Raw genomic sequence first — 193,815 nt, 5'->3', positions numbered from 1 at the left:
ATTTTTTTGAATTTCTTTTCAGAAATCCGTGTTGCTTTCGTTCGCCGCAACAGTCATAAAGTATATCAGGACTATTTGTCGATGTCAAGCACTTTTTGAACTTTTTTAGAAGTTCATGTTGCAGCCGTTTGCCGCAACAGATATATATTTTATCAGCGTTTTTCTGTTCTGTCAACAGCTTTTTAAAACTTTTTTTGCCAGGCGTAAACGCAAGGTTACTGTCTACAGATTTTCCTGCAGGCATGGAAGCTGCATCCGGAAAACTACGAATGAAATAGAACAACATAGAAAAACGCCCGCAAAAAGCGGGATTACTACCAGCTTCCTGCAGACGTTTTCTACTATGGCAGCGATTCCAGATATCCTTCTGGCAAGCTGCTGCTTTAATGGTTCATATTTCTCTTAATGACCTTCAGACGTGTAAACTCCTCACGTTCTTTTTCTTCGAGGGCGTTGCTGATATCCTTTACGAGAATCGTATAAGATGGAATCGTTATATTTTTCAGGGCGTTTGCACGCTTCTGCGTCTTGCGGATATTCATTGCAAGACGGTAGGCGGAGTTTTCCACCATGGACAGGCGGACGGTCAGATCCTTTACCTTTAAAAAGCTTTCCCGGGCAGCATCCACCGACTCACTGGAATTATAAAAGCCGTAATAGGGGATTTTTTTCTCCTCCTCGCAGCTTACCAGCGGGATCTCTGTGCCCATGATGCTTCTGGTTTTGATACGCACAGAATCCTCTGCAGGAATCGCCTTTGCAATTTCCTGCACAGAATGAATGCCCACCTCTATATTTGCCTGCTGAAGCGCCTGGTATGCCTCCGTAAACGTAGCGTCAATCTCTGATTGGATCGTTTTCGCCTCTTCGATCAGATTCATCAGCTCCCGGATCAGGATATTCCGTTTTTTATCCATCAGCTCATAGCCCTGCTTTGCAAGCGTCAGGGAGTTTTTCGCCAGCATCAGGTTACCTTTTGTGGGAAATGCGTTTGTATTCATAGATAACGCTCCTTATTCCAGTACACGACCCTGTTTGTCATAATACTCGTCCAGGATCTTTGTATCCACACGATCCAGCTCTTCTCTGGGCAGCATGCGCAAAAGGCTCCAGCCGATCTCCAGGGTATCGATAATGGTTCTGTTTTCATCCTCCCGCTGACCGACGAAGTATTTCTCGAACTTTTTACCGAATGCCAGGTATTTTTTATCCAGCGCAGACAACTCATCTTCACCGATAACGCTCGCCAGTGCTCTCGCATCGCCCACCTTTGCGTAAGAAGAAAACAGCTGGTTTGCGACAGCCTGATGATCCGCTCTGGTATAGCCCTCACCGATACCATCCTTCATCAGACGGGACAGACTGGGCAGTACATTGACCGGAGGGTATACCCCTTGTCCATGCAGCGCACGATCCAAAACGATCTGCCCTTCTGTAATATAACCGGTCAGGTCGGGGATCGGGTGTGTGATATCATCGTTGGGCATGGTCAGAATCGGGATCTGCGTTACGGAACCGTCGATTCCTTCTACAATACCCGCACGTTCATAAATCGTCGCCAGCTCGGAATACAGATAGCCCGGATACCCTTTTCTGGACGGGATTTCACCCTTACTCGAAGAAACCTCACGCATTGCCTCTGCAAAGGAGGTCATATCCGTCAGGATAACAAGGATGTGCATATGCTTCTCAAATGCCAGATATTCTGCTACCGTCAGCGCTACCTTGGGTGTGATCAGACGTTCTACAACCGGGTCATTTGCCAGGTTCAGGAACATGACAACGTGATCGGATACCCCGCTTTCCGCAAAGGTATGGCGGAAATATTCTGCAACATCATATTTTACACCCATCGCAGCAAATACAACTGCGAATTTCTCATCGGAGTTATCCCCCAGAGATGCCTGACGCACGATCTGTGCAGCCAGCTGGTCATGAGGCAGACCGTTTCCGGAGAAAATCGGCAGCTTCTGTCCGCGGATCAGGGTCGTCAGACCGTCGATCGCAGAAATACCGGTACGGATATAGTTACGGGGATATTCTCTGGATACCGGATTTAACGGTTTTCCGTTTACATCTGCATATTTTTCTGCTGCAACTTCACCAAGATTGTCGATCGGGGCACCGATACCGTTAAAGGTTCTGCCAAGGAGCTGATCCGTCAGCCCGATTTCCATCGGATGTCCGGTCAGTCTGGTATGGGTATTTTTTAAGGAAAGGTTATCTGTGCCTTCAAACACCTGTACAACCGCCTTGTCCTCGTTGATCTCTACGATACGGCCAAGCTTTTTTTCCTTACCGTCTGCAACGATCTCCACGATCTCATCATAAGCCGCGCCCTTGACACCCTCCAGCACGACGAAGGGGCCGTTGACACTGTTTAATCCCAAATATTCAATTGCCATCGTTTTTCCCTCCATTATGCATTGCGTGCAATCACGTCGTCGTAGAACTTGTCGATTGCCTTTTTGTAATCATCAAATTTGTCCAGTCGGTCATTTTCCACATCGTATTTAATGGAAATTACCCGGTCAAAAATTTTATCCTCCTTCAGCACGGACATGGGCATCCCCATGGATACCAGTGCTTTGGATTTCTCGTAAAGATACAGGATCGTCTCCATCATCTTCTGCTGCTTTGCAAGGGGCACAGACGTATCCTGCGGATGGAATGCGTTCTGCTGCAAAAAGCCCAGACGGATAACTCTGGCGATTTCCAGAGTCAGCTTCTGATCATCCGGCAAAACGTCGCTGCCGATCAGCTTTACGATCTCCATCAGACTGCTTTCCTGGTTCAGGATCGCTACCATCTGATTTCTGTCATCAATAAAATCAGAGCCTACATTATCTGCATACCAGCTCGCCAGATCGGGCAGGTATTCGCTGTAGCTGGTCAGCCAGTTGATCGCAGGGAAATGACGGGAATATGCCAGGTTTTTATCCAGTCCCCAGAAGCAGCGCACGAAACGCTTCGTATTCTGGGTAACGGGCTCGGAAAAATCGCCGCCCTGCGGAGATACCGCACCGATGATCGTAACACTTCCTTCAGTTCCATTTAAGTTTTCTACCATACCGGCTCTTTCATAGAACGCAGACAAACGGCTCGCCAGATATGCCGGGAAGCCTTCCTCTGCCGGCATTTCTTCCAGACGTCCGGACAGCTCACGCAGTGCCTCTGCCCAACGGGAGGTGGAATCTGCCATGATCGCTACATGGTAGCCCATATCACGATAATACTCTGCCAGTGTCAGACCGGTGTAAATGCTCGCCTCACGGGCAGCCACCGGCATGTTGGAGGTATTGGCGATCAGAACGGTACGGTCCATCATGGGATTTCCGGACTTGGGGTCGATCAGCTTGGAGAAATCCTCCAGAACCTCCGTCATCTCGTTTCCTCGCTCACCGCAGCCGATATAAACGATCAGATCTGCATCAGACCATTTTGCGATTGCGTGCTGAGTCATGGTCTTACCGGTACCGAAACCGCCGGGGATCGCCGCTGTGCCGCCCTTTGCGATAGGGAACAGGGTATCCAGGATACGCTGTCCGGTTACAAGCGGGCGGGATGCCGGATGTCGTTTCTGATTCGGTCTGGGAATACGGATCGGCCATTTCTGGGTCATGGTCAGCTCTTTTACGCTGTCATCCTTTAACAGCAGAGTTACGATCGTATCGTTGATCGTATACTCACCATCCGGAACAACTGTTTCCACAATACCCTCCACGTCGGGAGGCACCATTACCTTATGCACAATGGCGGGAGTTTCCGGTACCTCTGCAATAATCGTACCACCGGACACTCTGTCTCCGGGCTTTACACACAGCTTCGTCTGCCATTTCCTGTGAGTATCCAGAGAATCCATAGAGAAGCCTCTGTCGATATATTTACCGGATTTTTTCTCAATTTCGGCAAGGGGGCGTTCAATACCATCAAAGATATTGGACACGATGCCGGGTGCCAGGGTAACAGAAAGTGTTGCGCCCGTCGGATACAGCAGCTCTCCGGGCTTTAAACCGGACGTCTCTTCAAATACCTGAATCGTCGCCAGCTCCGGAGAAAGACGGATCACTTCGCCGACCAGCTTTTCTTTGCCGACGTATACCATCTCGCTCATCTTTAAATCTGTCTTACCTTTGACAGTGACCAGCGGGCCGTTGATCCCATAAATGCTTAACGAGTTTTCCATCTAAGGCTCGCCTCCTTTCCATCAAAAGCTTCCTTCAGTTTCGTATCAAAAGACTGGTCGATCAGTATGCCGCGTTTGGAAATTACCGCACGCACGCCTCCGCCGAAGCTGTATTCACTCACAGTAACGGCTACGTTTGCACCTGCAGAAATCGCATTCTTATGGCAGATATCCTCCGGATCGATATAAACGGTCACGTCGTCTCCATCTGCAAATTTCACGATTTCACGTGCCTGATTTACCAGATAGGTTTCATATGCACTGGTCGCCATATAGCGTTCCAGCTTTCCCTTTACTTCGGAAGAAAGCTTTTCATCCAACTCCCGCAGGAGCTTTCCGGTCTGTTCCCGGATCAGGATCTGTTCTGCTGCCAGATCTGCGTTCATCTGCTTCTTTAAGCTTTCTTCTTTTAACTTCAGTGCAAGCTCGGATTTGCGCAGGGCCGTCTCTTTGTAATCCTCATAGACCTTTTCCAGTCCCTGCTCATATTCTTGCATCTGTTTGGCATTTTCTGCATTGACCTTTTCTGTGGTCACATCCATAAAATGCTGCAGCTTTTCGTCTATTGTCATGGTCTCCTCCGAAATATCTCCTAAAAGATGCTGCGCCTATGCAGCTCTTTTTCAGATATTGATTCCGATCGCTTCATTCACATAAGATGTGATGAAATCCGGTGCACGGCCTGTGCCGTGTCTGTCCGGGATTTCCACAATCAGCGGTAACTTCCGCTCCAACCTGATATGATCGATGATATCCGGAAATTCCTTTCCGAATTTTTCCGTCAAAAGCAGGATGCCGATTTCCTTATCGGCAAGCACCTTGTCGATTTCTGCCTTCAGCTCCTGTTTCTCGTGGACCACCGCACCTTCTACTCCTGCCAGCCGCATTCCTGTCCAGGTATCAATGTTGTCGCTGATCAGATACATTTTCATTAAAGCTTACCAATGATCATGAAGGCGATGATCAGACCATACAGGCAGACACCTTCGGCCAGACCTACAAAGATCAGGGACTTACCGAGGATAGAGGAATCTTCACTGATTGCACCAAGTGCTGCGCTTGCTGCACTCGCTACGGCGATACCACCACCGATACAGGACATGCCGATGGAAAGTGCGGCTGCAATATAACCAAGACCGGTTGCTGTGCTGCTTGCTGCAACTGCTGCAGTTTCAGCAGTCTCTGCTGCAAATGCGTTGCCGGAAAACATCATAACGCCGGTAAAAAGCATCAGTCCAAAGAACATTACGCCGTTTAATGCCAGGGTTGTTTTATATCTGTGCTTTGTCTGTTCCCCTTTTACAAATACACGGAACGGAACTGCGATACAAGCTACAAGTGCTGCGAATAATAAAACTTTTGTCATGACAAATGACCTCCTTAAATGTTTTCTTCCTTTGATAAATAGGGTTCAAATTTTCTGCCGTCCCCTTTGTAGAAGCGGCTGAAAAATTCATAATACTGTAAACGGAGTACCTGAATGCCTACGATCAGACCTTCCATACCCATTACGACCAGATTGCCGACGATCACAACGATCACGTTGGGCGCCTGTCCGTTTTCTGCGCCTGCCAGCATCATAACCACCTGCATCATCGCCGCATGGCTGACTGCAAATGCACCGATACGGACAAAGGACAGGGTGTTGGAAAAATAGCTTAAGCATACTTCAAATAATTCGAAGAAGCCCTGCACTACGAACATCACCGGTCCGTTTTCATCCTGATACTTTTTCTTTTCCACAAGGGCACTGAGCGGCTCCTTGCATACGATGACCAAAAGCGGTACTACAAACATTACAACCAAAACGCCTGCTGCCGGAATGGTATGTCCGGTCATGAACAGCATGATGACTGCAACAACTGCACCGTAAAATACAAAGCCAGCCAGTCCGTTCGTATCAAACAGTGCTTCTCCGGGCTTTTTCTCCCTGAGGGAATTGATCATATGGAAGATCATCGTCAGAAGAATCAGTCCCATACCGATGGTGATCGTCACAACAAATACGGTGTTGAGTGTTCCGATCACCGGCAGATTCGTCATTGCCTCCGTCGGACGCAACCACAGCGCCGGGATCCAGTCCTCAAAACCAAATACACTGCCATAGAGGAGTCCGAAAATTGTAGAGAAGAATCCGCAGCTCGAAAGAACTGCTGCCAGGTTGATCTTTTTAAAATGGTACAATAAATATCCGCCGATCAACAGCACCAGACCCTGTCCCGCATCACCGAACATTGCACCGAAGATAATCGAATAGGACAACGCCACGAACAGTGTCGGGTCAAATTCCTGATAGTTCGGCAGGCCATACATCTGGATAAACATTTCGAACGGCTTGATCAGCTTCGGGTTTTTCAGACGAGTCGGAGGGATTGAAACTCTTCTGTCCGGATTTTCTTCCAGTGTACAGAAAATATCCGGATCCTCTTCCAGCTCCTTTTTCAGCAGATCTGCCTCCTTGTTTTCCATCCATCCACAGAGGATGAAGAAGGTTTCGTTTTTCGCCTTGGTAAATGCCGCCAGCTTGCGGACATCAAACAGCTTGGATTCATACGCAAGGGTCTTGCTTGCAGCAGAGATCGATTCAGACATCCCATTTAATTCTTTTGCAAGCTCTGCTCTCACTGCTGTGATCTGCTGCTCCAGGGCATCTGTTTTTTCCTTTAATTCCCGGCAGGCCTCATCAACGGTACCCTCGTAGGCATCCTCCAGATGAATCCGTTCAAAATGGAGAGAAGCATAAATCGCATCCACCTTTTTGGCTTCTGCCGCCGGAACGAAATAAACGCCCCAAACATAATCCTCCGTCTCCTTGCATTTTTCAAAAATCGTGCAGGCATCGTCGTATGCGTAGGTTTTTAAACGCTCATAGTAGCCGACTGGAAGTCTGCCGAAACGGAATCTTACTTCTTTAAAGTGAAGGATTCTGGAAATATCAAAATGCAGCTCCTGATAGGGGCTGACCGCATCCAGCAGTCCCCGCTCCTTTTTCAGTTCCTTTTCCAGTGCATCTGTCTCTCTGTCTGCCTTTTGAATTCTGCTCTGCACTTCAGTGATCCGTTCCATGGCTGTATCCACATCCATGTCTCTCACTGCCGTTGCTTTGCTTCCATAAAGCGCAGCAATCTCTGCTGCTCTTCCTGCTGCTTCCCGGTAAGGGTTCAACTCTGCGTTGGGTGTGATGTTGTTTAAATGCTTCAATTCGCCCATCGCATTTTCCAGCTGTATCTCATACCGGCAAAGATACTGCCTGGTTACTGTGTCGAGCTGATCCTTTGGCCCGATCACACTGATAAATTTCATTTTTTCAATCAATTTTGCCGCACCTTCCTTTATGCCAGGTATTCTCTGATTTTTTCAGCCGGCAAACCGTATCTGACGCATTCCATCGCCGTGATGATCCTGTGCACTTCCTGTTCTTTCCTATATAAATAGACTTCCAGGCATGCAGCTGAATAGGGGTTCTGTCTCATCAGCGCACGGTGCACGTTTTCCTGGATCATACTGCCGACCCGTTCCAGATTCGGTTTTTCCATTTCCTGCAGATATTTTCCATACCTGGTTTCTTTTGCGAAGTTCAACATTTCTTCTGTGCTCTCCGCCTCCGCCATTCGTTTGACCTGCTCCAGGTTCAGCCGGTAATGCACCGGAATGATCAGGGCATAAACATCTGCCGCTTTCATCCCGTAATAGCGTTTGGCACGGTAAATCCACTGCAGATTCAGGGTATCGATTGTAACACCCACCGATTCCAGCACTGCTTCCCGGTCTTCTTTTTTCAATTCTTTTCTGACCCGTTTCCAGAGATCCCTGAAATAAAACATATCCAATGCAAATTCATAGTCAAACAGAGTTGTGGACCCGCTGCCTGCCACCTTACGCAACACATCCCCGTAAGGAGTATCCGAAAGGACGCTGACCAGTGTCTCCATCGAATCTGCAGACGCTGCCTTCTTTAACGGAAATGCCGAATGCTTCGCAAAGGCTTCCTCATAATCGGAAACATCCGCAAGTGTCGGGCTGTCTGACAGGATCGCCTGTACAATGTTTTTTAAACAGGTGATTTCGTAGCGTCTGAAATACGTATCCAGAAAATTTCTCTGCTCCATGTTGGAAAACCGGTACAGCTTGGAAAAATCAGCGTAGAAGGAACGTTTGATCCTTCCCTCCGCCTGTCCTCTGTGCATGGTGTTCTCATTTTCATTTCCGAGCACCTTCCCATAGGACGGCTTCTTTTTCAGCCATGCGACAACCTCAGGAACATTGCCAAGGGTGCTGATCTGGTCAAAATCCTCTTTGCTCAAAAGCGCACCGCTCATGGCCCGTACCTTCGTTGTCAGACCGCTGTAACGAAATAAACTCATCTGCTCACATCCTTAATCATGGACTGCAGAATTTCATCCGAAATCCTGTCGTGCTCTGTATCATACTTGTGCTGCATTCCGGCAAGCTGCTTTTTCGTTTCCTCCCGGAGTTTTTCCAGCGCGGCTGCCTTCTCGTGCTCCATGTTTGCTTCCAGTTCTTCGGTCTTCTGTTCTGTCTTTAACTCCAGCATACTGTCAAACTGTTTTTTCTTTTCTTCCATCTGAGCAGCGAGTTCCTTTTTCTGTGCATCCACCGCATCCTGCATCTGCTGTGCGGCGTCTTCCACAGCCACAAGCCTGTTTAAGACTTCTTCAATGGACTGCCCCATGTTCACATGCCTCCTTTTCTACTGTTTTGAGCATGTACGTTATAAATGCTTTTCAATTTGCTCCGTGCGTATTATACTAGATTTACCCTTTTTTTAAAAATATAAATCTGATATGTGTGTAATACCAAAAACGTATTACAGAATTGCTTTTATGTCTGCTTTTGAATAAAATCTGTGATTTTTTTCACGATCCCAGGAGGATTTCCCATGTCTGCAAGCTTTGATTACTACAGGACCTTTTATTATGTTGCCAAATATAAAAACTTCACGCGTGCTGCTACCATGTTGCTTTCCAGCCAGCCGTCCGTGACCCGGAGCATCCAGAACTTAGAAAGCGAGCTGGGCTGCCGCCTTTTTATCCGTTCCCGTCACGGCGTCACCCTGACTCCGGAGGGCGAGATGCTTTACCGATATGTTGCTCCCGCCTGTGAACGCATCCTGCGGGGCGAAGAGGAGCTCGGGCTTTCCCTCGGCCTGCACGGTGGAGCAGTCAGCGTCGGAGCAACCGAAACCGCTCTCCACTGCCTGTTGTTGGATCGGCTGGCGCTGTTCCAGAAGGAGCATCCGGATGTCAAAATCCGCATCAGTAACGGAACCACTGCCCACATGCTTTCCGATTTAAAGGAAGGGCGAACCGACGTCGCTGTTGTTCCAACCCCTCTGCAGATTGAAAAGCCTTACAGCACAGTCCGGCTCCGTCCCGTTCGCAGCATTTTAGTCGGCGGACCCCGTTTTTCTGCGCTCATGGATAAGCCCATCTCCCTGCAGGAGCTGATACAGTATCCTCTCGCCGGTCTGACGGAGGCAACCATGTCCCATCAGTTTTATGAGAACTTCTTTGCCGCCCACGGACTTCCCCTCAACTACGATATCGAGCTTGCCAGCGCCGACCTGCTGCTGCCTGTTGTCAGCCATAATCTGGGACTTGCGTTTATGCCGGAGGATCTGGCAGCGCAGGCACTTTCTGAAAAACGCATTGTTTCAATTCCCCTTACAGAGGAAATTCCGAACCGCTACATCTGTCTCGTGCGGGATCCAAGCCGTCCTCTCGGCGCTGCCGCACGCTGCCTGATCGACATGCTGCTGGCAGATCGGATCGGATGAGAAAGCATAAGCTGCAGACCGGTTGGGGGATGGTTCCTGACGTATCGTCCCCGACCAGGCAGCGTAACCCGAAGCCTGTAGATATCTGTCCACTATAAAAGGGGAACAGTCCGTTTCTGGCGCAACTTGTGCCAAACGCTGTTCCCCTTTGAACGTTTTTATCAAATTAGAGCTGATTTTCCGAATGAAGGAATCAGGAATATAAGAGATGATCCTGCCGTTCCAGACAGTCAATCATGCGTGCGATAAACTCCGCGTTTGTCGGACGGTTTCCACTTTCCCTGTCGTATCCAAACACCATGCGCTGCTGTCTGACATCTCCCTTTTCCCAGCTCGTATGAATGGCATGCCGGATTGCATGCTCTACTCTGCCGGCACACGTCCTACATTCTTTTGCGATGGCTGGATATAGTCGTTTCGTTACGCCTTCCAGCTCTTCCCTGTCCTCAAGACCGATTCTCGCAGCTGCCTTCAAATAGACAACACCCTTCAGATTCGCCTTAAACCCGAGCTTTGTCAACAAATCGCCCGCCCTGTTTTCTACGGTTTTTGTTTTCCTTTCCTTTTCCATAAAGGGAAACGCCCTTGAAACAATGATCTGAAAATCCTGTTCCCTGCAAAGCATTTCCGTCAGTTGAAGAAGTTCCTGGCTGCCGCATTCCTGCGTTGATAATAAGATGCTGTTCATGCAATCTCCCTTCTGTCCATATTTTGGACATCCTCAAAATCACGAGCCTTCGGCTCAATCCCCATGCAGTTTTATACGTTATACAAAACTACATCTTTTATTATATAGAACTTTTTTCCCTCCGAAAAGAATTTGAAATACATCATTTTGTAATCTCCTGTCGACTTCCTGTGTATTTTGCGTCCCCTTTTTAACGTTTTTAGCACGATCTTAACATCATACACCAGTTCACCTGTCCTTTCCTGCGGTCTGATTTCCTGCTTGAACAGTGCCTGCTTGTATGTTACAATAAAAGATAATTGACGCATTATAATGTTTTACCGAAAGTACAAGATCAGAGAAAGGAATCCTGTTTCATGAAAAAAGCCTTTATCATCGGCGCGGGCCCTGCCGGCCTTACCGCGGCATACGAACTGTTAAAGCAGTCCGATGAGTACGAAGTAACTGTATTTGAAGAGAGTTTTCATATGGGCGGTATTTCCAAGACCGTCAACTATAAAGGAAACCGTATGGATATGGGCGGTCACCGCTTTTTCTCCAAGGTTCCGGAAGTAAATGCATGGTGGGAACAGATGCTTCCCATGCAGGGGGCTCCCGCAGCGGACGATATCATGCTGCAGCGCGACGTTCCGCTGGAAAAGGGCGGTCCCGATCCCCAGAAAGAAGACCGCGTTATGCTAAACCGTAACCGCGTGTCCCGTATTTATTTTGATCAGAAATTCTACGATTACCCGATTCAGTTAAAGCCTGAGCTATTCATGAACATGGGCTTTCTCCAGACGATGCAGGTCGGCTTCAGCTATCTCGCGAGCCTGATCCACAAACGCCCGGAAAACTCCCTCGAGGATTTCTATATTAACCGTTTCGGCAAAAAGCTCTATTCCATGTTCTTTGAACACTACACCGAGAACCTCTGGGGACGTCATCCCAGGGATATCGATCCCAGCTGGGGTGCACAGCGCGTAAAGGGACTTTCCATTATTGCGATTTTAAAAGACATCCTCTGGAAAATCGTACCGACCAAAAAAGCACATCAGGTAGAAACCTCCCTGATCGAATCCTTCCGCTATCCCAAGCTCGGTCCCGGCGAGCTGTGGGACGTAACCGCTTCCGAAATCGAAAAGCTAGGCGGTAAAATCTTAAAGGGCTGCAAGGTTGTCGGTCTGGAAAAAGATGCAAACGACCACATCGTCGCTCTGACCTACGAGCAGGATGGCAAGAAGATCCGCGAAGAAGCTGACGTCTTCATTTCCTCCATGCCGATCCGCGATCTCGTCGGCGGTATGAACGACGTTCCGGAAAAAGAAGCCAAAATTGCGGCAGGACTTCCTTACCGTGATTACCGCACACTGGGCGTTCTGGTGCGCAAGCTCAATCTGAAAAACAAGACCAAGATCAAAACCGTCGGCAACATCGTTCCGGACAACTGGGTTTATGTCCATGACCGCAACGTACAGCTCGGCCGTTTCCAGATTTACAACAACTGGTCGCCTTACATGGTTGTCGATCTCGAGCATACCGTATGGATCGGTCTGGAATACTTCTGCAACGAAGGCGATAAGCTCTGGAATATGTCCGATCAGGAGTTTTCTGACTTTGCTGTGGACGAGATCATCAAAATGGGCATGATCGACAGCAAGGATGACGTGCTTGATACGCATTCCGAATCTGTTAAAAAAGCTTATCCCGCTTACTTCGATACCTACGAGGAAATCGATACTCTGATCCACTGGCTCAACGGCATCGACAACCTCTACTGTGTCGGTAGAAACGGTCAGCACCGTTACAACAACATCGACCATTCGATGTGCACCTCTTTCGAGGTCGTACACAACATCGTAAACGGTATCCGCGACCGCTCCAACATCTGGAACGTCAATACAGAAAAAGAATATCACGAAGCGAAAAACTGAGACAGAAACGAACAATAGAATGCACGCTCTGCGAGCATTCTATTGTCATGAATTACACGGCGAAAGAGAACCAGGCGCAAAGCGGTTTTCTTTCGCCGTTTCTGCGTCTTGCTAAAACCAAAACAGGCTGCAGCCTTTCTGACATAGTTTCCTGTCAGAGGCTGCAGCCTGTTTTTTTCTTTTTAATTTCAGTGCAGTTCGCCCGTGTCATCTACAAAGCTGTATCTTCGATGCGCCCTGCTGCTGTGCAGCTGCTTTTACGCATGAACCGACGTTTATTTCGCGTATTTGCCGTATCCTGCTTCTTTCATTGCTTCTTTCGCAATGTCCGTGCGCAGCTTCGTGTCAATAAAGTCACAGTGTTTACAGAACTCCCAGTTCTGTCTGCCGTCCTTTACTGCAGTACGCAGTCGTTTGTACAGGGCACTGTTCCATGCGTCCTTCAACGCGATATTGTTCAGGTTACCGAAATCCGTCACTTCAAAGTTATCGCAGCAACAGATACCCAGCTTGCCGTTGGGTGTGATCCACATATCGGTAAACGGCATCAGGCAGGTTTCTTTGATAATCTTGCTGGTCGCCTTTTTGTTCGGTGCACTGCCTGCACGGTTGGTCAGGACTTCTTTCAGATAGCGCATCTGAATCAGGATATCAACGTCCTTGAATTCATCCGGATGCGCATTGACATAATCATAGATCTCCTGAATGTTGTCATGCAGCTTCATGTCCAGACAGTAGTTATTGATAATCAGCTGGTTGACATACGGAATGATCGATTTTACCTTATCGATGTCCAGGATCAGTCCGTTCGTGGACATAAAGATAAAGCAGTCCGGCAGCTGTTTTCTTGCGTATTTGTGGAACTCTACGATTCTGGTATCCAGCCAGGGCTCATTGTTTCCGTACAGGGTCAGATGTCCCTTGTAGTTCCAGTCCCTTAACTGATCGATAATGCTGTAGTAAAGCTCCTCCGACATGCGGGCATAGGGACGCTTTTCTGCATTTTTGTTCGCCGTACAGAACTCGCAGGTCGAGTTGCAGCGATTGATTGTCTCCAGGTTTACTACATGCGGATGCGGAATTTCCGGTGCATTCAGAAAATAGTCGATATAGTCCTGCTGTACCTTTCCTCTGGTCGTAAACTGAAGCTTCAGGTAAAGTTCAGATGCCAGTCTAGGAAAATATTTTCTCGCGTTCCATCCAAATTTTCCAGCATAATTGCTGATTCTGATCGGCATTTTACATGTCCCCCTTATCCTTATCTGTCAGCACCGCTCTCTGCGGTCATTACTCACAATCATATCATGTATCAAATACTTTGTCAAATTTCGTACAGGTAAATTGTATACGGCGCGCTTTCGTTCGAATAAATCCCCCGCAGTGTGAAGCCTAACTCTTCTGCATTATCCAGCTCATAACGGGAAAAAAGATATTTTCCGCCCATTTTTACAAACTGTTCACTGTCTAAATATAAATGGTGATCCGACAGCACCTGATTGCGGTAAGGATTGTAAATACTCTCGCCGCTCCCGGCAAACAGGTAGGCCCGTGCGCCCCATTCCCCGTAATAGGTCTGCCATTGTGGCACTCTCTCATAGGCAGGCCAGATCAGCTTCGTAAATTCTTCCTTATAGCTCTGTGGGTAAAAACCGAGATAGCCGTCCAGCGTGGAAATCCCGCTGTATTCCAGCACAGCGGTGTTCAATCCGTAGCCGGCCGCATATTCTCCATCATAATTGATATCCGCCTTGATCTCCTCCATCAGGTCGGTGCTGTAGTATTCCCGGAAGTTCAACAGATTGACCTCTGTATGCTTCACTGCACGGTACGCCTGATGATAGCAGGTCCAGTAAAATTCATTGTAAACCGCAGGTGTGAGCAAAATTACAGCAGCTGCAATGCACGCTGCCAGATTTGCGATCCGTTTCCAGAAAAGCTTTCCGGTATCGTAGAGCGCTTTTAACGCCAGAAACAGCGCCGCATACCATAAAAACGGATTGAAAAATACGGTTCGATTGAACTGAAAACCTTTTAATGGAGGCAGAAGCGTTTCAAACAATCCCCGGAAGTCCCCCTGAAAGTACAATCCATACACCAGACAATTGAACACGATCAGCAAGAGCACCCACAAAAGCGCGCTGCTTTTGAACTTTTTCAGATTTTTCTTCTGAACTGCCGCCACCAGCTGCCAGACGAGTACAATTACGCACACCGGCAGCACGAAAACTGCATGGTCGGAAGCCGCATGGAACACCGGCGTCAAAAACGCTTCCCTGATCTGACCGAGTACCTCGGAAAAGTTCAAATTGCTCTCTACCATCGTTTCCCGTATCGTCTTGACATCCGAAAACAGCATCTGTCCAAACAGACGATATTCAAAGCAAACATAGCCAGCCGCCAGCACCGGCACAGCGACTGCCAGACGACCGCAGAATTTTTTGTCTCGAATCGACACAATCACAACCGCACACACCAGATACGCCAGCAGAAAAAATCCGAAGTAGGAAAAATACGATAAAAACGGGTAGACAAAAAGCAGTGCATACCACCATTTTCCCTCTTTCCGATAGATCCGCCGTAAAATAAACACTGCGAGCGGAATCGATGCAAACGCGATTCCATATGCCGGGAACAGCGGCAGAAGTCCATAGCACAGCCCAGCCGCCCAGGCGATTCCCCGGTACCGCGGATACGCTTTTTGATAGACATCCTTTGCCAGCAGAACAAAAGAGCCTGTCCCGATCAGGATTTTCAAAAAATACCCCGTCAGGTACGCCCAAAATACCGGCATAAATGTATACAAAATATTGTATAGGTTCCATTCGCTGCTCAGGCTGTCCCGGCTGATGCCGCCCAGCATCGGAACCGTCGCGCCGTGTGCAAACCAGCTGTTTGAGTGGCTCAGTACCTGAAAGTGCGCGACAAACAAATCGAGGTTATCCTGCACTGTAAAATAGCTGTTCTCCCGAAAAATCAAAAATACCAGCAGCTCTGCGCCGATACAGCCGCCTGCCAAAAACAGGTACCAACGGCGATCCAACCATCCTAAAAATCGTTTCATTCCAGTCTCCTAATTACAAATTCTACCAGCAATGGCACTTTGAGGCTTTTGTTTATAATTGCTCACACTTACGCGCTTTTGGCACATTTTTCACAGTATCGTGCCTGTTCCCGCTCACTTGCGCTCATTATATCATGAACTTCGTTCATGATCGGCATTCGCCGTTCGCGATGAGCAGGCTTCGCCTGTTCCCGCTCTCTTGCGCTCATTATATCGTGAGCATAGCTCACTCAATAACTTCGCCGTTCGCGATGAGCAGGCTTCGCCTGTTCCCGCTCACTTGCGCTCATTATATCACGAGCCCGCGCTGACGCGCTTTGCCGCCTGCTACGCAGGCTGCTCGTTCTCTAATGGCACAAGAAAAACAAATGCCGCCTTCGGCGTCGCTTGTTTTTCTTTCGTGCTCATTATATCACATCTTACCTTTCAGGTAAAACAATAGAATACATGCTCGGCAACCATCTGCCCCTGCGCCGAGTGCGCATCCTCGCGGAGCATTTTTATCGTATGGAAACGAAGTTTCCTATACGATAAAAAAACTGCCACCTGGCAGTTTCCCGTCAGATGGCAGTTTTCTATCGGCGCTGTTTTTACAGCAGACCGAAAATGTTCCATTCTTTCATTTCGTTCATCGCTTTTACAGGTTCAAAGCTGTCCTTCGCGGAAATTATTCTCCGTCGTAAGGAACAACGCTGCCCTTATAGTTCTCGTTGATGAAGTCTTTGATCTCATCAGATTTCAGAATCTTTACCAGTGCCTGTACACCTTCGTTGTTCTCATTGCCTTCCTTAACTGCAACCACGTTTACATACTGCTGGATTGCTTCGGAATCAGCAGACTCCAGAGCAACTGCATCTGCACTGGTCAGGCCAGCCTCCATAGCGTAGTTGCCGTTGATAACACCGAAGTCAACATCTTCCAGAGTACGGGCTACCTGCTCCGCTGCAAGAGGAACGATCTTGATGTTATGAGGGTTCTCAATGATGTCATTCTCTGTTGCAGTGATACCAGCTTCGGGATCCAGCTTGATCAGACCCTCTGCCTCCAGTAACAGCAGTGCTCTTGCACAGTTTGTTGTATCGTTTGGAACTGCGATTTCAGCGCCGTCTGTGATTGCAGCGAGGTCGCTCTGCTTGCCGGGATACAGACCAAGAGGCTCGTAATGGATCTTGCCTGCGATCGCAAGGTGCGTTCCTTTTTCTTCATTATAGCTATTTAAGTAATTCACGTGCTGGAAGTAGTTTGCATCTACATCGCCGCTCTCCACTACTTCGTTAGGCTGTACGTAATCGGTAAATTCTACGATTTCCAGGTCCCAGCCTTCTGCAGCCATCAGATCTTTTGCCGCCTCCAGGATTTCTGCATGAGGAACAGGAGTTGCTGCAACCGTAATAGTGCCTTTGGATTCCACTTCTGCTGCAGTCTCGGTGCTTTCTGCCTCGGTAGATTCTGCTTCTGCAGCTTCGGTGCTTTCAACAGCTGCTACAGTGCTCTCTGCTTCTGCAGCAGTATCTGTGCTGCTGCCGCAGCCTGCCAGCAGACCTGCGCTCAGTGCCAGTGTGCATGCCAGTGCCAGTACTTTTCTTTTCATAATATTCTCCTCTCTCGGCCGGATTTTCTGGTATCCGGAACCACTCTATGACTAAACAGAATATCCTGCCCCTCAATGGGTCAGTCTTCTGTCCAGTTTCTTGGATAAACGGCTGCCGACAATCTGAATGATCTGCATCAGAATAACAAGCAGTACAACCGTCGCCAGAAGGATTTTGGTATCCCATCTGGAATAGCCGTAACGGATCGCCACATCCCCTAAGCCGCCGCCGCCGATGGCACCGGACATTGCAGTATAGCCAAGCACAGTCCCCAGTGCAATCGTGGAACCGACGATCAGAGAAACTCTCGCCTCTCCGATCAGCACCTTAAAAACGATCTGCCAGATACTTGCACCCATACTCTGAGCCGCCTCAATCACACCCTTATCCACCTCAAGAAGAGAAGACTCCACCAGACGGGCAATAAACGGTGCTGCTGCCAGTGTCAGTGAAATGATCGTTGCATTTGCACCATAGGATTTGCCTGTCACCAGACGTGCCAGCGGCGTTGCAAGCAGCATCAGAATCAGGAACGGAATGGATCTCGTAATATTTACGATAAAATCCAGGATCTTATACAGCACAGCCTTAGGCTTCAAGCCGCCCGGTGCGCATACAACCAGTAAAATTCCGATCGGGAGACCGATCACATATGCCATCAGGGTAGAGGCCAGCGTCATATAGACGGATGTGCCGGTAGCCTCGATCAGCATGCTAATTTCCTTGCTACTCAACATAATCCTTCAACTCCTCTACTGTAAGATTTTTTTCTCTCAGATACGCAATCATCTTGTCTGCGGTCTGATTTTCCTCCGGAAGCTGCAGAATCATCTGACCGGTTGCAATTCCGCCGATGTCCTGGGTATCCGCCATCAGAATATTGACGCTCGCCCTGCATTCCAGAACCATGTTCGCAATCACAGGTTCGAAAGAAGAGTTCTTCGTAAATACGATGCGAATGCAGCGGCGGCTCTTCATAATCGCCACCTTCTGATCCCCCTGAAATACCAGCTTCTTTGCAGCTCTGGACTTGGGGCTTGCAAAAACATCTGCCACTGTACCATTTTCTGCCAGCTCTCCTGCATCAATGATTGCCACATGGGTACAGATTTCCTGAACAACTTCCATGGAGTGTGTTATGATCACGATCGTAATGCCGTATTTTTCGTTAATATCCTTTAACAAAGCCAGAATTGACTTTGTCGTAGTAGGATCCAAGGCACTGGTCGCTTCATCACACAGCAGGATCGTCGGGTTCATTGCCAGCGCCCTTGCGATCGCTACTCGCTGCTTCTGTCCGCCAGACAGCTGTGCCGGATATGCTTTCTCTTTGTCGGAAAGCTCTACTACCTTTAGAAATTCCCTTGCCTTTTCCCGGGCTGTCTTTTTATCCACGCCCGCAATTTCCATCGGGAAGCATACATTATCCAGAACCGTCCGCTGCATCAGCAGATTAAAATTCTGAAAGATCATTGCAACATGCTTGCGCAGCTGTCGCAGCTGTTTTGCATCCAGGGTAGAAAGATCCTGTCCCTCCACATAAACAGTACCCTCTGTGGGCCGTTCCAGGAAGTTTAAGCATCGTACCAGCGTGCTTTTGCCTGCGCCGGACATACCGATGATGCCGTAAATATCACCCTTTGCAATGTCAAGACTGACATTTTTCAGTGCTTCCACCTTATTGTCTTTGACAGAAAACGTCTTACTGACGCCTGCAATCCGTATCATTGGTTCCACTTTTATCACTCTGCCTTCCCAGCATCCTCTCAGATGCCTGGTTTTTCAGGATTAGGTTCGGATTTCCGAACCATCACACATCAGCCCTTATCATATCACAAATCGTTTGGTTCTGTAAATATCCGATGCCGCCGAAACTGTGCATATATGCGCCGTTTCTTTAAACCTATTTTTTTGATATGTTTATACGTATAATAATCAGTTTCTCCTGTTTTGTCAACTATAAATTGCAAACATTGTTTGTTACAGTCCACGCGTACCCAGCACCACCGCCATCGTGCCGATCAGGATGCAAAGATCCGCCAGATTGAATACCACGCGATCGATCGCTGCAATTCCTGTTTTCAGGCTGACATAATCCACGACATATTCCCGCATCACGCGGTCGTAGGTATTAGAAAAAGCGCCGCCCAGTAAAAGCGATAACCCGGCCTTCAAAAGCTTTTTCCCGCGCATTCCAAGCGTCAGCACAAACACCACCAGCACTGCCACCGTCAGAAGAACGGACAGCAATGTCACCAGCTTTCGTTTTTGTTCTCCGAAATTTAAAAATGCGCCCTTGTTGTGATAGCGCCGCAGAACCGCCTTTCCATCTAAAATTTCCTTCGGCGTATCCAGCACGTCGTATTCTTCTACGTAATTTTTCATTCCCTCGTCAATCAGGAAGGATGCTGCAGCGATTCCTGCAAATTTGTAGTTATTCCGGATAATTTCCTGCAATTTCATCAAATGTCCTCCTCATGTCCAGTTGTCCGTAGCCCCATCTTCTGCTCGGGTATTCTTCCTGTGTCTGTTCCCGCGCACCGCGGCTTAGAAACGTCTGGATTCCCCTTCCGGAAATCCTCGGGTAATTGTTCTCCGCAACGCACCACTGCATCAGCTGCGCACAGGCTCCTGCCGTAAGTGCAGCCGCCATAGAGCTGCCGCTGTAGGGACCGTTTACCGTGCTGATCTCCACGCCCGGCGCCGCCAGATCCGGCTTGATCTCCCCGGTTCTGCCAAAGCCCCTGCCGCTGCGGTAATAAAAGCTTCCGTTTTCACTATTATAAAAAGTGACCGTCACCGCATCTGTCGTATAGGAGGGAACTGTGAGCGTCACATCCGGGTCCGGAACCAGAAAAAACAGCTCGCCGCTTCGAAACTGCTGCGGTGCAAGCCAAATATCAAAAATACTTTCCGGAAATACCCGTGCTCCACGGATTAAAAATGTCCAGACGCCAGGAGACGGTGCTGTAAAGCGGATCAGCATCAACTGATCTCCGGTATTGCGTTCGTTTGCAGTATCTGTAATCTGTATCCGCGTCTTTTCATAGACAAACGTGTATTCCACTGTGCTGCCCAGACCAAATTCCACCTCCGGCAGCTGCTCCCCGCCGGGTGATCGAACCGCAAGCCGGAACACTGACGGCTTGCTTCCCCATAGCTCCGCCGTAAATCCTGTGACGCCTTCTCCGACCCGAAGCTCCACCTGCTGCTGGTTTTCTGTCAGCCTCCCCCGAAAATGGCCCGCCGTGTTTCCTTCATTTCCACCCCCGATCACCACCGCCTGTGAAACGCTGCGCGCGATCCTCTGCAAATACTCCGAAAACAACGAAACGCCGCTGTGGCTTCCAAAGGACGTCCCCAGCCCCAGGCAGATCACAATCGGACGGTACAGCGGGATCACAAACTGTTGCACATATTTCACAGCGAGCAGAATATCGTCTGTGCTGTATGCCGGTTCTTTGTCCGCGATCCGATAATAATCCCGGAGATATTGTTTTGCAGGGCGAAGCTTGACTGCTACAATCTCGCAATCCGGCGCTGCACCGGTAAACAGGCTGCCCTCTTCCAGACGGCTTCCCGCCGCGACGCTCGCCACTGCGGTTCCATGTCCAATTTCATCTTTTTCCGGCACCAGGCTGTGCGGATCTTCCAGCTCCAACGCCCGGTCGATCTGTTCCCGGACGTATTCCGTTCCATATAAAAACCCCTCCGGCGACTGTCCGCTCTGATCCGTCTGATCCCAAATCGCCAGAATCCTGCTGCTGCCATCAGAATAGCGAAATACCGGGTTTTCATAAGAAATCCCGGTATCGATAAACGCCATCACTACCCTGCGCCCCGTCAACTCCAACGGGGGCCGCTGCTGTGCCAGAATCCCGGAGCCTTCCAACGGTTCTGCACGAAACGTCCGACTTCCCGCCGCTGGAAACGCACCGAGGCAAAACAACTGTGGAAGGTAGCGATACAGGTAATTGACCGGAGAAAGCGGCAGCACCGCAGACCGATCCAGATAATAAATTCCCAGAGTTCCATCCACCTGCTGATAGCAGAAGGCTTCGTCCTCCTGATTTGCTTCCTCCGGCACATAGTCCAGCAAAATACTCATATAATCTTCAGAAAGAATTTTTTCCCGACAGTTCATCTGTCTCCTTTGAACACAGAAATTTCCCCCTGTGCCCTGCGGATTTTATATCAGCATATGCGCAGTATTGCTGATATGTTCCTGTAGTATTCCGTTGAACTCTCAGCTTTCGAACATTTTCTTCATGCAGTTCAAAGTTCAAGCTTCTTTCGTTTCCGCCGCTGCGATCTGTTTCATCTGATCCCGCTCTTCCAGCGAATAACCGTTACTGCGGATATCAATCAGCGGTCCACCGGTTCCCCGGATATAATCTCCGGTAATCGTCACGCGTCCGATATTGTCATCCTTCGGAATTTCATACATGATATCCAACATAAATTCTTCAATAATCGAACGAAGCGCACGAGCACCGGTATCTTTTTCCATCGCCTTGTCTGCAATCGCTTCCAGTGCATCGTCGGTGAACTCCAGCTTCACCTCGTCCAGCTCCAGAAGCTTCTGATACTGTTTCAAAATCGCATTTTTCGGCTCTTTCAAAATCCGTACCAGCATATCCCGGTTCAAGCCCTCCAGCGTGCAGATCACAGGGAGACGGCCCAAGAACTCCGGTATCATGCCGAACGTCCGCAGATCTTCCACTTTTACCATGGAAAGGATATCCTTTTCCTTATCCCAGCGATCCTTTAACTCCGCATCAAAGCCGATCGAGGTCTTTTTGCGCAGCCGCTGTTTGATAATCTCTTCCAGATCCGGGAACGCGCCGCCGCAGATAAAGAGAATATTTCTCGTATTGACTGTTGTGAGCGGAACCATCGCGTTTTTGCTGTTCGCACCGACCGGAACCTCCACGTCTGCTCCCTCCAACAGCTTCAGCATGCCCTGCTGCACCGATTCCCCGGAGACATCCCGGGAAGTCGTGTTGTGCTTGCGTGCGATTTTATCGATCTCATCGATAAAGATGATGCCCTGCTCCGCCTTATCCACATCGTTGTCCGCTGCAGCGAGAAGCTTGCTCACAACGCTTTCGATGTCGTCACCAATATACCCCGCCTCTGTCAGGGAGGTTGCATCCGCAATCGCCAGCGGAACGTCCAGAAGCTTCGCCAGCGTCTTTACCAGATAGGTCTTACCACTGCCGGTAGGTCCGATCATCAGGATATTGGACTTTTCGATTTCAATCTCATCCATTGTGCCGGTGGCAACCCTCTTATAATGGTTGTAAACTGCTACGGAAATGACTTTTTTGGCATATTCCTGACCGATCACATACTGATCAAGCTGCTCTTTAATCTTATGTGGTGCGGGAATGGACTTTAAATCAATCAACGGCTTTGTGCCGGTTCCTTTTTTCTTGATCTTCTGTTTCTGCGGCATCCCGTCGTTCATGAAATCCGCAAGATTGATGAAGCTGATGTTCGGGAATCCTCTTCTATTGCCCGAGGATTCGTCGGAGACATTCTTGGAATCGTCATCCGCATCGGATGCCTCCAGAATGTCAGCGGCAGTGTTGTCGGATGCGTTGTTTCCATCCTGTGCGTCAGTTGTTTCTGCGTCAGTTGTTTCTGCGTCGCTTTTTTCGTTTCCGCCGCCTGCAGATTTCTGTCCTGACGTTCCATTCGACTTTGTTGGATCTCCATACGGATTGAACGGATTATTCAACATGTTCATGAACATCGGATTATTCATCATCTGCTGATAATCGAACTGACTTACCGCATCCATCGTCTTGTGCATACAGTCGTCGCAGATACAGATGTTATTCGGCAGGTGGAACATTCTTCCCGCCTTGCTTTCCGGTCTGCGGCAAATATAACAAATATCTTCAAATTCTTTTTCATCCATAGTCGGTTACCTCATCTTCCGCTTTCTGCTATCAAAAGTATAATGCAGGATCGTTCCTGAGACAAGTAAACTTTCTCTAAACAACTGTCTCCTGTACAGAAATGGCTACTGTTCACACGCGCTATTCGCAAAACCGGGATGACTGCAGCTCTCGCCCAGCCATCCCGGTTCCGTTTTTTATCTCTGTTTGCTTTCCTGTGCAGCCTTGCTCGCCGCATTGATCTGGTCATAGGAAGAAAGCGTGACTGTCACGTTTTTCTGCTGATAACCGTTTGCTGAATTTACCATAATCGTAATTTCAACGCTCTCCCCAGCTTTATAATACTGCATCTGCTTCGTCAGCTCTTCCTGATTCTGAACGGTTACGCCGTCAAACGCCACCACAATGTTGCCGCGCACCAATCCGGCAGCTTCCGCACCGGTTCCGGAATAAACCTGCGCCACAAAAATTCCCTGCGGCATACTGAAGTTCTCGGACAAATCGCTCGTCACATTGATGCAGGAAATTCCAAGATATCCGCGCTCTTCCTCGGAATATTTCGTCCGCGTCTGGCGTTCCATCAGATCTTCAATAATCGGTCTTGCCGTCGAAATCGGAATCGCGTAACCCATTCCCTCGATTGACGAGCCGCCGATCTTATTGGAGTTAATTCCAATCACCTCGCCCCGCATATTCAGCAGTGCTCCGCCGGAGTTACCGGGGTTGATCGCTGCATCCGTCTGAATCAGGGAAGTTCCTTCTTCGGAATTGCTGCTATCTATCTTACGGTTCAGTGCACTGATAACGCCTGTCGTCACAGACTGTCCATAGCCTAGTGCATTACCGATCGCAATGGCCGGTTCACCGATTTTCAGGCTGTCCGAATCTCCCATCCTTGCAATGCAGATTTCCTGTTTTGTGCTGTTCGCAATGGTATCCAGTTTTACTGCAACGACTGCAAGGTCTGCGGAAGCATCGGTACCCTTTACCTGCGCTTCTACGGTTTCCCCGTCGATAAACTGAACATACAGCTGCTCTGTGCTGTCCACTACGTGATTGTTGGTAACGATCAAAAGCTCCTGCTCGTTTTCTCCGATGATAATCCCGGAACCGCTTGCCGTCTCATCCTGGGAATAAGTCTGTCCCCAGAAATCCTGTACCGTCTGTGTAAAATTATTCGTAATCGAAACGCACGCCGGCATTACCGCTTCTACAACCTGCGTTACATCCGTTACAACTGCAGATGCGCTCTGCTGCTGTGCAATTTCCGATGCTGCAGCAACCTGTCCGTCTCCCGTTGTTGTATCCTCTGTCAGGGACGAATCTCCAGATCGTCCTGCTTCAGAGCGTTCGGGACTGTCTGTTGCTGCATGGTTTCCGTCATCTTCCTGATTTTTTGCATCATCTCCTGCATCCGGAGCTACCTCCAAAACGCCGACCGACGCGGAATCCAGCTGATTTGCCGATCGGATCGAATAAACTCCGATCAAGCCGATTCCAATGCAGACGCAAACAAAAATGACGACAAGTGCGCTAACAGCAATCCATTTGCCCGCAGAATCTCTTTTTTTGGGCGCAGGCGTCTGCTGTACGCCTGGCTGATAGCCATATTTCTGTTTTGAATCATCGCCCCGGTATCTGTCGTTATAATAATTTTGATATTCGTAACGGCTGCGCGAGGGCTGCGCGCCCTGGTCAGCGTCCGATGCGCTGTTGAATGTGTCCTGCATGTTGTCGGATGCGTTCTGTGCGTTATCCGCCGCACCCGTGCTTCCGCTGCTATATGCCGATGTGTCATCGGACACGCCACTGTATGCCGACATATCCGACGCATCCGTTTTCTGTGCACTGTCCGTGTATTCCTGCCCGCCGCTCTCCGGCGCTGTGCCGTCCATATGCTCCTGTCCGGTTGTTTCTTCCGGGTCGTATCCGTAACCCATGTTGTGACCTCTTTTCTCATTCGCTGCCGTATCCGGTGCGTCTGCTTGCTCTGCAGACAGTATACCGAATAGTTGTGTCCATTCTGTGAAAAAAGCCGCTTCCGGAGTTTTTCGGAAACGACTTTTTATGTCTTATTCTTTCTCCTGCTTCCAGTAGCCTTTCTGCAAACTGCAGAAGCGAACCAGCCCAGGCGGAAGCTTCTGGTATTTTTTACCGAAACGGTAGCCCAGCCATTTCATGCCGCTCTGCCAGATCAGCTTCGGCAGAAGCCACGGTGCGGTTTTTGCAAGATAAACGGCGGTCTTTTTGACCAGCTTCATGCCCTCGCCCTCCGGCGGCACACCGTCAAACACAGCCGGGTACTGCACATGGGATACACCGAGGTCAAAGTTTCTTGTAAACTGCTGCCAGCCGGAATAATTGTGGGAATGAATCACCTTCGCATCCGCTGCATAGGCGATCGCATAGCCCGCCTGAATCACTCCGGCAGCATAAATCATATCCTCGTTAAAAATCGTATGATTCACGAATCCGCCGAGCTGTTCAAAAATATCGCGCTTATAGGCGGCGCAGACGTTCGAGCAAAAATATGTCTTGATTCCGAGCCTCAAAAGATCCGCCTTTGTTTTGACCGACGGCTGCTCCGGGTAATTGAACTGCCTCGTATAGCGTTCCATTCGGCTGCAATTTTCTTCCGGAAGTTGTCTTGCATAGGCGGCTGCGATTTTTTCATCGGAAAACAAGGCCTTGCACAGCTCCTGCGTCAGATACGCATCCGCCGGAAGCGCATCCTGCGTCATGCAGACAAACACCTCCGCATCCGAATTGGAAACAGCGAGGTTCCGTGTTTTTCCATGATCGAACTCATCCTGAGAGATATGGAATAGCATCGCTTTTGGATGCTCTTTTAAAAATGTGTCGCAATCCATCAGCGCTTCAAACGCTTTTTTTTCGGTATTTACAATTACAATCCGGTTCACCGCAAGCACCTGCTTCTCCAGCTGCTCCATCAGCGCCAGAAAACGTTCCTTCGGGTGAAATGTCGGAATGATAACATCTACTTTTACAGAATCCATATTTTACTTTTTCATATACTGGCTGGTGTCTGCCTGTACCTTCTGGCTGTACTGTTTTACCTGATCGGAAGGTTCGTACTCGGTTACGTCGAACAGCAGCTCATGGAGCTTGACAACGTTTGTTTCCAGATCCAGCGGAATAACACAGGAACCCTTCTTGCCAATTGTGCCGGTTGCACGGCTATCTTCAAATGGCACACCGTCCTGTGCTACGATCTGATAATTTGCAACATCGGACAGGATGGAAGCCATTTCCGTCACATCCAGGTTGGTGTATACATTTTCCATCACCTTGTTCAGGATCGATACCAGAGTAGTCGGACTCATGGTCTTTGCCTTATCCATACATGCCATCAGCACTTTCCGCTGACGCTCTGCACGACCGAAGTCATCGCCGACATAGCGGATACGGCAATATGCGGTTGCCTGCAGACCGTTCAGCGTCTGCATACCGGAATGCGTAACCTTTACGATGTTCTCGTTCAGCGCATCATTTTCATTTTCTACGAACATGCTTCGCTGATAGTTGTTCAGATGGTCGATTTCGTTATCGTGCACGTCAATGTCTATGCCGCCCAGCTCGTCAATGGTCTCGATCAGCGCATCAAAGCCCACTGTCACATATTCTGTGATATCCAGGTCAAAGTTCATATTCAGCATGTTGATCGCCTGCTCCGGACCGCCCTGCGCATATGCCGCATTCGCTTTATTGTAGCTGTCCGTTCCGAGATTTAAGTAGGTATCGCGGTAAACGGAAACCAGCTTGACGTCTCCGGTGTCCTGATTGATAGATGCGATCATGACTGTGTCGGAACGGGAGCCCTTGCCCAGCTTGCCCTTTCTGGAATCCACACCAAACAGTGCGATATTACGGTAGCCTTTCATTTCCTTATTATTTTCTACCTGCGGGTTTACCACAATATCTTCTTCATTGATCTTGATCTTGTCAATCTTCGTTACCATATTGACGCCGACAATCGCAATCAGTAAAACGATCAGCGCTACGATTTCTACTGCAAAGAAGATGATTCTTCTTCTCTGTTTTGCCTTACGCTTCTTTGCAGACATCTTTTTTCTGCTGCTGGAACTGCCACTTCTCTGCGGTGCTCTCTTAGAGCTATTTGTACCTGTTGACATGTTTTCCTCTCCTTGTGTTTTTTTCACGCATCCAAATCAATACGCGTTTTCGTTGATAAATCCTCTGAAAATAGTTAAAAACATGATTTTGAAATCAAAGCTCATGCTCCAGTTTTCAATATAATAAATATCATACTCAATTCGTTTGCGAATCGACGTATCTCCCCGGTAGCCGTTGATCTGCGCCCAGCCGGTCAGCCCCGGACGAACCTGGTGCTTGATCATATAGCGCGGAATCTCTTCCTTAAACTTCTCAACATACTGCGGGCGCTCCGGTCTGGGACCTACCAGACTCATATCCCCGATCAGGATATTAAACAGCTGCGGCAGCTCATCAATGCTGGTCTTGCGCAGAATCCGCCCCACCTTTGTGACGCGGGGATCGTTTTTCGTCGTCCAGCCCTTCTTTTCTTCCGTGGTGTCCTGAACATACATTGTACGGAATTTGTACATTTTAAACGCATGATTGTGCTGTCCGATTCTTTCCTGACTGAAAATAATCGGTCCCTTACTCGTCGCACGGATCAAAATTGCTACGATCAAAAGAAGCGGCGACGTCACTATCAATCCGCAAAGCGAACCGACAATATCCACAGCGCGCTTTGCAACCGCATTTAATGTGTTGCTCAGCGGGACATAACGGATGTTGATGACCGGCAGTCCGCCAAGATCCTCCGTATAAGGCTTGCCCGGAATCAGGCTGTTATAGTCCGGAATAAACTTCGTATGCACGCCGGATTTTTCACAGAGATTGACAATCTCTTCCAGACGGTCGTAGTCCTGCAGCGCAAGGGTCACAGCGATCTCATCCAGTTTGTTTTCCGGCAGGATAAAGGGCAGGTTATCGATGGAACCAAGCACCTTGACTCCCTTGTAAACCGCGCCTCTCGGCACATTATCGTCCAGAATGCCCCGCACCATATAGCCCCACTGGGGATTGGCGATAATCCGGTCGATATAGGCTTCCGCCGCACGAGAATACCCCACCAGCAAAATGTGTTTCAAATTATAACCGCGTTTGCGCATCAGATGCAGGATTCTACGGATCAGCGCACGCACCAGAATTCCCGAAATCGTATTGATGATGGCAAATAATGCCAGCATGCCGCGGGAAAAATGCTGCAGCTCGCGGTCGATGGAGTTGGCAAGGTATAACCCTGCAAGAAACAGGATAATTCCGATCAGATTCGCCCTGATAATATTCAGTATTTCATTTTCCGGGCGTTGTACACGCTTCGGCGTATACAATTTGTTCCAGTAATAAAGGATCAGATAACCGGGTACAACAAAATAAAGGGCGGAAAAATATATGCCCATGTCCAGTACACCTATTTCTTTATCTGCAAAGCGGCTCCCGAACATCAGCCACCAGGCCAACAGATAGGAAGCTGCTGTAACCACGGCATCTACAACAACATGAAGCCGGTTCAAATAACGTTGATTATCCTTTATCATTACGGCTCGTCCCCATATTCAAAATGTAGTATACAATACCTTCCAGCAAAGCACAAGGATTTTTACGAATCGCGCAGGTGAACCGTAACACTTGTGTACGCCCACAATCACCGCTCACACACGCCGAAACAGGTTGACCCACAGCTGTAACTGCAAACTGCAATAATGCAGCAAATTTCGTCCTGCAAAGGGGACCTTATGCGCGCGTCCCTCTTTCGAAGCAGACAGACAGATTCCCGCCCGGATTCCTTTTGCGTAAGTCGCTCCAAATCCTTTTTTCATAAAAAACAGCTGTTTCATCAAAAATCCCGCCAGCAAAAACGGCAGATTCAGGATCAGCTGCAGCAGCGGCATATTTTTATAGATCAGATAAATATTGTTTCTCGAAGAATGCGTCACCTTAAACGCATTGTACCGCGAACCGGTAGAACCGCTCCCCGCGTGATAGACGACTGCAGCCGGCTCTGTGACATTTTTCAGCCCGAAAATCTGCGCCCGGTATCCGATATCCACGTCTTCCAGGTATGCAAAATGAAGCTCGTCAAACCCTCCGATCTGCTCCAGATGTGCCTTGCGGTAGAGCGCCGCCCCTGCACAATTGGAAAAAACGCGCTTTGGCGCTGTGTAATTGGAAGAAGGCCTTCCTTTGCCAATCGCATACGCCCAGCCAAATGCCGAGTACAGATCCCCCGCCGTATCGACAAGCTCCGGTTCCTTCATCGAAAGCATCTTCGCCCCGACTGAAAAAATCTTCTCATCCGCGTCCATTGCCCTTTCCAGACATTCCAGGCAGAAGCGGTCGGTTTTTGTATCGTTATTTAAAAGAAAAACGTACGGTGTAGCAGCAGCTTCAATTCCGGTATTGACTGCCGTACAAAAACCCTTATTTTCCGAAAAACAGATCAGCTTCACCTGCGGAAAATGCTCCTGTATCCACGAAACACTTCCGTCCGTCGACCCATTATCCACAACGATCACGGCGATTTCCACTGTGCTCTGAAGCAGGCTGTCCAGACAGTCCTGCAGAAAATGTTTTCCGTTATAGTTCGGTATTACCACGGTCGTTTTCATCCACCGATTTTGCTCCTCATGTTTCCTGTGTTTGCCGTCCGCGCGAGGGAAAGCCTCAGAGCGCGGATTGCCTGCCTACGCAGCAACAAAGCCGCCTGCCGCGGTGCACTCTATCTGCGGCTTACGCCTGCGGATCCCATAAAATCCCATACCCTGCCGCTGTCGCTTCTTTACAAAATTCCATACTCTTTTGAAGGATCTTTGTTTCCTGCGCTGCCGTCGGAAGCCCCTGGCAGGCTTCTTTTAATTCCGCTATCGTCTGCGCGTAACGCTCCTTTAATGCGCTGCAAACCTCCATGCTGCGCAGGTCTGCTGCCGGTGCGCTCTGCTGCAGCGCTGCACGGTGCATCGGTCCGGAATATCCTTTCCGAAGCCCTGCATACCGCATTGAACCGTCGTTTTCATACAGTCCGCTCACCAGGAAGCCTTTCGGATGCCGGATGCCAAAAATATCCCTGCCGCCCGGCAGAGGCTTTGCCCAAATCCCGATTTCCGGGCGCTGGCAAAATACACTGTCTTCATAGTCTTCCCGATAAAAGCCAAGATGTTTCAGCCCGCTCACTGTCGCCTTCCAGCCTTTTCGAAGACAATAATCTTCCAGCGCACGCTGCCCCGCCTCGTAAGCATAGCGCTTGCTCTGCGGGTTCGACGCCGTAGACGCTTCATGGCAGCGCCAGTGGTACAGCACCTTCGGCACATGCACAAACTGTCCGCCTGCCGCATACGCCCGCAGCATCAGATCGTAATCCTGCGCCCCGTCAAATCCGCTGCGCAGCTTTAGTTCTTTCAAAAATGCCGTTTCGATCACCGTAAAATGACAGATATAATTGTTGGTCAAAAGCAATTCCCCGTCAAAATCCAGCTTGAAATTCGGCTCATAGAAGCGGCTCGCCGCTCCGTCGCATTTATCTTCATCGGAAAACAGCACAAGCTTTTGTTTTCCGCGCTTTTTTTCTTTTTCCAGACAATCCGCCATCTCCCAGAGCGCATTCGCAGTCAGCAGATCGTCGTGATCCAGCAGACCGACCGCGTCTCCCGCCGCAAGTTCAATTCCTGCGTTCGTATTGGCGGAAATTCCTTTGTTTTCGGAAAGGGTGCAGAGCATGATGCTCTGATCCATCCATTCTGCAAGATTTGATGCATCTGCCGCTTTCCGCAGGCAGATTCCGTTCTTTTTTGCCCAGGCCTGTACAGACTCTGCCGTGCCTCCCGCATCCGCTACAATCAGCTCCCAGTGCGGATACGACTGCCTCGACACGCTATTAAGCATCGCCTCCAGATGCTCTTTTTTCGTCCGGTATGCCGGAACGATGATACTGATGCGCAAGGAAGCAGAATGCTCCCGTTGGAACGAAAGTGTCTTTTCGTCCGGCTCCTGCCAAGTATAGACCTCCTGTTCCTGCCCAATCCGCTCCAACACCGCCCACACGGCATTTCTGATTCCGTTTTTCTGCAGATAATTCCAGGTTTTTTTCAGATTGGATAGGGAAAAAACAGACATCCGTCGAACTCCTTTTCCTGCTACAGACGCCTGCGCGTGCCCAAGTGCCGGAAAACTCCGACACCGGGCACGCGCCGTGTCCTTTTGATTCGTGATATAAACCCTATGCCAGAGCGCATGCTGCATTTTTGCTGCAAAATACGCTGCTGGTGCTCCGGCTTTTTCTTTTACAGAATTGCCTTCAGGTCAGCGGTCAGCTTGTCAACCTTTGCCTGTGCATCTTCCAGACTGGTTCCCTTTACGCCCATATAGAATTTGATCTTGGGCTCGGTTCCGGACGGACGTGCACAGCACCAGGAATTGTTGGTCAGTTCAAAGTACAGAACGTTGGACTTGGGAAGTCCGGTCGGGCGAACCGCGCCGGTTGCCATATCTTTAACCTGATCCTTATCGTAGTCGCGCATCTCTACAACCTGCAGGTCGCCGAAATTCTTCGGAGGATTGCTGCGAAGCTTATCCATCATTGCGGAGATCTGGGCTGCGCCGTCGATTCCCTTCAGGGTGATGGCATACTGGGTTTCTTTGTAGTAGCCATATTTCTCATACAGTGCAAGCATCTGATCCCAGCAGGTCATGCCGTGCTTCTTGCACCATGCAGCGGTCTCGCACAGACACATTACTGCAACGATCGCGTCCTTATCTCTTGCATGGGTGCCTGCCAGACAGCCGTAGGACTCTTCCAGACCGAATACATAGTGGCCTTTCCCAGCCTGCTCCATCCATTTGATCTGCTCGCCGATATACTTAAAGCCGGTCAGAACTTCTCTTAATTCTACGTTATAATCTGCTGCAATCGCTGCTGCCATGTTGGTCGTAACGATGGTGGATACCATAACAGGATCAACCGGCATCCGGTTGGTAGCGGTGCGCTCGCGCAGAATGTACTCTGCAATCAGCATGCCGGACATGTTGCCGGTGAAGGGCATGTACTCGCCGGTCTTGGAATCCTTTGCATAAATGCCGAGACGGTCTGCATCCGGGTCAGTAGCCAGAACGATGTCTGCGTCCACCTTCTTTGCAAGCTTTAATGCCAGGGTAAATGCCTTGGGATCTTCAGGGTTCGGGTAATCCAGCGTCGTAAATGCAGGATCGGGACGTTCCTGTTCAGGAACAACATAAACGTGCTTGAAGCCCAGCTCAGCCAGAATTCTTCTGACGGGCTTGTTGCCGGTACCATGGAACGGTGTGTACACGATTTTCAGTTCATCCGCTACTTCCTTGATGATTTCGGGATGAATGATCTGTTTCTTTAACTCTTCCATGTAGGCAACGTCGATTTCTTCGCCGATGTACTGATACAGACCGGCTTCAATGGCATCGTCCTTGGACATGGTTTTTACCGTATGGAAATCGGTTACATGCTCTACCTCGTCGATGATCTCATGATCCTTGGGGGCAGTTACCTGTGCACCGTCCTCCCAGTAAACCTTGTAGCCGTTGTATTCCGGAGGATTGTGGCTCGCCGTTACAACGATACCGGAAATACAGCCTAAGGTACGCAGTGCAAAGGACAGCTCAGGTGTCGGACGGAGTTCATCGAATACATACGCCTTAATGCCGTTTGCAGCCATGCACAGTGCAGCCTCATCTGCAAATTCGGGAGAATAATAACGGCTGTCGTATGCAATTGCAACACCCTTGTCAGCGCCGCCCTGCTTTAAAATGTAGTTTGCCAGACCCTGTGTTGCTTTTCTGACAGTATAAATATTCATCCGGTTGGTTCCGGCTCCGATCACACCGCGCAGACCGCCGGTACCAAACGCCAGATCCTTGTAAAAACGATCTTCAATCTCCGCCTGATTATCTGCAATTTTACGGAGCTCTTCCTTGGTTCCTTCATCAAAGTAGGAATCCTCCAGCCAGAATTTGTACTGATCCATGTAATTCATCGCTTTTGCTACCTCCATCTTTTCTGATGCCTGCCGTCTCTTACGTCCCTGCCTGTCAGTCTTCCCTTGGCTGCAGTGCATCTTCTTTAAGTCAGTATACACTATTTTTTCAGACCCGTAAAGAAAAGTCAGATTTATCTAACGAAAAATTCGGGTTGAAATAAGGATCTCCGGCTTCCAGCTCGGCTTTCCATTTGTTGCGGAAGCGTTCGGACTCTTCGTTATACCGTTTTGCTTTTTCTCCCTGATCGTCTAATCCTCTCGAAATCGATTCGAAGTGATACAGCTCGGCAAAGGGCGTAAAGACGTTCAGATAACCAGCCTTGCGCAGCTTCAAACAGAAGTCCACATCGTTTAATGAAATTTCAAAGCTCTCGTCCAGACCGCCGACCTGCTCATAGAGCGATTTTTTCACCAAAAGACATGCTCCGGTTACTGCCGTCATGTCCTGCGCATAGCACAGACGTCCCATGTATCCTAAATTTTCCCGTTTCTGGCGGTAATGCACATGTCCTGCCGTCCGATGCGCGCCAAGCCCGATCACGACGCCCGCATGCTGGATCGTTTTATCCCCATAGTAAAGCTTTCCGCCGACTGCGCCGACATCCGGGCGCTGCGCATACATCAGAAGCTCTTCCATCCAGTTGATCGTAATTACCTGCGTATCATTGTTTAACAACAGCACATAGTCTCCGGTCGCAAGAGAGACGCCGAAATTGTTGATTTTCGAATAATTAAATTTACCCTCGAAGGTCACCACGCGGATCTGCGGATTATTCTGCAGCTCGTCATAGTAGGAAAAAATCTCCTTCGTCTCGCTGTTGTTCTCCACGACAATGATCTCGTAGTTTTCCCAGGTCGATTTTTCCACAATGGAGCTGATACAGCGGCGCAGGTCTTCCACATGATCCTTGTTCGGAATAATGATAGAAATCTTCGGTTCCCCGATAATTTCATAACTGATTTTAAAAATCGTCTCAAACGCGCGAGTGCTCGTAATTGTAAAGTTTTTGAAGCCGTGTCTGCGCAAATGATCCGCAACCGCGCCTCTCGCCGCTTCGACCACGTAAGGCTTTGCCTCGATATTGCCCGCAACACTGCCTGCATGGGAGCGCCAATAATACAGAAGCTTCGGCACATGGACGATATGCTTCGCATTGTCCGTCAGGCGCAGAATCATGTCATGATCCTGGCTGCCGTCAAATTTTGTCCGAAACAGCTCCGTGCCATCCAACAGCTCTCTGGAAAATACGCTGAAATGACAAATATAGTTGTTCGCGCGCAGGTTGTCGATCGCATAATCCGGCTTGAAGTGCATCGTGATCATCTTGTTGATGTCCGGGCTCTTAAACGTCGCCTCATCACAGTAAATAAAGTCCGCATCCTTTTCGTTGATCGCCTTTACATACTCGTAAAGTGCGCAGGGATGCAGAATATCGTCGTGGTCAAACAGCCCGATAAACTCGCCGGATGCAAGCTTATAGCATTCGTTCGTGTTGCCCGAAATGCCCTCGTTTTTGGCAAGCTTCTGATAAACGATTCTCGAATCCTGCGCCGCCAGCCTTTTGCAGTATTCACCGACATAGGCGTGCGCATCGTCCGAACCGTCCGCCAGACACAGCTCCCAGTTTTTGTAGGTCTGCCACTGGACGGAGCCGATCATCTCGGTTAAAAAGCTTTCCGGCGTGTTCCACAGCGGAACAAGAATACTGATCTTGGGCATCCGTTCAAAGACAGCCGCCTCCTGCTTCTGTCTTTCCTCTGCGGACGGGAAGCTCTGGGTGCCGTAATGGGTCATCGCCTTCTTTTCCCAGGATTTATAGCGTACCTTTGCAATCACGCCCGACAGGCTGCCGCAATTTTTCAAACGGTCCTTCTGGCGGATCACAAAATGCATGCACTTTCTGGCAGGGCCGGACGCTTTCCAGATCGGATTGTTTTTGATGCGGTTCAATTTGAACTGCAGATCGTCCACCTGATCCTCCAGCTCAGCGACCCGGTTTGCCAGATAAACGGCTTTATAATGTTCTTTCTCGTAAGCGTCCTGATAGTCCTTTTTTTCTTCCATGATTTTATTATTTCCTCACTGTAAGCATTTCCGGACTGAAGCGGTAAAGCTTCTGCCGCGAGCAGGTATCTTCCCACAAAAAGCCGATCAGGTAGTCTCCCTCCGGCAGGCTGTCCCGATCGAAGGTCACGCACACGCCCGGCAGCTCGGTATGGACAATTCCGTGCAGATTTTCGTCGATATCCGGGCGGAACTGCCTCGTACAGGGAATCCTCCAGACCTCGCCCCGATCCTCAGGAATCGCTTCCGTACTGGAGCCGGGCGCAATATAGCCGGTCTCCACCTTCTTTAACAACAGGGAAAAATCGTACCGACAGTTGTCAACCTGCAGTGCCCACGTCCAGCCCTGGATCATCCAGTCGCCAGTTCCTGCTCCTGCAGCGCCTCTTTGCCAGCGCCCCATGTCCCCGGCGAACTCCACACCGATGCGCAGCACCTCGTTATGCCACTGCGGTTCCAGAACACCCTCGATCTTCTCAGGGGAAACTTTTTCCACTCTTTTGTCAAAATCATAACGGCAGCCCGTATAAAATTCCGCATCCAGCACATCCTTTACCAGATATCTGTGATAGAACGGGTCGGTTCCGTATAGGGACGGGTGCAGTTCATAGAGCAGATTCAGTTCCTGATGCAGGCGGCGCAGCTTTTCCGTGCTGTCGTCCGCACCGCGGCTTAAGGATTCATGATGCGTCAGCGTCACGTCGTTGCGTACCACGTTGTAATAGCCCATTTCATATACATGATAGCAGAATTCCACGTCGTTGAACGCGACACGCAGGTTCTCGGACAGTCCTTGCGCCTGATCGTAAATGCTTTTTTTCACCAGCAGGCAGGCTCCGGTTACACCCAGGACATCCATCGCCATGCGGTTGCGCCCGAAATAAAATTTCAGCGCATCGGAGCGGAACTGCAGCTTGTGTGCAGGCCCCAGATGAATGTTGGTGATGCCCGCGTGCTGAATGATCTCCGTGCCCGGATAGATCAGCTTTGCGCCCACCGCGCCGACATGCGGCAGAACCGCCTTTTCCATCAGCTTTTCCAGCCAGTTGTCCTGCGTAATTTCGATATCATCATTCAATAACAGGATGTAATCGCCGGTCGCCAGGGACACGCCAAGGTTACACATTTTGGAAAAATTGAACTCCATCGGTTCATAGTGATAAACGAACCGGAAATCCTCGTTCAACATATCGCGCATCCGTTCAATTCTTGCACGGTTTTGTTCATTGCTTCCGTTATCCACAACGATGATCTCAAAATCCCGGTAGTTTCCACTTTCCAGGACAGAATGAATGCAATTCGATAAAATATGGGGATGATCCTTGGTCGGGATGATGATTGAAACCTTCCCGGAGGGCGTAAGAGGCCAGCCTCTTCTTACATATGCCGCCTTTTTCAGATCATCATACGTCTCTTCCATACCCCAGACTTCGATTTTTTCATGATGAAACAGCACACTGTCGATATGCGCCGTTCCATTCTCGATTTCCGTCAGGCGCAGCACCAGGTCATAAAGGTTGCGCAGTGGGTTCTCATCTGCCAGCCACGGACAGTTCTCCATCGCCTGTCTGCGCACCGCAAAGAATCCGCCGAAATAAAAGCAGGACATCAGTGTATCCGGCGACCAGTCCGGCTTCAGCCAGGGATTTTTGCGCTTACCGGCTTCGTCGATTTCATCCTCGTCCGCGTAGGCGATCACCGTTTCAGGATGGGCTTCAAACCAGCTGAGCACATGTGAAATGCCTCTCGTGTCCGGGCTTGCGTCCGGCGCGTGGAAAATCAGGACGTCCGCCGGCGTTGCGCCATTTCCATACCGCCGCACATCAAAATCCGCGCGGCACTCATCGTAGGAGATCACCTCCGCGTGCTCTGCCCTGTACTCTGCGCGCAGTGCCTCGTCCTCCTGTGCTTCCTTTTCCCGAATCCACTCGTCATAGGTGAGGGTCTGTTTCTGAATCTGCTCCTGATACCAGCGGTATCTTTTCTTTACCAGATTATTCTGAATTGTTTCTTTTATCTTTGAAACCAAAAACCTTTCCTCCTTGCCGCTGCCGCCAGGCGCGCCTGAATATCCTGCAGCATTTCCGCCGACAGCCATGCGATCTGTGCCCGGATGATCAGCGCTTCGCCATCCGTCGCCTCGTTGTCCAGACAATCCAGCCGAACGCTGATGTTCGGATCTCCTGTTTCAAACAGTACCGTCGGAACATGGTCCGGGGTATCTGCAAGCACCTGTCCGTTCGTCGACAGGCACTGATCCAGCTGTGCCCGCGTCAGCGCTTTTCCGCGCCATTCGATTCTATGAATCTGTACCAGACACGGCAGCTCCGCAGGATCTAAGCGAATCGCTTTTGTACCTGCTTTGCAGATGATCCTGGCGTTGATCAGATCGTCCGCCTCATATGCATCATATTGATAATAAGAATGCTCCGGTGTATATCCTGCGCCGAAGTCTTCAAATACCTGCACCTTTTTGCGGTCCGCCCGGGCAAAAAATTCCTGATACGGCACAGCTCGGTTGCCGATCAGATGCCGAAGCTGTCCAAGGGCCGTCCGGCTCCGACCGTCCTTTTCCTGCAGGACAAAATGCTGGAACGCCAGCTCTTTTTCCGAAAGCTCATACATCTGCTCTTTGCCGATGCCGAGGGCTTCCAGATGCTTTTTCACAATCGGATGCTCCATCCGAACCGGATCCTCCTGACCATAGCAGTTCAATGCCCGGCTGATGATCTGCTGCGGCGTCAGCTTGTCTGTCGTCCACTCGTAATCGATCATCGTCCAGATATCACCCTGTACGCAGATATTCGGGAAGGTCAGGTCATAATCCTGCTTCGTCCCCTCCGCTTTCCACGCTGCGATTTTGCAGTAACGGTCAAACAGCTTATCAAAACCAGCTTCGTCATTGTTCTGTAAGCACTCATCCAGCAGCTCTTCCAATGTCCGGCTATTTTCGAGATATTCGATTTCCGCAAAGGGCAATCCATCCGGATTCCGTTTCAATTCCAGACGGTTGACTGAGAGGGTGCTGCCTTTAAACCGTTCTGTGAAGACGCATTCATTTTCTGCCAGGGCTTCAATATGTGCCGCAGCAGCTGAGGCTGCCGGATATTTCCGGACAGTGTGTTTTCCGTCCTTTTCCAGAATATCCGTGCGAATGCTCAGATGCTCCGCCCTGTCGTTGGAAAAACGGCTGTATACAATATCCGTCATGGGCCCTGTCATCACGAGGAACGAATTGCTGTACTGTCCAAACAGTCCCTCGCGGATGAGCATGTCGAACACCTTTTTTTCATCGAACAGCAGCATCCGGTCACGGTCGAAATTCCGTATGTTATTAGATAGTTCTCCGACTTTCGGCAGATACCGGTCGGAGTACAGCGTCGTCATAAATTTATAATCCGGATAAGGGTAGTAGAAATGATATTCCGTCTCACCGCATTCTTTCAGGATTTTTTCCAGACCGCTCCGGGAAAAGGTGCGAGCCGCACCGCCCTGAGGGTAATCCTCCAGGCCCGAAAAAAACGTGCCGACGTGGTCTTCCCGGCATCCCGCCCAATATTTTAAACCAAGCTTATTCTCTATCGCAATCACGATATGTCCATCGGATTTCACATGTTTTTTGATAATCCGGTAGAAATCGTGAAAGGGGGTTTTTCCGCCGATATAGCTCTGCCCGTATTCGAACACGCCGATCAGACAGACAAAATCATAATCCGTCGGCAGATCCGGCTCGATGTCCGAAAAGTTGCCCACATGGATCGTCACGTTGTCACGGTCCTGATGGCGGTAAGCGTTGATCAAGCTGCGTTTTTTCGAAAGGTCGACGCAGGTTACGCTGCCTGCCTTCTGTGCGAGGCTTCCCGTAATCGCGCCGCAGCCGGAACCGATTTCCAGCACCTTCATGCTTTTGTCAACAGGCAGCCATCCGACGATATTTTCCCGCAGGTCGGAAAGGTGGTAAAGCACCTCCCAGCTCGCCGCTTTATAGATTTCCTGGGGATATTCCCGGGGCGGGATTGTTTTTACCAGCTCCAAAAGTGCATCCTCCGACGCTCCGTCGCAGTAAAAATCCTGTTCCGGATAATGGGAATAATCCAGCACAACATTCCCGATCTTCTCTGTCCTGCCTGTCTGCATACGTTAAATCTCCTTCACCTCAACCTGAGATTCCATATCAAAATAGCCCACCGTATCCTTGTCGGACACGACCGTAATATTCAGCACGTCATAAAGGCGATGATACACTTTAAACGTATCTTTTTCATATCCTGTCACACCCAGGGATATGAGATAGTCACCGCCCTGCAGGCGCATCTTCTGGCGGAATGTAATTTCCAGCACCTGACCTGCCTTTACGCTCTCCAGAAACGTCTTTTCAAACATCGTGTTCGTTCCCGTGATCTCCACGCCCTTGATGTTTTTGATGGAAAAAGCAAAGATCGGTGCCGGAAGATCCTGACCGATTTTCACCTTCATATGCATCGTGAATTCGTCGCCCTTTAAAATTGCGGTCGTCTGCACGTCGTTTTTGTCCGTAATGTAATACGAAACAATTTCCGCCTGCTTCGTGCCGTATTCCAGTGTCTCCGGGTTGACGCCCATGCGCGCCGCTTCCTGCTTCTTTTTCTGTTTGTCAAGCGCCGCCCGAACATCCCCGTCCGCCGTCAGGTCAGGTACATCCACGCCAGCCTTAGGCGTTTCGTACTGTCCCACCAGCACCTGCTTGTAGGCGTCGATCATGTCTTTGGGCAAGCCTTCTCCGAGCTTTACGCCCTGATTTAACAGGATCGCACGGTCGCAATATTTGCTGATCGCGCTCAGATCGTGGCTGACGAACAGGATCGTCTTGCCTTTTTTCTTGAATTCCTCGAATTTTCGATAGCATTTTGCCTGGAAAAATACGTCGCCAACCGAAAGCGCCTCATCGACGATCAGGATTTCCGGGTCGATATTGATGGCAACTGCAAATGCCAGTCGGACAAACATACCGCTGGAATAGGTCTTTACCGGCTGGTACACATAGTCCCCGATATCCGCAAAATCCAGGATATCCTGCAGCTTTTCATCAATTTCTTTTTCAGAAAAACCGATCATCGTTCCATTCAGATAAATATTTTCGATGCCGTTGTATTCCATGTTAAAGCCTGCGCCCAGCTCCAGCAAGGCGGAAATTCTGCCGTTTACCTGCACAGTGCCGCTCGTCTCATGTAATACGCCGGTGATAATCTTTAAAATCGTCGATTTGCCGGAGCCGTTCGTGCCAATAATGCCGACAGTCTCTCCTTTATAAATGTCCAGACTGACATCCTTTAATGCGTAATGCGGCGTGGAAAGTTTCTTTTTTGTCAGTCCCAGGGATTCGATCAGACGGTCCCGGTTTCTGCGGTACAGCTTGTATACTTTGCTCACCCTGTCCACATGAATTGCCAGTTCTTTTTGTTCCATAACCAGTTTTCCTTTACATGATATCCGCAAAATGAATCTTGAGTTTCTTGAAAATCAGCGCACCAATGCCAAACAGCACCACCGTGATAATCCAGAAATAAACCGTGGAGTAAAAATCCTCCCAGAACCACTGTTTTCCGTATACAGCGCTTCTGTAGCCCTCCACAATGTATACAAGCGGATTGATTTTCACGATCATCTGAAGCTTCATCGGAAAATCATTGATATTCCACAGCACCGGAGTTGCCCACATACCGACCTGCAGAAAGATATTGACAATGGACTGCAGATCCCTGAAAAAGATAACAACCGAGCAGGTCGTATAACTGAGTGCCAGTACAAAAACGAACATGCAGAAGCTGTAATAAAATACCTGCAGTGTATACAGGCTCGGATAATAACCATTTAATGCTGCCACGATCAGTAAAACCAGCACGAAAAACGCATGAATAAATGTCGCTGCAATAATCTTGATAATCGGCAGGATACTGATTTTGAATACGACTTTTTTTACCAGGTAATTATATTCCAGCAGCGATACCATTGCGCTGGTCAGGGCTTCGGAAAAATAAAACCAGGGCACCAGTCCCGCTGTCAGAAACAGGATATACGGAACACCTTCTACGCCTCCGGAGGCATAACCAGTCCGGTTTGGGAAAATAATCACGAAAACAACCCAGTACATCGCAACTGTGATGACCGGCTGCACCATCGCCCAGAACGCTCCCATATAAGAGCCTGCGTAGCGCTTTTTGAAATCGCTCTTTGCCAGTTTCCAGATCAGCCTGCGGTTCTGGTATAATTCCACCGGCAGTACCGTGATCTTATCGTATAACCGGATAAAGGCAATGACCGCCGCCACGATCAGCACGCAGGCAATCACTTTTTTCAGCAGCTCATCCTGCGGATTGGCAAGGGGATTATGATAAACAAGGATAATAACGGCAAGAATCGCCATCACCGCAGTGAATATGGCGATTCCTGTTTTTTTATTCAGTCTCTTCATTTATTTCTGCTTTCTGTAAATTCGGCAAAAGAGCCCCACTTTTTATCTTTGTCAGACAAGGTCAGTTCCATTCCTTCCGGAATCGGCCATTCTACGCCGATCTGGGGATCGTTCCATGCCAGACCGCCTTCGTCGTTGGGATGATAGAAGTCGGTGCATTTATAGGCAAATTCCGCATAATCCGACAGCACTACAAAGCCGTGTGCGAAATTCTTGGGGATAAAGAACTGCTTTTTGTTCTCTTCGGAAAGCAGCACACCGTACCACTGACCATAGGTTTTGGAGCCGGGACGTAAGTCAACCGCAACGTCAAACACTTCGCCGCGAATCGCTCTCACCAGTTTGTCCTGGGGGTAATTGATCTGGAAATGAAGCCCCCGCAGAACGCCTTTTTTGGATGCGGACTGGTTGTCCTGTACGAAAACCTGATCGATGCCGGCTTCCTTGTAATCGTTGTAGTTATAAGTCTCCATAAAGTAACCGCGGGCGTCGCCGAACACCTGGGGGGTGATCACCTTAAGACCTTCGATATGACATGTTTCTACTGAAATTTTTCCCATTTTTCTATTCTCCTGTTCCGTTTTTAAAGTCCGTTTGCGACCTCTACAAGATATTTGCCATAGTTGGTCTTCATCAGCGGCTCCGCAAGCTTTAAGAGCTGCTGTTTATCGATAAAACCTCTGCGGAACGCGATTTCCTCAATGCAGGAAATGTACATGCCCTGACGCTTCTGTACCGCTGCGACGAAATCTGCCGCATCCAGCAGTGCATCGTGGTTGCCGGTATCGAGCCATGCAAAGCCTCTGCCCAGCGTCTCCACCATCAGCGTCCCTCTGCGCAGATATTCGTTGTTGATCGAAGTGATTTCGATCTCGCCTCTTGCAGACGGCTTTACGTTGCGGGCGATTTCCACAACGTCGTTATCATAAAAATACAGTCCGGGAACTGCGTAGTTGCTCTTGGGATGCTCCGGCTTTTCCTCGATGGAAAGCGCTTTGCCGTTTTCATCAAATTCCACCACGCCGTATTCTCTGGGATCGCGGACAAAATAGCCGAAAATTGTCGCGCCTTTTTCCCTCTCCGCCGCCTGACGCAGCACTCTGGAAAAGCTCTGTCCATAGAAAATATTGTCGCCCAGAACGAGGGCAACGCTGTCGTTTCCGATGAAATCCGCGCCGATCAAAAATGCGTCTGCCAGTCCGCGGGGCGTCTCCTGAACCGCATAGGACATCGAAAGTCCCAGCTGCTCGCCTGTACCGAACAGTTCTTTAAAAGCAGGCAGATCCCTGGGCGTGGAAATAATCAGAATCTCCCGGATGCCCGCCAGCATTAGTGTGGAGAGTGGATAATAAATCATCGGTTTGTCGTAAACCGGCATAATCTGTTTGGATACCGCCTTGGTCAGCGGATAAAGGCGGGTTCCAGAGCCGCCTGCAAGAATGATACCTTTCATAGATTCCTCCATTCCTATGCGTTCATTCGCCTGTATGAAAAACATTTTGCTTTACAGGATCGCTCCGGCGGCACTGTTCTACTGCCCGGCAGCACTGTTCTACCGCCGTGCGCTCCTGCCCAGATGCGCCAAAAGGGGAACGGTGTCGCGCGCCGTCCCCATTCTGGTATACAAAGCCCTGTTTTCTTCGGTCTGTCCGGCATTTTCCTCCCGGCAGTCCGGAAATTTCTCAGGCTTTGTACATTTCGTTATAATATTTCTGGTAGTCGCCGCTGGTTACGCGCTCCATCCAGTCTTCATGCTCGAAGTACCATGCAATGGTCTTTTTGATGCCTTCTTTGAACATCGTCTCCGGATACCAGCCGATCTCTTCCTTGATCTTGTCGGGAGCGATCGCGTATCTTCTGTCGTGTCCCTTACGGTCTGCTACATAGGTAATCAGATCCTTGCTGACAAGCGCCTTGCGCGGGTCGTCGTCTGCAAGCATCTCCTGCAGGGTCTCGATAATGATTTCGATGATCTGAATGTTCTGTTTTTCGTTATGACCGCCTACATTGTAGGTTTCGAACAGTCTGCCCTGCTCCTGCACCATGTCGATGGCCTTTGCGTGGTCTTCGACATACAGCCAGTCGCGGACGTTCTTGCCGTCGCCGTATACCGGAAGCTTCTTGCCGTGCAGCGCATTGTTGATGATCAGCGGAATCAGCTTTTCCGGAAACTGGTAAGGGCCGTAGTTATTAGAGCAGTTTGTGATATTTGCAGGGAAATGATAGGTATCCATATACGCTTTTACAAGCATATCAGATCCTGCCTTGCTGGCAGAATACGGGCTGTGGGGCGCATAGGGGGTTGTCTCATAGAAATAGCCGCCATCTTCGCTCAAAGAGCCGTATACTTCATCCGTCGAAACATGCAGGAATTTCTTGCCCGGCTTAAAGGTGCCGTCCGGAAGCTCCCACGCGTTCTTTGCGCAGTTTAACATCACGGCAGTACCCAGCACGTTGGTCTGTACGAATACTTCGGGATTTTTGATGCTTCTGTCTACATGGCTTTCCGCTGCAAAATGCACTACGCGGTCAATATCGTTTTCTGCAAAGATCTTTGCAATCGCTTCTTTATCGCAGATATTTGCTTTTACGAAGGTATAGTTATCGCGGTTTTCAATGTCTTTTAAGTTCTCGAGATTGCCCGCATAGGTCAGCGCATCCACATTGATGATGCGGATTTCGTTGTCATACTTGCGGAACATATAGTGAATGTAATTGGAACCGATAAACCCCGCTCCTCCGGTAACAAGATAGGTTCTCATGCCTCTTCTCCTTTTCGATTCTGCGCAAAAGGACGCAAAATCCCATAATCCTGATTTTTTTCCAGTGTACCATATTTTCCGTGTTTTTCCAACAGGAAAATACGACTGATATCAGTAACCCATATAGCTAACGTTTAAGTCAACATTTCCTTTGATTCCTGCAATCGACCCTCTCGACGAATACTGCCACATCTCGTAACGTCCTCCATAGGTCGGTGCAGCAACATACTGTGCCAGCCAGATCTTGCAGCCGCCAAGGGCGCCTGTATTGATCTTTTCCGTCAGCCAGTTTTTGTTCGCATATAGTCCCGGTGTGTAGCCGCTGTTACGGATCGTCTGGCAGAATGCGTTGATGACAGACGTTCGCGCCGCTTTGGAAATTCCGTCTGCGCGCCCATTCGCGCTCTCCACGTCAATATAGACAGGATAAGTGATTCTGTATTTTTTAATCAGGGAAAGCGTCATGGAGGCCTCTTCGACCGCTTCCACTTCATTCACCGCTTGGCTGAAGAAATAAATGCCGACCTTCAGACCTGCCGCCGTCGCGCCCTGAATATTGCTCTTAAACTTCTGATCCTCGACCAGCACGCCCGAAGCCGAGCCGCGATAGCCGCAGCGCAGGATGACATACTGCACACCGGAATTTTTGACTGCGTTCCAGTCGATATTGCCGTTGTGTTTGGAAATGTCAATTCCCATCACAGTTCCCGTATTTAAGCTGCCGTCCCCATTGAACGTGTATTTCACGCCCTGGATCACCTGTTCGCCGGTAACGGCGGTCCCGTTTTTGTCATAGAAAAAGCGTTTTCCGTCGATCGTCTGCCATCCGGTATACCGATATTCCACATTCGCTTTTTTGCGGTAAAATTTGTCTTTGGTATAATAATCCGCCGTCGTTGCCTCACGGTAGGTATCCCCGTCCTTGCAGTACAGCTGGTTGCCGTTTTTATCTTTCAATAAGGTCTTTGTATCGCCGCGGTTTATCTTTTTCTCCGTCACCTTCACGGTGCTGATTCCGCTCTCTACGTTGCTGCCGTCCTGCGCGACCGCTTTGATCTTCGCTTCTCCGGCTTTTACGCCTTTTACCGTTCCCTTATCATCCACCGAGACAAACTCTTTTCCGGAAACGATTTCCCAGCGAACGGACTTGTTCGCTGCATTGTCCGGCGATACCGTTACAGAAAGGGAAACAGTCTGTCCGACCTCAACCGTTGCAGAGCCTGAGATCGTGATTTTCTTGACCTTTACCTCCTCCGGCTTGGTTTCCGGCGTTTTTGTCGGCTCTGTCACTGCAGTGCTGCTTTCGGTTGCAGATTCGCTTTCCGAAGGCTTTGTACTTTCACTCTCGGATGGCTTCGTGCTCTCGCTTTCCGTCGGCTTGCTGCTTCCGGATTCCGATTCGCTTTCCGAAGGCTTTGTACCTTCACTCTCGGACGGCTTTGTGCTTTCGCTCTCGGAGGAAGATTCGCTCTCGGTCGGCGGCGTATTCTCATTCTCTGCCGGGGATTCCTCCCTGGTCTGGTCGAAAACGGCGATCTGCGTTTCCTTTGCAAAATATGCGTATTTTATCTCCGGCTCCAGAAGTCTTGCCTGGGCAGGCTCCGGGATATCGGACTTGCCGACCTCTTCATATTCCTGTCCGTTTCCTGCCGGCGTTTTGGTGGACGCAACCCATTCCACAGTATCCTGCAGAACCGATTCCACTGCCGGTGCAATCGCGGTATCCTCTTTCGCCACGTTGATCTCCGACTCCTTTTTGATCTCGTCCGTCACGTCGACCTTTTTATACTCAATCTTGTCCTTTACCGTCACTCGCCCGGAAATTCCGGCTGCTTTTCTGCCGCTGATTTCATCCGGTCCGGTCACGGTAACGACGTAATCGCCTGCTTTTAAGTCTTTTAAATAAATTATGCCGTCCTTGTCGTCATCCTTTGCGTTCTGGCTCGACGCGCCCTCCAGCTTTACGGTAAAGGGTTGATTTCCTATCAGCTTACCGGAGTTTTTGTCCGCGAATTTAATTTTCATATCCTTCTGCATCGAAGACAGCTTTAAAATAACGTCGACATTGGCTTCCAGATCCTTTTCCTCATATCCGGTTTCCGTCTCCGTCGTCTCTTCTTCAGAAGCCTCCTCCGGGGCGTTCTGCGCTGCGACAGCGACCGCCGACAGAACCTCTTCCCCGGACATCCCGATCGCTTCCAGATTTTTCCCGACTACAGCCACCGCCTCCATCTGCTTATTCTGCTCGTTTCGTCTCAGATACATCGATGTCGTAAACGCTGCCGCTGCCAAAACCAGCACGCCCGTCAGAGCAATCGCGATATCCAGCGCCGCCATTGGCTCTTTTCTGGCAGACCGGTGTTTTCGGTTTCTGCCGGATGCTGCGGTCGATGCGGACCCAGAGCGCTTTACAGTGCGGTTCTGACTGCTTTTTTCATGAAAGGTCTGACTGCTTTTTCCGGCAGGCTTTTTCACGCGGCGCTTATTGCTGTGCGCTGCTGTTTTGCCGGATACCTCGTCCCAGTCATCGAGAAATTCTCCATCGTCCCAGTTCGACTTTTTCCGCTCGGGAATACGTTCTGCGCGCTGCGCCTTTTTTTTCTGTTCTGATACGCTCTTTCTGTCTTTTATCCCATGGGGAGCCGCTTTTTTGGCACTTCCCGTTTTTTTCTTCTTATGCTGTTCCTCCACTGATTCCCTCCTGCCAGCTTTCCTGTCGAAAATTGTAAACGTTTTTTCGTTGTGTATTTTTTGTCTAAATGGCACAATATGTTTATCCGGACAAAGACTTTTGTCACCCAAAAGAAAGGAGTTACGCTTATGATGTACATCCATTATTGCCGTCACTGTAAACGAATCCACATGCTGAACGGGCACAAAAAATACTGTCCCGCCTGTCGCGGCCATTTAAATGAACTCAAGATTTCCTATCTGAAATATGTCAATCTCGCCCCGACAGACCGACGTGCCTTCCGCGACCGTCTGGGTGATCCGGCGGAGCTTGCCGCCTGCACTGCAGATGTGCGCCGCTCCTACGATTATGCAAAATGGCTGCAGCTGACCTCAAAGGTAGAACACAGCCATTCCCAGAACTATGCAGCATATTCCCACTAATTTGCGAGCAGTCAGTTTTTCATGAAAAAACACCGCACCGCAGACCGGAACCAATACATAGCCCAGCGAATCAATGACAGGGGCGTTGAAAAAATCCACGCCCCGAAGTCCCATAATACTTAAAAACACGGAGCCGAACATCAAAATATAACCCGTGATCACCCACGGATTCAAATATTCCCGAATCCAGCTGTCATAATGATGCAGGGCGCCTTTTTTTAATAAAACCTGGGAAACCGCCGCCACAAGCACGGATCCAATCAGAAAGAAGTAATGATAATCAATCATGATTTTCCTGCTCCTTTCCTCCGTTGATAATCAGCGTCCCGGCAAGCACCAGTCCGACGCCGATGAGTTTTTTCACCGTAATCTGCTCCCCGAACAGTAATACCGCCCACAAAAGTGACCACAAAAGCGCCATCGCCCGATTCGCATACGCCACAGACAGTTCCACCCGTTTGATGACCTGCTGCCAGCAAAGCGCGTAGATGCCCAGCACTCCGATTTCTGCTCCGTAGAGCAGCAAAATTGTCCATCCTTTTCCGCTCTCCGCGGACTGCGCCGCGATTTTGCTGATGACCGTGGAGCTGGTGTAGATCAGCACGACAAGCTGCAGGATGGCAAAATCCCGTAAATTCAGTTTCTTTTTCATATAAAAATTCCTTTTTGGTCGCCGAAAGTGCACTCACGAACCCGCGCTAACGTGCTTTTTTGCCTGCTTACTCAGGCTGTTCGTTCGTTACCGGCTTTCGCCCATCCGCCCATAAACTTCGTTCATGGGCTACTGTCGCCGCTCGTCAATCATGCAAGCATGTTGACTCGCTGTTGCTCCAGTATATCATCTTTCTCACGGATTAGGAAGCATTTCCTAATATTCCAGTGTCATTTCATGAACCGGTTTTTCCCCGTTTGCGTCCAGGAACATATAAATCTGCAGTCTTCCGTTTTCTCCGTCTGGCACCGCAAATGTTGTCCCTTCCTGCGAAATCGTCTCGCCGATCAAAACCCCCTGCCAGTCATCCGTTCCATCCGGCTGCCGGAACGCCGATATATAAAAGCCATTTAGATCGCACTCCGCTTTCAGGGTAACTGCTTTGCCGTTTTCATCCGTGTTTGACAATACAGACAAATAAGGCAGCCCCAGATCCGGATTTTCCAGACTTCGCTCGACCAGTTCATAAACAAAGACATCTGCATCCACATCAATCAGATCCGTTTCTCCCTGTGCGACATAAACATCCTGAAACGCATGCTGTAACACCTTCGACAGTCTCGCCCCGAAAGAATCTCTCCGAATCGCAAGCTTCAGACTGCTTCCGCTGTTCTGATGAAACTCCATATACGATTCGCCCTGATTTCCATCCTCAACTTCATAGCCGCTCAACTGATATTCCCTATCCCCATTCGGAATGCTGACATTTAACATATTTGCAAGATCGCCACGGGAAATCTCCGATAGCTCTGCAGACACTTCCGAAAGCTCCGGCATTTCCACTTCCAACTCCTCTGCCAGCGCTTTTGCACCGATATAAGCTCCGGGATTTCCCCAGTGCGTATCCAGTTTGCTGTAAATCCACATACCACTATCTGCTTTGGCTTCCATCAGCTCCTCATACGGCCAGACAACCGAAATATCCGTATGCTCTTTCAAATAATTTATCAGCTGAAACGCCTCTGTTTCGTCGGTAACAACTGTTTCTGATTCCGGCAGCTTTTCCCGGTAAATTGTCTCTTTGTTCGGTGCAAGAAAGAAAATAAATTTTTCTCCCCTGCTCTGTACCCAGCGCTGTACAAGCGTCAGCTGTCCTGCAATTTTTTCAAGATCGGCTTCCGATAAAAGTCGCTGCCCGGTCGACTGTTCCACCGGATTTGTCCCTCCCGTAAAAAACAGCCATCCATCTTTTCCAATCAGGACGTTTTCATTGGAGGAGTCCCGAAATGCAAACAAATCCAGTCCGCTGTTTAACGAAATCAACTGATTCCTCCACGGAATATTATCGTTAAAATACGTCTCATACTGCTGCGGAAATTGCGCATATTCTTCCAGGGAAATTTTCGGCATTTCTGTCACTTCCCGGTTTTCATAATTTTGCGTATCTACAGAATTTTTCAGAAAAAACCAGCTGACAAACGGGCTTCCAAATAATAATGCAAAAATAAGAATCCACAAAATCTCTTTCTTTTTCATCCGTGTTCCTTTCCTGTTTAAAACCTGAAATAAATAAACGGATTATAGGTATTTCCAGCCAGCGCCGCCAGACTCAACACGCCAAGGATTGCACACCATACCGCTTCTCCAATGGAATACTTCCAGCGTTTCGTTCCCGGTATCCGCTGCCATATTTTCTGAATAAAACCGCATCCCAAAAGCCCGACAATCAACATCACAAACGCTCTGTGGTCTACAATATTTTGTAAAAGTACATCTGTCTGTAAATACTTCCACGGACAGATCATGCGGACCATCATTCCTCCTGCCTGTACAAACGTGTCCGCCCGGAATAAAACCCATCCAAACAGTGCTGCCAGAAACGTATAGCTCCATCCAATCACCGGGTATTTTCCCAGAATTTTCTTAAATCCCAATCGTTCAATCACCTGAAGCACTCCGTAATAAACGCCCCAGAGCACAAACGTCATTCCCGCGCCGTGCCACAGCCCTGTCACTAAAAAAACGATCATCAGATTCACGTATGTCCGCACCGCACCTTTTCTGCTCCCTCCAAGCGGAAAATACAAATATTCCCGAAACCATGTTCCTAAGGAAATGTGCCAGCGCCGCCAGAATTCCTGCACAGATTTCGATAGATACGGGTAATTAAAGTTTTCCGGAAAATCAAAGCCAAACAGCTTTCCGAGTCCGATCGCCATATCCGAATACCCCGAAAAATCATAATAAATCTGAAGCATATACATTCCTGCTGCCAGCCATGCAAAAGCCCCGGTTACCTCTGACAGCTCCATCGCATAAATGCTGTCCACGCACTGTCCGAGAACGTTTGCAATCAGCACCTTTTTCCCCAGACCATACAGAAAACGCCGAATTCCCTCCATCGCCTTTTGGGTGCTGTGCGTCCTGCTTTCCAGCTGTCGGTCAATATCCACATACCGCACAATCGGTCCTGCAATCAACTGCGGGAAAAAGGAAATATAAAGCGCCAGATTTAGGATATTTTTCTGGACAGGATATCTTCCCCGGTACAGATCAATTACATATGACAGAATCTGAAACGTAAAAAAAGAAATTCCAATCGGAAGCGGAATATTCTTTTCCGGAAACGTCGTTTTGAAACAGCTGTTGACCAACCCAATAAAAAAATCATAGTATTTGAAAAATCCGAGTAACGCAAGATTTCCGACAACATTTACTGCCAGCAAAATCCCGTCAATTTTCCGAAACCGGTCGATCAAAAGCCCTGTTCCCCAGTTAAAAAAAATGGAAAACAGCATCAGCAAAATATAGACCGGTTCCCCCCAGGCATAAAAAAGCAAACTTGATATCAGCAGCAGGATATTTTTACATTTTGACGGAACAATATAATATCCAGCAACAACCACCGGCAAAAAGAGCCATAAAAATAATAATGATGAAAAAACCATCCTACCGTTTCTCCCTTTTCGTTCTTTCGATATTTCATGTATGCTTTAGTATAACATGAGATGCTTTATATGAATATTGTTAAGATTCTTAAATTATTTTGAATCTTTTGACCCCTGTCTGGACAGTTGTGTGGCTGAATGCTAAGATGAATGTATCAAAACGACTTTTTACCGGTCAAAATTGACAGTAAACCATAAGGAGTTCAGATTTTTTATGAAAGAAAATAATTCTACCGCAGAAAACAGCAGACCAAATCAGCATTCAAAACATACCCATTCCCATACAAAAAGCCGTAAAAGGAGGCGCCGTTCTTCCAGCTCCGGGCGTCCGTCCGGACATGTGATTTTCGTCATCGTCTTTTCTATCATCCTCGTTGTAACGATTGTCCGGCTGTTTCTCTGGAACCGCGGCCGTCAGTCTGATTATGACCCAAATGAAACGACTACAGAGTTCGATGTTGAGGTTATGGATTATCTCCAGCCTCTCGATCCGGAAATGCTCGAAGGGCATGAGGATGACGGGGTAACCACCGTTCTTGCCCTCGGCAACGACCTTCTGTCCGATGATCGCTCTGACACCGGTCTGGCTGCCCTGATGGAAAAATCCGCAAATGCCACCATTTTAAACGCCGCGTTCCCCGGAAGCTCCATTTCCATGAAGCATCAGGAATTTGACAACAGCTATCCGCTGGATGGCGTCAGCCTTTACTGGGTTGCGGCTGCTCTGCTCAACCAGAATTTTGACCTGATGGATGTCATCGTCCCGCAGATGAATTCCGAAGCTGCCGCCCAGGCGCTCGAAACTTTAAAGAGCGTTGACCTTTCCAAGGTGGACGATCTCGTGATCCTCTACGACCTCCAGGACTACAGAGACGACCGCACGGTTTACGACGAGGCAAACGATAAAAACCTGACAACTGTTTACGGCGCTTTAACCGCGACAATCAAGCTTTTTCAGGAGCAGTGCCCGCATATCCGCATTTATCTGCTCTCCCAGCCCTACGGCACCTTCACGGATGCAAACGGCAAAACCATCGATATCGACCGCGATGATCTCGGCAACGGCACGATGGTCGATTACCTCAACTGGGAAGTCGAAGCCTGCCGCAAAAACGGCGTATCCTTTATTGACAACTACTACGGTGCGATCACAATGGAGGATACCGACTGCCTGACGGACGGATATCATCTGAACCAAAAGGGTCGTGAAAAAATCGCAGAGCGGTTTGGAAAAGTATTTAAACAGTAAAATAATTTTGAATTGAAGATTGCATTAAAATAAAACCCGGGAGGCTGTGCACTTGAGATGCGTAGCTTCCCGGGTTGGTTGTTTTATGGTTTTATACTTTTAACTTGTCCGGCATCTGATCATGCCGTTGTCCGATATGCCGTCCGGCGCTGTGTTCATCCACGCTCTGTCTTCTGATAAAACGCGATCATCAGCGGCATCGTATAAATGATCGGGAACGCGTATCTTGGCTGCCCCTGAATCTGAGGTGCCAGTAATACAAACAGGAAAGAAATCAGCGCAGGAAGCATCACAACGAATGCTTTTTTATTTTTCTCCAGCCTGACAAAATGCAATAATACAAACATCAAAATTACATAAAAAGCCACATTGCTGAACATTCCGATCACCGGCGCTGTCGTCAGCAGGCTGTATAGTTTCACTGCAATATTCGACACGCCTTCCATTTTTTCAGGGATTTGGAAATTCAGCCAGCTGTAATACTCTTTATCATATTCCAAGTCAGAACCAACCAGGCAATTCTTATTGTAAACCACGTTATCCGCATAAGGCGCAAATACATAATAATTCTGATTCCACGTTGCTTCCACATAGCATAGCGGATGCCTAAAAAACTCTTTCATCCACACATTGAAATATGCCACAAGATCCCCCGTCGAACCGGAACGATAGGTTGTTTTTACCGGATCAGCGGTCATCGGCTCATAGATTTCCGCCAGAGAATCATAATCCAAAACCTTTGCAATAACCTCGCGCTCTTCACCCGGTATCTCATCCCCGTATTCTTTTACATAGCGCGCTGTCTGCTGAAACGGCAGCGAAAACATTTCCTTCGGAGAATCCTTTTCCACATGATAAACCTGTGTAATAATTCCTTCCACTGCAAATACCAGAAGAAACGGCAGGATGACAATAGCCACTTTTCTCCCTATAACTCTCCGTGTCCGCTTTTTCTTCCAAAACATTTGTACACAGATGACAACTGTCACAACCAGATACAGATAAATTCCGTTTTTCCGACATAAAATCATCAGTGCTGCTGCCACAATCCAAAGTACATTTTGGACAGCCTGATTCCAAAATTGCTCTTCCTCCAGCATCCATTCTGCCATCAGACAAGCCAGCAACACTAAAAAAGCAGTATAGAGATAATCTTTGATCGGAAATGCAGCATATCCTGTAAAATACGGTGCAATACAATAAACCGCAAAAGTCAGCGTTCTAAGCCAGACAGCTGTATTCCAGCGCTTCATCAGTTCCAGTGTCCATGCAAGAACAGCAGACATAATCAGGGACTGCATCAGTACAAACAAAAACAAACCGACATTCGGACTTCCGAGTTTTACGGCAAGTCGAATAAAACTACCAAATAGCCAGGTATGGAAAATCGGCTGAGCTGTCGTATATGTTTCAAATCCATAATAATATCGCAGCTGTGCCCAGTTATCATAGCTCATAGCACCAGGATATCTTAAAATCAGATGAATAAACCACACAAACACCAGGATGCCCCAGGTCATCCAAAACGAATATTTCTGATACGCTGTTCCCCATTTTCCAGTTTTCTCTGTAGCGGTTCCTACATTCTCATTTTTTTGCCGCAATATGTAATGCACCCCTTCGATCGCATACAGATAAAAGAAATACATCCCCAGAAGTAATACAACACTGCGCAGCCTGTTGATCTGAAATGAATACAAAAGCGAAAGATTTCCACCGTACCAGTATGCCATACCTCCTGTATACATCATTGCCAGAAAAGCTGCCAAACCAATATGTTTTTTCGGCGGAAGCGTTTGTTCTTTCCGTGAAATCCATATATATCCGACAAACAATGCTGCTGTTAATACTGTCAGGAAAAATCCCTTTGTACTAATTCCAGATTCAATCTGAGCAAACAGTGCATAAAACTTTGCCAAAAGAACATTGTTGATTCCATCGATTTCATCATCTGCTACTCCAAGTTCTGTATTTAACGCAAGCGCTGTCAAAAATGCCTGCAGAAATAGCCATTCTTTGCTAAAACGACAGATTTTTCGTTTGCACCTGCCGTCCGTCGATTTCATTTTTTATTTTCCTCCTGCTCTTTCTTCTTCACAATCTCCACCGCTTCATTCCGATACAGCTCATATGCTTCAATATCCGCGATTTTCGTCAGTCCGTTTTTTTGCGGATCGCCGGTATACGGAACACTCTTGTTCAAAATCAGATACTGGCAATTGTACTCCGTCAAAAGCGGCGAAAGCGCATCCAGATCAATCGTATCCTCCCGCATGATCTCATAAATCGGATGTGTGTCCCAGTTCCACTCCCAGGACGCCTCCAGCATTTCCCGCCCGTAGGGCATCTGCACCTCCGATGTATACTGTCGTACATAATAGATCAGCTCCTGCGGAAATACCGCCCAGACCCGCTCTTCCTCCTCCGCCGGCATGATTTCGTTGCAGATCGCAATCACGGAATTTGGAATATGATACCGGTTCTGCGCCTTGGACAAATACGGGCTATCGTACACCGATTTTCCGGTCAGTACCAGAACCAGCGTCAGAAGGACAAAGCCGATCCGGTAATGCTTTCCAAACAACCGGATCCCCCCATAAGCGATCACCACCGCCATGGGAAGCAGCCACAAAATCCGGTAATAGGTTTCTCCCTCCCCCAACAGATTCATTACCGTCTTTGTAAACGGCAGAAAAAACAAAACCGTGATCACCAGAGAGCCTTCTACCAGCACGACGCGAATCCGCTTTTTTTGTTCTGTAACCAGCAAATACAAAAGCGCAGCCAGAAAAAGTACCGGATACCAGCCACTGCCGCAGTAATTCTGAAAAATTGTCACAATCTCTTTCAACGCAATCTCTCCTATCGATGCAGTTTGCAGGTGTTTTGCAAACTGCCGTCTTTCCCTTACAAAACCAGCAGCAACGCCAGATAGATCACATTCGGGATGCAGCATAACGCCGTTTTCCACAAAATCGACCAGCAGCGATACCGAATTGCCGCCACAAGAGCCGTAATGCCCAACAGCATCGCTGTCAGAAACGCACCCATACTCGTCATCATCGCCGCCGCGATATGATTGACTGTAAGAAGCAGCCAGTAGGTCAGCTGCGATCCCGTTTCTTCCTGCCTCTCCTTATTTTTTTCCCGGGCACAAAGTTCCAGCATCAGCCACAGCTCCACCAGTAAGATCAGATTCGCCAGCACCGATTTTCCCTGCCAGGTCCGCGTCAGGAAAAAGGTTTCATTCGTATAGATCGAAATATTCCCCCAGATCTGCATAATAGAAACCAGCGTCAGAAAAATCGGAAGCTTGACAGAGCCATCGGAAAACAGCTTTCTGCCGATCTGAACAAACACATAATAGGTCAGCGGAATAAAAATCAGCGGCAGCAGCGTATGGGCCACAATGGTCGCATGAATGCCCGTCATCCGCGCCACATAGGCAATCCACAGCGGCAGCGTCGCCAGGGCATGACGAATATCTAAGTCCGTGGAAAGTCCGGTGTAGGGACGAATCCGGTTCAATACGCCTGTCTGATCCGCCAATACAGATTGCACTACATAATACGCATCATCCCCGTCAAAGGAAGCATAGGCAAAGGCCATATACATCTGATAGCCCACCGACGCCAAAAACAGCAGCCAGAAAAGCAGACGCTCCGGATTTTGAACTGCAACGTGCTGCTTTTGCCTGTCCTGCTTCCACAAACCGCGTTCCCGCAGAAGCGTCCAGATAAATCCCGTCGCAGCCAACACTGCAAAAACCGCAGTTGTCAGATATACCAGCAGGTTCATCCCATAAACTTCTTTTACCATCACCGGCACAGCGATCAGCTGAAACACCGCCAGCTCACTCAAAAAACCTGCCAGATACAGGTTCAAAATCTTTTCTCTTTTCTGCCCAATTCCTTTTGTCCAAAGTCCGCCGATCCCGACCGGGGCAATTCCAAACACAAACAGACATCCCAATGCTTTCTGCAGCATATTTTCCTCTCATTTCTGCGCACGTTTTTTTGCGCATGCCGAGTTTGTGTCAAGCGCGCAGACACAAATCTCGCGATTGAAAAATTTTATTTTTCAATCTTTATTCCTCCCCATACCGCGGCGTCCTATCGTACCAGTCGTCCCAGATCGCAGGGTAATTATAACTCATCGCCAGTGTCCTGATCTCATCAAACGCCTGCCCATAATTTTCCGGATGCAGTTCATTTTCACCGGTTGCAAAGCACTCCGTGATATACCGGCAGACATTTTTATGATAATGCATATAGTCCGCATAATTGTTCAGATTACAGATAATATCTTCTTTTCCCAGAAAATTGAACACATGAACATTTTCATAGTTCAACAATCGTTCCGTCATATATTCCAGTCTGCCGATGACCGCATCCGTTTCCTTTTCCCGCGTCACATCATTCCAGAATAAAATGCTGTAAGGCGGATAGAAAATATAAAACTCCGTTTTCGGATGAGCTTCAATATAAGGCAGAATATTCTGCTGCAGATTCGTTTCTACCGCATCGTTGAAATAATCCGCCGCAAGCGCTTCCTCTTCCGGCCGTTCCTCTGCCGGCTCATAATACATCAACACGTTTGCCTTATTATAATATTCATCCGTCCACCAGGGCTTATACAGCTCCGACCAGTCCGAAGCATCTTTTCTGTCTGCCAGCGGTCGCAGAATATAGTCCAGCAAAACATCCTTGTTCAGCAGATACGGAATGTCATTGAACACATTGTCATCATAAAGATAATCGGTAAGCGGAAACTTCGTTTCCTCCGGATCCGCCGAGAACGTGGCCTGATCCACCGCCATATATACAGCTTTTACCTGATCGCCCTTTGCATCAAATACCAGCTGCATGATATTGGATAAATCTTTCGGATAAGAACCGTTATAAGAAAGTTTCTGCGTCTTTATCCCAAGCAGCTCCTCAAACCAGTCCGTGTTAAAGCTCGCAGTCATGGAGGACCCGATTAAAATCCCATCATAATCCATATGCTTTGCAAGTCCCGGATTCTGATTTACCTGATTATCTACCAGATACGGAAACCCGGAAAGGGGCTTATGATACAGAAAAAAAGGATCCACCCAGACCACCAGCGCCATACATCCTGCAAGTCCCGCCAGAAAAATGCCCAGAAAACCGGCAAGCCAGCGCTTCGGCTGCATTTTTTTCTGCTTTTTTTCTTTTCCTTCGTTTTCTTCCATTCTAATCTCCATTCCGCAGGCGTCTTGCGCCGAAGGAATCGCGAGCAGAACTTCCAGTTCTGCTCTGCGATCATAGCTACTTTGTGACGCCTGCGGCACAAATAGCAGTGCGAAAAATAAGCGATCACGCTTATTTTTTCACACTACTCCTCAATTTAAGCCAAACATCCTCTAAAACCGATAATACAAAAAGCTGCTTACACCGCTTAATGACACCACACACCAGATCATCAGAAATGCTGTCACAAACATATTTTTCCCGTTCGGTTCAAAGCTCTTTTCCCGCTCACCTGCGTTGCGTGCAAAAAAGACGAGCCAAAGCGCCACTGCCAAAAAACCAAAGCATAAGTACAGCTCGTTTCCCGGCAGACGATCCAGATGTAAAATCTTGATCACATACCAAAACTCTTCCAAATTGAACGCCTCTGTGATCTGAACCGCCGGAGCTGCAAAGCCACCGCCGATTAACCGTCCGACAAACTCACCTGCCTGTGACAGATTTGCAGAACGGAACAGCATCCATGTAAAGTTCAAAAACAGGAAGGTCAGAGCGACGCAAAGCACATGTTGGACTGCAGAAAATACACCGGATTTTTTCGTTCCATTTTGAACATGCACATCCGCCGCACACTGCTGCCGTGACTGCTTTAGCTGCCATGACCGGGTAATCAGATACAGCGCACCATGCAGCGCTCCCCACAGGACAAAGTTCCAGCCTGCGCCGTGCCAGATTCCACTGACCAGAAATACAATAAATAAGTTCAAATACATCCGCGCTGTACCTTTCCGGTTGCCGCCCAGCGGAATGTATACATATTTTCTCAGGAAACGGTTCAACGTAATATGCCAGCGTTTCCAAAATTCAATGATGTTGGACGCCTTGTAGGGAGAATCAAAGTTCACCGGCAGCTCCATGCCAAGCATATGAGCAATGCCCCGCCCCATATCGCAATAGCCGCTGAAATCAAAGTACAGCTGCAGCGTATAAAACAGCATTACCAGCCAGGCATCCGTGCCGGACAGCCCTGCCACATTTCCATAGCCTGCATCCACCGCCTTGCCGAAGGTATCCGCAAGCAGCACCTTTTTTGACAGCCCCAGCGCAAACAGATACAGTCCGCCGGAAAACTTTACCCAATCCAGGCGCTGCCGACCGATTTGCCGATACTGCGGCAGCATTTCCTGCGCATTGACAATCGGTCCGGACGACACATATGGGAAAAAGGAAACGAACAGGACATATTCCCTCAGGCTGCACGCCCCAACCTCTCCTTTATAAGCATCTGCCAGAAATCCAATCTGCTGAAAGGTAAAAAAGCTGATGCCAAGGGGTAATGCAAGCTGCAGAATCGGATCCTCCAGCCCTTTCATCTGACTCCAGCCAGCCGATATTGCATTAAAATATTTAAAAAAGCAAAGTAATGCAAGATTTCCTGCAATTCCAATTCCTAACAAGAGTCTTTTCCGGGAGCTGTCACATTCCATCCCATACTCTGCGCGCTCCATAGCACTCCCGGAAACACGCTCTGTAACACGCCCAATGCCACGCTCTATGGCGCGAAAAAAAGCATAATTCCATGCAATACTGCCCAGCAGCAGCAACAGATAATACGGACTCGCTGCTCCGTAAAACCACAGGGAAAAGGCAATCAGCCAGAGCTGCAAAAGCTTCTGGCGCTTTAGCCCCCAGAAGCCCAGCAGACACAGCGGAAAGAACAGCAGGATAAAAATATATGACTGAAATAACATACTCAGCTCTCCACTTCGATCACATGGTTTCGCTTTTCATAGCCTGCTGTGTTCAGCTTCCAGACACTGTTTCCAGCCTCATCCTCCGAACACTTCTCAAAGCCCAGCTCTCCGTAAAATTTCCGTACCATGTTGTTTTTCGCCGTCGGATAATAGTATCCGTAAATTTCTTCGATTCCTGCTTCCTGACACCGTTCCACAAGCTCATCCAGCATTGCAAGCTCCATGTCCCGTTTCAGGACGCGGCAGCTCATCAGCCACAGGCGGATATGCGCTACTTTCTCTTCCTTTTGGGCGATCACAACAGAAACAACGCCGTTATCCCCGAACTTATCCTCCAGTTTTCCATATAAGGTAATATAAGAATCATCCGCCGCCATTTGTTCAATCTGTGCCTGTGTCATACGCTGTGTTGTTAAATTGAACTGATTGCTCTTATTGGTCAGCTGTGCGATTCTTGCCATGTAAACCGGTTCAAAGCTTCGGATCGTGGCTTTCATATCCAGGGATTTCAAATACTCTGCATAGTCCGCAAAGGATGCCTGCGCCTTTTCGCGCTTCAAATTCGCCTGATACATCTCATTTCGCTTGCGGTCATCCTCCGAAAGCGACGTCACTTCAAAATAACCACCGCGATCCAGCACCCGGATATAATCCTCCGGTTTGCCGATCTCGGGCGCAGTCACGCCGGGTGCCTGCTGCCGCACAATCTCCCGCTCTGCCGGATTATCATCTGCAAACACAAGGCTGTCCGGCAAAATGTTCAACTGATGTGCAATTTCCAGAATATTCCGGCTCTTCGGCTCCCAGTTTGCCGCAATGATCAGGAAATCCTCCGGCTTCAGCACCCCTGCCGGATGATTCAAGCCTGCAAGTGCATTTTCCTCTTCATTCTTGGATGCGACGTTCAACATCACGCCATAGTCTTTCAGTGACTTCACATAGGACTGAAATTCCGCATAAACCTGTCCCAGATTCGTTTCCTGTCCAATTTCCAGATTTTCCGGACCGTCATCCCCGACAATGCCTCCCCAAAGCGTATTGTCCAGATCCAGCACCAGCGATTTTTTATTTTTGCCGTAAAGCGACTTCATAATATTCGCAACGTTGTGTGCCATCCATGGAATCGCCTTCAGGCACAAACTATACTTGTACATGTGCCAGAAAAACGGCGCAGACCATTCATCCAGACCATATGCCGCAGACTGATAGCAGATATCATTGATCAGGAAATTTTGATGCTCTGCCGCATAATCTGCAAACATCTGGTTCATCCGGTTCACATACCAGGTTCTGCCATGAAAATCCGCACCATCCTGATTTCCCATCAAACGGTAATAGGGAAGTTCAAAGTTGTCCTGAATGATCGGACAATGCCAGGTATCCGCCAGCTTCTCCCACATCACCTGAAAATGTTCAAATTCCGATCTGAGCTTGTCTTCCACCTGTTCCCGGGAATCCTTTACCTCCGGCAGACTGCGCAGGTTCCGAAAGCTCGTATGAATATAAACCAGATCCGGTCCAAACGCGTTCAATTCTTCATTGCCGAACATCGCATCTTCCCAGTACATTCCGTACTCCGATTCATAAAAGGTCGGTTCAATTCCCTGATTCAGCAAAAACAGCTCCAGAATCCGGATAATATCATGGGTCGTAGAGCCTCCCAGCACCGCGATCTTCTTCGGAATCCGCTGGGTGTTCTCCTCCAGCAGACGACGCTTCAAGCTCTTTGATTTTTTTAAAATATATTCACTGTCAAATGGATATTCCAGTTCGTGCAGCATAAGTGTGTTCCTTTCTGTGGTTCTGATACTCTTTATCATACTACAAATCCCTGCTTTTTAACAAGCAGGGATTGGTAACCGTCTAATTTTCAGGAATTTAACATGCATTTCTCGCCAAATCAATTACCAATATTATCTGTGAACTTCCTGAAAAATTAACTCTCGACGACTTTCAGGTTTAGTCCTGAGAGTCATCAGTGCTACGAACGTAATAAAGTTCTTTGCGTCAGTCTTGTTCCCTTTGCATGGATTTTCGTTACATCCTCCCCTGTTTCCGCAAAAAGAACTGTACCAATCTGCTAAATAAATTTTCTTACTATTTTACTTTTTCGAATAAGCCATGTACGTACAAAGCTAAACAGCAAAATACAGCAGATATAAACAGAGCATGCAAATATTCCGAATGTCCGATCTGCCAGCTGCAAATACAGCTTCAGGAATAGCTTCTGACCGATATGCTCCAGTAAGTATACGCCAAATGCACAGCTGCCCAGACATGCTATGATCCCGGCTCCTCTGATATTCGTATGCATTACAAAAAATCTGCGGACGCCAAGATAGACTGCACAAGCCATCAGCGGGATCATAAGATTCAATACGGATCATAGAATATCCCGTAAACTGTCCGACGATAGACATTCCGACTTTAATGATCAGCCCCAATCCCAGAAAATATTTCATGCAATCCAAATCCACATTTCTCGCAATTGCCCCAAGAAATGGAAGCATCATCAAAATTCCTATATATTCATACAGGTACCAGTAAGAAGTCTGAATCTCATTTTTCAGCAGCTTCTCCACAAATGCCATTGCTGAAAATGTATCCTGATTCCATGCAAAGCACAGCAGGCCATACATCAGCGCAGAAAAAGCAACTAATACTACAAGCATTCTGGAAATTCTCTTTTTAAAGATCACACTCCAGCTCTCGGCTTTTGGAATCAGCAATGCGCCTGTGATCATCATAAACAATGGAACATTAATTCTGCAAATTTTTTATTCACACTGTTCTCCTTTATTTTTATGCTGGATTCATCCTATCTGTAATTGTTATCTGATATTCATTCCGTTGTCGTAACCATGTCTTTTCCATAAAAGTTTCCGACAACTCTATTGGTAAATGCTTCCGGATTTTTGATGACCGGCATATGCATCAATGGCCCCTGCTCCGGATTTGTCGGACACAGATATGCTTCTTTAATGGAATCATCCCGCAATATTCTTTCCTGGGATTCCATTTGTTCCTTAAAATCTGCTGCCTGACCGCTTGCAATATAACTGCAGGAGCTGTAAAATAACGAATCCTTCAGATTTCCCCTAAATACCAGGCACAGAACCAGGCAAACAAATACCGCCGGAACTGTGATACATTTATGATAAATTTCTCTTCTTTTCAGAGTATGACGTAGTTCCAGTTTCCGCAAGATCCAGCCCTCTACATAGATAACGGAGGAAACTGACGTTAAAATAAACGTCAGATATTCCATCGTTCCAGGTCCTCCGGACACCTCCGTTGCTGCATAGAGCTCCGGTGCATACATTGCCGCATACACGCCAAACATATAGCCAACCCATAATACCGGATATTTAAACTCGAATTTCAATTTTGCTTCTGAAAGACATTCCCATGCTACGACTGTCACAAAGAATAACAGCACAAATAAAAGTGGAGTCTCCCTCCAATAATTTACTACATTTACAGCCCCCTGCCACAACGCTTCTACAATCGTGAAAGCTGCTTTTCCTACGCTGAAGCCCATCTGCTCTCCGCCTACTCTGGCTGCATTTCCGGGTGCTGTAACCTGAAAGTACAAAGCGATCATTCCGGCAAATGTCGGGAATGCAAACACCCCTGCACGCTTTTTATTTTTCACGATCACAAACATCAATACATAACTGAATAAAACCAGAAATGCCGAATAATAGCTGCTCCCTCCGATTGCGATCATTCCCAAAACAGAAAAGATAATATATCTGAATTTGTCCGTTCTTAAATATTTCAGTAAAAATCCAATCAAAAGCATTGCCAAAACATGGGGCATCATATAGTGGATTACTCCAACATACCAGTACATACCGATTCCGGAGCTTGGAATCCATTGATAAAACATCAGCAGAATCAATAATGTGACTACTCCGCCTTCATACCATTTTAAGCCAAAATAGTTTGTAAAAAACTCATGTACCATATAATAAGTGGCTGCAATCATTGCCAGTGTCCAGAACACAGGTACGATCCAAAAACTTCTGTATACAAAGGCCTCCGGCATCAGCGTAAATATAAAAACACTGAACCAGTCTCCATTCCAGACCTGGCACATCTGCTTTGTCGTTTCCAGACCTGTCCGAAACACTTCGATCACAGAATGCGTATGAAGCCACGTCTGATGGCTTGCTGCAGAATATCCGTAGTCGTCCCCCGAAGGTCTGGCGATAAACGCTAATAACCAGTTGGGTACCATCGACGCTAAAAACGCGATTCCCACAGCTGCTGCTATTTTCTTTATACTAATCCATTCTGCCAGTTTCTTCACCGTAAAAGCCTCCGTCTTTTCTGTCTTTTCAGTTTTATCTGTGTTTTTATTCCCCATCTCCGATCACTTATCCAACTCTTCATAATAACGAATTTTATTTTTTCCGTAATACTCCGCCGTTCCAAATCTCCAGGTTTCGATTTCATCTGTCGTAAACAGCTCCGGAGTTTTCGGCGGCTCCTGAATTAAAATCAGAGCTTCGTCCGAATTTTTAATGGTCACAATATTCTGTTCTATTGCATCTGCGTATGCCTGTGCTTCGCCGCTCCTGACTGCATTTACAATTGCTGCAGAGGTTATTTCTTTCGGCGATGCCAGGGATACCAGTAAAAAGCATATCACTGTCATTCCTGTACAAAAACCATACCATTTTAGAGAATCGGCGTTCCAGTACAGCTTTTGTTTTTTCTGAATCCATCCGATCCAGTAAAATTCAAGAACAACGGTCAAAATCAAAAACATATCATACATAATGTTTTCAATTCTTCCCGTTCCCCACTGTCCGAGTGCAAACAGCTGCGGTGCATACATTGCAGAAAGGAAACAGTATCCTGCCAAAGTAATGACTCCCGGAAGCGGAAATTCAAACTCTGTTTTAGATGCTATTGTCCATAAAACAGGAAGTACCATTAAAATCAAAAATACCCAGAAAATCCCGGTCCAGTCTCCCGCAATATCCTGCATACACAATACAAAGGATTTTAAAATAGAACCAATTACACCGTAGGATGCAATCTCACCGGATTTTCCCTGCCTGATCCAGTTTCCCGGCGCTGCTATATTGACACAAAACGCAATCAGCATCGCTCCTCCGGGAACCGCCAGATACTTTAACAGATCCTTTCGTTTTCTCCACAACAAAATCAAGATCACATATCCTGTAACCACATTTCCGATCAACGCCGTCACAAGATTTCCGCCGCCAACCATGACTGCCATCCATGCTGCCAACACACTATACAGCACTCTTTTTTCTTTTCGGGCAATCGCATGTATCAGAAATGCCGTGAATAAAAGCAAAAAGCTGAATGCACCGGTATAATGAATTCCTCCGTTCCACCAGTAAAAAGCAGATACTTTGGCCGGTGCAAGCTGCAACGCCAAAATTGCCAGCAGACAGCCCAGAATCCCTGCCTCCCTTTTTCCGGCTCCAAACAATGTATGAAAGAATTGATAAGAAAAACTTAGTACAGCTGCGCTCAATAACCCGGACAATACTGCAGGAGTCAGATGATAATACTGTTCTCCCCAAATTCCTGGCTGAAGTGCCATGAGAAAAATAGAAGAAAATGTTCCCTGCCAGCTTCCAAAGGCATCTGCCACTGTTTTACATGCACCGCCAAACGCACCTAAAACGCCTTTTCCATGCACCCATGCCAGATGACTGTTTGCACCATATTCAAAATCATCTCCCTGTGGATAAACATACTTTCCTGACCATGCAAGCATAAGCCAGGTTATAAAGAGCACTACGAGTAAAACTGAAAACAGCCATTTCCAGTCATCTTTCTTTTCCACTGTTTCCTTTTTCAACACATGCCCACAAATCCAGCCGGTTCCATCCATCACAACTGCAATCCACCAAAGGGTTGTCAAAATCTGAAGAAAAACTCTGACAGAATTAACAGATTCCATATCTCCGATTCTGACTACAACAGCCTGATAACAAAACCATACGGAAGCCGTTCCAAAGAATATCCGAAGCAGAGCCCCCTCATATAAACTTCGATCTGAAATTCTGACTGCAATCACGATAGCAACTAAAATTGCCGCTGCTGTCAGGAACAAATGAAATACACCGAACCATTTTTCTGCATAATAGATAAAATAATAGGCAGATACAGCCGGCACTTTAAATACAGAATAAGAAACAACCTGATCCTGTGCTCCCAATGCCAAAAACAGGAGCAGCGGAAGCAATATTGCTCCCGCTATCCACCACACTTTATTTCGTACCGTTCTCTTTTCCAGATTCATTTTTCGTTTTCTACTTTCCACTAACCTTATTCTTTCGTATCTTTCCCCACAATCTGCAGTCGGAATTCAAAATCCCTTCTGTCCTTCACGCCAAGATTATGCAGGATAAGGCCCGCAAACAGGGACTGTAATGCAGCTAATCCTGCAAATCCGCAGGCGATCAGTGTCGGGAACTTCGGCACCAGACCAGTCTCCACATACTCGATTCCAACCGGAATAAAGAACCCAACTGCAATCACAAACAGCAACAGCGCCAACAGCCCAAAAAATGCAAAGGGGCGATACTGACGGAACATCCGGAAAATCGTTTTCAGCACGCGAAAACCATCCGAATACGTATTTAACTTGGATTCGCTGCCCTCCGGACGGTCACGGTATGTGATCACAACATTATCTACCTGCATATTGTTATAAACCGCATGAATCGTCATCTCCGTTTCGATTTCAAAGCCACGGGACAGTACCGGGAATGTCTTGACAAAACGGTAGGAAAATGCACGATATCCCGTCATAATATCCCGAATATCCGATTTGAACAGTGCATTGATCGACGCACGAACCAGACTGTTTCCCATATTATGAAAAGGGCGTTTATTCTCTTCAAAATACGTTGAAGACAGTCTGTCACCCACTACCATGTCTGAGTTGCGTTCCAGCACCAGGTCCGCCATTTCTCGCGCATTTTCCATCGGATAGGTATCATCGCCGTCTACCATGATATAGCACAGTGCATCAACCTCCTGAAACATCCTGCGGATTACATTGCCTTTCCCCTGCTTATATTCCTGCCGCACCACTGCACCGGCCTTTTCTGCCAGCTCTGCAGTGCGGTCGGTAGAATTGTTGTTATATACATAAATAACAGCCTCCGGAAGCGCCGCTTTTGCATCCCGGACAACCTTTTCAATCGTTTTTTCTTCGTTATAACAGGGAATCAGTACCGCTATTTTATCCATCAGCGTTCTCCTTTTCTTGCTTTTTGTGCCAGATCCAATGCATAAACCGCCTGCTTTTCTACGCTCCGATCCGGAGAAACATGAAACACAATGGCATCTTCCTGACTGAATTCATCGGATATTTCTTCTCTTAATACCTGACCTGGATGAAACAGAATTTCAAGCATCCTGCCGTTATGCTCTGCCTTTTTTTCTATATCCGTTAAAAGCTGCCGGATTCGCTTTTCATCCATATGCCCGCTCATGATCAGTCCCCACAGATACATCGGCTTCATCCCTGCATTCCGGAACCGCTTCTGCAATAATGCAGAACAATAGTTCAATAAAATATTCTTTACAAAATTGACCGGTCGATAGGTTTTGTATAAAGAAGTCTTTTGCAAAAATACAAAAAACGGCTCCTTTGCATCCCGGATATAAGACGCTTTCCAGCCCTGCTCTTCCAATACCTCAAACAGTGCCTCCGCTACAACCGGTATCATATGGGTATGCTGATGACTGTCTATACGAAGCTCCTGCAGGTTCAATTCTGAAAACACTCCCGTCACAGCTTTAATCTGAAGTTCAATTTCTTTTTTCAGTTGTTTTTTGAACCTGTTTCTGGACGGAAGATAAGAAACAAAGAACAGCTTCTCCCAGGAAATCTGAAAATGTCCTTTTTCATCCACCAGATCCGGTAAGTCCTTCGGATCCGACAGGCAGCTGCCCTCCATCAGATTTACATGGACAGAAATTGCCGGCTGCCATGGAAATTCTTCCTGTGCCTCCCGATACAGCCTCACACATTCTTCAAAACAGCTCATATTTGCAAGCACACTGATACTGTTCAATTTTCCATCTTTTAAACATTCCAGAATATCTCTGCTTGCATGAACGGATTCCCCAAAATCATCCGCATGAATATCAATCCTTACGCTCATTTTCCTGCTCTTCCTCTGCGCTATCCTCTGCATCCCGCAGAATCATGGAATCCACGATATACCGCGGACGTCCTTTGCTTTCCATATAAATTTTTCCGATATATTCCCCAATAATTCCCTGGGATAAAAGTGTAATACCGCCAATCAGACAGGTCGAAGCCACCGTTGTCGTCCAGCCGGCAACAACCGCACCATTTGCCCAGTCCACGATACAGGAAATAAACAGTCCAATGCTGAACAAAAAGGTCAGAAATCCAAGGATTACGATCATCTGCAGCGGTCTGGTGCTCATGGAAGTGATTCCATCTACTGCCAGCGTCATCATCTTTTTCAATGTATATTTCGACTGTCCGGCTTCTCTTTCCTTTACATCGAAATAAACAATATCCGACTGGAAACCCATCGTCGGAATCAATCCCCGCAGAAACAGGTTCGTTTCATGAAACTCTGACAGCGCATCCAATGCCTTCTTTGACATCAGGCGATAATCCGCATGGTTCGTAATCGTCTGGCAGCCAAGCACATGCATCAGCTTGTAAAACAGTCCTGCTGTCGTCTTTTTGAAAAATCCGTCGGTATCACGGTCATTGCGCACGCCATAGACAATCTCACAGCCATTCTGATAACATTCCAGGAACTGATCCAGTGCTTCAATATCCTGCTGTAAATCTGCATCAATTGTCACAACCGCATCTGCCTTGCTTCTAGCAGCCATCATCCCTGCCAGAATCGCACTCTGATGACCGTAGTTGCGGGAAAAGCTCAGGCCCGCATATTTGCTGTTCTGACGTGTAAGCTCATAAATAATCTGCCAGGTGCTGTCCTTACTGCCGTCGTTGATAAATAAAATCTTACTTTTATCCGAAATCGTCCCCGCCTGAATCAGCCGATCCAGCTTGTCCAAAAGAACCGCTGCCGACTTATGCAGAACCTCTTCCTCGTTGTAGCAGGGAACAACGAGATATAAAATGGTGTTTGCTCGTTTCATAGTCCTTCTATATCCTTTCAACTATCTCTGTCTATCATACTGTATCTTTTCGTATTCGGCAACAACTGCAATGTAACAGGAAACTCTCTGAAATATCTTTACAGTTAATTATTTTTACCCTTCACTTCTGGGAACTTGGATAACACTTTCTTTTCCAAAAAATTGTTTTGCAACTGTATTTGTCCATTTCTCCGGATCTTCCATCACTTCCATATGCATCAAAGGTCCCTGATCAGGGATAAACGCAAATATGATAAGGGCAGTTCCAATTTTTCTAACATCCGGCTTTTTTATTTTCCTGATAATATGATGATTTTTCTGTCTGGTATATAATAGCATGAACCCTCCTTTTCCACAATAAAAACACTTTTTACAAAATCTGTGATAAATATTCCAGGCTTTTTGCTCTATTCTTTAATTTCTATTACGCAAAATCTTTTTTATGTCTGAAGGTTTAAATGCAACTAAAACCTGTAACAGCGTACCTGCAATCCCACACACCACGATATGAGATAGAAAGGAAATCCATCCATCTTTTACCGGATAGATGAAAACTACCGCTTTCATTGTCAGCACCGCAACTCCACAGCATAAAATATTTAAAGCAATATTCGGATAAAAAGTCTTTTTGCTCACCTTTAAACAATGTGACATATAAAGCGGATTGGTAACCAAATTAATTACATTCATAACAACTGCTGTTGTCAATACAATCGCAAAAACTCCAAGATTTGTATATTTAATCAACAAAAACATTGCAACCACATTACAAATTCCGCCTATAATTGTTACCATACATGGAATTTTATTTTTTACCTTCAACGTATAAATATAATACAATGGATAAACACAACCTTCGGAAATACAAGGGAGCATTGCCAGAACCGTCAATATATGCAATAACGAAATATTCTGTGTCGGAACCCATAATTTGTAAAAATATAATCCCAATACACAAAAACCTGCAAAAACTGTATTTGTGATAATTCCGCATATTTTCATCGCATATTTCAGCTCTTTCAGCAGTCCGAACACATCTCCCTCTGTATATTTTTTTAAAAAACCAGGTTGAAACGGCTGCGAAACTGTAGCATAAAGTGTATAGGTCAATGCGGATATATTTTTTGCAATTGAAACCTGCCCCATTGCAACTGCATTTAACATCAAATTGGAAAACAATACATCTAAACCACTATTTAATACATTTCCAATACTGTTCGCGGCATTCCAAAATCCATTCAGAACAAGTTCTTTCATTGCACTCTTACTAAACTGTCTTATATCAACCTGTAATTCCGGAGCTTTCCTATGTGTCATACACACAGATCCTGCTAATACTATAGAGGATGTTACAATCGTAGCTAAACCTACATACCAAATTTGAGGAGAATAAAACATAAAGGAAATTACCAAGACACAAATCTCGATAAAATAGGAAAAAAATGTTATGGCATTATAAATGACTAAACAATCTTTTACATAAGCCGTCCCCGCATATGCTGTCGTAACTGCACTAATATAAAATGCTGCGAACATTAGCAAAAACAATACCTTGATCTGTCCAACACTATCTGTAGGAATGTTTAAAAGGATTTCCAGTTTATATATACACACTAATCCTAAAAAAAGAATAATCCCTGCAATAAACACATTTCCAAATAATACTGTATTAAAATATTTTAAATATTTTTCTTTCTTACCTTGTAAATAAGCGATTGACATATATCTAGCAGCATATGAATTCAATGCTGCCATAGCAATATCGGCATAATATACAAAACTTTTCGCTAGAGATACAAATCCGTAAGCCTCTATGCCAACTGTATTGGTAATTAACGGTGCCAAATACAGATTGATAAAGCTGTATAATAAAACTGCCAAGAAACTTATGATCATGGCAACATAAATATGTTCCTTTTTCTCCATAACATTTTGATCACTTTCCACTTATTGCAAATTATCATTTTTTACGTCTTATAAAAATGTATCAAGCAAATTTCAAATCATTGCTCTCTCCGATCATCAATTTTCCCACCTTGCCTTTTCTCAAGATGACCGTAATTCCGTACGATACGCCAAACGCTATTGTAAAATTCACAGCCACAAATAATAGAGGTGAAAAATTTGTAAATATTTTCATGGATGCATATAATATTTGTTGATGGAACAAATAAATTCCCATACTATTTTTTGATATTTTTTGAAAAGTATGAAAAACACTTAATTTTTCAGCTCTGAAAATTCTGCTAATCGTTAGTACAGCTGCCACTTGAAAACCACATACCAGAGGCTGTATCAAATCAATCAAAAATCTATTTTTCACTTGAATCCAAAGCAATAAAAAAATTACTTCTAAAATAAATGCACTTATCAAAACAGCACAATCTTTCATTCTGCTATTTTTAGCTACGTTTGCTCTTCGAAAAAGGAATCCCATATAATAGTACAGCAAATATTCTATCGATACAGATATTTGAAAAATATTCAAGGGAACGTATCTGTTCAAAAACAGCTTCCCAATATATAAAATAACATATAATGCCAAAATGGTATGAATTGGCACCCTCTCAATAAAATCACTGAAAAAATAAAATACCAAATAGATCCAGAAAAGCATGGGTAAAAACCATAGCTGTGCCGGCGAAATTGCAAGAATAAAATTTTTAACAATAACAGTCCATGAACCCCCTTGAATAAAAATTTCCGCCGGTATTGCCCATAAAATCGATACTATATAAAACGGAAACAGTAAACGCATCCAGCGTTTTACTATATCTTTTTTCCATTTCTATAACCATGCTTTTCATATCGAACCATATAAAATAAATAACCCGAAGCAAATGTAAATGTCTGTATATGAAACGAATTCAGCCACATAACAATATAGGAAAGACCCTGACGTAAAGTGGTTTGATACAATTCTGATCCATTTTTCTGCAAAGCAAGTAGCGTATGATACAAAAGGACACAAAACATCATAATAGTTTTAACTGTTGTTACTCGCTGAAGTTCTTCTTCTTTATTTACCAACATTCAATAAAATGCTCCTTCCTAAATAACTGCAGCTTATTTTAAAACAGATATTGTATGAAATCCATAATATTGTGCTACTGCAGTATTGATCCACATGGTAGGATCTTTTGACAGTATAATATTTTGTGTGTTTTCTATATCAGTAGGAAAATCTTCTTTTGAAATGATAACATCGCTTCCTTTTTCATAAGTTTCCAGACTTTTATAAAATTCCTTACAGGAATAGTAATGATCTTCATATATTCCATCCTGCAATTCTTTCGAAATTTCTGTGATTTTTATGTCCTGTGCTCCAAAACCATCCAGCATCAAGCAGACACTTGCCGCCACTGTCATTATCAGAACTACGATTTCTTTCAATTGCTCTTTTATTCTTTTCGCAATTAAAATACCAAGCGTAAATGCCAAATTAAAAGCTGTTATAATAATACTCATATCAAGTACAAATTCGCATCTATTCGGTACATTGATTCCACTATACCCTAACGCAAGCGGAAACGCTGTAACCACAGGTGTAAAAATCCCCAAAAAGCTAAACACTAATCGAATTTTCAGATTTCCCGTGAAATCACGCTTTACAAACACCAAATATCCGAAAAGAACAAATAACATCATAAATAATGCATAACTTGTGTTATTAAAGAAGAAATCCCTCCTGCATGTCCTACTGAATCATACGGAACGGAAGCGGAAATCCACAGTACTTTTTTCATTTTCCAGTCTCCTTTTATTTGTACAATATTTTTTACTCAATATAAAAATTTACGAATTCCATTAAAATATAATGTTCCAAATGTCTTTCCCCATAACACTTTATTATTATGAAAGATCATAATAGAGATTTTTTTGATATGCTTTGCAACTCTGTTACTTTTCTCTTTCATGAATTCTCTATAGTATTCTTTGTAATAGCATTCTACAGTAGAATCAAAGTTCGCCTTTTTTTCATCATCCGGCTCATTTTTCCATACTTTATACCAGACACTTTGCAGTTCCAACAGCCAATCTGCTAAATATTCTCTGTATGCTTCTGATAAACCGTTCTCCTTAAAGAACTGAAGTACTATTTTTTTTGCAACGACTGTTTCATAATGGTATTCTTTTGGCACTAATGTAGACGATAAATTTGATTTCATGTGCCGATGCAGATAGTATAAATCATTGATAAAAACAATCTTCTGCGCATAAAAGAAAAGCATTGGCACAAATAAAACATCTTCGAAATAGACCCAATACAGATCGTTTTCATAAGCTTCCACTTTTTTCAGGGTTTTTGATATCAAAGATCGTTTTATAATCTTGGCCCAGATCGGACCGACGCATCCAAAATCAGCTTTTTTGGCATATACCTGATCACAGAAATTTCTTCCTGACATGACAATTGGATCTGCTTCTGTCTTTTTTCTCCGGAATGTTTCAATCTCTTTACAGCTCCTATCTTCTCCACGCACGCAAATTATATCGCCTTTACTTTTGTTTTGCATCAAACATTCATACATATCAGGAACAATATAGTCATCATTATCTATAAAACTAATCCATTCCCCGCTTGATCTTTGGAACCCATCTTCTCTTGATATTGATAATCCCTTATTTTGTTCATGATGAATCACCTGTATTCTTGGATCTTCTGCTGCCAATGTATCGCAAATTTCCCCTGAATGATCTGTTGAAGCATCATCTACCAGAATCAATTCAAAAGATCTATGCGTTTGTGCCAAAACAGAATTTATACATTGTGATAAATATTTTTGACTGTTATATACCGGAACAATTATACTTAACTCAACATTTTTTTCATTCACCATACTATCATTTCCCATAAGTATCTCAGTATTTTTTCTACATATTCCTTTGAGTTCAAGATTCCAATCGCTTCGCCTATCATACGCCCATATTTTTTTTCTTTTTTGAAAACCAAAGCCTCTTGAAAAGCCACCGATGCTTTTGCATAACGCGCTGCTTTTTCAGGCGTACACTTCTGCATCTCATATTCCGCATAGGAATCACATGACAATTTATGATAAAAATATTTGTCCTGAATATATCTCATCATCAAATACTGCTTATATAAATTGTCTCTGGAAATACTCTGTCTGGATAATCTGTACTTCAAAATAATCTGATTACAATTTCCTAATTGATATCCTGAATCTATTGCACGAAGCAACAGATCATAGTCTTCACATCCCTGTATATCTGCATATCCATTTAAAGCTATATAAGCACTTTTCTTAAATAACCACGCCGGATGAGGCATACAATTATTAACTCTCATTTTACGAACAATATCTTTATGTGTGACCGGTAAATTATCCATATTGTATAAAACGGCATCATTCTCGTCTATCACTTCCACATATCCGGACAAAAAATCGACCTTATCATTTTCCATCCTTTTCATCTGCACTTCCAGACGATTCGGACAGGAAACATCATCTGCATCCATAATTGCTACATACTCTGTTGCACTCAATAGAATTCCCCTGTTTTTTGTCAACGGACACCCCATATTTCTGCCGTTTACAAGGAACTGTATTCTGCTGTCATTTTCCGCATATTCACTGATAACTTTTTTTAAGGCATCGTTATCCGGATCATCAAGAAGAATAATATAATTAAAATCTGATAAAGTCTGATTTAAAATAGACTCTATTGCCTGTCGTACAAATCGTTCTTTTTCCCTGTAGACCGGCATTACAACGCTTAATTTTGCCATTGTCAATCCTCTTCCTATTATATTAAAGCAATATCATAGATTTTGTATACACATCAATTTGCCCGGAATAGTCCTTATTCCAGGTAGCAGGTGCAATTATGACTTTGTCTTCATTAGCTGATAAATAGGCTCCCCACCAGCTAAATGTACTGTTCGCTATAATAAAATGTTTACACTGATACATCAAACGTAATTCTTCATAATCAAGATTATTTAATTCTATATACTGTACATTGTAATCAAAGTGGTAATTTTCTTTAATCCAGTTTATTTCCTGCAAATTATCTGAAAATATATAAAAAACAGAATTTTCTACTCTTTCTGCAATATACTCCATTCCTCTTTTATAATAAGTTTCATCGCATACGACTAATGCTCTGTTTTTTTCATTTGACACATAATCTCCCCGCCGTATGTGAACGCAAACCGCATTACATTGCTGCAATTCTTCAATTTTTTCTTTATTTTTATCAGAGGGTTCTTTTCTTACATGCAATTCTTTCTTAATCTGATCTCTATAAAGTTCAAAGTACGATTCACTCTGATAATATCCAATTACTTTTTTTACCTTTGCAATATTGCTTCCATATGGATAGTAGGTAAAACAATCATCTGTATAGATCTTCCCCTTTTTACACATCTGCTGAAACTGCTTTTCTCCATGCAGTTTCGCACCATTATTATATTTCCGCAATGCAACAAACTGTGCAATATCCGGTACTCCGCACAGATATCCTTTTCCTTTATTCATAAAAGTGATTTCTTCCGGCAGATTTAAATAACTCAAGACATTATTAAAATACCTTTTTCTTCCGGCACCTAATCCTGCCAATGTCATGAAATAAGGGTTAATCTCTAATTTTTCATGGTACTGCAAGGATAAAGCTCTTGCATATGCGTATTCAAACATCTGATTTCCCATTCCTGCCATCAGATTCAGTCTAATCATTCTCGTTATTCCCCACTTTTACTTTTAAATTTTCAATTTCATTCCCAGTTTCATGATTCTGAATTGCAATTTTTTGCGTCAAATTTTTCACCTTTTCTTCCAGCTCTGCCATTCGAATTGACATAATAAAGGTTCTCAACAACAAAATGAAAATCATAACCAGAAAAAGGAAATTCACAGGAGCTACCATACCGCATAAATGTGTCAGCCACTGCACCAATCCCGGAAATATACTAAATAAAATAAACAGAAACGATAACGCCACCCAAAATATAGAATGTTCTATCTGAAGCTGGGACTTCCTGATTTTATGAATTACATATCCAAAAAACAGAACTGATACAAAAATCAAAGCCAATCTGAAAAAAGTGCTCATTCCAATTCCTTTCTCTTTCGAAACATTTGAATTACTAAAATGGAAAAACAAACCTTAACCATATAAATAATGGAATTCTTCCAGTTTAAGTAGCTTTCCCCACCCTCACGTTCTGACATCTGTACCTGTGCTTCGACTACTTTTGCCCCACATTTGATCAGGTAGGAAATTGTATCCGGCTCCGGATTAAAGTTCATCTCAGTCGTATAAGCCTTCATAACCTTTCGATTATATATCCGCATTCCAGATGTTGGATCCGTAATATTCTGATGTGTTGTCCATTTAATCAGAAAACGAATAATCTCCGATCCGAACATTCTCAAGCTTTTTTTCTTTTTTATTTCTTTGAATCTGGATCCGATTACAATATCCGCATGCGTCTCTTCCATGCAATCCACAAGCTTTTCAATATAACTTGCCTGATGCTGACCATCTCCATCAATCTGTATCACAGCATCATACCCATATTGATACGCATACTTCATTCCTGCCTGAATACCTCCAGACAATCCAAGGTTAATCGGCAAATCCAGAAAATTAAACCTGTTCTGTTTGCAAATTTGTGCGGTATTATCCTTCGATCCATCGTTCACAACAATATAATCATATTCTGGATAAGTTTCCTGAACGCTATAAACGACTCTTTTAATATTTTTCGCTTCATTATATGCTGGGATGATCATTAACAGGCGCATTTTTCTCTTCCTTACGTAAAATAATTGGTTGCATAGTGTACGAACATCAAAACTGCAAATAATATGTTGCAAAATACCAGGGCATACAGGCACACTTTTTCTCTGCTGATCTGCAGATTAAAAAATCTGTTTTTTACAATCAGTGGTATCAATGTAAAACAAGGCAGGAAATATCGTCCCTGAATTCCCATTATCCTTGTCGAGCGCTTTGCTGTAAAGATAAAGAACAAAGAAACAAATACTCCTAAGTAAATCAACCCGGTAATTCCTACAGCAATGCAGCGTTTTACACGGGGCAGCAGATTTTTACCGGTATCCTCCAATGCCATAATCATCAGAACAACGATTCCAATTCTCATGCCCGGAAATCCTGTAAAAGTATCCAAATAATTATATCTTCCCTTTCCGACAACTTCGCCGAATGTATTATATAAATATTCTCCTGTATAGCCAAATATTGTACGCAAAAATACATGGAATGTATTCTCTATATTCTGCAATGCATAAGGCAATGTGTTCCATGCATCCAAATCTTCGTCTGCTGTCATATTATTATTAAAACCAACTGCATTTTTAATCACCGGAATTATATTGATCCCGATTAGTAAAATCACAGCAAGACCTACTATTGTACCGATCATAAGCTGCTTTCTATTCAAATTCAATTTTCTGACAGGCAATAAGACTACCAATAATGCCATAAATACATAAATCAATTTAATCGGAATCATCAAAAGCAGCAGCAAACATAAAATTCCCAATTGATGCAGTTTAATTTTTTTCTCCTGAGCATTCAGATAAAGGAAATAAGATACAATTAAAATACACAGGCACAAATTGATGCCATCATAAGAATAGGAACCATATAAGTAAATTACTTCCGGAACCAGTCCCAATACAGATATGTAAGTTTTGGCATATGGCAGAATTCGTATCGCCAATGCCGTAATCCCTGCTTCAAACAGGAGATTAAACAAGCGTCCCATCAACAGCAGTAAATTTCCATGAATATTCAAAAGTCTCGCAATCGAAATTCCAATTGCAGACGGCAGATATGTCCACGGTGCCTTTGAACCTACTGTCGACTGCATATCAGCTTCTTTTATATTCCCTGTCGCTTTTTTTATTTCAAACGAATCGTACCACTCAGAAATACTTGAAATATCATGCAAATAAATGATACTGTCTTTATCCGCCTCATCCAACAGCACATAATTATCCTGCTTCACTTCTTTTCCAAGCAAAGTATTGGAAAGTCCATATGCTTCCAAAAAATGAGCCTCTTCATCCGGAACACCAAGCGGAGGCATCACAAAATTAAACAACAGCCCACAGTATATTGCCACGAAAAAATATTTATGTTCGATTTTAATCTTCTGACTCTGCAAAAGTAGTGTAAGGGCAAAAACACCGGCAAGACAGATCAATGATAGCCCAAGATAAAAGGACTTGTAGGAACCGTTATATTCAATAAATCGAATATGTCCTGTTCTCGAAATCTCTCCGTCAATTACCGCCTGAACTTCATATTCCTTCTTCTCCAGTTCAAGTTCCTGTCCTTTTTCAAACTGCTGAATGGATGTATTATTCCCCTTGATTTCTGAAATCTGATAGTCATTTTCCAAAACCAGTTTTTTCCCATCATAAACAGACAGATGAAGTTCCATCGGTTGCTCGATAGTTCCGCTTATCGTTATTTCACGAACCTTTCCGATCGTCGGACAAAAACTTCCTCCATCCATCCCGATTGTATGAACGATCGGCATAGATTCTCCGGATATTCGAAGTGCCCACAGCAAATAAAGCATGACTCCTGCCACTATAGTAATTACAATCGATTTCAATATCTGGCGTCCAAACGTTGAAAGATTTTTCATCATTTTATCCTTATCTGATCTCAATTTGCTTTTTTCATTTGTTATGCACCATAATACGATGCATACCACTCTGCAAACGCCGTTAATCCTTTTTCCAGCAGCGTATCCGGTTTAAATCCAAAATCCTTTTCCAGCTCCGATACATCCGCATAAGTCTGATAAACGTCTCCCGGCTGCATTGGAAGAAACTCTTTTTCCGCTTCATGATTGATGATGCCCGCTTTCATCAGGCACTTTTCCAGTGTTTCAACAAAAAATTTCAGACTCACCGGCTGATGATTTCCAATATTATATACCTTCACTCTTACTCCGTCTTCATTTGCTTCCGGAGCTTTTTGCATTACAGCAGATACCCCTTTTACGATATCATCGATATAAGTGAAATCCCGGTACATATCTCCGTAATTGAACAACTGAATTTTCTCGCCTTTTACCATTTTATTGGTAAATCCGAAGTATGCCATATCCGGTCTGCCACATGGGCCGTACACGGTAAAAAACCGAAGTCCGGTACATGGAATTCCGTATAGTTTGCTGTACGCGTGTGCAAGCAGTTCATTGGACTTTTTAGTTGCTGCATATAAAGAAACCGGTTTATCCGTCTTGTCTTCTGTCCGGTAAGGAACTTCTTTGTTCAATCCGTAAATCGAAGAACTGGAAGCATATACCAGATGCTTTACACCTGACTTTCCGTCATCATAAGAATGCCTGCAGCATTCCAGAATATTGTAAAATCCCAGAATATTGCTTTCAATATAAGCATCCGGATTTGTAATCGAATAACGAACCCCGGCCTGAGCTGCCAGGTTTACTACAATCTCCGGTTCCCACTCCCGAAAAATCTGCTCCAGAAAGCTGCGGTCTGCAATATTTCCCTTATAAAAGGAGAAATGATCCCAGCAGTTCAATTCCTTTAACCGATATTCTTTTAAACTGACATCATAATAGTCGTTCAGGTTATCGATCCCGATAACCTGAACGACTGAATCTTTCTGCAAAATGTTTTTTGCAAGATTTGAACCGATAAATCCGGCTGCACCGGTGATTAAAACTATCTTTTTCATCTCATTTATCTTCCAATACTATAATATTCCACGCCTGCTTCTTTCATCTTCTCCAGATCAAAAATATTTCGTCCGTCATAAACAAGCGGTGTTCTCATCAGTTTCCGGAACGTTTCCGGTTCAACTTTTCGAATTTCTTTCCATTCTGTAAAAATAAAGCAGATGTTCGCATCTTTTAAAGTTTCTTCGATCTGATCCGTATAGGCGATCGTTCCTCTCCCCACAGCTCCTTCCGGATATTTCTTTTTAAAGTTCTTCATCGCTACCGGATCATAGGCAACAATATCCGCACCGTTTTTCAGAAGAAGCGAAATATTATCCAAGGAAGGCGCCTCTCGCAGATCATCCGTTCCCGGTTTAAATGCCAGTCCCAAAACAGCAATTTTTAAGTGTTCAAAGCTGATCATCCGGTTGCTCGCTTTATAGAAGAGCGCCGTTTTCTGATCCGCATTGACATCCACTGCTGCCTCCACTGTACGCAGACGATATCCGACCTTCTGTGCCTGAAATTTCAGTGCTTTTGTATCCTTCGGAAAGCAGCTTCCGCCATATCCGATTCCGGCTTTTAAAAAATTTGCACCGATTCTCGCATCATAGCTCATTCCTTTTGCGACATCTTCAATGTTCGCACCGATTTTTTCACAGAGATTTGCAATATCATTCATGTAGGAAATCTTCAGTGCCAGAAAATCATTGCAGGCATATTTTGTCATCTCTGCAGAACGTCTGTTCATCGCAACAATCGGCAGCTGAAACGGCTCATAAATTTCCCGAAGCAGCGCTTCTGCTTCTTTACTTTCCGTTCCGATGATAATTCTGGCAGCATGCAGGGTATCATGTACTGCAGATCCCTGCGCTAGAAATTCCGGATTCGATGCTACCTCGATATGAAGCTCTTTTCTTACCAGAAAATCTTTGATAAACTGCTCAACATGATCGTTCGTTCCGACCGGAACTGTGGATTTTACCACCACAAGACAGTTCTTTTCGACATTTTCCGCAATCTGGCGGCAAACGGTCGCGATATAGCTCAAATTGGCAGAACCGTCCGGCTGCTCCGGCGTACCAACCCCTATAAAGATCGCATCCGGATCTTTATAAGCGCTTTTATAGTCTGTTGTATAATGCAGTTTTCCGGCTGCATTATTTTTCTTCATCAGCTCTTCCAGTCCGTCTTCATAAATCGGAGAAACACCGGATTCCATCTGCTTTACTTTATTTTCATCCACATCCACACAAGTAACGTCATGTCCTTTTTCTGCAAAGCAGACACCTGCTACCAGTCCTACATATCCGGTTCCTGCCACTACAAGTTTCATTTTTGTCCTCCGTCCGCATCTGCCTTATCTCTTTGCTAACTGTATTATTGAATTACATCCTCTTTATTTCGTAATACTACATTTCCTCCGGATACTTCATAAACAAGATCCGCGTTTTTGATTGTTGTCAGTCGATGTGCAATAATAATCATCGTCTTAAGTCCCTGCAGACTTTCAATCGATTCCATGACAGCCTGCTCCGTACTGCTGTCCAGCGCAGAAGTTGCCTCATCCAGTACCAGAATCTCCGGATCATGGTAAAGTGCTCTTGCAATTCCGATTCTCTGACGCTGACCACCGGATAAACGTACCCCGCGGTCTCCGACATAAGTGTCCAGACCTTTTTCAAGCCCCTGTACAAATTCTTTCAGCTGCGCTTTTTCGAGTGCTTTCCAGATGGCATCTTCATCGATCTGATCCTCATAAATACCAAATGCCACATTATTGCGGATCGTATCATCCGAAAGGTAAATCGACTGTGGAATATATCCCAGCTTTTCTCTCCAGCTTCTCAGATTCTCATAAACGTCATGCTGATCCATCCTTACCGTTCCGGACGTCGGAGGAAGCAACCCGAGAATAATATCCGCCAGTGTTGTCTTTCCGGCACCGGACGGTCCGATCAGGGCAATCGTTTTCCCTTTGGGAATTTCCACGCTGATATCATGCAGCACTTCTGTATCCGAATCCGGGTAATGATACGTGATATGCTCCGCAAAAACACCCTGTTCAAATTTCCAGTTTTCTGCTTTACCGGCCCACTCAATCTCTGCCGGCTGATTTTTTTCAATCTCTCTCAGATCCTGATAAATCATATCCAGAGAAGCCTTATTATACATCACCGAATTGACATATGCATTTATCTTTCCTACTGAAGGAAGCAGTCGGAATGCTGCAACGGCAAAAACTGCCATCTGCGGAATAAACGTATCTAATGCTCCATGGCCAAATAACAGTTTGACAATAATGGCCAAAACCAATCCAACAATTGCTACTGTCTCAACAATATGTTTCGGAACAGCAGCCAACAATTCATTCACACGTGCTCCCCAGATTAACTTTTTATAATTTGTTCGATAGGAATCAATAAAATATTTTTCTCTCTGCAGGATTTTAACTTCCTTGACTCCCCCAAGAGACTGATTAATCCACTGGATTAACTTGGCGTTATAAAACTCATTCTGTCGCCCCAGTTTACTGGATACTTTTTTTGATATCATAAAAAATATAACTACACAGACTCCAAGTAAAAATCCGATTAAAACCGTTATGGAATGGCTTGTATGAAATAAATACAGTCCAAGCGCGAAACAGGTTACCGCTTCTACTGCCAACTGTAAACACGAATTAATCAATGTCATAAACTGTGAGGTATCGGACTGCAGGCATCTTTGCATTTCTGCAATATTCTTAGATAAATGAAATGTATAAGGTTCATTCATATAAGTGGTCAATAATCTTGTTGCCAGATTCATTCTTGTTCGATAAGAAAAAGTTAAAATTGCATTTTGTTCAAACATCAAATATATATTTTTGATTACATAAATCACTGCAATAATAAGGGATAATGCAATCAGATATCCTTCTATACTGTCAATATTTGTATGTTGGAAGAAAAATTGCAAAAACGTATCATCCGAAATGGAACTTGTCTGCATCATAACTTCAATAAATGGATTGAATACTGCAACAGCCAAAAGCTCCAGCACACTCCCAATCAACATCAATGCTACCAGCCCTACCAGCTTAACTTTATCCGTTCTGCTGAATATATATCTTAACTTCTGAATCATTCGTCTGTTTTCCTCTCTGTTATATGCATTGTTATCCATTTATTCTGATCCAGTCTTCACAAACTGCATCCGAAACATCAAGATGACTGAACCATCTTTTGGGCGATACAATAATTTTATCCGGATTGCGATTCAACCAGGCTCCCCACCAGCTAAAACTGCTGTTTGCAATAATATTATGGCTGCACTGACTCATCAAATACATATCCAGATAGTTCTCTTTCCCATGATTACAATTTACAATTACAGAATCTCCTTCTGACAGATTTTCTCTGACCCATTCCGGATCATTCGAAAAAAAATAGAAACGTGCATCCGACACTTTTTCTTTCATATACTGCATTGCATTTCTGTAATATTGCAAGGTACAGATATTTCCATACTTTCTATTATTTTCCGGAAGCAGATAATCTCCTCTTCTGACATGAACAGCTACTGCCTGTTCCCTGCAAATCTGATCCTGCATTTTTCTGCTTGCTTCATTTATTTGATTTTGTGGAAATCGGAACAGCTCGAGGAGTTCTGCGCGAAACTCTTTAAAATATTTTTCACACTGCCAATATCCACTTAAATAGCCATTTTCAATATCAAAAATCTCCGGTTGATATCCGACATCCAATTTTTCACTATAATATACACATTTTGGTTTTCCAAACACCTGATCTGCAAGCCTGTTTATTATCAGTCGTTTCTGATCCGTATAGCCGTTTCGTTCTTTTTTTGTATCAATCTCATACGGCAACCGAAACAAATCTAATTCAAACGGCATACTCTTCGGATTCTCATAGGAAAAAAGATCCAACTTTGCAGGTTTCCCCATATGCAGATATTTTTGATATAACGCATACTGAAACATCTGGTTTCCAAGCCCGCCTGCTACTTCTATAATTATCATTTTTCTATCCCTTTCGGAAGCTTCAGCCATTCTCCCCATACTGTATCATCTGTATCCGGTGTAATCGGCTCAAAACCACATCCAGGATAAAACGTAAGCTCTCCAAAATAAATTTGTTTTTCTGTAATATAGCAATCTACCCGTAAAAACGGGATATCTTTTGATAGTTTTCTGCTCATTTCCAGCAATTCATCCAGGAAAAACGGCTTTGGCATAATCAGATCTTCATCATCCGGATATGTAATTTTTGTCTGCATCAATTCCCAGTCTACGGTATACAATCTTCGCTTATGTCCTTTAAATCGGTCATAATCTACTTGTATAAACTTCGGTTTCCCATTGAAACAAAAAACTTTGTAATCTTTTAAATCATCTCCGGATTCATCCGTCAGTAATTCTTCTGCCACAATACATGGCTTAATTCCATGATAAGCCCATTCCCGTCCAAGCATTGAATAATCGATCTTTAATGCGTCTCCAAGATGTCTTACGGCCTCTTTCTTATTCAATTCAGCTTTATCACGGCAAATAACTATGCTTTGAGAATCATGCGTACATTTTAATACAAACTGATCCGGCAGGCTGTCAAAATCGATATCTTCCGCCTTCTGCCACACTCCCAGCAATGGAATCAGATATTTACTTCCAAGTTTTTTACGGATATATTCCCGAACAGCATACTTATCTGCCATCTCATGATATTCCGGATTTCTGTCATGTAATTTCAGCCACTGAATCTTTTCATTAAAGGTTTTTGGATTTTTCAAATGAAGCGGTTTATGAAATACGATGCGATATCGAATTCTCAATAAAATAGAATCCGGCATTACCTTTCCGAAATGATTAAACAGATAATTTAAGCTTCTTTCATATAAATTCATTCAATTTCTCCCGATATCTTTCGAAAAGAATTATCTCTTTCCTCTTCATGAATAAATACTCTCGGTTTCGCCAAAACAACTGTCGCACGATCCGGCACGTCCTTTGTCACAACACAATTTGCTCCAATTCTGCACTGATTACCGATTCGAACATTGCCAATAATTCTGGCTCCCGCTCCAATATAAACGTCATTCCCAATTACCGGTGCGCCAAATCCCTTGCTGTCTTTTAGCATATTGGATCCTATTGTAACCTGTTGAAAAATTACACAATTTTTCCCAATTTTCGCGCCCTGCGAAATATATACCCCACTCGGTCCATGCGGAAATACCGGATATCCTTCAAATTCCGTTTCGATCGGAATATTTGCCCCATTTTCTCGAAAAATACGATGCAGAATACATCCATACAGATTTCGTATCCACTTTTTCTGAGAATATTTTACTTTTTCATATACCATCCATAAATAGTCAGAAGATTCCCTTTTCTGCTGACTTGTAAATTCATAAATCAACCAACTGATCAATCGAAACATCCCATATTCCTCTTTTCAATTTCCGCCTTGCAGTTCGTTCGCAACAACTCCTGATGTACTTCACATGTTAAATAATTATATATTCTGAGATATTCTTTCTCTGTAAGAGTATCTTTCCCCGTTAAAATACCTGCAGCCCGTTTCAATCTGCTTTTCCATGGAATTTTTTTCTCAGAGAAACGCTTCTTAAAGATTTCCATATAACCAATCTGCTGCGCACAGTATTTTATCCACTCTTTCTCCAGAAATCCGGGGGTTTGTAACAACGAATTTCGCTTCTGCAGTTCTTCCTGCATCTCTGTTCCCTGATCCCAGTCTAATATACCATCTTTATTACAATAAAACAAATATTTTACATGTTTCTCTTCCGGATCAACTTGCAATACCATCCCTCTTTTCCATGCATCCTGATCCTGAATATTTTCTTCGACCTCCGGTCGCTCGCCAAAGAGAAAATTTCCCTGTCCATAAACCAGTTCTCCGCCATGATATTTTTCAGTACATCCAATGCAATGGCTATGCTGACTAACAACCAGATCTGCTCCGGCATATATATATCTGCGTAATCGTGCCTGCATCTCCGGTGTCGGATATGGATAAAATTCAACTCCGCCATGATAAAGACAGATTACATAATCTGTTTGCTTTTTTAATTTCTGCAGTTCGAAAATATCTTCCCCTTCCTCAACAGGATGTGCCCCTGCACTATGTTTCCCAGCAACGGAAAATTCATGTTCCGTACAGGAATACAAGCCAATTTTATACTGTCCACTTTCCAGAATAAGACTTTTATTGGAATGTTCCAGATCACTTCCTGCTCCTAAATACGGAATATGATACTCTTCCAAAACTTTTATCGTATCTAAAACTCCGCGAGAACCATAATCCCGAATATGATTATTTGCCAAATTAACAACCAATCCTGGGATCTTATACAAAGCCTCTATTGTTTCAGGAAATGCCTTTAAACTAGACCCCCATTTCACAGCCGGAACACTTTCCTTTGTCAAGGGACATTCAAGATTGACAATATTAAAGGTTGCTTCTTGAAGCTTTTTACGAAATTCATATGATACTAATTTTTCTATTGCTCCGTCTGTATATTCATTTCTTTCAGATGCCGGCGGAACAACATCTGACATAATCATAATTTTCATACATATTACCTATTTGCAAAAATTTCAAATTTTACTCAACGACACCTATGTCCCAAAAATATGTACATCTGTATTTTCCGCCATTCATATAGAACGCAGCAAAACTTCCACCGCACTGTCCTGCTGTCAATCCTCCGCACTTCGATAACAAATTCATAGAAGACAAATATTCCATTCCTCTGTCATATTTTGTTTTTATTCCATCAAGGTCAACATAAGATAATCCCTTCTGATAGTCCAGAGTGTCATAATAAGTCCTTTTATTTGTAATCACCATCCCCGGAAATTTTTCTTTTAAATAATCTTCACTCTTTTTTTCTTCTGTGGCCAGATACAGATATTTAAATCGATGATCTTTTTTCAGTATTTTTCTAATTTTTTCTTCTACCTGCTCAAGAGAAGGCTGTAATGCATGGCCTTTAAAAAGTTTAATATCTGTTCCTCTTACCAGAACTCCTAATGTCTCAGCTTCTTTTCCTTTCAGTAACGCATCATACTCTTTCTGACAATATTTCTCTGCTTCTTTCGAAAACTTGATATAATTCTGATACATAACCTTCCAGTAGGTTCCAATATCTCTTCTTTTTACGCCACGAATATTCGGCAAATTACTCCAATCGATATCCATATGATTTCCAACTATATACTTACAGTTTTCATATATTTCATCGAGTGTCTTCTTCGTAAACTGTTGAAAGAACAGTTCCCAAGCATTGATTTTCCCTATTTCATTTGACTCCAGATAAGAATTCGGATAATTTTTAAAATCAACAACCGGCACCATATCTCTTTCCAGTGCATATTTTGCCATTGCCAATATAATTTCAACATATCCGAACAACCCCAAGAAAGGCAATTTTTCACAACTGATCACATAATATATAGTATTTTCTTTTTCCCACTGTTTTTCATCTATAAATTTTTGCAAATGCTTTTTATCATTTCCTTCTATAAATATTTCATAAAATCCATTATAGATATTTTTTATATATTTTTTTATATCCATATATTTCATCCCCAACCACTTATTTTTAATTTTAATAAGAAATCAAAACATCAGGTCACAATCTTTATTTATACAAATTCCCAATTATATCAGGGTATCTTTTTTCATTTAATACTCCCTGCTCACTTTATATCGCAGTGTCTCAGCCAGCTTCGATACAATCAGTCTGCAGTTTTTCAGAGAAAAGCCGCAGATTCCGAATGTCTGTGCGATCGCTTTCACCGACTTACTCCGGATCATCCACTGGTATAAAAGCTTCTTCAGTTCCTCTTCCAGCTCTTTCTGTGCATAAATCTTTGTTTTTTGATTCTGCTCAAGAAACAGCGGAATCAGCTTCGCTGCCTGTCGATAATCCTCCAGGGCAGCGTTTTTGATTTCTTTTGCCCAGGTTTCCAGCACATCTCTTTGCTTTTCATCCAGTGAAATGTCCAGCCATTCCAGCTGCATGCTGCGTACTCTGGCTGCATTATTCGTCTGTTCGCCGCTTTTTTTACTGGAAACCTGTTTTTTATGAACCCGGTAGTCCAGAAGGATGTCCGGCGTCACTCCGATTCCGAATTTTTTTGCAACTCTCGCCGCAAAGTTATAATCCTGGGCGGAACGATAAGATTCATCATATCGGAAGCCTTCCTGTACAATCAGCTCCCTGCGCATCATAAAGCCTGGATGCGCCAATACAGGTCGAATCAACATCATCGCCTGCAGTTGCTTCGGTGTTCCCTGAATCTGCGAGATCAGATCTTCTTCGCCAAACATATGAGTCCTGCAGCTGATCAACATCAGATCCGGATGTTGTTCCAGATATGCGATCTGTTTTTCAAACCGTTCCGGTCTGCTCTTATCGTCGCCGTCCATCCGGGCGATATAAGTGCCCTGCACATATTCGAGCGCTGTATTTAAGTTTCTGGTCAGGCCTCTGTTCTCTGTGTTTCGAATCAAACGGATTCTGTCATCATGATAATTTTCTATGATTTCAACTGTCCGGTCTGTCGAACAGTCGTCCACAATAATCAGTTCAAAATCCGATATCGTCTGAGCAAAAATACTGTCCAGCGATTCTTTCAGATACTGTTCATCATTATAAACCGACATCACCACACTGACCAGTACTTTTCCTCTTTTCATCACTTTTCCCTATAATCCTTTCCGATTTCGCAACCACGCGAGCAAGATAACCGCTTCTGTATGCTGTCCCTTTACTGCCCACAAAAAAATCTTTTGCGCTGTGCCAAATTTTCCTGCATCCAGTCCATTTACCGCATCTTTTACAAGCTCGCTGCTACAATAGGTTTCTATCTGTTTTTTTACCGTTTTGCGCGGAACCTCTCCGATTCGTCTTACTTCCTGCTTCACGCATTCCATCAGGCTGACCCATACCATCCTTCGGATTCGTTCCTGTGTCTCTTTTTCTATACCGTAACGTCCTGCATATTCTTTTAAAACATTTGCCAGCACTTCTGTCAGGTGAAACCGATCCGGGCGGTATGCATGGGAAAACGATGCCTCATTCTGGCAATAATGATAATAGCAGCCCGGATCGATCACTGCCTTTTTTGCAAGCAGGCAGAAATCCAAATTAAAAATCGTATCTTCGCTGAAATATTCCCGCTCCGAACGGAAGCGGATTTTTCCTGTTTCAATCACACTTCTACGAAACATCGTCATACATGCGGAAACACCCCGCATTTCCTCATCATCTGCCGAGTCTCCAAAAAAATGAAGCACAAAGCGCTTTCGGATCGCTTCGTTTTCGTAGCACTGTTCTTTTAACTGCGCCCGGTAAAACAGCTCTCCCTGCGGCGTCTCGATCTGATAGCCGAAGCTGCACAGATCTGCTCCCTCCTGTTCCATCCGGTCTGACAGCTTTTCACAGGTGTCCGGTTCAATAAAATCATCCGAGTCGATAAACAGGACATAACGTCCTTTCGCAATATTCAGCCCATCATTTCTCGCCAGACCCTGTCCCGCATTTTGTTTATGGATCACATGGATTCTCGGATTCTGCTGTGCAAGTTCATCACACAAGCTCCCACTGTTGTCTTTCGATCCATCATCTACAAGAATGATCTCAATATTCTGCAGCGTCTGTCCCCGCAGGGAATCCACGCAGCGTTTTATATAGTGCTCCACGTTGTAAACCGGTACGATTATGCTTACAAGAGGCTTCGAAATAGCAGATTCCATCATTTCTTTACAACCCACTTTCCACTTCTATTGGATCCCTGTCTTTCTATCAATCCATCTTCCCGTAAATCTTTTATCAGTTTCTGAACCTGTTTTCTTGTAAGATTAAATTCTTCCATAAGCTTAACCTGAGTTATCATCGGATTTTCTTCCATTCGCCGTAATACATCCAGCTTTTTTTCGGCTCCTTTTTTTGGCTCCTTTTTGGCTCCTTTTCGGTTCCTGCTTGTGTGTTTTCCTCTTTTAAAAACGCCTCCTGCACAAACAAACGCGAAATAAAGTAGCTGTGATCATCATCTGTCTCAAATTCCGGTTTCGGTGAACCATTCTCTTCAAGAGCTCTAAGAATCTTGCCAAATCCGGTATTTCTGCCTTCTGTTAAATGTAACTCCTTAAGAATATCACCAATGCGCCGATTTCTATATCTGCGGTTTGATACCCTGTATCGTTTTAAACCTTCCTGTGTAACCGAACGATCCGGTCCCGGAAAACTTACAATTTCAATCATTTCCTTTTCAACCCGTACTTCTATCGGTTCTCTGATATCATATGCACGATGGTAAACTGCATTTGCCAATGCCTCTTCCACTGCAGCATATGGATAATTATACACCCAATCCGCCTCTGCCTGATGATTTACTCTGTCATCAAACGGAACTCTATTTGTCAGGTTAAACAGATCTTTTTTCTTCATCATCAGAGGGTTCTACCGTATTACATGACATATCCTGCAGGCACTTTCTTGCCATTCTCATAAATTTCTATCCCACAATCTCCCTGCAAAACTCCCAGATGTCCTGCGCCATTCTCTTTTCATTCCATTTCTCCCGAACAGAATTCATGGCGTTCTCTCCGAGTTTTTCGGCAAGCTTCGGATTTTTTATCAGGCGCTCCATCTGTTCTGCAAGTTCTTCTGCATTTTCCGGCTCATAGAGCAGGCAATCCTGTCCGTCTGTCACATAATCTCTCAGGCTGGGGACATTTGCCGCAATCATCGCTTTTTTTAAAAGCATCTGCTGCAGCAGTGTCATCTGCCCGAATGAATAGTTAAAAGACTGCAGTGGAAGCACACAAAAGGTCGCTTTTTCAATTTCTTTTATCAGCTGCGTAACCGGAATAAATCCGACGGTCTCAACACCGTCATATTTCCGATCCAGCTTTTCTTTCCCAATCAGTTTTAACTTCGGGAAATCAGCAAGTCCATCCTGATTTCGCCCTTTTTGCAGATTTCTCAGTTTTTCGTATGCCTGCAGCAGCGTATCCCAATCCCGTTTATTATAACCGACACATAAAATATACGGATTTTCTTTCTCTATCGGTGTTCCGGTCGGCTGAAAATATTCTGCATCCGTCCCAAACGCAATATATCTGCTTTTGGAAAGCAGCCACGGGTGGCACTTTTCGTAATAGGTAATCTGGCTCTTTGTATGATAAATCACGCCGTCCAGAGACTTGCTTGCAAACTGCATCAGCTTCAGCGCTTTTCCTTCTTCCTCCGCGCTGTTAAAGCCACCGATGTCAAACACGATATGCTTATATTTTCCATGTCCGAACAGTCTGCGCCACAGGCACAATACAATCCCACTCTGCATTCCATGGGACAAAACCAGGTCATACTGATTTAATTTCGGCAATACCTTCAGCGTCTGCCAGATATAAAACCGGATTTTTTCTTTTTCAAAGCGTTCCAGCCATGGAAATGAACGGATATCCACAACATCTACGGAAATATCATCCGACAGATACCGAAAAAACCAGTATTTCTGTCCCGGTACGACATAGTCCGGCGGCTGTTTTCCTTCCGGTATTTGATTTTCATAGGCAACTTTCCAGTTGACCAGCATCAAAATTTTCACACTGCACCTCATTTTCAAGCATATACTGTAGAAGTATTGCTGCTCAATGTGTTCTGCTCAGGCTTTTAAACCGCCATAAATCTGCAGCAGCTTTTCACAATATTCATCCAGATTCAGAAAATCTGTTTCCTTACAATTTCTGGTATACTCTTCAAGCCGCTCCGAATCTCCCCAAAGATTTCTGATCTTCTCTTCCAGCTCTTTTTGATTCCCCGGTTCAAAAAATTCACCGGTCATTCCTTCTTTAATCAGTTCAACCGTTCCGCCAATTCTGGACGCAATAACAGGCGTTCCATAATATTGTGCTTCAATTACACTAAATGGACAGTTTTCATACCACTCTGACGGGAAGACAACAAACTTCGCCGCTGCAATTGTCTGGTAAAGCTTCTTTCCCTTCGTGAAACCGATATTCTTCACATTTTTCAACTGATTTACTTCATTTTCCAACGGTCCTTTTCCTGCAAACACAAAAGGAATATCGTTTAATTTTTCACAGGCTTTCAGTAACGTTTTAATACCTTTTTCTTCTGAAAATCTGCCAAAATACAAAACATAATCTTCCTTTTTGACCGGATATAACTCCTGCTCTGGCAAAAAGTTATGCATCGTCACCGTCTTTCCGTCCAGATCCGGATTCGTCTTCAAAACTTCTTCCAGGAAATGGCTCGGGCAGATCACCGTATCGAACATCCGATACGCATGGTTATGCTGATAGATCTTCGCTTCCACGCTTCCCAAGAGGCTCTTCACGCGGGAATTGTGGATACACTTGTGTTTCGTGCAGTTCCACTGCTTCTGTCCCAGGCATTCCTGGCACAGCTTGCCGGACGGTCTTTGCATCAGATGGTTTGGACAGACGAGCTGAGAATCATGCGCCGTGTATACGATCCGAACCGTTCTGCCGGTCTGTTTCTCATATTTACGGATCGCATAGAGAATGGATGGTGTCAGCTGGAAATTGAAATTATTGACATGAACCACGTCCGGCTGAAGGTCGTCCAGCACTTTCCGGATCTTTTTTGCAGCCTCTGTCGAATAGAGAATCTGGAACGGATACCGTAATTTTTGAAGTTTTCCGGTATGAAAATCCATATTCCCTGTATAGCAATCAAGCCGGTTCGAAACGACCCGGCCTTCATGCTCCATTCCAAAATATTCTACCTGATGCCCCATCTTCTGAAGCTGTTTCCCGACTTCAAAAATATAGGTTTCCGATCCGCCGTTCGGATGCAGAAATTTATTGACAATCAATACTTTCATTTCTGATTCTCCCGTGCCTTGAGCACATGCTGATAAAGATGCAGTGTCTGCTCCGTCACCCGATCCCAGTTATATTTTCCACAGATAAAGTCTGCATTTTCCTGATGTGCTTTCTGCGTCTGTTCCGGATGCGCCAGCACTTCCTCCAAACGTTTCTGCAAATCTCTTTCATTTCCCTTTTCAAAATACAGGGCATGATCTTCCGCCACCTCTGTATTTTCCGGAATATTGCTTGCAATACAGCAGTTTCCATAGCTCATCGCTTCCAGCAGTCCAAGCGCCATCCCTTCAATATCACTGGGCAGTACAAAACAATACGCGTTAGAGTACAGCTCTTCCAACACTTCCCCCTGTACAAATCCGGTCATAATCACACGGCTGTCTTTTGCCGCCAGATCGACCATTTCCTGTACGTATTCCTGAGAATGGCTGCTGCCGCCCGCAATCACCAGTTTTTTATCCGTCTCGATTTGTTCAAACGCATGCAGCAGATAATGCAGTCCCTTTTCCGGTACAATTCTTGCCAGGAACAGGATATATCCGTCTTTTTCCAGACCATACTTTGCCTTAATTTCGGAATCGCCCTTTAAAATCGGTCTGTTGATTCCATTTGGAATAAAACGGGTTTTTCTGCCGTATGTCTCCTGAAAATAATCCTGCATATTGTGCGACAATACGATCACTTCATCCGCATGGAGTGCGGCGGTCTTTTCCCCCAGCTTCAGCATATGAGATGCAAAATTTCCCCATTTGGAACGCTGCCAGTCCAGTCCATGAATCGTCGCCACTGTCGGGATTCCAAACAGTTTGGTCAGCCAAAGCATAATACACGGTCCTTCCGCATGGAAATGCACAATATCATAATGCCCGAACAATGACCGGATTGTTGCCAGAAAAGAATATACAATCGCATTTAACTTGCTGCTGGAAAACGTTGGAATCGTAAAAATCCGGATTCCCTGAAAATATTTTCCATGTTTTTCATCAAATTCTTTGCCGGATACATGGTAACCGGAACGATTATACGCATCCACCCGGTTTCCGGAACGAACCATTCGTGTAGACAGCTCTTCCACGACGATCTCCACACCACCTTCTCTCGACGGAATGCGCTTATGTCCGATCATTGCGATCTTCATTCCTGTCTTCGGTCTTGAAGGTGTATGCACCAGCTCCTGATTTTTCTTTTTTAAAAGCTTGTTTTCTTTCCAGACATAATGAATAAACGAAAAATTTGTATCCATATATCGTGGAATCAGGCGTTTCGGATCCTGCATCAGCCGAAACAGCCATTCCAGACAAAGCTCCTGCATCCAGCCCGGCGCACGTCTTACCGTTCCCGCATGGAAATCAAAGCCTGCCCCTACGCCCAGCATGACGCCATGCAGCATTCCGGCATGTGCAGCCATCCATTTTTCCTGTTTTGGAGCTCCCAATCCAATCCAGATAAAATCCGGTTTTGTATCATTGATCTGTTTTACAACCGCCTCGTCCTCTTCTTCTGTCAGCGGTCGAAACGGTGGGGAATACATCCCGACAATGTTCAGCTTCGGATACTTTTCACGCAGTCTCTGTTCCAGCGCATGCAGTGTATTTTCCGTACTGCCATAAAAATAGTGCCGGTATCCCTTTTTCTCGGAAAGCTCGAAAATTCTCGGCATCAAATCCGGTCCAGGAACACGTCCCGCCTCCTGATGTCCGCGCATCCGACATACAATAGACAGGGGTTTCCCATCCGGAAGATTCATTGCACTGCCGTTTTGCACTTTCCGGTATTCTGCATCACGAAATGCCATGACCGTCGTATGCACATTGGAAACACAGATATATTTTCCACGCAGCTCATCCAGGTGCTGATCCATATAATCAACTGTCTCATTCATCGTAATGACATTGATGTTTGTTCCCAACAATTTACAGAATTTCAGTTTTTCATTCATACTGTCCGCTCTTTTTCCGCCCTTTTTCTAAAATTTCCGCAATACCTGTTCCAAGCAGTGTTCCGGCTGCTCCGGTCAGGATTGCTGCTCCGATCATACCCCTCATCCATTCCACTGTTACAGTAACTCCAGAGAACCGAAACATCGGTGTCTCTTCTCCCATATAATACAATACTTCCGAGCCGTTTGCCCGCTCTTTTGCAGCTGCTTCCTCGTCCAGGTAATAGACTTCCTGCAGCGAATAATCACAGATCGACTTGGGCACAAGATACTCTTTGGGCATCTGTGCCGTCAGTCCAAAAGCAGTGCCTCCGATCACGACACAAGCGCAGGTCAACGCAGCAATCAAATATTTCTTTTCTCCTGCTGCAGCCCCTATCCTTTTCAACCCCAGCAAAAAATTTTCTGCAAGTTTCTCTGCCGGAGCATTTTTCGGAAGACTCCGATCACCCAGCGTACAGATTCCAATCCATGCGATGTTCTGCCGCCGGATCGGGTTTGCCTCGTTTAGCAGATAACTTCCCACAAAAATCAGGGAAACATTTTTAAAAGAAGTATTGAACAAAAACGGCTCCGATATTCCGGCAATCAGAAATCCCAGCGTAATCGCCAGTTCTTTCCGCCGGTTCTCCTTTACCAGATTCCGGATGGTAAAGAAATAGGCGATCATCAACAGGACAAAAACAACCGCCCCGTAGGTCATCAATGCAAACACATAAGAATTGTCCATGTTCAGATCTTTATCCGCCAGCTGGAACTGCTGTCCGAACAGTGTAATCCTTTCCTGCGTTAGAAAATATTTGGAAAGACGCAGTCTGGTATTCATCAGTTTATTCATCACTTCATAAAACTGATTTCCTTCCGGAATCAGCGGCGCCAGCAGGGAAAATGCCAGTCCTGCCGGAAGCACGCACTGCATCAGCACTTTTTCCGGCTTTTTAAACTGACTGCGCAGTTCAAAATACAGCACCAGCATCAGATAAATTCCGGTCAACAAAAATCCGGTAAAGCTGACTGAATAGATAAAAATCAGTACGTTTCCGACAAGCGCGGCAACAATCCAGCCAAACAGCTTTTTGCCTTTTTGCTGCAACAGATAAAACAGAAATGCCAGCAAAATTACATAGGAAATATGGAATACATTCGGATGCGGATATCCCATACTCCACCGGAAGATAAAGGCTCCGAGCTTTTTATGTACCAGCAGAATGCCTTTGTCCCAGCCGATCAGAAACGCCAGAATCCGATAAAGGAACACGCTGCTCCAGACAACCGCCCCGACCTGAAAGACCTTTTTTATCCGCACATCTTTCATACCGATCAACATCATTACGCAGGTCAGCATTCCCTTTTCCGCAGAGCAGCGCCAGCTCAGAACGCCGAGCACGCCGAACACCGCTGCGACCAGAAGCTGCCACGGCGTATATTTTGTCAGAATCAGTTTCAGCCCAAGGCATCCCATTCCGATCAGCAGACAGAGCTGATACGGACGCATCCCATCGTACCAGCCCATTCCCTTTGAAAACAGCATCACACCGAAGAAAATCAGGTATAAAAGCTCATTGACTGTCAATGCAGCTTCCTTTTTCTGTGTTTTTAACTCCATTCTATCTGTCACTGCCAAAACTCCGGCACTCCTTGTGTTTTAGTTTTCCATACGGGAAAATCTTCCAAAATGCAGAATTCCCCGTTATACGAGAAGTATACCACTTTTGAGGCAAGAGGACAATCTGTTCCTGCCTGCCCTGTTTTCAGGTACTATACGGTCTGGTGTCATAAGAATCTGTTTCAGGTGGTCTGATACGCATTACAAGCCCGGATTACCATTTCAACTTCCTCGTCCGTCATTTCCGGGAACAGCGGCAACGTCGCGCAATGGGATGCCAGATACTCCGCGTTTGGACAATCTCCAACCTGGTAACCAAGATGCTTATAAGCATTCTGCAAATGGCAGGGCACCGGGTAATGCCGGTTGCACTCAATTCCCTTCTCTGCCATATAAGCCAGAAAACGTTCCGGGTCATCCTCCACCTCCACCTCAAACATATGGAAGACCGGATTCGTATTTTCCGGATGATGCTGCAGGGTAATCGCCGGATTTGTAATTTCCTTTGTGTACCGCCATCCAATCTCCCGCCTGCGGGCAGTCCATTCCGGCAGATATTTCAGGCTGACACTCAGCACTGCTCCCTGGATGCCCTCCAGTCGATAATTATATCCGATCATGTCATGATAATAACGCACTGTACAACCTTGATTTTTCATCATTTCGATCGTATCGAAGTACTCTTTTCGATAGCCGGTTACACTTCCGCCTTCTCCAAACGCATACAGGTTTTTTCCAGGATAAAAGCTAAAGCATCCGAGATCTCCCAGCGTTCCAACCATTTTCCCCTCATATAAAGCGTCATGTCCCTGCGCACAGTCTTCCACTACATACAGATGATGTCTGTCAGCTATTTCTTTTACCTTGTTAAATTCAAACGGTTGTCCATATAAATGTACACCAATAATTGCTTTCGTCTTCTCTGTGATCTTTTCTTCGATTTTATCCGGGTCTATTTCCCAGGTATCCGCAGTACAATCCACAAATACCGGAGTCGCCCCCGTATAAGTCACACCCCAGGCAGTCGCAATATAGGTATTGGCAGGAACGATCACTTCGTCCCCTTCTCCGATTCCCAGCGCAACCATCGCACAATGAAGCGCAGAGGTTCCATTATTTACGCCCGACGCATAGGGAACTCCACAATGCTGTGCAAATTCTTTATCGAATTCATCCGCATACTTTCCACCGGAAAATGCGGTATCCTCACACACTTTCTGAATGGCTTCCAGATACTCTGCCTTATGTTTCTGATAATCTCTCGTTAAATCAATTCTTTTGAGCATAGTGTTCTCTCTCCATCCTTCCGGTTTTGTATCGCAATCGTTTATTTTCTGAGTTTATCTTCCTGACGAAATGCCTTTTTCAGATGGTACATCTGAATCAGATAATTCTTGATCGTTTTCCACACTTTTACCGTCGTATTGTAGTCTTCCTGCCATTCGACCGGCATATCATAAATTTTCATTCCATCCCGTTCCGCGCGGAGTAAAAATTCAATCGTATAAAACCAGCCGTTATCCTGACTGCTTTCCCTTACAAGCTGCTCTGCCGCTTCTTTTCTCAGAAAAGTGAACCCGCAGACCGCATCGGTCGCTTTCATATGAAACAGTGTTTTTAACAAAAGTACAAGTCCCATGGACGTGATCTTCCGATACCATTTTCGTCCCTTTGTGTCAGATTCTTTGCTGAACCGGCTTCCGTTTACATACTGTAAATTCGGATCGTTCTGAAACATTTCGATCGTTTTCCCGAGATATTTTAAATCTGTGGAAAGATCAATATCCATGTATCCGACCAAGTCACAGGTATTGATGGAAATTCCTTTTCGAAATGCAACACCAACGCCGCGTTCCCCTACCCTGACATAACTTACTTCCGGATATTTTGCTGCAAGGGCTTTGCCGATTTCTGGTGTTTCATCCTCCGAACCATTATCCAGGATTGTCAGCTGGTATGGTATCGTTACATTTTCTTTTAAATAAGCCATAGAACGTTCGATCCCGTTTTCCAGTCTCAGCCGTTCATTCAATACCGGAAACAACAAATTGATACTCAATACGTCCTGTTTCATCCTTTTACCACCTTTTCAATATCCATAATCAGATATCTCTGTTTTTTAAAAATCAAATTCAGCATTACAGACAAATATTTCAAAATAATCGTCAGTAAGGCAAATACGCCAAAAAATCCCAATGCCATAAAGCTCATGGTAGAAATCCATCCTTCCACCACCGCATTATGAAAAATCAGGTCCTTTGCAACAAAAATTCCCATTCCGACAGACAACAATAAAAAGATGCCGCATATTACTGCTGAAACCGTTTCCATCGCATTTGTGAAATAAATAAAAGAATCGAATGCCAGGGAAAATCTCTCTCCCACATATTGGTTTTTTCTCTTTCCTTTTTCCAGAGAACGGTAATTCATAACGGCAGTATTTAATCCGCAATTGGAATAAACTGCTTTTCGATATGGAATATACTGCCCGATGGATTTGATCCGGTTGATTGCACGCCTGGAAACAATCCGAAAAGTTTCCGGTCCGATTTTTCCTCTTCCTCTGCTCGTTTTATTGTAGCAAAAATAAAAGAACCCGGATGTCATTCGGACATGATCCCTTGTCCCTGCCGATACAATATCATTGCCTTCCAGAAGCTTATCATAAACTTCCATAATCAGCTCCGACGGATAATCCACATAAGCCGTGTCGAACTCATAGATAAAATCTCCGATCGCAAGATCCCTGCCTGCATTCATCGCGCTTTCCAGGCCGTGAAAAAAGCTCATATGAATAATATTGACCATTTCCGAACAATGATTTTCTTCCAGATATTCTTTTAAGACGCCAATGGTACCATCCGTACAGGCATCGTTTACACATACAATTTCAAAATTTGTAAAATTGTCCTGAAACACCGGCAACACCTTTTGAAAAAAAGGTACTACCTCATTTTGTGTATTGTGTAAATATAAAACCAATGAAACAAATTTTTTCTGTTTAACCCTGTTTTCCATTTTTCATCCCTATAAATATGTATCCAGATCATATACTGTATTGATTTTTCCAGACAACACACTGATAAACGTCGGTCTTTCACTCAGCACTTTGATTGCAGTCGGCCTGGAATCATCCACCTCTGACGATTTCAGGATCGGCTTCATCGAATATAATGACTGCTGATAGGTATATCCGTACTCTGCTTTCATGTATTTATTCGCCAGCTGCGACATATACATCCAGGCGGATTCCGGTTTATGCGGGCACTCAGAACAATTTCCCAGATGCCCGGGCGTGCAGGAATTTTCTCCGCTTTCCAATCCTTTTTGACAGGAAAATGTCGGCAATTCCTCGTATGAAGTGACATGCGGTGTAAACGTAACTGAGGTCAGAGAATGCAGTCCTGTGCATCCAAACGGCATGATTGAAAAAAACGGACCATCCATCACAGTCAGACCGATCGGTTTTAACTTCTCTGTCGGTTTACAGAGAATAATTTCACACAGTTCATATTTTATTTTGAACTTTTCTGTCCCGACATTCTCCAGTTTTTGCAGGATCTGATTCACGGAAGCATAGGACGCGTTTAACACAAAAGAAGTTTCATATTCTGTTCCATCTTCCAGACGAATTACAAATGATTTTTCTGTCTTTGTGATCCGGTCAATTCTGGCACAGTACTGAATTTCGACATTTTTTTGTTTTTCCAGCTGTTCCTGATAATACGCCCCGAGGATTTTCGCATCGTAGGTATATTCTTCTGTCAGAAAGGCACCATCACACATTCCCGGATTGAAATATTTGGCCGCAGACACTTCTTCGCAACGGATCCCGGCAGCTTTACAAAATTCTACGAATTCCACCGCATTCGTCCACGAAAACTTTTCCGAAGTCGCGTAAATCTGATCAAATTTATCATGAATACAAAAAGAAAAATCCTCTACAAATCTCCGAAAATATCCTGCGGATTTCATTGCAGTCGAAAGGCTTCTCGGATAATGATATCCCATATGTACCCTTGCCTGGTTGATATATGTTGCCCGCTGAAACGGTGCTTCGTCATATTCCAGAACGAGAACCGTTTCGTTACGTTTCCCGCACAGATTTGCAGCATAACATCCATACAATCCGGCACCAATTATAATTTTATCGAATTTTCTCATTTTTTAACCCTGCGCTCTGATTTCTGGTTCAGATATTCTCTCAGATTGTCGATTCCTTCTGTCGCAAGGAACACAAAAATCGGTACAAATGTATACAGATATCTTGCATGTGCCTCAAAAATCTGCAGATAAAGCATCAGCCCCAGCACTGACAGCACTGCAACCTGGCGTTTTTTGTCCAGGGGTCTTTTCGTAAATACAGAAAAAGGGACAAGAACCAGTACCATATACCACAAAATCTGCCGAAACAGCGCCTGATACCGGTACAGCGTATCTTCCGTGTTATCATAATACAGCGAACGGATCAGGGAACACAATACTGTTCCTCTTTCCGGGAAGATTTCTGTATAGAAAGTCTCGCCAAGTCCTCCCCATCCGAAGCATCCGTCAAAATAGTTTCTCGCTGATTTTTTTACAAAATGCTGCAGATATCCGCCTACGCCGAAATCTTTTAATCGTTTTCCGATTTCCTTTAATTCCGCCGCATGCTGCTCCTCTACACTGGAAAAGCTCGTCGAATAATCAAAATCCGCCTGGCTGTAGCCACCGTTTGTATCTTTATTCAATCCCAGCATCATGTGATGCTGCCAGCCAAGCACGGTATCCGTAACAACCGGGAAATGCATGGAACCAACAACTGCAGAAACTCCCCCAGCTGCCGCTCCCAAGCCAAGCACTGCTGCCAGACAATATGCCAGCAACGATTTTTTCCAGACGCTCTGCTTTTTCAACAGCCTGCCAGCAAAATGAATTCCTTCCACTGCAACGATCGCAATCACCACAATTGCCGCCATCGGCTTGATCTCAAAACCGATGTAACACAGGAAAAACATAAGAAACAGCAATACACATTTTTTCTTTGCAGACTCTGTCTCTTTTAATTTCACATAAAGCCAGAAAAGAAAAACCGGGAAAATAATACCGGTAGAATCTGAATACGGAATCATAATCCACGCCGACAACCCGCCCAGAATAAAATAAAATCCATATGCAATCCAGGCAATTTTCTGATCCACAAAATGGCGCACAGTCTTATAAAGACAAGCCCCTGCACCTGTCACAAAAATACACTGAAATAATGCAAGCAGCATCGTACCATTTGAAATCGGTGTACCTATTACATCATTTAATTTCAACACTATAGAATAAATCCATACCAAAAGCAGATTATTGGGATACACAGAAAAATAATATCCCATGCTGTTGATGCCATCCTGATCCCCCATCTCCACGAAATGAGCGCCATACCAGACTGCGCCCGGATCCCATGCCGTCCTGAAAACCGCGTTCCAGATCACGACAAACTGAAGTGCCAGCAATACAAGGGATGCACACAACAGACAGATATTTTCTGTTTTTATGGTTGTCGTTTTGTCTGATTTCAATTTTTTCTTTTTCCATACGCACCAGACCAAAATTCCATCGAGTAACGCCGCAATCAGAAAGACTGCCGCCCCCGGAATTCCACAATAACTTTTCTTTACATACCCAAGTGCCATGACCCAGAGATACACAAAAGAGAAACACAGCAAAACTTTTAAAACACCGGACAGCCAGTCTTTCTTCACTTCCATAACTCTTCTCCCGTTATAATACAAACAATAGAATGCACGCTCTGCGGGCATTCTATTGTCATGAATAAAGCCTCCCTGTGGAAACCTTACTTGTATCTTTTCTCTTTCTTGTACCTTACATCCCAATTTCTTTCAAATATCTCCGCAACGCATCCTGCCAGGTCGGAAGCGGTGTGAAGCCGTTTTTCACCATCTTGCTCTTATCCAGTCTGGAATTGAACGGGCGTTTTGCTTTGGACAGGCCATATTCTGCTGTTGTCACCGGCAGTACCGTCAGTCGGTCTTCGGAATACTCTGTATGTCCCAGCTCCACTGCCTGTCGGAAAATTTCCTTTGTAAAATCATACCAGCTGATGTAGCCGCCCTCGTTGGTCACATGATAATAACCATATTTGTCGGTTTCGATCATGTCTACCAGCAAGCGTGCCAGATCATAGGTGTAGGTCGGTGTGCCGACCTGATCGGATACAACCTTCAGCGTATCGTGGGTCTTGCCGACATTTAACATGGTCTTGATGAAGTTCTTGCCATTGATGCCGAATACCCATGCAATCCGGACGATAAAATACTTGTCCAGGGTCTCCGAAACTGCAAGCTCGCCTTCCAGCTTCGTCTGTCCGTAAACGTTTAAAGGCTGGTAGGTTTTGCAGTCCGGATCCCAGGGCTTAGTACCCTGTCCGTCAAATACGTAGTCGGTGGAAAGGTAGACCATCTTGCAGTCCAGCTTCTTACATACCTCTGCGATATTCTTCGTGCCGCCGGCATTGATGCTGCGAACCTTGTCCACCTTATCGTCATCCTCTGCCAGATCCACTGCAGTCCATGCCGCGCAGTGTACTACAGCATCCGGCTTTATCTCCTGTAAAACAGTTTCTACTGCCGCTGCATCGGTGATATCCATCGATACATAAGGCATCTTTGTTACGGCACTGCCGTCTGCAATACCGCTGTATTCTGCTGCCAGATCCGAGCCAATACCCTCGTGACCGCGTTTGGCAAGCTCATTCATCACATCATGTCCAAGCTGTCCGGCTACGCCGGTTACCAATACTTTCATTTCAGGCCTCCCTGTTATTGTTTCTATTCACGATCATATCCTATTGTAACATAGAACGCAATGACAAATCGATACATCTCACCAATCATACTCTGTGCCTTTTCATTGTTTTTCCATTACTTTTCGAAACATTTTGTCAGGCCTTTTTTAATAATTTCTTCACAAAATTCTTTAGTTCGGAAACTAATTTCAAATACACAGGATAAATCCGAACATATATCTTGTCATAAAAATGCATTGAAAACTCTGTGCGATGAGAAACCGCATTCAGAATATCCTGTGCATACTTTTCTCCGCTAAATAAATAAACTACTTTCTTGTTTTCTAATAATTTTTTAGCAGAATAAAGGTATTTCTCATATTGTTCTTTTGACATATGTATCAAATAATCTGCCAATTCATCATAAGATTTAAATTGATAAAAATCAATAAAACAATCTTCCGGAATATATTCTTTAACATTTTTTGCTCCTGCATAAATCGGAACAATCTGTGAATTTAAACAATCCCAAATTTTCTCAGTAATATAATTTTTATCCATCCTGGTATTTTCAAAACATATCGCAAATCGATAATTATGAAAAATTTGCTTCTTATCTTTTATCTTTCCTTTATAACACGGATGGTTTGTATTTTCCCAACCCACACCATAAAAATCAAATTCATCTGGATAATGCTCTTCAAAATACCGATAAGAATTTTCGCGTTCTGTATACAGTTCATCCTTCCATTTAGATCTTTTATTGGCGGAAATCGCTGTAATCAGCTTTCTTTCCTCGAAGGAAATAAGAGATGGCTGAAAATCAAAGAAATAAGGTATATTGCGTAAAAAGATTCTTCGATTATCAATCCAATCCGGATTCCATGTAAGAATATACGCAAAATACCGTTTTAATGTTTCATAACCATTCGGTGTATTACACTCTGAAACGGTCGGTGGTTCTGCATTACAATAGACCATCCGTTTTTCTAATCCCAATTCAGTAATTTTTTTCACCCAATCCCAATCCAAGACATAAAACAGGAAAAAATCCACTTTCATTAAATCATTAAACAAATCTACGGTATGTATTACATGTCCAAGTCTTTTAAACTCTTCTTGCATAAGATATGCAGCTGTTGGAGTCGGTACTTTTTCCCCCCGATCATCTATTGAATAAAAAATATAATCATTTAATTCATTCTTACTCCATGGAATTACTGCAAAATTCATAGCGTATCTCCTTTATTGAACACAGTGTGTTTTTCGATAAATAGCTGCATATATTGAAAAAGGAACGTAAAGTATCATTATTGTCCGAATTGTCTCTCCAGCAGTAGCTGTTTTTAAATAAGCTGTTTTATATTTTCTTATATAATATCGATATTGCTTTGGTATAACCGAATCCGTATTCCCGCAATCCAAATACCTTCGAATCATATTTAATGACTTTGTTACCAGAAATTTTTTCAACATCGTATCAATTTCATCTGATTTTTCATGCGGATAGGCAAGCATTTTTTCTACCCCATAAATGGAAGTCATAAATTTTTCATTATAACGTAAACGTGTACTACTTGTAGAGCGCATCAACACATTCCATATACTAACATTATGATAAACCATTCCTTTTACATGATTCAGATAACAAAAAACAAACAGACCATCTTCGCCAAAGAGAACCTCTTTGTCAAATTTCAGATGATTAGAACGTATAACATCAAGTGAAAATAATTTATAGCATGCACTCGCATTCCTGTAATAATCCGTATCAGTATTCATCAAAGCATCATGTTGAGACAAAACTACCGCTGCACATTCTTTATCCACGCTATCTGAAATACAACTGCATTGTTCCTGTTCGCTCACAAAAGTTGGTTTTGCCCCAATCAGATATCCCGGATGTTCTTGATAACTCTTTACCAAAATCTGTATGGCATCACAATTCAGCCAGTCATCCGAATCCAAAAATATAGCCATTTGACCTTTCGCTAACTCTATTCCTTTATTTCTAGCGGCTGATACCCCTTCATGTTCCTTTTTTTCTAAACGGACTCTGGGATCTTTTTTGCAATATTGTCCAACTATCTCACAAGTACAATCCTCAGATGCATCATCAACAACTAAGATATCAAGGTCAGTATATGTTTGTGCAATACAGGATTCTAATGCTTTTGAAATATATTGTTCAACATTCCAGGCCGGGATAATAATAGATATCAATAGATTATAATTTTGCATTTATTTTGCCTCGTATTATATAGTAGTAGTTTTTAGAGACCTTCTCCAAGGTCTTAATAACTATTAAATCATAGTCTCGTCTTTACCTCTTCTGTAGGTTCGACTATGATATATGAGATACTGTAGATTGGTTTTGTTCTCCTACCACTTGATGGTTTGATAAAGGCTCCAACCACAGTCTCTTTGTCCATTTGTTAATCAGTTAGATACCGCATGACGGTTTATTTAGAACGAGGTTACAATCACAAGGAGCACCCTGTGGTTCTAAAACAGCATTAATACTTTTCAAAGAAGGTTTATTATGATTTACGTAGGAATTGATGTTGCCAAAAATAAGCATGATTGTTTTATCACTAACTCCGATGGAGAAGTGTTATTTAAAGCATTTACCATCACCAACAACTTAGATGGTTTTAATGAACTTTATCAAAAGATTGCATCCGTTATGGATGATGTAACAAAAATAAAAGTAGGACTTGAAGCCACCGGACACTACAGTTACAATCTTCTTGGATATCTCATTGATAAAGGTTTGCCTGCCTATGTTATCAATCCATTACATACCAATCTGTACAGAAAAAGTCTAAGCCTTAGACAGACGAAAACGGATAAAGTAGATGCCCGCACGATTGCTTCTATGCTCATGTCTGATCTGAACTTAAAGTCCTGCTCAGATACATCTTACCACAACGAAGAACTAAAGTCATTAACCCGTTATCGTTTTGATAAGATAAAAGAACGTGCAAAGCTGAAAATTTCCATTTCCAGGCTTGTCTGTATTTTTTCCCCGAATTAGAAAAACTGGTTCCTCAACTTCATATGGCATCTGTTTATGCAATGCTCTCTGCATTTCCCAGTGCAAAACAAGTAGCTAATGCTCACCTTACCAGACTTACCAATCTACTTTCTGAATCCTCAAAAGGTCACTACGGCAAGGAAACAGCAATCACATTTAGAGATGCTGCAAGAACTTCTATCGGCTCAAATATGCCTGCGAAATCACTTGAACTAAAACACACCATCATGCTGATTCAGGAACTTGATTCCGAGATTGACGAAATCGAAAATGAAATCAAAATCATCATGGATGAAATCAACTCTCCGATTCTCAGTATTCCTGGAATCAGTTATCGCATGGGAGCTATGATCATTGCCGAGATTAGCGATTTCAGTCGTTTTGATTCTCCTGATAAAATCTTAGCTTATGCAGGCTTTTCGCCATCAACATATCAATCCGGACAACTGGATGGTGCTTACGCACGTACGGAAAAACGTGGTTCCAGATACCTGCGATATGCTCTGTACAATGCAGCCAAGTATGTCGATCCAACATTTGCAGCCTATCTTGCTAAGAAGCAAGCTGAAGGCAAACATTACAACGTTGCCCTTTCACATGCTGTAAAAAAGCTGGTTCGAGTCATTTACCATCTTGAAAAATCGAAGCAGCAATATATCAAAGCAGCTTAATTAATTCTAATTCAATACTCCTTTTTGAGCACCTGTCATGATGCTCTTTTTGTCATGCAGTTTCCAAAGTACAAAGAACCCTAACTGAGTTCTCAATATATCTAAAATACATTTCTGTACTTTATTCAAAAAATATCATTTTGAGTCTTGACTTTTAATAGTTAGTCTCACATAATAACTTTCACAAAATGTATTAAGAAAGTTCTTCAGATTACCCTTTTACAATATCTGTATCCGAATACTTTTTTGCATTACCTATATTATTTCCTTTGTCAACAATTTTCAAAAATTCATATGGACTATTTCGTCGATTTTCTATTATTGCGCATATACTGACCTGAGATTTACCTGCAATCAAACCATTGCATCTTGAGAGAGTATACATATCTCTTATTACTTCTAACGCCAGCTTATAATGATGATTTTCTCTTACATTATCAGAAAAAGCGACCGAAACATCTCCGGATGAACGTGTTACATCTTCATAATACAACAAATTCTTTCCAAACTCTTTTCTAAACAAATCAACTGTTGATACGTCATCTGTTGCCAAAAAAATCTTATTAAAACCATATTTTTTAACAGCATCTACCGCATATTTTAAATGTTCCTCTGCTGTAATACAAACAGGATGCCCCAGAAAATTCTGTTTAAAATCTGTAAGACGTACATGTACTCCCAATACTTTATTTTTTCCTAATAAATCATCTGTACTCTGTAAATACCGCAAAGTAATATCATTAAATTTGATATATTTTTGGTTTATTTCTGACATCGCCTGAATATATTCTTCTGAAATATCATATCCATTCACAGGTTTCAGCCGATTGGCAAACTCCCAGTCAACCTCTCTGCTATTGACATAATATCGATATTCATTCGCATCATCCATCTTAACAATCGGCTCAAAAAAATATTCAAATGGATTCTCCGTTCCATTAATCGGATGATCCTCAGCATATGTAAATTGATTGCTAAAATGAACACACGGTTTCCATTGAAAAAAATCTGCAAAATATAAATAATTCAGGAGTTTCTTATATTCCGCAAAAAAACCGTCTCCCCACGTTCCCATTTCAATCTGGTATAATATTCCTGATTTTCCAGTTTTCCTGTCAATATTAGTATTTTCCATGACGGAAATATTCAGACAATCTGTTCCCAAAACACGTTTTCTAAACTGTTCATCAGAATTCTTCTGCAACGCTTCCCAGATCACTTTCACTCGTTCATGTCTGTCAATAAATTCTTTTATTTTCATAGTTTTATTATTCCTCATTTCGCTCAAAAAGTAAAACACATACTCGAAAATATCATTCTATATATCCAACATTTCAGCTTTATTATTAAGTACATAAAATTCTCCGTTCTGCAAATCTTCCGTTCCTTCAATAGGTTAGCAGGAGTAATCTCATACTCTAATAAATCCAGTACAAACTCTTTTCTCAACTGGGGAATTCAGCACCGACTCTATCCTTTTGCTACTTTATTTTTATGTTCTACTTTAAATTTTCACCCTACCATCCCCTACACCAGATGCTTCGGCACACTGCCGGCATATTTTTCGATTTTATTTTTTTCCCGTTCCCGGATTTTGTCGGCAAGCTCCTGAATGCGGTTTGTGATCCACATGTTTGCGGTTGTATTTTCGGAATAATCCGCCTCGGCATACATGTCAACTCTTCCGTCTGCACGCATCTGTTCTACCTGCTTCATGGCAGCGACGTCGCCCTTTGGATAAATGGCAAAGGTGGAACCGCCGTTTTGATGTACAAGGGAAAATGCCGGGATATCGCTTGGTCCGTCTGCTATGTAGATCATATTTTCAAATTTCACACGCCGCAGCTCCTGGGGAATCTTGGAATTGACATCGATGCCGTCAATCTTTCCGATTCCTTTATTGATTTCAAAAATCGCACGCGTTTTCGTCGTATTATCGATCGTATAAACGATTTCGTTGATGAGCGGCTGATTCTCTGCATCCGGCGCTTCCATCAGTTCGCAGCCCCAGACATCATCCACATAATTCATCAGCTCCATTCCCCGGATTACCTCTGCAAACCCGGTGCTGACAATATAATGCTCTACCTGAATATCATATTCCGAATAGCTCGCATCATTTCGGAACATGTTTTTTGTTTTCCGGAAAAATTCCAGTGTCCCCGGATAAAGCTTCTGCAGCTTTCCAAAAGAGCGAAGCTTTGCATTATTTAAGCCCGGGAAAATCCCCTCATGGGCACATTTGATACAATAATTCAGATAATAGGTGTCACGGTTGACCCGCACGCCGCTTTTCTGGTATTCATCCAGAATTTTATTTTCATCCGCCCAGAACTGCTTCGTCTCAACGCCATATTCTGCAAACATCGGATCCTGCATATATCCGTCGATCAGCGTCTTATCGCAGTCCCAGATCACTGCAATCACATTCTTCATAGGCATAATTCCTCTTGCTTCGCACATTTACTTCCAACAATAGAATGCACGCTCTGCGAGCATTCTATTGTCATGAATAAATCTCTTTTACCAGCCCTGTTTCGAACGGAATCTTTACCGCAGTCGGACCAAAGGCATACCCTGCGATATCATAACGGTTAAAGATCACCACCAGCTCATTGTCGGTCAGATACCACTGAATATTGTCGATATCGGACGCTGTCCCTGCAGTATCCGGGGTTTCCTCCCTGTCTGCGGCTGTCATGTCACTGTCCTCCAAATCTTCTTCGGCTGAAAATCCATAAAACATTCCCCTGACAGTATCCTCATAGTCTTCAAAGAACATAAAATCCTCCTGTTCTTCCTGAAAAGCCCTCAGAGTGTCCAGAACCTGTGCGTACAGGCTGTCGTAATCCTCTGTCACATCCCGCAGTGTCAGCCTTTTGCCGGTCTTTGTATCATAATTGTAACCATTATAAACGACGTTGGGATGTGCACCTCCGAGATAGGAATAATCCGTGGTTACGTAGCTGAAGATTCTGTCATCCCCACGCTTCATGGAAATGGTATCCTCGATGCCATATAAAGAGCCAGTGGTTTCCCAATCATTATCCTCCAGGAAGGCCTGCATATCTCCCCATGCTTCCTGCGCCAGCTCATAGGTATCTGCGCTCTGCTGATCCAGCACCTTCTGCAGTGCATCATAGCCGCTGTCTTCGATGGTGGCTTTCTGAACGCTAATTGTGACCAGGACCTCTCCTGCATCGTTTTTCTTTTCTTCCTTCTGATCCTCTACCGTTACCTTGATGTCGGTATTCTCATTTGACGCTGTAATTTCTGTATCCGGGTCTTCTGCAACCAAAATCTCTGCGTCTGTCGCTGCATTTTCCGTGCTTTCCGTTGTATTTCCGGCAATCTCTGATACAGTTTCTACCGCACTTGTTTCTCTATCCGCTGCTGTTTCTACCGTACTTGTTTCTTCATCCGCTGCTGTTTCTGCTGCTCCCTGCATATCTTTTGCAGGGCTGCCGCATGCTGTCATGCTAATGGCCATCGCTGCTGCAAGCATAACCGCTGTCACTTTTTCAGATATAACTATTTTCTTTTTCATTATAATTTCTCCTCAATCTACAAAACAGCGCAAACGCGCCCAATTACCAGTTTGTACCGTCTTGTTCGCTGCTGCACATTTTACTTCAAAAAATATGTGCAATTGCCGTGTGTCAGTATTATTATACCGTATTCGAGGAACCGCTTTTCTTAACTTTTCTTAAATAATTCTTCCCTTTCCATCTATCAACACCCAGCCGTCCCAGAGCTTTTTCATCTCCTCCGGCACAATATTCTGGCTGTTTTTATGCTTTGACGGACGGATCATCACCTTATTTGGGCTCGGATTGAGCCGCGCTCCCCAGAAGCTGAAGGTGGAGTTTGCACAGATATTATGGCCGCAGCAGCTCATCAGCTGCATGTCAAACAGGCTGTTTTTCCCGGTATTCCAATCCACGACAGTAAACTCTTTTCCGGGGTAGGCATTTTTCGCATATACAGAGTCATCCGAAAAAACATAGAAATGTGCGTCCGGTGTCTGCTCCTTTATATACGAAATCGCCGCTTCATAATAAGCGTCCGTGCAGATTCCGCCAAACATCGCAGCATTCTGCGCATCCAGATAATCCCCGCGGCGGATATGGATGCTCACAGAGGCTTCCTGCTTCATGCGCTCCATCGTTTCTTTATTTTTCGCGGCAGCCTCTAAATCCCAGCCTTCACCCTTTTCCGGATCCGGAAAATGAATCTGGCTGCGCAGCATCGGCAAAATATCCGCATAATAAGCCTCGCACGCCCAGAAACCGCTTAAATAAGCGTCCTCCAGATCAAAGATTTCCGGATGATACATGTCGCTTTCCGTAAAATGCCGGTTGCTGCCCCTAAGCAGCTTCTTTTTCAGTTTTCCGACCAAATTATTTTTTCCAAGAATTTCCTGCTTTTCTTCCTGTGTACAATATTTTGCAGGAAGATTTTCAAACCAGGACAACTCCAGCTTCCGGCTTGCAAGCACCTTTGTCTGCCGCTCTTGGTCGAGAAACCAGGAAACATCCAGTCTGGCATCCTTTCCCAAAGACTCCAGCTTCCGGTACAACGCGTACTGCTGCATCTGGTTTCCCAGTCCGCCCATCACCTCTACGATAATCATGACCGTTTCCACCTCCCTTTTACCATTCCGTACAAATACTGAAATTCCTCCGTCCTGCCGAACACCATCAGAAAAATTCCATTAAAGACAACCGTAATGATCCCGATCATCAGCGCAAATTTTGCAATGGTCACCTGCGGCATCAGCAGCTTCTGCAGCGGAATGAGCACTGCCAGCGCAGCTCCGATGACGAGCAGATATTTGATGGACTCCTGAAAATAGGAAACCGCACTTTTTTCAAAGCAAACCCGATAAATAATGATGGGTTTTGTGATATTTGCAATCAGTCCGGATACGACGGTTCCGATAAACACGCCCGCCAGACCGATTTTAAACACCAGAGCAATCGACAGCACCAGATTGACGATGCCCTGAAGGATGGACAGATATTTGTCCTGTTCAAAAACACCGGCCGCCGTTTTGAAATTCGAAAGCACGACACGTTCCCCTTTGAAGAAATAGTCCGTCAGATACCAGGCGATAATCGAAGTTGCCAACACCCGATCCGCTCCGACATACAGCTCCACGAGAGGAGACAGGAGCAGGAAAAATCCGACAGCCGAAAATCCGTATATCCAGATTGCGAAAAAGCGATACACCAGAAACAGCTGAAACTGCTTTTCCCTGCTCTCCGTGGCGATCAGATTTCCAAAGCTGGAAATGACGGAGTTGAAAATCAGGTTTACATAACCCGAAACGGAATTGACGATCATCTTGTAGGTTCCGATCAGACCGACCCAGACAACACCCAGACAGGACGAAATAATGATCGCATCCGTCTGCAGACGCGCCATATCCCCGATCCGGTGCAGCATCAGTGCCTTTGTCTTATCCACCACCGCTCCGGTTTCTTCTTTTGTCAGCGGTTCCACATTTTTTTCCAGCAAAAGCGGATATTTGCGGTTCAGATAGCAACTGATAAAAATCTTCTGTCCTAGGGATACGCCGACCTGAATCAGCAGGTATAACAGGTAGTTTGGCAGTACCAGCAGTCCCAGAAGCTGCAGCACCACGGAAACCGCTTTGCTGATGGCATCCGCGTTTGTCTGGATATAGTTTTTCTGCTCCGCATTGGCAAGACTGTATTTATATGCAACAAAATACGTGGTCACCGTATTGAACAGAAACAGCAGATAGTAAACCCGCAGCTGCCTTAAAGTCAGATAATCTGCATTTTTGACGATCCAGGGTAAAAACGGTACCAGTGCAAGTCCGATGACAGCAATCACCATGGCAATGGTGCGGTACGCTTTTTTATACAGCTGCATGTAGGATTTGATTTTTTCCCGCTCCCCCCGCGCTACCGGACCGTACAGGCTGTAGTTTAAAGCGGTTCCGACGCCAAGCTCCGCAAGGGAAAGCATCGTCAGAATTTCGCTGTAGAGATCCTGCACGCCCAGAAGCGTATCGCCCAGATGGGTGATAAACACCTGCCGCAGGATAAAATTGAGCAGCGTCGTTGCCCCGCTCCCTAAAAAGCCGAATATTATATTTCTGGTCGCATATCTGACTCTTCCCATGTTTTTTCGTCCTGTTCTCCTGATATTCCTGCCAAACTGTTTGATCGAACTTGTCCTGTGATAGGGCATAAGGATCATTCTGCCCTATCGTTACTCTCTTCCCTGAAAAGCTGCACTGCCAGAAAGGCCAGCGCGCTGCCGCTGCCCCAGGGATAGGTTCCGTATACCTGCGGATATTCCGCAAAGCCCTTGCATTCGCCGGAGCAGTCTGTGACACGCCCATCACGGATGCTCGTCTGCATGATGGCTGCCAGACGGCTCAGTGCAGGGCTCCACTGCTCTGAACGCTGCACAGCTGCAGTCTCCGCTGCCAGCCAGGCCCCATATCCGATCATCCCCTCCGCTGAGGTATCCCGGTGTCCCTCCTGTGCCTGCAGCTGCCAGGAAAATCCACCGTCTGCGCGCTGCCATACAAAAATGCTGTCAAGGAGCTGTTGCTGCAGTAAAAGCAGACGATTGCAGCCCTCCCGGGCAACAGACTGGGAGGACGGACAAGCTGCTGACTGCTCTGCCTGCAGCTTGTCCGCCTGTTCTGCTCCTGCAGGCTGCTCCGCCTGCAGCTTGTTCGTCTGTTCTGCTCCTGCAGGCTGCTCTGAAATCCACAAAATGCTCTGCGACAATCCAAGCAGCATCCAACCGCAGGCTCTTCCCCAGCCGATTATTCCGTATTTCGTGCCGTTCTTTTCATCATAGCCATGATAGGGCAGACCGGTTTTTTCATCCATCCCCTTTTGGAAAAAGAGCTCCAGCTGACGGATTCCGAGGTTTAACAGCTCTTTATCCTGTTTCTGAACACCGTAACGACAGGCAAAGGGACAAAGCATCCCAAGGGTATCTGCAAACAGCCAGTCCGGATGCTGGCTCCGGTACGCAAGGATGCCGTCCGCAGTTTTTTTCGCTGCTTTGATCCAGCCTGCGCAAATGTCTGCCCCTTCCCGGCAGATCCAGAGCGCTTCCAGAGATTCTGCATCTTCTCTTTTTTCCCTCGTCAAAATCTCTTCTGTCCACAGGGCAACGCTTCCATTCATCACATGATCCACATGAGAGATTGGATATCCGCTGTTTTTCCACCGTCTGAGATAGGAAAACACACTGCTTAACGCAGTCTTGTCCTTTGTCTGCTCATATGCCTGCAACAGCCCCATCGCAAGAAGCGCCTGAGGCCAGGAATAACGCTCCACCTTTTCCGGCGTCATGCCCGGGACGCAGGTCTTGATCCACCGTTTGATTTTCTGTTTGGTGGTCACCACCGGATAAGTATCCAGCATCGCTGCTGCCGGTTTTATCATTTCCTGTATCTGGCTCACAATTTTCCCTCACAGTTCTCTCAACAGGTTTTCTGCTTCTTTTGCCTTTTTGCAATAGTCCGGCATAATCTGCTGCAGGTGTGCTTTCTGTGCCTGTGCATTTTGATACAGCCAGTCAAATGCGTTGACGAGGTCTTCTTTTTGGGCGAGTGCCTGCACCGGCAGGACATAGCCCTCGTCCGTTCCAAATAAATCCTTTGCGATTCCACGGGCCTTGATCGAATAGCCGACTACCAGCGTCGGCACGCAGGAGGAATATGCCGCGATTGTCGCATGGGTCCGGGCTCCGATAAACATCTCGCAGCGGCTGATATAGCCCTTTAATTCCGGAGCGGACCCATCCGGCAGCTCGATCACACGTCCGGTCGATGCAAAGGCTTCATGAAGCTGCCGGATCGGTTTTCTGTCATCATTGCTTTCCCACACCACATGGGGAATCAGCGCAATATGCAGATCGGTCGTTTCTAAAATATGAGAAATCAGCGCTTTATAGTTCTGCATCGTAATGCCCGGAGTCTTTTCATTGTCCACAATCATCGGACTGATGTTCAGGCCCAGCATCTTTCCGGGAACCCAGCCCTCCGGCAGGGGAGCCAGCTTTGTTTCCAGTAAAAAAGCAGAGTCCGGATATAAATGGATATTTTTGTCAATTCCGGCTTCCTGCAGCGCTGCAAAGGTCAGGCTTTCCCGCGCGACGATCGCGTCGTAGCGCTTCATATCCTCCATGATTTCCGGACGTTTTAACAACTCCGGCTCGATAGAGCAGCCATATAAAACCGTTTTAGCGCCCTGCTTGTGGAACATGCGGTTTGCGGAAATCAGCCGGTCGAGCATGTTGTCATAGCAATAATTATCCCCGCCGATGGAAATATTCAGACGGTGCAGATTTTTCCCGCAAATGTCCTGATACCGGTATTCCATGAAGCAGTCCGGGTCGTGTAAAAGCTTTCGCTTCAAATAGTACCAGGTATGCACGAATACATTCTTTTCGATGCTTTTTTCCTGTACAAAGCTGCTGCAAAGCTCCTTCAGGGAATAGGTTTCATCCTCCTTCGGGCGGTTCGTCATCAGAATCGCCGGTTTGGGAAGCATCCGGCAAAGACTGTTGACAATCGCCTCGCAGCCGTGGTTGCCGCTTCCCGCATGCATATATAAAACAATTTTATCGTCTTTCATGATTCCTCTCATTCTGCTTTTGCGTCATCCAAAAGCAATTCAATCCCTCGGCATCCGGTTCTTATTTCCAACCTGTAACTGTTCAGTACCCCCACAGTTACGCGCAAAAATCCATTCCAAATCGGCTATGCCGATAGGATTTTTGCCTTCTAGTCTAAGTTTTCTTACGGTCAGCGCAGTAAATGCGCAGACCTACGGAACAGTTACTTCAACCTTTCCAATGATGATACAACGCAAGATACAACGCCGGACAGGCGGTGAACAGCATCGTTTTTATCCGATAGCCCTCCGGCAGCTCTTCTTTTGCCCCGGGAACTGCAAGTCCTTTTTGAACAGCACTGCGGCACTGTGCGACTTCCGTCTGGTATTTTTTCCGTTCAACACCGGGCAGGCGCGCAATTTTTCCGGCAGCCAGCATCGCAGAAACCGCCAGAATACTGTATACCCGCCCTTTCTGGGACGGGAACTCTTTTTCCACAAGCCTGCACGCAAGCTCCCAGCTTTTGATTTCATCCATGTAGCTCGGTTTAAAGGGCTTGAGCATCGCGCCCTGCTCGTTAATCCGGTAAAAATAGCCGCGATACTCTGTGATGCTCACGCTGGAAATCTGCGTCAGTAAATCCATCAGAAACATCATATCCTCGCCGATGCTCAAGTCTTCCCGGAAACGGATTTGCCCAATTGCACTGCGGCGGTATAATACGCTCCAGCAGCGGGTATTGCCGCGCAGGAGATAGTCCGAAACGTATTCTGAGCGATTGTATACACGGACGCCCTCCGCACGAACTGCGCGTTGTGGAGAAACGGCTTCTGCCGCGGCTTTTTCTGCGCCGTCTGCACGCAGCACTTCTTTTGCCCGGGCAGCATTTTCCTCCCGCTCTACATCCGTTTTCAACAGTTCTTCTGACCGGTTATAAACTCCGTCCGGTTTACCGTTCCATCTATAGTAATCACAGACCGCAAGGTCGCTTTCTGTCTGCCCCAGCATCGCCCGAAGCACAGAGAGCATCTGCGGATCCAGCTTGTCATCCGCATCGACAAACATGACAAATTCCCCTTGCGCTTTTTCCAGTCCATCGTTACGCGCTGCGGATACGCCGTTTTTCTGACGTAAAATTGGGAAAATCCTCGAATCTTCTTCCGCCAGTTTAAGCACCAGCTCCGTCGTCCCGTCCGTCGAATGATCGTCCAGCACCAGAAGCTCCCAGTTCGTATCCGTCTGCTGCCGAATGCTTTCGATACATTCCCCAATCCAGGAAACGCCGTTGTAAACCGGCATGATAATACTGATCTGTCCCTGCTTTTTTGATTCCATACAACTCTCCATTCAGCGCTGCCGCTTGCTGTTTGCCCACAAAAGAAGATGGACAAGCTGCATCATCACTGTATTTTCCGGATGCGCCAGCACCTGATACATCAGCTTATTTTCCGTGACAGTCGGAGCAAGCGGCATTCTTTTGACCGCTTCCTGCAGCTCTGTTTCCCTGCATTCCTTCTGCAGCCGCCCTTTCCAGCCTTCCCGTCCGTTTCTCGCTTCGTTCTTGATTTCCAGAAACATCAGAAGCTGCAGCTCCCGATCCGTCTGTTTTTGGGCGTTCGGCGCATGCTTGTCTGCAAGGATTTGGCGAACAATTTTATCCAGACTGCGGATATTTTCATACATTCCGGCATCATAACTGTGTACCATCGACTCCTGCAAAAACAGGTAGTGATACCACGCTGCGCCCTCCATGACCACAATCCGCTGCGCATCCAGAAGCGCCGGAAGGGTGATGACCATATCCTCGCCCATTCGAATGGACGGATCACAGTATTTCATATTTTCAACAATTAAAGTACGGGAAAAAAGTTTCATGCAGCGGGACATCGTAATCGGACGTTTTTCCTGCCCCAGAAGTTTTCCGTGAATCCGCTCCTGCAGGCTGCGCCCCGTATAAATGCCCGGCTCCATCGCCTGATAAATTTCGATGCTGCGGTTTCTTTCCTCCTGCACATAATTGCCGCAGATGATCTCTTTTCCACAGTCGGACGAAAAATCCAGCATCTTTTCCACCATGCAGGCGTCAATCCAGTCGTCACTGTCCACAAAACACAGATAATCGCCGGTGCTCATTGATACGCCAGCCGTCCACGCGGACACCAGACCTCCGTTTTCCTTATGCAAAACTCGGATTCGGTCGTCCTTCTGCGCCCAGTCATCACATAATGCCGGGCAGTCGTCCGGCGAACCGTCGTCCACCAGAATAATCTCCAGATTTTTATAGGTCTGACCCGTGATGCTCTGCACACAGCGCGCCAGCCACTCCAGCGTCCGGTAAACCGGAACGATCACACTCACCTTTTTTTCCATGCGGCATTAGCCCTCTTTTCTCAACTGCTCGTAATAGCCCATCAGTTGGTTTACATAATTATCTATCGCATAATGCTCCTGCACCCTCGTCCGCGCTTTTGTACCGATTTTGCGGCGCAGATTTTCATTCAAAAGCAGCTCTTCCAGCGCCTCTGCCAACATCCGGCTGTTTTTTGCCTCTACCATCACGCCGCATCCGTCTTTCCCAGTCGGCAGACTGTTCCATTCCGGCTCCCCGAGGGTCTGCGGAATCCCGCCAACTGCAGTCGTCAGGCTGCACATTCCCGCCGCCATCGCCTCTAACAGAGAAACCGGCTGTCCTTCAAACCACGTCGGCAGGACAAAAATACTGCTCTGCTCAAACAGCTCGGTGCGCTGCTTTGCAGATACCCAGCCGGGGCATTCGACAATTCCCTGGGCTTCCAGCTTTTTTGCTTTTTTTTGCAGCTCCTCCGTCCCGTTTTCCCAAAAGCCGCCCAACACCAAATGAAAATCCGGGTGCTTCTTCCAAACCGCCTCTACACAGTCCAACAGCTCGTCCACTCCCTTTTCCGGACAAAGCCGTCCCAAAAAGACCGCCGTATGGCTGCTATAATCTGTTTTCGGCATTTTCGGAACCGGAACCGCATTCTGCAGGACATGGATTTTGTCCCGATCCACCATGTCTGCGAAAAAATCTTTCCAGACATCCGTCAGCACCAAAAACAAATCCGCACGGTTTAACATTTTTTTGATATACGCCTGTCGTTTCGCGCTGCATCGTTTATAATAAAAGCCCTGAAAATCTCCGCCATGCTCGTGAATCACAACCTTTTTGTGGAACCAGAGGGCGATCTGCATAAAAATCAGCTTCCGGTAGCAGCTCGCATCCGCCGCCATATTCAGATGAACGATGTCCGCTTTCGGCAATACGGCGACAAATTTCAACAGCGCCTGAACACCTTTTAACAGCTTCGCAGCAGCGCTTCCGTCCACCATCGTCCCAATATAGGTCAGGTCAATGCGCTGATCGAGTCCCGCCTCGTACAAGTTATTGACCACCGCGGATACGCCGCCCTTTACGCTGCGGTCCGCACCAAGCATTACAACTTTCATACGTTTTCTCCCATTGCGCCAGTGATTTTATGCGCAGTCTGCTGTACCCTATTTTAGGATGTTATGCTGCTTCCACTGCATAAGTTTCAACGTTTTCGTTTCAACACATGGCGTTCCAGTAAAAACCACGATGCGCACGCCAACGTAAGAAATCCTGCCACATACAAAAGAAACAGCGGAATGTGATGCATCTTTTTCGGCAGATTCCAGTAAAATACCAGATTGATCAACGGCCAGTGGTACAAAAATATTCCATAGGACAAATCATTTTTCAGACGATGCTTTTTCCAGCCATAGGCGCAGGCAAGCACAACCGCCGGGAGCAAAAGGCTCGTCACAAGGTCCGCATAATATCCCGGAAGCTTCCAGCCAAAGGTCTGCCAGCACACTTTATAGCAGATAAATACAATCAGCAGAATAAACCATTTTCCTGTCAGTTTTTGTAAAATTGTCTCTTTAAAATGCCACAGATATAGCCCTGCAAAAAACCAGACCAGATACGGCAGGAAGCTTCGATCCAGCAGGGAAACAGCTGCGCCCGGAAGCGCTCCCGAATCCTTTAAAAAGCCGCAGGCGAAATTTAACAGCGCAGTCAGCACCAGGAGGACATGCCAGGTACGGTCTTTCCAGGCAAGACACCGTTTCCAGACCACCGCAACCAGAACGTACAGCTGAATTTCCACCATCAGCGCCCAAAGCGTCCCGTTGATGCTTTCTATCGCAAACGCCTGCAAAAAGGACGGCGTATAGGCCAGACCGACGCCTTGTACAACTGCCCAGGTCAGCAGATCTTTCCCATGCCCCGAAACGACGCCGGGAAGCAAAGAGAGCATCCCCATCGTCAGCACAATGTTGACCCATAGCGCCGGATACAACCGCAGGATCCGTTTTTGGGCAAATATTTTTCGGTTTTGTGTCCGCATCAGTGTCTCTCCCATCAGAAATCCGCTGATGCTAAAGAGAATAATCAAGCCGGGGAACAGTGTCAGCGCTCTTTTAAAGCCAAGCAGCAGTCCATCCCCCGGTCCGTCTTTTCCATATGTGAGCATTGTCAGATTCAGATAATGCGTGATCGCAATCTGCAGCGCCGCAAACAGGCGGAGAATATCCAGACTGTTCTCTGCAAAAACAAACTGCGTTGTATTTTTTCGTCCGGCTGCTCTTTCTGTCATCTCGCAGCCTCCTTTATGGTTGCAGCCTTCTCCTGTACTTCGGAGCAATTGCCAACCGTCGCTTTCCTCCCAAAGCTGCCATCCGCTGCTTTGGAACCGTGCTTCCAAAAAGCCACCGGCAGCTGCCACCACCAGATTGCTTCCCCACCCAGCGGAAGCATTGCCGTCCAGTACGCTCCCAACAAAAACAGGACATAATTGCGCGCCAGATAGACCGATACCGCATGTGCCTCGACTACCGTAAACAGCGCAAAGGACAGCACAAGGACAAAGCCCTGGGTATCCTTTAATGTTCTGCAGACACGCATCAGGAGAAACAGCAGCACCATACAGCATGCACCCGGAATGATTCCATACCAGAAAAACAGGCGCACATAACCCATATCGAAATATTCCACATAGTTCGGATCGCCGAACAGCTTCCAGTTTCTGAGCACGCCGCCGCCGTTTTCAAAGGCATAAATACTGGAAATACGCCCGGTCAGGATCCTGTCAATCCTGACCACCCAGGCCGGCATTAGTTCATACCAGTTGGAAATATGCGCTGCGTACAAGGAAAAGACAAAGCCCGCCGCAACCGCTGCCATTCCGCCGATATAGACAACGCTGCCTTCGCGGATTTTTGAGGACTTGTCCATCACAAACGCCAGCACCAGCGTTGCCGCCATGATAAGAAACGTCGTCCGCGTCATCGTCGCAGCGTAAACGCCAACCGTCAGTACGCCGAGAAGAATCCAGTGCACCGGCTTCATTTTTTCATGGAACAGATAAATGCCGAGCGTCATCAGCGCCCAGATCATAATCGCAAGCGCATTGCTGTTGCCGACGCCAAGACAAAGCCGCCTGCTGCCTTCTTTGATTCCATAGCCAGCGCCAGCGTCCCAAACCTCGCCCAAAACGCCCGCCAGCGAAAGCATCGCCAGCACTGCCATTCCGGTAAGCGTCACATAAAAAACAACCCGCAGTGCCTTTTTGTGGTCAATCCCTTTCATCGATGCAACAAACACAACCACTCGAACCGCCTCATCCCGATCCGAGCCGAGATAACACAGCCCCGCAATGACTCCTGCCGCCAGCACAGCAAGCCATTCTTTTTTGGAATACTTCGTCACACAGAGCTTGCAGGCAAACAGCAGAAAGCTGACCCGGAACATTTGTCCTTCCAGCGGATTGATCCACGAACTCTTGTCCAGGATGACAATCAGAAGCTCCAAAAGAAGCCCTGCATAAAAGCAGATCCTGCCGAACTGTTCTATTTTTTCATTTTTCGTATGTGCAATCTGCTCTGCCATGCTGTTCCTTTCCTGTGGACAACCCTCTCTGACCGCTCCTTCTGGATACCGGCCCTATCAGACCGCCAAACGGCTGTCCGCTCTAAAACCTCGGATACTGCGCGTTCGTCCCCGCCCATTTGTGGAACGCAAAGGGTGTGATCCCCTCAATCTCCGGAATCATCGTCTCATGCGCAAAATATTTTGCAACCTCCAACGGTGCAATCTTCATCCCCGCTGCCTCGATCAAATGATGGTTCTTTACGCACAAAAAACCATCCTCATTCAGGGAACCGTGATCCGGCTCAAAGGGCAGATTTGCCTCCTTCGGAAAATTCACAAGCCTCCGGCTGCGGATTCCCACGCTGTTGCCGACCCGACACAGATTCCCGTTAATATCCCGGTATGTGATATCATCCTTCGGAATCGGCCACGGAGAACCGATATAATCATAATCCAGGAATTCATCCCGCCACATCTCCGGATGCACGATAAACCCATCCGCATGCACCACCATAACAAAATCCGTATGGATATAATCTCCCAGCTCATAAAGCATCTTATAATTAAAACAGTCAATATTCGTCAGCTTAGAGGTATGTGCATACCGAATACCCTTCGGCAAAAAGAAAGGCTTCCGATGCGTGATCAACACACAATCCCCAAAATCAATCTGACGCATACTGTACTGCATCGCCTTGATCGTCTGCCGCACATTGACACTCGTCATCGCCATCAGCGTCACATTCGGAAGCTGCAGCCTGCCGTCTTTCCACTCCATAATAAATCCTCATTTCATCTTAAACCGCTGCCTGCGCTCCAACTCCGCACAGACCGCTCATTTTCTACTATCATACTGCATCCGCCATACCAATGCAAGCAGGTCACAGGGGGTATTCGGGGGCTGCCTTTACATCCAGCTCTACTACCAGGCAACAGCTCCGCAGGAGCGCCTTGCCGTCCGCATGAGAGGAGCACCTTGCCGTCCGCGTGAGAGGAGTGCCCTGCCGTCCTACACGCCACCCAGCAAACTCAGCCCTTGCCCTTGACCTTCTTTCCTTCCGCCCTACACAGACAGGTCAGCCGCCGCGCGCTTTTTGCGCCGGCGCTGCCGTTCCCGATCCGCCGTATGCAGACCATAGAAAAGCGCCGGTGCTTAGGATGCGTCTTTTGCATCCTTATGCATCCGCTGCGCTTTTCTCCTGAGCGAAAGCGAGTCTGCATGGCGGACGGGAACGACAGCGACCGGTGCAAAACAGCACGGCGGCTGACCGTCCGAACCGTCACTTTGGCATAAACCCGTCCCGGATATCGCTTCCCCGTAACTTCGTCCTCTCAGCCATCATCTGATATGCCGTCGCCGGAAAAGCGTCATAACTGATATTCTCCTGCCCGCCTGCCGGATAATAAACTATCAGACCGCCTTCCATTTCAAACGACTCCACCTCTACGCTGTCATAATCCTGCTGTACAACCCAAGCCGGGTCTGTCAGATGCTGCTTTCCCCAAACCAGATCAAACAACACATAATAATCCCAGTACATACTCAAACTGAAAAAGATCGCTGCGCAAAGAAAACCTGACGCAATCCGCACCGGCCCCATCTGCATCGGACGCAGCCATTCGCCAAATGCCATTAACGGAAAAATCAACAGAAACGCAAGCCCGTACCGGATAAACGGAGCGAGGAAAAACCAGCCTGCAATGCCGCCTAAAACCGCTGCATACACAACGACACGATCCCAGCATAACTTTTCTTTCCGGATTCGTTTCCACACAACCGACAACACTGCTGAAATCCCGGCAACCATATTGGCAATCAAAAGCATCATCTCATAACGATCCTTTTCTCCCCACCAGACGGGAAACCATGCGCTCACAGGATCATTGATTTTCGTCACATCATACAGACAACGTCCCCAAACCTTGATCTGATCCGAATCATTCTGAAGATAAAAAGCAGGAATTTTCCAGTCTACGGAAAACAGATCAATTGCTGCAAACGGATAAATCAGCCATCCGGAAATCAGCACATTCCGCACCAGCCACGGCGCAAGCACAACACAGCCACAAAGCAGATAGATTCCGATCTTTTTCCATTCTTTTGACCGAATCAGACAAACCGCCGGATACAGTGCAAGAATGACGAGCATTCCAGCTGAGAGCTTAAAAGTTGTCACACAGACAACCGCAACACAAAGCAGTGCATACAGATCTGTTTTTTCCCCGACTTTACCCTCTTTTTCACAGGCAATCGACGTCCACAGCGTTACAATAAAAAATACCAGATACATCGTCCCGAAATCCGTTGCCGGAGACATAATCCGCTCTGACACAACAATTGCATACAATAAAATTCCAACTCTGCATCCATCCGCCAGATGACTTTTATGCCGGGCAAAATTCTTCAGACCGTACAGCGCCCAGATACACAGAAATGCCTGCAAAAAGCCATTGGTTCCATGCAACGACTGCCCTACCAGCCATTTCATAGAAAAGGCAGCCGCATATGCAAGATATGCACTGTTATAAGCAAAATGCTGCTGCAGATTGCCAAGCCCTTTTACAAGCCCATACTCCTCATACCACCGAATCGCCTGAGCATGATAAATTCCGGTATCCGTATGCTGCAGCCCTCTGGATGCAAAATAAGCTGTCATCACTGCAAAAATCAGATAAAGAACACCTTCCCAGGAAAGACATATCTTCTTCACCCGGCTCCAAATCACCAGAAGCTCTTTCCTGCACCAGTATGCACATGCTGCTGCCGCCGCCAGCAAAATCAAATGAGCAGCCATAAAAACCTTACCGAAAATGCTGACCGTCTGGGCATAAACAGTGATCGCCACGATCCCGGCAAGCTCAGTACCTGCCAGACCATAGACAATCTTCTTCCTGCCTGTCAACAAACCAATGCCTTTTAAAACACCAGCTCCGATGCAACTATTCACTATCCCAATATATCCCCATAAGATTAAGAGTTCTGCCACACCGCACCTCCATAATCAAATCTCAACCGCCAGACAGCGCACTCCTGAATCACTTTCTCACGTCCATGAACAGCCCGTGTTCATGGGCTGCTTGCACACAGTGCACACAGGCAACAGCTCCAAAGGAGCGCTTTGCCGTCCGCAGAACGCCACCAGCAAACTCAGCCCTTGACCTTGACCTTTTTCCTTCCGCCTTACACAGCCAGGTCAGCCGCCGCGCGCTTTTTGCGCCGGCGCTGCCGTTCCCGATCCGCCGTATGCAGACCATAGAAAAGCGCCGGTACTTAGGATGCGTCTTTTGCATCCTTATGTACCCGCTGCGCTTTTCTTCTGAGCGAAAGCGAGTCTGCATGGCGGACGGGAACGACAGCGTCAGGTGCAAAACAGCACGGCGGCTGACCGTCCTCCCGTCCTAATGCTCCTCTGCCGCCAGCGTCGTCTCCACGATCTTTCCGTTATCCACCTTGTAAATAATATCGCACCCCGCGATCGTCCGCAGCCTGTGCGCAATGATCACCAGCGTCTTCTTTCCATGAAAGCTCTCAATTGCCTCCATAATCGCCGTTTCCGTATCGGTATCCAGCGCACTCGTTGCCTCATCAAATACCAGAATCTCCGGATTATGATACAGCGCCCTCGCAATACCAAGACGCTGTCTCTGACCGCCGGAGAGACGCACACCCCGCTCCCCGATCTCCATATCCAGCATACCCGGCAGCTCCTTTACAAAATCCTTCAACTGGGCTTCTTCCAGCACATGCCATACGCGCTCATCATCGATATCCTCTTTTGCCACACCGAACGCTATATTTTCACGAATCGAATCATCCGTCAGATAAATGGTCTGCGGAATGTAACCGATATGGGACAGCCAGGATGGATAATTTTCAAAAATATTTCTTCCATCGCATAAAATCTCGCCGCCCTGTACCTGCAAAAGTCCCATTAAAATATCGATCGCGGTACTCTTTCCCGCACCGGAGGGTCCCATCACACCCACCGATTTTCCAACGGGTACAAGCATCTGAGCATGATCCAGAATCACCTTGTCACTTTCGGGATAAGTATAGCTGACGTCCTCCATGCGAATCTCTTTTTTCAGCTCCATCGGAGGCGTATGGGGATCATAGTCTTTTTCATATTTTCCATGCAGACGATAGGATGTGAAGTCTACATTTTCATAAACATAATTCACGCTTGGCTCATAGAACGCAATATTGCTCATATGCGTGTTGATCCGGTTTACCGACGGCATCAAACGCATCGCCGCTACTGCAAACGCGGAAATCTGCGGCACAAGCTCCGTCATGTCCGCGCTGTTTAAAATACAGATTGCAAGATATCCCAAAATACCGCAGATGCTCAGCGTCTCCAACAGCAGACGCGGCATGTTGTTAAGCACCGCATATTCTGTCGTCAGCTTCGCGTTCTCCTGAGAATATTTTCCGAAGCTGGATGCAAAATAATGCTCTTTATTTAAAATCTTTACATCCTTGATCCCGTAAATGGACTGCAGACGCCATTTTCCCATCTGACTCTGCAGACGCTGGGAAGTCCGCCCCAGCCGATTTAAGGTAGGCTTTAAAATTTTCAGGATTACAACCGTCGTTCCGCCCATGACCACAACAATAAAAATTGTCATCGTCGGGTTTGTTACAAGCAGTGTCACGCACAGAACCGCCGAAACCATCAGCTCCGTCGCCAGCTGGATATACTCCATCAGCGTCGTAAACACTTTCGGTACGTCACCATCAATTGTGCGGAAAATCGTAGGAATATCCGCGTTTAAATAAAATTCATAGGGACGGTTCAGATATTCCTCCAGCATGTAGCTGATCGTATTGGACTGATTCGTGTTGACAAAACGAGACTGCACATATGTCTGCAAAAGCAGATAACCGTTTTTGATAAAATAAACTGCAATGATCACACCAATCAAAAACAGCAGCCACTGATTCGGCGTATCAAAATGAATAAATCGTTCCAAAACCTGAATATACCACTTATTCAGCAGCTGATCCGGCGCCATTACGCCCTCAACCACCGGCATGATCAGCCCGACGCCGATCATTTCCATCAGCGCTCCGATAAAAATCATCACGCCGAGTCCCGCAACCTTGCGCTTCTGATCTTTATTCAAAATATGAAGCAGCTTTTGTAAAATCTGAACCATTCTTACCTCCAATTTTCATGCGAACCGCTTTTTCCCAAACGCTTCCCGAACCTTGCGCTTTGCAACTCCGACATAAAACACAAAATCTTCCCGCCGCTTCTTCGCAGCCGCCTTCTCATACTCCTTCTTCGGAATCCCGTAAGGCGCAAGCGATGCAAACGGCATCTTATATTTCAACGCGATCTGAATAAACTTCTGCCGATATTTTTCTTCTGAAAGCAGGGAAAACTCCTGCATCACAAACCCATACTCGAAAATATTTAACTTTCCGTCCGTCCGACAGCTCTCCGTCAGCTGATTCTCGCTGACCCCGATGCTGACAAGCGGCTCCTTACTCACCACAAACCTCGGATTCTTCTGAAGCAGACGCATATAAAATTCCACATCCACAATCCACGTCAGCTTCTCCTCATACTCCGGCGCGCCCTTCCGGTAAATCGTCGCACTCGGCGCCCCAATATAATCCCCGATATAAAGATCCCGCCAATCCTCCGAGATCATCTTCAAATGCTCATCGCTGATCGCCCGGTCAAACTCCTCTCCCGTCCGGTTTCCGACACCATCCAACATCACCTGCCGACTCCCGCAAAACGCAAGATCCGCCTCCGGATGCTCCTCCAGCATCTCTACAAACCGCGCCAGACAATCCCGATCCGTGAACCAGTCATCGTGGTGCATGATCTTGATATACTCACCCGAAGCATGCCGCACCGCCTCGTTCCAGTTCCCTGTTGCACCTTTGCGAACTGCATTCCGAACATAGACTATCCCCGGAACCTCTGCCCTACGTACAACCTCCTCCACAGACCTGTCCGGAGAATCATCCGTCACAACCACCTCGTAATCCGTAAAAGACTGCACCTTTATCGACTCCAAAAGCCGCTCTACACCAACCGGATTCTTATACGCCGGCACACAAATCGAAACCTTCACCATCCAAAACTCCTAACTGCTCTATCCAAACGCCCTTCACGCACAGGCAACAGCTCCGCAGGAACGCCTTGCCGTCCTCCACACAATCCCACAAATTCAGCCCTTGACCTTCACGCCCTTGACCTTGACCTTCCATCCGCCCGACACAGCGCCTCTTGTCCGCCCATGCAGCAGTTTTGCGGACGTTCCCGGAGACTGCGTGCTGCGACCGGCACTTGGTCTGGATGCAGACAAGCGGACCGTCTCAAAACGCCGGTGCTTGGGCTGCGTACTTTGCAGCCCTACGCACCCGCTGCGTTTTGAACCGAGCGAAAGCGAGTCCGCTGCTGCACCAGACCAAATGCCGGACACAGCACGCAGACCAGGGAACCGCCCGCAAAACTGCATGCGGGCGGACAAGAGCCCTCCCTCAACGACCCAGGATGCGGTCAAAAAAGGACTTCTTCTCCGGATACATCAAATACTGGTACTCCTCCAGATGCTCCCTCAAATACACCGGATAACTCTCATCCACCGGCACAATCTGAAAATCCGTACTCCGCCCCAGAATATCCTCATGATTCCGGATCTTCTTCTTCACCTTCGACAGCGTTGCCCGATTATTATACTCCTGATGTGCCGCGCTCTTGATCTTGTATTTTACACGATCCTCCACAGACTCATCCTTACCGCCGCCCATATAGGAAAAATGCCAGCCGCCGTCCGCAACGCGCACCATCAGCTCCTTTTGCTTACTGTCCCGCAGCTGCTCCGTCGTAAACCGTTTTAACATTCCATAATTACAGATCTTTGTTCCAAGCCATCTTCTGTCTTTTCCGGTAAAGCCCTCAAACTCACCCGTAATGGACAGCAGGCTTCCGGAGGTTTCTTCCATATTCAGATAACAATAAAAATTCCGCTGCGCCAGCGCATAGATTTTGCTGCCGTCAAAATCTGCCAGAACCTTTTTTACTGCTTCCGGATTCGGGATTTCATCGACGTCGGAGAAAATGACGATATCATCGTCCTTTGCACCCTCCAAACCGCGCGCTACTGCACACTTCTGGTGGCTGTCACGCATAAAAGCACTCGTATCCATCGGCGTATCATCCACAACCTTGTGAATGATTTTGTCTTCAAACTCCTTGAACATTTCCCGGTTTTCCTGGAAATATAACGGCTTTTTCTCACCGGAAAAGGTTACCGTCGCCTCGCTGATGACAAATTTGTCCACAACATCGTTTAAAACATGCATACGCAGCTTTAAAATATCGAGCTCGTTGAAAAACTGAAAACAATCGTATACCATAACTATCTCTCCTTTATTCTTCCGGTTCAGACACGGTAATTCTGTCTTTTCCGTAATAATCCATCAGCGCCAGATTCAGCCAGTAGCCCCGGTCGCCCTCATTGGTCACATCGTCGATATACAATAAATACGGTTCCACGGAAAGTGGTGTGATCGTGATTTCCGTTTCCCCATTTGTATACAATTCCAGGCGCGCATTGTTTTCCGCTGCATACTCCGCCGCCTCACCATTTAAAATAGAACGCACGGCAGAAACGGACGTATACGTATTTTTATCCGCCGCAAAGAGGAAAATCACACCCATCGCAATCAACGTCACAGCATAAAACGCGCTCTTTGTTTCTTCCAGAAGCTCCAGCAGCCTGTAAAAAAATCCCGGCCGGGACTGCGGAAGCTGCTCGGACTGCTTTCGCTGCCGGGACTGCGAATGCTGTCCGGACTGCTTTCGCTGTCCTGGCTGCTTTAGCTGCCATGCCCAACCACATCCATTGAGCAAATTAAAGAACACCAGCAAATACAGCACCACGCGCATCACATTTTTGCAGCGATCGGGTCCCTCGCTGGACGTCGCATACAACGTCGGCGTGAACATCGCGCAGAAAACGCAAAAGCTTAGAAAGACTGCATACAAGGGTTTAAAAAACTTTCCTTCTGCCTGCTTTGCCAGCCGGTAAATCGCAGGAATCAGCATTGCAAAGCCAACCAGCACCATCGGTGTCAGCCATTCCGTCACATACACAATTCCCCAGTAAAATGACATGACAATCGCTTTTACCGCTCCCATACTCTCCGCCGTATCTTCCCGAATCAAATTGCCTGGTGCCAGCACGTTAAACGCAAAACCGACCAAGCTGCAGACAAGCGGAAACAAAAACCAGAAACGGTTTTTCTTTTTCCGGAAAAACTCCCATGCCGTCAGCAGTACGATCAGGATCACCGACTGTAAGCCGGTCAACAGGTTCGCCCCGCCTAACAGTGCGCACAGAACGGCAGAAAGGATCATCCAGAGGATTTTCTTTGATTTCTGTTCCGATGTTTCCAGGCAAAGCAGCGCAGACACTGCAAAGAACAGAACAGCCTCCATGAATACATAATGCAGCGAGCCGTTATACCAATACAGCGCAAGCACCGGCGAAACGAAGGTCTGAAAGGTCAGGAATAAAACAGTCAGCGTACAGATTCCACGCAGATAACGGTTTTCTTTTGCCCGGCTAATGTACCGGCAAAGCACCGTATGCATCAGCACACAGATACTGCCGCCGAGCATTCCTGCCATAAGAAGAGTCGTCAGGAAATACCATTTTTCCCCGAAAACTCCGGGCGTCAGGGTCATGAGGAAAATGGAGAACCAGGTTCCCTGCCACAGCTGCCAGGTTTCCTTTGTCACGGCAAGCGCTGTTTTAAGCACTTCCCCAAAGGAATGGGTCGCATTCCATACCCTATGCGTCTCAAGGCCATAGGTGAAGTCATCGCAGTTCGGGAACCCATAGCGGGACAGGTACAAAACCGGCACCATGCTCGCGATAAAAACAACCAGTAGTATTCGAAAAAGCCATTTCTCAGGCTCTGTTTTCCATTGCTTCAAAATCTGCACGCCAAGCTCTCCTTTTCTCACTTCTGCTGACCGGTCAGCCGTCTTTTCAGGCTTCTGACCGCGCGCCCGCCAAAATATGCCGTATAGGCTGCTTTTGCCTGGATTTCTCCCAGACGATACGCCATGCCGTCCGGCTTTTCATGATGTTTTGCAAAAAATTCGCTCTGCCTGCGGTAGGTTTCCAGCTCCTCCCGGCACGCCTGTGCATCGTAGAGCTTTCCGTCCCTGCCAAGATACTCAAATCCGGTATAAATATTCTGCTCCGAAGCCCAGTAACCATTCGAAACATTGTGACGCGCCCAGTATTTCGGCGCAATCACCTTCTGTACCGTCTCCGACGTAAACGCCGGGAAGCAGGCAAAGGAAGAGTTGGAAATAATCAGGTAACGTGCGTTTTTGACTGTCACATAATCCCCGTGCACCGGAAAATGATATGCCGGAATACCTGGTAAAAGCTTATGTGCCATCGTCACATCGTCCGTCACGATCATAAATTCCATGTCACTGCGGATTTTTTTCATCTGTGCCATCCCATCCGTCCAGTATTTTTTCCGTAAAAACAATGCCGGTTCGGACGCATATTCCCCGCCGCGCAGGTTCAGCACGCACAGGTTGTCCCTCGTATATTCGTAGGAATCAAACTCCGGCTTTACCTTCAGCCATTCCTTTAACTGCTCTCGGTTCGGTGCAAAATAGCTCTCCGCCTGCAGATTCCCCATCAGGAGCGTGCCGTCTTCTACATCGAAAACGCCCCGGTCTTCTCCCGCCACATAGCAGCCGTGCTCCAGATCATGCCGGCAGGCGCCCGTGTAGATCCGTTCTTCTTTTTCCTCATAAACGCGTGTAAAATCTTCCGGTTTTGCTTCTTCTCCCATCCAGAGATCCAGAAATGGCTCGGAATTGTTTCCGGTCAGACCGTTTAACAGGATTTCCTTTCCGGGTACGCCGAATGAAGTTTTTTTCTGTTCCGCAATACTGCGGGCTGTCACATAACAAAACAGCCGGTTGCCAAGCCCCTGCCCCTGCAGGATCTGCGTTCCTATCATAACATTCCTCTCTATTTTCCAAACGATGCCATCAGACAACCTATCGCCCAAAATCATCGCTGATTTACTGCATAAATCCCGGATATTACACTCGAATCATTTCATCCGTATAAATATCGCAGCAGTCGCGCCCGTTCATCCATTTTTCCGGTGCAATCACGAGCTTGTCCTTGCCATTATCCAGCCACGCGCCCCACCAGGAAAAGGAGCTGTTCGCCAGAATGTGGTTTTTACAGCAGCTCATCAGGTACAAATCCTGCTCTCCCGCCTGCTCGCTGTTTCCCTCCACCGGGACAAATTCCGAACCGCAAAAATGCTCCTTCGTCCACTCCATATCATTGGAAAACAGGAAAAATTTCACATCCGGCTTTCTTTTTCGGATCTCTGCGACCGCGCGATGGTAGTAATCCAGATCGCAGATTCCGCCAAACAGCGCCTGATTGGCAGGTGTGAGGTAATCGCCCCGTCGAATGTGGACACTCACTGACTCACATTCCTTCATCTGCTGCTCCATTGCTGCCGATTCTTTTGTCAGAGTAAGATTTCGGAATGTGAATGCTTCCCGCACCTGCTCTTTGATATCGGCAAAATACCGTTCCGTCTGAAAATATCCCAACAGCAAGGCTGGCTCGCGCCGCAGTATCTCCGGATCGTAATTGCACGACGCTTCCCGATAGGACAAATCCTTCCTGCCGCACAGCAGCCGCCTGGCACGATGGAGGGGACTCATACTGGAATCGGTGATCTGCTCATACTCTGGTTTCGTCATGCGCTCATAAGAAACACCGAATACAGAAAGCTGATTGACCCGCTGCTTTTCCTGTGCGCCATAACAGGTTACGTCATCGATTCTGACGTCTTTTCCCATTGATTTCAATTTTAAATACAGGGCATACTCAAACATCTGATTGCCCAGACCACCCGAAAGCTGCACTCCTACCATAGTTTCTGTCCCTTTGAATAAAATTTTCTACCTCTGTCTCCAATTCGCCATCGCAACCTTGATTGGAATCAGGAAAGAATCATTCAGTCTCATCGCTGCCCGATACAATATCGGTGACTTCAAAAACAGCTTCATTTTCCGGTATTCCTGACTGCTCGCCTGGGGAATCCCATAGACTGCTGCATAGCAGTCTTTTCCTGCTTCTATTTTCTGCTGCAAAAATGCCTTATGTTCTTTTTTCTTTGGATCCTGGCTTCTGCAGACCGCCGTATAGAATAACAGCAGTCTTTTATATAAAAAATAATCCTGCAAAAGTGCCAGATCCTCCCTACCGATCTCCCGTAAAAACGCACTGCGCTCATAAAAATTCGGAATCAGATCATTGAAGGTCTTCTCGTTCAGGCCGATATTCGTGGTGCTCGTCGTCCGACTGCACACATAATTGTACATCGCCCAGTCCAGATACACGCTGCGCCTCGATTTTGCCAACAGTCGGATGGTAAAATACATATCCTCATACAGGCTTTTTGGGAATCTCAGTCCGTCGCTCAACGAACGTTTCCAAAGCTTGTTCCAAACCGCCGTCTGAATCAGCCACGCTTCGTCCTCTTCCAGATATTTTGCCAAAAGCTCCTGCCCTTCAAACACCGCTGCCATCGGCGTGGACAAATCCACCCTTCGGTTTTCGTAAATTTTCCGATACCGGCAGACCGCAAGATCGGCGTCCTGCTCCATCATCGCCGCCAGCAGTGTCTCATACATCTGCGGCTCAATCCAGTCGTCGCCGTCCACAAAGGTCAGGTAATCGCCTTTTGCCTCCAAAAGTCCGGTGTTGCGCGCGCTGTAGGCTCCGCCGTTTTTTTGATGGACAACCCGCACCCGCCCATCCTTTTTTGCATATTCATCGCAGATGCGTTCACTTCCATCCGTTGAACCGTCATCTATCAAAAGGACTTCGAGATTTTGATAGGTCGAAGAAAGAATCGAATCCACCGCTTTGGGCAGATATTCCCGGATATTGTAAACCGTCACAATGACCGAAATCAGCCCGGTCTGCTCGCCTTTCTTTTGCTTTTCCGGCCGATACTGTTCCAATTTGCGCATGGATTCTTGTTCCTCCCTCCTTCTCCTTGCTCCAAAAATGGCTCTGCTCCGACGGTTGCTGTCCCTTTTAATCGCAGCAGCGCTGTTTCTCAGTTCCCTGCCTTACGTTTTCCTATATTCCTGCTCCAGCCAGTCCTCAAACCGCAGAATGTGCCAGATCTGCTTGCGCCAGATCCCACGCTGTGTAAAATCCTTCCACAGCCGCGTCACCATTTCCGGGTCAAAATAACCTTCCCGACGGATTTTATCCTCCTTTAACAGACTCTCTGCCCAGGCGTAGAGCTCCGGCTCCTTTAACCATTTCTGGATCGGGATCGAAAACCCCTTTTTCGGACGTTCCATCAGCTCCCTGGGCACATGGCGGTACAAAACGTCCCGCAATACAAGCTTGCCTCTGCCGTTTTCCCATTTCATCCACACCGGCAGACTCCATGCAAACTCCACAACGTCCTTGTCCAGCATCGGCACACGGCTTTCCAGTGAGACTGCCATTGCCGTCCGATCCACCTTTACCAGAATATCATCCGGATGGTACATCAGCAGATCCATCAGCATCAGATTGTGCTGCACATCCGCCAGGTATCCGCTTTCGTAGGTTTCAAAAATGCTCCTCGCGCTTCCTCTTTCTTTTGCAATCTTTCCAAGAAACGGCTCGGAAAGATCAGAGCGCGCATACAGCTCTTCTGCATTATGCGCCGATAATAACATGCCCCGGATCTGGTTCGTTTCCTTTTTGGAAAAAGGTCCATCCGTCAAAAAATATCCTGCCGCACTGCGCACAGGCTGCGGGATTTTCCGGATTTTATTCCATGCGTTCGTGATCGACTGATAGGTTCCATATCCACAAAACAGCTCGTCCCCGCCATCGCCGCTCAAGGAAACCGTCACATGCTCCCGCGTCAGCTTACTGACCAGATAGGTCGGGATCTGGGAGGAATCCGCAAAGGGTTCTCCAAACATGTGGCTCAATTTGGGCAGAACTGCTTTTGCATCCTGCTCCGTAATAGTCAGCTGCGTATGCTCTGTCCCCAGATGCGCAGCGATGGCAGCAGCAGCCTCCGCTTCATTGTAGGCGGCATCCTCCATCCCAATTGTGAAGGTTTTAACCTTCCGGTCAGAAATCGACTGCATCAGGGAAACGACAGTAGAGCTGTCGATTCCTGCTGACAAAAATGCTCCCAGCGGCACGTCTGCCATCATCTGACCGCGGATGCTCTCCGTCAAAAGCCGTTCCAGCTCTTCCGATGCTTCCTGCCTGCTTCCGGTAAAGGGCTGCTCCTGTCCTTTTTTTGCAGTTTCTGCCATGGACCAGTAGGTTTCGATCTCCCAGTCCCGATAGGGCTTTTCCAGACGCAGGATTTTTCCCGGCTCTAGCTTATAAATACCCTCATAAATCGAATACGGTGCCGGAATATATCCGTGGATCAAATACAAATCCAGCACGTCTTTGTTAATTTTTCCACAAAAATCAGGCAGCGCTGCGATGGCCGTCAGCTCGGAGGCAAACACAAAGCTCCCGTTCACCAGCCCATAATACAGCGGTTTTTCCCCAACTCTGTCCCGTAAAAGCCAGAGCTGTTCTTCTTTCCTGTCATAAAGTGCAATGGCAAACATACCCTTGCACAGACAGATCCCCTCTTTTACGCCATAGGCTTCCAGAGCTTCGAGTAAAATCTCCGTATCCGAGCTTCCATGCAGCGCTCCCAAAAGTCCTTCCCTGCGTAGCTTTTTTTCTACCTCCCGGCAGTTATAGATTTCGCCATTGTAGGAAATCACAAACCGTCCGCTATGGGAAACCATGGGCTGTGCACCGCCCGGCGACAGATCCAGAATGGAAAGTCTCCGATGTCCCAACGTCACGTCCTGACTGTCGTTACACCAGCTGCCCTCTGCATCAGGTCCGCGGCTTATCAGCTGCTCTTTCATCCGTTCCATATCCTCCCGCCAGGTTTTCTGACGGTTGCAAAATCCTGCAATTCCGCACATCAGGACAGCCTCCTTTCTTTCAGTCTGCGACCTCCGGTGCCCAGTTTTCTTCTTCGATATCCTTCCGGCAGCTTGCCTCTGCCTCACTCTGCTTCTGCTGATACAGCTTCCAGGCGCTGTCCCAGCTTTCGTAGCCCTGCACGCTGCGTCTGTCCGGCAGCTCGTAATGACTGTCCAGATACTGTCGCAGAAACTCCGTGCACTTTCCTTCGCCAAGGGCGTTTACATGTCCGCCGTAATCATAAAAATCCGTCGAAAAATCCAGCCCAATCTCATCAATATGCTGATTGAAATCCAGTACCGGATAGCCGGCGGCTTCAATCCGTTCTGTCAGGTCGTTGAACTTCATCCGTGCTTCTTTTTCCATCCCATACGGCGACAGGATAAACAGCGCGTCCTTGCCGGTCGAATCGATATAGGAAAGCAGATCATCCAAAACCGCTAACTGCTCTTTGGCAGGCTCCATTTTTTCTGTCACATCAGAATAATCCGTCCAGTCCACCGGGCCCACTCCCGTTTTGATTTCCAGACCCTTTAACAGATTTTTCTTTTCATAGCGCCAGCACGCCAGCTGATCCGGCAAAAAAAACGTTTTCCAGTTGGAATGATATTTGAAAATATCAAAATAGTAGGTGTAGCGTTCGCTCCTGTCGCTGACGAGCGCATTGATTGCATCCACACGGTTTTTTGAATATTTCAGGTTATCTGTCACCCCGCGCGTGAATACCATCGTATCCTCCCATTCCTCGTCCGGCATGGAAAACATCCGCATCTCAATGATAAACAGCGACGGGTCCTGGGTTTTCTGCGCCTCTTTGAGCAAATATTTGATCGCTTTGGGACGCTGGTTATTTGTCGAGAGCGGATACGCTGCAATGCCGCTTTTCCCGTAGAGCGCAGGCGCGCTGTAATAAGGATACACCGGGCTCGAGCCCACCAGGATCGCATCAATCGTATTTTCTTTTTCCGCATAAAATCCGGTAAAACGGTCCTTTACATCCCCGTTTGTCCGGATGATGTAAGTCACCGTCACCAGAAGCCAAAGGAAAACGGCCAGAAAAACAACCGCTTTCAGTGCCTGTTTTTTTGTCATTGTAATCTCCACTTTGCATACGAGCCTGCGCTGCGTATGCAGTCCCGCCGGACACGTCTGACGGTTCGGTCAGTCGTATCACACCTTGAAATTCTGATAAATAAATTCGGACGCGCTGTAACCCGGTCCGTATTTTCCCAGCAAAATCACATAAAACAGCAGCGCATACAGTGCGATCCAGCGCAGCCAGATCGGCTTTTTCTCCAGGGTAACGCGCATATCTTCTTTCTGGTTATGGATCGTAACCCATGCAGAGAACAGAATCGAAACCGCCAGAATCATCAGCTCTGTCCAATCCAGACCCAGGCCCGACAACACGCCGTTTCTAAACAGCTGCAGTCCCAGGCCCGATACGCCCCGTCCGAGCACCCGAAGGGCATCCGGAACCGTCGTGCTTCTGAAAAAGACAAGTCCGATCATGACAAGGAAAAAGGTGCGCACGCGCTGAAACAGGATAAATCCTTTCTTTTCCTTTTCGATATGAAAAAAGGCTCTCCACTTTACAAACAGCGGCTCCATCAGCTTGCCGGAAACGATATAAAACCAGTGCAGCAGACCGCAGCCGATGATAAACGTCCACGCGCCGCCGTGCCAGTATCCGATGGTAAACCACAAAATCAGCATGGCGAGAAACGTCGTCGCCTGCTTCGCGCCTTTTTTGCCGAGTTTTCCTTTCAGCTTCTTGGGAAGATTCATGAAAAACTTCGTCCGAAGCAGCGGATAAAACAGATAGTTTTTCAGCCAGTCGCCCAGGCTGATATGCCATCTTCTCCAGTATTCCTCGATGCTTCTCGATAAAAACGGCGCAGAAAAGTTTTCCGGCAGCCGGATACCGAAGCACTCGGAAATACCCAGCACAATATCCATACAACCATCGAAATCGGTGTAAAGCTGCATTGTAAAGGCTGCCGCACCCACCCAGATCGAAACGCCGCTGTACTTTTCATAGTTGTTAAAAATTTCATTTGCCAGGATCGCCGTCCGCTCGGAAATGACCAGTTTTTTGAAAAATCCCAGGAGCATCCGCTGCATGCCGAACGTCACATTCCGGTAATCCAGCTTGTGTCCGGTATACATCTGTTTTTCCATGTCGCTGTATTTCATGATCGGGCCGGAAATCATCGTCGGGAAGTAGCAGCCGAACAGCAGCAGCTTTCCATAGTTGCGCTGTACCGGTCCGATTTCATAATAGACATCGAACAGATATCCCAGAAGGGTCAGCGTGTAGAACGAAATTCCCATGGGCGCCAGCAGCCCCAGATGGAAGAATTTCAGCGTGCACAACAGACCGACACAAAAAAGGACAGCACAAATAAGAGCAGCCAGTTTTTTCTTCTGCTCTTTTGTCCTGTCTATCAAAATAGCTGCGCCCCAGACAGCTCCTACAGCTGCCATCGGGTACAGAATCAAATACCACGCATGGCTGTCACGCACCTCTGCCGATGTCAAAAAGTATCCGATGCTCAGAAGCAGCAAAAGCGGCCACTGCACTTTTTTCGGAATCAGATAATACAACAGCAGTGCAAGTGCAAACAGACACAGGAAGTAAAAGGAAGTAATACTCATCCTTCACCAGCTCCCGGTTTCAGACCTTCTGCAGAATGATATCTGCCATTTCGCCTACATTTTTCATCGTTACGATCTGTCCCATGGAAAACTTGATGCCAAACTCGCTCTCTACAGCCGCCATCAGGTTGATATGCTCCAGGGAGTCCCAGCCGTCGATATCCTCTGCAGTCGTGCCTTCGTCAACCGTAATGTCTTCCTCGTCAAATACATCCCGGAATACTTCGTTTAAACGTTCAAAAACTTCTTCTCTGCTCATTTATAAACCCTATCTGTCTGATCAGATTCCTTTCTGCGTCGCTTGTTTTTCTTTCGTGCTCTCGTCCGCTCTCGTGCCCGCCTGCTCCGCAGGCTGCTCGTTCGCTAATGGCACGTGAAAAACAAATGCCGCCTTCGGCGTCGCTTGTTTTTCTTTCGTGCTCTCGTCCGCTCTCGAGCCCGCGCTGGCGCGCTTCCCCGCCTGCTTCGCAGGCTGCTCGTTCGCTAATGGCACGAGAAAAACAAATGCCGCCTTCGGCGTCGCTTGTTTTTCTTCCGTGCTCATTACATTATAGCATGTCCCCATGTATTATACCAGTTTCTTTTTTCCGGCGACTTTCTGGAAGTAGTCTGCCCACTCCTGGTTGACCTTTTCCGGAAGGTATTCTGCCTGAAGCTTCGCTGCATTTTTTCCCATTTGCTGCATCAGATCAGGATTTTCTAAAAGTCTTGTCAGTCTGTCTGCCAGCGCATCCGAATCGTCCACGGGTACTAAAAATCCATTTTCTCCATCACGGATCAGATCCTTTGGACCGCCGCAGGGGCAGTCCGTCGAAATACAGGCTGTGCCCAGCGACATCGCTTCGATCAGGGTGTTGGGCATTCCCTCCGTAAAGGAGGTCAGCACAAACGCATAAGCCTTTTCCAGTTTTTCCGGGACGTCCGTGATTCTGCCCGGCAGCAAAATCCGCTCTGACATGTCAAGGCTTCTGACTTCTTCTGTCAGCTCTCTGCGCAGCGGTCCGTCTCCGTACAGAATCAGGCGCGCGTCCGGGAATCGCTCTGCAATTTTACAAAATGCCCGGATTGCCATTCTCTGGTTTTTATTTTCGTCCATCCGTCCGACTGCAACAATATCCTGCGGGCGGTCATCCTCATACCGTGGCCGCACAAATGCCGGATTCAGGGAATTTTTCAGAATCACGCATTTTTTCTGCAGCGACGGTTGAAAAAAACGCACTGCATCCGCCGTCTGCATCACGATTCCGTCTGCCGCGTAAAACAGTGTTTTTACAAGCAGACGCATCCCCTTCGTCGGATACTCCTCCGTAGGCTCCGCCACAACGGAAACCACAACCTTCGTCGGCAAAAAAGCATTCGCCAAAAGTGCCATAAAATTATTTTTTCCAATCGTAGACAGCACGACATCCGCATGGATTTCTCTGAAGATCCTGCGCAGCTTCCGGTAGCGTCGAAACAGGTTCGCGATCCGACCGCCCTCTTCCTCCGGCGTCAGGTCGGAGATCACGCGGCGTATCCCTGCAGGCAGCTCGTATTCATTTTCTTTTTTGTACTGCGTTACCATCGTCACATTGCAGCCCTGCTCCAGAAAGTAGGTCGCAAGGTTGACAAAAACGCGCTCGGCGCCTCCTTTTTTCAGGGAGCCGATATAAAATGCAACACTGCCCATAATTTCCTCCTAAAAGCTTTCTTCCGCAGTCCATTGTCCATCCGGCGCATGTCTGCGAGTCATCGAGCGGTCTGCATCCCTTTGCAGTCGGCAGACTCGCTTTCGCTCGGTTCAAAACGCAGCGGTCGCATAAGGCTGCAAAAGACGCAGCCTAAGCGCCGGCGTTTTGAGACGGTCTGCCGATCTTTGCAAAGGGATGCAGACCGCTCGCTGCTTCGCAGCATCGCGCCTGGATGGACAGGACTCTGCGGAAGAAAGGTGTGTTCTCGTGCGTGATGCCCCGCTCCCCGAATGCGCCGTAAGGCGCGTTTGGGGAGCAGGGATAAAGCTTCCTTTTGGCAAATGCGTAGTTTCTTTCAAACCGTTTGGTTTGTGAATGCCTCGCGATCGCCCGTTGGGCGGATGCTCGGCGTTTCGGATGTTTTCCTCTATGCCGGTTGGCTCTGTCCCGCCGGTATAGCATAGACCTACTTTTCGGCAGTCAACATCTCAGCCCGGCAGGTACAGTGACGCCCGTTGGGCGGAGTGCAAAGCCATATGCCGTGCAGGACCATTTAAAAACGACGGTGTTTATGCTGCGTCTTTTGCAGCATTATGCACCGCTTCGTTTTTACTGAGCGAGAGCGCGTCCTGCAGGCATTGGCTTCGCATGACGTCCTGCGGACGGCACTGTTGCTGCCGGGCGGGCTGGGACGGCGCTGTTGCTGCCGGGCGGCAGACTCACGCCTGCAAATAGCGTTCTGCCCATTGCTGGAAGATAAAGAACGCCCAGATGATCCGGGAGTAGTTGCTTCCGGTGTAGGCTCCGCCGTCCCCGGCACCAAGCCAGTCTGCAATCAGCTTTGAGGCTGCGTCCGCGTCGAACAGCCCCTGTTGTTTCAGGAAAGCCGGTGATGCGTAGTCGGTCAGTTTATTCTTGAGGGGTCCTCTCAGCCATTTGTCCAGCGGGACAGAAAATCCTGTCTTTTTACGATCCAGTAATTCCCGCGGAATATAGTCGTAAGCGATCTCTTTTAAAATGTATTTCTGGCAGCCGTTGTGATCCTTAAAGGAATGGGGTAGCCGGAAGGAGTATTCCATCACCCTCTGATCCAGGATCGGGCATCTGGCTTCCAGTGAATATTTCATGGAAGCGCGATCCACCTTGCAGAGAATGTCCCCCGGCAGGTAGGTGTCCATGTCCAGGAGCATCCGGCGGATCTGCCAGTTTTTCACATGATAATCCAGCTCACGGTCAAAGCGCACCTGATCTGTTCCAGTCAGGCTTTTCACACAGGCTAAATATTTATCCGAACACAACTGCGTTTTATAGCGTTTATCCCGGTTTTGTGCAATTGTCCTTACAGAAAATGGTAAACGTCCCAGCAGATTTGCCTGCTTGAGTCCGGGCAGTTGGGAAATACCGTAAATCAAAGCGCCCGCTGCGTCCAGCTTCTGCGCCTGTCCGAGTTTTTGGTACATCTGGTAGCCGCAGAAAAATTCATCGCCGCCATCGCCGGAGAGCGCGACCGTCACCTGTTTTCTGGCGAGCGCCGATACGAGCATCGTCGGGATTTCCGAAGAATCTGCCATGGGTTCATCGAAATACTGCGGAATGCTCTCCACCAGCTCCAGCATCTGTTTTTCACGGATGATTTCTTCTGTATGCTGTGTGCCAAGATGCTTTGCTACCGCCGATGCATAGCCGGATTCGTCGTACTGCTTTTCTTCAAAGCCAATGGAAAAGGTTTTGACCGGAGCCTCGCTTGCCTCCTGTGCCATGGCTGTCATCAGGGAGGAATCGTAGCCGCCGCTTAAAAAAGTACCCAGCGGGACGTCCGCCTCCATCCGGCTCTTCACGGATTTCTGTAAAATTGCCTTTAGCTCTGCCTTTGCCTGAGAAAAATCCGTGACCGGATCCGCGATTCCTTTTTGGTAGCTTTCTTTGATACTCCAATAGGAAAAGCACTCCCTCCGCTTCTGCCCATTGTCAGGCTGCAGGCGAAAACGGAGAATGGTTCCCGGGCACAGCTTTTTTACCTGTTCAAATATCGTATCCGGCTCCGGAATATACTGCTGGTACAAAAAGACCGGTAAAATATCCGGATTCAGCTTCCGATCAAAGCCCGGGCACGCCAGGATCGGCTTTAACTCTGAGGCAAAGACCAGATTTTCCCCGTCCTCCCAGTAATAGAGAGGCTTCTTGCCGATGCGGTCCCGCACAAGATATACCTCCTGCGCATCCCGGTCATACAGGGCGATCGCAAACATTCCGTTAAAGCGGGAAACGCAGTCGATGCCCCATTTTTCATAGGCAGCCAGAATGACCTCCGTATCACACTGGGAGCAAAACGGATACCCGGAAAACTCTTTTTTCAGCTCCTGGAAGTTGTAGATTTCTCCGTTAAAAACGACGCTGACCCGTTTATCCGCCGCGTGCATCGGCTGATGTCCCAGTGGGGAAAGATCCATGATGGAAAGCCGACGCTGTGCAAAGCCAACCGCATATCCGCCTGCCCCATCATAAATTTCCACTCCGGAGTCGTTTGGCCCGCGGTGGTACATCGTATCGTTCATCGCGGTCAGATCTTCCAGCGTAATCCGCCTTTTGCTGATAAATCCACTGATTCCGCACATAATGCTTTACCTGTTCCTTTCGGGAATCAGAGATGCCTCCAGAAATTCATCCTTAAATTCGCAGAAATCCTTGCACTCGTTGTTGATGCTGTCGATCATTTCGTTATATTTTTCCTGGATCAGCACCGCATAGTTGTCCCGGTTATCGTAGCCCTTCTTGCTCCATGCAAAGGGATGGGTCAGAATCTGCACCTTGTCATAGCCGGTGATATTTGCTTCATCAGGATAGCCGTAGCGCCAGATATGGTTGGCGTCGGACATATATTTTACCTTCAGGGGCGTCTGATCGGTCACTTTTTCTGCAAAGGTGAAAAACTCGTCCTGGTATGCATTCAGGATTCCCGGCAGCTTGATGTTTTCGCGCAGCACATCCGGAGACGGACGGTGTACAGAAAACTGTGTGATCGGAAAACCGAACATTTCAGAAAGGATATCCATTTCCTTTTTGATCTGATGGCGAACCTCCTGCATGTCGGTCAGACCGTTTAACGCATAGTGCAGTCCGATCACATGGCCGCGTTCATGCATGTCCTTGATCAGATCCTGATTGCGTCTGGATAAAATATTATAGGAATTGTTCGTCCACTGGAAAAAGAAGGTCGACGTAAAATCCATGCTGCTCTCCACCTTTGCCAGTGCATAGGCACGATCCACGCTGTACTCCACATCATGGCGCATGATGACAAATTTATCTGCCGTAAGTGCCTCTTCGTACCCTGCCTGATTACCGGTAGACTGAATGATTCTGATAATTTCTTTATAATCTTCGTAGGAAAACATTGTCCTTACCTCCATTGTCTGCAGTCTTATCTGTTCTTTTTGCAGCATTCCTGCAGATACGTCTGCCACTGCTCAAATACCGCATCCTCGTTGGCTCTTTCACTGATCTTGCGCGCCTCTCTGCCGAGCCGCTCTGCAAGCTCTCTGTCCTCAATGAGGCGCAGGATGCCGTCTGTCATCGCCTTTTCATCCATGATCGGTACAAGCAGACCATTTACCCCATCTTCGATCAGGGTTTTTGGACCGCCGCAGGGACAGTCTGTAGAAACCACCGGAAGTCCCAGTGCCATCGCTTCCATCAGCGCATTGGGCAGTCCTTCCCAGTCAGAGGAAAAAGCGTACAGCGCAGCGTCTGCCAGATCCTTTTCCAGCGTATTGCTGCCGCCCATCAGCTTTACAAAATCCTCCGCATGATTTTCATGAATAATGGATTCCAGAATCTCCTTTGTACCGTCCTTGGAATCCGGTCCGTAAATTTTGAGTGTATAATCCGGATGCTTTTCATGAACCTTCAAAAAAGCCCTGATCAGCATCGGTTGATTCTTAAAGTCTACCAGACGGCCGGACTGAACAACATTCTTTGTCCGTACAGCCGGCTCCGGAACACCAACGTATTTCGGATTCAGCGGATTTAAAATAATTCTGGAATTTTCCTGTAAATACGGTGCAAAAAAGGCTTTTGCGCCCTCTGTCTGGAACACGCAGCCCGCCGCATGAGGAAACAGAAGCGGGATCCGAAGCTTGTCCGCTTTTTTATCATAGTGTCCCACCGGATCGGTACGCACGGAAATCACGACCGGGATACCCGTCCCGATTCCTGCCGCCAGCGCACGGTACAATACGCCCCGGGTAAAGGCAACGACGACGTCCGGCTTTTCTTTTTTCATAAAACGGCGCAGATACCAGATACGGCGCAGCATCTTGCTGATCCTGCTGCGGTCTTCGTCTTCTTTCGTCAGTCCGACATGAACTCTGCGGACTTTCTGATCCAGTGCAAATTCGTCCGTTCCGTACCATTCTGTCGCAATGACAACCTCATAGCCCTCCTTTGCAAAACGGTTCGCCAGATTACTCACCACGCGCTCAGCCCCGCCCTGCTGCAGGCTGTTTAAATGAAATGCAATTTTCTGCATCGGAATGTTTCTCCTGTTTTTCTCATGAAACAGAATCCTGCTCTGCAGGATTCTCATTTTGTCAGTGCCCCCGTAGTGTATCACATTTTGGAAAGCCCTGCAATCTGCAGGATTTTGTCCCGGTATGCCCTGTCGTCAAACTGATCTGCGCGCTCCTTTGCACATCTGGAAAGCTCCTGCAGCTTCGCTTCCTCTGTCAGCAGCTCTTCCAGAAGAGCCGCCAGTTGTTTTTCTTCCTCTGTAATTTCGTTTGGATCCAGATTTTTCTGATCGTCCATCACCGGAATCAGAATCCCGTAACGTTCCCGGAGCACTTCCTGTTTTCCAACGACGTCCTCAAACCGGTCGGACAGAATCTCTGCGGGACCGCTCATACAGTTGGAAAAAACGGCAGGGAGCCTGCAGCTCATCGCCTCAACCAACGCATTTGGAAAGCCCTCCATGCTGGAGGTTCCAACATAAAGACTGCCCGCTGACAGCCATGGAAATGGATTCTTCTGAAGTCCCGCAAAGCAGACCCGGTCAGCAATTCCCAGCTTTTCTGCCAGTTCTTTATATTCTGAAAAAGAACCGTCCCCGATGATACACAGCATCGCCTCCGGCACTTTTTCCCGGATCAGATACAGGCATTTGATCAGATGCCAGAATTCCTTGCAGTCATCCTCACGCCCCATGCTGACGATCACCTTTTTTCCGGTAAAATCGGGCATGTCCACAGGTTTTTTTGCTGCATTTTCTGCGATCTGACTGCCATCGTAAGGATTGTACAATACCTCTGTATTTTCGATTCCAAGTTTTTCCTTTAACGTATGGGCAATCACCTCCGAACAGCAGATCACCTGATCGGAGCGCTTTGCAAACAGCTTTAACTTCGATGGGTTGTCCATATCCATATAGCTGCGGATTCCCGTCCAGATCTGCCCCCGCACCGGTGTCAGGACGTTAATCAGGTTCGCTGTCGGGCCAAAGCTGTAGATCAGATCAGGACGCAGCTTTTTCTTTAGCTTCCGAAGCTTTACCGTTCTTTTTACGACATTGACCATTTTTTTCAGCTTCCCGTCCTGTGCCGGAACATCCAGGTTTACAACAGAAAGTCCGTTTATATCATATGCGATATCCGCATCCGAAAACATGGCGATCGTCACTTCAAAATCATTCCTCAGAATCCGCGCTGTCCGCACGCAGACCCGCTCGAAGCCACCCTGATGCAGCATGGGTACAACCAGAAGGAGCCTTGGTTTTACCTGTTCCATAAGCCGTCTCCTTTCCCGGTACGATAAAAAGCTTCCATCTCTTTTGCCTGTTCCTTTGCGTCAAATCCGGCTTTGCGGATTTCCGGCATGCGGTCAAACCGCTCTTTCTGCCGTTCCAAAAGCGCAAGGGCCGCCTGTGCCCAGCTCTCTGCAGAATCCTTTAGGCTTTTGGACTCCACCAGCTCTGTCAGGGCAACCTCCTGTGTAATCGTATCCGACATCAGGCACGGGAGCCCTGCAGCCTGTGCTTCCAGCACCGTTCCGGGCAATCCCTCATACAGAGACGGGAAAATAAACAGATCCATCGCCTGATAATAATCCTGCGGATTTCCCTGATTTCCGAGGAACTGAACGCTTTCTGTAATTCCAAGCTCTGCCGCCTTCTGCTTTGCAGGTTCCATGCATCCGCCCTCGCCGAGCAAAATCAGCTGCGCATCCGGACGGCTCTTTTTGATCTGTGCAAAAACCTCCAGCAAAAACAGGTGGTTTTTCATCTCATTAAAACGCCCCACATGCCCGACTGTCAGACAATTGCCCAACTCCAGTTTTTGCCGCATCTGTGCACGCATCTGACCGTTATAGGAAAACTTATCCACTTCGATCGCATTCGGCACCACATGGACAACCCCCTGTGCCCACGCCTTTTCTCCGAAAACTGCTTTTCCGGCAAGCTTGGAGCACGCCAGGCAGACGTCCGTTTTTTTCCAGAGATTTTTACGCATCCGCTTCGTCATCATCCCTTTGACGCCGCCTTCTGTACCCGCGCTTCTGGCATGGGCTGCCGTCAGGGCGATTTTCCCACGCTTCGCTTCCGGCAGATAAATCGACGCAGTACTCGTCATATGCCCGTGCACGCAGGCATACTCGGAATGCTCTTTAAAAAAACTGCGCCATGCCGCCCGATACGGAATCCAGTTATAGACCCGAAACCGCGGCAGCCGGTAAATGTGTCCGCCAAGTGCTTCAATCTCTTCGTCAAAATATCCTTTTTTTGAGGTGTGCACTGCAAAATCAAACTGTACCCTCTCACGGTCGATATTTCGGTATAAATCCATAACCCGGCTTTCTGCCCCGCCGAGTCCCGTTGTTCCCAGCACCTGTAATACCCGAATCGGTTCTTTCATACGCTTCTGGTTCCTTTTTCTTTTTCTAATTTGCACGCCGACGCCTTTCCATCCGCTTATGCGTGTTGGTTCTTTAAGCGGCCAAGCCGCGCGGCAAGCCCTTTTCCGAACGCCAGCACATATTCCCGGATACGCGCTGGCATGCACTGTGGCTTTGCTTCCAGCTTAAAAAAATCGGAATACGGCACAATGTTTTCCCTGTTTGCGTCAAGCATCTCTTCGTAGGCTTTCAGCTCCGCTACCGTGGAATGGTTGGCATGAATGACGATCGTCGTCATTCCCTCCCGATCAGAAAATGCGTATTTCCGCAAAAAGGCAATCGGTAAAAAAGTCATCCCACTGCGCACATACGGCAAATCTCCAAACCCGTCCGTCACATGGGTAAACCCGAGTGCTTTGAGGGCACGCAGTGTCATTTTGTCAAAGGTATGGCCCGGCGCCATGAACAGCTTCGTCTCGATGCCGCGATCCAAGAGCTTTTTCTGTCCGCTTTCCAGAAGCCGGTACTGCTCCTCATAGCTTTTCCCCGCAAACTCCGACTGGGCATTCAACGGAAAGCTCCCGCCTCTTTTTGTTGTATACACATGATGGCAGCCGTGCATGGAAAGGGTCCAGCCTTTTTCCTGCAGCTCCTGCATTTTTTTCCAGAACGCTTCCCGTGCCGGATCCACCGACAGCTTCGGATCAAGATTGTCCGGTACAATGCCTAACAGCGGATAACATCCATAGCGTTCAAACAGCTGTTCAAAGGCTTCAAAGCTTTTCCAGTCCATATCCGGTGTAATATCATCCATTCGAAATGCGATTTTCATATTCTTTTCCTTTTCGCTGCTGCATGGCTTTATTCCAGGATCATTCCCGGCTCCAGCTCTATTTCCGACTCATAGTCTTCGACTAAAAGAGAGCCATCCAGCGTCCGTACGATCAGCTTTTTGTCAAAAATGTCGATGATCTCCCCTGGTGCATACATCGAGAAGTCCAACATCTCATCAAAGGGATGTGCGCTCCATACCGTGATCTTTTCGCCGTTGCAGAAGCAAAATGCTCCCGGGAACGGTCTTGTCACGCCCCGGATCAGGTTATACAGATTCCGGGTACGATCATGGAAATCCAGCTTTCCGTCCGCCGCCGTCCGCTTATTGTACCAGCTGTCGAAATCTCTGGACTCCCGGTGTACGCTGACGGTTCCCGCCTGATGTGCCGCGATCAGCTTAGCGATCAGGCGCTTGCTGACCAGCATGTTTTTATACTGCATCGTACGCACGGTATCATGAGGAGTGATGGCGCACATCTCGCTTGCAAAAACATTCGGGCTGTCCGCTTTTTCATCGTACTGGAACAGGTTCAGATTAAAACGCGTATCTCCGAGAATGATCGACCAGTTAAGCGGCGAGCGTCCCCGCCCAAAGGGCAGATATGCACAGTTCCCGTGGAAACCGAATACACCCTCCGAAAATCTGGAAAGCATGAAGCCGGGAAGCAATCTCTGCCAGCCCATGGAAATCCCCAGCTCGAAGGTATTTTCCGCGAAAAATTTCGTCGTCTCCTCATCCTTTAAACCGTAAGAATGTGTTTCGTAAACCGGAATCCCGTACTTGTCCTCCAACCAGGAAAGTCCCTCATAGCCGGACACCTGATTGCCCGAAAGCACATCGGGATGAATCGTCACAACCAGATCCACCGGACAAAGCTTTTCCTGAACAAAGCGGACGATCTCCGCAGTTGTATCTTTTACACCGAATATAACAACTCGATAATGCATATTCCCCTCCTGTTTTGCGCAATCCTTGCCTGCAGTGCGCGTCGTATGGTGGCTTTTTAACGAATAGGCAAGCCTATTCGTTAAAAAGCCGTCCAAACCAATTGGACGGCTTTTCGTTCTTTTATTTTACAGATTTTCTTTATACCAGTCAATGGCAAGGCGGATTCCCTTTTCAAAATCATAATCCGGATCGTAGTCAAGCAGCTCTCTTGCTTTGCTGATGTCCGCGTTGGAATCCCGGATATCTCCCTTTCTGGCAGGACCAAAGACCGGCTCAATCTTTTTGCCTAGGGCTTCGCAGAGTTCATAATATAAATCGATCAGATATACTCTGCCGCCGGAACCGATGTTGAACGCTTCTCCTGCTGCTTCGCTCGGAGCCAGGCAGGCTTTTAAGTTCGCTTCGATTACATTGTCGATATAAGTAAAGTCTCTGGACTGACGGCCGTCTCCGTTGATGGTCGGCGCTTCATCCTTTAACAGCAGCTTTAAAAACTTCGGAATAACAGCGGCATACATGCCTTCCGGGTTCTGACGGCGTCCAAATACGTTGAAATAGCGCATGCCGTAAGTATCCAGACCGTACAGCGTCTTATAAAGACGACCGAATTCCTCGTCTGTCTTCTTGGTCAGCGCGTAAGGGGAAAGAACATGGCCTTCAATGCCCTCTTTTTTGGGAAGTCCGGGATGATCGCCGTATACGGAAGAGCTGGACGCGTACACAAATTTCTTTACGCCGTTCTGTCTCGCTGCTTCCATCATGTTCAGCGTGCCGACGATGTTATTCTGCGCATAGAAAATCGGCATTTCGATGCTTCTGGGAACGCTGCCCCATGCCGCCTGATTCAGCACATAATCCACACCCTCGCAGGCTTTCATACAGGTATCCAGATCTTTGATGTCGCCTTTGATAAAGGTATAGTTCGGATTACCTTCAAACATCTCCACATGCTTCGGATTGCCTGTGGAAAGGTCGTCCAGACATCTTACCTTATAACCGAGGTTCAAGATCGCCTCGCACAGGTTGGAACCGATAAAACCGGCGCCGCCTGTTACCAGAAATACACTGTCCTTGTCAAATTTCAAATCCTTATATCCCATGGATTTCCTCTCATTTCTGCCGCAGCCGCGGCACTGTATTTTATTCATGACAATAGAATGCTCGCAGAGCGTGCATTCTATTATTTCGGATAAACGATCCGCGGATTGCGCCATGATCCGGAAGTATTTTTGTCCTTCTGCCCCTGATATCCGATCCAATCAGTTGAAGGAAGCGATATTGTTGCCCGAAATCTGACCCGCTGTTCCGTAGAGCAGGCAGGATGCAATGGTTTTCGCATACAGGCTTCTTCCTTTTTCATTTAAATGAATGCCGTCTTCCAGATATTCATCTGCATTATAGGCATCCACTCCGAGATTGTCGTAAGTATCCACGCACAGCGTTCCCTGACCGACTGCAACGTCACAGGCAATGCTCGCATAATTGTAGAGTGCCTTTTCTCCCATATTTTTAACCGGGATCGGAAAATAGGACGCATAGTTGGGAGATGTGATCAAAATCTGTGCCTGGGGGAAAACAGAACGAACTCCCTTTACGCCCTCGCTTAACGCCGTTCCAAAGCCCGTCCAGGGTCTGTCCGAGTTGTTGATCGGAGCCTGTGCCAAGAAGTCATTCATACCATAGGACAAAATTACCACATCGATCTGATCCTTGACATTCATCACAGCTTTGATGTCGTCATAGGCAGCCTTGCCCTGCAGCATCTCTACATCCGTATTTCCACGGAGAATAGAGATCATCTTTCCCAGGGAGCAGTCACTGGCAGGACCAAACTGGTATTCATTATCGTCCGGGCTGATGGTTGCGCGGGTGCCGCCGATGGCACCGTTATAGACCGTCGCATTTTTCCCTTTTTGAGCAAGACATGCTGTAAGACGTGCAGACACGCCGGTATCATCCCGATAATTGCCCCAGATGCTGTCTCCAAGCACCAGGATCTTCATTTCGTCCCCGGAATTATCTGTATTCTCTGCCTGCTGGGCTCCGGTCTGATCCGTCTGGTTTTCAGACACCATCTCCTGAGACTGATTTTCTGTCTCTGCAGCAGTCTGGGTCTCTTCTGTGCTCTGGGTCTCGGTAATGCCCAGCTGAGCCTTTAATTCTTCATTCTCCGCCGCAAGGGATTCCAGCTTGTTCTGATATTCCTTGATCTCTGCTGTATAATCTGTCGTCTGTCCGCATCCTGAAAGCATTGCTCCAATCAGCAGGGATGCTGTCAGAAGCAGACCGCATGATACTTTTGATAACCGTTTCATACATTCGTTCCTCCTCATGCCTGTTTCCATTAAGACAGCTTCAGTATATCCCCTTTGCAGCCAATCTGCAACGGACTTCATAGAATCTTAATCAATGTTTAAGTTCACCTGCGGTTTTCTGTGAGCAGATTTCATGCTCGCATGAAAATCTGCTTGCGGAAAGCTGCAGAGGGAGCGCCGTGATATGAGCAAAAGTGAGCTGCGCAGCAGCGGAAAGCAGCGCAGCTGCGATTTGCGACAATAGAATGTTAGCGAAGCGTACATTCTATTGTATTGCGAATGGCGCGGGTGAACTTACGGCAGTCGATGCGCGGTTTTTCCACCCGCCAGTTCGTACAAAAGCATCAGTCCGCTGACATAAAACAGCGGCAATCCATAGATCACATAGCGGGAAAGGCACATGATGATCATGGAGGTAGCAAATACGTTTGCTAACACAGCCAGCAGGGAAAATGCCGCCAGCCAGACCGCGTTGGAATTGTGATTTTTCCTCCATGCAAGGGCAGCCAGCACGATATAGGCGAGGTACGCCGTCAGCGCATACCAGTTTAGCAGCGGGTGTACGACTGCGATGGACCGGATCAGTCCGTAGCAGGCGAGCGCCAGATAGTCATACAGCCATCTGCCCAGAACTGCCGGAAGTAAGGATTTCACGATGGTTGCCGCAATCCGGTCGGATTCCACATTTTCAGGAATGTAGTCTATAAAGCCCTCCCTGTCATGCAGCTGTCTCCAGGGCTCTTCGATCATTTCAAACTTGATCGCGTCATGCCATTTTTCCAGATGTGCTGCCCGGTTGAAAAAGCCCTCCGGCGCATCCTGATACGTCGCACCCTGTTCTTTTGCAAGTCGATAGGAAAGCTCAAACATAACTCTTGCGTCCCGATCGACAATCCTTTCGGCATCCTCTTCGTCCGCCGCATACAGAATGTTTGCGAGCAGTCCGACGCTTCCAAACGTATTATTGATAAAATATCCGTTAAAAACAAGGTTGTAGCTTTTTACGAGAAGCGTCCTTGTACCAAACGCCAGCGCAGTGCACACGACACAAATCAACAGGCGTTTCGCCAGCTTCTTTTTTTCTACGATCACGACGGCCCCTGCAAACACCAGCCAGAGCAGGATCGTGAACATCATCTGTCCGCGTACCAGAGACAAAAATAAGGATAACAGCAGGGAGGATAAAGCTGCTCCCCTCTGTCTTGTATACACCATCTTCATGCACTGCGCCGTAAACAGATAAAACAGCGGCAGTCCCAGCGCTTCGCTGATGACGCCGTTCGACAAAACCAGTCCGCTCGCAGAAAATACCGGCGTGATAATGTGGGGCGCCAGTAAGATCAGGCACACCAGCGCTTCCATCCACTGCCCGAATGCAAATCGTTTTTTCAGGCTCTCCGCCAGCCAGATCACGGAAAACGCCGCCAGTCCGTTCTGCAGAAATCTCACAATATCAAGATACTTTGTCTCCCCAAACAGGCTGCGGAAAATCCACAAAAAGAAAGAGTACAGCGGCTCCCGGTGAATGTGCATCGCAATATACTGGTTGCTGTCATTATAGATCCCCGTTGTTCCAAGCAGCCACAGTGCTGCAAAAAACAGCACCGGAAGCAGCCAGGGAAACGGGAATTTTTTCCATTTTCGGATCATTTACACCTCTGATTATAATCTCCAGTACAGGCAGTCATCACGTGTCCATTCCTTGCGATTTAAGATGCCCTTGACATCTACAAGTACTTTTTTGCCGTTTGTCGGATTAAAGAAGTTTTCAATCGCTGCCTGATCCAATCCCTCAAATTCCTTATGGCATACGGCAATAACCAGCGCGTCCACATCTTTTACAGCACTCATATCCTGCAGCTCTACTCCATAGAGACGCTTCGCCTCTGCGCGGTCTGCGGTCTGATCCACCAGCACCGGCTCGATGCCGTACTCACGCAGCTCTTTTACAATATCGATAACCTTTGTATTTCTGGTATCCGGGCAGTTCTCCTTGAAGGTAAAGCCAAGGATTGCAACCTTCGCATGCTTTACCGCGATATCTGCGCGAATCAGGTTTTTCACAATGTTTTCTGCGACATATTTGCCCATGTCGTCGTTGATGCGGCGGCCGGACAGAATGATCTGGGAATGATAGCCCATCTGCTCTGCGCGGTAGGTCAGATAATACGGATCGACACCGATGCAGTGTCCGCCCACCAGACCGGGATAAAATTTCAGGAAATTCCATTTGGTTCCTGCTGCCTTTAATACGCTCTGCGTGTCGATGCCCATCTTGTTAAAGATAATAGAAAGTTCATTCATGAACGCAATATTGATATCCCTCTGGCTGTTCTCGATTACCTTTGCAGCCTCTGCGACCTGAATGGATTCTGCACGGTATACACCGGCTTCTACAACCAGCTCATAAACCTTTGCAACAGTATCCAGCGTTTCCTCATCCATACCGGAAACGATCTTTGTGATGGTTTCCAGACGGTGTACCTTGTCGCCAGGGTTGATCCGTTCAGGAGAATAACCGATCTTGAAATCCTTACCGCATACCAGTCCGGATTCCTTTTCCAGAATCGGCACACATACCTCTTCGGTTACGCCCGGATATACGGTAGACTCGAATACGACAACGCTGCCCTTTGTCAGGTTCCGTCCCAGAATCCGGCTTGCGCCCTCTACCGGGGTCAGATCCGGCGTATGGTCATCGTTTACAGGAGTAGGAACTGCTACGATATGGAATTTTGCTTCCCGCAGCTTTGTCTCATCTGCAGTGAACTCCACTTCCGTCTGGCGGATCACATCATCCCCAACCTCGTTGGTCGGATCAATGCCGGACTGATACAGTTTGATCTTTTCTGCGTTTAAGTCGTAGCCGATTACCTTGATCTTTCTGGCGAATGCGACTGCGATCGGCATACCCACATAACCAAGACCTACCAGCGACAGTTTTTCCTCGCCTGCCAAAATCTTTTCATATAAATCCATTTTCATATCCTCGCTTTCCTGCGCTTTTCTATATGGTTTTTCTTTTTTAACATCTGGTTGCCCCAATCAGGCTCCCCAGCGTTTCGAGATACGCTGTTACGACCTGTCTGCGGTCAAAATGCGCCTCCACATAGGCTCTCGCCTGACGTCCCATTTCGGCCCGTTCCTCCGGAGCCAGCAAAAGGAATCTCTCGATGGTCTCTGTCAGGCTGTCTGCATTCTTGGGTAAAAATGCAAGCCCCGAAACACCGTTTTCAAAAATCTCCCGGCAGCCGTTTATATCGCTGGCAATCACTGGTCTTGCGGTCGCTGCCGCCTCCTGCAGGACATTCGACATGCCCTCGTGATAGGACGGATGGATTACCGCCTGACAATGCCGGTAAAACTCCGGCATATCGTCCCGGTAACCATAATAACGCATAATCCCTTTGGATTGCAAGTCCTCAATCATCGGCTCATAGCGCGCCTGCGTTTCTTCCTCGTAGGCGCCCAGCAGCTCGAACACCGTTTCCGGGTGCTTTTCATGGATCCGTCTTGCCGCTTCCAGCAGCTCCTCGATTCCCTTATCCTTCATGATTCGCATAACCGATACAAAGCGAACGGTATCTTCCTTCGGATAGGGCATCGGCGGATGCTCCTCCAGGTTGACACCGGAGCCGGAGATCACCCGGGTTTTCGTCCTTTTTTTCAGACAGCCCTTCTGCCGCATGAACGCCAGATTCTGCTCATTCTGGAAAAAGACGCAGCCCGCGCCGGACATTCCTGTCCGATACAGTAAAACGATCAGCTTCTGTAACGGTCCATCATGCTCCAGTGTCGTTCCAAGGCCTGTAATGTTGACCAGATAAGGTACCTTTGCAAGCCGACACGCCACACCGCCATAAATATTCGGTTTAATCGTATAGGTCAGCACCGCCGCCGGATGGATGGTCTTTAACAGCTTTCTGTAAAACAAAAGCAGCTTTCCGTCCTTCAACGGATTCATACCGCGGCGCTCCATCACCGTCTCATGACAGATACAGCCCAGTTTTTTGATTTTTTCCAAATACCCGGTATCCGGCACCGACACATGGACCTCATAGCCCTCCTGCATCAGCGCCATCAGCACTTCTTTTCGGAAATCATACAGCCCGGAATCGCTGTTTCCAAGCACCAGTACGCTTTGTTTCATCCTTCCTCGTTTCTGCTGCAGCTTTTTGTCAGCGAACCATAATCTCATTGTATTTCATCATGATCTTCCCAACCGGATAATTTCCGATTTCCGGAACATTTGTCTGTCCTTCCAGATTTCTGACTATCATTTCCGGCACGCGCACGCCGCAGGCCCATGCATGGGGATAACCACCGCCAAATCTCGGATTAACCTCGGAAATGTACCATTTTCCGTCGATTTCAAACAGATCGATATCGATAATACCGCGAAAGCCCATTTTCTTTACAAAATCTGTAATCAGGGCGAACAGCTTTTCCTCCTGGAAGGATTCCGCCTTATCGGTTTCTCCTGCACGCATTTTCAACTTTTTCTTAACGAAAATAGAAACCACTTCGCCGCTGAGCATGTCGATGTAGACGTCTGCACCGTATTCCTGTCCGTTCATGAACTCCTGAATCATCAGTCCGTCCTCACGGCTACAGAGAAATTCCACTGTCTCCTGATCCTGAGCCATATGAATGTCCAGACTCGCGCTTCCGCTTTCCGGCTTGACAAAAACCGGATAGGTCAGCTCGCCGTTTTCCACCGCATGATAGAATTCCTTCCGATCCAGAAAGCAGCGTCCCGTCGCAAAGCCAAGTGCTTTGCAGGCTTCATACATCGCATATTTATGGAAGCAGATATCCACCTGCTTTGCGTCCGGCACGATGGGCACGGTTCCGACCTCCAGAAAACGCTCCTTATTGTCTGCAAGAAGAGACAGCTCCGGGTCGATCAGGGAAAGTACGCCCGTGATCTGTTTTTCCCGGCAGATCTCAAGAATTTTGTCCAGATAACCGGGCTCTGTGATCCTGGGCACCAGCACATATTCGTCCGCTTCATAAATGGCGGGTGCGTAGGGGCTGCAGTCCGTTGCGATTACCTTTCCTTTTCCGGCAAGGGCTTCTTTAAAATACTGCACGACCTTGTCTCTCGTGCCGGCGCTTAAAATCAGGATATTGATCATACGAATCCTCTTTCCGAGCAGATTATGCTCTGTCTTCTTCAGGCCTCCAGCCTTCCGGTTCTGTCAAGCCGCTCCTGCCTGATCCTGGCAAAATTGCCCTCCGCCTGGCTGGTATCCTCTGCGACGTCCGAGCGGTCGAAGACTACCTTGACGGTCAAAAATAAAACCTTCAAATCCATTTGGAAGGAAAGTCCCTTTACATACTCCACGTCCTTCGCAAGCCGTCTGTCCCAGTCCAGAAAATTTCGTCCCGACACCTGTGCAAGACCTGTCAGGCCGGGACGCACTGTATGGCGCAGAGCCTCTGTTTCCGTATAATACGGCAGATACGAAACCAGGAGCGGACGCGGACCGATAAAGCTCATGTCCCCTTTTAAAATGTTGAAAAACTCCGGCAGCTCGTCCAGACTCGTTGCCCGCAGAAGCTTTCCGAATTTGGTAAGCCTGTCCTTATCCGGCAGAAGATTTCCCTCTGCGTCGCGTTTGTCCGTCATCGTGCGGAATTTATACATTGTGAAAATTTTCTCATGCAGTCCCGGGCGCTCCTGCTGAAAGAAAATCGGACTGCCCAGCTTGCTGCGCACCAGAATACACAGCACCAGAAGAAGTGGGCTCAGCACTATGAGGATCGTCAGCGACAGCAGGATATCCAGCAGCCGTTTCATATACTTTGCATACATATTCTTTTCCTATTTTTCAAATACCTTACGGATAAGGGAGATAATCAGCTTCATATCCTCCGGTGTATTTTTGATATCGCTGGGCAGGCAGACACCGCGATTGAAAATATCCTCCGAAACGCTCCTGCCTTCCTTAACCTGAATGAAATCGCAGTCTGCAAAAACAGGCTGTAAATGCATCGGCTTCCAGATCGGGCGCGTCTCGATATTGTACTCTGCCAGGGCATCCATCACCTGATCGGGCGTCACGCTGCAGTCCGGTGCGATCGTCATGCAGGACAACCAGTTGTTTGCGTCTCCGTCTGGATTCATCGGATTCATCGTGATCGCTTCGATATCCGCAAACGCCTCTTTATACTGTCTGTAAATCTCATTTTTCCGGGCTTTATGCTCTTCCAGATGCAACAGCTGTCCTCTTCCGATTCCGGCTACCACGTTAGACATCCGGTAGTTATAGCCAATGGTGGAATGCTGATAATAACGGGCGGGATCCCTTGCCTGAGTCGCCAGAAAGCGGGCACGCTTAATCTTTGCTTCGTCGCTGCACAGCAGCATACCGCCGCCGGAGGAGGTGATGATTTTGTTGCCGTTAAAAGAAAGAATGCCATAATCTCCAAAGGTTCCAAGCTTCTGCCCTTTAAAGGAGCTTCCCAGCGCTTCCGCAGCATCCTCGATCAGCGGAACCTGATGCTTTTTGCAGATATCGCGGATGCGGTCGATCTTAGAAGGTGTTCCGTACAGATGCACAGCGATGACAGCTGCCGGATGCGGATATTTTTCAAAGGCTTTTTCCAAAGCGACAGGATCCATATTCCAGGTGTCGGGTTCTGAATCGATAAAGACAGGCTTTGCCTTTTCATAGCAGGCAGGATTTACGCTTGCAGCAAACGTCAGGGACTGTGCAAACACAACATCCCCTTCTTTTACGCCCGCCAGGATCACTGCCAGATGGATCGCTGCGGTTCCTGCAGACAGAGCCGCCGCATAACCGCCGCCAATATAGTCTCCCATCTCCTTTTCAAAGGCATCCACGTTGGGACCAAGGGGTGCTACCCAGTTCGTATCAAATGCACTCTGTACAAAGGCCTGCTCTTCTCCGTGCATTGTGGGGGAGGACAGATAAATCCGTTTTCTTTCCATCTCGTTACCTCTTTCTTATTTCAGGCTTATTTTTCTTCCAAAAGCTCCAGCATACCCGCCGCCGGGTGCATGAGAAATACTACTCTGCGTCCGCCGATGGCCGGAGCAGGCGTTGGTTCATCGATTCGAATGTAGCCGTTTCCTTCCAGCTCTGCCAGCTCTTTTTCAAAATTCTCTGCTTCGTAGCAAAGATGATAGGGTGCATTTTTGTAGGTCCTGATCAGCCCGGAAACCACGGAATCCGGCGCATAGGGGCTCACCAGCTCGATCCGGTAGCCGTCCTTTTGCAAAAACAGGATGTCCACCTTGCGGATTTCGTCATGCGTCCATTCGCCCTCTGCAATATATCCAAGCGCTTCAAATGCCGCCTGTGCTTTCGGACCTTTTTTTACCAGATACCCAATATGATGTATGTTCATCGCTTCTCCTGATAATGATACGTCGGCACGACCTCATGAATCAGCGGCCGGATATCTTTATTTTCTTCTTTAGATGCCTCTTCCAGCTGCTTTAACTGCTGAAAGAACAGCCGCTCGTCCAGCTCGATCGGTCTGCCGATATGAATCAGCTTATTGTCCGTATCCTGCAGTCCTTCTTCCTTCATCAGAAGCTCTTCATAAAGCTTCTCTCCCGGGCGCAGACCGGTAAAGACGATTTTGATATCTTCACCGACACGATAACCGGACAGACGGATCAGGTTCTTTGCAAGATCCAGGATTTTGACCGGCTCGCCCATATCCAGAACGAAAATTTCTCCGCCCTTTGCATAGGCGCCCGCCTGCAGCACCAGAGACACTGCCTCCGGAATGGTCATGAAATACCGGATGATGTCGGGATGCGTAACTGTTACCGGACCTCCTGCCGCAATCTGTTTTTTAAACAGCGGAATAACGCTTCCGTTAGAGCCAAGCACGTTGCCGAAACGAACTGCTACAAACTCCGTCTCATAATGGCGGTTGAACGTCTGCACGATCATCTCGCAGATTCGCTTGCTCGCACCCATGATATTCGTCGGGTTCACCGCCTTGTCTGTCGAAATCATGACGAACTTTTTCGTGTGGTTCTGTGCCGCCGCCATAGCGGTTTTCCAGGTGCCGAATACATTGTTTTTGACCGCCTCGTTGGGGCTGTCCTCCATCAGCGGCACATGCTTATGCGCTGCTGCATGGTACACAATATCGGGATGATACGTTTCAAACACATAGTTGATCCGGCTCGTGTTGCGCACGCTGCCGATCAGAACCACCAGATTCAGCTCCGGATACTTTTCCTTCAATTCCTGCTGCAGATCGTAGGCATTGTTTTCATAAATATCAAACACGATCAGCTGCGCAGGCTTGTGACCGGCAATCTGACGGCACAGCTCGCTTCCGATGGAACCGCCGCCGCCTGTAACGAGCACAACCTTATTCTGCACATATCCCAGAATGGAATCGATATCCACGCGGATCGGTTCCCTGCCCAGCAGGTCTTCGACCTCGACGTCCCGCAGCTTGCTGACGTTGACTTCGCCGTTTACGAGCTGATACAGTCCGGGAAGGCTGCGCAGCTTGCAGTTTGTCTCTTTACAGATTTCCAGGATATCCTTAATCTGCGCCGGAGACGCAGAGGGGATCGCCAGGAAAATTTCATCAATATCGTATAAATCTGCGGACTCTATGATCTTGTCGCGGCCTCCGACCACCTTGATGCCCTGAATGAAGCGTCCCCATTTATTTTTATCGTCATCGATAATACAACGAATCACCATTGTAGAGAAGTTGCTGGAAACGATTTCTTTGATGATCGTATTGCCCGCCTCGCCGGCACCGATGATCATGACAGAAATGCTGTTTTTGCGGTTCTGCAGCTTGTGCTTGCGGCTGCGGAAAAAACGGTAGGAAAAACGGCTGGCAAACAAAAAGGTCAGCAGGAAGAAGAAATACAGAAAATAATAGCTGTCCGGAACTGCTTTTCCCTCCATTCGGAACAGGTTGATCCCTGCGCCGTTAACCGCACTCGTCACAAGACATGCCATCACAAGGTTTTGAAGCTCTGTCTCGCCTGCAAATGCCCACAGGCTGTGATAGAGACGGAACAGATAAAATACGAACAGTGCGATGACAATCCCAATGGGCAAAAAGTGGCGGATCGGCAGCAAAAACGCTGCCGGTACTGTACTCACGTCAAAATCATACCGGATCAGGATCGCCAGATAGCTGGCGGCGATTACACTGATAATATCGTATACAATTAACGCTGTCCTGCGATAAAACAGCTGATAATTAAAGGGTTTTTTCTTTTTGCCTTGCATTTCTTTCTTCCTCATTTATCGTGATATCCCGTCAGGCGGCATGTCTGCGGGGGGAAAAGCTCATCAGGGGTGCAAGCAGCGCCATCGCGGAAAATCCGAGCGGATTGCAGGGATGGAACAGCCATTCCACCAGCCCCGCGACGCAAAAGCCGAGCATGACAGCCAGCGGCAGTACAGCATATGCATCCTCCCGAATCTTTTTAATCGCATATGCAAACATCAGGCAGATGCTTCCGGCTCCGAAGCACAGGAAGTAAATGCCGACGATCAGTCCGTGATCATGGATGACCTGCAGATAGGTGTTATGGGCATGGACGCTAATGGAGCCATCCGGCAGCAAAACGCCCATTTCCGTATGTCCCGTCGCATTCCAGTTGTCCATATACGACCGGAAAATTTCCAGACGTCCGTTGGAGAAATCCTCTGCGTCCGACATGCCTGCCTCATCCTGCGCAGACGCTACCAGCACGTCATTTTTTACAGAAGGCTTACCGGTCACTGCATTGCAGAAAAGTTCTGTCTGTTCCGTCAGCTCGGAAGCATCCGAAAGGAGCTTATTTTCTATGACATATTTGAAATAGGAAACCGACATATAGGCGTCAGAATCCTTCGGATCGTCCTTGTGAATCGCGGATGCGGAATCCTCAATCTCATACAGATACGGATCGTTATAGAGTGCCGGAAGCAGCCGGATGCCGGAATAGGTCATCGGCAGACAGATCACAAACGCTACAATCATATAGACAAGCGCCCGGAAAATTTCCCGGATTTTCTGTCTGTATACAAACACCGGCACAAAAATCAGCAGCACTGCGGTCATTACCAGCACCGCCAGATAGCCGGTTCTCGACAGCGTTAAAAACAGCAGCGAAACTGCGATTCCGTACAGCAAAAACGTTCCCCACAAATCCGCGGGGCAGCTGTTTTTCGCATCCTTTTTGCGGAGCGGCTTATGCTTCATCCCTTTGGCATTTTTTGTGCTGTTTTGGGGCATGCCCTCCGACAGTTTGACGAACAGCCGCACCGTCAGCACGCAGAGCACCAACGTCAGATAAGTTGCTGTAATCGTTACAGTGTGAAAAACAAAATTATATCTCGAATACACCCACGCACGGAACGGTCTTCTCGCAAATGCGAACACGACTGCCAGCGCAAAGTTTAACATCACGCCATTGCAGAAGTTATTCAACAGGTGTTTCTTTTTGTTCCAGCCCAGATAAAAAACATAGTAAAGTGCAAATACGACCGCCAGATAAATCGGCCAGAGGCGCGTATTTCTGAAAATCACCAAAAGCGCCATAAATCCAAACAACACTGCCGTATAAATGCGGTTGACACTGCCCTCGACCAGCTTTTTGGCGCGGATTCGTGCTGCCAGCTCTGCCAGAATCAGAGCGAAGAAAAAGACGATCAGCGCTTCCAGAAAAATCTGTTTGCCAAGCAGCGCGTTGGTCTGCAGGGCTTCCTTCTGCGTCAGCGATTGCACTACATACCAGATTCCACCGGCGATCAGGCCGATCAGTGCCCGCCGTCCGCCCTTTTTGGAAAACAGAACTGCAGGAGATACCATCGTCAGAATCAGAAACGCCGCCCACGAAAGCACTTCCCGATACGCGAGGTTCTGTTGGTTTTGGTACAGCGCGTTCATATAATGAATGCCGCCCAGCAAAACACCGGCAAACGCCGCCGCCTGCAGCCAGTCCATCCCCTGCTCTGTCAGCATTTCTTCAAACGGTGGATGGTATTTGCTGCCACGCCGCGAAAAAAGCACCCAGGCAGAAAATGCAAAAAACAGAGCGATTCCAAGTCCGTACACGATCAGGTCGTCCGGTTTGCCTCCAAATGCCCTGCGCCCATAGACCTCCCAGAGCAAAACTGCCGTGCCCACAGTAATCAAAGGTCCGGCTGTCACCCAGTGGACAAAGCGCCATGTGATTTTATTGTTGAGTTTTGGCTGTTTCGGACTCAGATATACCGCAGCAAGGATAAAAGCTGCCGCTGCAACGCACAGTATTGTCTTTAAAATCATCATCACTGCCGCGGACGGCTTGTCGGTGTAGACCAGACGCATGACAATATTCTGTGTCTCCATCTGAGTCGAAGTGCTGTCTGCGAGGACATAATAGCTGCCAAAGCAGGTCAGCCCCGTTTCCCCTGTATTTTCATAAGAAAGCTCCAGCGGCTCCGACTTACCCTGCAGCTGCCAGACATAAGCCGTCCCCCTCGTCGTATCGATTCCCAGCGGAATCCGCACAAAGCCGGGCACTTCGTCCGCTTTGAGTTCAAAATCCCGGTTAATCAGCATTTCGTTATTTTCATCGTAAACGAGCAGATGATAATACTCCCCGGGAGATTTTGGAGATGTCACATACAGCTCCAGATACCGTAAATAATCGCCCTCCGCAATCAGCACCTGCTGAACCTGCTGATCCTCCCGCACCTCCACGGTTCCGACCGGATTTTCTGCACCCGCCAGAAGCCTGTCTTTTTCCAGCAGTTTTCCCGGTCCCAGCAAAAAAAGAACCGCTGCCAGATAAAACAGAACGATATAAATAATTGCCTGATATGCTTTAATCTTTCGATTCATGAAAAGCCTTTCCGAAAAGGGAACCATCCGGCAGATTCCCGGCAGCCTGTTTATCTGCTTTTACGCAGGATTTCCCACTTTTCCCATTATCTTTAGAAGTATAACACACTCCGACACAGATTGACAAGTAAAGGGGCAGGGCGAACCAGAAAATCAGGACGTAACGTACCAGATAGGTCGGTCCTAACAACACCGTCAGAAGATTCAGGCAGACCGGTGAAAATACCGCCGCCTTCCTCCAGTTTCCGGACGCGATCAAAAACAGTGTGCCAAGCACGTAACACCAGCACAGCGCTCCCGGCGAAAAGGGAAGGGAAACGACCGGTATTTTGTGCACTGTATCCGTCCAGGAAAGGCTTTCATACCAATGCTCCAGCCACGGCAGTTTGGAATCCCGCCGTCCGGGTCCTTCCGTTTCACAGGAAAAATAAGAGCTGCTTTCGTAGCATCTTGTGCCATTGTATACATCAATATCCGCGCCCGGATACCAGAAGCCATAGGAGGTCAAAAGCCAGGCGTTTAAGTACGTTGCCGGTGCTTTTATCCCGATCCTTGTCCACAGCTTTGCATATTTTGCAGGATCCTTTTTAAAATTTTCCGTCACAAATCCCGCCTTTACCAGATCGGAAAGCTTCGGCTGATACAGCTGCAGGGATTCCTCCGGTAAAATTTCAAACAGCGTTTCCTGATCTTCCTCCAAAAACAGCTCCGGGCTGTAGTTCCACGTCCGCGCAAGCTGCTGAATCGGCACGGTCAGGCTTTCCATCGCATTCGTGCTCTCCGGCTTCAGGACAATGTTTAAGCCACTCTGTAAAAGAACATACGCCCCCAAAACAACGCCTGCCAAAAGCACTGCCTTTTTCCGGCTGCTTTTCTGTACCAGAAAAAACAGGATCGGTAGAAACAATACAAGGACGATCACTCCATTGCTGCGGAAAACTGCCATGACCAGCAGGGCGAATGCGAGTGCCGGGAGGGATGCGGTGCTTAAGGGAAAATGACCGGCTTTGGGCATTTCGGCGTCTGCTACAACTTTTGACCGAGCGGCGCTGGCTGTCGATGATACCACGTCCGCGTGCGCAACAGCAACTTCAGCTTCTCCCCTCCTGCTGCATCCGCCACGCTGCATCCTGCACAGCAGCACCAGCACTGCCAGCATTCCTGCCGTATATGGCGTGTCCTTGCTCGTGCACAGCACATACATCGGGACGACCGGGAACAGTCCGTAGAACAACAGCCCGCAGACTCGTCCTGCCCTGGTTCGAAGCTGCTGTATGGTCCAGCCAAGCAGCATCGCCATTATCGCCATTTGTGCAAGAACATAAACGCCGATCCCGCTATTATAGCTGCCCGTCAGCTTCTGAATGCCGCTTACCGTTTTTCCAAGCATCAGTACATGTAAAAGGGGATGTCTTGTCACATACTGTCCGGTCAGCACCTCCTGCAGCTCTTCCGTCGCATCATAGGCAAAAAAGCCTGGATAGACCGCAAGGAATACCGGCAGCCAGCATAGGAACAGGATGATGGCATAGCGGAGGATCGGACTTTGGAACAGCTTCTTCCAGCCCCGCTGCAGTTGCTGCCCGGCATCCGGCGCTTTTTTGTTGCTGTGGGATACCTGCCTATCGCCTGGCGCCTCTATGCCGGTCAGCTTTTCCACCACCAGATAAAACACCGGTGTCAGCACACAGGCCGTCAGAAATGGGATCAGCCAGCTGTACAAATCCGTTACTGCTACGTTTCCGTTTCGATCCAGCTGACTGCCCCAGTTTGCGCCAAATCCGCAAAAGAAAGCCCCTGCTGCGCTGCAAATAAGCGTGCGATATTTAATTTTCCGCTTCCTCTTCTTCTCCACCAACGATCTCCCTTACCACAAACTGCGGCGCATGATTGAGACAGATGTACATTCTTCCGACATATTCCCCGATCAACCCCAACATCAGCATCAGCATTCCGCCGATAAACATGATCGACGCCATCAGCGCTGAAAATCCAACCGGAACACCCGGAAGCACCAGTTTTTTAATAATCGTATAAATTCCGTACAAAAATCCCAGTCCGGCACAGCCCACACCCGCCATCGTTGCGATCCGGAGGGGCTTTTCTGAAAACGCTGTAAATCCGTTAAACCACAGCGCCAACAGCTTTCCAAAGGTGTAGCCGGATTCGCCGACCATTCGATCCCGATGTTCTACCGTCACGTTGACAATATTTCTGGTTGCACGAAGCACCAGTCCAATGACATAAGGGAACGCATTTTCATATTTCAGCATCTCTTCCAGTACAAAGCGTCTTGCGGCAAAATAGCTGGAAATAAACAGATCCTTTGGTTTGTTCAGCATAAAGCAGAGCATCCAGTCGTTGACCCTGCTTCCGAAATTCCGAAATGCGCTGTGATGCTTGTGCTCATATTTTGCATATGCAACGTCTGCGCCGTTTTCCAGCGCAGCCAGAAGCTTGCCGACTTCGTTTGCAGGCGTCTGACCGTCATCATCCAGACAAACCAGGATGTCGCCCTTTACCTGATGAAATCCCGCCATCAGTGCCGCATGCTGTCCAAAATTTCGCGCCAGATTTATCCCCTTGATCCGTTTATCCTTGCCGCACAGCTCGCGGATTTTTCCAAAGGTATCGTCCGGCGAGCAATCGTTGACCAGAATGATCTCATACTCATACCGCTCCAGCCCCCCCATCGCTGCTTCGATTTCGTCCACCACACTGCCGATCGTTTCCGCTGACCGGTAGCACGGGATTACAAAGCTGACTAACTGTTTCTTCATACTTTCCTCTCATTTCTGCGCACGCTTTTTGCGCATACCGAGTTTGTGTCAAGTGCATGCAGACACAAATCTCGTGATTGAAAAATTTTATTTTTCAATCTTCCTCCTGTATTGCCGCAGATGCGGCTGTTATTGTAAGCAATACCATTCTATCGTAACGTTTTCCTGATAATCCTCCAACCCTTTCCCATCCAACTGAATCTGCATAATTGAAGTTGACACGTTATCATTTATAACCTGTTTCAATTCCTCCAGTGTCTCCGGTACTTTCTCCAAATAAAATCCTGATTCCAGATTTGGAACTACGCTACGTCCTTCTATCCGGCTTCCATCCTCACAATCCAACATCATATTTACTGTTCCTACATGATATAACCATTTTTTAATAAACCCCTTTAAATTCAGTTTTAAATGTATTTTAACATAATCTGCATTTTCAGGGCACACAATAGTTTCATTAGAAGAACTAATTTGTTCCCCTACCTTTTCCAATTTTTCTATTTCAATCTTCTGTTTTCTTTGTGTTAAAACGCAAACATCATCAGAAATAATTTCCACCTCATAGTTATTTCGAATTGCTTCCCAAGTAAGCGGATTTTCCAAATATGGAATATGATGATCAATTGTCTCATTTGTCAACAATATCTTTTCTGATGCTTTTTCCGAACAAAACCAATCAGCAACTATTCCATCTAGCCACGGAATATATTCATTTCCATTCTGTACGGACGGATACCAAACCATATTCCATTCCGGATATACCGCTCCATAACCATTTCTCCAGGGATATACAGTTACTGTATGCTCTCCAATTGCCTCTAAAATTTCATCTGGAAGTTGATTTTCCTTTACCAATTCTTCTGGTATACTGTTCTCTCCCAAATGCGTATAATGATACATCTTCGCAGCCAAAGTTTCTTTCACATATCCCATTGAACTGCGCAAACTGTGTGCTTCTAAAATTCCTGTACATCCCACTGCCATAATCATAGCTGTTCCGCATACGTAATATATAATTTGATTCTTTCTTACAGCTTTCGCCCTCTGTCCAATTTTCTGAAAAAAAACATTCCAGTCGATCGACAAAATAGTCGCAGAAAACAACATTGCAAACAGCCAGATTCCAACTTTTAATCCGTGTCTTGTTGTTGCATATTTATAAAGGAAAAACATCGAAGCACAGCTTGCAATAATTGCTGCAGAGCTTTTATAATTACTCCACAGATTCCCTATTATCAATAATACATAACACGCAATTAAAATAATTAACCATCTGACTTCGCTTGGCTGCAGTACGCTGTCAAACTGCATAGTCAACATCCAACCAGAAGAAATTTTCAAAATTCCCGCCACATACTCAAATAAGTTTTTTATCGACGGACAATAGACCAAATAGCATACCGGCATAAGTATAATTCCCGGTAAAAACAGCCAAATACTTTTCCAGTTTTTTCTAAACAATACATCGAAAATACAGAATAAAATACAAAAAGCGAACCCACTCGTAAAGGTTGAAAACTTTCCAAAAAACATCAACAGCAAAAGCAGATTTGGAATCAATACAATATTTTTTGCACCTTTTGCCCACAATACCACCGCTAATATCATTAAGTACAACAAATAGTTATCTCTGGTCGGTGCGTAATATCCCGCCAAATAGCAACACACGGACGCCGTAATTGCCCAAAAATGAATCTTACCCTTTTGATACAATCTATACAGCTGTAACAGCATCCACAAATGAAATAGAAAAATGATCCCCCAAATAACAATACCAGACCAATATTCTATCGTATTTCCAGGTAATTTCATTAAATAAAACAAATATCCCAATGGACCATAGGTAAAATAAATATCTCTTCCGAATTTTAAATCTGTTCCGTTTACAACATTTAAGAAATACCTCCAGGATGGATCAAATCCAGTATTCTCCAATACATAAATGATATCCGGAATCATAAAAACAAATTGTACAACCAGCAAAACTGCTGCGATCCCATCCTTTATCTGTTTTACCCATGCATTTTGCTTACATATTGCAGTCCATTTTTCATTATTCCAGAATATCCATAATCCAAACAGACAAACCGCCAGCATAACAGTAATTAAAAGCCTTTCCAATCTTGAAGCTGACACTGCAAATCCATATGCGTTCAACAATTCCAACGAAGTTTCCGCACCAGAAGCTGTCAAAACAGTATTTTCTCCTACAGTTTTCTTTTCCCTTGCTAATACATATGGTGGAATAGAGCAATCCTTCGCACTGATTTCAAGAATATAACTTTCACCGGCTTTTAATCTTACCCTTAGTGGAATAAATTCCCACTCACCCGCTGTAACAGAAGAAATGGCAATTTCACTATTTGCTTTTATTCTTCCGTCAGAATCTAATACTCGAAAATCAAGTTCTCCGTTTCCGTCTTCTGCAAGGTTAATAAAAACAAACTCTATCCCCTTTAAATAATATTCTCTGGCAATAAATTCCTGAGTAATCGTTTCTTCAGTTGATACCGTCTCAAAAGTTTCTGTAGAAGGTCTTTCTGCTTCATAACCATAACGTAGACCATGATAAATCCACAAATAAAATATTCCGCTAATAAAAATACCACACACAAGAATGGATGTGAAAAGCACCTTATTAAATCTTATATTCGAAATTTTTCTTTGTCGTGTATCAACTTTCTGTTCTTTCATCTTTCCCCCACTGTTTATCTGTTCTCCTCAAACAAAATCGCCATCAGCAGCATATCCCGATAAACGCCGTTCTGCAAAAATTCATCCTTCAGGCATGCCTCCTGCACAAATCCGGCGTTTTGGTAGCTTTTGACTGCCCCGACATTATCCGCGAACACGCGCAGCATCAGCTTGTGGAGCTTTAGCACATCCCGCGCGTAATCTGCTGCAAGGCGGGCTGTTTCCGATCCGATTCCTCTGCCCGCAGCGTCCGCTTCTCCGATAAAAATTCCATATTCCGCTTTTTTATTGTCGTGGTCGATGTCCCGGAAATATACGCTGCCTACCGGTCGATCGTTATTTTTTTCACAGATAATAAACTGTACGACATGGCCGGTTTCCACCTGGGTGTGCATCCAATTTTCATGGCTTTCTTTTGTAAAAAGCTTCTGATAGATAAAATTATGCCGGACGCGATCCTGATTCCGCCACGAAACAATCCGGTCCGTATCCTCCATCGTGATCGGCCGCAGATAAATCTGCTTTCCCTCAATCTTCTGCATCAATCTCTTCTCCCCGAAACATTTCGTTTATGCGCTCTTCTGAAAGGAACTGATAAACCTCAACCCCTTCTCCTGCAGAGCCGATCCGCAGCAGCATTCCGGGTTCTCCCCGTTCCTCCAGATATTCTGTCAGCCAGGACATATCCGTGCCCTCGTCCGCCAGCAGACAGACCTTCTCACTGCTTCTGGCCGCTTCTCCCATGGAAGCATATCCAAACGCTGACAGCTTCTGCTTCGTCAGCGGGCTTTTTACCAGCCAGCCGCCCAGCAGATCATAATTGAACGGTTTATCGCGGTCCAGCATAATCTTCTCCGAATACGCCACCGTCGAATACACATCCTCTAAAAACAGCGTCGAAGCATGTTTTTCGCAATACGCAAACACGTCCTCGTTTGTCTGGTTTACCGTTTCCCTGTGTGTCTGCTCCCGCGCCACACCCTGCCACATGCCCGGAACCCGGAGAATACAAAGCAACAGGATAACACCGCAGACTGCAGCGGTCATGACAGTGTGAATACGTCCGGCGCTGCGTGTGTTGATGCCGGGCGCGGCTGTGCTCATTGCCGTTCCCCACAGCCCAACCGCCAGCAAAATCTGTGCCAGATACAGCGGATGAGTCACACGATCCACCATCCGTCCCTGCATCAGCAGATAGCTCCACAGCATTCCGCCGACACAAACCACAAAAACCGGCTGCCAGAAATATCTTCGGTTTCCTTTCTGTAAACAGCAGGAACACCATACAAAAACAACTGCCAGCCAGACAAAGTTCCAGGGCAGGTCGCTTTTCGACAACCAGTTTTCATGTGCCAGCCGCCAAATTGCTTTTTTTACCTGCAATAGCACCGATTCTTTTGCGTCTGTTTTCTTCGCCTGCACTGCCAGGGAAGAAAGCATCTGCGTGTCGATCTCATCCGCCGCCCCAAAGTTATAGTTTTTGAGCATCTCCTGCAGCGTCCTGGAAACACCCGTCTCTTCATAGGCTTCCCGGTTTTCATCGTATTGCTCAATGAAATCCAGATGGTAATCATATAATATCGTGCGCTCATCGAAAAACTGTCGGAAATCTTTCCAGTTCGGATCGGAATAGGCAAGCACGTCAAGCCCGTAAAAAACACCCATCCCGATTACCAGCGCTGCAAAGAGTCCAAGATAATGCCGCAGGCTTTCTTTGGAAAAAATCTGTTTTTCCCTGCCCCAGATGCAAAGACCGCCAGCTCCTGCAAGCGGCAGGCACAAAAGCGCCATCTCCGGACGCAGGCAGAAAGAAAGCCAATAAAGCAAAAGCGCCCAGAAGCGTTCTTTGCCCTTCGCCGTAACAACCCAAAAAATCGCCGCGCCCGCCAGCATCCCTGCCGTGACCGTGTACTGCAGATACACGAGGTGACTGCCCATCGCTGCGAACCAGAACAGAGCCTCTACAAGGAGAAGCACCCCTTTTACGCCCAGCCGCGCAGCGGTAGTATTCCATGCGCTGCATACCGCAGGCTCTGCCAGACGCGCGGCGGACGCTGCACTGCACATCCCTGGCGCAATAGACGCGCTCTCGCGTGCTGCCCGCTCCTCGTCCACCAGCACGGTGCTCCTGTATCCAACCGCCCAGATACTCCCAAACTGGCAGAAAAGCAAAAACGCGCCGAATACCGGGATCGAAAGCCCCCGGTACAACAGCGCAAGCAATGCTCCCAGCGGATACAACAGCTGCATGGTATGTCCGTCCGGCGTACCGGAATATACGCCGGACAGAATATCTTTTATCAGCACATCGTCATTCAAATCATAATAAAAGTCAAAGCGCGCCGCTAAAATCCCCGCCAGGATCAGAGCCATCGCAAGCGACAGTATGCAATTTTCGTGTTTTTTCAAAAACTGCTTACCTGCCATAAAACTTCTTCACCTGATCCGCCACAAATGCTGTCTCTTCCGCCGTCAGACCATAGTACATCGGCAGGCGCAGCAGGCGCTCACTTTCCTTTGTCGTGTAGACATCCTCTCCGTTGAAGCGTCCATATTTGATTCCTGCAGGCGCGGAATGCAGCGGCACATAATGATAAACCGCCAGAATATCCCGTTCCTTCAAATAATTGATCAGCTCCTGGCGTTCGTGTTCGTCCGCCGTCTTGATATAGAACATGTGGGCATTATGGACGCAGCCCTCCGGAACCACCGGCAGCTCAATCCTGCCTGCCTGAGCAAGTGGCGTCAGCAGCTTATAGTACTCATTCCAGCGCGCCAACCGTGCCTCATTGATCTGATCTGCCATTTCCAGCTGTGCATACAGATACGCCACATTTAACTCACTCGGTAAATAGCTGGAGCCGAACTCCTGCCAGCGATATTTATCCACCTGACCGCGAAAATATTTGCTTCGGTCAGTACCTTTTTCCCGGATGATCTCTGCACGCTCCACATGCTCTCGATCGCGGATCAGCAATGCGCCGCCCTCTCCCATGCTGTAATTTTTTGTTTCATGGAAGCTGTAGCAGCCATAATCACCGATGCTCCCGAGGGCTTTCCCTTTATAAGAAGCCATCACGCCCTGCGCCGCATCCTCAATCACAAGAAGGTTGTGACGCTTTGCGATATCCATGATCGTATCCATTTCGCAGGCTACTCCGGCGTAGTGCACCGGCACGATGGCCTTCGTCTTTTCGGTGATCGCTGCTTCGATCTGTTTTTCGTCAATATTCATGGTATCCGGACGAATATCCACAAAAACAGGCACGCCGCCCCGCAGCACAAACGCATTTGCCGTGGAAACAAATGTGTAAGACGGCATAATAATTTCATCCCCCGGTTTGATATCCGCCAGAATCGCGGCAAGCTCCGTCGCATGGGTACAGGAAGTCGTCATCAGGCACTTCGCCGTTCCAGTTTTTTCTTCAAACCAGTGACTCGCCTTTTTGGTAAATTCCCCGTCTCCGCAGATCTTCTGATTTTCCACTGCCTGGCGCACATATTCGTATTCCCGTCCCGTAAACGGAGGTACATTGAACCGGATTTTTTCCCGTCCGGTAAAGGGAAGCTTCTTTTCTTCCATGGTTGATTCCTTCTTTCCCAAAAGCGGTTTTGCAGTCCGTTTTTTCGACCGCACTGCGCTGCTTTCATTTTTATTCATAAATCTGATAGGTTCCGTTATCCAGCTTCATTTCATAGGCATTCTGCGCCAGAAACTCCTGCAGCAGCTCCCATTTCTGCGCTTCCTGCGCATCCTCTGTGTCCACCTTTCCGGGACAGAGGATCACCAGCGGCTTTTCTCCCGCCTGGGACAGCGCTTCCAAATCTGTCCGCATCGTCTCTGCCGGGTAAGTATTCATATCCGGCCAGTCATGGGACAGCGCCGAGGGCAGATCGAACAGCCAGCAAAAGCCCGGCACATCGCCAAAGGTCAAAAGCCTGCTGTTTTCCTCCAATTCATCCGCATGCTCTGCGTAATAATCCACAACATCCTGCAGCTGCTCTGCATTTGCCCGATTCGTTTTTGCACCGGAAAGCTTTTTGCAGTTTACAACCCGGGTATCCCGCTTTTGTCCCTCGATGCTGTCCCGAAAAACCGCATGCACGCCAAAGCCCGTGCTCTGTATCAGAAAAACAACCGCCACGCACACCAGCATCGCCCGGCACGCAAAGCTATACGGCAGGCGGCGCAGCTTTAACAAAAGCCGGTAGCCCATCCAGAAGGTCACCGGAGCAACCAAAAACAGGTTATTCATATTCGGATATGTTTCGTTGTTGCTTCCGATCGGTGTGATCAAAATGACCAAAAGCACCATCAACGACAACAGCTTATCCCTTCGAAATACCAGCGGATCGGCAAGGGTCCAGATACACAGCCCGATTGCCACATATAAAAGCACCATACACCACTCAAATACGCTCCAGTAAAAGGCGTACTGCAGGTTGAACATGCCGCGTCCCCATAAAAACCGCAGCAGTACCGGAAGCATGCATAGATACAGCACCATCTTGCCTTTTTCGAATTTTCCGGGGAGAAGGAAAAATAAAACCGTACCTAAAAGCGCTGCGATCCCCAAAATCAGCACCCATTTAAACGCTTCTACATAAGCAGATACAACAGAAGCAATCATAGAAAGGGATGAATACGTCTCATCCGTTCCGGAATATCCGGCAAGCCCGACAAGCATCTTCGGATATGCATCAAACCTAAACTGCAGGCTGATCGCAAGAAAACCGACAAGAAATGCCGCCACAAAGCCGATCACACAGGCAGCGACATCTTTCCAGATCTCCGCCACTTTTTTCTTTTTCAAAATGCCATAATAAAATACCGCGATAATCAGCGCACATTCTACGATGTTAGGCAGGCGCGTCAGCACAGAAGCGCCCAGACACACACCAGCAAACGCCATCCATTTGCGGTTCTGCCAGATCAGTCCGCGGTATAAAAGCACCGTTCCGCACAAAAACAGGAAAAACGTCAGGTAATTATACAGGCTCGTCGTCGGAATCCAGCACAGGCTGATTGCCGCGAATTCGCCCAGAAACACGATCCAGGACGGCATTTTGCCTTTCAGGAAAAAATACGCCAAAAGCGCCATGGCACTGACGAAAAGTCCCGTATAAAAACGCATTCCCACCAGGCTGTCCCCAAAGGGCAGGCGCATCAAAAGCGCCCCGAGCACATTTGCAAGATAGGTCGCAACCGTCCACTCCTGCCCCGCATGCGGGAAAAAGCGGTAATTTACCAGACCATAACAGGTGTCCGTCAATTCGATTCCCTGTGTAATTTTTAACAGCGGATACAAAAACAGTATCACCGGAAACAAAATTGTTCCCAATCGTTTTGCTTTTTCTTTCACGCTCTCTTTTTTCCTCCAAAAACAACCTTTCCCCGATTTGCAGCAGACCTGCCGCAGCTTTTTCCAATTCTATCGAACACACACAGCCGCAGCCGCTCGATTCCGATACAGACCACAAAAACGATGACGGACTGCATCAAAAGCACAAGAAGCATCCGTCCTGCAGTTACGCCCGTCTCACCCGGAACGATGTTCCAGAAATCCCCAAGTCGTCCGGTCAGGGCATTGACCCACGCAAACCAGCGCGGTGCAATGTCCGTCTGCTGGTGAATCAGATAAACCCCGAATACCGCAGGGCTCCAGAACCGCACCATATCTGCAAAACGCCCTTCTTCTACCTTCAGGACAGCAAACGCGCCAAACAGCCCCACCGCCGCAAGATAGGCAAACAGTGCATTATAGTGAAACGGAACGGACGCATAATAGGTCAGTCCCGTCAGTCGTCCCGCCAAAGGAAGCAGCAAAAGCTCCAGCAAAAATGTTCCCAGCGTGCAGCCTGCATACAGCACAATATTTTTGGGGAAGCTGTTCAAACGCGGCATCCCGTATTTTTTCAAATAACCGCCGGTCAGGTACAGCACTGCAAACCATCCGAAGTCATATCCGAAACGATCCAACGCAAACTGCAGCGGACTGAAGGATTTTCCGATGCAGAAAAAGAACAAAAGCGCCGCCAGCAGCTGCTGCATCCGTTTTTGGGAAAGGGTTTCCAGCCCTGCGTTGAAAAATGGGGACAACAGGCACAGCACCACATAAGCGCTTACGAACCAGTAATGTCCGGACTGCACCGGAAAAATACTGTTCCAGATGTGGTAGGGATTGAGAACCTCCGACCACGAAAGGACACCGACAAGTGCCAGAACCGGAGGAATCAGCACCGTATAAAACAACGTCTGAACCAGCACCTGCGCCACACGCCGGAAGGAAAAGGTACAGAAGGAAAGAAAATATCCGCTGATCAGCACATAAACGTTGACTGCGACAATGCAGACTGATTCTGTCACAAGGGACCAGACCCCGGCGCCCGTCACAGGGCTTCCGACATCCAAAAGCAATCCGCTGTTCGTGTTCCAGTGCAGGATCACAACCATGAACATGGCGATGATCCGAAGCAGCTCAAAATTTGCCTGACGTCCGGGCTTTCCCATGTTTCCTCCTTTCCGGGCGCACGGTGTGTTCCAAAAGTGCGCAGCGCTGTACTCCCGCCACATAAATCGTCTCTTCAGGACTACGTTTTGCTTCCGCATCGACCGTGTTCGTCGCGCATCAGCGTTCCCGTTCGATCTCCCCGTGCTCTACACGGTAAACAATATCACATTTTTCGATCGTCTGCAAACGATGTGCAATAATAATCAATGTCTTATGACCATGCAGGCTGTTGATGGATTCCATGATCGCAGCCTCTGTATCGTTATCCAGTGCGCTGGTCGCTTCATCCAAAACGAGAACCTCCGGATCTTCAAACAGCGCTCTCGCAATTCCGATTCTCTGACGCTGACCGCCGGAAATCCGGATGCCGCGCTCGCCAATGCCGGTATCCAGCCCTTCGGGAAGACTGCGGACAAACTCATCCAGACGGGCTTTTTTGAGTGCCTCCCAGACCTTTGCATCGTCGATGTCTTCATCCGCGTAACCGAATGCCACATTTTTGCGGATGGTGGAATCAATCATGAAAATCGTCTGGGGAATGTAGCCGATATTTTTCAGCCAGGATTCGTAATGATCCCGAATCTCCACACCGTCTGCGAGGATATGTCCCTCCTGAATCGACAGCAGCCCCAGCATAATATCCACAATCGTTGTCTTGCCCGCACCGGAGGTCCCCACAATGCCGACAGATTTTCCGGCAGGGATCTCCATATGCGCATGGTCGAAGATCAGCACATCGGAATTCGGATATTTGTATACAATATCATCCAGTACAATTTTATCCTGTAGGGGCAGCTTATCCACCGGCTTGCTTCTCCGATAGGCAGCTTCGTCGTAAACCACGTTTTTGTCGTTGATTTCCTCCTGCAGATTGTCGGACACGCCCATAAAAAAGGGCTCGAAATAGGAAATCTGTGTCAAATAGTTGTTGATCCGGTTTGCAGAAGGCAGAAGCCGCATGGCAGCAACGCCGAATGCACCCAGCTGGCTCACCATGCTGGTGACATCCTCGCCGGACAGGATCATGAAAATCAGGTACAGAATCAGTCCCGCCATGCAGACCGTCTCGATCAGCAGACGAGGCGTCGCGTTAAAAATATTGTATTTCTGCACTGCGCTCACATAGCCGTGACCGCATTTACCGTATTCCCGGATGAAATAATTTTCTTTATTAGCAATTTTGATTTCCTTGATGCCCATAACGGATTCTTCAATCCATTTGTACAGACCGCTGTAATAATCCTGGTTCTCGATGCCCGCCTGACGCATGATCGGCTTTAAAAACTGCTTGATCACAAGCAGCGTCACGATCAGAAGCGCCGCTACCGTCAGGATCATCTGCGGAGCCATCGCGGTCAGCGTAACCGCCAGCAGGACGAAAATAATCACTTCACTCATCAGCTGCAGCAGCGCGAGAATCAGACCGTACATGTTATTGACATCAGACGTGATCATACGCTGGATGACAGAGGTATCCGCATTCAGATAATATTCATAGGGGCGCTTCATGAAATTGATCATCATGCGCTGAGAGGTCTCAAACTGGTTCGTGTATACAAAGCGCAGCTGCACCACATTCTGAAAATACAGAAAAACGTTTTTTAACACAAAGCCCAGAATAATCAGCACCAGAATCAGCGTCGTGAAATATCCCGGTTTCTGAAAGCCTGTCCATCGGTAAATCTGCGCCAGGGCGCTGTCGCCCTCCACGCAGCTCGGGTCCATAATCATCTGAATCGCCGGTACCACAAGACCGATGCTGACGGTTTCCAGAACCGCACCGATCACCATCATAAACAGAATCTGAACCATTTTCAGCTTCTGCTTCCGGTTCATCAGAACCATCATTTTACGGTAAATTTTTTTCATGAAAGCGTTCCTTTCGTTCCTGCAGCCCTATTCCAAAACTGCTTCTTAAAAAATCTGCTCATTAAAGCGGTGTTTTTGAGGATCTTCGTACAGATCCATAAAGTCATCCCCCAGAAAAACCTTTTCCTTTGCAAAATGAATCGAATCCGGCACGGTATACACGGAAACTACCTGATCGAATTCCAGTCCCTCGATGAAATTCAGGATTTCCATCGGGAACTTTCCATCCAGCACAATATCGTCCGGGAACAGCTTATGATAGTCTAAAACATCTCTGGGATGCGGTTTTAAAATCACCTGCGCATCCTTTCCGTATTTTGCTACGATATCCCGGAAAATCTGCTCGCGCACCGGCAGCTCGCATAATGGCTCCGTCAGCACCAGCACCTTGTGCTCATGATGCACGCCGGTCGTAAGCTGCGTCATCAGCGTATCCAGATCCTCCATAAAAATCCGCAGAATCGTATTTTTATCGTCCTGCGTCAGCCTGCGCACCATCGCTTCCCGCGGCTGTTCGATATATTTGGAGCAGGGATATTTCAGGATTGACGTATTGTTGACCTCCATATCCACGCAATATTTACTGTATCCGTTCTGGATAAAAATCAGGTTATGCGCCGCAAGAAAGGCTTTCAGTCCGAAATGCCCTCGGTTGTCATAGCGCGCGGTATCGTAATAGCAGATACAATCCAGACCGTCCTCCACCGCATGATAGTGGATTTTCTTATAATTCAGATAATATCCGATCGGATCGGAATCGCAGAACACATAGATGTCCTGATACTTTTTAAAATCCACCGGCACATAGGGCTGCTGCAGCTTTCCGTATAATTTCGTAAAAATCATTCTGGAAAACAGGTTAAACACCAGATTTCCATGATCCTCATGATAGCGTGCCAGCTGCGGGAACGTATGCTCTTCCTTTTCCTCGAACATAAAAACAGCTTCAAACAGACCGCTTTTTTCTGCACGCTCCTTCAGGCTGCCAAAGTCGTTCGACATCGTGCTCAGCACCAGATCCGCCTTTCCGCGCATTGCCCTTGGAAGCGTCAGCTCCTTTAAACAGGCAACATATACATGATAATAAGTATGGCAGACATAAATTCGCTCTTTTGGCTTTCTCTTTTTCATTTTCGTTTTTTCTCCGGCAATTTCTGGTAAACCTGATGAAACCATCCCAGTTAAACCAGTTGACTCCATTGCATAGTCGTTATATTCTACCATACTTTTGTCTGCCATTGCAAGACAATGCGCTTTCGTTCACGCCATTACAGTTTACACAGTTCACCCGCGCCATTCGCAAAATCGCATCTTCGATGCTTTCCGCTGCTTCGCAGCTCACTTTTGCTCATAAAATGGCGCTCTCTTCGTGATTCCGTGCGCGCATCTTCTCATGCAAGCATGGAATCTGTGCGCACGGAATCACGAGTGAACTGTGCTTGAATAATATTCCCCGGATTGTTATACTACTTACGACGCGATGTCTGCGGCGATTTCTTTTTCCCCGGACACTGCACAATCCGATTTTTGACAGGAAACAGGAGGTTTTGCCATGTCAGCACTTGCCATTATTACAGCGCGCGGAGGCAGCAAGCGGATTCCGCGTAAAAATATCCGTCCGTTTCTCGGAAAACCGATTCTTTTATATTCCATCGAAGCCGCTTTGCAGGCGGGCATTTTTGACGAGGTGATGGTTTCTACAGATGATCCCGAAATCGCCGAACTTGCAAAAGGTGCCGGGGCGTCCGTCCCGTTTCTTCGAAGCGCCCAGACCGCAAACGATTACGCCTCTACCGACGACGTCATCCGCGAGGTGCTCGAATGCTATAGAGCTGCCGGCAGGGAGTTTGACACATTCTGCTGTATCTACCCCACCGCGCCGTTTATTACCCCCAAAAAACTCAGCACCGCGATGGAGCTTTTAAAGGACGCCGAGTCCGTCATGCCGGTAACGACTTTTCCGTATCCGGTTCTGCGCAGCCTCGCCGTAGATGAAAACGGTCACATCGGCTACAAATGGCCCCAGTACGCGACCGCGCGCAGCCAGGATCTCGAAACGCTTTACCACGACTGCGGACAGTTCTATGCCTGCCGGACGGAAGCTTTTTTCCGGGAAGGAACAACAGATACTCCCGGTATGGTCCCCCTGCTTTTACCCGAATTGGAGGTTCAGGATATCGATACCGAAGAGGACTGGGCGATTGCAGAAGTCAAATATCAGAAAATGATGGAGAAAGAATAACAATATGAATCAGGAAATTTATCTGGGCGGGCGCAGAATTGCCGCAGACGCCCCTGTCTTTATCGTTGCGGAAATGTCTGCGAACCATTTGCAGGACTACGACCGTGCGATTGAAATTATCCACGCCGCAAAAGAAGCCGGCGCGGACGCGATCAAGCTGCAGACCTACACTGCCGACACCATGACCGTCGACAGCGACGCGGACTGCTTTATCAACAAAGGCGGTCTCTGGGACGGCATCAAAGAATACGACCTTTACAAGCAGGCTTATACACCGTGGGAATGGCATGCCGGTCTGATGGAGGAGGCAAAAAAATGCGGACTGCTCTGCTTTTCCTCCCCCTTTGACGCAACCGCCGTCGATTTTCTCGAAGAGCTCGACGCTCCCGCTTATAAAATTGCATCTTATGAGATAAATGATATTCCGTTAATCCGTCGGGTGGCAAAGCTCCACAAGCCCGTCATCTTTGCCACCGGCATCGCACATCTCGAGGACATCGAGCGCGCCATGAATGTCTGCCGTGAAGAGGGCAATGAGGACGTAATTTTGTTAAAATGCGTTTCCGCTTACCCGACGCCCTACGAGGACGTCAATCTGCGCATGATTCCGACGCTGTCTCAGACCTTTGGCTGCCTGACCGGCCTCTCCGACCACACGATGGGCGGGGCTGTCGCTGCAGGCGCCGTTTCCCTCGGCGCGCGGATGGTGGAAAAGCACCTGACCTTAAAACGCAGCGACGGCGGTCCGGATGGCGCATTTTCCATGGAGCCCCAGGAATTTAAGGAAATGGTTTCGCAGATCCGTATTCTGGAAAAGGCACTCGGCTCTTCCGAATACCGCCTTACCCCCAAGCAGGAAAAAGAACGGGCAGGCTCCCGTTCCATCTTCGTCGCGCAGGACATGGCAGAGGGCGAAGTTTTCACAGAGCAGAATATCCGCTGCATCCGCCCCGGCATCGGACTGCACACAATGTATTATGAGGAAATTCTCGGCAGGAAGGCTTCCTGTCCGATCAGAAAGGGGACGCCGCTGTCATGGAATCTCATCCGTTAGTCTATATCCGCACAGACGGAAATGAAACAATTGCGACCGGACATCTGATGCGCTGTCTATCCATCGCCCGTGCCCTGAAGAAACGGGGTGCAGCGGTGGCTTTTCTCGTCTCCGATGATACCTCGGCTTCCATTTTGCAGAAAATGTATTCTCCTGACGAAATCGCTGACCACAGCTTTCCGATCCTGGAGCTGCGCACCGATTACAGATGCCTTGATCGGGAAATCCAGACCATGCAGGGAATCCTTTCTTCCCACAACGTTGCCTGCCTGCTGGTGGATTCTTATTTTGCAACACCGGAATATCTCGATATCCTGCGCCAGATCTGCAAAGTTGCCTATCTGGACGATCTGCAGGCATTCGACTGCCCGGCTTCCCTCGTGATCAACTATGATTTCTGTGTTGATGAAAGTTTTTACACCAAAGCGGACTGTGTGCTGACCGGATGCGCCTACACTCCCCTCCGGGAGCAGTTTGCAGATCAGCCCTACCATCTCTGGGAGCAGGTAAAAGACCTCTTTCTTTCCACCGGCGGCACCGATCCCTTCCATATCGCAGGCAGTATGTTAAAACGTCTCTGCGCATCGGACGACTGGAAGGATGTTTCCTTCCACGTCCTGACAGGTCCCATGCATGTCCACCGCGCAGAGCTTGCCGTCATGGCAAAAGAAGACAGCCGCATTGTCCTGCATGAACAGGTTTCCGATATGGCTGCACTCATGTCTACCTGCGATCTCGCATTTTCCGCAGGCGGCACGACGCTTTATGAACTCTGTGCCGTCGGCGTCCCGTCTGTAAGCTTCAGTATGGCGGATAATCAGCTTCCCGGTGTCAAAGCCTTTGACGATGCAAACCTGATTCCATGGGCAGGTGACATCCGTGACAACGAAATCTTCTACGATGACGCAGTGGAAAAGCTGACTGCACTTCTGAAAAATCCGGACGCCCGAAAGAAACAATCCGACCGAATGCGTATGGCGATCGACGGCGCCGGCGCACGCCGCATCGCGGACGCAATTCTGGCAAAATGAGTGTGCGACGGGTCGATCGCGCATCCTAAGCGGAGCGTTTTTATTTCATAGGACGCATTTTCCTATGAAACAAAAAAGAGAGCCGGGAGGCTCTCTTTTTTTGCGCTGCTTCTGAATTTCCGAAAGGAAATTTAGAAGGTTCGTTTTTCCTATATTCCGCCACACAGCTCCATATCATTTTTTCCCGAAATGCTTTTTTCGAAAATTACGCCATGTCCAGAGTGCTTTATAGTACAATACAAACGCTGCTGTAGAGCGCTGCTGCATGGCAATCATTTTTTTCTGCTCTGCATTGACGCGTTCCTGATAATACGGATTGTCCGCAAAATCCGGGAACGCTTCTTTTAATTCGTTTCCCATCTTCCGGATAAAAGAAAGCGATTTATGACCCTTTCCGACCATATAGGAAAACAACGTATTGACATAAAACAGCATCGTGTATTCAAAGCAGATTTCCGGTCGGTAGGTTTCAAGATAACCGAATTTCTTCGCATTTTCCAGAATGCCCCGTCCAGCCGCCATCCGGTCTTCACAGCGCTCCCTGCTGATGGTATGCACCGTGGACGCTTCATGCTGGTAATAAAAATACATGACCTCCGGGATATATTCATAATGATGTGCCTGTAAAAGCACCGCGTCGCTGATCGCATTATCCTCGTAAAAAATGTGCTCCGGAAAGCGGATGCCGCTGTCCATGAAAATTTCCCGGCGATAGACCTTTACAACAAGGCTTCCGCTGTCTAAAATCAATGACCGACACTGTTTATTGCCAAGCACACCGCTCTGCTCTGCTTTGCCGTTTTCCACACGTTTGCCGATTTTCATGCTGTGTTCATCCGTCAGGCAGTAATCACAGCCCACCATATCCGCACCGGTTTCCTCCGCACGTCCGATCAGCTTTTCGTACATCGTGGGCAAAATCCAGTCGTCGCTGTCAATAAATCCGATCCATTCGCCTTTTGCAAGGGACAACCCGATATTTTTCGCGCCGCCCTGCCGCTTGTTGACTTCCGAATGTACAGCTTTGAATTTACCGGGGTACTTTTTTTCATACTCCAGCAGAATCGAAAAGGATTCGTCCGTAGAAGCATCATCCACCGTGATGACCTCGTAATCCGAAATCGTCTGCGCCGCCAGCGAATCCAGGCAGTAATTCAGTTTTCCGTCCGATGCCATGTTATAAACCGGCACGATGATACTCAGTTTCATATCATTTTCTCCGTTCTGTGCGCGCTCTATTATTTGGTTCCCTCTACGCAGATCCAGTCTTCGCCGTCCTTTGTGTGAATCTTTGTCTCTGCAAATCCGGCTTCCCGAAACAGGTTCTTAAACTGCTCCCGGGTCGGGTTGAACAGGTGGAATTTGCGAATATTATCTTTTACCTCTCTGGGCAGTCCGGGCTTTTCATAAATGTCTGCAACCAACAAAAAGGTTCCGCCGGTCTTTAATACCCTGCGCACCTCTTTTAAGTTTTCCTGTGGGTTCGGCCAGAAATAAAAGCTTTCCACGGTCACGATTTTGTCAAAGGTCTCTGCCTCGAAGGGAAGCTTTTCCACCGATCCTTCCAGAATTTCCATCTTGCCTGCCGCAACCGATTCTGTATTCGTCGCGCGGGATGTTTCCACCGATACCGGCGAATAATCAATTCCCGTCAAATGTCCGTCCGTCACATGCTCCGCCATCCTAGACAGCGCAGCTCCGCCGCCGCAGCCGATATCCAGAATGTTGTCGTTTCCCTGAATCTCCCAAAGGGAAAGCGCCCAGCCGGTCACATTGTGGTGGCTCTCATTCATGCGCTCCAGCATCTTTTTGCCATCCTCACCCTCCGGCTTTCTCGGATTTCCGGACTCGGTAATTTCCGCCTGAGCGCGCTCTGCTTCTGTGAAATGTCTTTCTTCGAAATCATTTTCTTCCATTCCGCGGCCGTCCAGACGACAGCTTGCCAACACTTCCTCTACCCACTGTTCCGGGTAGCATGCCAAAAGCTCTTCATGCTGCATCGCATGGTACCGGATATCCGGATCCACAAAATGTCTTCTGTAGCGGTTTTCGTATTCCTCCCCCATCTTCACTGCATAAAAACAGTGAATTTTCGTTCCGGGCACATAAATATCATCTTCCAGCGGCGTCACCATATCGGAAAAGAACTGGTTGAAAATGCTCGTATTGGACACAAATGCCATGGAAGGCAGCTCCTGCGTGGCGGCACTGCACCCGAACAGCTGCAGCATTGCCTGCGCATACTCGGCACCGGCTTTTTCTTCCATTTTCTTTTTTGCCCAGGCTGGAAGCTTTCCGCTGCGAAGCATTTTTCCAAGAAGAGGCGTCATCGCTTTCGCCATCGCCCAGGTTCCAAAGCTGCTACCCTGATCCAGATCGGAGCTTCCGAGGATTCCGTGCCGGATATGGATTTTTTTGCGCTGCACCATAAGTCCCACAAAGGAGCCGCCCAAAGAACAGCCATATGCCGCAAAGAGCTGACCGCCGAGATTTTTCTGGATATAGCTTTCCAGCTTTGCCGTCTCGATCAACATGTTCGGAAAGGTCGAATCCTCCGTCTCGTCGAACCCGTCATAGGACGCGCAGAGCACATAAAAGTGCTCCTGCAGCAGAGGGATCACATGTCCGAAGTTCCGTTTCCAGTGACAGCATGTCCCCGGCAGCAGTAAAATTGCCGGCTTTGTTTCCTCACCAAAAGAATAGATTTTCATTTCCTTTTCATCTCCCATAGGCCCATTGCAGCGCACAGATATCGCTGCCGTCTGTATACTTAGCCTTATCTAACTTTGATCTTCATTATATTCCCGGGACTTTTCAATTTCAACAGGCGCATGTATAATATTTTCACCACTAACACTTGGAGATACGCCTATGCAAACATTATACCCCGATTATTATGCGCAGTTTCGCTGTACAGCGGACAAATGTCCCATCACCTGCTGCCAGGAATGGAAAATTTCTGTCGATGACGATACGCTGAAGCGCTGGGCAGCCTTAAATCCACCTGTGGATTCGAAACTCTTTACCTACGTTCAGGACGGTCAGCGCGTGATCGCTTTAAACAGCCGCCATGTCTGTCCGTTTCTTGAAAAAAATAAACTCTGCCGTCTTGTTCTCGAACACGGAGAGGATGCGATTTCCGAAACGTGTCAGGTTTTCCCCCGCGAAACCCATTCCTTTGCCGATCACGAGGAGGCTTCGCTCATGCCCTGCTGTCCCGCTGTGATTGACCTCTGGGCAGCGCAGGATGCCGCACCGCTTACTTTTCCGCATCCGAATATTGACAGCATACCATTTTTCATCCGTTCTGCAGTCATCGACGCCATTTTGCAGCAGACTGACCGGCTGCCGGAGCAGATTCTTTCCGCCTGTTTTTATATGATACAGGAAATCCACCGAAAAAAAAAGCCGACAAAAGACTTTGTTTCAGATTGTTTTTCTGAAAAAAGCTTTTGTCAGCTTTATGATGCCATGGACGACCTCTCGCCGGACTGCATCGACTCTGTTTTGGAGTGCAACGAACTTTTATTAGATCTTTCTGTCAACTATCAGAAAGAGCAGCTCTATCAGGAATGGCTTACCCCACTCACACAGCAGGCGGAAACGTTGTCGGAATTGCTCACGGAACCGGAAGACGAAACCTCCGATCCCTCCAAACCATACGAGGAGATCGCCAGCCGCGCCGGCATCGCACTTTCCAACCTTCTGGCACATTTACAGACAGAAGAAGAGCTCCCGGCGCAATGGCAGGCATTCCGTACTGCCTTCGCGCAATACGAGCCTCTGATGCGCAGCTACCTTGCAAACGAGGTCTATTCCGAGCTGCTTTCCTTTGAGGACACCACAAGGCATATGCTCGTGCGCCTGCAGTGGCTGATGCTGCAGTATGCCGCGGTGCGCCAGAGCCTGTTCCTCATCTGGCAGGACAGCCCGGAGGCATTTTCCTATGAAAAAGTGCGGGAAGCGCTGGTCATTATCAACCGTATGACCGGCTATGACGAAGAAGATATTTATGAATATCTGGAAAACAGCTTCGAATCCCTGCTCTGGGACTGGGGCTATTTTGCGCTGCTCGCGGGGTTTTAGAACCTACCGGATGGCAGCTGCCGCCCTGCAGTCAAAAAGCGCCGCCGGGCAGATGTCCCGGACGGCGCTTCTTTTTGCTCATTTCTTTTATTCATGACAATAGAATGCTCGCAGAGCGTGCATTCTATTGTTTTTCGCAGAACAGCTCGATTTCTTCTCCCACCGGTCCGATGATAAATGCGATCCGCGCCGGGAGAGAGGGCTTCGACATGATTTCAATATCGCCCGGCTCCATCGTCACAGCATAGCCTGCCTTGCGCGCAGCCTCCACGATGCTGTCCACATCGTCTGTCGCCAGCGCGAAATGGCGGATTGCGCCCTGCGGCAGATCCTCTTCCGCATTCGGGAAAATTTCAATCAGGCTCGTCCCTGCGCCGTACATCAGCCCTTCCACCTTCGGCTCACCCCAGCTTCTGACAAGCGGAAGTCCAAGAAGCTCCCCATAGAACTTCTGAACCTTTTCCAGCTCCTCCGGTCTGCATTTCACACATACATGATGAACACCTGTAATCATTTCGTTTCCTCTCTTTCTGCCGCATATCCAGCGACTTATCCTTTGTAACTCCTGCTGCGGCATCCACCAGTCCAGCATTATCTTCCCATGTCTGCCGCTTCGCACAAGTGCTTTACCCCTGCTGCCCCAAAATAATCCGGATCAGCTCTTTTTCCAGCATCAGCGTCCGGTTCCAGGGATTCAAAATGATCCCTTCCACGCCGTCTGCCTGCAGCGCGGTTGCAAACAGCTGTCCCATATCCGCCAAAAACGTCGATTTCACGCGGTCGCTGCCGCGCAGCTCTTCCTCAAATCCGGTAAACGCAGCCCACCACAGTTTGCCATCCGACGTTTTGACGGTCTGCAGTAAAAGCTGTCCGCCGCCAGCCGGAGGCTCCACTGCAACGATAAGCTGTCCGTTTTCTTTCATTCGGCGGCGCACCACCGTCAGCGCATGTGCCAGCATTTCCTGCGTCGGCTCCTGCTGCAGCCCGGCGATGGCTTCCTCTATTTTTTCATTTCCCCGCAGCCCCTCGTCCCGCAGTTCGGTGTCTTTTTCTTCCATAATCATCTCCATCCCCTCACTCTGCACGCACCGCCCAGCGCATTTTCGTCGAACGCGCGCGTCCGTTCTGTGCACATTCCTGCGCAGAAGGGCGGATGACATCTTTGGCATAATCAGAATAGATGCCCTCCCGATAGCCCTCTTTCAGTGCCTGCTTCACGAGCCTGTCCTCGCCGGAATGGAACGTCAGGATTGCAACGCGCCCGCCCGGCTTCAATGCGCCCGGCAGCTTTTCCATGAACTCATAAAGCACTTCAAACTCGTGGTTGACGTCAATGCGCAGCGCCTGAAACGTCCGCTGGCAGGTCTTTTTGACCGTCTCCTGCTTTTCCTTTTCCGGCAAAAAATCCAGCGCCTTTTCGATCACCCCGCGCAGCTTTGTCGTCGTGTCAATCCGGTTGCCGCGGCGGATTTCTTCTGTGATTGCCTTCGCAAGCTCCTCGCAATATGGCTCGTCCGAATTTTCATACAGCATACCGGCAAGCTCTTCTCGCGATATCGTATCCAGCCGTTCTGCCGCGCTGATGCCCTTTTCCTGATTCAATCGCAGATCCAGAGGACCATCCACTTTGAAGGAAAAACCGCGCTTCGGATTGTCGATCTGCATCGAAGACACTCCCAGGTCCGCCAGGATGAAATCAAATCCGCCGACCTCCTTCGCGATCTCGTCGATCGTGCAGAAATTCTGCAGCCGGATGGAAAGAATATCCTCCCCATAGCCCAGCTCCTCCAGACGCTTTTTCGTCTTGGCGGATTCCTCCGGGTCTACGTCCGTCGCATACATGTGCCCCTCACCATGCAAACATTCCAGCATCGCTTTTGTGTGTCCGCCGTAGCCCAGCGTCGCGTCAAAGCCGGTTTCCCCGGGCTGAATCTGCAGAAAATCCAGAATTTCCTTTACCATAATCGAAATGTGCATCCCGGCAGGCGTATTTCCCTTACGGATCACATGCTGCACTGTATCCTGATATTTTTCCGGCTGCAGCTCCTTATATTTTTCCTCGAATTTCTTCGGGTATTTTCCTTTATATCGAACGCGGCGCTTATGCTGCTGCGCCTGATTTTCCTGTTCCAAATGCATCCTCCTATTCCCTGCTAAGTTCATCCATTGCCCCTTCTATCTCAAGCTCCCCAAGCAGCACAAAAAGAACCTCTGCCTGTCAGGACATTTCAAATTTTAGCCGTTTTTTTCCCAAAAAACAAGCGCTTTTCCTGTCGATCACCCATAAAAAATGACAGCCCATCCCCGTCACACTTAAGAGCTGTAGTCTGCACACGCCAATCCTATCCATTCCATAAAAAACTTGTACAAATCCTGTATTTTATGTCATAATGGTGCAAAAGACTTTCCCGTTTCAGTCCGGTAACGCATTCAAGTGAAGCTTCCTGCCCATTCCGGATCAATGGGAAGAAATGAGGGTTTTATGTTAGAAAGTATCATCAAAATCAATCAGGCGGTCAACGGATTTATCTGGGGCGTCCCCGCAATGATCTGCATCATCGGCGTAGGACTTCTGCTTTCTGTCCGTACCCGTTTCATTCAAGTGCGCAAATTCGGCGCTGCCCTGAAAAACACGATCGGTAAAATTTTTGACAAAACACAGGCAAAGGACGGCTCCATGAGCCCGTTCCAGGCAGTCTGTACCGCGCTTGCAGGCACGGTCGGTACCGGCAACATCGCAGGCGTTGCGGGCGCGATTGCCCTCGGCGGTCCTGGCGCAATTTTCTGGATGTGGTGCTCTGCTTTTCTCGGCATGTGTACCAAATTTTCCGAGGTTACGCTCGCAATCCATTTCCGGGAAAAGAACGCAAATGGCGAATATGTTGGCGGTCCAATGTACTATATTAAAAATGGTCTGTCCAAAAAATGGCATTTTTTAGCGGTTCTTTATGCCCTGTTCGGCGTCCTGACTGTGTTCGGCACAGGAAACGCCACCCAGGTTAATACCATTGTTTCTTCTATTCATTCTGCACTGCACAACCTGCATATCATCGACGGCACTGTAGATGAACGTGCCAATCTGATCTTCGGTATTTTCATTGCCGCTTTCGTTGCCATGGTGTTGCTTGGCGGAATCCAGCGGATCGGTCAGGTTTCGGAAAAACTCGTTCCGTTTATGGCAGCTTTATATGTAATCCTTGCAATCGGCGTTGTTATTTTACATATCAGCCGCGTTCCTGCAGTGTTTGCCATGATTTTTAAAAGTGCATTTACCCCTCAGGCAGCCACCGGCGGCATCATCGGAAGCATGTTTTTAAGCATGAAAAAAGGCGTCTCCCGCGGTATTTTTTCCAATGAAGCCGGCCTTGGTACCGGTTCCATCGCCCATGCCTGCGCAGATACGAACAATGCTGTCCATCAGGGCATGTTCGGTATTTTTGAAGTATTCATGGATACGATCGTGATCTGTACACTTACCGGTCTTGTCATTCTGCTCGGTGCGCCCAACATCGTCTATGGTCAGGCAGCCGGCGCAGAGCTGACAATTTCCGGCTTTACTGCAACCTATGGGGGCTGGGTTTCTATCTTCACCGCAGTTGCCATGTGCTGCTTCGCATTCAGCACAATCATCGGCTGGGGCTTATACGGTTCCCGCTGTATCGAATTTTTAGGCGGAGAAAAGCTCGTCCGTCCCTTCCTTGTAGCCTATTCCTTTGTATCGATCATCGGTGCAACAATCAACCTTGGTCTGCTTTGGGATATTGCAGATACCTTCAACGGTCTGATGGCGATTCCCAACCTGATCGCCCTGCTTATTCTCTCCGGGCAGGTCAAGAAGCTTGCGATCGATGTCGATCAGGCGGAAAAGAGCGGCACGTTGTAACACAACTGTTAATATCACGTCTGGCGATTGATAATCCGCTGGAATATGCAAGGCTTGCTCTCGATGGTGAGATGCAAGCATGGGTGGATGCAGAGGATAGTTTGGATATCTTCTGATATATGTTTATTATTGAAATCTCGCATCAGTGGTGCGGGATTTCAATCACTATTTATGTTGAAGTAACTCTTTCCAATTTTCCGGGAATCCCATTGTACTAAATAGAACCTCCGTATAAAATCCTACTTCCAGATAATTTCTGCCGATTCGACTCATATCCTTGACGATAACACATCCGATTTTCCCTTCTTCAATGTCAGCAGTCAATCGCTTCCAATCCGGTCTGTCAAAGTTTGTGCCGCTATACCCATCATCGGTATAGTGTGCAAGATTCGTAAAACCCTGTTCTTTGGCATACTTTTCAAGCATTTTCTTCTGAAACTGTATTTGTCAAGGGTAATTTCTGCGAAGTATTCAAAACTAATAAATTGTTATCTTTCACTTTTTATAAATAAAAAACATTGAAAATTTCTTGACTTCAAAATTCTGCCTCTCTTCATCATAACCTCCAACATTAATGTCAAAAAAATGTGCCCGCACATAAATAGCCTTTGTGTGCGGGTGCGTTTCAAACCGTTTACATATAAATATTTGAATTTTAAATTAAGACTGACGAAAAATAAGTGTAGCAGAGAGTTCAATTTTATGAATAATATTCGGATTCTGAATACAAGAAATAATCTCTTCCCCCGCTTTGTGTGCTGCCTCTCGAATTGGCAGTTTTATGGTTGCAAAATAGTCAATCATCAAGTCGGTATTTGGTGCATCAACGTACCCAACAATTTCAATATTTTTCCCAAGGATCTTCCCCATTTGAATGCAAGCGTGTCTTGTATAAAAGGATATTGCGCCATCGGAGGCAATAATCGCTGTTGTCCCCTCCTGTAATAACTGTGCACAGCCTATCTCAACCTTTGCATAATCATCTTCGCTTTCTTTGATGAAAGTATTGATATCTGAAATACCAAATTGCTCCATTACATGAAGATATGCGCCTAACCGCTCTTGTGCACTTGATATCCGTCGGCGGCTGACAATAAATCCAATGCGACGATGGCCCTTTTTATACAGTGCAGTAACTGCTTCTGACAACTGAGGGGCACTGCTGCACACAACACTACTCAAATTAATCGCATCAAAACTACGGTCAAAAAGAACAATTGGTAACGTGTGTGGAAGATATTGCATTAGCTGATCATAACTTTCTGCAGTGCTAGCTAAAATAACTCCATCTACCATGCTACTGTTAATTTCATGAAGCTGCTCCGCCTCACGAGTGACATTTTCTTTAGTACTTGCAATTAGTAATCTGTAGCCAACCTCAGAAAAGTAAGTTTCTAACTCTTCTACAGCTGTAGAAAAAAAATTATTTCCAATATTAGGAACAATAAAAAGAATTGCATTGCTTTTTCCTGTTTTTAAATTTCTAGCTGCCAAGTTTGGAGTATATGCCAGTTCCTCAATAGCTTTTTTCACCCTTTGTGTCATCTCATCTGATACGTATCTTTTCCCAGAAATCACATGACTTACGGTGGCAATAGAGACTCCGGCAAGTCTTGCAACATCCGCCATACTGCTCTTTTTCATTTTTATGACCATGCCTTTCCGCTGCGCTACAAAGCACAAAAGGGCACGAAACGAAGTGGCTCTAACGCAGCAAAAAAATTTGTTGGGATTTTGGAAAAACCTGCGGTGAAAATCACAGACGTTTCCGGTTTCCGCATTAAGCACATGAAAGCAACTGACGTAGAAATCCTTGCCGCCGTGGACGGGAAAATGTGTGTTGAACAGGCTGAAAAGTCCCGCATCATCCGCTCCCACATGGATGTCTTGGAATTGTGCAAACTGAACCTACAATCGCTGATTCTGGCTACCTCTGAGAAATATCTCCCACAGCTCAACATCATTGCAACGGCTCAGGGTATCCAAGCCTTTTCTGCTATAGGTGTTATCTCTGAAATTGGCGTGGACATATCCGTGCTCCCCACCTCAAAGCATCTTTGCTCCTAGAGTCCGTTTTAAAACCATCAAAGAAACCAAACAAGGATACAGGCAAGACAGACAACAGCGTGAAAATAGAGTGCTTTCTTCTCATACCGGGTGGCAAAACGGCGGTTGTTTTTCAGCTTGAGGAAAAGGTTTTCCACCAGATGACGCTCTTTGTATGTGTGCCAGTCTGTTTTCCTGGGGTGTTTGGCAGTGATACGGCTGGGAATCACCACGATTCCGCCCCGTTCTTCCAACCAGCGTACAAATTTATCGCTGTCATAGCCTTTATCCGCCAGCGGCAAGGATATCTTGTAACTGCTCCATCTACTACTTAACTTTTAAGCATAACTTCGATTTTCGCCTGCTTTTAGGTGGCTTGGTTTTGTGTGTTCTTTTTCGGTATAGTGCTTAAATTGCATTGTTTCAACCTTCACCTTTGCCTTATTTTTTAAAGTATATAGTCAGCTTGGAGTCAAGTCAAGCTAAAAACAAAAATCAGATAAATTCGCTTTTACATGGTAAGCGTCAAATAAAACAGTGTATAGAAAAATAACCGTCAGCCTTTTATACTAAAAGGTCAACGGTTATCGACAGAATTCTTTTACCAGAGGATTCCAAGGTAGATAATCATCCAGATATTCAGGATGTTCAAGAAATGCACTCCCCGGCATGTCGGACAGGATATATTTTATATATTTCATCGGGGCAAGCCCGTTCGCTTTTGCTGTCTCTACCAGTGTATAGATTCCTGCACTGGCTTCCGCCCCTTTCGGGCTGCCAGAAAACAGCCAGTTCTTTCTGCCGATTACAAAGGGGCGGATACAGTTTTCTGCAAGAGAATTGCTGATGGAACAGTTTCCGTCCTCCAGATAATGAAAAAATCCTTCACGGTTATTTAAGGCGTAATGAAAAGCTTTTGAAAGTTTGGATTTCGGCAGCTCTCCGATGGCACTTTTTTCTGCCCACGACCAAAAAGCCTCGAGAAGCGGTTTCTCGCGGATAAGACGTTCTTTTTTCTTCTGGTCAGGAAAAAGCGCCTCCAACTCTGACTCTATGCCAAAGACTTGATTCAGACGGAGGATTGCTTCCGCAGGTTTTGATGCTTCCGGAGTATGGATGTCTTTGGGGAGCGCATCCACAAAAGCCCGGCGCAGGTGCGTGTAGCAAAGGCATCTTTTTACTCCTGAAACTGCATTGTATCCGGAATAAGCGTCTGTATGGATATAACCTTCATATCCCTTCAGAAACACTTCCGGATATTTCCCGCCTCGTCCAGGCCGGTACTCGAAGTAGCGGATGGGGGTCACGGCATCCTTGATGCTGCAGTAAACCCACATATAAGAATCTGACGTATTTTTCCGTCCTGGTTCTTTCAGCACTTGTACATGTGTTTCATCGATATGAAGATATCTCTGTTTCAGAAGTTCCTGCTTAAGACGGTGAACGATGTGTATAAGCCAGTCCCGGTAGACAACCAGAAGCCAGTTTGACAGGGTCGCTCTGCTTAAACATAATCCCAAGGCCTCCCATTCTTTTTCCTGCCTGTACAATGGAATGCCTAATTCAAACTTCTGGTGGATGAGCCAAGCGATTGTAGATGCAGATGCCAGAGAATGCAGAACGGGAGGATATGGTACCGGAGCCTTCTCCATATAAGGAGTTCCATTTTTCCGGCATGACCTGCATTCATACGTTTCCCGGTAATGGTCGATTACCTTGAGCTTTGCAGGGATAAACTGAACTTCCGTGCGGACGAATTCTTCCCCGACTTTCACCATCGTACTTCCGCAGTTATCGCAGACCTGTTCCCTTTCATCCAGGGTATGAAGTACTTTTCTGTGAGGGAGATTTTTCACCAGTTCTTCCCGCTGGCCGGCGTATTTCCTTTTGCGGAGATGTTTCTCCACCTCGACAAGATCCGGTTCATGTGCGTCAGAATCCGCACAGGCTTCGATCTCATTAAAAAGAGACATCTGACCCTCGATTTCGAGAGTAGATGCCTTCTCGGATTTTGTTCCATAAAGTTTACGGGTCAGGAAATCAACCTGCTCTTTCAGGAGCCGGATCTGCTGTTTCAGTTCTTTGATATGATCTTTGTACTCCTGTTCCGTAGCTGACATAACCAGAAAACCCTTTCGTTTCGATAGTGTTATTATATCATGAAACCGTCAGATTTCCCAGTATTTCCAGGGATTTTCAGCGTTTCCAGACTTATGCGGAAGCCATTTTTGAACCGCCTTGGGTTGCTCCGGGTTCAAACCTTCCAGAAGCCAGCGGAGCTGCTGGTCAGAGATCTGTTTTGCTTCTTCGCCGGTCCGCGGCCATTGGAGACGTCCGTTTTCGTACCGTTTGTATAAAAGGCAGAAACCGTCTCCCTCGTAATGGACCGCTTTGATCCGGTCAGCCCGCTTTCCACAGAACAGGAATAAGGAATTGCTGTAGGGATCCAGTTTGAAGTTGTACTGGATGATATCAAGTAAGCCATTGAGCTGCTTTCGCATATCGGTGTAGCCGCATCGGATATAAATTTTCTCCACATGGGAAAGATCTCCTAACATGACTGCACGGCTTTCAAAATGTTTTCCAGCATCTGGGCAGATGTGCATTCATAAAGTTCCACTGTTATGGATCCGATATGAAGTATGGCTGCAGGAGTGGAACGGGAAATGCTTCTGTCCGGAAGTGAAAGCTCCGCAAACTCAGCCGAGGATTCCGTTAAAACAGCTGACTGTTGGTCTGTACACATGTGGATGCCGTTTTTCTTGCGGGGCAGTTCTTCCAGGGCGAGCTTTCGAATTTTGGAAAGCCAGTAATAATAACTTTTTAAAGGGATATCATGCTGTTCACACCAGAGCTGATTTGTCAGTCCAGAAGCCCTGCATTGCCGTATCACATCCAGCCAGTATTGAAGTTTCACCTGTTTGTCTGGGGTCAAAGAAGAAAGATCCATAAGCCTGCTCCTTGGATTAGATTTAGAGTTTTTAGAGTCAACTTCCAAAACTCTAATCAATAGTTTACAGGCAATATCCAGAGATTTCGATACACCTTCTTATTTGACGCTTACTTTACATGCAAGGGCATCTTGTAGAATTGAACAAAAAAAAAGAAACCTTTTTAGACCATTTGTCAATTGAAGCAATTGCAATGGTAAGATATACTATTTACGCAGTAGTTAATCGTTTATATAAACGATTAACTACTGTGTAAACCCAATATTTTTCAAGGAGGAAAACATGAACATGAAAAACTATTTTTCAAGGAGGAAAACACGAAAAAAACAATCATGGTATCGCACTCTGTGTATTTTGCTGATAATTATTTTGGTTGCCAGCATAGGTGCAATGTTAGTGCAAACGAACTTCGGGAAAGTTCGCACAATGAACATCTCTATAGTAACTGATCATCAACAGCAGTTAAACGCAACCTTGTATATCCCCCAAAATGCCTCTGCTGAAAATAAAGTTCCGCTGGTTATCACTTCCTCCGGGTGGGAGGATGCAGGAGAGTCTTGGAGTTATGTTGCTACAGAACTTTCAAGAAGAGGAATAGCCGTTGCTAATATGGAGCCATATAGTCATGGTACATCGGGTATGTTTTATCAAAAGGGTGAAATGGCTCTATATACGAATATGTACTCGGATGGAATGGGGATGGTTGCCCTAACAGATTATTTGA

General features: G+C 47.0%; 162 protein-coding genes and 3 pseudogenes (1 of these 165 running past the window's edge). 13 read left to right on the top strand and 152 right to left on the bottom strand.

Annotated features, from left to right (window positions below):
* The 10 genes from ACLTOQ_RS04830 to ACLTOQ_RS04785 form a co-directional block, all read right to left on the bottom strand.
* Window positions 1-244 (bottom strand): hypothetical protein (locus ACLTOQ_RS04830; RefSeq protein ID WP_412318922.1); only part of this gene is annotated, 244 nt, incomplete at its 3' end.
* 139 nt (window positions 245-383) lie between these two features.
* Window positions 384-1,001 (bottom strand): V-type ATP synthase subunit D, encoded by a 618-nt coding sequence (locus ACLTOQ_RS04825; protein WP_412318920.1) that lies wholly within the window; start codon window positions 999-1,001, stop codon window positions 384-386.
* Window positions 1,002-1,013: 12 nt separating this feature from the next.
* Window positions 1,014-2,405: a V-type ATP synthase subunit B gene (locus tag ACLTOQ_RS04820; protein WP_021913996.1), complete on the bottom strand. Its 1,392-nt coding sequence runs from the start codon at window positions 2,403-2,405 to the stop codon at window positions 1,014-1,016.
* Window positions 2,406-2,419: 14 nt separating this feature from the next.
* A complete protein-coding gene (locus tag ACLTOQ_RS04815; protein WP_021913995.1) occupies window positions 2,420-4,186 on the bottom strand; it encodes a V-type ATP synthase subunit A in 1,767 nt (588 codons plus the stop codon).
* Complete coding sequence (locus ACLTOQ_RS04810; RefSeq protein WP_118495717.1) at window positions 4,171-4,758, bottom strand: V-type ATP synthase subunit E; 588 nt, start codon at window positions 4,756-4,758, stop codon at window positions 4,171-4,173. Before ACLTOQ_RS04810 ends, ACLTOQ_RS04815 begins: the two co-directional genes overlap by 16 nt.
* Window positions 4,759-4,809: 51 nt before the next feature.
* A complete protein-coding gene (locus tag ACLTOQ_RS04805; RefSeq protein ID WP_021913993.1) occupies window positions 4,810-5,118 on the bottom strand; it encodes a V-type ATP synthase subunit F in 309 nt (102 codons plus the stop codon).
* On the bottom strand, window positions 5,118-5,552 hold the full coding sequence (locus ACLTOQ_RS04800; protein ID WP_021913992.1) for an ATP synthase subunit C: 435 nt from the start codon (window positions 5,550-5,552) through the stop codon (window positions 5,118-5,120). Before ACLTOQ_RS04800 ends, ACLTOQ_RS04805 begins: the two co-directional genes overlap by 1 nt.
* A 14-nt stretch (window positions 5,553-5,566) precedes the next feature.
* Entirely contained in the window at window positions 5,567-7,501 is a 1,935-nt protein-coding gene (locus tag ACLTOQ_RS04795) for a V-type ATP synthase subunit I (RefSeq protein ID WP_262585072.1), read from the bottom strand.
* Window positions 7,502-7,518: 17 nt separating this feature from the next.
* Window positions 7,519-8,550 (bottom strand): V0D/AC39 family V-type ATPase subunit, encoded by a 1,032-nt coding sequence (locus ACLTOQ_RS04790; protein ID WP_021913990.1) that lies wholly within the window; start codon window positions 8,548-8,550, stop codon window positions 7,519-7,521.
* Window positions 8,547-8,879 carry a hypothetical protein gene (locus ACLTOQ_RS04785; RefSeq protein WP_117962257.1) on the bottom strand — a complete coding sequence of 111 codons (333 nt, stop codon included), beginning with the start codon at window positions 8,877-8,879 and terminating at the stop codon, window positions 8,547-8,549. Before ACLTOQ_RS04785 ends, ACLTOQ_RS04790 begins: the two co-directional genes overlap by 4 nt.
* Before the next feature lie 207 nt (window positions 8,880-9,086).
* On the opposite strand from ACLTOQ_RS04785, the gene ACLTOQ_RS04780 reads away from it, so the two are divergent.
* Window positions 9,087-9,983, top strand: coding sequence for a LysR family transcriptional regulator (locus ACLTOQ_RS04780; RefSeq protein WP_021913988.1), 897 nt, complete (start codon window positions 9,087-9,089; stop codon window positions 9,981-9,983).
* Between the two features lie 193 nt (window positions 9,984-10,176).
* On the opposite strand, the gene ACLTOQ_RS04775 is transcribed toward ACLTOQ_RS04780, so the two are convergent.
* Complete coding sequence (locus ACLTOQ_RS04775; RefSeq protein ID WP_021913987.1) at window positions 10,177-10,671, bottom strand: sporulation initiation factor Spo0A C-terminal domain-containing protein; 495 nt, start codon at window positions 10,669-10,671, stop codon at window positions 10,177-10,179.
* Between the two features lie 356 nt (window positions 10,672-11,027).
* On the opposite strand from ACLTOQ_RS04775, the gene ACLTOQ_RS04770 reads away from it, so the two are divergent.
* Window positions 11,028-12,584 carry an NAD(P)/FAD-dependent oxidoreductase gene (locus ACLTOQ_RS04770; RefSeq protein ID WP_021913986.1) on the top strand — a complete coding sequence of 519 codons (1,557 nt, stop codon included), beginning with the start codon at window positions 11,028-11,030 and terminating at the stop codon, window positions 12,582-12,584.
* A gap of 275 nt (window positions 12,585-12,859) precedes the next feature.
* Here the strand turns inward: ACLTOQ_RS04770 and ACLTOQ_RS04765 are convergent, their stop codons facing one another.
* The 24 genes from ACLTOQ_RS04765 to ACLTOQ_RS04650 all read right to left on the bottom strand — a co-directional run bounded on the left by ACLTOQ_RS04765 (window position 12,860) and on the right by ACLTOQ_RS04650 (window position 47,185).
* Entirely contained in the window at window positions 12,860-13,822 is a 963-nt protein-coding gene (locus tag ACLTOQ_RS04765) for a radical SAM/SPASM domain-containing protein (protein WP_021913985.1), read from the bottom strand.
* Between the two features lie 83 nt (window positions 13,823-13,905).
* Window positions 13,906-15,645 (bottom strand): DUF6044 family protein, encoded by a 1,740-nt coding sequence (locus ACLTOQ_RS04760; RefSeq protein WP_021913984.1) that lies wholly within the window; start codon window positions 15,643-15,645, stop codon window positions 13,906-13,908.
* Between the two features lie 667 nt (window positions 15,646-16,312).
* Entirely contained in the window at window positions 16,313-17,236 is a 924-nt protein-coding gene (locus tag ACLTOQ_RS04755; RefSeq protein ID WP_262585067.1) for a MetQ/NlpA family ABC transporter substrate-binding protein, read from the bottom strand.
* A gap of 72 nt (window positions 17,237-17,308) precedes the next feature.
* Window positions 17,309-17,974: a methionine ABC transporter permease gene (locus ACLTOQ_RS04750; RefSeq protein WP_021915031.1), complete on the bottom strand. Its 666-nt coding sequence runs from the start codon at window positions 17,972-17,974 to the stop codon at window positions 17,309-17,311.
* A complete protein-coding gene (locus tag ACLTOQ_RS04745; protein ID WP_412279121.1) occupies window positions 17,964-18,974 on the bottom strand; it encodes a methionine ABC transporter ATP-binding protein in 1,011 nt (336 codons plus the stop codon). Before ACLTOQ_RS04745 ends, ACLTOQ_RS04750 begins: the two co-directional genes overlap by 11 nt.
* A 243-nt stretch (window positions 18,975-19,217) precedes the next feature.
* On the bottom strand, window positions 19,218-19,700 hold the full coding sequence (locus ACLTOQ_RS04740) for a signal peptidase II (protein ID WP_412287550.1): 483 nt from the start codon (window positions 19,698-19,700) through the stop codon (window positions 19,218-19,220).
* Window positions 19,672-21,381 carry a S8 family peptidase gene (locus ACLTOQ_RS04735; RefSeq protein ID WP_412318918.1) on the bottom strand — a complete coding sequence of 570 codons (1,710 nt, stop codon included), beginning with the start codon at window positions 21,379-21,381 and terminating at the stop codon, window positions 19,672-19,674. The genes ACLTOQ_RS04740 and ACLTOQ_RS04735 overlap by 29 nt, the downstream gene beginning before the upstream one ends.
* Window positions 21,382-21,519: 138 nt before the next feature.
* Window positions 21,520-23,163, bottom strand: coding sequence for an ATP-dependent Clp protease ATP-binding subunit ClpX (gene clpX / locus ACLTOQ_RS04730; protein WP_412318917.1), 1,644 nt, complete (start codon window positions 23,161-23,163; stop codon window positions 21,520-21,522).
* A gap of 177 nt (window positions 23,164-23,340) precedes the next feature.
* Window positions 23,341-25,083 (bottom strand): S1C family serine protease, encoded by a 1,743-nt coding sequence (locus tag ACLTOQ_RS04725; protein ID WP_412287548.1) that lies wholly within the window; start codon window positions 25,081-25,083, stop codon window positions 23,341-23,343.
* Window positions 25,084-25,215: 132 nt separating this feature from the next.
* Complete coding sequence (locus tag ACLTOQ_RS04720; protein WP_308728108.1) at window positions 25,216-26,160, bottom strand: glycosyltransferase family 2 protein; 945 nt, start codon at window positions 26,158-26,160, stop codon at window positions 25,216-25,218.
* Between the two features lie 3 nt (window positions 26,161-26,163).
* A complete protein-coding gene (locus tag ACLTOQ_RS04715; RefSeq protein ID WP_412318915.1) occupies window positions 26,164-27,297 on the bottom strand; it encodes an LCP family protein in 1,134 nt (377 codons plus the stop codon).
* A 36-nt stretch (window positions 27,298-27,333) separates the two neighbouring features.
* Window positions 27,334-28,752, bottom strand: coding sequence for an undecaprenyl-phosphate glucose phosphotransferase (locus ACLTOQ_RS04710; RefSeq protein WP_337755123.1), 1,419 nt, complete (start codon window positions 28,750-28,752; stop codon window positions 27,334-27,336).
* Between the two features lie 114 nt (window positions 28,753-28,866).
* Window positions 28,867-29,823: a glycosyltransferase family 2 protein gene (locus ACLTOQ_RS04705; protein WP_412287547.1), complete on the bottom strand. Its 957-nt coding sequence runs from the start codon at window positions 29,821-29,823 to the stop codon at window positions 28,867-28,869.
* A 121-nt stretch (window positions 29,824-29,944) separates the two neighbouring features.
* Window positions 29,945-31,324: a glycosyltransferase gene (locus ACLTOQ_RS04700; RefSeq protein ID WP_412318913.1), complete on the bottom strand. Its 1,380-nt coding sequence runs from the start codon at window positions 31,322-31,324 to the stop codon at window positions 29,945-29,947.
* A gap of 167 nt (window positions 31,325-31,491) precedes the next feature.
* A complete protein-coding gene (locus tag ACLTOQ_RS04695) occupies window positions 31,492-33,213 on the bottom strand; it encodes a phospho-sugar mutase (protein WP_308728118.1) in 1,722 nt (573 codons plus the stop codon).
* 109 nt (window positions 33,214-33,322) lie between these two features.
* On the bottom strand, window positions 33,323-35,281 hold the full coding sequence (locus ACLTOQ_RS04690; RefSeq protein ID WP_262585053.1) for a glycosyltransferase family 2 protein: 1,959 nt from the start codon (window positions 35,279-35,281) through the stop codon (window positions 33,323-33,325).
* A 7-nt stretch (window positions 35,282-35,288) separates the two neighbouring features.
* The gene (locus ACLTOQ_RS04685) at window positions 35,289-37,310 is read right to left on the bottom strand and encodes a glycosyltransferase family 2 protein (protein ID WP_412287544.1); all 2,022 of its coding nucleotides are present in this window, start codon (window positions 37,308-37,310) and stop codon (window positions 35,289-35,291) included.
* On the bottom strand, window positions 37,295-39,418 hold the full coding sequence (locus tag ACLTOQ_RS04680; protein ID WP_412318912.1) for a class I SAM-dependent methyltransferase: 2,124 nt from the start codon (window positions 39,416-39,418) through the stop codon (window positions 37,295-37,297). The genes ACLTOQ_RS04685 and ACLTOQ_RS04680 overlap by 16 nt, the downstream gene beginning before the upstream one ends.
* A gap of 3 nt (window positions 39,419-39,421) precedes the next feature.
* Window positions 39,422-40,726 (bottom strand): ABC transporter ATP-binding protein, encoded by a 1,305-nt coding sequence (locus tag ACLTOQ_RS04675; RefSeq protein ID WP_412287542.1) that lies wholly within the window; start codon window positions 40,724-40,726, stop codon window positions 39,422-39,424.
* 13 nt (window positions 40,727-40,739) lie between these two features.
* On the bottom strand, window positions 40,740-41,732 hold the full coding sequence (locus ACLTOQ_RS04670; RefSeq protein WP_118495736.1) for an ABC transporter permease: 993 nt from the start codon (window positions 41,730-41,732) through the stop codon (window positions 40,740-40,742).
* Window positions 41,729-42,292, bottom strand: a complete 564-nt coding sequence (gene rfbC, locus ACLTOQ_RS04665) for a dTDP-4-dehydrorhamnose 3,5-epimerase (RefSeq protein ID WP_021916178.1) — start codon at window positions 42,290-42,292, stop codon at window positions 41,729-41,731. The genes ACLTOQ_RS04670 and rfbC overlap by 4 nt, the downstream gene beginning before the upstream one ends.
* 23 nt (window positions 42,293-42,315) lie before the next feature.
* Window positions 42,316-43,185 (bottom strand): glucose-1-phosphate thymidylyltransferase RfbA, encoded by an 870-nt coding sequence (rfbA, locus tag ACLTOQ_RS04660; RefSeq protein WP_021916179.1) that lies wholly within the window; start codon window positions 43,183-43,185, stop codon window positions 42,316-42,318.
* Window positions 43,186-43,414: 229 nt separating this feature from the next.
* Entirely contained in the window at window positions 43,415-44,494 is a 1,080-nt protein-coding gene (gene rfbB / locus ACLTOQ_RS04655) for a dTDP-glucose 4,6-dehydratase (protein WP_117962278.1), read from the bottom strand.
* Between the two features lie 111 nt (window positions 44,495-44,605).
* Complete coding sequence (locus ACLTOQ_RS04650) at window positions 44,606-47,185, bottom strand: GH25 family lysozyme (RefSeq protein ID WP_412318911.1); 2,580 nt, start codon at window positions 47,183-47,185, stop codon at window positions 44,606-44,608.
* A 129-nt stretch (window positions 47,186-47,314) separates the two neighbouring features.
* Here ACLTOQ_RS04650 and ACLTOQ_RS04645 point away from each other — a divergent pair, with 129 nt between their 5' ends.
* Window positions 47,315-47,608 carry a hypothetical protein gene (locus ACLTOQ_RS04645; protein ID WP_337673466.1) on the top strand — a complete coding sequence of 98 codons (294 nt, stop codon included), beginning with the start codon at window positions 47,315-47,317 and terminating at the stop codon, window positions 47,606-47,608.
* Here ACLTOQ_RS04645 and ACLTOQ_RS04640 read toward each other — a convergent pair.
* The 4 genes from ACLTOQ_RS04640 to ACLTOQ_RS04625 form a co-directional block, all read right to left on the bottom strand.
* A complete protein-coding gene (locus ACLTOQ_RS04640; RefSeq protein WP_337673467.1) occupies window positions 47,558-47,896 on the bottom strand; it encodes an EamA family transporter in 339 nt (112 codons plus the stop codon). The genes ACLTOQ_RS04645 and ACLTOQ_RS04640 overlap by 51 nt on opposite strands.
* The gene (locus ACLTOQ_RS04635) at window positions 47,889-48,260 is read right to left on the bottom strand and encodes an EamA family transporter (RefSeq protein WP_412318909.1); all 372 of its coding nucleotides are present in this window, start codon (window positions 48,258-48,260) and stop codon (window positions 47,889-47,891) included. The genes ACLTOQ_RS04640 and ACLTOQ_RS04635 overlap by 8 nt, the downstream gene beginning before the upstream one ends.
* 216 nt (window positions 48,261-48,476) lie before the next feature.
* Window positions 48,477-49,796 (bottom strand): alginate O-acetyltransferase AlgX-related protein, encoded by a 1,320-nt coding sequence (locus ACLTOQ_RS04630; RefSeq protein ID WP_412318908.1) that lies wholly within the window; start codon window positions 49,794-49,796, stop codon window positions 48,477-48,479.
* A 17-nt stretch (window positions 49,797-49,813) separates the two neighbouring features.
* A complete protein-coding gene (locus ACLTOQ_RS04625; protein ID WP_412318906.1) occupies window positions 49,814-51,208 on the bottom strand; it encodes an MBOAT family O-acyltransferase in 1,395 nt (464 codons plus the stop codon).
* A gap of 214 nt (window positions 51,209-51,422) precedes the next feature.
* Between ACLTOQ_RS04625 and ACLTOQ_RS04620 the strand changes: the two genes are divergently transcribed.
* On the top strand, window positions 51,423-52,457 hold the full coding sequence (locus ACLTOQ_RS04620) for an SGNH/GDSL hydrolase family protein (RefSeq protein ID WP_412318904.1): 1,035 nt from the start codon (window positions 51,423-51,425) through the stop codon (window positions 52,455-52,457).
* A 155-nt stretch (window positions 52,458-52,612) separates the two neighbouring features.
* Here ACLTOQ_RS04620 and ACLTOQ_RS04615 read toward each other — a convergent pair whose 3' ends face one another.
* The 47 genes from ACLTOQ_RS04615 to ACLTOQ_RS04385 form a co-directional block, all read right to left on the bottom strand.
* Complete coding sequence (locus ACLTOQ_RS04615) at window positions 52,613-54,523, bottom strand: DUF6020 family protein (RefSeq protein WP_412318902.1); 1,911 nt, start codon at window positions 54,521-54,523, stop codon at window positions 52,613-52,615.
* On the bottom strand, window positions 54,520-55,308 hold the full coding sequence (locus tag ACLTOQ_RS04610; RefSeq protein WP_412318900.1) for a hypothetical protein: 789 nt from the start codon (window positions 55,306-55,308) through the stop codon (window positions 54,520-54,522). Before ACLTOQ_RS04610 ends, ACLTOQ_RS04615 begins: the two co-directional genes overlap by 4 nt.
* A 56-nt stretch (window positions 55,309-55,364) precedes the next feature.
* Window positions 55,365-56,444 carry a DUF6077 domain-containing protein gene (locus ACLTOQ_RS04605; RefSeq protein ID WP_412318899.1) on the bottom strand — a complete coding sequence of 360 codons (1,080 nt, stop codon included), beginning with the start codon at window positions 56,442-56,444 and terminating at the stop codon, window positions 55,365-55,367.
* Window positions 56,445-56,544: 100 nt separating this feature from the next.
* Window positions 56,545-57,672, bottom strand: coding sequence for a hypothetical protein (locus tag ACLTOQ_RS04600; RefSeq protein ID WP_412318898.1), 1,128 nt, complete (start codon window positions 57,670-57,672; stop codon window positions 56,545-56,547).
* A gap of 171 nt (window positions 57,673-57,843) precedes the next feature.
* A complete protein-coding gene (locus ACLTOQ_RS04595; protein WP_412318896.1) occupies window positions 57,844-59,421 on the bottom strand; it encodes an MBOAT family O-acyltransferase in 1,578 nt (525 codons plus the stop codon).
* A gap of 2 nt (window positions 59,422-59,423) precedes the next feature.
* The gene (locus ACLTOQ_RS04590; protein WP_412318894.1) at window positions 59,424-61,205 is read right to left on the bottom strand and encodes an HAD-IIIC family phosphatase; all 1,782 of its coding nucleotides are present in this window, start codon (window positions 61,203-61,205) and stop codon (window positions 59,424-59,426) included.
* 354 nt (window positions 61,206-61,559) lie between these two features.
* Window positions 61,560-62,189: an acyltransferase family protein gene (locus ACLTOQ_RS04585; RefSeq protein ID WP_412318925.1), complete on the bottom strand. Its 630-nt coding sequence runs from the start codon at window positions 62,187-62,189 to the stop codon at window positions 61,560-61,562.
* A gap of 77 nt (window positions 62,190-62,266) precedes the next feature.
* Window positions 62,267-63,739: a hypothetical protein gene (locus ACLTOQ_RS04580; protein ID WP_412318893.1), complete on the bottom strand. Its 1,473-nt coding sequence runs from the start codon at window positions 63,737-63,739 to the stop codon at window positions 62,267-62,269.
* A 63-nt stretch (window positions 63,740-63,802) separates the two neighbouring features.
* On the bottom strand, window positions 63,803-65,716 hold the full coding sequence (locus tag ACLTOQ_RS04575) for a hypothetical protein (RefSeq protein ID WP_412318892.1): 1,914 nt from the start codon (window positions 65,714-65,716) through the stop codon (window positions 63,803-63,805).
* A gap of 26 nt (window positions 65,717-65,742) precedes the next feature.
* Window positions 65,743-66,672 carry a glycosyltransferase family 2 protein gene (locus ACLTOQ_RS04570; protein WP_118495748.1) on the bottom strand — a complete coding sequence of 310 codons (930 nt, stop codon included), beginning with the start codon at window positions 66,670-66,672 and terminating at the stop codon, window positions 65,743-65,745.
* Window positions 66,672-67,592, bottom strand: coding sequence for a ChbG/HpnK family deacetylase (locus ACLTOQ_RS04565; RefSeq protein ID WP_412318890.1), 921 nt, complete (start codon window positions 67,590-67,592; stop codon window positions 66,672-66,674). Before ACLTOQ_RS04565 ends, ACLTOQ_RS04570 begins: the two co-directional genes overlap by 1 nt.
* Complete coding sequence (locus ACLTOQ_RS04560; RefSeq protein WP_412318889.1) at window positions 67,576-68,580, bottom strand: glycosyltransferase family 2 protein; 1,005 nt, start codon at window positions 68,578-68,580, stop codon at window positions 67,576-67,578. Before ACLTOQ_RS04560 ends, ACLTOQ_RS04565 begins: the two co-directional genes overlap by 17 nt.
* A 114-nt stretch (window positions 68,581-68,694) precedes the next feature.
* Window positions 68,695-68,919, bottom strand: coding sequence for a hypothetical protein (locus ACLTOQ_RS04555; protein ID WP_412318888.1), 225 nt, complete (start codon window positions 68,917-68,919; stop codon window positions 68,695-68,697).
* A gap of 75 nt (window positions 68,920-68,994) precedes the next feature.
* Window positions 68,995-70,506: a lipopolysaccharide biosynthesis protein gene (locus ACLTOQ_RS04550; protein ID WP_412318886.1), complete on the bottom strand. Its 1,512-nt coding sequence runs from the start codon at window positions 70,504-70,506 to the stop codon at window positions 68,995-68,997.
* A 61-nt stretch (window positions 70,507-70,567) separates the two neighbouring features.
* Window positions 70,568-71,338, bottom strand: coding sequence for an acyltransferase family protein (locus ACLTOQ_RS04545; RefSeq protein ID WP_412318885.1), 771 nt, complete (start codon window positions 71,336-71,338; stop codon window positions 70,568-70,570).
* An 11-nt stretch (window positions 71,339-71,349) separates the two neighbouring features.
* Window positions 71,350-71,613: a hypothetical protein gene (locus ACLTOQ_RS04540; protein WP_412318883.1), complete on the bottom strand. Its 264-nt coding sequence runs from the start codon at window positions 71,611-71,613 to the stop codon at window positions 71,350-71,352.
* 33 nt (window positions 71,614-71,646) lie between these two features.
* Window positions 71,647-72,228, bottom strand: coding sequence for a DUF6056 family protein (locus tag ACLTOQ_RS04535; protein WP_412318881.1), 582 nt, complete (start codon window positions 72,226-72,228; stop codon window positions 71,647-71,649).
* A gap of 134 nt (window positions 72,229-72,362) precedes the next feature.
* Window positions 72,363-73,436, bottom strand: a complete 1,074-nt coding sequence (locus tag ACLTOQ_RS04530; RefSeq protein WP_412318879.1) for a glycosyltransferase family 2 protein — start codon at window positions 73,434-73,436, stop codon at window positions 72,363-72,365.
* A complete protein-coding gene (locus ACLTOQ_RS04525; RefSeq protein WP_412318877.1) occupies window positions 73,415-74,332 on the bottom strand; it encodes a glycosyltransferase in 918 nt (305 codons plus the stop codon). Before ACLTOQ_RS04525 ends, ACLTOQ_RS04530 begins: the two co-directional genes overlap by 22 nt.
* A gap of 22 nt (window positions 74,333-74,354) precedes the next feature.
* Window positions 74,355-75,281, bottom strand: a complete 927-nt coding sequence (locus ACLTOQ_RS04520) for an alpha-1,2-fucosyltransferase (protein WP_412318875.1) — start codon at window positions 75,279-75,281, stop codon at window positions 74,355-74,357.
* Window positions 75,274-75,657, bottom strand: coding sequence for a DUF2304 domain-containing protein (locus ACLTOQ_RS04515; RefSeq protein WP_412318873.1), 384 nt, complete (start codon window positions 75,655-75,657; stop codon window positions 75,274-75,276). The genes ACLTOQ_RS04520 and ACLTOQ_RS04515 overlap by 8 nt, the downstream gene beginning before the upstream one ends.
* Complete coding sequence (locus tag ACLTOQ_RS04510) at window positions 75,654-76,352, bottom strand: glycosyltransferase family 2 protein (protein WP_412318871.1); 699 nt, start codon at window positions 76,350-76,352, stop codon at window positions 75,654-75,656. The genes ACLTOQ_RS04515 and ACLTOQ_RS04510 overlap by 4 nt, the downstream gene beginning before the upstream one ends.
* Window positions 76,353-76,363: 11 nt before the next feature.
* A complete protein-coding gene (locus ACLTOQ_RS04505) occupies window positions 76,364-78,118 on the bottom strand; it encodes a DUF2142 domain-containing protein (RefSeq protein WP_412318869.1) in 1,755 nt (584 codons plus the stop codon).
* 152 nt (window positions 78,119-78,270) lie between these two features.
* Window positions 78,271-79,293 (bottom strand): NAD-dependent epimerase/dehydratase family protein, encoded by a 1,023-nt coding sequence (locus ACLTOQ_RS04500; protein ID WP_412318868.1) that lies wholly within the window; start codon window positions 79,291-79,293, stop codon window positions 78,271-78,273.
* A 5-nt stretch (window positions 79,294-79,298) separates the two neighbouring features.
* Window positions 79,299-80,612 carry a UDP-glucose dehydrogenase family protein gene (locus ACLTOQ_RS04495; RefSeq protein WP_412318866.1) on the bottom strand — a complete coding sequence of 438 codons (1,314 nt, stop codon included), beginning with the start codon at window positions 80,610-80,612 and terminating at the stop codon, window positions 79,299-79,301.
* A gap of 44 nt (window positions 80,613-80,656) precedes the next feature.
* Window positions 80,657-82,405, bottom strand: a complete 1,749-nt coding sequence (locus ACLTOQ_RS04490) for an ABC transporter ATP-binding protein (protein ID WP_412318864.1) — start codon at window positions 82,403-82,405, stop codon at window positions 80,657-80,659.
* A 31-nt stretch (window positions 82,406-82,436) separates the two neighbouring features.
* Complete coding sequence (locus ACLTOQ_RS04485) at window positions 82,437-83,300, bottom strand: alpha-1,2-fucosyltransferase (RefSeq protein WP_412318862.1); 864 nt, start codon at window positions 83,298-83,300, stop codon at window positions 82,437-82,439.
* Window positions 83,297-84,181, bottom strand: coding sequence for an ATP-grasp fold amidoligase family protein (locus ACLTOQ_RS04480; RefSeq protein ID WP_412318860.1), 885 nt, complete (start codon window positions 84,179-84,181; stop codon window positions 83,297-83,299). The genes ACLTOQ_RS04485 and ACLTOQ_RS04480 overlap by 4 nt, the downstream gene beginning before the upstream one ends.
* Window positions 84,178-84,717 (bottom strand): serine acetyltransferase, encoded by a 540-nt coding sequence (locus ACLTOQ_RS04475; RefSeq protein ID WP_412318859.1) that lies wholly within the window; start codon window positions 84,715-84,717, stop codon window positions 84,178-84,180. The genes ACLTOQ_RS04480 and ACLTOQ_RS04475 overlap by 4 nt, the downstream gene beginning before the upstream one ends.
* Window positions 84,705-85,874 (bottom strand): CapA family protein, encoded by a 1,170-nt coding sequence (locus ACLTOQ_RS04470; RefSeq protein ID WP_412318858.1) that lies wholly within the window; start codon window positions 85,872-85,874, stop codon window positions 84,705-84,707. Before ACLTOQ_RS04470 ends, ACLTOQ_RS04475 begins: the two co-directional genes overlap by 13 nt.
* A gap of 31 nt (window positions 85,875-85,905) precedes the next feature.
* Entirely contained in the window at window positions 85,906-86,880 is a 975-nt protein-coding gene (locus ACLTOQ_RS04465; protein ID WP_412318857.1) for a hypothetical protein, read from the bottom strand.
* 108 nt (window positions 86,881-86,988) lie between these two features.
* Window positions 86,989-88,005: a glycosyltransferase family 2 protein gene (locus tag ACLTOQ_RS04460; RefSeq protein ID WP_412318855.1), complete on the bottom strand. Its 1,017-nt coding sequence runs from the start codon at window positions 88,003-88,005 to the stop codon at window positions 86,989-86,991.
* 9 nt (window positions 88,006-88,014) lie between these two features.
* Window positions 88,015-89,082 carry a glycosyltransferase family 2 protein gene (locus ACLTOQ_RS04455; RefSeq protein ID WP_412318854.1) on the bottom strand — a complete coding sequence of 356 codons (1,068 nt, stop codon included), beginning with the start codon at window positions 89,080-89,082 and terminating at the stop codon, window positions 88,015-88,017.
* On the bottom strand, window positions 89,064-89,219 hold the full coding sequence (locus ACLTOQ_RS04450; RefSeq protein WP_412318853.1) for a MarR family transcriptional regulator: 156 nt from the start codon (window positions 89,217-89,219) through the stop codon (window positions 89,064-89,066). The genes ACLTOQ_RS04455 and ACLTOQ_RS04450 overlap by 19 nt, the downstream gene beginning before the upstream one ends.
* Window positions 89,201-89,641, bottom strand: a complete 441-nt coding sequence (locus ACLTOQ_RS04445) for an ATP-binding protein (protein ID WP_412318852.1) — start codon at window positions 89,639-89,641, stop codon at window positions 89,201-89,203. Before ACLTOQ_RS04445 ends, ACLTOQ_RS04450 begins: the two co-directional genes overlap by 19 nt.
* A 184-nt stretch (window positions 89,642-89,825) precedes the next feature.
* Entirely contained in the window at window positions 89,826-90,920 is a 1,095-nt protein-coding gene (locus tag ACLTOQ_RS04440) for a glycosyltransferase family 4 protein (protein ID WP_412318851.1), read from the bottom strand.
* 57 nt (window positions 90,921-90,977) lie between these two features.
* Window positions 90,978-92,183, bottom strand: coding sequence for a glycosyltransferase (locus tag ACLTOQ_RS04435; RefSeq protein WP_412318850.1), 1,206 nt, complete (start codon window positions 92,181-92,183; stop codon window positions 90,978-90,980).
* On the bottom strand, window positions 92,180-94,123 hold the full coding sequence (locus ACLTOQ_RS04430; RefSeq protein WP_412318849.1) for a WecB/TagA/CpsF family glycosyltransferase: 1,944 nt from the start codon (window positions 94,121-94,123) through the stop codon (window positions 92,180-92,182). The genes ACLTOQ_RS04435 and ACLTOQ_RS04430 overlap by 4 nt, the downstream gene beginning before the upstream one ends.
* The gene (locus ACLTOQ_RS04425; RefSeq protein WP_412318848.1) at window positions 94,116-95,747 is read right to left on the bottom strand and encodes a hypothetical protein; all 1,632 of its coding nucleotides are present in this window, start codon (window positions 95,745-95,747) and stop codon (window positions 94,116-94,118) included. The genes ACLTOQ_RS04430 and ACLTOQ_RS04425 overlap by 8 nt, the downstream gene beginning before the upstream one ends.
* A 164-nt stretch (window positions 95,748-95,911) precedes the next feature.
* On the bottom strand, window positions 95,912-97,015 hold the full coding sequence (locus ACLTOQ_RS04420) for a DegT/DnrJ/EryC1/StrS family aminotransferase (protein ID WP_412318847.1): 1,104 nt from the start codon (window positions 97,013-97,015) through the stop codon (window positions 95,912-95,914).
* A 41-nt stretch (window positions 97,016-97,056) separates the two neighbouring features.
* Complete coding sequence (locus ACLTOQ_RS04415) at window positions 97,057-97,803, bottom strand: glycosyltransferase (RefSeq protein WP_412270997.1); 747 nt, start codon at window positions 97,801-97,803, stop codon at window positions 97,057-97,059.
* Window positions 97,800-98,747: a glycosyltransferase gene (locus ACLTOQ_RS04410; protein WP_412318846.1), complete on the bottom strand. Its 948-nt coding sequence runs from the start codon at window positions 98,745-98,747 to the stop codon at window positions 97,800-97,802. Before ACLTOQ_RS04410 ends, ACLTOQ_RS04415 begins: the two co-directional genes overlap by 4 nt.
* Before the next feature lie 9 nt (window positions 98,748-98,756).
* Window positions 98,757-99,893, bottom strand: a complete 1,137-nt coding sequence (locus ACLTOQ_RS04405) for an FAD-dependent oxidoreductase (protein WP_412318845.1) — start codon at window positions 99,891-99,893, stop codon at window positions 98,757-98,759.
* Window positions 99,890-101,467, bottom strand: a complete 1,578-nt coding sequence (locus ACLTOQ_RS04400; protein ID WP_412318843.1) for a hypothetical protein — start codon at window positions 101,465-101,467, stop codon at window positions 99,890-99,892. The genes ACLTOQ_RS04405 and ACLTOQ_RS04400 overlap by 4 nt, the downstream gene beginning before the upstream one ends.
* Window positions 101,468-101,582: 115 nt before the next feature.
* Window positions 101,583-102,524, bottom strand: a complete 942-nt coding sequence (gene rfbD, locus ACLTOQ_RS04395) for a dTDP-4-dehydrorhamnose reductase (RefSeq protein WP_412318842.1) — start codon at window positions 102,522-102,524, stop codon at window positions 101,583-101,585.
* Between the two features lie 136 nt (window positions 102,525-102,660).
* Window positions 102,661-103,737, bottom strand: a complete 1,077-nt coding sequence (locus tag ACLTOQ_RS04390; protein WP_412318841.1) for a glycosyltransferase family 10 domain-containing protein — start codon at window positions 103,735-103,737, stop codon at window positions 102,661-102,663.
* Window positions 103,738-103,749: 12 nt separating this feature from the next.
* Window positions 103,750-104,745, bottom strand: coding sequence for a glycosyltransferase family 2 protein (locus ACLTOQ_RS04385; protein WP_412318840.1), 996 nt, complete (start codon window positions 104,743-104,745; stop codon window positions 103,750-103,752).
* A 301-nt stretch (window positions 104,746-105,046) separates the two neighbouring features.
* Here ACLTOQ_RS04385 and ACLTOQ_RS04380 point away from each other — a divergent pair.
* Window positions 105,047-106,212: pseudogene (locus ACLTOQ_RS04380) on the top strand (IS110 family transposase).
* A 211-nt stretch (window positions 106,213-106,423) separates the two neighbouring features.
* Here ACLTOQ_RS04380 and ACLTOQ_RS04375 read toward each other — a convergent pair.
* The 55 genes from ACLTOQ_RS04375 to ACLTOQ_RS04105 all read right to left on the bottom strand — a co-directional run bounded on the left by ACLTOQ_RS04375 (window position 106,424) and on the right by ACLTOQ_RS04105 (window position 176,929).
* Window positions 106,424-107,473: an O-fucosyltransferase family protein gene (locus ACLTOQ_RS04375; RefSeq protein WP_412318839.1), complete on the bottom strand. Its 1,050-nt coding sequence runs from the start codon at window positions 107,471-107,473 to the stop codon at window positions 106,424-106,426.
* A gap of 266 nt (window positions 107,474-107,739) precedes the next feature.
* Window positions 107,740-108,648, bottom strand: coding sequence for a haloacid dehalogenase-like hydrolase (locus ACLTOQ_RS04370; protein WP_412318838.1), 909 nt, complete (start codon window positions 108,646-108,648; stop codon window positions 107,740-107,742).
* Window positions 108,649-108,718: 70 nt separating this feature from the next.
* Window positions 108,719-109,759: a DUF3298 domain-containing protein gene (locus ACLTOQ_RS04365; protein WP_412318836.1), complete on the bottom strand. Its 1,041-nt coding sequence runs from the start codon at window positions 109,757-109,759 to the stop codon at window positions 108,719-108,721.
* Between the two features lie 159 nt (window positions 109,760-109,918).
* Window positions 109,919-110,845: an alpha-1,2-fucosyltransferase gene (locus ACLTOQ_RS04360; RefSeq protein WP_412318835.1), complete on the bottom strand. Its 927-nt coding sequence runs from the start codon at window positions 110,843-110,845 to the stop codon at window positions 109,919-109,921.
* A complete protein-coding gene (locus tag ACLTOQ_RS04355; protein ID WP_412318834.1) occupies window positions 110,842-112,365 on the bottom strand; it encodes a lipopolysaccharide biosynthesis protein in 1,524 nt (507 codons plus the stop codon). The genes ACLTOQ_RS04360 and ACLTOQ_RS04355 overlap by 4 nt, the downstream gene beginning before the upstream one ends.
* A gap of 74 nt (window positions 112,366-112,439) precedes the next feature.
* On the bottom strand, window positions 112,440-113,672 hold the full coding sequence (locus ACLTOQ_RS04350) for a glycoside hydrolase family 88 protein (RefSeq protein WP_412318833.1): 1,233 nt from the start codon (window positions 113,670-113,672) through the stop codon (window positions 112,440-112,442).
* A 9-nt stretch (window positions 113,673-113,681) separates the two neighbouring features.
* A complete protein-coding gene (locus ACLTOQ_RS04345; RefSeq protein ID WP_412318832.1) occupies window positions 113,682-114,848 on the bottom strand; it encodes a polysaccharide pyruvyl transferase family protein in 1,167 nt (388 codons plus the stop codon).
* A 208-nt stretch (window positions 114,849-115,056) separates the two neighbouring features.
* Window positions 115,057-116,163: a glycosyltransferase family 2 protein gene (locus ACLTOQ_RS04340; RefSeq protein ID WP_412318831.1), complete on the bottom strand. Its 1,107-nt coding sequence runs from the start codon at window positions 116,161-116,163 to the stop codon at window positions 115,057-115,059.
* Between the two features lie 12 nt (window positions 116,164-116,175).
* The gene (locus ACLTOQ_RS04335) at window positions 116,176-117,198 is read right to left on the bottom strand and encodes a glycosyltransferase family 2 protein (protein ID WP_412318830.1); all 1,023 of its coding nucleotides are present in this window, start codon (window positions 117,196-117,198) and stop codon (window positions 116,176-116,178) included.
* A gap of 6 nt (window positions 117,199-117,204) precedes the next feature.
* Window positions 117,205-118,293 (bottom strand): glycosyltransferase family 4 protein, encoded by a 1,089-nt coding sequence (locus tag ACLTOQ_RS04330; protein WP_412318828.1) that lies wholly within the window; start codon window positions 118,291-118,293, stop codon window positions 117,205-117,207.
* 86 nt (window positions 118,294-118,379) lie between these two features.
* Window positions 118,380-119,465: an acyltransferase family protein gene (locus ACLTOQ_RS04325; protein ID WP_412318827.1), complete on the bottom strand. Its 1,086-nt coding sequence runs from the start codon at window positions 119,463-119,465 to the stop codon at window positions 118,380-118,382.
* Window positions 119,462-120,757, bottom strand: a complete 1,296-nt coding sequence (locus ACLTOQ_RS04320) for a hypothetical protein (protein WP_412318826.1) — start codon at window positions 120,755-120,757, stop codon at window positions 119,462-119,464. The genes ACLTOQ_RS04325 and ACLTOQ_RS04320 overlap by 4 nt, the downstream gene beginning before the upstream one ends.
* An 82-nt stretch (window positions 120,758-120,839) precedes the next feature.
* Complete coding sequence (locus ACLTOQ_RS04315) at window positions 120,840-121,517, bottom strand: DUF5672 family protein (RefSeq protein ID WP_118495781.1); 678 nt, start codon at window positions 121,515-121,517, stop codon at window positions 120,840-120,842.
* 502 nt (window positions 121,518-122,019) lie between these two features.
* Complete coding sequence (locus ACLTOQ_RS04310; protein WP_412318825.1) at window positions 122,020-123,726, bottom strand: LIC_10190 family membrane protein; 1,707 nt, start codon at window positions 123,724-123,726, stop codon at window positions 122,020-122,022.
* A 412-nt stretch (window positions 123,727-124,138) separates the two neighbouring features.
* The gene (locus ACLTOQ_RS04305) at window positions 124,139-125,899 is read right to left on the bottom strand and encodes an ABC transporter ATP-binding protein (RefSeq protein WP_337622789.1); all 1,761 of its coding nucleotides are present in this window, start codon (window positions 125,897-125,899) and stop codon (window positions 124,139-124,141) included.
* Window positions 125,900-125,914: 15 nt separating this feature from the next.
* Window positions 125,915-126,835, bottom strand: coding sequence for a glycosyltransferase family 2 protein (locus ACLTOQ_RS04300; protein ID WP_412318824.1), 921 nt, complete (start codon window positions 126,833-126,835; stop codon window positions 125,915-125,917).
* Window positions 126,836-127,241: 406 nt separating this feature from the next.
* Entirely contained in the window at window positions 127,242-128,120 is an 879-nt protein-coding gene (locus ACLTOQ_RS04295) for a glycosyl transferase GT17 family protein (RefSeq protein WP_118495786.1), read from the bottom strand.
* Between the two features lie 13 nt (window positions 128,121-128,133).
* Entirely contained in the window at window positions 128,134-129,714 is a 1,581-nt protein-coding gene (locus ACLTOQ_RS04290; RefSeq protein ID WP_412318823.1) for a DUF6056 family protein, read from the bottom strand.
* Between the two features lie 17 nt (window positions 129,715-129,731).
* A complete protein-coding gene (locus tag ACLTOQ_RS04285) occupies window positions 129,732-130,760 on the bottom strand; it encodes a glycosyl transferase (protein ID WP_337562512.1) in 1,029 nt (342 codons plus the stop codon).
* An 85-nt stretch (window positions 130,761-130,845) separates the two neighbouring features.
* Window positions 130,846-131,703, bottom strand: a complete 858-nt coding sequence (locus ACLTOQ_RS04280; protein ID WP_412271030.1) for an alpha-1,2-fucosyltransferase — start codon at window positions 131,701-131,703, stop codon at window positions 130,846-130,848.
* 27 nt (window positions 131,704-131,730) lie between these two features.
* Window positions 131,731-132,807 (bottom strand): glycosyltransferase family 2 protein, encoded by a 1,077-nt coding sequence (locus tag ACLTOQ_RS04275; protein WP_412318822.1) that lies wholly within the window; start codon window positions 132,805-132,807, stop codon window positions 131,731-131,733.
* A gap of 102 nt (window positions 132,808-132,909) precedes the next feature.
* A complete protein-coding gene (gene asnB, locus ACLTOQ_RS04270; RefSeq protein WP_412318820.1) occupies window positions 132,910-134,793 on the bottom strand; it encodes an asparagine synthase (glutamine-hydrolyzing) in 1,884 nt (627 codons plus the stop codon).
* Window positions 134,794-134,812: 19 nt separating this feature from the next.
* Window positions 134,813-135,886, bottom strand: coding sequence for an SGNH/GDSL hydrolase family protein (locus tag ACLTOQ_RS04265; protein ID WP_412318819.1), 1,074 nt, complete (start codon window positions 135,884-135,886; stop codon window positions 134,813-134,815).
* 78 nt (window positions 135,887-135,964) lie between these two features.
* Window positions 135,965-137,452, bottom strand: a complete 1,488-nt coding sequence (locus ACLTOQ_RS04260; RefSeq protein WP_412318818.1) for an MBOAT family O-acyltransferase — start codon at window positions 137,450-137,452, stop codon at window positions 135,965-135,967.
* Between the two features lie 19 nt (window positions 137,453-137,471).
* Window positions 137,472-137,711 carry an acyl carrier protein gene (locus ACLTOQ_RS04255; protein WP_021914993.1) on the bottom strand — a complete coding sequence of 80 codons (240 nt, stop codon included), beginning with the start codon at window positions 137,709-137,711 and terminating at the stop codon, window positions 137,472-137,474.
* A gap of 21 nt (window positions 137,712-137,732) precedes the next feature.
* Window positions 137,733-137,996, bottom strand: coding sequence for a hypothetical protein (locus ACLTOQ_RS04250; protein ID WP_412318817.1), 264 nt, complete (start codon window positions 137,994-137,996; stop codon window positions 137,733-137,735).
* A 24-nt stretch (window positions 137,997-138,020) separates the two neighbouring features.
* Window positions 138,021-139,121, bottom strand: a complete 1,101-nt coding sequence (locus tag ACLTOQ_RS04245) for a glycosyltransferase family 4 protein (RefSeq protein ID WP_412318816.1) — start codon at window positions 139,119-139,121, stop codon at window positions 138,021-138,023.
* A gap of 720 nt (window positions 139,122-139,841) precedes the next feature.
* Window positions 139,842-141,737, bottom strand: a complete 1,896-nt coding sequence (asnB, locus tag ACLTOQ_RS04240; RefSeq protein ID WP_118762600.1) for an asparagine synthase (glutamine-hydrolyzing) — start codon at window positions 141,735-141,737, stop codon at window positions 139,842-139,844.
* 6 nt (window positions 141,738-141,743) lie between these two features.
* Window positions 141,744-142,517: a hypothetical protein gene (locus tag ACLTOQ_RS04235; RefSeq protein ID WP_021914988.1), complete on the bottom strand. Its 774-nt coding sequence runs from the start codon at window positions 142,515-142,517 to the stop codon at window positions 141,744-141,746.
* Window positions 142,518-142,543: 26 nt separating this feature from the next.
* Window positions 142,544-143,650 (bottom strand): glycosyltransferase, encoded by a 1,107-nt coding sequence (locus ACLTOQ_RS04230; protein ID WP_118762646.1) that lies wholly within the window; start codon window positions 143,648-143,650, stop codon window positions 142,544-142,546.
* An 80-nt stretch (window positions 143,651-143,730) separates the two neighbouring features.
* Window positions 143,731-144,903 (bottom strand): glycosyltransferase, encoded by a 1,173-nt coding sequence (locus ACLTOQ_RS04225; protein WP_412318815.1) that lies wholly within the window; start codon window positions 144,901-144,903, stop codon window positions 143,731-143,733.
* Window positions 144,891-146,027, bottom strand: a complete 1,137-nt coding sequence (locus ACLTOQ_RS04220; protein WP_118762603.1) for a glycosyltransferase family 1 protein — start codon at window positions 146,025-146,027, stop codon at window positions 144,891-144,893. The genes ACLTOQ_RS04225 and ACLTOQ_RS04220 overlap by 13 nt, the downstream gene beginning before the upstream one ends.
* A 56-nt stretch (window positions 146,028-146,083) precedes the next feature.
* Window positions 146,084-146,839, bottom strand: a complete 756-nt coding sequence (locus tag ACLTOQ_RS04215; protein ID WP_118762604.1) for a DUF2334 domain-containing protein — start codon at window positions 146,837-146,839, stop codon at window positions 146,084-146,086.
* Between the two features lie 29 nt (window positions 146,840-146,868).
* Window positions 146,869-147,789, bottom strand: a complete 921-nt coding sequence (locus ACLTOQ_RS04210; protein WP_412318813.1) for a methionyl-tRNA formyltransferase — start codon at window positions 147,787-147,789, stop codon at window positions 146,869-146,871.
* A gap of 126 nt (window positions 147,790-147,915) precedes the next feature.
* Window positions 147,916-148,890 carry an SDR family oxidoreductase gene (locus ACLTOQ_RS04205; protein ID WP_118762606.1) on the bottom strand — a complete coding sequence of 325 codons (975 nt, stop codon included), beginning with the start codon at window positions 148,888-148,890 and terminating at the stop codon, window positions 147,916-147,918.
* 159 nt (window positions 148,891-149,049) lie between these two features.
* Window positions 149,050-150,105, bottom strand: a complete 1,056-nt coding sequence (locus tag ACLTOQ_RS04200) for an SGNH/GDSL hydrolase family protein (protein WP_308727660.1) — start codon at window positions 150,103-150,105, stop codon at window positions 149,050-149,052.
* 294 nt (window positions 150,106-150,399) lie between these two features.
* Window positions 150,400-151,755, bottom strand: coding sequence for a hypothetical protein (locus tag ACLTOQ_RS04195; RefSeq protein ID WP_118762608.1), 1,356 nt, complete (start codon window positions 151,753-151,755; stop codon window positions 150,400-150,402).
* 12 nt (window positions 151,756-151,767) lie between these two features.
* Window positions 151,768-153,084, bottom strand: a complete 1,317-nt coding sequence (locus ACLTOQ_RS04190; protein WP_118762647.1) for a nucleotide sugar dehydrogenase — start codon at window positions 153,082-153,084, stop codon at window positions 151,768-151,770.
* Between the two features lie 46 nt (window positions 153,085-153,130).
* Entirely contained in the window at window positions 153,131-154,255 is a 1,125-nt protein-coding gene (locus ACLTOQ_RS04185) for a glycosyltransferase family 4 protein (RefSeq protein ID WP_308727658.1), read from the bottom strand.
* A 28-nt stretch (window positions 154,256-154,283) separates the two neighbouring features.
* A complete protein-coding gene (locus ACLTOQ_RS04180) occupies window positions 154,284-155,243 on the bottom strand; it encodes an ATP-grasp domain-containing protein (protein WP_118762610.1) in 960 nt (319 codons plus the stop codon).
* A gap of 38 nt (window positions 155,244-155,281) precedes the next feature.
* Entirely contained in the window at window positions 155,282-155,923 is a 642-nt protein-coding gene (locus ACLTOQ_RS04175) for a sugar transferase (protein WP_118495803.1), read from the bottom strand.
* A 9-nt stretch (window positions 155,924-155,932) separates the two neighbouring features.
* Window positions 155,933-157,063 carry an aminotransferase class I/II-fold pyridoxal phosphate-dependent enzyme gene (locus tag ACLTOQ_RS04170; RefSeq protein WP_118762611.1) on the bottom strand — a complete coding sequence of 377 codons (1,131 nt, stop codon included), beginning with the start codon at window positions 157,061-157,063 and terminating at the stop codon, window positions 155,933-155,935.
* Window positions 157,064-157,089: 26 nt separating this feature from the next.
* Complete coding sequence (locus ACLTOQ_RS04165; RefSeq protein ID WP_021914974.1) at window positions 157,090-157,482, bottom strand: VOC family protein; 393 nt, start codon at window positions 157,480-157,482, stop codon at window positions 157,090-157,092.
* The gene (locus ACLTOQ_RS04160; RefSeq protein WP_262584970.1) at window positions 157,479-159,371 is read right to left on the bottom strand and encodes a polysaccharide biosynthesis protein; all 1,893 of its coding nucleotides are present in this window, start codon (window positions 159,369-159,371) and stop codon (window positions 157,479-157,481) included. The genes ACLTOQ_RS04165 and ACLTOQ_RS04160 overlap by 4 nt, the downstream gene beginning before the upstream one ends.
* A gap of 16 nt (window positions 159,372-159,387) precedes the next feature.
* Entirely contained in the window at window positions 159,388-161,943 is a 2,556-nt protein-coding gene (locus ACLTOQ_RS04155; protein ID WP_412318811.1) for a hypothetical protein, read from the bottom strand.
* Window positions 161,927-163,798, bottom strand: coding sequence for a DUF6020 family protein (locus ACLTOQ_RS04150; RefSeq protein ID WP_412318810.1), 1,872 nt, complete (start codon window positions 163,796-163,798; stop codon window positions 161,927-161,929). Before ACLTOQ_RS04150 ends, ACLTOQ_RS04155 begins: the two co-directional genes overlap by 17 nt.
* Window positions 163,770-164,723: a glycosyltransferase family 2 protein gene (locus ACLTOQ_RS04145; RefSeq protein WP_412318809.1), complete on the bottom strand. Its 954-nt coding sequence runs from the start codon at window positions 164,721-164,723 to the stop codon at window positions 163,770-163,772. The genes ACLTOQ_RS04150 and ACLTOQ_RS04145 overlap by 29 nt, the downstream gene beginning before the upstream one ends.
* Window positions 164,724-164,852: 129 nt before the next feature.
* Entirely contained in the window at window positions 164,853-167,417 is a 2,565-nt protein-coding gene (locus tag ACLTOQ_RS04140) for a hypothetical protein (protein ID WP_412271061.1), read from the bottom strand.
* A gap of 14 nt (window positions 167,418-167,431) precedes the next feature.
* On the bottom strand, window positions 167,432-167,959 hold the full coding sequence (locus ACLTOQ_RS04135) for a GNAT family N-acetyltransferase (protein WP_021914968.1): 528 nt from the start codon (window positions 167,957-167,959) through the stop codon (window positions 167,432-167,434).
* Window positions 167,946-169,844, bottom strand: coding sequence for a hypothetical protein (locus tag ACLTOQ_RS04130; protein ID WP_412271063.1), 1,899 nt, complete (start codon window positions 169,842-169,844; stop codon window positions 167,946-167,948). Before ACLTOQ_RS04130 ends, ACLTOQ_RS04135 begins: the two co-directional genes overlap by 14 nt.
* Entirely contained in the window at window positions 169,834-171,000 is a 1,167-nt protein-coding gene (gene rffA / locus ACLTOQ_RS04125) for a dTDP-4-amino-4,6-dideoxygalactose transaminase (protein WP_412271129.1), read from the bottom strand. The genes ACLTOQ_RS04130 and rffA overlap by 11 nt, the downstream gene beginning before the upstream one ends.
* A gap of 70 nt (window positions 171,001-171,070) precedes the next feature.
* The gene (locus ACLTOQ_RS04120; RefSeq protein WP_412271065.1) at window positions 171,071-172,780 is read right to left on the bottom strand and encodes a hypothetical protein; all 1,710 of its coding nucleotides are present in this window, start codon (window positions 172,778-172,780) and stop codon (window positions 171,071-171,073) included.
* A complete protein-coding gene (locus ACLTOQ_RS04115; RefSeq protein ID WP_412271067.1) occupies window positions 172,777-173,928 on the bottom strand; it encodes an acyltransferase in 1,152 nt (383 codons plus the stop codon). The genes ACLTOQ_RS04120 and ACLTOQ_RS04115 overlap by 4 nt, the downstream gene beginning before the upstream one ends.
* Before the next feature lie 118 nt (window positions 173,929-174,046).
* Complete coding sequence (locus tag ACLTOQ_RS04110) at window positions 174,047-175,798, bottom strand: ABC transporter ATP-binding protein (RefSeq protein WP_412271069.1); 1,752 nt, start codon at window positions 175,796-175,798, stop codon at window positions 174,047-174,049.
* A 45-nt stretch (window positions 175,799-175,843) separates the two neighbouring features.
* The gene (locus ACLTOQ_RS04105) at window positions 175,844-176,929 is read right to left on the bottom strand and encodes a glycosyltransferase family 52 (RefSeq protein ID WP_412271071.1); all 1,086 of its coding nucleotides are present in this window, start codon (window positions 176,927-176,929) and stop codon (window positions 175,844-175,846) included.
* A 421-nt stretch (window positions 176,930-177,350) separates the two neighbouring features.
* Between ACLTOQ_RS04105 and pseF the strand changes: the two genes are divergently transcribed.
* From pseF to pseG, 3 genes are read left to right on the top strand one after another with little or no spacing between them, the layout of a single operon-like run.
* A complete protein-coding gene (gene pseF / locus ACLTOQ_RS04100; protein WP_337622817.1) occupies window positions 177,351-178,040 on the top strand; it encodes a pseudaminic acid cytidylyltransferase in 690 nt (229 codons plus the stop codon).
* 4 nt (window positions 178,041-178,044) lie between these two features.
* Window positions 178,045-179,094, top strand: a complete 1,050-nt coding sequence (gene pseI, locus ACLTOQ_RS04095; RefSeq protein ID WP_412271075.1) for a pseudaminic acid synthase — start codon at window positions 178,045-178,047, stop codon at window positions 179,092-179,094.
* Complete coding sequence (pseG, locus tag ACLTOQ_RS04090; protein ID WP_412271076.1) at window positions 179,076-180,125, top strand: UDP-2,4-diacetamido-2,4,6-trideoxy-beta-L-altropyranose hydrolase; 1,050 nt, start codon at window positions 179,076-179,078, stop codon at window positions 180,123-180,125. Before pseI ends, pseG begins: the two co-directional genes overlap by 19 nt.
* A 174-nt stretch (window positions 180,126-180,299) precedes the next feature.
* Here the strand turns inward: pseG and ACLTOQ_RS04085 are convergent, their stop codons facing one another.
* Both ACLTOQ_RS04085 and ACLTOQ_RS04080 read right to left on the bottom strand, forming a co-directional pair.
* The gene (locus tag ACLTOQ_RS04085; protein ID WP_337673105.1) at window positions 180,300-181,334 is read right to left on the bottom strand and encodes a glycosyltransferase; all 1,035 of its coding nucleotides are present in this window, start codon (window positions 181,332-181,334) and stop codon (window positions 180,300-180,302) included.
* Window positions 181,335-181,363: 29 nt separating this feature from the next.
* On the bottom strand, window positions 181,364-182,836 hold the full coding sequence (locus ACLTOQ_RS04080; RefSeq protein WP_412318808.1) for a methyltransferase domain-containing protein: 1,473 nt from the start codon (window positions 182,834-182,836) through the stop codon (window positions 181,364-181,366).
* Between the two features lie 160 nt (window positions 182,837-182,996).
* On the opposite strand from ACLTOQ_RS04080, the gene fliB reads away from it, so the two are divergent.
* Window positions 182,997-184,211: a flagellin lysine-N-methylase gene (gene fliB / locus ACLTOQ_RS04075; RefSeq protein WP_412318806.1), complete on the top strand. Its 1,215-nt coding sequence runs from the start codon at window positions 182,997-182,999 to the stop codon at window positions 184,209-184,211.
* Window positions 184,212-184,335: 124 nt separating this feature from the next.
* On the opposite strand, the gene ACLTOQ_RS04070 is transcribed toward fliB, so the two are convergent.
* The 3 genes from ACLTOQ_RS04070 to rsmH form a co-directional block, all read right to left on the bottom strand.
* Window positions 184,336-184,725: a VOC family protein gene (locus tag ACLTOQ_RS04070; RefSeq protein ID WP_118495836.1), complete on the bottom strand. Its 390-nt coding sequence runs from the start codon at window positions 184,723-184,725 to the stop codon at window positions 184,336-184,338.
* Between the two features lie 112 nt (window positions 184,726-184,837).
* Window positions 184,838-185,269, bottom strand: coding sequence for an SseB family protein (locus ACLTOQ_RS04065; protein WP_021916124.1), 432 nt, complete (start codon window positions 185,267-185,269; stop codon window positions 184,838-184,840).
* 16 nt (window positions 185,270-185,285) lie between these two features.
* Entirely contained in the window at window positions 185,286-186,344 is a 1,059-nt protein-coding gene (gene rsmH, locus ACLTOQ_RS04060) for a 16S rRNA (cytosine(1402)-N(4))-methyltransferase RsmH (protein ID WP_412271084.1), read from the bottom strand.
* A gap of 349 nt (window positions 186,345-186,693) precedes the next feature.
* Between rsmH and ACLTOQ_RS04055 the strand changes: the two genes are divergently transcribed.
* The gene (locus ACLTOQ_RS04055) at window positions 186,694-188,094 is read left to right on the top strand and encodes an alanine/glycine:cation symporter family protein (protein WP_021916126.1); all 1,401 of its coding nucleotides are present in this window, start codon (window positions 186,694-186,696) and stop codon (window positions 188,092-188,094) included.
* An 11-nt stretch (window positions 188,095-188,105) separates the two neighbouring features.
* Window positions 188,106-188,210: pseudogene (locus ACLTOQ_RS04050) on the top strand (toxin-antitoxin system protein); the annotation flags it as partial.
* A gap of 88 nt (window positions 188,211-188,298) precedes the next feature.
* On the opposite strand, the pseudogene ACLTOQ_RS04045 reads toward ACLTOQ_RS04050, so the two are convergent.
* Window positions 188,299-188,538 (bottom strand): annotated as a pseudogene (locus ACLTOQ_RS04045) (recombinase family protein); the annotation flags it as partial.
* A 216-nt stretch (window positions 188,539-188,754) separates the two neighbouring features.
* Window positions 188,755-189,627, bottom strand: a complete 873-nt coding sequence (locus ACLTOQ_RS04040; RefSeq protein WP_412318923.1) for a LacI family DNA-binding transcriptional regulator — start codon at window positions 189,625-189,627, stop codon at window positions 188,755-188,757.
* A gap of 45 nt (window positions 189,628-189,672) precedes the next feature.
* Here ACLTOQ_RS04040 and ACLTOQ_RS04035 point away from each other — a divergent pair, with 45 nt between their 5' ends.
* Entirely contained in the window at window positions 189,673-190,161 is a 489-nt protein-coding gene (locus tag ACLTOQ_RS04035) for a hypothetical protein (protein WP_304113595.1), read from the top strand.
* A 17-nt stretch (window positions 190,162-190,178) separates the two neighbouring features.
* Here ACLTOQ_RS04035 and ACLTOQ_RS04030 read toward each other — a convergent pair whose 3' ends face one another.
* The 4 genes from ACLTOQ_RS04030 to tnpA form a co-directional block, all read right to left on the bottom strand.
* On the bottom strand, window positions 190,179-190,442 hold the full coding sequence (locus ACLTOQ_RS04030; protein WP_262584946.1) for a transposase: 264 nt from the start codon (window positions 190,440-190,442) through the stop codon (window positions 190,179-190,181).
* 282 nt (window positions 190,443-190,724) lie between these two features.
* Entirely contained in the window at window positions 190,725-192,260 is a 1,536-nt protein-coding gene (gene tnpC, locus ACLTOQ_RS04025; protein ID WP_412318804.1) for an IS66 family transposase, read from the bottom strand.
* 48 nt (window positions 192,261-192,308) lie between these two features.
* Entirely contained in the window at window positions 192,309-192,677 is a 369-nt protein-coding gene (gene tnpB, locus ACLTOQ_RS04020; RefSeq protein WP_412318803.1) for an IS66 family insertion sequence element accessory protein TnpB, read from the bottom strand.
* A 14-nt stretch (window positions 192,678-192,691) separates the two neighbouring features.
* Complete coding sequence (gene tnpA / locus ACLTOQ_RS04015; RefSeq protein ID WP_412318802.1) at window positions 192,692-193,090, bottom strand: IS66 family insertion sequence element accessory protein TnpA; 399 nt, start codon at window positions 193,088-193,090, stop codon at window positions 192,692-192,694.
* 283 nt (window positions 193,091-193,373) lie between these two features.
* On the opposite strand from tnpA, the gene ACLTOQ_RS04010 reads away from it, so the two are divergent.
* Window positions 193,374-193,815 carry the 5' portion of an alpha/beta hydrolase family protein gene (locus ACLTOQ_RS04010; RefSeq protein WP_412318800.1) on the top strand. It continues 1,538 nt past the right edge of the window, so only the first 442 of its 1,980 coding nucleotides appear in the window; it begins with the start codon at window positions 193,374-193,376; its stop codon lies off the right edge, out of view.

Origin of the sequence: Gallintestinimicrobium sp. (assembly GCF_046968865.1) — a bacterium.
In the GTDB taxonomy this organism is placed as follows: domain Bacteria; phylum Bacillota; class Clostridia; order Lachnospirales; family Lachnospiraceae; genus Gallintestinimicrobium; species Gallintestinimicrobium propionicum.
The sequence above is the reverse complement of the archived record's forward strand: the minus strand, read 5'-3'. Positions and strand labels throughout refer to the sequence as shown.

Excerpts from the sequence above, each read along its gene's own strand:
- ACLTOQ_RS04690 (WP_262585053.1), bottom strand. The coding sequence starts at position 35,281 with ATGGAAGAAAAAAAGGACTATCAGGACGCTTACGAGAAAGAACATTAT.
- ACLTOQ_RS04300 (WP_412318824.1), bottom strand. The coding sequence starts at position 126,835 with ATGGTGAAGGTTTCGATTTGTGTGCCGGCGTATAAGAATCCGGTTGGT.
- ACLTOQ_RS04085 (WP_337673105.1), bottom strand. The coding sequence starts at position 181,334 with ATGAAACTGAGTATCATCGTGCCGGTTTATAACATGGCATCGGACGGA.
- ACLTOQ_RS04530 (WP_412318879.1), bottom strand. The coding sequence starts at position 73,436 with ATGGGAAATGATAGTATGGTGAATGAAAAAAATGTTGAGTTAAGTATA.
- ACLTOQ_RS04810 (WP_118495717.1), bottom strand. The coding sequence starts at position 4,758 with ATGACAATAGACGAAAAGCTGCAGCATTTTATGGATGTGACCACAGAA.
- ACLTOQ_RS04715 (WP_412318915.1), bottom strand. The coding sequence starts at position 27,297 with ATGTCAACAGGTACAAATAGCTCTAAGAGAGCACCGCAGAGAAGTGGC.
- ACLTOQ_RS04210 (WP_412318813.1), bottom strand. The coding sequence starts at position 147,789 with ATGCATTATCGAGTTGTTATATTCGGTGTAAAAGATACAACTGCGGAG.
- ACLTOQ_RS04615 (WP_412318902.1), bottom strand. The coding sequence starts at position 54,523 with ATGAAATCGACGGACGGCAGGTGCAAACGAAAAATCTGTCGTTTTAGC.
- ACLTOQ_RS04070 (WP_118495836.1), bottom strand. The coding sequence starts at position 184,725 with ATGATTACAGGTGTTCATCATGTATGTGTGAAATGCAGACCGGAGGAG.
- tnpA (WP_412318802.1), bottom strand. The coding sequence starts at position 193,090 with ATGGATCTTTCTTCTTTGACCCCAGACAAACAGGTGAAACTTCAATAC.
- ACLTOQ_RS04790 (WP_021913990.1), bottom strand. The coding sequence starts at position 8,550 with ATGAGTTTATTTCGTTACAGCGGTCTGACAACGAAGGTACGGGCCATG.
- ACLTOQ_RS04200 (WP_308727660.1), bottom strand. The coding sequence starts at position 150,105 with ATGAAACGGTTATCAAAAGTATCATGCGGTCTGCTTCTGACAGCATCC.
- ACLTOQ_RS04320 (WP_412318826.1), bottom strand. The coding sequence starts at position 120,757 with ATGGCAGAGCAGATTGCACATACGAAAAATGAAAAAATAGAACAGTTC.
- ACLTOQ_RS04550 (WP_412318886.1), bottom strand. The coding sequence starts at position 70,506 with ATGGAGAAAAAGGAACATATTTATGTTGCCATGATCATAAGTTTCTTG.
- ACLTOQ_RS04495 (WP_412318866.1), bottom strand. The coding sequence starts at position 80,612 with ATGAAACTTGTAGTGGCAGGAACCGGATATGTAGGACTGGTAGCAGGT.
- ACLTOQ_RS04500 (WP_412318868.1), bottom strand. The coding sequence starts at position 79,293 with ATGAAAAAGATAGTTTTAATCACCGGTGCAGCCGGATTTATCGGTTCA.
- ACLTOQ_RS04345 (WP_412318832.1), bottom strand. The coding sequence starts at position 114,848 with ATGAAAGACGATAAAATTGTTTTATATATGCATGCGGGAAGCGGCAAC.
- ACLTOQ_RS04110 (WP_412271069.1), bottom strand. The coding sequence starts at position 175,798 with ATGAAAAAAATTTACCGTAAAATGATGGTTCTGATGAACCGGAAGCAG.
- tnpC (WP_412318804.1), bottom strand. The coding sequence starts at position 192,260 with ATGTCAGCTACGGAACAGGAGTACAAAGATCATATCAAAGAACTGAAA.
- ACLTOQ_RS04805 (WP_021913993.1), bottom strand. The coding sequence starts at position 5,118 with ATGAAAATGTATCTGATCAGCGACAACATTGATACCTGGACAGGAATG.
- ACLTOQ_RS04340 (WP_412318831.1), bottom strand. The coding sequence starts at position 116,163 with ATGGAATCAAAAAAGCAGGGACAGATCAGTATTATCATGCCGGTTTAC.
- rfbD (WP_412318842.1), bottom strand. The coding sequence starts at position 102,524 with ATGAAAGTATTGGTAACCGGCGTAGCCGGACAGCTTGGACATGATGTG.
- ACLTOQ_RS04825 (WP_412318920.1), bottom strand. The coding sequence starts at position 1,001 with ATGAATACAAACGCATTTCCCACAAAAGGTAACCTGATGCTGGCGAAA.
- ACLTOQ_RS04160 (WP_262584970.1), bottom strand. The coding sequence starts at position 159,371 with ATGAGGAAGAAAGAAATGCAAGGCAAAAAGAAAAAACCCTTTAATTAT.
- ACLTOQ_RS04820 (WP_021913996.1), bottom strand. The coding sequence starts at position 2,405 with ATGGCAATTGAATATTTGGGATTAAACAGTGTCAACGGCCCCTTCGTC.
- ACLTOQ_RS04250 (WP_412318817.1), bottom strand. The coding sequence starts at position 137,996 with ATGAGCACGGAAGAAAAACAAGCGACGCCGAAGGCGGCATTTGTTTTT.
- ACLTOQ_RS04405 (WP_412318845.1), bottom strand. The coding sequence starts at position 99,893 with ATGAGAAAATTCGATAAAATTATAATTGGTGCCGGATTGTATGGATGT.
- ACLTOQ_RS04475 (WP_412318859.1), bottom strand. The coding sequence starts at position 84,717 with ATGTTTCGATTGATCAGTTGGTTGATTTATGAATTTACAAGTCAGCAG.
- ACLTOQ_RS04190 (WP_118762647.1), bottom strand. The coding sequence starts at position 153,084 with ATGGATTTATATGAAAAGATTTTGGCAGGCGAGGAAAAACTGTCGCTG.
- ACLTOQ_RS04700 (WP_412318913.1), bottom strand. The coding sequence starts at position 31,324 with ATGTCTGTTTTTTCCCTATCCAATCTGAAAAAAACCTGGAATTATCTG.
- ACLTOQ_RS04540 (WP_412318883.1), bottom strand. The coding sequence starts at position 71,613 with ATGTTGGTAAATAAAGAAGAAGAACTTCAGCGAGTAACAACAGTTAAA.
- ACLTOQ_RS04640 (WP_337673467.1), bottom strand. The coding sequence starts at position 47,896 with ATGATTGATTATCATTACTTCTTTCTGATTGGATCCGTGCTTGTGGCG.
- pseG (WP_412271076.1), top strand. The coding sequence starts at position 179,076 with ATGGAATCTCATCCGTTAGTCTATATCCGCACAGACGGAAATGAAACA.
- ACLTOQ_RS04705 (WP_412287547.1), bottom strand. The coding sequence starts at position 29,823 with ATGAAAACGACCGTGGTAATACCGAACTATAACGGAAAACATTTTCTG.
- fliB (WP_412318806.1), top strand. The coding sequence starts at position 182,997 with ATGCAAACATTATACCCCGATTATTATGCGCAGTTTCGCTGTACAGCG.
- ACLTOQ_RS04800 (WP_021913992.1), bottom strand. The coding sequence starts at position 5,552 with ATGACAAAAGTTTTATTATTCGCAGCACTTGTAGCTTGTATCGCAGTT.
- ACLTOQ_RS04185 (WP_308727658.1), bottom strand. The coding sequence starts at position 154,255 with ATGAAACAAAGCGTACTGGTGCTTGGAAACAGCGATTCCGGGCTGTAT.
- ACLTOQ_RS04230 (WP_118762646.1), bottom strand. The coding sequence starts at position 143,650 with ATGCAGAAAATTGCATTTCATTTAAACAGCCTGCAGCAGGGCGGGGCT.
- ACLTOQ_RS04330 (WP_412318828.1), bottom strand. The coding sequence starts at position 118,293 with ATGAAAGTTGTAATGCTTGGTGCGGACCGCAGCGTAAAGGGCGGCGTA.
- ACLTOQ_RS04450 (WP_412318853.1), bottom strand. The coding sequence starts at position 89,219 with ATGGAAGAAAATCCGATGATAACTCAGGTTAAGCTTATGGAAGAATTT.
- ACLTOQ_RS04430 (WP_412318849.1), bottom strand. The coding sequence starts at position 94,123 with ATGAATGAAAAACTGAAATTCTGTAAATTGTTGGGAACAAACATCAAT.
- ACLTOQ_RS04165 (WP_021914974.1), bottom strand. The coding sequence starts at position 157,482 with ATGAACATACATCATATTGGGTATCTGGTAAAAAAAGGTCCGAAAGCA.
- ACLTOQ_RS04725 (WP_412287548.1), bottom strand. The coding sequence starts at position 25,083 with ATGGGTTACGGATACGACCCGGAAGAAACAACCGGACAGGAGCATATG.
- ACLTOQ_RS04815 (WP_021913995.1), bottom strand. The coding sequence starts at position 4,186 with ATGGAAAACTCGTTAAGCATTTATGGGATCAACGGCCCGCTGGTCACT.
- ACLTOQ_RS04785 (WP_117962257.1), bottom strand. The coding sequence starts at position 8,879 with ATGGGGCAGTCCATTGAAGAAGTCTTAAACAGGCTTGTGGCTGTGGAA.
- rfbA (WP_021916179.1), bottom strand. The coding sequence starts at position 43,185 with ATGAAAGGTATCATTCTTGCAGGCGGCTCTGGAACCCGCCTTTATCCG.
- ACLTOQ_RS04520 (WP_412318875.1), bottom strand. The coding sequence starts at position 75,281 with ATGATTAGACTGAATCTGATGGCAGGAATGGGAAATCAGATGTTTGAA.
- ACLTOQ_RS04295 (WP_118495786.1), bottom strand. The coding sequence starts at position 128,120 with ATGGTATACGATTGTTTTCAGTTTTTCAACGAGCTCGATATTTTAAAG.
- ACLTOQ_RS04570 (WP_118495748.1), bottom strand. The coding sequence starts at position 66,672 with ATGGATAAAATAGCGGTACTGATTCCCTGTTATAACGAAGAAAAAACG.
- ACLTOQ_RS04265 (WP_412318819.1), bottom strand. The coding sequence starts at position 135,886 with ATGACAAAAAAACAGGCACTGAAAGCGGTTGTTTTTCTGGCCGTTTTC.
- ACLTOQ_RS04435 (WP_412318850.1), bottom strand. The coding sequence starts at position 92,183 with ATGAAAGTATTGATTGTCAATAAATTTCTGCATCCGAACGGCGGATCG.
- ACLTOQ_RS04255 (WP_021914993.1), bottom strand. The coding sequence starts at position 137,711 with ATGAGCAGAGAAGAAGTTTTTGAACGTTTAAACGAAGTATTCCGGGAT.
- ACLTOQ_RS04375 (WP_412318839.1), bottom strand. The coding sequence starts at position 107,473 with ATGAAAATAAAAGAATTTATTGACAGACATGAACGAGTGAAAGTGATC.
- ACLTOQ_RS04595 (WP_412318896.1), bottom strand. The coding sequence starts at position 59,421 with ATGTTATTTCAGTCATATATTTTTATCCTGCTGTTCTTTCCGCTGTGT.
- ACLTOQ_RS04710 (WP_337755123.1), bottom strand. The coding sequence starts at position 28,752 with ATGATAAAGGATAATCAACGTTATTTGAACCGGCTTCATGTTGTTGTA.
- ACLTOQ_RS04400 (WP_412318843.1), bottom strand. The coding sequence starts at position 101,467 with ATGGAAGTGAAGAAAGACTGGCTGTCCGGTGTTTTAAAAGTTTTGCTG.
- ACLTOQ_RS04480 (WP_412318860.1), bottom strand. The coding sequence starts at position 84,181 with ATGAATTTATATGAAAGAAGCTTAAATTATCTGTTTAATCATTTCGGA.
- ACLTOQ_RS04490 (WP_412318864.1), bottom strand. The coding sequence starts at position 82,405 with ATGATTCAGAAGTTAAGATATATATTCAGCAGAACGGATAAAGTTAAG.
- ACLTOQ_RS04365 (WP_412318836.1), bottom strand. The coding sequence starts at position 109,759 with ATGAAAAAGAAAATAGTTATATCTGAAAAAGTGACAGCGGTTATGCTT.
- ACLTOQ_RS04470 (WP_412318858.1), bottom strand. The coding sequence starts at position 85,874 with ATGAAAATTATGATTATGTCAGATGTTGTTCCGCCGGCATCTGAAAGA.
- ACLTOQ_RS04605 (WP_412318899.1), bottom strand. The coding sequence starts at position 56,444 with ATGCTGCAGAAAGCATTGGGATGTCTGTTTGTGTTTGGAATTGCCCCG.
- ACLTOQ_RS04105 (WP_412271071.1), bottom strand. The coding sequence starts at position 176,929 with ATGAAAAAGAGAAAGCCAAAAGAGCGAATTTATGTCTGCCATACTTAT.
- ACLTOQ_RS04280 (WP_412271030.1), bottom strand. The coding sequence starts at position 131,703 with ATGGTAGGAGTGCAGCTTTCGGGTGGTCTGGGCAATCAGATGTTTGAG.
- ACLTOQ_RS04535 (WP_412318881.1), bottom strand. The coding sequence starts at position 72,228 with ATGATGTTATTTGTTCTTTTCGGATATTTGGTGTTTGTAAAGCGTGAT.
- ACLTOQ_RS04465 (WP_412318857.1), bottom strand. The coding sequence starts at position 86,880 with ATGGATATAAAAAAATATATAAAAAATATCTATAATGGATTTTATGAA.
- ACLTOQ_RS04780 (WP_021913988.1), top strand. The coding sequence starts at position 9,087 with ATGTCTGCAAGCTTTGATTACTACAGGACCTTTTATTATGTTGCCAAA.
- asnB (WP_412318820.1), bottom strand. The coding sequence starts at position 134,793 with ATGTGCGGAATTGCAGGATTTTGCAACCGTCAGAAAACCTGGCGGGAG.
- clpX (WP_412318917.1), bottom strand. The coding sequence starts at position 23,163 with ATGGATGAAAAAGAATTTGAAGATATTTGTTATATTTGCCGCAGACCG.
- ACLTOQ_RS04115 (WP_412271067.1), bottom strand. The coding sequence starts at position 173,928 with ATGGGAAAGCCCGGACGTCAGGCAAATTTTGAGCTGCTTCGGATCATC.
- ACLTOQ_RS04170 (WP_118762611.1), bottom strand. The coding sequence starts at position 157,063 with ATGGAAAGAAAACGGATTTATCTGTCCTCCCCCACAATGCACGGAGAA.
- ACLTOQ_RS04305 (WP_337622789.1), bottom strand. The coding sequence starts at position 125,899 with ATGGTTCAGATTTTACAAAAGCTGCTTCATATTTTGAATAAAGATCAG.
- ACLTOQ_RS04625 (WP_412318906.1), bottom strand. The coding sequence starts at position 51,208 with ATGGTTTTTTCATCATTATTATTTTTATGGCTCTTTTTGCCGGTGGTT.
- ACLTOQ_RS04055 (WP_021916126.1), top strand. The coding sequence starts at position 186,694 with ATGTTAGAAAGTATCATCAAAATCAATCAGGCGGTCAACGGATTTATC.
- ACLTOQ_RS04245 (WP_412318816.1), bottom strand. The coding sequence starts at position 139,121 with ATGGGCAGTGTTGCATTTTATATCGGCTCCCTGAAAAAAGGAGGCGCC.
- ACLTOQ_RS04750 (WP_021915031.1), bottom strand. The coding sequence starts at position 17,974 with ATGTTGAGTAGCAAGGAAATTAGCATGCTGATCGAGGCTACCGGCACA.
- ACLTOQ_RS04275 (WP_412318822.1), bottom strand. The coding sequence starts at position 132,807 with ATGCGCAAATTGGAACAGTATCGGCCGGAAAAGCAAAAGAAAGGCGAG.
- ACLTOQ_RS04695 (WP_308728118.1), bottom strand. The coding sequence starts at position 33,213 with ATGAATTACATGGATCAGTACAAATTCTGGCTGGAGGATTCCTACTTT.
- ACLTOQ_RS04560 (WP_412318889.1), bottom strand. The coding sequence starts at position 68,580 with ATGAAACGAGCAAACACCATTTTATATCTCGTTGTTCCCTGCTACAAC.
- ACLTOQ_RS04205 (WP_118762606.1), bottom strand. The coding sequence starts at position 148,890 with ATGGGATATAAGGATTTGAAATTTGACAAGGACAGTGTATTTCTGGTA.
- ACLTOQ_RS04410 (WP_412318846.1), bottom strand. The coding sequence starts at position 98,747 with ATGGAAAACAGGGTTAAACAGAAAAAATTTGTTTCATTGGTTTTATAT.
- ACLTOQ_RS04630 (WP_412318908.1), bottom strand. The coding sequence starts at position 49,796 with ATGAAAAAGAAAGAGATTTTGTGGATTCTTATTTTTGCATTATTATTT.
- ACLTOQ_RS04510 (WP_412318871.1), bottom strand. The coding sequence starts at position 76,352 with ATGCGCCTGTTAATGATCATCCCAGCATATAATGAAGCGAAAAATATT.
- ACLTOQ_RS04175 (WP_118495803.1), bottom strand. The coding sequence starts at position 155,923 with ATGTATGCAAAGTATATGAAACGGCTGCTGGATATCCTGCTGTCGCTG.
- ACLTOQ_RS04370 (WP_412318838.1), bottom strand. The coding sequence starts at position 108,648 with ATGAAGAATGTGATTGCAGTGATCTGGGACTGCGATAAGACGCTGATC.
- ACLTOQ_RS04675 (WP_412287542.1), bottom strand. The coding sequence starts at position 40,726 with ATGGAACAAAAAGAACTGGCAATTCATGTGGACAGGGTGAGCAAAGTA.
- ACLTOQ_RS04760 (WP_021913984.1), bottom strand. The coding sequence starts at position 15,645 with ATGAAACGATTTTTAGGATGGTTGGATCGCCGTTGGTACCTGTTTTTG.
- ACLTOQ_RS04135 (WP_021914968.1), bottom strand. The coding sequence starts at position 167,959 with ATGCAGAAGATTGAGGGAAAGCAGATTTATCTGCGGCCGATCACGATG.
- ACLTOQ_RS04140 (WP_412271061.1), bottom strand. The coding sequence starts at position 167,417 with ATGAAAGAACAGAAAGTTGATACACGACAAAGAAAAATTTCGAATATA.
- ACLTOQ_RS04620 (WP_412318904.1), top strand. The coding sequence starts at position 51,423 with ATGAAAGAAAATAATTCTACCGCAGAAAACAGCAGACCAAATCAGCAT.
- ACLTOQ_RS04145 (WP_412318809.1), bottom strand. The coding sequence starts at position 164,723 with ATGAAGAAACAGTTAGTCAGCTTTGTAATCCCGTGCTACCGGTCAGCG.
- ACLTOQ_RS04505 (WP_412318869.1), bottom strand. The coding sequence starts at position 78,118 with ATGCCGATCGTTCATACAATCGGGATGGATGGAGGAAGTTTTTGTCCG.
- ACLTOQ_RS04360 (WP_412318835.1), bottom strand. The coding sequence starts at position 110,845 with ATGATTATCGTAGAGGTGATGGGCGGACTGGGAAACCAGATGCAGCAG.
- ACLTOQ_RS04235 (WP_021914988.1), bottom strand. The coding sequence starts at position 142,517 with ATGTTTTCCTACGAAGATTATAAAGAAATTATCAGAATCATTCAGTCT.
- ACLTOQ_RS04460 (WP_412318855.1), bottom strand. The coding sequence starts at position 88,005 with ATGAAAAGAGGAAAAGTACTGGTCAGTGTGGTGATGTCGGTTTATAAT.
- ACLTOQ_RS04180 (WP_118762610.1), bottom strand. The coding sequence starts at position 155,243 with ATGATCAATATCCTGATTTTAAGCGCCGGCACGAGAGACAAGGTCGTG.
- ACLTOQ_RS04080 (WP_412318808.1), bottom strand. The coding sequence starts at position 182,836 with ATGAAAATCTATTCTTTTGGTGAGGAAACAAAGCCGGCAATTTTACTG.
- asnB (WP_118762600.1), bottom strand. The coding sequence starts at position 141,737 with ATGTGCGGAATCAGTGGATTTATCAGCAAAAGGCGGATTACGCTGGAA.
- ACLTOQ_RS04420 (WP_412318847.1), bottom strand. The coding sequence starts at position 97,015 with ATGCTCAAAAGAATTGATTTAACGAGAGATTATCAGAAACATAAGGCA.
- ACLTOQ_RS04315 (WP_118495781.1), bottom strand. The coding sequence starts at position 121,517 with ATGGAGTGGAAAGACGGCAGGCTGCAGCTTCCGAATGTGACGCTGATG.
- ACLTOQ_RS04775 (WP_021913987.1), bottom strand. The coding sequence starts at position 10,671 with ATGAACAGCATCTTATTATCAACGCAGGAATGCGGCAGCCAGGAACTT.
- ACLTOQ_RS04355 (WP_412318834.1), bottom strand. The coding sequence starts at position 112,365 with ATGGGAAGAGTCAGATATGCGACCAGAAATATAATATTCGGCTTTTTA.
- rfbB (WP_117962278.1), bottom strand. The coding sequence starts at position 44,494 with ATGAGAACCTATCTTGTTACCGGAGGAGCGGGGTTTATCGGTTCCAAT.
- ACLTOQ_RS04770 (WP_021913986.1), top strand. The coding sequence starts at position 11,028 with ATGAAAAAAGCCTTTATCATCGGCGCGGGCCCTGCCGGCCTTACCGCG.
- ACLTOQ_RS04195 (WP_118762608.1), bottom strand. The coding sequence starts at position 151,755 with ATGATCCGAAAATGGAAAAAATTCCCGTTTCCCTGGCTGCTTCCGGTG.
- ACLTOQ_RS04720 (WP_308728108.1), bottom strand. The coding sequence starts at position 26,160 with ATGGATTCTGTAAAAGTAGATGTTATCATTCCGACATTTCACCCGAAG.
- pseF (WP_337622817.1), top strand. The coding sequence starts at position 177,351 with ATGTCAGCACTTGCCATTATTACAGCGCGCGGAGGCAGCAAGCGGATT.
- rfbC (WP_021916178.1), bottom strand. The coding sequence starts at position 42,292 with ATGGGAAAAATTTCAGTAGAAACATGTCATATCGAAGGTCTTAAGGTG.
- ACLTOQ_RS04545 (WP_412318885.1), bottom strand. The coding sequence starts at position 71,338 with ATGCGTTTACTGTTTCCGTTTTATATAGTATCGATTTTATGGGCAATA.
- ACLTOQ_RS04285 (WP_337562512.1), bottom strand. The coding sequence starts at position 130,760 with ATGATAGGAACGCAGATCCTGCAGGGGCAGGGGCTTGGCAACCGGCTG.
- ACLTOQ_RS04325 (WP_412318827.1), bottom strand. The coding sequence starts at position 119,465 with ATGACAGAAAGAGCAGCCGGACGAAAAAATACAACGCAGTTTGTTTTT.
- ACLTOQ_RS04565 (WP_412318890.1), bottom strand. The coding sequence starts at position 67,592 with ATGAGCGTAAGGATTGATATTCATGCGGATGATTTTGGGGAATCCGTT.
- ACLTOQ_RS04415 (WP_412270997.1), bottom strand. The coding sequence starts at position 97,803 with ATGAAACAGGACGTATTGAGTATCAATTTGTTGTTTCCGGTATTGAAT.
- ACLTOQ_RS04525 (WP_412318877.1), bottom strand. The coding sequence starts at position 74,332 with ATGGCAAAATTAAGCGTTGTAATGCCGGTCTACAGGGAAAAAGAACGA.
- ACLTOQ_RS04390 (WP_412318841.1), bottom strand. The coding sequence starts at position 103,737 with ATGAATTTTGCAGTAATTCCATGGAGTAAGAATGAATTAAATGATTAT.
- ACLTOQ_RS04575 (WP_412318892.1), bottom strand. The coding sequence starts at position 65,716 with ATGAATCTGGAAAAGAGAACGGTACGAAATAAAGTGTGGTGGATAGCG.
- ACLTOQ_RS04635 (WP_412318909.1), bottom strand. The coding sequence starts at position 48,260 with ATGAAAAAGAAACTGAATTTACGGGATTTTGCCATCCTGCAGCTTGTC.
- ACLTOQ_RS04385 (WP_412318840.1), bottom strand. The coding sequence starts at position 104,745 with ATGCAAAATTATAATCTATTGATATCTATTATTATCCCGGCCTGGAAT.
- ACLTOQ_RS04215 (WP_118762604.1), bottom strand. The coding sequence starts at position 146,839 with ATGAAAATCGCATTTCGAATGGATGATATTACACCGGATATGGACTGG.
- ACLTOQ_RS04735 (WP_412318918.1), bottom strand. The coding sequence starts at position 21,381 with ATGAACTGTCGGGAAAAAATTCTTTCTGAAGATTATATGAGTATTTTG.
- ACLTOQ_RS04590 (WP_412318894.1), bottom strand. The coding sequence starts at position 61,205 with ATGCTGCACGAACTGGAATATCCATTTGACAGTGAATATATTTTAAAA.
- ACLTOQ_RS04155 (WP_412318811.1), bottom strand. The coding sequence starts at position 161,943 with ATGAATCGAAAGATTAAAGCATATCAGGCAATTATTTATATCGTTCTG.
- ACLTOQ_RS04755 (WP_262585067.1), bottom strand. The coding sequence starts at position 17,236 with ATGAAAAGAAAAGTACTGGCACTGGCATGCACACTGGCACTGAGCGCA.
- ACLTOQ_RS04670 (WP_118495736.1), bottom strand. The coding sequence starts at position 41,732 with ATGAAGAGACTGAATAAAAAAACAGGAATCGCCATATTCACTGCGGTG.
- ACLTOQ_RS04680 (WP_412318912.1), bottom strand. The coding sequence starts at position 39,418 with ATGCAGACAGGCAGGACAGAGAAGATCGGGAATGTTGTGCTGGATTAT.
- ACLTOQ_RS04335 (WP_412318830.1), bottom strand. The coding sequence starts at position 117,198 with ATGGAAAAAAAGGTGAGTGTGATCGTTCCGGTTTACCGGACGCTGGAG.
- ACLTOQ_RS04225 (WP_412318815.1), bottom strand. The coding sequence starts at position 144,903 with ATGGAACAGGTAAAACCAAGGCTCCTTCTGGTTGTACCCATGCTGCAT.
- ACLTOQ_RS04645 (WP_337673466.1), top strand. The coding sequence starts at position 47,315 with ATGATGTACATCCATTATTGCCGTCACTGTAAACGAATCCACATGCTG.
- ACLTOQ_RS04740 (WP_412287550.1), bottom strand. The coding sequence starts at position 19,700 with ATGAAATTGCAGGAAATTATCCGGAATAACTACAAATTTGCAGGAATC.
- ACLTOQ_RS04065 (WP_021916124.1), bottom strand. The coding sequence starts at position 185,269 with ATGGAAGAAAAAGACACCGAACTGCGGGACGAGGGGCTGCGGGGAAAT.
- ACLTOQ_RS04260 (WP_412318818.1), bottom strand. The coding sequence starts at position 137,452 with ATGAGTATTACTTCCTTTTACTTCCTGTGTCTGTTTGCACTTGCACTG.
- ACLTOQ_RS04600 (WP_412318898.1), bottom strand. The coding sequence starts at position 57,672 with ATGGAAGAAAACGAAGGAAAAGAAAAAAAGCAGAAAAAAATGCAGCCG.
- ACLTOQ_RS04485 (WP_412318862.1), bottom strand. The coding sequence starts at position 83,300 with ATGATAATTATAGAAGTAGCAGGCGGGCTTGGAAACCAGATGTTTCAG.
- ACLTOQ_RS04220 (WP_118762603.1), bottom strand. The coding sequence starts at position 146,027 with ATGAAAGAACCGATTCGGGTATTACAGGTGCTGGGAACAACGGGACTC.
- ACLTOQ_RS04765 (WP_021913985.1), bottom strand. The coding sequence starts at position 13,822 with ATGCCGATCAGAATCAGCAATTATGCTGGAAAATTTGGATGGAACGCG.
- ACLTOQ_RS04555 (WP_412318888.1), bottom strand. The coding sequence starts at position 68,919 with ATGCTATTATATACCAGACAGAAAAATCATCATATTATCAGGAAAATA.
- pseI (WP_412271075.1), top strand. The coding sequence starts at position 178,045 with ATGAATCAGGAAATTTATCTGGGCGGGCGCAGAATTGCCGCAGACGCC.
- rffA (WP_412271129.1), bottom strand. The coding sequence starts at position 171,000 with ATGGAAGAAAAGAAGCTTCCCTTTACCGGACGGGAAAAAATCCGGTTC.
- ACLTOQ_RS04130 (WP_412271063.1), bottom strand. The coding sequence starts at position 169,844 with ATGGCAGGTAAGCAGTTTTTGAAAAAACACGAAAATTGCATACTGTCG.
- ACLTOQ_RS04515 (WP_412318873.1), bottom strand. The coding sequence starts at position 75,657 with ATGAGCACTTTTTTCAGATTGGCTTTGATTTTTGTATCAGTTCTGTTT.
- ACLTOQ_RS04035 (WP_304113595.1), top strand. The coding sequence starts at position 189,673 with ATGACTTACGGTGGCAATAGAGACTCCGGCAAGTCTTGCAACATCCGC.